Genomic DNA, 230,686 nt, shown 5'->3' with positions numbered 1-230,686 from the left:
GGCAAGGAACGCCTCGACCATCGGAATGGTTTCACCGCCTGCCCGACCCACGACGTCGCCTTTGACACAGGACTCATCACCGTCGACAAGGAACTCAACCTCCACTACGCACCTGGTGTCGAGAACGAGATGCTGACCGAAGGCCCGCTGCGGGCGGCGCTCGGAAAGCCACCGCTCACGGACCGATTGATACTCCCCGATGCTGCTGACCGGCCAGACATCGCGTACCTGGACTGGCACCGCACGCAGATTTACGTCGCATCATGAGTGCCTACGCGGTGGCAGGCGCCTGAGGTATCCAGGTGCAGCTTTCGCGATGTCGACGTAGTGCATCCATATTGGGATGATGAGCTTGGTTGGCGGGCAACCGGAGTGGCGCGCCATCCAATGGTTCGTACTCTGTGCCCGTCAGCTTCGGGTCGATGCGGATGAGGAGATTCTCGTCCACAGTGATGCGCAGGAGGTCGAACAGTGTGTGAATATCGGCACGCAGTAGAAGTCCGTTGGTCACGTGATGCGAATGGTCGCCGAAGTATCGGTCGATGTGGGCTGCTTCAAGAACCGCGAGTACCGGGGATCCGGTAACTGCGCACCTAGCGTCATAACCATCGATCAGGGAGTCTCGGAATTTTCCTTGCCCACGACGAATATTGATCATTCGTTGAGAGCGTGTGCGTACATCGTCGCCAAGCTCGTACGGCTCATCAATTGGGTAGATGTCTATTGCCACGGCGGCCGCAGATTGGGGAGCTACGTCGGAGGTGGCTTTGAAGAGTGACTGGAGGTAGGTTGCCTGGTGGGGTTCAGGAAATCCACGCACTGTCTGAAGTGACACGTTTGTCTTGAGGTTCTTCGTGACCTCGGTCCAGCGAGGGTTCGATTTTCGCTCGTTGCTGTTCAGACGAAAATGGAATCGTCGACGGTAACCGGACTCCGGATCGGACCAAGGGACTGACGAATTGCCGATATCGGTTTCATCCGTGACTGCGGTGGCCCAGCCAGCGAAGCCAGCATCAGGGTTCTTGCCCTTCTTTGGCGCCCCTATCCAAAAGAAGACGTCATCGCCGTTCTTGATGCCGAAGCTCTTCGTCATATCCCAGAATCTGTTCTCCTGGGCGATCTTCCAGTGTTTCGGCAACTCTCCAGTGATTGGAATTACCCAAGCGGCCATCGGACATGCACCTATCCGGTATCGCACCGGGTGGAGGCATGTCCTGTGGCGGAAGCCTGTCGGGCCGAGCTCGTTTTCTGTTAGAAGTGTGTTTCGAACGGAAGGTCAGAGGTGTTCGCTTACCAACGAACGCAATGCTTTTCGGGTCTCTTCATCTGTCGAGTAGATGACAGTCCCAACCATTCCTCGGGTGAGCAGAACTTTGTAGATGTTGCGGATCAAGCGATTGAACCGGACGTCACCGATCTTCTTGGTGTTTTTGAGATCCGGGTCGCGGTTGGCGGTGCGAACGGTAGTAAATGCGCCGTTGCGCCAGACGATGTCCGGTCCGAGAATGACACCGTTCCAGTCGTATTCGAACCCCTGCGCGGTGTAGACGCATCCAACTTGGCCGAAGCCTCCGTCTTCCGTAGCCCAAAGCGGGGCAGGAGGTGCGTCTCCGATTCTTCTGTCACTCTTGCTGTTCCAGGGACGGGACCAGTTGTCGATCTCTACGTCCGGCACGAGAGTGCCATCTTTCTCGGCGTTGCTCCACGGCCAGCAATACCCGGCCGTCATGCGAGCCGAGTATCCACGTTCGATCTGTTGTGACAGCAGATGTTCCATCTCCTGCGGTGTGTCGGCGATACGAACTGAGAACTGCGGATCGCCAGCCCAGGCTACGGGCTCACCTTCTGCCAGTCCGAGAAGCTGTTTGACCCAGAGAACGTACTCTTCGCTACCACCACAACGGAATTGCTCACCGAGGTGAACGTGCTGCGTTTCCAATCCGAGAGACTTTGCATGTCGCTCGATCTGCTCCAGTGATCCCATCTCGCCGGGTCGCACCACCTGGTACTCGTCGAGCAGGAAAACGGGGACGCGTGCTGCTGCCATCAATTCGTCGAGCTGAGGACGCTCCGTTCGTAGCTCTGCCTTGGTGTAGCGGTCGACTGAGGTCTCACGGATACGGTGAGCTTCGTCGAGAACTAGTACGTCTAGTCCGTTGCGGTCAGCGGTCATGAATTGGTTGAAATACTTAAACATCTTCTGCACGCGTGGAGCGCGAGCACCGGCGACCTTGCGAAGTGTCTGAGTGAAGGATCGGGAACCTGTGGCGTGCAATACCGTTCGACCGCGCCGCGCGAGTTCACCGACTAAGGACAGTGCGACGACACTTTTTCCACTGCCAGGCCCTCCGGTGACGATAATGATTCGCTTGTGATCGAGTTGGTGAGCTTGATCCACTGCGTGGAGTACGAGGTCGACAGCTAGTTGCTGCTCACCAAGGAGATGGAACTGCGGTCGATCGCGAACCTCGGCGGCAGCTACCTTGAGCAATTGTTGAGATGGTGCCACTGCGGAACGGATCAACGTATCACCGGCAGTGTGTCCGGAGGACTCAGTCGAGAGCCGAGATTTGAGGAAGGTTTGCATATCTCCGCGGTCGGCTCCGGTAAACAACCGGCCGCCGAGGGAGACGGGATACGACCGTAGTTCTGCGACGGCTGCGGGATCCGTGGCGTTGTGGAGGTAGGCCACGCCGGCAACCGCATCGGGCTGATCTGCAAGAGCCTTCGCGAAATCTGACAGATACTCGCAATAGCCCTTGACTTGTGCGACAGGGTGCAGTTTGGGGCCACCGGGCATCCCCGGCACATCGACGAGGTCAATGCTGCCTTCATATCGTTGGGCGGCCGACCATTGCTTGAGTTCCACCACGACATATGACGGTTGGCCGGTAGTCGGATGTAGTCCGGCAAGTACGACATCAGCGCGCTGAGACGTGAGAGGTAAGTGGTACTCGACCAACATCTCGACGCCACCCAGACCGGCTTCGATCAAATCATTGGCTAGAACGGGAAGGCTGCGGCTCCACGACTTCTGCTCCGATTCACTTGCGCGCCGACCGGTACGAAATAGCATCTGTTCCAACAGCTGTTCCACCAAGGAATCAGGATTTGCCATCGCGCCAATCCTGTTGGCAGAAGTACGAAGCAAGGTCACAGTGACATCCCCCAGGCAGCACGAATCGAGTCGTGCGGGTGGGGGCATGTCCGTAGCTGTGAATCACAGCGGAAGTCCGTCGGGCCGCGCTCAGCACTTTAGCGGAAGCGAGGTCTTGCGCATCGAGCGACTCGGGGACTCGCTGGAGCGAACTGCGGCGGGTCGACTGGCGCTCGGACGGCTGAGATTTCAAGAGACTTTAGTTCGACTACTCCGTCTGAGGTCTATCCGAATCCTTGGGCGAACCAAACCTGCTGTAACTTCTGAGAGGGCGTACGATATGACTGGTTTGGACTGTTTATGAGCCACGCTAACGGTCAGTTGAACCGATCACGCTCAAGTCGGACTTTTTCGGTTGCGTTTTCCAAAGGAGATTGCGTGTCTACATCGATGAGCATTGAGGTGCAAGAAGCATCCTTGCTGCCGTTCTACCTGGTATTCGATGTTTCCTACTCGATGGAGCCGGTAATTGGCGAGGTTAACAATGCAATGAGAGCACTCAAGAACGAGATCCTCAAGGATCCGATTCTCGGAGATATCGCAAGGGTCTGCGTACTGTCATTTTCAGACGAAGCACGTATTGACGTGCCAATGTGTGACCTCGCAGATGACACCCGCATCACGCGAGAGGACTTCTTACAGGTCCGCGGTGGCACGTCGTTCGCTCCGATATTCGACCTGATCGGTGAGCGTATCGCCGCCGATATTGCCGATCTCAAGGGACATGGAGAAGGCAAAGTATTTCGCCCGACAGTGTTTTTCGTGACCGACGGTGTGCCGACGGACGCGGTTCACGAGTGGAACTCAGCGTTCACTCGACTCACTTCCGTAAAGGCTTACCCAAACCTAGTTCCGTTCGGCCTGGGGGACGCAGACGAAGAGGTACTGCGCGCGATCACCTTTCCTCCCTATCGGCAGGACGGGTACTTCTTCATGGCTAATGCGGGCACAAGTGCGGAGCAGGCAATGCAGGCAATCACCCGGATTGTTACCCAATCCGTTGTGAGTTGCACACAGTCCGCGGTGGCGGGCACTCCGGGCGTCGTCATGGACACTCGGGGGACTGAAGGACTCGTGAATATGCGCAAGATGGATGTGATGTGACGGTCCCTCTCGACGGTCTGCAGGCGCCGGAGAACGAACCCGTCTTGCCTTGCGAGAAACTGCCTGAACCTTTTGTCGTCGGTGATGCGGGTCGCGCATACCTCGAAATCGTCGGTGGCGCACCGTTCTCGACGGCTATGCCTTCGGATGCGGTGTGCGACGGGTTCGACTTCGAGGGATGGGCACTACGGGCGGCCTCGGTTCGAGGGCTGAGTCACAGACACGCAGGCACTGCCCGCCAGGACGCGTATGCAGTGCGATATGCGGCGGAAACTGACCGACTGGTGCTCATCGTCTGTGATGGCGTGGGGAGCGGCGTATTGTCCCATATCGCTGCGGATGTGGCGTCAACGTTTCTTGCCGACGAATTGATCGACTGTGATCTCGGCGATGATCCAAACTTGTGGACGGGGATCTTTGCCGACGCGTCGGCAGCAGTCTGTGTTCGAGCTCGACAGGTGCTCGGACGTTCCGATGCCGAGATTGACGACGTCCGTGCAGTGATGGCGACTACTGCTGTGGCTGTTGTAGTTTCAGCAGTTACTCAACCGGGTCCGTGGGAAGTCTGCTACGCGGCCGTCGGCGACAGTTCGTTGTGGACGGCGCGCCATCACGCATCGGATGAAGCCTTCGAGGGTTGGACTCCAATTCTGGGTGGCAAAATCAATGACGGAGAATTCGCCTCGAACAGGACATCGGCACTGCCGCTGTGGGTCGACAGCCCGGTGAGGTCGGAACACTTCGAGCTTGACGGGGAAATGCTGTTGTTGCTGTGTACCGACGGAGTCGGCGATGCCTTTCTCGGTGGCGCCGGGCCGGTTGCTATCGAACTCGGCTCTGCGTGGTCGAGTCCTCCCACCCCGTTGAACTTTGCGGCGCACGTGTCCTTTGGCCGCCGCAGCCTCCTCGATGATCGGACGGGAATTGCTCTCTGGTCACCTGGCGGCTGATTTCCGCGTTCCTGTTTCCCGCATGCAAAATTCGCTGCGAGCGATTTGGGCCGATCCTTATATCGTCTGTCTCGCAGTCGTTGCCTGTATGCCAGTGCTCGCGCTTGTTTCGGCGAGCATGATTGTGTGGCGTCCACTCGGCATTGTCGGGCTTATTGTGGGGGCCTATTGGTTCCCGCGCGTTCACCGCGCAACTTCCGACATTTTTGGTGCGTTTGCTCCGAAGTGTGACCGGGCAGTTGGTGAGCACTGGGCGCTCGGAGTCGGCGTGGTGCTTGCAGCACTCGTGATGTCTGTTCCTGTCACGCAGATCTTCTTCGAGGGGGATCTTCGGACATTTGCAGCGCCGACGATTGCACTAGCGGATACGGGCGAGCATGTACTGGTCGGTGGAATTCCTGAAGCGATTTACGGATCTTCGCCTGAGGAACCGTCTTTCGTGCCGTGTCGTACCGCACAACGACTCGTAGGGCAGACAATGTCGTGGCCTTGTTATTCAGCGGTTGGATATCTGCGTTTGTGGCGGATACCGACCGCATTCCCAATGCTGTCGTGCATCGCTTTGATGTTCGCCGGTTACCCGTTGGTGCTGCTCCGTGCTGCACGAAACCGCAAAGTAGTGAAGTGATGGCAGAGAGCTCTCAATCAGTGGAACAGAAGTCCGGACGAGGATCTCTTTTCCTCGCTGGTCTGGCAGGGGCTCGTAAGGATGTGCTTCAACTGCTTCCCGCTGCGGTAACCAAGCAGGCGGCCATGGGCGCGGTGCTGTTGACTACTGCGGGGTTTGCCGCGGTCTCCGCGGCGTACGCGCTCAACATCACTCGAGTGATCCCGAGTCCATGGCTGTGTGCCCCGGTCGGTTTGCTGTGGGGTCTGGCGATCCTCAACCTCGACCGGATGCTCGTCATTGGCCTCGCTCAAGAGAAAGGCATCGGGCGCAACATCGCTTTGGCCTTGCCTCGCGTGATCCTTGCGTTCATTATCGGCGTCGTCATTTCGACACCGCTGATGCTCAAGATATTCGAAAGCGAGATCGATGCGCAGCTGAATCGGAGCATCATCGAAGCTCAAGGCGACCTGCAGTCGCAGATAGACGGATCCCCGATCGCATTGCAGCTCGGAGCGGCGCAGGAAAGGCTTTCGGAGATCGACCGGCTCGTCAACGCCGGCGATCCGGCGAGTAGTCCCAGCGTTGGTGCAGTGCAAACGGAGATTGTGGCGCTGCAAACCAAGGCAGATCAAGAGAAGGCAACCTACGAACGGCTGTTGGCGGAGGCACTGGCGGAGGAGGACGGAACCGGAGGCACGGGTGTCGCAGGATGTGCGGACTCATGCCAGTCGAAGAAGGCAGCCTCCGCCGAAGCGCAGGCGCTGTGGCAGAGTACCCGCGACCAAATTGCGGAAAAGCAGAGTGAAAAGGCAGGTGTCGTCGCAGCGGAGTCTGAGGAGGCGATCGCTGAACGCCCGGCAGTTGTTGCCAACATCGAGAAGCTCAAGGGCCAACTCGGCGAGACACAGAACGCCGGCTATGCATTGGAAGATGCCAATACCGGCATCATCGCGAGACTTAAGGCGCTGAAGGCGATTTCAGGTAACGACTCGACCGCGAGCAATGCACACCTTGCGGTCACATTGCTGTTCATGTCGATGGAAGTTCTGCCAGTTGTGTTCAAGGTAATATCCAATCTTGGTCGGCGAAGCCAGTACGACGAGGTAGTCGAGGACCGAGAAGCCTATGAGGTGGAAGCGGCAACGGCGGACTTGAAGCTTCGGCGCGATCGTGACGAAATCCGTCGTACTGCCGAGATGGATGCCGAGAAGGACCGAGCTGAGAAGCAACACGAAGTCGTCAAGAAAATCAACGCAGCTGTAGTGGAACATCAGGCCGCTGTGATCGATGAGGCACTTGCACTATGGACAGTGCATGCGAAAGATGTTGCTGCACTGAGATTGAATGATTGGTCAGCATCCCTCGCCGCGAACGGTAGCACTGCACCGATCGTGGCTGGGACAAATGGCGGTTTCTCCAGTGGACCGGGAGCGCCGGCGGGTGCCGGAGTGGGTAATGTCGGAGCCAGCTCCGGGCCAGCCAATGCCGCTTCTGGACCTCAGATCACTCAAACGATTGTGACTGGCAGCATGCCGGTCCCACCCCCGATTAGCGCCAACTGAACCGACAAGGGAAATTATGTCGATTCCTGTATTTGAGCTGGATACCGACGAACCTGATCCAATCAGGTTGGTTATTGCTTTGCCTGCAACTGATTTCGGACCCGGATCGGCCTCGGAGGTGGCCTCTGCGGCGGTGACCTACCTCGCCGACAGGTTGATGGCAGATCCTCAACTCGAGGATCTGTTCGCGTTGGCACTCACTCGTGGGACCTATTGTATTTTCGATAGCGCCCGCGATGGATTGGTGGCACTACGGGATCCTTACAGTCTGCTCGAGCGGCGCGCGGCTTCCGGCGGTGGGTCCGGAGTTCTCGCCGGGTACAACGGGTTTGTTCTCGACGTGCGATGCAGCATCGACGATGCAGAATTGTCTTCAAACAAGGACTCTGTTCAACGATTGCTCTGGCTGATCGGTGAGCATGCCTCAGACGCACAGCCGGAAGCCCACCAACGGGTTTGTGCAACAAGAACTGTCATCGATCAGTCGGGATCGCCGGATTTGCTACGCACAGTGTGTGCGCATTTTCTAGACACGGTGGTGCTTGATGATAGTGGTCCCACCACGCAGAAATGGCTTCAGTCAACTGTTTTGAGTCAGCTGTTGACCGGCCTAGGGTCTATCGTCGAATAGCCATGTCATTGAATTCACTTCTTGTGCTCAGTTGCCCACTACTGCACACACAATCCGGAAGAAGCAGGGACTGTGCCGATTGATTCGTCGATCCTGAACAAGCGCCGCGAATTGGGTAAAGGTGGCTTCGGGATCGTATACGAAGTCGAAACCCCGGCGAAGCTGGTCGGCGAGCCGACCTGTGCGTTCAAGGAATATCTACAGGCGGGGCCGGACGAACTCGCGAACCTGCAAGTCCTGGTCGACTTTCGGAATGGGATGTCCGAACCAGACCGTGACGTACTTGACCACTACACGACCTGGCCGCTGGACACCGTTGTCGACAATGGCAGCGTGGTGGGCTTCTTGATGCGTTTGGTTCCGCAGCACTTCATCGAAACCTCAATCGCTCAGGTTGCAGGTACCGCATCGACGATGCGATCACTGAGCTGGCTAGCGAAACCGGGTCACGCACGAAACAATGGCGGAACCGTCGTCGAAGAAACGGACATTCTTGCGCGACTGCGCTACTGCGCTTGGATGGCACATGTTATGCAGTTTCTGCACGCGCGAAACATGGTGTATGGGGATTTGAGCGTAACCAACATCTTGTGGAGCACTTCGGAGGACGAGCCGATCATGTTCATCGATATGGATCCAGTTCGAATCGAATCGAGGTCTCCGGCAATCCCTCAGGCGAATAGCCCGAACATGGAAAGCCCGGAGAAACGACTGGATGGGCAAAGCGAGCAGGACGAATACACTGACCGCTACAAGTTGGCGTTGTTGATCTATTTTGTGCTGGCGTCGAAGACCAAACCATCGCGCAACCTTTCTCATGTGACCGGCATGATCGACGCTGCGGGGCTTGGAATGCTTGCTGCGGGACTCAGCGCAGACAAAGCTGCTCGTCCCTCTGCGATGGACTGGTATCGCTATTTCTACGCTCAAATTTGCGCGCAGATTACCCCTCCCGAGATCAATCAATTTGCGGTGTCTCCGGCATTTGGAATGAGGGGGGAGAACGTCGAGATATCCTGGGATGTAACTGGATACCGAGATCTCACGTTGCATACGCCATGGGGAACGGCGATGGACATCAACGTCAGTGCGTCGAACACGGTCCAGATCAGTCTGGATACTGGTGGTCGGTTCCGGCTCGTTGCCGTGAATGACCACGGGGCCGTAGAAATGCTCAGTCAGGTCATCCATATCTTCGAACCACCGCAGATCCGATTCGTCAACGTTCCTAGTTTCGAGTCGCTGGGGAATGTCGCATCAGGTATCGATGTTGACAGCTTTGCGAAACATTTCGTCGGTGCTGGTGACTCATCGTGGATGGAGGAACTGCTCGGTCGCGAAATCCAGGTGGATCTTCCGGATCTCCTTGCAGATCGGGCATTGCTCGTACCGAGGTTCCCACTTGTCGACGTTCCGGACCTTGCTCACGAGATATTTTCCGCGAGATCGCTGAGCAGAGCAGTTGACGAGGCGATGTCCGCAGCTAGTGCGGAGATGCGAGGCGCCGCGGTCGCTGAATCCTCGGGGATCAGAGGTTGGATTGCAAAGCGATTTCGTAAAGGTCCTGCAAATCACGACACCTGACGTGCAGTAGAGCGAATGGGCGTGGCGGGGCACCGGCCACACCCATTCTGAACCTGCACGATGGTACCCATTTCTCCGATCGAATCTCATCTTCGCCGTCACCTGATCTCAGAAACCAAGCGAAAGGCTGCACCAGCCGGTATTTCGAGCGACAGTGATGCGGGCCTACGAAACGCGTTGCGCTGTTGATTCCTAAGGTCACAGCTCATTGCTTGTCGCGGCACATATTGTGCCCGATTCCGATGAGAGTAGCTACAGTCCGAAATGGGTTGGCAATGTGCAAGATTCACCATGCCGCATTCGATGTCCATATTCTTGGTATCAGTCCCGATCTTATGGTTGCGATCAGACGGGATCTTCTCGAAGATCGATGGCCCGATGCTGGAGCACGGGCTGAAGGAGCGTCACGGTCAGAAGCTGATGGTGATCCCAGCTCTCAGATCTGAGCGCCCTGATCCAGAGTTGCTTGCGTCGAGCTACAGAAGTTTCAGTCCGCTGGCTGATGTTGCTCACGATGTGATCGCAGGACCTGTAGCCGAAAGGGCAGACTATGTCGGTTCACTTGAGGTCGCTGGCGATAGCGAAACTGCTCGCGCGCGTACAGCTCTGCAATCGCAGAGATGCACGCGCGCAATATAAATCGTGGGCTGCTGGCTACTTGCCGGGCGTCGACACGACTGCTTTGATATCGATCTCGCTGTCAGGTAGTTCATCGCCGCAATCACAGTCACAATGGTCGCCGCAACCGCCGGGATTGCAGACTCCGGCGTAGCTGTCGTCATCCGCGTCGCAGTCGAGGGCTCCGCCGAAGGATTCAGCAAAATCGTCGTCGAGTTCGTGAGTGAAGTCGTGGACCTCGTCGATCAGGTTGAGCAGATGTTGTGGAGCGAAGGGGTCCGCGTCGAGCATCGTGGAGACCAGCAGGTGGTCGCCGCTGAAGGCGAAGCGCAGGCGCGGCCATTCCTGCGCGAGTTCGATCAACCGGGTTGCAGCGTGCGAGGGATTGCCGAGGCCGGTCAGAACCGAGGACCAGACGTTGATCTGAGGGCCGTCATCCGCAACTGTCACGTAGACGACAAACCCGTGAACCGGCACGACAATGTCTCCGTCGTCATCGGTGGCAGGCTCACTGCCCAGCAGTTCGGCGAGGGTCTGGACGCACAGGCGAACCAATTCGTCGCGCTCGTCCGTCACCAAGGCAATTGCGCCGTTGATGTGGAGGGGCTGGTCGGCGGTCGTGTCTTGGTCGCTCATGGATCCTCATGTTCTGTGCCAGTCCGGGCAGGCGCTGGGCACTGTTTTCGTGCGGTAGCTGTCAGGTCTACGGTAATCGGCGCACACTATTGTCCGCGCAGTGGATGATTAAAGATGCCTGGGCAGGTCCGCGCTGATCAGGACTTGACAGCCGACCAGCGGCGTCATGCGTGTCTCGACAAATCGGACAGCCTTGTGGCAGTGAGTATCTCGGCTGTCGGTAGGTAGATCTAGCCTCCATGCATGACGGGTCAGAGAGTTCGGCGAGCTTCACATCTGCGTTTGGTAGCTGCATATCAAGCGGCGCAAAGCCAGATGAAGGTCCTTACGCCGAGGCAGATGCGGAATCAGCGTCGACGGCCGGAGGTGGCGAACTTTGTCATGCGGATCGAACTCGATTGCATCACGCCGCCTATTTGGAGACGGTTTTCGGTTCCGTCGAATATCGAACTGGACCAACTTCATTCGATTGTGCAGGCGGTGATGGGGTGGGGAGATCAACACGCTCATCAGTGGGTGAGTGTCCATCATTCAACGGACAATGGCCCAGATCGGTATATCGCGCCAGATGTGATCGAGCGCGACGGATACCAGGAAGACGAGTTTGGTGAGGACGAAGTCCGGATCGACGAGGCAGTTACCGCGGTAGGGGAGTACGTCCGTTATGAGTACAACGCCCGCGCAAGGTGGAGTCACACGTTGGTTCTCGAGCAGATTGTCGAAGACCAGCCGATTCCTGAGCCATCCTGTCTCGACGGCGAGAGAGCGTGCCCGCCGGAGGATTCTGGCGGTCCGATCGGGTATCGCGAGTTCCTGAACGTGCAGGCGAGTACCGGACTGTTCGATCCCGAACGTTTTGTTCCCGCAGAGTCCAATGCAGCAGTCACCATTGCAGTGGCACTGCATAAATCGCCGCCTGTGGGAAGCTCGCTGTTCGAGAAGTTCTTGCGCCGCTTGTCTGTTCATTCCGCGCCGAAACTGTTTGCCGCAGTTGCCGAAGCGGAGCTTCGTGGCGGATATGACAACTATTTCGAGGTGATGCGTGAAGGAGCAACCCGCCAACTGCTGTGGCTGCTGAACTCCGCGCGAGGTGGTGGGATTGTTTTGACGGCGTCCGGGGCACTTCCTTCGGACCATGTTGCGGCCGCCCGAGACGAACTCGATTGGGGCAGCGACTGGATCGGTGTCACGGCAGGGAGTGACTCGCAATTAGCAGTACTCGTTGAAGTCGCAAAGACACTGAGATTTGTCCGGAAACTCCGAGGCACATTGCTTCTGACTCGACTCGGCGCGTCAGTGCTCGCATATGAAGGCGAGCTGTGGCGTCACATCGTGTCGGCCATGCCGTTGGGAAAGGGTGAGTTGGCGCAGGAAGCCGGCCGAATTCTGTTCCTTACGTTGGCTGCCGGCTTGTCGGAGTCCGAACGTAGTGAAGTGATGATCGAAGGCCTCACGGCATTGGGTTGGTCGACAACAGACGGAACACGACTCGGGGACGACGATTGGACGTGGATGGTGCGAGACACTCTCGTGTACTTGCGAATGATCGGGGCGATTGTCTCCAATCCGCTGGACCAGCATGTTTCCGCCGATCCCGAGTGGGGCCGACGGTTTGCCAGGATGGTCCTGTCGATGTAGGTATGCGATCGAATCGAGCATCGATTTCAATCGATGCGGATTTGTTATATGCGCTGGAAGCGCACGATTTTACTGCGGCGGAAACATGAATATTTTCGGGTGGGAAAATATCGGAGTTTTTGTTCGAAATTGCCATCATGCTATGGTCGATTCTCAGTTGTTGAATTGCGTGGTCGAGCCAAAAGCTTGCGCAGAAGATTTATTTTGTGGAGGTTGGGTTTCCGAAAAGACGAAGTGCGTGTTGCTAGTCAATTGAATATGTGACCGGTGTTGGTATGGCGGTCGCTCCTAGGGCGTGCAGAAACGAAGCGCAAAGATCCTGAACAGGGGTTTTGTGCTTTGCTCTGCCGATTATGTGCGAAGGATGTGGCATGTGACGGGGTCCGACACGGTCCAGTTCAGTACCTTGGTAATTGTTTCACTGCTTGTTGCTTTTTATGGTGGAACATTTCTGATTTCTCTTCGTATTGGTAAGAAACAGGAAAATGCCGACGGTTTTATGACCGCCGGAAACAAATTAGGATTTGGTGTTTCGGCCGCGAGTATGACGGCCACCTGGATTTGGGCGTCGTCGATGTACGCATCTGCCACTTCTGGCTACACCTACGGAATCTCCGGCCCCATTCACTACGGTTTGTGGGGCGCGTTGATGATTCTCTTCATTTATCCGTTCGGCCAGCGAATTCGCAAAGTAGCGCCGAAAGCCCACACCCTGGCTGAGGTCATGTACGCGCGGCACGGACGCTCGAGTCAGCTGATGCTCGCGGGCTCCAATATCGTCGGCAGTCTCATCAGTTTGATGTCGAACTTCCTCGCTGGTGGTCTGCTGATCGCGTTGCTTTCGCCGTTCAACTTCATCCAGGGTGTGTTCATCGTTGCGCTGGGCGTTTTGCTGTACACGTTGTGGTCGGGCTTCCGCGCTTCGGTGTTGACCGACTTTGTTCAGCTGATCGGAATGCTCGGTGCGGTAGCGGTTTTGGTGCCGTTCATCTTCTTTGCGGCAGGGTTCCCGGCAGCCTTCGAATCCGGGGCAGGCAACCTTACTGCTGAGCAGGGCAACTTCTTCTCGAGCGTTGCCTTCTTCGAGCAGGGCGCGCCGTACATCGCGGCAGTTCTTGCCTACGCAATCGGCAACCAGACCATTGCCCAACGTCTGTTCGCGGTCCGCGAAGACCTGATCAAGCCCACCTTCATCACCGCAACCGTCGGATACGGCGCAACGGTCATTGGTGTCGGAATGCTGGGTGTTCTTGCGCTGTACCTCGGAATCGAGCCGATGGATGGTGACGTCAACAATCTGATTCCGCAGATGGCCGCGTCGTACCTGCCCGGAATTTTGCTGGCTGTCTTCTTTGTCATGATCATCGGCGCGCTGTCATCGACGGCGGACTCGGACCTTGCTGCGCTCTCGTCCATCGTGATGACCGACGTGTACGGCCAAGCCGTCGCAGGCAAGGCTGATGCGAACCCTCGACGGATGCTGCTCATCGGCCGAGTAACGATGATTGTTGCCACGGCGGCGGCTATCTCCTTGGCAAGTCTGCAATTGAGCATTCTGGATCTGTTGGTGTTCGTCGGCGCGCTGTGGGGCGCTTTGGTGTTCCCGGTTATTGCGAGCTTCTACTGGGGCAAGGCCACCAACAAAGCCTTCACTGTGTCGGTGCTGGTGGCTCTTGCTGCCTTCTTGCCCGTCCGATTCAGTTGGGTGCCGATGGATGGGATGTTCGGGATACTCTCCGACATCGTCGCCGTTGTCGGTATCGGAGTGGTGCTGGGGCTCATGACATTTGGATTCTTCGGTCTGAAGGTTGCGCAGATCGTCGGTGGCCTGGCGATCGTGCTGTCCGCGCCGTTCGCAATCGGCTTCCTCCACGACTACCCAACGCTCAGCGGATCTTTGGTGGCCTATGCCGTCAGTACCGTCGTGTGCTTTGCGATGTCCGTCAATCAGCGTGAGACATTCGATTTCGAACTCATCAAACAGCGGACGGGAGACTTCGACGATGACGAGCTTCCTGCCGTGGGAGCGTCCGGAAAGTAACCGTCGAGACAAGTGGAAGGAATACGAATGAGTACAGCTCTACTGACCATTTATGTTCTGATCTGGCCGGCGTTGGTCTTGGTCGTGCTGGGAGTCATCAGCAAGGGATTCTTCAAGGATTGGGCAACTGCTCGCCGCAACGGTGAGGATCTGGTCTAACTTTTCACGCCGCCACCGACGGACTTCTTGTCGGTGGCGGCGGTCATATTGCAATCGGGACTGGGGGCAGCGTTATAGTTGCCCAGTGCAACACGACGGAGCAATGGCGCTCACCGGTCCACCAGCCGTTCATGACGAGCTGGTGCACCTGACGCGGCAGTTGATGACGGGGGATCGGCATTCCGATGACCACCCGTCGATCGCCCAGCATTCGTTCCTCTCCTTCATCGGCCGCAATGACGGATGCAAGGCCACGGAGATCTCCGAAGTCTTCGGCGTCAACCGCTCGACCATCTCGCGCCAAGTGCGCGGGTGCATCGAGGCAGGCTGGGTATATGCCGATCCGGGATCCGTTCGTCAGGGCAATCCGCTGCACCTCACGGAGGCTGGCCGCAAATACCTCGACGCCGCCGACGCGCGTCGGCTCGACCAAGTCGCCGGCAGGCTGCACGATTGGACCGAGTCCGAGGTCGCAGACTTCGCCCGCGCACTCCACCGCTTCAGAATCAGCATCGAATCGCAGACCAACGGAGATGACACCCTGTGAGTGAGTACAGCGCCAAAGCCCAGTTCACCATCTCCGACAATGAGTCTGTGGTGCACACCGTCTTCACTCACGCCGAGCGCACGCCAGATCTGACGGTGTTCTCCCGACCCAAGGGCGAGGGTTGGGTAGATGTAACGGCTAAAGAGTTCGCCGAGCAGGTCACCGGCGTCGCAAACGGGCTCATCGCCGCTGGCGTGCAGGCAGGCGACCGCGTCGCACTCCTCTCTGCGACCCGATACGAGTGGACGCTGTTCGACTTCGCCATCTGGGCCGCCGGCGCGGCTACCGTTCCGATCTACGACTCGTCGTCTCAGGGGCAGGTCAGCTGGATCCTCGAAGACTCCGAGGCCGTCATCGCGATCGTCGAAACCGGCGCGCACGAGCAGCTGTTCCAGGACGCGCCAAGCTCTCTCAAGGCCGTCATGCAGATCGACGACGGAGCAGTCGAAAAGCTGACCGCACAGGGTGCCGACGTTGACGACACCGAGCTGAAGAAGCGACTCGCGGGCATCAAGGCCGACGATCTTGCGTCACTCGTCTACACCTCCGGCACGACAGGCCGTCCCAAGGGATGCATCCTCACGCACCGCAACTTCCTGTCCGAGGTGCGCGGGATTCTCACGGCATCGATCGGCAAGGTGGCGGTTCCGGGAAACCGAGTCCTGACCTTCCTCCCGCTCGCGCACGTACTGGCCCGCGCGGTGTCCCTTGCGACGTTCGAAGCTGGTGCGTCGCAGGCGCACTGGTCCGACTTTGCCACCATCACAACCCAATTCGAGCGTTATAAGCCCAACACCATCCTCGGTGTTCCGCGTGTCTTCGAAAAAGTTCGTGACGGCGCAGCACGCAAGGCGGAGTCCGGTGGAAAGATTCCCGGCGCGATCTTCGCCTTCGCAGAAGCCACTGCAAAGGAGTACAGCCAGGCTCTCGACAAGGGCGGTCCCTCGCTGATCCTGAAGGTGAAGCACGCAGTGGCAGACAAGCTCGTGTACTCGAAACTTCGCGCGGCTCTCGGCGGCGAGTGCTGGTTCGCGATCTCCGGCGGCGGCGCCCTCACTCCTGAACTGGGGCACTTCTTCCGTGGGCTCGGAGTTCCGATCTACGAAGGCTATGGCCTCACCGAAACCACAGCAGCGCACTGCGTCAACGTCCCGGGTGCTCAGAAGATCGGAACCGTCGGACAGCCGATGGGCGGCAACGGGGTTCGCATCGCCGAGGATGGCGAGATCGAACTCAACGGTGGAGTCGTCTTCAAGGGATACTGGAAGAACGACAAGGCCACCGAAGAGACATTCGTCAACGGCTGGATGCGAACCGGTGATCTCGGTGAACTCGACAGCGAAGGTTACCTTTCCATCACCGGACGCAAGAAGGATCTTCTGGTGACGGCGGGCGGCAAGAACGTCTCGCCCGGCCCGATGGAAGACCGTATCCGTTCGCATTCCATCGTCTCGCAGGCAGTCGTCGTCGGCGACGGGAAGACCTACATCACGGCGTTGCTGACCGTCGACCCCGAGGTGTTCGAGAAGTGGAAGGCGGAGAACGGCAAGCCTTCTGGTGCCACCGTCGCCGAACTACGTGACGACAAGGACCTTCGAGCGGAGCTGCAGAAGGCCGTCGACGACGCCAATGCCGCTGTCTCACATGCAGAGTCGATCAAGAAGTTCGTCATTCTCGATCGCGATCTGACCGAGGAAGACGGTGAGATGACAGCGACGCTCAAGATCAAGCGCAATGTCGTCGTCGATCGGTTCTCGAAAGAGATCGAAGGAATGTACGCGAAGAGCTAGGCGCGTTTGGGGAACTGCTCGCGGTAAGCCATCACGTCGTCGAGGCGGAACCTGCGGTGGGTGCCGCGTAGTTCGATCGGGAGTTTCCCGGCGTCGGCGAGCTTACGTACATACGTGTCCGAAACGCCGAGGATCTCTGCTGCCTGCGAGGTGGTGAGGAGTTCTGCGACGGGCCCGAGGGCGACGCTGTCGCCGGCAGCGAGGTAGGTCAGGAGCTGCACGACGGCGTCGCCGACCGATGGCGGAATCTCGATGCTCACGCCGTCGAACACCAGCGTGGTCGTGTCCGTCGAGGTTGCGGCTCTCTCGGCCAGGGCCGTTTTGATTCGCTCGGCAGCATCGCCGTCGACTGCGGAAACGATGTGGTCGATGCTCACGCGGTATATCTCCGATCGAAGGCAGTGTTTCGCAAGCATAGACAGCGACAGTGTCCGTCGGCACGCTGGCTAGCGCCGTGTGCGTTGCATTACATGAGTGCCGTGAGTGGAAAACTATTTACCCACGTAGATCGGAATTCGAAGGTTTTGGCGCCCAAAGATATTCGACTCGACGCATATGTAACTCACCAAATTTGGTGTACCCGCAAGTAACATCCTGAGCGTGGCTAGACGATCGGTAACGGTGAGATTCGACGTAGAGGAACTGAGGGCCCTAGAGGCCCTCCAAGAGCTCACGGGCGCGGACATTTCCAGCGTCATTCGTGAAGCTGTGATCGAGCATGCTCGTCGATGTGTTGCACAGGGAAAGCCCCGCGACATCGCCGAGCGACGCAAATCGCTGACCTTGCAGGAAGCCTTCGCCAAGTACTCCGCGTTGTGCACCGGTGAGGAGCGGGAAGCGTCGTAGCACATCTGTCGATGCGATGGTGACCGGTTGAGTTCACAGTGATTCTGACTGTGGCGCTGCGTAGTTCGTTCGAGGAATATTGCGGCAACAGAAGTGTTGCGTAGACCTCTGACAGGAGCTGGCCAGTGACGGACGTCCTCGAACTCTCCACCGATGTATTGGTGATCGGTGGTGGCCCCGCCGGCGCATGGGCAGCGTTGCGCGCGGCCAAGGCCGGTGCAGACGTCGTCCTGGTCGACAAGGGCTACTGCGGAACGAGCGGCGCAACGGCCCCCTCCGGAACAGGTGTTTGGTACGTCGAACCGGATACGACTGCCCGTGAGCGGGCGAAGGCCGGTCGTGAGGCGCTCGGCGGATATCTTGCAGACCACCATTGGATGGACCGCGTTCTCGAGCAGACCTACTCCAACATGGATCTCCTCGCGGTGGAGGGCAGATATCCGTTCCCCGTCGACCCCAGCACGGGCAAGCAGATCCGTACCGGCTTGCAGGGACCTGAGTACATGCGACGGATGCGCACCTGGATTCGTCGAGCCGGTGTGCGGATCCTCGATCATTCGCCGGCGCTGGAGCTGTTGGTGGACGGCGAAGGACGAGTTCGCGGAGCTGCGGGCTACCAACGCCACGAACACCAGGACTACCGAGTCTCGGCAGGCGCGGTAGTGGTCGCCAGCGGAGGTTGTGCGTTTCTGTCCGGTGCGCTGGGCACCAACGTCGATACCGGTGACGGTGCATTGATGGCAGCGGAAGTCGGAGCCGAGTTCTCCGGGATGGAGTTCTCGAACGCGTACGGAATCGCGGCGGCCGGATCGACGATCACCAAGACGGCTTACTACGCGTACGCGACGTTCTTCCACGCAGACGGAAGAGTGCTCGAAGGGGCAGGTTCGGCGAAGGGGAGGTCCGTCATCGCCAGCACGTTGCGGAACGAGCCCGTGTTCGCGCAGATCGATCGGGCCGACGCCGAGGTGCAGCGTCGAATGAGGCTGGGGCAACCCAACTTCTTCCTTCAATTCGATCGCCGCGGAATCGATCCCTTCACCGACAAATTCGAGGTCGGCATGCTCGCTGAAGGCACGGTGCGCGGCACTGGGGGAATCAACGTCGTCGACGACGATTGCGCGTCATCCGTTCCAGGTCTGTTTGCCGCCGGGGACGCAGCGACCCGAGAGCGAATCTGCGGAGGGTTTACCGGCGGGGGAAGTCACAACGCCGCGTGGGCGATGTCCTCTGGTTCATGGGCGGGAATCGGTGCTGCGCGCTATGCGCTGTCGGTCGGACGCGGGGCTACCAGTGGTCTACGCGGAGCCGGAACCGTCGGATTGCGTAATCCGGTACGAACCGGGTTTGCTGCCGACGATGTGGTGAAAGCTGCTCAGGCGCAGCTGATTCCCTTCGACAAGAACTACCTCCGCAGCGGTGATCGAGTATCCGCAGCGCTCGGTGAGCTCGAATCGCTGTGGGGTGCAGTGAGGTCGGATCTGGGCGCGGATCCAGCAGGTCGGATGGCGGCGCGGCAGGCTGCCGCGATCACGGCCGTCGGTCGCTGGATGTACCACTCGACGTTGGCGCGGACCGAGACTCGGGGAATGAGCAAGCGAGACGATTATCCCGAACTCGATGTGACGCAGCACCATCACGTCCTCACCGGCGGTTTGGATTCGGTGTGGACCCGGACTTCTGAATCTGTCGGGTCTGCACTGGTGGCGTCATGATCGAGCTGGTGTCCGCGCCTGACTGCATCGGCTGCGACAAGTGCGTAGACGTTTGTCCTACAGATGTTTTCGATCGGACGCCGTCGGGCGTCCCGGTGATTGCGCGCCAATCGGATTGCCAGACCTGCTTCATGTGTGAGGCATATTGCCCGACGGATGCGCTGTATGTGCATCCGCAATCCACGCCGTTGGAAACGGCCGATGTGATCGAGGACGATCACATCGGCCGCTACCGAGAGAAGATCGGATGGGGCAAAGGGCGGGCACCTGGGTCCCTGACTGCGGTGGGCCCGGAGGTGCCCCGTCCGGTTACGACCTGACGAGAATCTTGACTGCAGTGTCGTTGTGCTCGATCAGAGTGGTGAATCCTTCGGAGATCAATTCTTCGAGCTGAATACGACCGGTGATGAATGGCGCCAGATCGACGACACCGTCCTGGACCATCTTGATGACCGCTTCATGGTCGCGTACGTACGCGATGGTTCCGCGTAGGTCGATTTCCTTGAGGACCAGCTTCTGCATGTCAATGGTCGCGGGCTTGCCCCAAATCGACACGTTGACAACAACTCCAGCAGGCCTGACCGTGTCGAGCATGGTGTCGAGTACTGCGTTGACGCCTGCGCACTCGAAACCGATGTCTGCGCCGATGCCTCCGCTGAGTTCGAGGACGCGCGCTTTGACGTCTTCGGTGGTGGGATCGATGACGTAGTCGGCGACTCCACTGGAGAGGGCCTTGGCTTTGCGGGCCTCGCTGAGTTCGGTGACGATCGTCGTGACACCCAGACCCTTGAGGACTGCCGCAACGAGGAGTCCGATCGGTCCGGCTCCGCCCACGATGGCGACGTTGCCGCTTTCGGCTCCACTGCGTACGACGGCGTGATGGGCGACGCTCAACGGTTCGATGAGAGCTGCCTCGTCGAGCGGGATGTTGCCGATCTTGTGGATCCAGCGACGGTCGACGACGACCTTCTCGCTGAGTCCGCCACCGCCGCCGGCCAAGCCGATGAACCCCATCTTCGTACACAGGTGGTAGTTGCCCGCCTTGCACGGGGCGCACTCGTTGCAGACGAAGTACGGCTCGACGACAACATTTTCGCCGACCTCGACGTCCGTGACACCTTCGCCGACCTCTTCGACGGTGCCGGAGAACTCGTGGCCCATCGTGACCGGCGCATTCTCGTGTGAGAGTGGATGCGGGTGTCCGGGTGCGGAGATGAAGATCGGTCCCTCGAGGTACTCGTGGAGATCCGTGCCGCAGATTCCGCACCATGCGACCTTCAGCTTGACTGTTCCTGGCCGCAATTCGGGCTCTGGGATCTCTTCGATCCGGATGTCTTTCTGCCCGTGGAACCGTGCTGCCTTCATTGATCCGCACCTCACTTCGTTGTGAATCCCCTGGTAGATCGACGTTAGGCCGATTGTCGGCGTGGGTGAAGGGTTGCAACGGAATGCAACGGGTGGAACCGATCGGTGCTGGGGAGCGTCCAATACTGTGAGCGGGCCGCGAATGAGGGGGAGTGCTGTGGGAGTGAGGGGTGCAGTGGTCTTGGTCGCGGCCGCGTTGTTGGTTGGGGGTTGTTCGTCGACGGTCGAGGGGCATGCAGTACGAGCCGACGAGGCTGTTGGGCTATTTGACCCTTGTAGCGGCATTAGCGACAGCGCCTTGCGGTATGTCGGCGTTGATCCGGCGACTGAGGAACGCGGGATTCTTGGAGTTCAGATTCCACGATTTGAAATCTGCTCATGGGATGGGACGGGAATTTCGCTGAGCGTCTGGTCAACAGACCACACTCTCGACGAAGTCGAAGCGAACACCAACAATGCCGATGTAAGGGCTGCGAATGTTCATGGCGGCCCTGCTATCAAGTTCGGGCAGCGTGACGATGCGACCGGACAGATTTGCTCAGTAGCTTGGACGACCAATCAGGGGGTGCTGATCGTTCGGATCGCCCCAGATTTCGGTGAGACGCCGATCGACCCGTGTGGCCTCGCGTCGACGATTACCGACAAACTCTTCCCGGAGCTCCCCAGATGAATCGATCGCTTGATGAAGGTGGTGCTACGCATGAGTTCAAATGAGGACTCCGGGGCCGAGGTTTCGTTCTCGCTGGATCCGGACACGGCGCGATTGCTAGTTACGGCATGCGGCGAATACCAAATGACGTTGGAGCATTTGTCTGTTGCTGCTGCGAAACTGAGTTGGGTTGGTGGTTTAGGGACGCTCGCATCAGGTCGAGCGCTTCAGACGAAGTTCGAGGAGAAGGCCGTCGGTGGCCACGATGCGCTCGTCGATGTGTTGGCCAGTCATATCGCGGTCGTGGAGGCAATGCAGGCTCAGTTTCAAGCCTGCATCGACAACGCATTGGATCAGGAGTCGTCGAACGTCTCGACTTTGAGGTCGGTCGACCTGCCAAATTGAGGCAGCGAAGTGTCGCTGGAGTGTCCGGGCAGCGAATGAGGGGGAGTGCTGTGGGAGTGAGGGGTGCAGTGGTCTTGGTCGCGGCCGCGCTGTTGGTTGGGGGTTGTTCGTCGACGGTCGACGGTGAGGCTTTCCCTGTCGATGTGATTGGGATGTTTGATCCGTGTGAGGTTCTCGGCAATGAGGAATTGGAGAAAGTCGGAGTCGACCCGGCAACAAAAGAGGTTGACATCGTTGACACGCATATCGATGGTTTCAACATTTGCTCGTGGAACGGTGGGTGGTACTTCTTGTCTCTGACATCGACCGATCATTCGCTCGTAGAGGTCGAACAGAATCTAGTCATGCGCGACCTTCATCGAGCCCAAATCGCCGGGCGCGAAGTCCTGATATACCAGGAACGCAATGACAAAACAGATTCTGCTTGCAACGTCGCGTTCGCGACCTCTCAATCCACTGCGATGATCCGCGTCGGCGCCAAGGTCGGTGCGGCGCGCGCCGAGACGCCGTGCACGCTGGTGGAACGAATTGCCGAGACAGTGATTCCATTGCTCCCGTGACAGCGGTCCTGATTGCAGCTACACCCTCGAACACAGGAGTCACATGTCGAATTTGTATCTTGATGCCAAAGTCGCCGGCGAGCTGATCGCGGCTTGCGCTGAACTCCGCGCGCAGTTCGAGGCAGCACTGAACTCCGCCGCACTACTCGGTCAATTGACAGGGTTTGGAACCCTAGGATCCGCACAGGCGCTACAGGCTAAGTTCGAGGAAAAGGCGGTTGGCGGCCCGGATGCGCTCGTCGATGTGTTGGCGAGTCATATCGCGGTCGTGGAGGCAATGCAGGCTCAGTTTCAAGCCTGCATCGACAACGCATTGGATCAGGAGTCGTCGAACGTCTCGACTTTGAGGTCGATCGACCAACCGAACTGAGTCAGTGGATGTGTTGCTGCCAATCGGCTGGGACACGACCCTTAGGTCCCGGCGTCGGCTGATCTACGGGATGTGAAGTGGGCGCCGCCAATTCAGGTCCGTCGTACGCCTCGTTGGTTTCGAAGCTCCAGAACCAATCCTCACCGGGTTCGTAGCTCTGCATGAACGGATGCTTTGTCGAGGCCGCATGCTTGCTCGCGTGCTGTGACGGTGAGGAGTCGCAACACCCCACGTGACCGCATTGCGCGCATCGACGCAGGTGCACCCACCAACCGCCGCTCGCATCGCATTCAACGCATCCCGCGCCACTGGGCGGCACACTCGGATCGATCCCCGCTGGAAGTCCGTCGGTCATGGTCCACCCTCTCGCTGACTGAAGTCGGTCATTTCATCGTGCGCTTTGCCTACCGGCCGTGCAAGGTGGCTAGTCGTCGCGCGTATCCCGCGGTGGGCCCGCGATGGGCAGCAAAACTCTGAACCGGGTGTTACCGGGCTCCGACGTGACCCGAAGCTCACCACGATGCTTGCCGACCACAATTCGCCACGAAATATCAAGGCCGAGACCGGTTCCCTCACCAACAGGCTTAGTCGTGAAGAAGGGTTCGAAGATCCTGTCGATGACGTCATCGGGAATCCCGGCGCCGGTGTCGCAGATCTCGATGCACACGCGGTCGCCATCGCGGCTTGTCCGAACGGTGAGTGTTCCCGATCCGTCCATGGCAGACACCGCATTGTCGATCAGGTTGGTCCACACCTGATTGAGTTCGGCGGCGTAGGCGTCGATCGGAGGCAACGCAAGGTCGTACTCCTTGACGACTTCGATTCCGCTTCCGATCTTTTGCCCCAACATGATCAACGTGCTGTCGAGCAATTCGTGGACATCGATGGTCTGGAAGGGAGCGCGATCCATCTGTGAATACTGTTTGGCCGCACCGACGAGCGTCGAGATCCTCGTTGTGGAGTCGGCGATCTCGTTCATCAGGAGTTCGGATTCGATGGTGTAATTCAGCCAGCGAATTGCGCCTTCGAGTACGGACTCGTCAACGGCTGCAGCAACGTTCTCGAGCCAAGCGGTGTCGAGTCCAGCCTGCACGAAGGTCGGAGCCAGGTCCCAACCTTCTCGAATCGAATGATCCTCGAACCATTCACCCAACGAATCCTCCCGATCGGAGGCTTCGAGGGGAGTGAGCGTCGGCGCCTTGGCGACAACCTCTGCAACTTCCTCTTGAAGTCGCATGAGAGTGACGAGGGCATCGCGGTCGTAGGTGCCCGATGCAACCATTCCCAGTTTGTGACGCATACCTGCGACACGCTCGCGCAAAGAGGCTGTCGCTCGAACCGCCGCGGCTGCAGGGTTATTGAGCTCGTGAGTCAATCCGGCCGACAGTGATCCGAGTGCAAGGAGTCGCTCTCGCTGATCGATGATCTGCTGAGTGTTCTTCTTGCCGAAGAAAACACCTTCGAGCAGATGAACCGCCATCGGAAACCACTCGCGCATCGCGTTGCCGAATTTGTCGGCGTCCAGGACGAAAAACGTCGAAGGAGTCGTCACTCGCATCGACCCCGCGTAGACCTGCGGTACACGATCGCCGAGATACGCCGTCCAGCCTCCCGAGTAGACGCCGCGCTGGGTGGTCCTGTTGATCTCGATGTCTTCGCCGCCCGACAGCTTGGACAGCACCACCTCGCCCTCGATGAGGACGTAGAAGCAGGTGGCAGGCTCACCTTCGAGGTAGACCTGACCTCGATCGATCTCGGTGATATGGCCTGCCTGGCAGAGTGATTCGAGCTGATCGTCGGTGAGCTTCTCGAACAGGAACAGGGTGCGGAGCAAGTCTGGGCTGCATTCAGGAATGGACATCGAATCTCCCTATTGTTGAGCAAGATAGCGGTGGACGAACATCACGGCCATCGCGCCCTCTCCGACGGCCGACGCGACGCGCTTGGCCGATTCGGCGTGTACGTCCCCGGCGACAAACACTCCGGGGACACTGGTTTCGAGATGATGTGGTGCGCGGTCGAGCGGCCACCCGTCCGGTGTGACGCCTTCGGACGGAAGGTCCGGGCCGGCAAGAACGAAGCCATTTCCGTCGCGGACCACCACGTCTCCGAGCCAGTCGGTCAGGGGAGCGGCTCCGATGAAGATGAACAACCACTGAGCATCGACGGTGTCTTCTTCTCCGGTGGCTCTGTTACGCAGTGTGATTCGTTCGAGGTGATCGTCACCCTCAGCGCCGACTACCTCCGTGCACGTGCGCACGGTGATCTTCGGATTCTTTTCGATCTGCTGAATCAGGTAGTAGGACATCGAGGCTTCGAGCGAGTTGCCGCGAATGAGAATGGTGACGGACCTAGCTCCGCGGGAGAGATAGACCGCAGCTTGGCCTGCCGAATTGGCGCCGCCGACTATGTACACATCTTGTTCGCTGCACCGAGCGGCTTCGGTGACGGCTGACCCGTAGTAGACCCCTCGGCCGGTGTATGTATCGAGCCCCGGCGCCGACAGTTGGCGATAGGAAACACCGGTCGCCAAGATGACCGAATGGGCGTCGACCGACGAACCGTCGTCGAAACGCACGGTGCGGGCCGAGCCGTTGATTTCCAAACCGGTGACGTCTCGCGCGGTGATGACCTCGGCGCCGAACTTGGTTGCCTGGCGTCTTGCGCGATCGGCCAACTGTGCGCCGGAAACTCCGTCGGGGAAGCCGAGGTAGTTCTCGATTCGTGAACTCTGGCCGGCCTGACCGCCGGTCGCTCGCCGTTCGATGAGGACCGTCCGAAGTCCCTCCGAAGCGCCGTACAGGGCAGCTCCCAGACCCGCAGGGCCGCCGCCGATGACAACGAGATCGTAAAAGTCTTCGGAGAGAGTAGTACTCAACCCGAGCTTGTCGGCGAGTTCGGCGTCGGTGGGCTCGACGAGTACATCTCCATTGGGTGCGATGACGACGGGAAGCCGCAGTTCGTCGGTACCGGCAGCCGAGAGCAGTCGTTGGCCTTCCGGCTCGTCCGACATGTACCAGCGATAGGCAAGTTGGTTGCGTGCCAAGAACTCTCGAACGTCGGAGGATCGCTCGGACCAACGATGGCCGATCACCTTTGTTTCCTCGGCGGGGTGATGACTCGAACTTGCCCAGGCATCGAGCAGCGCATCGATGACGGGGTACAGCTTCTCTTCCGGCGGATCCCAAGGCTTGAGGAGGTAGTGGTCGAGGTCGACGACGTTGATGGCGTCGATCGCAGCATCGGTGTCGGCGTACGCGGTGAGGAGAACGCGACGAGCTACGGGATACAGGTCCATTGCCTGTTCGAGGAACTCGATTCCACTCAAACCGGGCATGCGGTAATCGGCGACGATCACAGCGACTGCATCGCCGCGAAGTTTCATTTCACGCAAGGTTTCGAGAGCCTGGTCGCCGGACTCCGCACGAATGATTCGGTACTTCTCTCCGTACCGTTTGCGAAGGTCTCGAACGACGGCACGCGAAACACCAGGATCGTCGTCGACGCTGAGGATTGCTGGTTTGGCCGGGGCTTTCGGTGCGCTCACTCGGTGCCTTCCCGAAGTCGTAGTCAACCTCTCCAGTATGCGACTGCTGAGCTGAGCGTCAATCGCTGGAGATGCGCTCTGAGTGAACCAGGAATCGTGACCTGGGAATTTCAAGATTGCGGGAACCGATCGAGCCTCCGGTGCATCCAATACAGTGGGTCCACATCAACAGGGGGTGCCATGCGGGGGTCGGTGGGGGTTGGGCGACTGCTCATGGCTGGGGTGTTGGTGTGGGCTGCGGCAGGATGCAGCTCAGTCGTGGAGGGGGCGGCTGAGCCTGCATCCGGCCAAAAGGGTTTGTTCGATCCGTGCAAGGACATTCCGGACTCGGTTCTGGAGGAAGTGGGGCTTGATCCGGCTACCGAGGAAGCTGGTGCGGCGGGCGTGGAGCAGCCAGGATGGAAGATCTGTGGGTGGAGCGGGTCCTGGTATTTCTTGACCGTGTATTCATCGTCGTACACCGTCGACGATGTTCGACGGAATCCTGATTTCCGAGGGTTCGAGGAACTCACTGTCGGTGGGCGGCGTGGTATCGAGTATCAGCGCGTCGACGACGAGGACAACAATGGTTGCTACCTTGCTTTCTCGGTCGAACACGGCTCAATCTGGTTCAACGTAGAACGAAAGCTGTCTGAGGCTCGGCAAGAGTCCAGTTGTGTTGTTGTGCAGCGTCTGTCGGTCAATCTTGAACCGACGCTACCGAAATGAGGTCTCGGTGAGTGGGTCTGATCGAAGCAATGGGTCTGACGACTCGCGACTGGAAGTTGAGCCAGACATCGCACGTGATGTGGTTGCGGCATGCGAAGGGTTTCTTGGCGAACTCGATCAGATGCGCAGAAATCTGTTCGTGATTGCGAATGTTTCTGGAATGGGAACGCTCCAATCTGGAATCAACCTGGCCGAGACGTTCTCCAAGAAAGCTAAGGATGGTGAAGATTCGTTGGAGAAGTCATTGAACAGCCACATCCAAGTGGTCACCGAGATGCGGGACTTCTTCCAGCAATGCGTCGACCGCTACGGCGAAGTCGACGACTCGAATGCCTCCGCACTGGCAAGCGTCGAGACCCCTCGATAGACACAAAAAATCTCGCTGAGCCGATGGCATTCGACTCAGCGAGACTTGGGTAACGACTAGTTGGTGGGCAGGGCCTTCAACGACTTGACGGTGGCGTCGACCGCGCGAGCAGCCTCGGCGCCCTTCTTCACGAAATGCGTGCTGAAGTAGTCGACGTGCTCGGCGTGCTCGTGGAAGTGATGCGGCGTCAAGACCACCGAGAAAACCGGAACGTCGGTGTCGAGCTGCACGCGCATCAGACCGTCGATGACAGCCGTCGCCACGAAGTCATGCCGGTAGATACCGCCGTCGACGACCAGACCTGCGGCAACGATCGCCTGGTAGCGGCCGGTCTTGGCCAACCGCCGGGCGTGCAGGGGGATCTCGAAAGCTCCCGGTACCTCGAAGAAATCAACCGTGTCCTTGGGGTAGCCGAGCTCGACGATCGCGTCGGTGAATCCGTCGCGTGCACGGTCGACGATGTTGCGATGCCACGTCGCCTGAATGAACGCGATGCGCTGTCCCTGGATCTCACTCATAACCATGAAACTAGCGCACTGGGAAGCATCGACGCGACCACCCGTCCTAGTCCTGCTGACGGGGGAAGGCGGTCGAACGACCCCAGCCGGCGTCATTGGTGAGGTGCTCGAGGAGAGGCTGAATTCGATACGGAAGGGGATTGGTGAGAGCGATGGTCGTGGTCGAATGCGTGACGCCTGGAAGTGACACGATCTGCTCGGCCAACTTCTGCAGGGCCGCGTGCGTCGAGGTGGCGACGCGAACGAGCAAATCCTCGCGACCAGTTGTGGCGTGAATTTCAATCACCTCGGGCAACTCGGTCAGACTCCGAGCGACTGCGCTGATCTTGCCCTGCTCGAGTTCCAGACCGACAAATGCCTGAATCGGGATACCGACCTCGGGGAGATTGAGATTCGGCCGAAACCCGGTGAGAAGTCCGTTGGATTCCATGCGCTTCATTCGCGACTGGACGGTGTTGCGGGCGACGCCCAACGAGTTGGCCAACTCGGCCACACTCATCCTCGAGTCCTTGCTGAGCAGACCGAGCAACTGGACGTCGAGCTTGTCGATGCTGAGCACTTTGTGAACCTCTCCTCAGTGATATGAGTCACTGGATGATCGAATTGACTAGTTCAAGAGATTTGCATTGACCAAATCGTAACTCAGGCAGAGCATTGGTTCCACGAATTGCTCAGCGGGATTCTCTTTGGGTTATTTGTCCCCAATAGTACCCAACGGCCACTTCGTCCCAATATTTCGACTGCGCCCCGTTTATCCTTCGGAAAGGTCTATCCCACAATGACTCTCACCGCCGAGCCCGTGAACTCCGTTGTTTCCCATGACGACACTGCGGGCGTGTTCGATCGCGCCGACTACCTGCGCGATTACCCCCACGAGCAGGTGAGCTTCTTCCAGGATCCCGCGAGCGGCCTCAAGGCCATCGTCGCCATCCACTCCACGACGCTCGGCCCCGCGCTCGGCGGAACGCGCTTCTACCCGTACTCCGACGAATCCGCCGCAGTCACAGACGTTTTGCGTCTCTCGCGCGGAATGACCTACAAGGCCGCGGTTGCCGGCGTGGATCTCGGCGGCGGCAAGGCCGTCATCATCGGCGACCCCGCAACGGCCAAGACCGACGAATTGCTCGGCGCCTACGCAAAATTCGTCCAGACCCTCGGCGGCCGCTACATCACCGCTGGTGACGTCGGAACCAACTCCAACGATCTCGACATCATCGGTCGTAACACCGACTTCGTCGTCGGCCGCAACGCTACGGTCGGCGGTTCCGGCGACAGCGCTCCGATGACGGCCCTCGGCGTATTCCAGTCGATGCGCGCCGCGGCGCAGTCGCATTGGGGCACTCCGTCGCTCGCAGGCAAGACTGTTGGTGTCGAAGGCACAGGCAAGGTCGGCTACGAGCTGATCAAGCTCCTCCTCGCAGACGGCGCGACCGTTCTCGCGACCGACGTCAACGCCGCAGCGCTCGACCGCGTCAAGGCTGACTTCCCGCAGGTGAGCATCGTCGACAGCATCATCGACGCCGATCTCGACGTTTACGCACCCTGCGCGATGGGCGCAACCCTCACCGACACGACCGCACGCTCGATCAAGGCCGAGGTTGTCTGCGGCGCTGCCAACAACCAGCTCACCGTGCCCGAGGTCGAGAACATTCTCCGCGACCGCGGCATCACCTGGACCCCCGATTACGTCGCCAACGGCGGCGGCCTCATCCAGGTTGCCGGCGAGCTGAAGGGCAACTCGGCCGAAGAAGTCAAGCTCAAGGTCGAGAAGATCTTCGACACGGTCACCGAGATCTTCGCGAAGTCGAAGAACGACGGAATCCTCGCCGGCGAGGCTGCTGACGCGGTCGCCGAGGCTCGGATCGCCGAGGCAGCTCGCGTAGCCAAGGGCTGACATCCCTCTCGCAGTCATGTAGCGCGGCCGGTCCCGACTAGTGTGGACACCAGACGAGCAGATTTTGCAGATCTGGACCACATCAGCCGGTAGACCGGCCGCTATGCGTCGGACGCCGGAAGGGCTTACATGACTGAACAATTCGCAGTGTGGACCGAGAACGACGTCGAGCAATCGGCCCGTTGGGGTTCGACGAGCAACGCCCCGGTGCCCAAGCGCATCGTTGTCGCCGACGACACGATGAAGGCCGACGACGCCTATCGCTTGGCATGCGAAGGCACGGCGTTGTTGTGGCGCGGAGATTTTCAGAACGCTCGCCAACTGTCGAAGGCCGTCGCGTCGCGCATCGACCGCAAGCCGCGCCGAGCGTCCGACGACCCAGCCAAAGCCTTCCATCTCCACCGGCAGACCCAAGGACGCCGCGCGCAGATCCTCGGCATGCTGCTATTTCCCTTGGATGCAGATCTGTCGATTCCACTCCGGCGAGCCCCGGACGCGCAAGTCGCGTTGACCGAAGCTTTCGGGATTACCGGTGAGCCTTCGGTTCGCTCGTTGCGTGACATCCTCGGCGCGATCGGCGCTCACGAGTGGCACCGCAAAGGTGTTTTCATCGAGGCTCTCGACGCACGAGTGCATCCCGCCTTCGGAGTGTTCTCACCCGTCCGCGGGGAGTATGTCGATCTTGTCGCGTCTGCGCCACTGCCGTCGACGGAATCGGCTTTCGACATCGGCACCGGCACCGGCGTTCTTGCTGCCGTCCTGGCGCGGCGTGGAGTTCAGACGGTGACGGCCACCGACCAGGACCCCCGGGCACTGCAATGCGCTCGTAGCAACCTCTCGCGGCTTGGCTACGGCGATCAGGTGACCGTGGTGGAAGCAGACCTCTTTCCCGAAGGCACCGCTCCGTTGGTGGTCTGCAATCCTCCCTGGATTCCGGCCAAGGCCACCTCGCCCATCGAATACGCCGTCTACGACCCCGCTGGAGCGATGCTGAAGGGCTTCCTGACTGGTGTCGCAGCGCATCTGGACGACGGGGGAGAAGCGTGGCTGATCCTCTCGGACATTGCCGAACACCTCGGTCTCCGAACGCGATCCGAACTGCACGATCTGATTGCGGCCGGTGGGCTCACTGTTGTCGATCGCATGGACGTCAAACCGACGCACGCAAAGGTCAGTGACCGAACCGATGCGCTTCACGCTGCCCGGGCACGAGAGACGACCTCGCTCTGGCGGCTTCGCCGTCGCTGAATTCATTCGCAGTCAGCGGTATTTCCTTGCCATGAAATGGTAATGAACGAGTAACAAATCGGGTCTAGCTTTCTTCGCAGTCGCACATCGTCACGCACTCCGGAGGAATCTCGATGGAATACACTCTTGCCCGCAACGCAGCCGAAGACCTGACGAAAGGTCTTGGCCGACGCGGATTCATGAGGGCAGTCGCTGCCCTCGGTGCGGGCGTAGGAGTTGCCGGTGTGGCTTCGGGATGCGCGCACTCGAACGCGTCACCGGCTGGATCGTTCTCCTCTGCACTACCGTTCGCCGATGGCATTCCGATTCTGCAACCGGGCAGCGGAAACGTCAGTGGCGATCACTATCTGAGTTCGGATCCGTCGGACGTCATGTGGGGTTATGTGCCCAACATCCACACCCGCGAGGTGATGCGGATGAAGTCGGGCCAGACCGTCACGATCGACGCCCTCTCGCACGAGGGAATTCTCGAGGATCAAGGGCGCAATCCTCTCGAATACTTCGGTAGCAAAGGCGTTTCCGAGAAGGACGTGCTCGAGGATGCGATTGCCGTTGCGGCCGAATACAACCGAACCGAACGAAACTTCGACAAGGACGGACCGCACGTCGTCACCGGCCCGGTCTTCGTCGAAGGCGCCCAGCCTGGAGACGTACTCAAGATCGAGACTCTCGAAGCCATTCCCCGCGTGCCGTACGGCGTTGTGTCGAGCAGATACGGCAAGGGCGCTCTCGCCGTCACAGCAGACGGAACCGCTCCAGCGGGAATCACTCTGGACGAAGTCATGCCGCCGGTCGCCACAGACGGGCGCGCAACAAAGGACCCGTTGAAGTACGGCGGTGTTTCCACTTTCACGGCGATCGAAGACGGCAAGGGCGTGATGCCTTTCGGACAGTCGAAGGTGCGGTTTCCCCTGCGGCCCTTCATGGGAATGATGGGAGTTGCCTATTCCTCGGATGCCGACCCGACATCCCCGTCGTCGAACTCCATTCCTCCGACGCTGGGCGGCGGAAACATCGACATCAGGCATCTCGGTGTTGGATCAACCTTCTATTTGCCGGTCTTTGCCGAAGGCGCCCTGTTCTACGTCGGTGACCCCCACATGGCGATGGGAGACGGTGAGGCAGCGTTGACCGCGATGGAAGGATCGCTGCGCGGCACGTTCCGACTCAGCGTGTGTAAGAAGGATTCCGGTGACGCTCCATCGGTGGCTTTCGGATACCCGTTCGCTGAGACCGAGGAGGCCTGGATTCCGATCGGCCTGTCCGACCCCAACGGTTCGGTCGATGGGCAGAACAGTGACCTCAACGGCGCCATGCGGCGCGCGGTGGTCAACGCGCTCGACTTCCTCGAGCATGATCGCGGAATGGATCGAGCGACGGCCTACGCCTATCTTTCTGCCGCAGCCGATTTCACGGTCTCGCAGGTAGTCGATCGAACCGTGGGCGTCCACGGACAGATCGTCAAATCCCACTTCGAATAGCGGGAAAGGCGATCCGTGTTATCAGGACGGATCGTCGAAGAGGCTCTGTTGCAAGGGATCGGCAAACAAGCCCATCTGCTCAGGTTGCGGCTTTGCCGGCGTCTCGGTCCGAGAATTGGGCAGGACCACCAGTCGCAAAGCCCCGCGCAGACGGTCGACCATGAGTTCCCACCCGCCGACCTGATCCTCGTAGCCCGCCGCCTCTTCGGCGTCCCCGCGACTGTGGGCGTCCACAGCCTGACTACGCAGCTGAATCTGCCATTCGTTGCTGATGTGGAGGAGCTGAAGAATCAGATCGCGATCACGACCGCAGACATCGGCTACCGCGTCGAGATCCTCGGCCACATCCAGATCGAGGTGCAGCAGGGTCTCGAGTTCGGGAGGCAGGTCCTCGGCTGTCAGATCGGGCTGTAGAGAGGAGGAATCACCGCTCTTGTTCGCGAAGAAGAGGTCTCCGCCGACGCGTGCGGCGAACTCGTCGTCCACGGTACGCAGGAACGATGTCAGGGCGGCGCACGTATCGGTGAGTTGCTTGGGAACGAATGGTGAACCCGCCACCTCGAGGAACACCGACAGACGGTCGTCGATCAAGACGAACTTGATGCGCGACCACTTGCGGTTGAGATCGGCGATGACCTCGGCTGCACGGGTGCGGTTGCTGATGTCCTGAACGAGCGGCGAGAACAACTGCACGTCCATGGACTCGGAAAGTGGACCGACGAACATGACAGTCGAACCGACACGAATGGGTATGTCGCCGTCGCTGTCTCGCTCGGGAAGAGTGCCGAGCATGGGAAGCAAAGCGAGAGTGACCAACTCCTTGAGATGGTCGATGTCGTTGGGCATGTAGGCCGCGGTGGGGTCGAGGGTCGGAAGTTCTGTCGACTCGACGACCGACGGATCGAAATCCGGAGTCTGCTCGTTGCCGGTGAGATCGCTGGATAGAAAAGCCGGGTGCTGCACACCGAACACATCACGGAATGCAGCGACAGTCATCGCTGCGAGCTGATCGGCCCAGTTCTGTGCCTTGTCGACGCAGAAGGCGGGGGAGTTGTTCGGATCCTCGAGATTCTCGGAAGGCGGATTCCAGCCGAGTGCGATCAACTTTTGTTCGTCGGCATCTTCGAGTCGATAGCGTGGATGAAGGAAGTCGTTGGAAGGAACCTCGCAGCGGACTGTGTTCTTGTCCCACACGAGGAACTGAACGCATGGCGCTGCGCCGTCAGCTGGATCGAAGTCGCCGGTGGACGATTCCACGGCAAGCACGTCGCCGTCGACCATGATGGAAATGTGATCGCCGAGGCGACGTTGAAATTCTGCCCACGCCCGGTCGACACTGACATCGAGATCGAAGCCCATTGCGCTCATCAGCCACCTCCTTCCGCAAAAGCTCAGACCTATACGGTATCGCGAGGCTCCGACAATGCTGCTGTCCTTTTCCGGTCGACCGGATTGCAGCGGACCACGAACCGTGACGGCGAGGAAGGTAGTCGCAGGTAGATCGGTTATTCGAGAGCGGCGACTGAAGTGTGCCTGTAACCGCCGTCACGCCAGGCGGTGTGCGGGCGAAAGAGCGAGGGTTATCCGGCGAGAACGGGCGAGACCTCGACGACGGGCGGCGTGGACCCGGTCGTGACAACGGGGGTGGTGCTGGTCTTGGTGGTTGTGGCCGTCGCGGTCGGTGACGAGGTCGCGGTAGCCGACGCAGTTGTGGTGGATGAGACGGGTGTTGTCGTACTGGTGGCCGTCGTAGTCGAGGTGGCGGAGCTCGTGCTTGTCGCGGTCACCACAAGCGGCTGATTGCGAGGAGCGGTCGTCTCGTCGGCGATTCGCCAGGTCGGCGTCGGCGGGATGACAACCGTGGGAACTGCAACCGAGCTGTAGAACGCGGCCGGTTCGATCCCGGCGACGGACTCCACGGAAACCGACGAGACCAGAGTGGGAGGCTTCACCACAGGGCCGCCGGCACCGAATGCGCCGGCTGCTCCGCCGAAAACGAGGCCTGATGTCAGAGAGAGAGCGGCCACTGCGACAGCGCCGATCATGACTGTTCTGTCTTTCATGCACACCTGTCCTTCGGGAGCAGTACGGAAGTACTGTAGGCGAAAAGATGCCGCAATGGAGTATCAGGGCCTGCTGGGCGGGACGCGAATCTGTGTGGCGTAGAACACAAAAGGCCCCGGGCGTCGACGCGGACGTCGGCACCCAGGGCCAGGTCAAGCAGTGAATCAGGCGGGGATCGTCAGTACCTGACCGGCGTTGATGAGATCCGGGTTCGGGATGCCGTTTGCATCCGCGATGCGCTGGTACTGGTTGCCGTCACCGTAGAAACGCTCCGCGATTGCCCACAGGGTGTCGCCGCTTTCGACGGTGTAGCTCTGCGCTGCCGGAGCGGCGGGGGCAGGCTCGGGCTCCGGTGCCGGAGCGGGCTCCGGGGCAGCCTCGGCGGCCGGAGCCTCGATTGCAGTGTCCGAAGACCACAGAGCATTTCCACCGGCGGACAGAACGACGTTGCGATCGTCCTGAACCGAGAGGGAGGCACCGTCGTTGCCTGCGGTCTGCGATGCCCACACGGCGTCGGAGTCCTTGTAGATGACGAAGTTTCCGTCAGCCTGCACCTCGGCGCGGTTGGCGCCGGATCCGTTGGTGCCTGCGGCCCAAACAGCCTGTCCGCCCTCGGACAGAACCAGGTTGCCGTCGTCCTGCAAGGTGAGGGTGTATGCGCCGTTGTCGGACTTGAGTTCCTGGCCGACTCCGAGGCTCTGACCTGACTGCAGTGTGCTCACGCTGTCCCTTTCCAAATCTGTTGCGATGACTGTGCCTCCACGATTCCGCTTTACCGTCCAGTTACCTTCTGGCCGTTGGTCTCGTAGGCGACCGAGTGTACGTTACCGAAGAGTACAGAGAATTGTGCAGCGTTGACGGATTGCGTGTCGAGCGTTCGGATCTTGCTGATATTAAGGCGTTTTGGGCGAACGCGCCGCGACATCCTACGCGAAGTTGCACCGTTGCGATGCACTTTCTCTTGAACGGCAGGTGAAATCGGCGCGCTCTCAGCGCATTGTCAGTAACCGCTAGGGCTGTAGCGACTTGCGAGTCTCGTCGTGGAGTACGGCAAGCAGCTCACGCTCGACGTCGGCGAACTCGGGCGAGGTGATCATGTCCAGTTCGCGTGGCCTCGGCAAGGGAACGTCGACGACGCACCTGACCGTTGCCGGCCTCGCCGACAGAACGACCACGCGATCGGACAGATAGATCGCTTCACGAATATCGTGGGTGATCATCAGCACGGTCCACCGGTACTTCTGCCACACGTCTTGTAGCCAGGCCTGCATCTCGGTGCGGGTCAACGAGTCCAGTGCGCCGAACGGCTCGTCGAGCAGCAGGACAGGTTTGCCCTGAACAACGGTGCGCAGCATCGCCGCTCGCTGGCGCATCCCGCCGGACAGTTGTGACGGCCGGGCGTCCTCGAATCCGGACAGTCCGAACGCCGGGAACAACTCGCGAGCGCGCTCGCGTGCTTCCTTCTTGCCGACTCCCTGCACTTCCAAACCGAGGGCCGTGTTGTCCAATACCGAACGCCAAGGGAACAGAAGATCTTTCTGCGGCATGTACGCGGTATGCACCTCGGTGGCTGGTTCGGATTCCGTTGCGCGCGTGCCCACACGGACCGAACCCGCGGTCGGGGATTCGAGCCCGGCCAGGACGTTGAAGATCGTGCTCTTGCCGCAGCCGCTCGGCCCGATCACCGACACGAATTCGCCCGCGTCGGCACCAAAGGACACCGAATCGAGCACGAGACGCGATTCTCCGGCCGTGTCGAACCTCTTGGTCAGGTCCTGGATTCCGACCATTGCATCCTCGACCATCGGGTCAGTCATGTCCGCGACCTTTCGTTCATCGCCCATGGTGCAACGATGCGCTCGATGGCGAACGTCAGCAAGTACAGCGTGACGCTGATCAACGCGGTCACCAGTACGGCCGCCAACACCAGGTCGGTGCGGAAGGAGTTCTTCTGGGTGCTCATGTAGATACCCAAACCGGAAGTAGCGCCGACGTATTCGGAGAACACCGCACCCACGACCGCATACGTGATGCCGATGCGCAGGGCAGTGAAGAATCGCGGAATTGCCGAAGGAAGGCGAACGTATCGGAACTCCTGCCAGCGAGTGCTGCCCATACTGCGCAGGAGAGCGCCCGCTTCCCGGTCGGCTGCGGCAAATCCCTCGATGAGTCCGATGGTCATGGGGAAGAACGTCGCAAGGGCGATCACCAACACCTTCGGCAACAACCCGAAGCCGAGCCAGATGATCATCAGCGGCGCGATGGCGATGATCGGCAGCGTCTGCGAGACGACGAAAAGTGGTACCAGCGCGCGTGACAACCACGGCGAAAAGTCCACGATCACGGCAAGAATCCAGGCCAACACCAATGAAACAGTGAAGCCGACCAACGTGACCTGCAATGTCGACCAGGCGTGGCCGGAGATGATCTCGCGGTTGTCCCACCCCTGGGACAGAACGCGCCCCGGAGACGGAAGTACTTGCGGCCGAATCCCACTGATCTCGACGTAGATCTGCCACGCCGCCACGAGGAGCACCACCACGGCGAGCGCGGGAAGCGCCCGCCGCATGGTCGAGACCAACCGTCCGCTCACGTCAGGACGCGTCGAGATACTCATTGGTGAAGTACTCCGACCAGTCCGGCTTCTGGGTCAACGGCTTCCCGTCCGGTCCGGCAAGCAATCCGTTCTCGAAGAGGAATCCCGAGTAGCCCGACCAGGTTTCGAGATTCTGGGCGCCCACGACGCCGTTGGCGTCTTTCATGTAGTCGGCGGCGAGCATCCGCTGACTCTCACGCACGAGGTCTTCGTCGGTGAAAGCTCCGGGGTTCGCGTCGATGAGATCCTGCGCGGCCCGGTCCGGGTTGTCGGCAGCAGTCTGATATCCGCGTTGAACGGCTTTGACGAACTTGCGTGCCTCGTCGGGATGGTCTTTCAACCACTGCTGGTTGCCGTTGATCACGATCGAATATGCATCGGGGAAGCCGTAATCGGTGTACTGGAAGTACCGCATCGGAGTTCCGTTTCGCTCCGCTTCGAGGCCTTCCCACGCAAAGTAGGAGACGGTGAAGTCTGCCTGGCCCGAGTACACGGCTTCGTACGCGGAAGTTCCGAGCGTGACCGTCGTGAAGTTCCCGGTCCCGCCGTCGTTGCGGATGATCTGCTGCAGCGTTTCGACTTCGCCGGGATCGCCGAACCCGGCGTACGTCTTCCCGTCGAGATCACGTGGGCGCGTGATGTCCGCACGATCCGCCTTCACGCCGATGCCGGTGGCGCGGTGCTGAAGTGGCGCGATGACGGACGTCGTGGCGGCGCCGGCTGCACGGGCGAACGTGGCCTGACTCTGTGTGCTGATGCCGAACTCGGCATTGCCGGCATCGACCAGGGTGTCGGGCGAGGTGTTGTTGTACGGCAGGATCGAGACGTCCAGGCCGGCGTCCTCGAAGTAGCCCTCTTGGAGTGCTACGTACAAACCGGTGTGGTTCGTGTTCGGTGTCCAGTCGAGTGCGAACCGAATGGTCCCGTCGGAAGAGCCGGTGTCAGAGGCGCATCCGGTCAGAACTGTGAACGCGGCTGCGATCGCGGCAGACGTGGCAAGCGTGCGGCGCAGCGCCGCAAACGACATCACGACGCCGGCCAAGGCTGCTGGTGGAGTGCGGAATCCCAGAACATCAGCTCATAGCGGCTGGCGATGCGGAATGCTTCACTCATCGCCTCACGCTCTGTCTCGGTGGCAGCTTCGGCCGCAGCATCGACCAGTACGCGGGCCTGCGCCACCGACTCGTGGAATTCGGGTGCGTCGTAGGTCGTGACCCACTGTGCGTACGGATGCGACGGATCGGCGTCGAGTACCTCGCGCGCTGAAGCGGCAAGATCGCGGCCGACCTCGGCGTAGATCCAGAAGCAGGGGAGTACTGCCGCTGCGGAGACCGGGTAAGGCGCAGTTGCTGCAGTCGCCGTCAGATACGAGACGTATCCCAGGCAGGCCTGCGAATGCTCGAGCCTTCCCGATCCCGCTGGAAGAATTCCACCGGTGAGAAGTCCGTCGTGAAGCGCAGATTCCACTGTCGCTGCCGTGGACGCGGAATTCGACCAGAAGCCCGCGGACTGCGGATCCGGGGCATGGGCCGCGACCAGGGACAACGCTTTCGAATACCCCTCGAGATAAAGCTTGTCTTGCTCGATGTACGTGCGGAACGCGTCGAGAGGCAATGTTCCGTCGCCGAGGCGGCGGAGGAACTCCAGTGAGTCGATCGACTCGCGGAGGGCCTTCGTCTCGGCCCAGAGTCGATCTGTGAACCGATCCGTCGACGGCGCTGTGGCCACCGAGTTTTCGGCAGAATTGTATGCAGGCTGCGTAGTAGCCATGACATCCCTTCGTCAGCATTACCTGATCAGGTTCCCGGGTGTGTTCTCAGCCCCGCCCATGCGGAGCACCCCGTGTCAGAACTAGGCGACCTTAACACCGAGGGGTTGCGTACTCGGCGCACACCCGTCCGAGATTGGTAGGTTTGGTCTTGATTGCCACACGCGCGGGTCGGGAGGGGATTCAGACATGGAGACCGACGTTCGACCAAATCTCGGCGAGGACGGAACTCTGGTGATCCGGGCGCGAGGCGGAGAAGCCCGCGGGTATCCGGATGGCGGTGTATTCGCGTGGAAGGGCATGCCCTACGCAGCGGCGCCGGTGGGTGAGCGGAGGTTCCGAGCGCCACAACCCGCACAGCCGTGGGACGGGGTGCGCGACTGTCGTGAGTTCGGGCCGATCGCGCCGCAAGGCCAGAGTCCGGCGGTTCCGATCGATCGGGCCTTCAAAATCGACGAGGACTGCCTGTCGATCAACGTCTGGGCCCCGCGACCCGACGCCACGCCGCGACCGGTGATGGTGTGGATTCACGGCGGCGCCTACTGCCTCGGATCCGCCGCCCAAACGATCTACGATGGCCGTCATCTGGCTGAAACCGGTGACGTCGTTCTCGTCTCCTTCAACTATCGCGTCGGCGCACTCGGGTTCCTGGACTTGTCTGCATTTTCCACCGCGGATACCGTTTTCGAGTCGAACTGTGGTCTGCGAGACCAGATTGCTGCACTCGAATGGGTTCGAGACAACATCGACGCCTTCGGTGGTGACCCGAGTGCGGTGACCGTGTTCGGGGAGTCCTCCGGCGCAGGATCCATCACGACGCTCATGACCTGTCCGAGCGCCGAAGGTCTGTTCCATCGTGCGATTGCCCAGAGTCCGCCCGCGACCTCCGTCTACGGGGCCGAGCGCGCCAAGACCGTTGCAGAGCGGTTTCTCGAACTGCTCTCGATCGACCCCGAAGACGCAGGCGATCTGTTGACCACAGATCTGGAACTGCTCGTCAAGGCAAGCGATGATTTGGTCAACGAAATTCCGACCCGGATTCCGGGAACTTTGGCGATGGCACCCGTTGTCGATCGCGATCTGGTGCCGCACTACCCGGTTGCGGCTTTCCAGAAGGGTTACGCGCACCGAATCCCACTGATCATCGGTTCCAACAAGGACGAGGCGTCGATCTTCAAGTTCATGAAGTCTCCGCTGATGCCGGTGAGTGCGCAGTCCGTCGAGGCAATGCTCCAATTACTGGCCGACGATCACCCCGACATCTCGGCGACCAAACTTGCCGAGATCATGTCGGCTTACCCTGACCATGCGAAACCGAGTGGTGCGCTGGCGCTTTCACGGGACGCGGCGTTTCGCATGCCGACCCTGTGGATCGCCGACGCGCACTGCAGGCATTCCCCTACGTGGGTCTACCGCTTCGATCACGCGACGCCGATGCTCAAGGCGGCGCGGATCGGCGCGGGCCACGCGACCGAATTACCTTATGTATTCGGCAATTTCGGAACCCTGAACGTCGACCCCACGTTCTGGCTCGGCGGACGGAAGGCTGCGATGGAGGTGGCCGGCCGTATCCAACGGCGATGGTTGGCCTTCGCCAGGCATGCCGTGCCGGCGGCCCTCGACGGCTCGAAGCACTGGGCGCCGTACGAGGAAGAGAAGCGGTCGACGCTGTTGATCGACTCCGCCGACACCCTCGTCAGCGACCCCGATCACGGACTGCGCGTCGCCTGGGGCAACGACGTGATGGGGTTCAACTGACGTCGGTCGAGTGCCGCGGACGATCGAGTTCGCGAAGCACCGGTAGGGAGGCACATACTGCGGCGATCAGGATGATCGGAATCGACAGGGCCACAAAGGTCGACGCGATTCCGAGTTGATCGAGCAGCGGGCCGACCGCGAGGTAGCCGAGCGGGCCGGCGGCGTAGGCCGTCGACGTCATGACACCGACGACGCGTCCGCGCATGTGCTCCGGGCTGTGCGTCTGCATGGCGTAGTTGGCGATCGGGCCGACTGGTCCGTAGACGAGGCCCTGCAGTCCGGCAAGTACGAGGATCACCCACAGCGGAGGTAGGAGCGCCATGGCCAGCATCGCTATGCCGAGAACGGCGACGGCAAAAATCATGATCAGCCGCCGGGACATGATCGGCGCCAGTGGGGCGTAGGCGAGAGAGCCGATGATGCCGCCGATCGCCAAGGCCATCAACACCGATCCGAGTTGGGCCGGTTGATCCAACTCTGTGAAGTACACCGGGAACACGACACTCTCCACCGGCATGTAGAGCGCGACGACCGCCATGTCGATCAGCGCCAGGGTGCGCAGCAGTTTGTTGTTCCAGACGAACCGAAGACCGTCGAGTGTGCCGTGCCAGATCGATTTCGGACGGTGTTCGTGTTCGGGCACTCCGGCGCCGGGAAGCCGGATGAAGGCGACCACGACTATCGAGAACACAAAACCTGCCGCCGTGACCCAGAGCGTGTTCACCGCTCCGATCGTTGCGATGAGGACACCGCCGATGCCAGGGCCGATCAGATACGCGACGTTGAAGTTGGCCTCGTACACACTGTTGGTTCGATCGAGCTTCCACTTGGCGGTCCGAGTCGCTGCAGGCAGCATGGACTCCCTCGCCGCCATTCCGGCGGGGTCGAACACGGCGCCGAGTGCGGCCAACGCCGCGATCACCGGGATCGTCAAGCCCGCGGTGGCCGCGATGATCGGAATCGCTGCAACGGACATCGCAGAGAGAGCGTCGGAAATCATCGACGTTCGACGGCGTCCGAACTTGTCGACGAATGTCCCCGAAAACAGGCTCGACACGAGTAGCGGAATGGCTGCTGCGCCGGCAACTATCGCCGCGTCGGTAGCCTTACCGGTTCGTTCGAGAACCAGCCAGGGGAGCACGACGATGGCGATACCGTTGCCGATCGCCGAGAACAGCGTCGCGAGATTGACCAGTACGAGAGGGAGATAGCTGGGGATAGCTACGTCCGTGGACGCAGGTGGACGCCGATCTGCTGAGGCGACCACGTTCTTTCCTTCCCCGAGATGGTGCCGCCCAGGATTTCGACGACGGCACCATCGACGCTAGCAGCGGGGTCTGCAGGTTCGCGACTGGTTTTTCGCCGGCCGTTCTCGTTCGGTTATGCCTGGTAGACGGGGTTCTCCGCAACAAACTTCTCGACGTACGAGCACGTCGGAAGGATCTTGAATCCCTCGTTCCGGGTCTGATCGAGCGCTTCACGCACCACGATGGCGGCAAGCCCGCGCCCACGAAACTGCGGATAGGTCACCGTGTGGTGGAAATCACGGACGCCGGAATGGTCCGAGTACTCGGCGAAACCGGCGAGTTCGCCGTCGACTCGGATCTCGAAACGCGTTTCCGCGGGATTGTGCGCCACTGTCTCGGTCATCTTCGGGCTCCGTTTCGAAAGGGCGGCCGGTTGCGCCGCGCCGCGTCTACGTTCTCTGGAGCACGCTACCTGGCAGGCCGTCCGCAATATCGGTTGCCGACGTGGGATCCGTTACTTAGCGCAACTACAACTGGACGACCGTTCAAGGGACCTTCGTCGCCATGGAGAACGAACAAAACTGGTCTGTACGTGCCGATTTGCCCGTACTTTTGTGCCCACAACGGGTGATACATATGCATCACGATCGTAAACATCCCAATATGTGGGACCGGTCACAAAGTTTTTTGTCGTCTGTTCGGATGGATTAAGTGGAGGGCCTGAAACGGGCAAATTGCAGGTCAGCGGCGCGCTGGTTGCGTGTCGATGATGGGTGCGAGCGGCCGGAAACCCCAGGGGTATTGCGTTGGTCATCAGATCGTTTCTCGGACGTGATCCCAAAGACCCGCTCGGGGGGTTAGCGTTTGAATCGTCGGGGATAGAAGAAGCGTTACAACTTCGCCAAAAAAACTTTGGCGTCGCTGCTCAACGGTTCGATTTCGAGTCTTCGTCGGACAACTTCGAGGAAGGAACGCACATGATTTTCGGGCAGCGTGAGTCGAACAGTTACTTTGCCGCAATTTTTTCGTACGACTTCCTTGACGAAGGTCTGGGATACGAGACCATCGCACGGATTCACCGAGGCGAGATCTGCGAATGGATTCGTGATCTCGAGGCTTCCGGGTTGTTCTCGGCTGCGGAAGTCCATGCCGCTGAACTGGCATGGCGCGAAAATCCACGCCTGCTCCTCGACGCCCTTCTCGAGGACGCTGACGAGGTCTCTGTCAAGCGCTGGGAGATCGCGTGGACGAGGCTCGAGCGTCAGTCGCCGGCAGCCGGAACCGCGGTGGCAGAGCACGGCTGATCCGGTCGGGCCGAGTCGACTGCTCAGTCTGCGTCAAGATCAACCGTCTGCGTTACATCAACGGTCGACGAGTATCACCTCGTGATCTGTAAGCACGGCGAATTGCGCGCCCGCCGTGGTCAGGGCCGCAACCGTCCGCGCAGTCACCTGTGGATCTTCGAGTAGCGAATCGCCGCCGTGCGGCACTATCGCGAAGTCGATCAGCGCGAGCCCGGACCAGATCGGGTCGATACCGCACGTTGGCATGACTTCAGCGGGGTCGTCCGACGCGTCCAGCCCGATCAGAGTCGGAGTCGCCAGGCACGCTCCGGCGCTGTATCCCGCATAGGCCACGACGCCTGAACGAACCAGCATCTCGATGACCCTGTCAGCGCCACTTCGAGCTAGCTGAGCTCGCAGGACGAACGTGTTTCCGCCGCGAACCCACAGGCAGTCGAATTCGCGGAGCCGGAGTTCCAGTGCTTCCGATGCACCCAGGAAGTCTCGGACATCCACTTCCTCTGCGGTGAAGCCCGCTGCCCGTAGCGGAGTCAATTCGCTGGTGACTGCTGAACTGCGGGCATTGGCGGGCCACGAATCTGCAGCCGCGGCGATGACCGCGATGCGAGCGCCGCGGCCTACGAGATCGACAAAAGCCTCGCGGTGGTCGCCGAATCGGTAGGACGAGAGAAACAGTTTCACTTCTCAGTACCTTCGCGACCTACCCACCCAGCCCTCAAATCGTGAACGCCAGATTGTCGACGACGCGTGTGCCCACCGTGGTGTCACCGCGAAGCGAGATGTCGGTTCGGTGATCCGACGCGTGGACGCGGCCACCGGCAATTCGGGTGAAGAGCGGTGAGCTCATCGAGATGGTCGTGGTCGCCGGACCGTCCAACTCCGGGACGAGTGTTGCTCGCGCGTCGACCGAGACGTGAAGTGAACGGGCAAGTGGCCCTTCGAGTTCGAAAGTGATCCGTGCTCCCTCTGGCGCCTTTCCTCGTTTTCCGACGACGAATCCGAGCGCGCTGGTGATTTCGCCGAATGCAGTCTCCGCGCGCAATCCGCCTTCCTCACCCGGAATGCCAACTGCATCTCTGATGTCGAGTTCGTGCATCCAACAGTCGAAGGTCCGAATACGCATGAACCGGCCATAGGGCGCAAGACCGACCGGTGTTTGTGTCTCGGCGTCCCAGTCCGCGCTGGTCATCGAGCGCAGCGCTTCGGTTCGTTCGGCGGTGATCTCGCGATATCGGGTCAGCAGGTCCGAGTGCGGTGTCCGCCGCAGGCCTTCGACCCAGCGCTCGTTGAACGCCGCAATCTCGTTGTGGACGTGGGGCAATGCGTGCACGTCCAGATTGATCGACGGCGGATTGATGCCCGAGAGCAGTGATTCCGTACCGATCAGATGGGACACGATGTCGTGAACCGTCCACCCCGGAAGGTTCGACGGTGCCAACCACTGATCGCCGTCGAGTTCGGCCAGCAGTGCGTCGATGACTCTCCATTCCTCGGTCAATGCGTCGACTACTGAGTCCTGGGGCCAACCACTCATGTGGACATCTCCTGTTTCGGACGGTGCGGTTCTCCTCACTGTATGTCCCGGCGGATAAGTGAGCGGGCATTCCCATGCTTCGAGTCGGTGTCGCCAAACCTCCGAGGGTGGCAGAGTTCCTGTGGTAGACCAGGATTGTCGACGCCGAATCAGGCTCACGCGGCGTTGTCGTCACCGACAGAGGAGTCTTCGTGTTTCCAGGAAATTTTGTCCAGTCCACACCGGACAAGCCCGCCGTCATTCGCCCTGCGACGGGTGAGTCCATCACCTATCGGGAACTCGACGAACGGTCGACGCAGTTGGCGCGATACTTCCGAAGTGTCGGTGCCAAGCCTGGGGACCACGTCGCTCTCATCTCGAACAACGATCTCCGGGCGTTCGAGGTGTACTGGGCAGCGTTGAGATCCGGCCTCTACATCACCGCGGTGAACTGGCATCTCACGGCTGCGGAGGCTGCCTACATCGTCGACGACTGCGAGGCGACAATTCTGGTGGCGGCGGGGCAGGCGTCCGCAGCAGTTCCGTTGGACGAGAAGCTGATTCCACGCGTGCGGCACCGATTGGTGTACGGCGGCGCCCTCGAGGGCTTCGACGACTACGAAGACGCGGTCGATGCGCAGTCCACTGCTCCACTCGACTCGCAGCCGCGTGGGGCTGACATGCTGTATTCGTCGGGAACGACCGGCAGGCCGAAGGGGATCAAAGGAGATCTCCCGGAGGGTGAGGTGAACACCACCATGGATCCGTACACCGCGGTGTTCGCACCGATGTACGGGTTCGATTCCGACACAGTCTATTTGTGCCCGGCTCCGGTCTATCACGCGGCGCCCCTGCGTTTTTGCGGCGTGATCAATTCGGTCGGCGGAACCGTGATCTTGATGGATGCATTCGAAGCCGAAACCGCGCTGGAGTTGATCGGTAAATACGCTGTGACGCACAGTCAGTGGGTACCGACGATGTTCGTTCGAATGTTGAAACTTCCGAAGGAGACCCGTGATCGTTACGACGTCTCGACGGTGAAGGTCGCCATTCACGCTGCTGCTCCCTGCCCGCCCGAAGTGAAGACGGCAATGATCGACTGGTGGGGGCCGGTGATCTACGAGTACTACGCCTCGACCGAGGGTTCGGGCGCTACCTTCATCAACAGTGAGCAGGCCTTGTCGCATCCGGGTTCCGTCGGGCGTGACGGAGTGATGGGGATCGTGCACATCTGTGACGACGCCGGGCGCGATCTTCCGGTCGGCGAGATCGGTACCGTGTTCTGGGAGCGGGAGACTTTGCCGTTCCGGTACCACAATGATCCCGAGAAAACGGCTGCCGCGCAGCATCCGGATCATCCGACGTGGACGACGAGTGGAGATATCGGCTATATCGACTCCGAGCGTTTCCTTTATCTGACCGACCGCGCCGCGTTCACGATTATCTCCGGTGGTGTGAATATCTACCCACAGGAGTCCGAGAACATCCTTACTTTGCACCCGAAGGTGTTCGACGTGGCGGTCATCGGTGTTCCCGACGAAGAAATGGGTGAGCAGGTCAAGGCGGTTGTCCAACTAGCGGAGGGAATCGAGCCTGGTGCCCATGTCGCCGAGGAATTGCTGGAATACGTTCGCAGTCAGGTCGCACATTTCAAAGCTCCGAGAAGCATTGACTTTGCCGACGAATTGCCTAGGACCGCTACAGGAAAGCTCGTCAAGCACAAGTTGCGGTCTCAATATGTGAGCAATTGATGCTCTAGTGAAATACTAGGACATCAGAGTAATTCTGCGAGATAGTCGGCAAGGACCTGCGCGTGACCGTACGGCAGGTCCTTGCTTGCTGTCAGTAGAACAACGGGTCGAGCATCCGAGGACGGTGCGAGGCGTACTGCAGGTTTTCGCGTTTGAGGCCGCGTGGCCGGAGTCGGTCTACGCGGAGTCGGACGGCGTTACATTCGGAAGCCGGTTCGTAAACTCGCTCGACGGTGATTATTCGGCGCGTCATTCTGATGCCTTTACGTCTTTCGGCCGTTTCAAATAGTGGAATAGTCCGCCATTCCGGTGTGATCGGCCTCACAGTAGGCTTCTTCAGGTATGTCCAAACATACTGTTCGGACTCGATTCAGATGGAGAAAGTGCGTCGTCGGTTTCCCTACGCCGCGTTAACTCTGGCTACTATCAGTCACCATTCACCCAAAAGCGGGTCATCTTCCGCTCATCACATGCTGGTTGCCGCTCGTCGCAGCAGGCGAACCACCAACCGCAGAAGGTAATGGAAAATGGAAACATCGAAGAGCGCACAAGTGCGTCCGTCGGTCGGCGTCCCTCGAGAATCGAGTGATGGTGAGCGTCGGGTCGCATTGGTGCCGAAAATTGTGTCCGCTTTGATCGGCAAGGGTGTCGACGTGGTCGTCGAGTCCGGGGCCGGTCTCGCGGCGTTGATTCCCGACGAGTTGTACACCGCTGCCGGCGCGAAGATCGGCGATCCGTGGACTGCTGACGTGGTGGTCAAGGTTGCGCCTCCGTCGACAGAAGAGATCGCCCGGATCAGTACCGGCGCGAAGCTCATCGGTTTCCTGAATCCGCGTAATGCGGACAACCGCATCGCCGAGTTGAAGGCCGCCGGCATCGAGGGATACGCCGTGGAGGCGATTCCTCGTATCTCCCGCGCGCAGGTGATGGACGCGTTGTCCTCGCAGGCGAACGTGTCCGGGTACAAGGCTGTTCTGTTGGCAGCATCGGAGTCGACGCGGTTCTTCCCGATGCTCACCACCGCTGCGGGCACGGTGAAGCCTGCGACGGTTCTGGTCCTCGGAGTGGGTGTGGCAGGTCTGCAGGCGCTGGCGACAGCCAAGCGTCTCGGTGGCCGCGCTACCGGGTACGACGTGCGTCCTGAGGTCGCCGACCAGGTGCGTTCGGTGGGTGCACAGTGGCTCGACCTCGGAATCGATGCGGCGGGCGAGGGTGGATACGCCCGCGAGTTGACCGACGACGAGCGAGCGAAGCAGCAGCAGGCACTCGAAGATGCGATCAAGGGCTTCGACGTTGTGATCACCACAGCTCTGGTTCCGGGTCGTCCCGCGCCGCGCCTGGTGACCGCTGCCGCGGTCGAAGGCATGAAGCCGGGCAGTGTCGTGGTCGACCTCGCGGGTGAAACCGGTGGTAACTGCGAGCTGACCGAGCCGGGTCAAACCGTCGTCAAGCACGGCGTGACCATTTGCTCTCCGCTGAATTTGCCGGCGTCCATGCCGGAGCATGCGTCCGAGTTGTACTCGAAGAACATTTCCGCGCTGATCGAACTCATGTTGGTGGAAGGTGCCTTGGCGCCTGATTTCTCCGACGAGGTTCTGGCCGGTGCGTGCGTCACCCGTGAAGAGAAGGGCGCCTGATGTACACATCACTTCTGGCGAACATCGCGATCCTGGTGTTGTCCGGGTTCGTCGGTTTCGCTGTGATCTCCAAAGTTCCGAACACCCTGCACACCCCGTTGATGTCCGGTACGAACGCCATCCACGGCATCGTCGTCCTGGGTGCGTTGGTTGTCCTGGGCAAGGTGCACGATCCCTCGATCGGGTTGCAGATCATCTTGTTCGTCGCGCTCGTCTTCGGAACCGTGAACGTTGTCGGTGGTTTTGTGGTCACGGACCGCATGTTGGCGATGTTCAAGGCCAAGCCGGCCGCCAAGTCTGTGTCGAAGGATGGTGACCAGTAATGGAATACCTGGTCAATGCGCTCTACATTGTCGCGTTCTCGATGTTCATCTACGGCCTCATGGGTCTTACCGGCCCGAAGACCGCAGTCCGCGGCAACCAGATCGCCGCGGTCGGCATGCTCATCGCCGTCGTTGCAACTCTGATCTCCATTCGTGATGCGGAGATGGGGAACTGGATCCTCATCGCTGCCGGCCTTGTCATCGGTGTCGTGCTCGGCGTTCCGCCGGCGCTCCGGACGAAGATGACGGCCATGCCGCAGTTGGTGGCACTGTTCAACGGTGTCGGCGGCGGCACGGTCGCGTTGATCGCGTACGCGGAGTTCCTGGACTCGGACGGTTTCACCGCATTCCAGCACGGCGAATCGCCGACGGTACACATCGTCATCGCTTCGCTCTTTGCTGCGGTGATCGGATCGATCTCCTTCTGGGGCAGCGTGATCGCGTTCCTGAAGCTGCAGGAAACTCTGCCTGGTCGTCCGATCGGAATCGGCAAGCTCCAGCAGCCGCTCAATGCTCTGCTGCTCATTGCCGCCGTCGCGTTCTCGGTGATCATCGGTATCAAGGCGATCTCACCGGAAGGCCCGACCAGCTCACTGTGGATCGTCGGCGTGCTCGTGCTCTCGGGCATCCTCGGACTGATGGTCGTGCTGCCCATCGGCGGCGCGGACATGCCCGTCGTCATCTCGCTGCTCAACGCTCTGACCGGTTTGTCAGCTGCTGCTGCAGGTTTGGCGCTCAACAACCAGGCGATGATCGTCGCCGGCATGATCGTCGGTGCTTCGGGCACCATCTTGACCAACCTCATGGCCAAGGCCATGAACCGGTCCATCCCGGCCATCGTTGCCGGCGGCTTCGGTGGTGGTGGCGGTGAAGCCGCATCCTCCGACGGCGTCGTGCGCACGGCAAAGGCGACCTCGGCCGCCGACGCGGCCATCCAGATGGCCTACGCCAACCAGGTCATCGTCGTACCCGGATACGGACTTGCCGTCGCGCAGGCTCAGCATGCCGTCAAGGACATGGCGAAATTGCTCGAGTCGAAGGGCGTCGAGGTCAAGTACGCCATTCACCCGGTCGCCGGCCGTATGCCTGGTCACATGAACGTTCTTCTCGCAGAGGCGGATGTCTCGTACGACGCGATGAAGGAAATGGACGACATCAACGACGAGTTCTCTCGTACCGATGTCACCTTGGTGATCGGTGCGAACGACGTCACCAACCCGGCGGCGCGCAACGATCCGAGCTCACCGATTCACGGAATGCCGATCCTCAACGTCGACCAGTCGAAGTCCGTCATCGTGCTCAAGCGCTCGATGAACTCCGGTTTCGCCGGTATCGAGAACCCGCTCTTCTTCGCCGAGGGCACCTCGATGCTCTTCGGTGACGCCAAGAAGTCGGTCTCCGAAGTAACCGAGGAACTCAAGGCGCTGTAGCGCGCGAGTTCGGAAGGGGCGTCCACTCGCAGCTGCGAGTGGACGCCTTTTTCGTGGCCGTGTGTTGCAAAGATGTCGTGTGTTGCAACGACTTCTTGTGCTGAAACGACTTCTTGTGCTGAAACGACAAAGGCGCCTGGCCCGAGACGAAACTCGGAACAGGCGCCTCTGGCGACGTTTTACGGAACCTCGGGGGTTTCGGGGTCGGAAGAGAAGCCGGAAAGTAGTTCGATCAACTTCTGGATCAGTTCGAGCGGGTTCAGATCTTCGAGGCTCACGGTAAAGACTCCTTCGCTGTGGAACTACTTGATTCGGACATTTCAGAACATACGTCATGCCCAACCGTGGCGGGAGGGCTATCGGCGAAAATCTCTGAATCCCAAAGATTTAGGACTAAAGTCGGATGCTCCGGTGCCTGGAGAACGCGATGGCTGCCGTATCCGGGCGTAGCTCTTCACGTTTCGCGGCGATGGGCGATCGTGCCATCAAAATGGCTGCGGCACAGGCCCATACCAGGGTGATCAGAATGCCGGCTATCACTCCGAAAAGGCCGCTCAGCTCGGCGGCGAGCGCGCTGGCACCGATCGCAGCAACTCCGACGAATCCGAGCCCGGCGACCACCGGACGCCACTGCGGGGCGGAGATCAATATCGCCGAGCAGTACAGCGCGGTCGCCGCTGCGACGTGACCGCTGGGCAATAGGTCCTGGGGCACATCGGGGAGCCAGGAACCGAATGCCGCGTTGGTGAGATTGGCGCCCATTCCGAGGAGCAGGATCGCGCCGATGCCGTATGGCAGTCCGCGGACCATCGAGACGACGGCCAGAGCGGTAGTGGCTGCGAGTACAGCGGTGACGTCGAATCGGCCTACCGTCCACTCGGCAAGTGCGCGCACCTGTTCCGGGACGCTCAAACCGGGCGAGGTGGGTCGCACGAAATACAAGACGCCCAGCGCTACGACGGCGATCGCGGCAAGGACGAGGAAGCGAGTGGTTGTGGAGGGAGCGGGGTGCTGGGTGGAGGTCGAGACGGTCACGAGTACCAGCATCCCTGTTGAGTCTGTGCCGATCGTGAGGATCAGCTGTGAGGTCTGTAGGCGGTCGGAGAATCGCGCCGAACGACACCCGCACAACCCGCTGCGACCAGGACGCATGCAAACGGGATCAACATTGCTGTGGTGAGAGGCACAAGCTTGGTGACCCAGCCGATGGTTGCCGGACCGGCGAGGAATCCGATGTATCCCATGCCGACGACGCGAGACATGTTGGTGCCGGCCGAACCTGAGCCCAGATTTCCGGCCGTGGTGAAGATCTGCGGAATGCATCCCGACAGGCCGGCGCCGAACAGGGCCCAACCGAGCAACGTCAGTGGTAGCCAGCCGGATACCACGACGGTCAGCATTCCGACGGACGACAGCAACGCACCGTAGCGAACCACTGCCACCGGGCCTACCGCCGCGCTGATCCGATCCGCGGTGAACCGACCGACGGTCATCATGGCGGAGAATGCGCCGAACGACAGTGCGGCAACGGCATTCGAAACACCGAGATCCTCCTTGACCTGCAGCGCGCTCCAGTCGTTAGCCACTCCCTCGGCCAGCATCAGAACAAAGGCGAGGGTTCCGAGAGCGAGCACCCGAGCCGAGAATCTGCCGTGTGTCTTTCCGGTTGTCGACGCAGTTTCGGCAGGAACGTCGACGCGAGGGAGCAGGGGGCGCGAGCACAACCAGACTGCCAGCAAGCCGATTGCCGACGCGATGCTGAGCGTGACGTACGGCGGAAGATCCAGTGCGAGAGTGCCGAATCCGATGACGGACCCCAATACGCCACCGACCGAGAACATGCCGTGAAACGCCGCCATGATCGGGCGCCGGTACAGCTGTTCGGCCTCGACGGCCTGCGAGTTCATCGACACGTCCAATGCACCATTCGCAAAGCCGAACACGACAAGTGCAGCGCCCAGTTGCCAGGTGTTCGTGGCAAACCCCGGGCCGAGAGTGGCGAATGCCAGCCCGCTACCCGCCAGGACGACCATGCGTCTGCTGCCGTATCGATCTGCGAGCGGGCCGCTCAACTGCATGCCGGCGATGGCTCCGACTGCAAGAAGGAGAAGAAGTGAGCCGAGCGTCGAGTGACTGATCCCCACTCGGTGTTCGATGGACGGAATGTGGACTACCCACATCGCGAGGAGAAATCCGTTGATACCGAAAATGCCGAAGATGCCGGCGCGGGCGCGCACCAGGGCGGAGGTGGGGACTGCGCGGTCGGTGGGGTTGACGCTCACTCGTTCCTTTCTACAGGTGAGTCAGCAACAGGTCCGGGTTCGCGAGCATCTCTGCGACAAATGAGAGGAATCTCGCGGCATGCTCACCGGTCAGCACGCGGTGGTCGAACGTCAACGTCAGTGTCACGACGCTCCGCACTTCGATCTTGCGCTCGATCACCCACGGACGCTCGCTCACCGAGCCCAGACAGAGAATGACGGCTTCTCCCGGATTGAGAAGCGGAATGCCGCCGTCGACGCCGAAGACTCCGACATTGGTGATCGTGACGGTGCCACCCGTCAGGTGACGGACGTCCGTCTTTCCCTCACGGGCAGCAACGGTCAGTTCGGTCACCGCGCGTGCGAGTTGGACCAGGCTCAGTGTCTCGGCGCTCTTGATGTTGGGCACGGACAGTCCACGTTCGGAGGCGACGGCGATGCCGAGATTCACGTCATCGTCGACGGCGGCGTCGCCGCGGGCCTCGTCCCAATGCGCGTTCACCATCGGGTGCGAGGCGATGGCGGCCACCATTGCCTTGGCAGCGAGTGTCAGCGGAGTGAGAGACAGTCCGGTGAACGCCTCCGAGGAACGGAGCCTGCCGAGCAGTTCCATCGAAGGCGTGACATCGGCGGTGAGGAAGACGCTGGCCTGCGGAGCGCGGGTGCTGGCAACCATCGCCGACGCCATCTGTTTTCGTATGCCGGACGAGGCCAGGCGTGTCGCGTTATCCGAAGGCGACTGCACGGTAAGCGCGTCTGCGACGTCAGCCGCGGTGACGGCACCGTCGAATCCGCTGCCGGTGATTTCGCTCAAATCGATGCCGGCTTCGCGGGCCGCGCGCCGCGCCGCGGGGGTTGCGGGCCGACGCTCGGTACTCGCCGCGGATTGCGAGTACGGCGTGATCCTGCTCCGTCGGCGGCTCGGTCTCTCGGTCGCGGGTCCGTATCCGACCAGCACGCTCGGAGACTGAGAATTACTTGGAGACGGTGAATTTGAAGACTCCTCGATACGGATGATCGGAGTACCCACCGGAACGGTAGTGCCAGGTTCGACGAGGAGTTCTCTGACAACACCGACGTAGGGCGACGGCAGTTCGACAAGAGCTTTGGCTGTCTCTACCTGGGCGAGAACTTGATTGAGTGCCACAGTGTCGCCGACGCCGACCGCCCACTCGACCAGATCGGCGGAAGTCAGGCCCTCGCCGAGATCCGGTAACCGGAATTCGTGCGCCGTGCTCATGCTGCCAGCGTTCGGTCGAGCGCCGCGAGGATCCGGTCGGCGTCCGGAAGGTGAAAACGCTCGAGCTTGGCGGGCGGGTAGGGGATGTCGAATCCGGTGACCCGCAGGATCGGTGACTCCAACTGATAGAAGCAGTGTTCCGCGACGTGTGCTGCGATTTCGGCGCCGACGCCGAGAAACTTCGGAGCCTCGTGGACAACGACCAGCCGGCCTGTCTTGTTCACCGACGCCTCGATCGTGTCGAAGTCGACGGGGGAGAGTGAACGCAGATCCACCACTTCCAGATCATGGCCCTCTTCTTCGGCGATCCGCGCGGCGTCGAGTGCGGTGGTGACCATGGATCCGTACGCAACCACTGTCGCGTCGTTCCCCGAGCGGGCGACGCGAGCACGGTGGAGCGGAAGCTCGGGCGCGGCATCGGTATTCACGTCGGCGGTATCCCAGTAGCGCCGTTTGGGTTCGAGGAATATCACCGGGTCGTCGGCCGCAATGGATTGGCGGATCATGTGAAAACCGTCGATCGGATTGCTCGGGTACACCACCCGCAGTCCCGCGGTGTGAGCGAAGTACGCTTCCGGCGACTCCGAATGATGTTCCACCGCACCGATTCCGCCGCCACTGGGAATCCGAATCGTCAGTGGCGCAGAGGCAGCGCCTCGGGTGCGGTACTGGATCTTGGCCACCTGCGAGACGATCTGATCGAAAGCCGGGTAGACAAACCCGTCGAATTGAATTTCGCAGACAGGCCGATATCCGCGCAAGGCAAGACCGAAAGCTGTTCCCACGATCCCTGATTCGGCGAGGGGCATGTCGATCACCCGGGTGTCGCCGAAGTCCTTCTGCAGGGCGTCGGTAACCCGGAATACACCGCCGAGACGGCCGACGTCCTCGCCCATGATGACAACGCGACGATCGTCTTCGAGTGCGCGTCGAAGGCCGGTGTTGAGCGCGGTCACCAGATTCATGACGGTCATGACGAAGCCCCTTCCAGGCTACGGAGATACGCGCGATGCTCTTCGCGTTCAGCGTCGATCAGTGGGTGTGCCTCGGCGTAGACGTGATCGAAGAGCGCTGACGGGGGCGGATCGGCGAGCGCGATGGTTGCGCGTCGCAGTCCAGCGGCGACGTCGTCGGCGGCTGCCGCGATGGTGCTGAGTTCGTTTTCTCCGAGAAGATCGCGACGGCCGAGGAGCAGACGCATTCGCTCGAGCGGATCGCGGCTTTTCCACTCCGACATATCCGTATCGGTGCGGTACCTGCTCGGATCGTCGGAGGTCGTGTGCGGGCCCATCCGGCAGGTGATCGCCTCGATGAACGTCGGGCCGCTGCCTTCGCGTGCGCGATTGAGCGCCGAGCGCGTCACGGCGAGCACGGCAAGGACGTCGTTACCGTCGACGCGGATCGCCGGAATACCGTAACCGATCGCCCGATGCGAGATGGGTGTACGGGACTGCAGGGATACCGGTTCACTGATGGCCCACTGGTTGTTCTGGCAGAAGAAGACAACGCCGACACGGAAACTGGCGGCAAATCCCATCGCCTCGGCGATGTCACCCTGACTTGTTGCGCCGTCACCGAAGTAGGCGATCGTTGCGATCTCGGCGCCGTCCAGGTGGGCGCCGAGCGCATATCCGGTGGCGTGCAGACCTTGGGAGCCGACGACGATCGCCGGGTTGGTGACGCTGAATTGTTCTGGATCCCAACCGGAATGGGAGATTCCGCGCCACATGGTGGTCAGCAATTCGGGGGGAACTCCGCGGCAGTACGCGACGGCATGTTCGCGATAGCTGGTGAAGGCGAAGTCGCCCGGGGCGAGCGCTCTCGCGGAACCGACCTGCGCGGCTTCCTGACCGAGCATCGGAGCCCACAACCCGATTTCGCCTTGACGCTGCAGGGCAACAGCTTCGGTGTCGATGCGGCGACTCACGACGAGATCGCGATACAACGACAGCAGTTCGTCAGGCCCGATGTCCGTTATCAGGCGGTCGAATTCGGGACGGCACACCCGTGCGCCGTTCGGTTGGATGAGTTGGACCGGATAATCGAGGTTGTCGACCATCTTCGCTCACCTCGGTTTCTGCTCATGCCCGGCGCGCCTCGTGAGTACGCCGCACAATCCCGATGTGTTGTATGCAGTTGTCGCTCTACCATCAGGATCCCCCTGATTGGGAAATTCGCAAGTATTTTCACTGCCGTATCAAGACCTGAGCTGCGAACTGACGAGTAACAAACGTGTCGGTACGGCCAACCGATCGGACTTCAACCGCTAGCATCGGTGCGGTGACTGCAGTCGGTTTGAACGAAGAAGCTGTTTCCGCGTGGATCGCCGAACTGGGGGTCGGCGCCACGACACCACTGACTTTCGAGAGGATCGGTAACGGGCAATCGAACCTGACCTACTCCGTGACGGATGCGGGCGGAGGACGGTGGGTACTGCGCAGACCTCCACTGGGAACATTGTTGGCTTCCGCGCACGACGTCGTTCGCGAGCACCGCATCCTGTCCTCGCTCCAGGGAACCAAAGTGCCGGTTCCGAAGATCCTCGGCATCACGGAAGATCCGGAGATCACGGACGCTCCGCTGGTCCTCATGAGCTACATCGACGGCGTTGTGATCGACGGCGTTCCGGTGGCTCAGAAGTTGACCGAGGACGAGCGTCGCGCGGTCGGCTCGGCGATGCCCAAAACCCTCGCCAGCATCCACGGAGTTGACCTGGAAGAGACCGGGCTGGACGACCTGGCCAGCCGCAAGCCCTTTGCCGAGCGTCAGCTCAAGCGGTGGTCGGCGCAGTGGGAGAAGTCGAAGACCCGCGATGTTCCGGATGTCGACCGATTGGCCGAGATTCTGCACCGAAACATTCCGGAACAGAACGAAGTGACGTTGGTTCACGGCGACTTCCACCTCAACAACGTCATCACCGATCCGGCCGAGGGGCGCATCGTTGCCGTCGTCGACTGGGAGCTGTGCACGTTGGGGGAGCCGCTCGCGGATCTCGGTGCGCTGCTCGCGTACTGGCCGGAAGCCGGTGACAAGGTTGCCGGTCCGTTCATGGCGTCCACGCTGGAAGGCTTCCCGAACCGTGACGAGCTGGTCGCTGCCTACGTCGAGGCGACTGGCCGCGACGTGTCAGCGGTCGGATACTGGCACGTACTCGCTCTGTGGAAGCTCTCGATCATCGCAGAGGGCGTGCTGCGACGCATTCTCGACGATCCGCGCAACAAGGCCGAGCACGGCGGCCCGACGGTCGCGCTGATCGACGGAATCGTTGCACGGGCCGTCTTGACGGCAGATCAGCTCGGTCTGAGCTAGTTTTCGGTCAAGGTCCCGGCTGCCGATCTGATGGCCGCCGGGATCTCCACCGGCTTACGGGTGTCGGCGTCGACGTAGACGTGCACGAAGCGCCCGGTCGCGGCAGGTTCCCAATGGCCGCTTTCGACCTCGTGGAATATCGCCAGCGCGTAGACGATGCTCTTGGTGCCCAGCTTCTCGACGGAGATACCCACCTGCAACTGCTCGGGGAACGACAGTTCGCTCAGGTACCGGCACGACGTCTCGGCGACGACGCCGATGGCAGGCAGGGTGCGGATGTCGGTTCCAGTGGAAGACATCAGCCAGGCGTTGACCGCGGTGTCGAAGTACGAGTAGTAGGTCACGTTGTTGACGTGGCCGTAGTGATCGTTGTCGTCCCACCGCGTCGGGACGGGCCAGAGAACGGGAAACCCGCTGATCGACGGGGGCGTCTGCGCTGTGCTCACGGCTTCGACTGTAGTGAGGACTTTCGCGCGAGTGAGGGCAGGGTGGTGCCCTGTAGGACGGCGCGCACGATCAGCCCCACCAACAGTGCCCAGAATGCCGAACCGATTCCCAGGATACTGACCCCGGATGCGGCGATCAGAAACGTGACCACGGCGCCTTCACGTTCACTCGCCACGCTCAGCGCCGACGTGAGGGCGCCGGCAAGCGTTGCCAGGAGCGCCAGTCCGGCAACAGTTTCCACGACTCCGGCCGGTGCGGCGGCTACCAGAGCGGCCACCGCGGCCGCGCCGGCAGCGAGAACGAGATACGCCCAGCCTGCGGTGAAGGCAGCGATCCATCGACGTTTGGGATCCGGATGTGCGGTGGGGGCGGCGGCCAGGGCTGCGCTGATCGCCGCGAGGTTGATCGCATGGCCACCGGCCGGTGCGCCGACGATGGTGCCGATACCCGTCACGATCATCGACGGTCGCCAGGGAACGGTGTATCCGAACGAATTCATCACGGCCACACCGGGAATGTTCTGCGAAGCCATCGTGACGATGTAGAGGGGAATCGCAATGCCGATCATTGCCTGCCAGGTCCACGACGGCGCGGTGAGATCGATGCGGGGAATCATGGCGCCGGCGTCGAGCACTCGATCCGACGTGACGAGGCTGATCCCGATCACGACCGCGGCGGTGAGGAACGCGAGCGGAACCGCCCATCGCTTGGAGAAGCGCTGCGCGGCAAGCCAAACCAGGATGACGGGCGCGACCGCTGCGGGGGCGTCCCGGACGGCGATGATCGGCGCCAGGCACAACGGCATCAGAACCCCGGCGAGCATCGCCTGCGCGAGGGGCGTCGGGATTGCCGAGATGATCCTTCCGAGCGTCGGCCACAGTCCGGTCAGAACAATCGCGATTCCGACGACGATGAATGCTCCGACCGCCGCCGGCCACCCACCCTCGACGGCTCCGGCGCCGGCGAGCAGAGCGGCACCGGGAGTCGACCAGGCCAGGGTGATCGGCATCCGATACCGGTGTGAGAGCCAGAGCATTCCCAACGCTTGGGTCACACACAGAACCAGCAGTCCGGACGCCGCCTCGGTCGCGTCCGCGCCGACAGCGGCGAGGCCGGTGAGGACCACCGCGAACGAACTGGTGAAGCCGACGAGGGCCGTGACGATGCCTGCGCTCATCGGTTGCGAGTTGCTGCGAACGGCTTCCGGTTCGGTGGTATCTGTGGAGTCCGACATGGTCAGTGATTCTGCCCGACCCGCTCGAGGCCCGATTTACCTGTCCGGTCGGATGGGTGAGGTGACCGCTTTGCCGTAGATGAGGTGCGTTTGGGCGTGCCAGACCTCGGGGTGCGCGGCGAGGTGGTCGATCAGTACCCGTTGTAGATGAGCACTGTCGCGGACCGCGACGTGGAGGAAGAAATCCTCCGGGCCCGAGACGTTGAAGAGGGCAAGGGTTTCCGGCAATGCGAGCGCGTCGGCTGTGAAGCGGTCGACGAGGTCGCGGCGGTGTGGTCGCAGTTGAACGGCGATGATCGCCTGCATCGACCGGCCAACGGCTGCCGGATCGACAACCGCGTGGATACCGCTGATCGTTCCGTTGGCACGTAGGCGTCGTACGCGCTCGTGGCACGAGGACGTCGCCAAGCCGACTCGATCGGCCAACACCTTGTTGGTGATCGACGCGTCGTTCTGCAATTCGGCCAAAATCTTCCAGTCCACCGGATCCAGAGGCTCATTCTTCGTCATCTGCCGAACTATATCCGGAGTCGTTTTGAACTTCCCGGATCCAGTTGCACACTCCTGGCATGAACATGTGTCTCGAATCAGCTCGGGTGTGAGGTATTTCGGATGAGTGTCGGTCAATGGCTCGCTTTCGGCTCCCTGCTATCCATCGTCCTGTTCACGCCGGGACCGGATTTTGTCCTGATCCTGCGTCATTCTCTAGCAGATCGTCGGACCGGCGCGGTGGTGGCCGCCGGTGTGATTTCCGGGCTCTTCGTTCACACCGCTGCCGCGTCACTGGGTCTCTCCGCACTTGTGGCGACACGGCCACAGTTGCTCTCCGCGCTCACATACGCCGGGGCGGCATATCTGACCTGGCTCGGCATCTCCGCGATTCGAAGTGCTTTCAAGGCCCGAGCCTCGGACGAGGGAATTCCGGCAGCGAAAGAACCGATCGCGGTCACCACAGCATTTCGCTACGGCTTCCTCTCGAACCTGCTGAACCCGAAGGCGCTGTTGTTCTTTCTCGGGCTACTCCCGCAATTCATCGAGCCGGGTGAAGGCGCAGGGCTGCGCACGTTGATGTTGGCGGGCGCGACGGTGGTCGCCGCGGCGCTGTGGTGGGCGATCGTGGTGGTGTTGGCAGCCGGAGCCGGCAAGAAGCTGCGTCGCCCTGGCGTCGGCAAGCGAATCGACGTGGTGACGGGAGTGTTGTTGGTGGGTCTCGGTGCCTTCTTCGGGGTTGCATGAGTGGTCGTGTCAGGATGGGCTCATGACACTTCCCGTGCTGATCGACGTCGAAGAACTGTCCGCTCTCATCGAGGCCGGCGCTGCGCCGCGATTGCTCGATGTCCGATGGGCGCTGGGTGATTCGAACGGCGAGCAGCATTTTCGCGACGGCCATATTCCCGGTGCGGTATTCGTGAACCTCGACGAGGAACTTGCCTCGCCGCCGTCGCCGGACGAGGGGAGGCATCCGCTGCCGAGTCTCGAAGACCTGCAGGACGCGGCGCGTCGTTGGGGAATCGACGACGGTGATTCGGTGGTGCTTTACGACGCCACCGGCAACACGGCCGCTGCCCGTGGTTGGTGGCTGCTGCGGTGGGCCGGACTCTCGGATGTCCGACTGCTCGACGGCGGGCTGCAGGCCTGGGAGTCCGCAGGACTGCCGTTGGCGGCCGGTATCGGCGAGTCCGTCAGCCCGGGCGACGTGACTTTCACCGGCGGCAACATGCCGACTGTCGACATCGACCGTGTCGGCAACTGGACGAGCGAGGGCGGTGTCCTTCTAGACGCCCGAGCCGGGGAGCGGTACCGCGGCGAGGTCGAGCCGATGGATCCCGTCGCAGGGCACATCCCCGGTGCGGTGAACGCGCCGACCGCCGAGAACATCACCGGCGACGGGCGATTCCTGGATACGACCCACCTGCGTGAGCGATTCGCCGGACTGGGCGTCGGAGACAAGGTGGCGGTGTACTGCGGATCCGGAGTGACTGCCGCGCACGAGATCGCGGCGCTCGCGATCGCTGGTTACGACGCGACGCTGTTCCCGGGCTCGTGGTCACAGTGGTCCAACGACAGCACTCGCGCCGTCGACACCGGAGCCTGAGTCAGCTCTTGGTGCGATCGATGAATGACGGCACGAGAAACCACAGTGCCGTGAACATGATCGCGGCGCACGCTGCCAAAACCTTTGCGGCAACTCCGCCGACGGCGACCTCGGCGATCAACAGGACCGTGCCGGTCATGGAGGCGGCCAGAAAGGCTATGCCGCACAGGGCGAATCGGTTGGCCACGGGCAATATGTTCTCGCGGTGCCCACGGCGGAAAAGCATGCGATGCCAGACCGCGGGTGCCATCAGGAACCCGAACGAGATGGCAACAAGGATCACCGTCACCAAGTGGATGCCGCGGATGTACGCCGACGCTTCCTCGTAGCGTTCGGTGAATGCCACGGCTAGCAGGAAGGCAAACAGGATCTGCACACCAGAGAGCGCGACGCGCAGCTCTTGCAACAACTCGTTGAAGTTCCGCGCGAGTTGTTGAGGTGGAGTCTCCCCGGTCTCGTTCACGGCGACGTGGTTCCTACGCCCGTGAGTATTCCGACGCTCGCTGGATCTGCTCCGCGCTCGGACGCACGCCGGTGTAGAGCACGAACTGCTCGGCGGCCTGAAGGGCAATGACTGACGCTCCTGTGATCGCCGTTTTGCCGAGTTCGGTCGCCAACGCGATCAGTGGCGTCTTCGCAGGCATCGCGACGACGTCGAAGACGACATCGGCGGCGCGCACTGCGTGCTCGGGGAACGACAGTGCATCTGCTTCTGCGCCGCCGGACATACCGATCGGGGTGGCGTTGATCAGCACACCGGGACGAAGCTCACCGAGTTCGGCCTGCCAGTCGAAGCCGTACTGCTTCGCAAGCGATGACCCCACTTGCTGGTTGCGGGCGATCACGGTGACGTCGGTGAATCCGGTGTCGCGCACCGCGGCGACGACTGCTTTTGCCATGCCACCGCTGCCGGCGACAGCGACGGACAGGCTCGTGTCGACGTTGTTGTCACGCAGTAGATCGGCCACCGCCTGATAGTCGGTGTTGTAGGCGTGCAGCACTCCGGACTCGTTGACGATCGTGTTGACGGAGTCGATGGCGCTGGCCGAATCATGCATGACGTCGATGTGCTCGATGACCTGTTCCTTGAACGGCATCGACACCCCGCAGCCTCGAATCCCGAGTGCTCGGATGCCGCCGATCGCGGCTGGCACGTCTTCGGTGGTGAAGGCTTTGTAGACGAAGTTCAGGCCCAATTCCGCGTAGAGGTAATTGTGAAATCTGGTGCCGATGTTGCTCGGTCGCCCGGAGAGCGACATGCACAGGAGCGTGTCCTTGTTGAGGTCGACGGTCATCGTTCCCACTCTAATCGCGAGTTCGGAGTAGTTCTTGATGGAGGAGTGCACCCATCCGGATGGCCCGCAGCGCCGAATGTCGGGTATCCGATCGAAGCACCACTCGCACCGACAGAGCCGAGACGACATGGTCACACAGAACATCGACGAGCACCCGAGCACCGAATCTCGTCCACCGCGTCGTAGATGGGCTGCTCACGCGATCTCCGGGGTCTTGGCCGCGGCTGTCGTCCTGGGCGTCGGTGAACTGGTTGCGTTGCCGATCAACCCGGACGCGTCGCCCTTCTACGCGGTAGGTGCGACTACCGTCGACCGAACGCCGGCGTGGGCTCGCGAGTTCGCGATCGACACTTTCGGTACCAATGACAAGCCGGCGCTGTTCATCGGAATGTCGATCTTGATCGTTCTGCTCGGTGCGGTGGCCGGGCTCCTGGAACGGCGACGCCGCCCGATCGGCAGCGTCATTCTCGTTCTTCTGGGCGCGGTTGGTGTGTATGCGGCGATGCAGCGGCCGACTGCCGACGCGATGTACGTGTTCCCGACCCTGGTCGGTGTGGTGGCGGGCGTCGCAACACTGCGTTTGCTGATCACACAGCTGGAGGTGCCGCTCTCGCCTGGCGTCGCCGACTCGTGGTTGCCTCGTCGTCAGTTCCTTCTGCTGGCAGGTGCGGCGTTGGCAGTGGCTGCGGCAGCGGGTGCGGCCGGGAAGTTCGTGGGGCAGAGAATCGCCGGAGCAGTAGCGAATCGTGAAGATTTTGTCGTGCCCACCGCCGCTGACCCGGCGCCGCCGATTCCGGCGGGTGCGGACATCGGGATTTCGGGTGCATCGACGTACATCACGCCCAACGACGACTTCTACCGAATCGACACGGCTCTCCTCGTTCCGCAATTGACGACGGATTCGTGGGAACTGCGGATTCACGGAATGGTGGACCGGGAGATGACGTTGTCGTTCGACGATCTGGTGGCGCGAACGCCCATCGAGCGGGTCATCACGCTGACGTGTGTTTCCAACGAGGTGGGCGGCGTTCTGGCCGGAAACGCGAAGTGGATCGGTTATCCCATGAAGGACCTGCTCGACGAAGTCGGTGTCCATCCCGACGCCGACATGCTCCTCTCGACCAGCGTCGACGGCTTCACAGTCGGCACCCCGGTCGAGATAGTCACCGACGGCCGTGACGCGATTCTCGCCGTGGCGATGAACGGTGAGCCGTTGCCGTTCGAGCACGGCTATCCCGTTCGGCAGGTCGTTCCCGGTCTGTACGGTTTCGTCTCCGCCACCAAGTGGGTGACGGAGTGGGAACTCACGCGTTTCGACAAGGTCGAGGCCTATTGGACCCAGCGCGGTTGGGGTGCGCAGGCACCTATCAAGACGTCCTCGCGTATCGAGGTGCCGGCAGCTCTGGCTCCCATCGAGCCGGGCCAGGTGCTGGTGGCGGGAACGGCCTGGGCGCAGCATCGCGGGATCGAGAAGGTCGAGGTTCGCGTCGACAACGGTGAATGGCAACCGGCGACACTGGCGCAGGAGTACTCGATCGACACCTGGCGTCAATGGTCGTGGATGTGGGATGCAGGCTCGGGTTTGCACACGGTGCAGGTCAGAGCGACGGATCTGGACGGGAACGTTCAGGTGGAAGAGCGCACTCCGCCGATTCCCGGTGGCGCCACGGGATGGCACACCAGGTCGTTCACCGTGAAGTGACGTCGGAATCCGAATGAGGTTCGGTATACAGACGAACAACGCGCTGAGCCATCCATCCGGCGATCAGGGTTCGCAGGCCGAAGTCGAACGTGTCGTCGGTTCGCAGTGGGGTCATAGCCTCGCGCGTGATCTCGCTCGGGTTGGAGGATTGGGTCCATGCGACATCCGGCGTCGAGAGTTTCACGACTGATCCGAGAACCAGACTGTCCAGCGTGGAGATTGCGTGACGAGTGTCGGCCGAATCGAAACCCCCGTCCGAAAATGCCTGAACCAGTGCAGTATCGATATCAAAAGTTACCTCTGTGCGGACGCTGCGGGTCATGAGTAGCGGGATGAGGCGCCAATGTTCGACGGCAGCTCGGCGATAGGCCCACCCCCACGCGCTGATCCGCTCGCTCCATCCTGCGGGTGGTTCGGGGACAGAGATCGACGACATCACGCGGATGCGCATGAGTTCGACGATCTCGGATCGACCCGAAATATGTGTGTAGAGCGAAGACGGAGTCACGTTCAGTTGCTTGGCGATCCCGGGCATGGTGAAGTCGCCGGTTGCGTCGACAGCATCCAGAGCCGCGTCGGTGATGTTTCGCGTGGACAGTATCGGCTGAGTGGGACGCGGCATCGATTCTCCTGGTGAGGGATTCGTCGGCAATCTCGGACTTGATCGATTGATGACAACTCCTTGATTTCGGGAGCCGATATGCATCATACTAACCGAACCCTATTCGGTATGTCGGCGGAATCTTCCGGCGATCGGTACACGTCGGAGGAACATTCAATATGTCTGTCGTATGGCTGACCGGTGCAACGATCATCGACGGGACGGGCGCCGACCCGATCGAGAACTGCGCTGTTGCTGTGGAAAACGGGCGCATCAGTGCACTCGGTGGCACGCCACCTGCGGGGGCGGAGGTGTTGGACTGCACTGGGCTGACAATCACGCCCGGCCTCATCGACGCACACGTTCATCTCGGTGGATCGAGTGACCTCGCACCGAGTCTGCGGCGTCAGATCTCGGTAGCGGAGCTTGCTGCAGACATGTTCGCGACCTGCGCGTCGACCCTCGACGGGGGATTCACCACTGTTCGTGACTGCGGCGGAATCGACGGCGGACTGGCCGGAGTTGTCGCCTCGGGCAAGATTCCGGGTCCGCGGATCATTCAGTGCGGCCCGATCCAGTGCCAGACCGGTGGACACGGACACCTGGCGGCCGAGTGGGAGCCGACTTCGGACTGGTCCGATCACGACATCCCCGGATTGCGTTGTATGTCTCTGCTTTCCGACGGTCCGCACGAGATGCGAAAAAACGTTCGCGAGACGTTTCGCAGGGGTGCCGACTTCCTCAAACTGTGCGTCACCGGGGGAGTGGTATCGACTCACGACAAGCTCACCGATACCCAGTTCACGGTCGACGAGATCGAAGTTGCCGTCGAGGAAGCCAATGCGCGCGGTACCTATGTCACGGTGCATGCCCACAACAACGAGGGAATCCGAAACGCTGTCACTGCCGGGGCAAAATGCGTCGAGCACGGCTCCGATATCGACGACGAGACCGCCAAGTTGATGGCCGAGCACGACGTCGCCTTGGTGCCGACGTTGGCTGTGGTGCAGGCGCTCTCGGACAGCGCGGCGTCAGCAGGTCTACCCGAATCGATTTCGGCTCGGATCGGCCAGATGATGCAAGGTCAGATCGACGGGCTTCTTGCTGCTCGAAATGCCGGGGTCAGAGTGGGGCTGGGATCCGACCTCATCGGTACCGATCAAACGGGCCGTGGGATGGAGTTGGTCCTGCGCGCGAAGGTCGAAACACCCATGGATGCACTGGTTTCCGCTACCCGGATCAACGCCGACATTCTCGGAATCGCCGACGAGGTCGGCACCATCGAAGTCGGTAAGTTCGCCGACCTCGTTGCCTTCCGCGGCAATCCGTTGACGGATCCGTCCATCTTCGCCGATCGTGAGCGCATCGCACTCGTCATTCAGAGCGGTCGAGTGGTGAAGGACGGTCGGTAGCTCAACAGCGAGTGGCGAGTTCTGTCAACGCCGAGTGATCCGCCCGGCTGACCGGTAAGCCGTAGGAAATCGCGACGGTCAGGTACTTGCCGGCGTAGAAGCATCGGTACGCAGGATCGGGCGGCAACCAGTCACTGGGCGTGCTGTCGCCTTTCGCCTGGTTGTCGGGGCCGTTGACGGCCAACAGGTTCAGAGACATGTCGTTCGCGAACCTCATCCGCAACGCAGGAGTCCAGGAGTTCGCGCCGAAGTCCCAGGCCGCGGCGAGCGGGAAGACGTGGTCGATCTGGACGGACTTGGCCTGGCTGCGTTCGAATTCGATGCGATCTCCGGAGTACGGGTCGGTCATCGCGCCGGACAGTACGACGCAGTCACGTGTTCCTGGTTTGAACACCACATCCGAGAGATCTTGGGCCAGGACGTTGTTGCGGGTATCGCACCCGTCGTGGCCACCAGGTGCGTCCTGGTCGTCGGACCACGCGGGGCCGAAGACGCAGGCCTCGCCGTTACCGCAGCCGCGCTGGTATCCACCCGGATGTGGTCGGGTGTCGACAATCGCTGTCCGGGACAGCAACTCTTCCAGTTCCGATCGCGTGGGGCTGCCAGGGGCCGACTCGAGACGCTCGTCCCCGAACCATCCGCAGGACGCGACGAGACATACGAGCGCGAGCGTCGACAGGATCGCAGATAACCGTGCAACCACCTGTGCCCCCGTCCGCCGTAGACGGTGATTCAACGCCGCCCGTCGTAGACGGTGATTCAACGCCGTCCGTCGTAGACGGTGATTGAACCATCGGGGGCCGACAGGAATCAGCCGAACTCGATCACCACTTTGCCGGCGGCATGGCCGTCTTCGACTGCAGCGAGCGCTTCCCCAGCGCGGGAGAATGGGTACCGCCCGGACACGGACGGGTCGAGGATCCCGTCGGCCACGAGCGCCGCGATCTCCGTGAATACTGCTGTAGTTCTTCGGCGTTCGACACCACCGCCGCCGAGTCGGCTCGCCGCCAGAGGATCGGCGATGCTCAGGATCGGTGCGTCCGGTCGGGCGAGCTCAGCGCCGCGAGTGAGAGTGTCCCCGCCGACCAGGTCGAAAACCGCGTCCACTCCGACTGGGGACAACGCGGACACGTCGTCTGCGAAGCCGTCCCCCGACACAACCCAACGTGCTCCCGCTTCCTCGATCGCGGTTCTCTTGGACTCGCTCGCGACACCGATCACGTTGATACTCCGCGCCAGAGCAAGCGCGATCGTGCTGCGACCAACGCCGCCGCCGGCGCCGAGCAGCAGGAGTGTCGCCCCGGGTTTCAGACCGAGATCGTGGAGTGCGTCGTAGGCCGTTCCTGCCGCAACCGTCAGCACTGCGGCATCGGCCCAGGACACGGTAGGCGGCTTGTGTGCTGTCGAGGAGACGTTGAGCAATGTCGACGCGGCGTAGCCGCCGAAGCCGGTCGCGGTAGCGCCGAACACTTCGTCGCCGACCTCGAACTCGGTGACCCGCGGACCTACTCCGATGACAACACCGGATACTTCGCGGCCCAGAACCGCAGGCAGCGTCACCGGGACAGTATCTTTTCGAGTACCCGCGCGAACTTTCCAGTCAGCGGGGTTGACGCCCGCCGCTCGGACCGACACCAGCAGTTGGCCGGCACCGGGCGGGGGCAAGGTGACGTCGAAGTAGGACTGTGTGTCGGGTCCGCCGTACTCGGTGAAGCCGTATGCCGTCGTCATGCCTGCCAGCCTATTGCCCGGTAGGCGGGAAGTGGTGTCGGTGGCACCTGATTGGATGGTCGGATGCTGCATGGACTCTGGTCACCGGGATCGGGGCTCAAACTGTGGGTCGACGGGCACGAGGGTGCCGGGACCGACGATCCCCGTGATCCGGTCAGTGCTGTCCTGCATCGCAAGTTCCGTCATCGTGTGAATGTCGCTATGCCGCCCGTACCTGGCGGGCCTTTGCAGAGTGAGTACGCAGCTGTTGCGTTGGCGCCGCCGGACGCAGTCGATCTCCTGCTGCGGTTCAAGGCCGACGACCAGCGAATCGCGGGAGACCTGCACTTTCTCGTGCACGTGGCGCGAGGAATCGACCGTTGGGTGCGCGCCGGCCGGGTGGTGCCGGCGCTGACGCGAGCCGAGGGTAGTTGGTGGCCGCGGTGGCAGTTGTCGGTGGGGGAACGCCAGCGCGCCTGGATCGGCGAATTGGTAGTGGCCATGCCGCCGGTGCAGCGGGCGGTCGGCTCGCCGAGGGCGACGATCGAAGACATCACGAACGAACTCACGGACCCGATCGTCCGTCGTGCTCTCGGGGACTCGCATCCGGTGGTGCAGACCCCGCTGTGGCAGGCCGTGTTGTCCGGGGATGCTTTCGACGACGTGTCGGTACGAGCGGCCGAGGGACTCGCCGAATGGGGGTCGACGTTCACCGCCGGAGAGCCGGACCTGGTTCTGCGGCTGATCGAGCCTGAACTCGACGACAATTCCGATCCGGACGACGATGCGCTGTGGCGTCTGCAAGTGTGTTTGCGTCCCGAAGGTGAAGCGCCCGAACGTGTTCGACTGCACCGGGCAGATCCCAAACGTATCCAGCTCGGCAGCCGCAAGCTCGAAGACGCAATCAAGGCTTACCCACGTTTTCGCGACGTGCCGCGTGACGAGGACAGCCTCGACCTGTTGCTGCCCACACCTGTCGTGATGGACCTGGTCGGACACGGCGCGATAGTCCTGCGAGAGCGAGGGATCACGCTGCTGCTTCCTCGCGCATGGAACGTGGTGTCTCCATCCCTGCGTGTGCGCGTGACCTCGGCGGCATCTCCGATCGTTGCGGAGAATCGTACGGTCGGTATGGACCAATTGCTGGAATACGATTGGGAATTGGCGCTCGGAGACAAGGTACTCACCGCCGAGGAAATGACCCGACTCGTCGATGCGAAGTCCGATCTGGTCCAGTTGCGCGGCGAGTGGGTTCAGGCGGACAAAGACGTCCTGGCCCGCGCGGCTCGTTTTGTCAGTCAGCGGCACTCGAGCGGGGACCGAGCGATCGTCGATCTGATCAAGGACTTGATCGCCGACGACCTCAAAGACCTGCCGGTCGAGGAAGTGAAAGCAACTGGATGGGCCTCTGCACTGCTCGACCAGTCGGTGGCTCCGCGGCAGGTGGCGGTACCGTCGACGGTCAACGCGACTTTGCGTCCGTATCAACGACGCGGTCTCGACTGGTTGGCGTACATGAGTGCTCTCGGGCTCGGCGCCGTTCTGGCCGACGACATGGGTCTGGGTAAGACGCTGCAACTGTTGGCGTTACTTGCGCACGAGAAGTCCAAGACAGCAACACTTTTGGTGTGCCCGATGTCGGTCGTGGGAAACTGGCAGCGTGAAGCGGCGCGATTTGTACCGAGCTTGCGCGTCTACGTTCATCACGGTTCGGATCGCGCTACCGGGGCGGAGTTGGAACAGGCAGTTCGTGAGAGTGATCTGGTGATCACCACCTACGCGCTCATGACCCGCGACGTCGCGGCGCTCAAGGATCTCGACTGGCGGCGCGTAGTGCTCGACGAAGCTCAACACATCAAGAACGCCAAGACATCTCAGGCCCGCGCTGCTCGCAGCATCCCCGCGGATCATCGCGTTGCTCTGACCGGAACGCCGGTGGAGAACCGACTGGACGAGCTGCGGTCAATCCTCGATTTTGCCAATCGCGGTGTACTCGGCTCGGAGCAGATGTTCCGCAAAAGGTTTGTCGTACCGATCGAGCGGGAAAAAGATCAGCTTGCCGTCTCGCGACTGCGAGCCGTCACGTCCCCCTTTGTGCTGCGGCGCGTGAAGACCGATCCCGCCGTGATCGCGGATCTCCCGGAGAAGTTGGAGATGACGGTTCGAGCGAATCTCAGCGAAGAGCAGGCCGCGTTGTACCGCGCCGTGGTGGACGAGATGATGGCGCAGATCAAGGGGACGGAAGGGATGAAGCGCAAGGGCGCCGTCCTGTCTGCGCTGACCAAACTCAAACAGGTGTGCAATCATCCCGCGCACTTCCTGCGCGACGGTTCGCCGGTGATGCGCCGCGGGCAACACCGTTCGGGAAAGCTCGGACTGGTCGAGGACATCGTCGAGTCGGTCATCGGCGACGACGAGAAGGTTCTGTTGTTCACACAGTTTCGTGAGTTCGGCGAATTGGTGGTGCCGTACCTGGCCGACCGGTTCACCACCGAAGTTCCGTTTCTCCACGGCGGAGTGTCGAAAGCCGGGCGCGACGCCATGGTCGAGGCATTCCAAGGTGAAGGCGGCCCGCCCATCATGGTGCTCTCGCTCAAGGCCGGCGGCACGGGTCTGAATCTCACGGCGGCCAACCATGTGGTTCACCTCGACAGATGGTGGAACCCGGCGGTAGAGAACCAGGCGACGGACCGTGTCTTCCGCATCGGTCAGAGAAAGAACGTTCAGGTACGCAAGATGGTGTGCGTCGGAACCTTGGAAGAGCGAATCGACACGATGATCGCGAGTAAAAGTGAACTCGCCGAACTTGCAGTCGGGACCGGTGAGAACTGGGTGACGGAGATGAGCGTCGAGCAATTGGACGAGTTGTTGCGACTCGGCGACGACGCGGTGGGCGAATGAGTCCGCGCGGCAAGGGCCCCGATTTCAGCGAGTACACCGGCTCCCGACGGCGAGCACCCGCGCCGGTCAAGCCTCGTCCAGCGTTCGGGAGAATGTTCTGGGGCAAGGCTTTTGTCCGCGTCGTCGAAGAGATCGGCGACAAACCTCGTGTCACGCGTGGGCGAACGTATGCGCGTTCGGGTCAGGTTTTGGCGCTCGACATCGAACCGGGAGTGGTGACGGCCGAGGTTCAGGGCAGCCAACTTCAACCTTTCGTTTCCACGCTGTCGATCGACACTCTTGATCAATCGGATATCGACGACATCATCACCAAGATCCGCCGCGTGCCGGGAAGTCTTGCCGCACTGGTGTCCGGCGTTGTCCCGGACATGCTTGCTGCTCAACTGATACCGGACGGTCCGTCGGCGTTTCGCTTCGACTGCACCTGCCCCGATGTCGGTTGGCCGTGCAAACACGCTGCGGCCGTGGCGTTCTTGACCGCGGAGCGAATCGACACCGATCCGCTCAGGTTGCTGAGACTTCGCGGGGTCGGCCTGGAGCAGTTGATCGGGGGAGTGGAAGACGAGTCGACTGTTTCGGTGGACGTCGAGAATTGGTTCGGAATCGCGGCTGCCCTCCCTGCGCTACCGAAGGTGCCTTTTCGCGCGGCGATCGACGATCTGGATATCAGGCGGTTGCGCGAGGCGGTTGCGGCATTGGGATTGGACATGGCTCAGCAGAACGTCGCCTTGGACGAAATACGGTCCATCTACCGACGGTTGGACGGTTGAAATCGGACAACTCCGGACTGGTGCTAGTTTCCTGTCGTAAATTCCAGTATCGTTAATTGGACCGGTCCGGTCGGGACCTGCCTGCGATTTCAGGTCGTTGTCGTCGGCGAATAGACGACTATTCATTTCTCGGAGGGACAGTCGCTGTGATGCCCGTTCATTTGCGCGACAGCGCAATACCCAAACACGAACAGTTGCGCACCATTCTCCTGCGCAAGTGCACCCAAGAACTCCAGCCTGGCGACTTGATGACCAGCGAGCGAAACCTGATGCAGGACTACGGCGTCAGTCGGATCACCGTTCGCGAGGCAATCGGGCAACTGGTCAATGACGGACACCTCGTTCGCGTGCGTGGCAAGGGAACCTTCGTTGCGCACCGTGCTGTCCAATCCAAGCTGCACCTTGCATCCTTCACCGAGGAAATGCGCGCCCAGGGGCATCACCCCACGACAGTGGTCCTGGTCAGCGAACAGGGGCCGGTCCCCGAAAACACTGCTGCCGCACTGAATATGCGACCGGGTTCCGACGGTTACCACGTCAAGCGCTTGCGCCTTGCCGACGGCGAGCCGGTGAGCGTGGACGACGGCTGGTTCAATCCCGAACTGTTGCCGGGTTTACTCGACATGGACTTGACGGGTTCGATCTATCGGGCAACCGCCGACAAGTACGACAAGCCGATCGATCGGGCAGAGCAGACAGTCAGTGCCGATGGTGCCAGTACGGAGATCGCGACTCTCCTGGGCACTCGTAAGGGCGCTCCGGTTCTGTACTTCGATCGAGTGTCGTTCAGCGAGATCGCACCGGTCGAGCACACTCGCAGTTGGTACCGATCCGACCGCTACCAGTTGCAGATGGAAGTCCAGGGCCAAGCGCGGCCCAAAACGCGCGGCGACCAATAGTCATCGTTCGAAGCGAAAGGGCGAGCACACCTTCCGGTGTGCTCGCCCTTTGCGTTACGCCGACCAGTCGAACAGAGTGTCGCCAGTGGCGACGTCCCCACCGACGGAAGGGGATTCGACGGTGTCCGGTTTGGAATCCATCACGACTACCGGGCAGATCGCCGAGTAACCGGTCGTGTCGATGTGCGCTGGATCGAAGCTGACAATGGGATCACCCGCATCGACGGTGTCACCCTCGGCGGCGATGAGGGTGAATCCGTCGCCTTCGAGCTTGACCGTGTCGATGCCGATATGGACCAGCACGCCGGTGGCTTTCTCGCCGAAGATCACGAACGCGTGGGGGTGAAGTTTCAGGATCTTTCCGCTGATCGGCGCCACGACCGTGAGTGGGCCCTGACCGCGAGCGGGTTCGATCGCGACGCCCGAGCCGACCATCTGCTGAGCGAACACCGGGTCCGGTACGTCAGCGAGTGCGACGACCCGACCGGGGAGCGGGGCGAGGACGACCGTCACAGGATGTCCTCGATGTCCTCGGCAAGGGTGTCGGCCTCGGGCCCGACGATGACCTGGACAACCGTTCCGGCCTTGAGTACGCCGTGTGCGCCGGCAGCCTTGAGAGCGGACTCGTTCACCTTCGCTCCGTCCTTGACCTCGGTACGCAGGCGGGTGATGCAAGCCTCGATCTCGACGATGTTCTCTGCGCCGCCGAGGCCCTTGATGATTGCTTCCGCTTTCGACATTTGCTGCTCCTGATTGTCGGGTTGGTCGTGATCGTTGAACGGTCGTGCAGGTGGGCTGACTAGTTGCTGGTCAAGGCTATCCCGGTTACGTATGTCACATTTGGGTGTTGACAACTCGCCTCCACCAGGTAAAACTACAACTGGTTATGACCGGACAGTACCCGTTGGAAGTCCGGCTCCACAACAGTTTCGACAAAACGGTTTCGGCCTCACTTCCGAGCAAGAACCGTGACCTGCATTTTCACGAAACCTGCACGTGTACGACACCCGAATTTCCAGAACCAGCGGCCGATCGCGACGCGGCCCGGCGAACGAAGAAGGTCCTTGATGACTCTCGAAGACACCCCGAAGAAGGAATCGAAAGTGTTCGCCGGGGTTCAACGCCTCGGCCGAAGCTTGATGCTTCCGATCGCCGTTCTGCCGGCTGCGGGAATCTTGCTCCGCCTCGGCCAGGACGACCTGCTCGGGCGATTCAGTTCGATGCACAGTGCTGCTGCAGTGATCTCTGCGGCAGGACAAGCAGTCTTCACGTGGCTGCCGCTGATCTTCGCCGTCGGTATCGCGATCGGCTGGGCCAAGAAGGCCGACGGATCGACTGCCTTGGCAGCCGTCGTCGGCTACATGGTGATCGACGGCGTGTTCAAGGCGATGTCGCCGATCGTCCTCGAAGGGAAGACGGACCCGAACGGGGATCAATCCCTGATCAACTACGGGGTGCTCGCCGGTATCGTGATGGGCTTGCTGTCGGCGATCTTGTGGCAGCGGTTCTATCGAACGAAGCTTCCCGATTATCTCGGGTTCTTCAACGGGCGCAGGCTCGTTCCCATCCTGACAGCGATCACCGGTCTTGTGGTCGGTGTCCTGATGGCATTCGTGTACCCCTTGTTCAACTCCGGCCTCAACTGGGTCGGTGAAGCAGTTGCTTCCAATACCGTTGTGGGCGGCGGCATTTACGGCGCAGCGAACCGCCTCCTGATCCCCACGGGCCTGCACCACATCTTGAACTCCGCCGTGTGGTTCCTGATCGGCGACTACCAGGACGCGAGCGGTCAGATCGTTCGCGGTGACCTCAACCGGTTCTTCGCCGGCGACCCCTCCGCCGGTACGTTCATGACCGGCTTCTTCCCGATCATGATGTTCGCCCTCCCCGCTGCAGCCTTCGCAATCTGGCGCAACGCCAAGCCTTCTCAGAAGAAGCTCGTCGGCGGCATCATGCTCTCCACCGGCCTGACCGCATTCCTCACCGGTATCACCGAGCCGCTCGAATTCTCCTTCATGTTCGTCGCGTGGCCCCTGTACGTCATCCACTCGCTCCTGACCGGAACGTCGATGGCCTTGGTCAATGCGCTGGGGATTCACGACGGATTCACGTTCTCCGCAGGCTTCTTCGACTACGTGTTGAACTTCGGCAAGGCAACCAACGCATGGATGTTGATCCCGATCGGACTCGGTTACGCCGTGATCTACTACTTCCTTTTCAGCTTCGTCATCAAGAAGTGGAATCTGCGCACGCCAGGACGAGAAGAAGAGGTCGAGGTGGCTGCAGGTGAGCCCGACCCAGCGCTGCTCGAGGCCGAACTGGCACTGGCTGCCGAAGGTGACAGCCGCACCGACGCCCCGCTCGTCGCCGAACTGGAAAACAAGCTCGACAAGGAACTGGAAGGACGCTGAACATGGCGATCGCAACCACGACAATCGGATCCCGCGTCGGACTCCACGCACGACCCGCAGCGCTCTTCGCGCGCGCCGCAGCCGATCTACCGGTAGACGTCACCATCGCGCTCGGCGACGGCGAACCCGTCGATGCCTCCAGCATGTTGTCTGTCATGACTCTCGGTGCAGCATTCGGGGATTCGGTGACCTTGCGTGCTGACGGTGACGGCGCCGACGCTGCGGTCGGTTCGCTCGCAGAGCTTCTCGCATCCGAACTGGACGAAGCCTGATGACGGCGAGTGTGGACAACCGCATCGCGGGTATCGGAGTGAGCGCGGGTTCGGTCTGCGCGCCGTGGTTGCGATTCTCCACGCCTGAGCCGACCTCGGCGGCGGACCCGATCACGGGCAGTCCCGAGGCGGAGCTGATCAGGATCCGTGAGGCACTGGACGCCGTCGCGGAGGAACTGCTCTCGCGTGCAAAGACAGTCGAGGGCGTCTCCGCGGAGATCCTGACGATGTCGGCTGCGATGGCGCGCGACGCGGGCATCGTGAAGGCGGCCAAGGCGAACCTGGAATCGGGGCTGCCGACCGCACACGCCGTCGCAGTTGCCTTCGACGCCTTCTGTGAAAAGCTCACGGCGCTCGGCGGGTACATGGCCGAACGGGCAACCGATCTGCGCGATCTCGGGCAGCGAGCCGTGGCCGTTCTTCGAGGGGAGCCGATGCCCGGAATCCCCACTCCCGGTTACCCGTACATCCTGGTGGCGCGCGACCTCGCTCCGGCGGATACGGCGACGCTGGGCACCAGTGACGTGGTCGGATTGTTGACTGCCGAAGGAGGTCCGACCAGCCATACGGCTATCTTGGCGAAGTCGCTCGGAATCCCGGCCGTGGTCAACTGCTCGGGAACCGATCTGCTGGCGGAGGGGAAACTTCTCATCCTCGACGGCACCACCGGGACGGTCACCATCGATCCCTCGGCAGAAACGCGCGAGCGCGCAGTCCTCGAAGCATCGTTCGTGGCAGAGCAGTCGGCTTCGGCACAGGGTCCAGGACGCACGCGTGACGGGTTCGCGGTGAGGTTGTCGGCCAACATCGGGACCCTCGAGGACGCCGCGCGGGCCGGAGCGGCGGATTGCGAGGGCGTCGGACTGTTCCGTACCGAATTCTCGTATCTCGGGCGTCACGACGCACCGTCGGTGGAGGAGCAAGCACAGACGTACGCGTCGGTGCTCGGGCACTTCGCCGGACAGAAGGTGGTGGTCCGCACTCTCGATTCGGGTTCGGACAAGCCGTTGCCGTTTCTCGATCTCGGGGTCGAGGAGAATCCGGCCCTTGGTATCCGCGGGCTCCGTGTCGGCACGGTTTATCCCGACACACTCATCAGCCAGCTCGACGCCCTCGCGGCGGCAGGCAATGCGACGGGCGCCGATCTGTGGGTCATGGCGCCGATGGTAGCTACGGCCGACGAGGCGAAAGACTTTGCAGAACTTGCGCGTTCGCGGGGGATCGGCAAGGTCGGAGCAATGATCGAGGTTCCAGCTGCAGCGTTGCGGGCGAAGGATATCCTCGAGCACCTCGATTTTGTCAGTATCGGTACCAATGATCTGAGCCAGTACACCTGCGCCGTGGATCGCATGGCCGGAGGCCTGGCGCAACTGCTCGATCCGTGGCAGCCGGCGGTCCTCGATCTGATCGCGATGGTCGGTCAGGCGGGCGCCGATGCCGGAAAACCTGTTGGTGTGTGCGGAGAATCCGCGTCGGACCCGCTGTTGGCTCCGGTTCTGGTCGGTTTGGGCGTGACGAGTCTGTCGATGTCGGTCCCGGCATTGGGCGCAGTTCGCGCGCAACTGGCCTCTCTCGATCTGGCGGTGTGCAAGGACATGGCCGCGGCGGCGCGGGGCGCGCGAAATCCGATCGAGGGTAGAGCGGCCGTCGCGCGGATTCGCGAGTCGGCATGAGTACATCAGGCTCGGCTACTGTCGGCGATCCGATCGTATTGCGGGGAACTGTGATCGGATCTCCGGCCGGGAAGATTCACGACGGAGTCGTCGTCGTGGACGGCGAAAAGATCAGTTGGGTCGGCTCGGCTGCGGACTATGTGGCGTCCACACCCGTCGTCGTCATTCCGGAACGCACCGACGCGGTGATCATGCCCGGCCTGATCGATGTCCACAGCCACGGCGCCGCGGGTGCTGGTTTCCCGAACACCGACGCCGATGGAGCGAGCCGCGCGGCGGCGCATCATTGTGAGCACGGCACGACCGGAATGCTGGCCAGCCTGGTCTCCGCACCGCGCGCAGATCTGGTGCGACAAGCAACGATGCTCGCCGATCTGGTCGAACGCGGAGAACTTCTGGGTATCCACCTCGAGGGGCCGTTCATCAACGGCGTCCGCTGCGGTGCCCAGGATCCGGCAGCGATCATTCCCGGTGATCCGGATCTGCTCGAAGCCGTGTGTGACGCTGCGCGGGGGACCGTGCGGTCCATGACCTTGGCGCCCGAGACCGAGAATTTCGAAGAGTTGCTCGCGATCATGCGTCATCGCAACATCGTGCCGAGTTTCGGTCACACCGATGCCGACGCGGCAACGACGTCGGCGCGGATCGATGCTGCGGTGCAGGGGGATTGGGCCGGACAGATCAGCGCGACCCACCTCTTCAACGGGATGCCGCCCCTGCACCATCGATCTCCGGGTCCCGTCGCGGCGTGCCTGGCGGCTGCCGCGAGAGGCGAGATGGTGGTGGAACTGATCGCAGACGGTGTGCATCTTGCGCCCGAGACCGTGTCGATGGTCTTCGACGCTGTCGGACCGGACCAGATCGCCTTGGTCAGTGATTCGATGGCCGCGGCGGGAATGGACGACGGCGACTACCAACTCGGTGCGCTCGACGTCACGGTTGCCGACGGAGTGGCAAGACTCGCGACCACCGACGGCAGTTCCGGTGCCATCGCCGGAGGGACTGCAAGATTGCTCGACGTGCTTCGCAGCACTGTCTTCGACGGCGGCGTCGCGCTGGAAGACGCTGTGGCAGCGGCAACTCGGAGCCCAGCGCGTCTGCTGGGGCTTGGCGACCTGATCGGATCGCTAGCCGTGGGCTGCCGAGCCGACATCCTGATCACCGATCGTCACTTGCGCCTGGGGCGTGTACTACTCGGCGGAAAAGTCGCCGGAAAGGAAAAATCATGGAAATCGTAATTCAGCCGACACCCGCGGAGGTCGACTCGACCGTCGCGGACATCGTCGAAGGCTACGTCAGAGCCGGGGCGACGACGCTCGGTCTCGCAACGGGGTCGTCGCCGATCGGAACCTATCGTGAACTGGCAGCGAGGCATCGCGACGCCGAACTCGACTTCTCGCTGGCTCGGGCATTCCTGCTCGACGAGTACCTGGGATTGCCGAAACGCCATCCGCAGTCGTACTACTCGGTGATTCGGTCGGAGTTCGTCGATCACGTCAACCTGGATCCCGCGATGGTGTCCAGTCCCAACGGTGAAGCGCCGTGCCCGGAGCAGGAGATCGCCCGGTACGACCAGAGCATCGCGGCGGCCGGGGGAGTGGACGTGCAGTTGCTCGGCATCGGTACCGACGGCCACATCGGCTTCAACGAGCCCGGATCGTCGTTGACCTCGAGAACCCGCGTGAAGACGCTGACCGAGCAGACCCGGATCGACAACGCACGCTTCTTCGACGGTGTGGACGACGTCCCACATCACGTGCTCACCCAGGGGCTCGGAACCATCAGCGATGCAAGGCATCTGGTGATGATCGCGACCGGAGAAGGCAAGGCTGACGCGATCGCCGCTGCCGTCGAAGGTCCGTTGTCTGCTTTCTGCCCGGCTTCGGTGATGCAATTGCATCGCCATGTCACCGTCGTCATCGACGAAGCTGCGGCCAGTTCACTCAAACTTGCCGACTACTACCGGTATGCGCTCGAACACAAGCCGTCGTGGCAGTCCTTCTGACATGACGGTTCTGGAGCTGGCTGTGCAGGACGTGCGGGGGGCGAGGATCGCGCGTTCGGTGGGAGCGACTCGAGTCGAGTTGTGTGCGGCACTCGGCCCGACGGGGGGATTGACGCCCAGCATCGGAGTGATCGAGGCTGTGTCGGACGTGGGGATCGCGGTTCACCCGCTGATCCGTCCGCGCGCCGGAGGTTTTGTGTTCTCACCCGACGAAGTGTGGGTGATGGAGCACGACGTACATGCTGCTGTGGCCGGTGGAGCTTCCGGCATCGTGATCGGCGCGCTGACAGAAGACAATTCGATCGACACCGTCGTGCTGCGCCGCATCATCGGATGCGTGGACCGGGCGAGAGTCGAGGTGACAGTACATCGTGCGATGGACGTGGTGACCGACCGTCTGACCGCGCTGGACGAACTGATCGACCTGGGCGTGACCCGCGTGCTGACGTCCGGGGGTGCGGACACTTGCAATGAGGGACTCGACGAGATCGGTCGAATGGTCGAACATGCCGCGGGCCGGATCCAGATCATGGCCGGTGGCGGAATAACCGTCGACGACATCCCGGCAATCGCTGCCGTCGGCGTCGATGCGGTGCATCTCTCGGCGCGCAAGGTTGTCGCAGTTTCCGGCGGACCTGGTGGGGGATCGGACGGATACGACGTCACCGATGCAGTAGTCGCGCAGGAAGCGGCAGCCGCGCTCCGCGCTGTGCGCCTTTATTAACCCCCCGCGGTTAATAAAGGCGCACAGCCCTTGGGCTCTAGACATACATGGACATCCAACTATAGGATGGTAGACATATTCACTGCTGCCTCCTGGGCGGTCCATACGAGCAAGGAACGGGTTAGCACAATGGTTGAAAATGCGACGGTTCACGAGTTGACGCACTTCGTCGGTGGCAAGCGTGTTCCCGGGACATCTGATCGATTTGCGGACGTGTTCGATCCCAACACCGGCAAGGTGCAGGCCCGCGTTCCCCTCGCGAGCAAGGCCGAGACCGAAGCCATCATCGCCAATGCCGAAGAGGCGCAGCAGGTGTGGGCAGCGTTCAACCCGCAGAAGCGTGCCCGCGTGCTGATGAAGTTCCTGCAGCTCGCTCAGGCCGAGATGGATTCTCTGGCCCGCCTCCTCTCGTCCGAGCACGGCAAGACCGTCGCCGACGCCAAGGGTGACATCCAGCGCGGCCTCGAGGTCATCGAGTTCGCCGTCGGCGCTCCGCACCTGCTCAAGGGTGAATTCACCGAGAGTGCCGGCACCGGCATCGACGTGTACTCCATGCGTCAGCCGCTCGGCGTCGTCGCCGGTATCACGCCCTTCAACTTCCCCGCGATGATCCCGCTGTGGAAGGCCGGCCCCGCCCTCGCCGCCGGTAACGCCTTCATCCTCAAGCCCTCCGAGCGCGACCCCTCCGTGCCGCTGCGCCTGGCCGAGCTGTTCCTCGAAGCGGGACTGCCCGCGGGTGTGTTCAACGTGGTCAACGGTGACAAGGAAGTTGTCGACGTTCTGCTCACCGACGATCGCATCAAAGCCGTCGGCTTCGTCGGCTCCACGCCGATCGCTCAGTACATCTACGAGACGGCCGCAGCTCACGGCAAGCGCGCACAGTGCTTCGGTGGCGCCAAGAACCACGCGATCGTCATGCCGGACGCCGACCTCGACGAGGTTGCCGACGCCCTGATCGGTGCGGGCTACGGCAGCGCCGGCGAGCGTTGCATGGCCATCTCGGTTGCCGTTCCCGTCGGCGAGGAGACCGCGGACGCTCTTGTCGCGAAGCTGAAGGAGCGCGTCGCGAAGCTCAAGATCGGTCGCAGTGACGACGAAGGCGTCGATTTCGGACCGCTCGTTTGCCAGGATGCCCTCGACCGCGTCAACAACTACGTGCAGATCGGCATCGACGAGGGCGCAACGGCAGTCGTCGACGGCCGCGGCTTCACCCTCGAAGGCCACGAAGGTGGATTCTTCGCCGGCGCAACCCTGTTCGACAACGTCACCTCGGACATGCGCATCTACAAGGAAGAGATCTTCGGACCCGTCCTTCAGGTGGTCCGCGCTGCCGATTACGAAGAGGCACTGCGTCTTCCGACCGAACACGAGTACGGCAACGGCGTCTCCATCTTCACCCGCGACGGCGACACCGCGCGTGACTTCACCGCTCGCGTCAACGTCGGCATGGTCGGCGTGAACGTGCCGATCCCGGTCCCGATCGCGTACCACACCTTCGGTGGCTGGAAGCGCTCCGGATTCGGTGACCTGAACCAGCACGGTCCCGACTCCTTCCGCTTCTACACCAAGACCAAGACCGTGACGCAGCGCTGGCCTTCCGGCAAGAAGGAAGAGACCAACCACTTCGTCATCCCCACGATGAACTGATCGGAACACTTTCCATGTTTACTCTGACCGATGACGAGCGGGCGATTCGTGACACTGCCCGCGACTTCGCGGCCGAGCATCTGGCGCCCAACGCAGTGGAGTGGGATCAGACCAAGCATTTCCCGGTGGACGTCCTCCGTAAGGCGGCATCCCTGGGGATGGGCGGTATCTACATTCGTGAAGACGTGGGTGGCAGTGAACTGAGCCGCGTCGACGCTGCACGGATCTTCGAAGAGCTGGCCAAGGGCGATCCGTCGATCGCCGCGTACATCTCCATCCACAACATGGTCACGTGGATGATCGACCAGTTCGGCAACGACGAACAGCGCCACAAGTGGGTTCCCGGACTCTGCTCGATGGATCAACTGGGCAGCTACTGCCTCACCGAACCCGGCGCTGGCTCCGATGCTGCGGGCCTGAGCACCAAGGCCGTTCGTGACGGCGACGACTACATCCTCAACGGCGTCAAGCAGTTCATCTCCGGCGCAGGCACTTCCGACGTGTACGTCGTGATGGCACGCACCGGATCTGCCGGTGCCAAGGGGATCTCGGCGTTCATCGTGCCCAAGGATTCGCCCGGACTGTCCTTCGGTGCCAACGAGATCAAGATGGGCTGGAACGCGCAGCCCACCCGTCAGGTGATCTTCGAAGACGTGCGAGTTCCTGCCGCCAACATGCTCGGTGAAGAGGGCAGCGGATTCCGCATCGCCATGAAAGGTCTCAACGGCGGCCGGCTGAACATCGCCGCCTGTTCGGTCGGTGGGGCCCAGGCAGCGCTGGAGAAGGCAGTCGCATATCTGGTGGACCGCAAAGCTTTCGGTTCGGCACTGATCGAGTCGCAGGCCCTGCAGTTCCAGCTCGCCGACATGCGTACCGAACTCGAAGCGGCCAGGACGTTGCTGTGGCGCGCCGCTGCCGCACTCGAAGACGGAGCGTCCGACGTCGTGGAGTTGTGTGCGATGGCCAAGCGCTTTGCCACCGACACCGGATTCGACGTAGCCAACAAGGCCCTCCAGCTTCACGGCGGGTACGGCTATCTTGCTGAGTACGGGATCGAGAAGATCGTCCGCGATCTTCGGGTTCATCAGATCCTCGAAGGCAGCAACGAGATCATGAGGGTGGTCATCGCCCGCAGCGTGGTCGCATCAGGTCAGGGAAAGCAGGGAGCAGCATGAGCGACGAGCTCGAGGTATTGATCGAAAAGCGTGACGGGCTGGGGCTCATCACTCTCAACCGTCCCAAGGCGATCAATGCCCTCAACCACTCGATGGTCAAGGCGATGGCCAAGGCCCTCGAGGAATGGAAGTCCGACGACGACGTCAAGGCAGTCGTACTCACGGGCGCCGGCGAGCGTGGTCTGTGCGCCGGCGGCGACATCGTCTCGATCTACCATGACGCCAAGGACGGCAAGACCGGTTCGCTCGACTTCTGGCGTGAGGAGTACATCCTCAACTCCGAGATCGCGAACTACCCGAAGCCGTACGTCGCGATCATGGACGGGATCGTCATGGGCGGTGGCGTCGGAGTGTCCGCACACGGCGACATTCGCATCGTGACCGAGCGCTCGATGATCGGAATGCCCGAGACCGGAATCGGTTTCATTCCAGACGTGGGCGGAACTTACCTGCTCTCGCGTGCTCCCGGTGAACTCGGGACGCACATCGCGCTCACCACGGCGCGACTGAGCGCCGGCGATGCCATCGCAGCAGGCTTCGCGGATCACTTCATCCCGTCGGAGAACATCGAGACGTTCATCGCCGCACTCGCGTCGTCTTCGGTTGCCGACGCCGTGGCGCAGTACGCGGAGCCGGCTCCGGTGTCGGAACTGTTGGCCCAGCAGAGCTGGATCGACGCCGCGTACTCCGCCGACGACGTATCCACCATCGTCGAGCGTCTTCGCGCAAGTGGAATCCCCGAAGCGGAGAAGGCAGCGGAGCAGATTCTCGGCAAGTCCCCGATTGCACTGTCGGTGACCCTGCGATCTCTGCGGCATGCCAAGGAAGCAGCAAGCGTGGAAGAAGTCCTCAACGAGGAGTTCCGGGTCTCGACCGCTGCGCTCGCCTCACACGATCTGGTCGAGGGCATTCGCGCCCAGGTCGTGGAGAAGGACCGAAACCCGAAGTGGTTGCCGGCAACTCTCGACGACGTCACGGCAGAATCCGTCGACGCCTACTTCGCCCCGCTGGGCGACAACGAGCTCGGACTCGCCCCTCAACCGCAAGGCAACTGATCACCGCCGAAGGAGCATCACTAATGAGCACCATTGGATTTATCGGACTCGGTCACATGGGTGGCCCGATGGCGGCCAATCTCGTCAAGGCCGGACACAAGGTCGTCGGTTTCGACCTGGCACCTGCGGCGCTGGAGCAGGCAGTCAAAGACGGTGCATCGGTGGCGGATTCGGCGGTCGACGCCGTTCGCGGTGCCGACGTCGTGATCACGATGCTGCCGAGCGGTAAGCACGTTCTGGGTCTGTACGAAGAGCTGCTGCCGGTGGCAACACCGGGCACGCTGTTCATCGACTGTTCCACCATCGACGTCGCCGACGCCCGCGAGGCGCACGACAAGGCCGAAGCAGCCGGTCACCGCAGCGTCGACGCACCGGTCTCCGGTGGAGTCGTCGGAGCTACCGCAGGCACGCTGGCATTCATGGTCGGCGGTTCCGAGGCTGACTTCCAAGCCGCGTCACCGTTGCTGGACGTGATGGGCCGCAAGGTCGTTCACTGCGGCGACGCCGGTGTCGGCCAGGCAGCCAAGATCTGCAACAACATGATCCTCGGCATTTCGATGATCGCGATCAGCGAGGCGTTCGTGTTGGGCGAAAAGCTCGGCCTGAGCAACCAGGCGCTCTTCGACGTGGCGTCCAACGCCTCGGGACAGTGCTGGGCACTGACCACCAACTGCCCGGTTCCGGGACCTGTGCCCACCAGCCCGGCCAACAACGACTACCAGCCCGGCTTTGCTGTTGCACTGATGGACAAGGACCTGGGTCTGGCAGCAAATGCGTTGCGCAACAACGGCGTCGATGCAGAGATCGGACTCAAGGCCGCCGAACTCTACAGTCGCTTCCATGCCGCGGGCGGTGGCGGTCAGGACTTCTCTGCCATCATCAACGACATCCGTGACCGTTCGACCGAAGGACAGTAGTGACCGACTTCAACACCATCATCCTCGAGCGTAAGGGTCGCGTCGGCGTCATCACGCTCAACCGCCCGAAGGCTCTCAACGCGCTGAACTCCGAGCTGATGAACGAGGTCGTCGCCGCGGTTGCCGACCTCGAAGCGGACAACGGCATCGGAGCCATCCTGATCACCGGTTCCGAGCGCGCCTTCGCCGCCGGTGCCGACATCAAGGAAATGCAGTCCAAGACGTACATGGACGCATACGTCGAGGATTTCTTCACCCCGTGGGATCGCGTCGCAGCAGCTCGTAAGCCGCTGATCGCCGCCGTCTCCGGATACGCGCTCGGTGGTGGCTGCGAGCTTGCGATGCTCTGCGATTTCATCATCGCTTCGGATACCGCGAAGTTCGGCCAGCCCGAGATCAAGCTCGGTGTCATTCCGGGTATCGGTGGCTCGCAGCGCCTTACGCGCGCCGTGGGCAAGGCCAAGGCCATGGAGCTGTGCCTCACCGGCCGCAACATGGACGCAGAAGAAGCCGAACGTGCAGGCCTGGTTGCCCGGATCGTTCCGGCCGCCGATCTGCTCGACGATGCCTTGAAGACCGCAACCACCATCGCCGAGATGTCGCTGCCGATTGCGATGATGGCCAAGGAAGCAGTCAACCGCTCCTTCGAGACCACCCTCGCCGAGGGCGTCCGCTTCGAGCGTCGGGTGTTCCACTCGACCTTCGCGACGGAGGATCAGAAGGAAGGCATGACCGCGTTCGTGGAGAAGCGGTCGGCAGAATTCAAGCATCGCTGAATTTCAACAGCGCCGAATTTCAACAGCGCTGAAACTGCCCTCACACTCGTCGAGAGTGTGAGGGCAGTTTCTTTGTGTGTACGGGTGGTCGGTTCACCACTTGGTCGGTGCGCCGCCGGTGTCGAAGTCACCCGCAGTCTTGCGAAGTTCAGTGAGGATCGTCACCAATTGCTCGAGCTTGTCCTGCTGGAGTCCGGGGTGAGCGAACACCTTGCTGTTGAGCATTTCGGTCGCTTCGAGGGCCAGTGCGCGACCGGCGTCCGAGATCTCGATGAGCGTTGCACGGCGATCGCTGGGATGCGGGACCCGCCTGACCAACTCCGCTTTCTCCAAACGGTCGACGGCATTGGTGACGCTGGTGGGGTGAACCTGGAGTCGGGCACTTGCCTTGGCCATCGGGAGTGCGCCCGACCTGGTGAAGGTGAGAAGCGTCAGCAGTTCGTAGCGGGCGAAGGTCAGCCCGAGAGGCTTGAGTACCTCTTCGACCCGCGCCATCATGATCTGCTGCGCACGCATCACCGACGTGACCGCAGCCATACCGTCGGCGACATCGCTCCAACCGTGCTTCGTCCACTGACGATGCGCCTCTTCGATGGGGTCGAGGGGGAGCGGCGCGGGGGGAGACATAAGTTCGATCATCCCATGCTGGCAAGCGGTCGGGTGCCTTGTCTGATTGTGTGTCGCAGCCGCTTACGTCTGTAGAGTCCCACGGGTGATTTCAATCCTCGTAGCGGGTGGCGTCTCGTTGTTCGTCGCGCTCTTCCTGACTCCGTTTCTCATTCGTGTGCTTTCGCGGCAGGGGCTCGGGCACGAGATTCGGATCGAGGGTCCGCAGAGTCATCAGGGCAAGCGTGGCACCCCGTCGATGGGCGGGATCGCGATCATCGCCGGTATGTGGGCGGGCTACCTGGCGGCACACATCATCGGATTCGGCTCGCGGCTACCGCGGCTGTCTGCATCCGGTTGGCTGGTTCTCGCGCTCGCCACGTCACTGGGAATCGTCGGCTTTCTCGACGACTTCATCAAGATCCGTAAGAAGCGCAATCTCGGGCTCAACAAGACAGCGAAGACCGTCGGTCAGCTGGCGAGTGCCATCATCTTCGGCATTTTGTTCCTGCAGTTCTCCAACAACAACGGAGTCACTCCCGGAAGCCAGTACCTGTCCCATGTTCGTGACATCTCGGTGTTCTCCATGGGTGCCATCGGCTTTGTGGTCTTCTTCTGCATTCTGGTGTTCGCCTGGTCCAACGCCGTCAATTTCACCGACGGCCTCGACGGTCTCGCGGCCGGTTCGATGGGCATGATCCTGGGGACCTACGTCGTCATCGCCGGTTGGCAGTACCGGAACTCGTGTGTCCTCGAGCCTGCCGCCGGTTGCTACGACGTTCGTGACCCTCTCGATCTAGCGATCGTCGCTGCCGCCGCAGGCGGGGCGTGCCTCGGCTTCCTCTGGTGGAATGCCGCCCCGGCTCAGATCTTCATGGGCGACACCGGCTCCTTGGCACTCGGCGGCCTGGTTGTCGGCCTGTCCGTCACGACGCACACCGAGCTGCTGATGGTCATCATCGGCGCCCTGTTCGTCGCTGAGATCCTGTCGGTGATCATCCAGGTTCTGGTCTTCCGATCGTCCGGTCGACGCGTATTCAAGATGGCCCCGATCCATCATCACTTCGAGTTACTCGGTTGGCCGGAAACCGTCGTGATCGCAAGATTCTGGATCTTCGTCGCGATCTCGTGCGTCCTGGGACTTGCCACCTTCTACAGCGAGTGGTTCTCCGCTGCCGGTTAGACCGATTCACTCTTTCGGGTCGTAGCCAGAAGAGCGATCAGACCGAGCGACACACACGCCGTCATCGTGACGGCCAGGGCTGTGCTCGTGTTTCCCAGTAGACCGACTGCCGGCGCGATGGCCGCACCGACGCCGAACTGGAATGCACCGAGCATTGCCGCGGCAGTACCGGCCGCTTCGCCGTGACGAGCGAGGGCCAGTGCCGGGGCGTTGGGCAGAACGAACCCGATGGCGCCGGCCATGACCCACAGTGCGATCACGAATCCGGCGAGTCCGCCGAGTTCCAGGACCGCGACAGCAATGACGACGGCCCCGGAGACAACCGCAGCCACGAGGGCCCACTTGGTGATCTGCTGAGGAGTCCAGCGATCGAGCAGTCGAACGTTGACCTGCGAAGCGCCGATCAACGCGATAGCGCCCGCACTGAAGAGCAGTGCGAACTCCTGCTGATTGAGGCCGTACTGATCCTGATAGACAAACGACGCGCCGGAGACATACGCGAACAACGACGCCATGCCGACGCTGGAGACGAGCGTGAGGACCATGAACGTGCGGTCGCCGAGCAGCGAACCGTAGGTACGGAGAACCGACGTCAATCCGCTCGGGCGACGCTTTTCCTTCGGCAATGTTTCGGACAGTCCGAACGCACCGATCATCGCCGTGCCGACGCCGATCAGTGCCAGTACGACGAAGATCCCGCGCCAGTCGAGGGCGACGAGGAGGGCGCCACCGATGCTGGGCGCCAGGATCGGCGCAACGCCGAGCACGAGCATCAGCCGGCTCATCACAACGGCAACGGTGTTACCGCTGTAGAGGTCGCGCACGATCGCCATGGTCACCACTGCCGCGGCCGCCGCGCCCATGCCCTGGAAAACCCGCAGGATGCCGAGGACCGCGATGCTCGGTGCGAAGACCGCCAGCAGCGAAGCCAGGATATGGACGCCGATTCCGGCAAGCAGCGGCTTTTTGCGGCCGAGAGTGTCCGAGAGCGGCCCGACCAACAGCTGGCCGAGTGCGAGGCCGATGAGAGTTCCGGTGATGGTCAGCTGAACCGTTGACGACGAGACCCCGAGATCGGCACCGATATCCGGCAGCGCGGGCAGGTACATGTCGATGGTGAAGGGCCCGAGTGCAGTCATGGAACCGAGGGCAAGAATCTTCCCGACGCTCGGCTTACGGTCGATACTGCTCGTTTCCAGCGGGGCTGCCTTCACGGGCGGGGCTGCCTTCACAAGCGGGGCGATGGCGGTGTTCTCGGCACTCATGAAACCTTCTGGGTTGTCTGGGTCTGGCGAACTGCTCGGTCGTTCGGGCGAAATTCGGGCCGCAATCGAATGACCTGCGCCCACCGAGGGAGTCAGCATCGAGACTGACCGATTTGTTCCCGAAAGGCCCGCACTTTTCCCAGAGACTGGAACGCTTGGCGAGAACGCACTCGAATCATGCTGAGCGGAACTGTGGTTCGAGATCGTCACTCAGGGCAGAGTTACTCACTGACGCGGGTGTGGCTGAGTGGCTAGGCACCGGCCTGCAAAGCCGTTCACACGGGTTCGAGTCCCGTCATCCGCTCGTGTCGGAGACCGGCAGGCATATCGCCTGCCGGTCTCTCTTGTGTGGTCCCGGTTCGCGGGGTCGGCTGCGATAGTCTGGGCTGCCGGAGCGAGCGGACCACATGAGTGAGGCACTGAATTGATTTCGGGACAGGACCTGCGATCGCGGCGCTTGCACGTGGGGATCAGTCAGTTCCAGTTCGCCCGCCAGGCGGGAGTCTCGTCAGCCGTCGTCTCCGCGTGGGAACTCGACAAGGCGTATCCGAAGCCACCGGCGGAACGAGCAGTTCTCACGGCCCTCTCCGCGCTGGAAGCGGCCAAGCGTGAGGGCACGTACGCGGCCCCCCGGAAGCGATCGAGCGGTAGTACCCGTGCGCGTCGAGCGACACCGGTCAACGACCCCGCCTCGGTGGCCAGGCGTGCGGTCGCGGGGGCAGGAAACGGTGGCCCCACCGTATTGACGGCGTTCTCCGGTTGTGGCGGTATGGCCGAAGGCTTTCGGATGGCGGGGTTTTCGGTGGAGGGATACATCGAAGTCGTGCCGGAGGCGCGCGCGACCTTCGATCGGAACTTCCCCGGCGCGAAGTGCCTCGGTGAGGACATCCGGGCGATCGACGAAGCCCGTGTGAAAGATCTTCTGGCACAGGTGAATATCGATGTGTTGGCCGGGGGGCCGCCGTGTCAGGGTTTCAGTCTCGCCGGCCGGCGAGACCGCGACGATCCGCGTAACCATCTCTTCCGGAACCTACTCGAGCTCGCCGATCTGGTGAGGCCGAAGGTCGTGGTGATGGAAAATGTTCGGCTGCTGCTGAGCATGAAAGACCCGGACGGTGGGATGGTCGTCGACCGGATTCTCGGCGAGATGGCTGCATGCGGTTACGACGCGTCGGTCAACACGGTCAATGCGCAGGATTACGGCGTCCCGCAGTTCCGGGAACGAGTGTTCATCGTGGCGACCCGCCGCGACAGTGGTATCGGGCCGCTGCGTTTTCCGCCGAAGACTCACGGCGTGAATGGTGTTGCGCCGCTGAGGACTTTTCGCGATGCCACCGTCGACCTGGCCCCGCTGGAATCCGGGCAGGCTTGCGAGACGGACCCGCTGCACTGGGCCGTCGAGCATCCCGAGCACGTCTTGCGGTGGCTGCGTGATGTACCGGAAGGAATGTCGGCTCACGACAACGAAGATCCGGCCATGCGACCGTCGTCCGGATACAACACGACGTACAAGCGCCTCCGGTGGGACGAGCCGGCGTCCACGGTCGGAACCACTTTCGGGATGATCTCGGCTTCACGCAACGTGCATCCGAAACACACGCGATCGTTGACCGTTCGAGAAGCTGCTCGCCTCCAGACCTTTCCCGACGACTACGTCTTCGAGGGTAAGTGGGGAGCGGTGCGCACGATGATCGGCAATGCGGTGCCGCCGCAGCTGGCGTCGGTACTGGCAGGAGAGATCAAGAAGGCACTCGGCTGAGATAGGGCACCTACGGAAAATGGGGCCGACGATGTCGGCCCCATTTCGAGTTACGCCCTGGCAGGGGTGTGGTCCAAGCGAATCAGCTGAGGTTGAGCTTGGCGATCAACGGCTGGACGACCTTGATGATGTCGATGACGGCGCTGAGGGTGTTGATGGAACCCATGTTTCGGTCCTCCGTGTCGTATGTACAGGTGTGTATGTACAAGGTTGTGTCTGCGTGGTGTTTCTGTACGACCTTGTGTCGCAGACACAAGGTAGCAAACTGGACGCTTGTTTGGGTCGAAATGACCGCTTTGCGCTGAAGTTGCTGAAAAGTTCACGGATTGTTCAGGAACGTAAACAAAAAACAGGCCGGACTCCCCGAAGTCCGGCCTGTCGATGACGCTTTGCGATCAGCTGAATGCCGAAAGTGCGCTGATGAGGCCGATGCCCGCAACTGCGACCTTGAGGACACTCAAGACGTCTTCGAGCTTGACACCCTCGGGCAATACGTTTTCGACAGACTCCATGTTGGATCCTTCATGTGTTGGGGTCGTGGTCCAGTGCCACTGCAAGCAAGATACCCAATCGTGACCACCTGTGAAACCCCGGCACGAAGATCACAGTTGTGTTGCGCCGGACTCACTGGCCGTCGCGACAACGGTGGCTGCCACTATTTGCTCCACGCTGATGCCCGCTGCCGGTAGGCAGTGGTAGAAGATTCGTTCGCAGAGGTCGACCATTTCGCCTCGCTCGAGCGTCGGCTCGTCGATCCAGTTGACGACGATTTCCTCCATGAATGCCTGCCACCCGGCGATTGTCGCCTCCACGGTCGCATTCGATTCGATGCCTAGATTCGTCAGCGCAGCGACGATCCACGTGGTGAAAGTGCGGCGCATGCCTCGGTAGATCGTGCGCATTCGAACGTCGCCACTGCCGGCCATACGCATCACGGCGAGGTAAATGGTGGGGTGCTCGATAACGGCGTCGACGAATGTCTCGATACCTGAGCGCAGCTGGGACGTGATGGGTAGCTCGGGATCCGGTCGCATTCGATCTTCGAGATCGGCCGAGGCGGCCTCGAGGATGGCGTTCTGGAAACCCTTCTTGTTCTTGAAGTAGTGGAACAGCAGTGGCGGCGAGACACCGGCCTCGGCTGCGACGCGATCCATCGACAGTTGGTCGAAAGGCTCGGTCCGCAACATGTGTACTGCCACCTCGAGGATTTGCCTCTGACGGTCTTCGGGGGAGCGGGGGACTGCAGCCATTCCGTCATCTTATGTATTGGTTCGAATGGTTCATTGACTTTTACTCAACGCTGTCTATAACGTGAGGTAACACATACGTGAGGCGAGGAGTCCAACAGTGTCTGCTTTCGACATCGTGGTCAACGACGGGTTGTGGTTCGACGGGACGGGGGCTCCAGGTCTGCGTCGTAATCTCGGAATTCGAGAGGGCGTGGTCGCGGAGGTGTCCACGACGCGCCTCGAGATCGGGCCGGACACAGAAGTGATCGACGCGGCCGGCAAATGGGTTCTCCCCGGCTTTGTCGACGTCCACACGCACTACGACGCCGAAGCCTTGGTCAGTCCAGGGCTTCCGGAATCGGTTCGCCACGGCGTCACGACGGTCGTGCTCGGCAATTGCTCGCTGTCGACGGTGTATTCGACGCCGCGCGAGATCGCGGATCTGTTCAGCCGGGTCGAAGCAGTTCCCCACGACGCGGTGCTGCGCATCCTCGAAGCGAACAAGACCTGGACCGGTCCCGCGGCGTACACCGCCGCCCTCGAAGCCCTTCCCCTCGGACCCAATGTCGCGGCCTTCATCGGTCATTCCGATATCCGCACGCACGTACTCGGACTGGGGCGCGGTACCGACAAGAAGGTCAAGCCGACTCGCTCGGAACTCGGCCGGATGGGCTCGATGCTCGAGGACGCCATCGACGCTGGGATGCTCGGCCTGTCGTCGATGACCAATGCCCTCGACAAGATCGACGGCGACGAATATCGTTCTCGCTCTTTGCCGTCTACGTATGCACGGTGGAAAGAGTTCCGATTCCTCAACCGCATCCTTCGCGATCGCGGCAAGATCTTGCAGAGCGCTCCGACCATCAACCTGCATCCGAACGTCGCGGCGTTCTTCGCCGAAAGCTCGGCGATCGGACGCAAGAAGCCGCTCAAGACGTCGCTGCTCTCCGGTGCGGATTCGAAGGCCTACCCGGTGATCGTGTACTTCATGCTCGCTGCGGCCCCACTGCTCAATCGCTTCGCCAAGACCGATTTCAAGTGGCAGCACCTTCCGGTTCCCTTCACCGTCTACGCGGATGGAATCGACCTGGTCGTGTTCGAGGAGTTCGGTGCCGGCGCCGCCGCTTTGCACCTCAAGGACCAGGTGGAGCGCAACGAACTGCTCCAGGACGAGTCGTACCGTCGCGCATTCCGTAAGGACTACGACAACAAGTTCTCACCCCGCATCTGGCATCGCAATTTCTACGATGCGGTCATCGTGGGATGCCCGGACGAGACGTTGATCGGCAAGAACTTCGGTCAGGTCGGTGACATCCGCGGAGTGCACCCGGTGGACGCGTACCTCGACCTGGTCGTGAAGTACGGGCGAGATCTTCGCTGGCGCACCACCATTGCCAATCACCGGCCCAAGTTCGCGAAGAAACTCGCCGCGAGTTCCGGTGTGCAGATGGGCTTCGGCGATGCCGGCGCACATCTGCGCAACATGGCGTTCTACAACTACCCCGTGCGACTCCTCAAGCGCGTCAAGGACGCTCAGAGTGACCGCAAGCCGTTCCTCACCATCGAGCGCGCAATCCACCGCCTGACCGGCGAACTGGCGGACTGGTACGGCATCGACGCCGGACATCTGCGCCAGGGTGACCGCGCGGACTTCGTTGTCATCGACCCGGCCGGCCTCGACGAGTCGGTGGACGGGTTGTTCGAGGCAAAGGTTCCCGAGTACGGCGGGATCAGCCGGATGGTCAACCGCAGCGACGACGCAGCCGTCGCTACGGTGATCAACGGCCGACTCGTCTACCGCGACGGCGAATTCGCCCCCGGATTCGGCATCGAAAAGACAGGCCAGTTCCTGCGCGCCGGTGAAAAGGCTCCGATTACGCGGGCCGCGAAGACTAGCGTGGCGCTATGACTACACCGGCGGATCGCCTCTCCTCGTACTCCCGGTCCGGGCTGACCTTCGACGTACGCGACGAAGGACCCGCCGACGGTCCGGTCGTGGTTCTCCTGCACGGATTTCCGCAGGATTCGAGCTCGTGGGATCAGCTCGCACCGCTACTGCACGACCGCGGCTTCCGGACCGTCGCACCGGATCAGCGAGGGTACTCACCCGGCGCGCGGCCGAAAGCGCGCTGGGCGTACCGCGGGTCCGAACTAGCTGCTGACACTGTCGCACTGATCGACGCACTCGGGGTGGGCAAAGTGCACCTGGTCGGCCACGACTGGGGTGCCGCAGTCGCATGGCAGGTGGCCGCCGAACGGCCGGACTTGCTCGATACCGTGACCGCGGTGTCGGTTCCGCACCCACTGGCGTTCATCAAGGCGATGGTGACCAGCACACAAGGACTGAAGTCGTGGTACATGGGGGCGTTCCAATTGCCGTTCGTTCCCGAGAAGGTTCTGTCCTCCACCTCGGCGGGTGAGAAGTTCCTGATCTCGAGCGGGCAGACGCCGGAGAACGCACGGCGCGATCTGAATGCCATGCTGGCTCCCGGCCGGCTGCGGGGTGGTCTGAACTGGTATCGCGCGATGTGGATGACCAAGCCGAACCCGGAAGCTGCCCGGGTCACCGTGCCGACCCTGCACGTCTGGAGTGACGGCGACGCCGCCATCGGACCCAAAGGGTCTGCGCTCACCCCCGCGTTTGTCGACGGTCCGTACCGGTTCGAAGTTCTCCGGGGTGTGAGCCACTGGATCCCCGACGAGGCGCCGACGGAGTTGGATCGGTTGCTCGGTGAGCATTTCAGCAGCTGACTGAGTTTCGTACTGAAGCCCCCGCCGTTCGGCGGGGGCTTCAGTCGTCAGCAAGGTCGTCAGCAAGGTCGTCGACCAACCGTGGTCAGCGAGCTCCGAATCGCTCTTCCACCTGCTCCTTCGTCAGGCCGAACTCCTCGAGCGTGTACTTGTGCGACGGTTTGCGAGCACCCGAGCGGCTTTCCTCGTGCATGGCCTCCATCGACTGCTGGGCGGTAGATGTCAACGGGATGTCGAAATGCGTGTAGATGTTCTCGACGGTTCCCAGCGGATCGGTGACGAAGTCCTGATAGTCGACGTCGATGAACTGTGCGGGATTGTGGTGTGCGCGTGCACTGTCGAACTGCTCGAGCCCCCTGGCCCACAATTCGAGCTGACTTTCGCCGATCACCTTGTCGGTGAACGTGTTCGACCAACCCTCTGTCGCCTGGGCGGCCAGGCTGCATACCGACGGAATGATCGTCGAAGGGGAGCGGTGAGTCTGGATGACAAGCGCGTCGGGGTACGCCTCCATCAATTCGTCGAGCGCGAACAGGTGGCTCGGGTTCTTGAGGACCCACCGTCGATCCTGATCGGGCAGACCGATCAGCTGCAGGTTCTTCTTGTGTCGTGCATAGGCGTTCGACCACTCCTGGTCCTTCAGCCATGCGGAGTACGTGGGTAGATTGGCCAGACACTCGTACGACACGGACTTGAACGTCTGACGCAAGAGTTGCCAACATTCTTCGACTTCGCTGGCCGACATGTAGTGCACGCCCATGAATTCGGGATGCTCGACGTGGTGTTGACCGAATGTCTCCTCGATCTTGGCGAAGACCGGGTTCGATTCCCACGTATCGCGAGGCGGGCGAGGCTGAGGGAACTCGGTCAGCCACATCTCGAGGCCCTGGTGAGCCGGGTCGACCGTGAGGAGGCGGTGCAAGGCAGTGGTGCCCGTTCGTGGCAATCCGGTGACGAAGATCGGCCGCTCGATCTTGACGTCGGCGTGTTCCGGATGCTCCTTCCACGCCGATTCGCTGAGCAGACGGGCCACCAGGGCGCCGCGAAGGAATACCCGAGAGATCTTGCTGCCGAAGGGCGTCAGATCCTCGTCGCGGTCGTAGGACTCGAGCAGGACCGACAGAGCTTCGGTGTAATCGTCGACGCCGAAGTCCGTCAGTCCGGTCATCCGTGTCGCCGAGGCGTGGAGATCCTCGACGGTGCCGACGTGAGTGCGTTCAGTCATGGTGCTCCTAGTGATGGAATTCGCCGCAGTTGACGTCGATGCATTGGCCGGTGATCGCGCTGGCCATCGGAGACGCCAGGAAGATCGCCGCGTCGGATACTTCATCCGTCGTCGGCAGGCGCTTGAGGTCGGTGTTCGACGCAGTGTGCTCGTAGATCTGCTCGACGGTCATGCCGAACTTCTCCGCCTGGTGCGCGAAGTATCCCTTGAGGGTGTCTCCCCAGATATAGCCGGGTGCAATCGAATTGACACGAATTCCCTGCGGGCCGAGTTCGGTGGCCAGGGACTGCGACATGGCGAGCAGGGCCGACTTCGCCATCTTGTAGCTGCCGTAACGCTCTTGCGAATGCCGCAACACCATCGAATTGATGTTCACCACGGAGCCGTCCGACTCGGCAAGTGCCGGCGTGAACAGCTGAGTCAGGCGCAACGCACCCAGCACGGTCAGTTCGATGCTGTCGCGGATGTGCTGGTAATCGGTGCGAGCCAACGGTTTCATCGACGGAATCGAGAATGCATTGTTGATCAGAGTGTCCACTTTGCCGTAGGCGGCAATGGACTCGGCCACCAGATTCTCGGCGGAAGCCTGGTCGGTGATGTCGGTGGCAACGGTGACGGCGCGCCCACCGGCATCGACTATTTCCTTCGCAACGTCGTCGAGTCGCGATTGCGTACGTGCTGCGAGAACAAGACTCGCGCCGGCCGACGCACATCGAAGGGCCAGAGCGCGGCCGAGTGCCGGGCCGACTCCGGAGATGACTACTACACGGTCTTCGAGCAAGGCGGTCATGATTACCCCAGCATTCGGTTGTCGATGGCGGCCTGGCGCTGGGCAATGCGCGCTGCCCAGTCCTCGGCGGTGATGGCGTTGGTGTCGAAATGCGGCAGGTGCTTCGCAATATCTGCGACGGCGACGATTTCGACGGTGGGACCGTCCTGCGGCGTCAGCTCGCGGGACACGCGCTGCCAACGGAACTGCAGAATGCCGCGCGGATGTCCGACGGTTTCGATCCAGTTGGTGACACCGGGGTTCTTCTCGCTGACCACCATTCGAACCATCCCGTCCGGATCGACCTGTGCCTGGCCGTTGTTGAGGGAGGTCTGATGATTGACGTAGTCCAGTGAGATGTACCAGAGGCTCCCCAGTTGGAAGCCGAGATACGGTGCGTCGGAGGCGGGAACGGTGATGATCATCGCCTGCTCGTCGGTGAGTTCGTAATGTCCCACCGACGAGTACTGCGTTGCCAGCCCGCCCGGTGTCAGGCGTGGTTCGGTCATGGTGTTGACCGCGAGCTTGAGGTAGAACCACTCCGGGAACTGGAGCCACGTCTTGACCCGCGTGACCAGTGCCTTCCCAGCCCGGGCGTAACGCTTCTCGGTCTCTTCGGCGGTGAGAGGTGGCGGCGCGATCCCGATCGAATCGGTGCGCTCGATGCGGATCACGCCGCGCTGCTGACTCCAGTCGCTGTAGACCTCGCGAACGACCAGCTGCGAGGATCCGGGCGCCAGGGTGTAGTAGTTGGCTCGGCCGTCGGCGGGGCCGGGGCCGAACCAAGCGACGAAGTTGCCGTCGTCGTCTATCTCCAGCTCGCGGTCGTCGAAGGCGATTTCGCTGCCGGGAACGTTCGAGTTGGTGTAGTTCCCACTCAACACCTGGAAGCTGAGATCGGCTGTGGTGCCGCGCTTTCCGGTGACCTTGTATTCCTTGTCGTCGTTGATACGGGCGCCGAAGTACAGAGTGTCGGGGTTGTCGAGGCCCATCTTGGTGAATGGTCCGGTGCCCTGGATGAAACTCGGATGGGTCTTTTCGCCGGCCCAGGCGGCATGCGTCGTCGCGATGATTCCGCCGGCCAGATATTGGTATCCCTCCAGTAGATCCTGTTCGGATCTGATGTGCGGCGCAGTCTCGATCAATTTCTCGGCTTCGGCGATCGCCTCGGCAAACGGGTCCGTCAGCACGCTGGCTCCTCACAGTTCCGACTATGTCGCCGGTCCAGAGCGTCGTGGTACAAATATGTACCTATTTGGTAGATGTTGGGTATTTCGACAATAGAACGCGTTCTAGGGAGTGGTCAATGGGTGGACCGGAGAAGACGCCTGAAGAGGGACGCCCGAGGGGGAGACAATCGCCTCCCACCGAACGGGTGGTTCAGGTGCTCGACTACCTCGTCGGTCGCCCTGATCAGCGGTTCGGGCTGTCGGAACTGGCCCGCGCGCTCGAGATCAGCAAGCCCACCTGCTTGGGAATCCTCACGGCGCTGGCTGATCGTGGATACCTGACTCGGGACGAGGTGTCGAAGACCTATGGGCTCGGTCCGGCCTTGATCGCAGCCGGACGTGCAGCTCAGCGGGGATTTGCCGTCGGACCCATTGCCCGCACCCATCTGGAGAAAGTGAGCACGGAGTTCGGGACGACGTGCACGGCGTCCGGTGTGATCGGTGATCAGATCAGCGTTCTCGAAGTGACCGGACCGATCGGCGCGCGTCGCGCCGCCAAGGTCGGTCAGGTGTACCCGTTCGCTCCACCGGTCGGACTGATGTACGTCCTCTGGGGTTCGGATCACGACATGGACAGTTGGCTGAGCAAAGAGCCGAGCCTGCCGGTGCGCTTGGATCGCGAGCGTCTGTGGAACGTGGTCCGCGAGTGTCGCGCTGCGGGGTATCTGGTCGAGAGTCTGGATCCCGTCGGGCAGCGACTGCACACGCTGATGGCGGGCGTTGCGACGCACGATCTTCCGCCGGAGGTGCGTGAACTGCTCGGTGAGATGGTGTCGAGCCTGGGCGAGAGGGTGTATCTCGGACGCGACATCAGCTCTGACGACGAGCATCCGGTGAGTCTCATTGCCGCCCCGACCTATGACGCCGAGGGGCATCAGGCCCTTGTGCTCACTCTGTATGTGGGTGGGGCGATCACGGGCGCCGAGATCGAGCGCCGCGCCGCGGTGCTGGTTGCGGCGGCGGATGCGGTGACGGCGGAAGTTGGTGGCAGGAGTCCGGTTCGCGGTCTGTGACGTCTGATTGCCGGTCATTGACCTTTGGGTAGAACGAGTTCTATTCTGTGATTGCGTTCAATTTAGAACCAGTCCGGTACATAAATGTACCGATGCGGAAATGGTGTTCCGCACGGAGTACGTGATGCTCAGGAGCGAAAGACATGGCAACACTCCAGACCCCGCCCGCCTACGAGTTGTCGCATCTGCGAGCACTCGAAGCGGAGGCGGTCCATATATTCCGCGAAGTCGCAGCGACTTTCGAAAAGCAGGTCCTCCTGTTCTCCGGAGGTAAGGATTCCGTCGTGATGCTGCACGTAGCGGCCAAGGCATTCTGGCCTGCCCCACTGCCGTTCGCTGTGATGCACGTCGACACCGGTCACAATTTCGACGAGGTGATCGAATTCCGCGACCAGACGGTCGATCGCTTCAACCTGCGTCTTGTCGTCTCCAGCGTGCAGGACGACATCGACGCCGGTCGCGTCATCGAGGACACCGGAGTCGGTTCCAGTCGCAATCGCCTGCAGACGCACGCGTTGCTGCGCGGAATTCGCGACAACAAGTTCGACGCCGTGTTCGGTGGTGCTCGCCGAGACGAGGAGAAGGCGCGCGCCAAAGAGAGGGTGTTCAGCTTCCGGGACGAGTTCGGGCAATGGGATCCGAAGGTGCAGCGACCTGAACTGTGGAACCTGTACAACGGCAAACACCGTAAGGGCGAACATATTCGGATCTTCCCGCTCTCGAACTGGACAGAGCTCGACATCTGGCAGTACATCGAGAGCGAGCAGATCGACCTCCCCGGCATCTACTACGCCCATCGTCGCGAGGTGGTTCCACGCGACGGAATGTTGTTGGCACGCACCCGTTTCCTCGAGCTTCGCGCCGGCGAAGAGTCCTACGAGGCGTTGGTGCGCTTCCGTACGGTCGGCGACGCAACGTGTACCGGATGTGTCGAATCGTCGGCCGAAACACCGGGCGCTGTCGTGGAAGAAGTTGCGGCGAGCCGTATCACGGAGCGTGGCGCAACCAGAGCTGATGACCGGATTTCCGAAGCTGGCATGGAAGATCGTAAGAAAGAGGGGTACTTCTGATGCCGCAACTGCTGAGAGTCGCTACAGCGGGCAGTGTCGACGACGGAAAATCGACACTCATCGGCCGGTTGCTCTACGACTCCAAGTCGATCTTCGAGGACCAACTCGAGGCCGTGGAACGGAGCAGCCGAGAACGCGGCGACGAGTACGCCAACCTCGCGCTACTGACCGACGGATTGCGCGCCGAGCGTGAACAGGGCATCACGATCGACGTGGCCCACCGGTATTTCGCGACCCCTCATCGGAAGTTCATCATCGCGGACACTCCCGGGCACGAGCAGTACACCCGCAACATGGTGACCGGCGCGTCGACGGCCGATCTTGCCCTGATCCTGGTGGATGCTCGCAAAGGGGTGCTCGAACAGACGCGGCGGCACGCCTTCTTGTCCACTCTCCTGGGGATACCCCACCTCGTGCTGTGTGTGAACAAAATGGACCTCGTGGGCTGGTCTCAGGAACGGTTCGAGGAGATCAAGGAAGAATTCCGACAGTTCGCGATCAAGTTGGACGTCCACGACCTGACGTTCATTCCGGTCTCGGCGCTGTTGGGGGACAACATCGTTGCCCGGACCGAGAACATGTCCTGGTACGACGGGCCTTCTCTGCTGCACCATCTCGAGCAGGTGCACATCGCGTCGGACCGCAACTTGATCGACGCTCGGTTTCCGGTGCAGTACGTGATCCGTCCGCAGAAGCAGACCGACGCCGACCTCCACGATTTCCGTGGATACGCCGGAACGGTGGCCAGTGGCGTCTTCAAGCCCGGCGACGAAATCGTGGCTTTGCCTTCAGGATTCACCTCGACGGTGAAGGCAGTCCACGGGCCGGGCGGTGACGTGATCGACGAAGCGTTTGCGCCCTCGGCCGTATGCATCGAGCTGACCGACGATCTCGACGTCAGCCGCGGGGACCAATTGTGTCGACTCAACAACCGGCCGCAGGTCGGGCAGGAAATCGATGCGATGGTCTGTTGGTTGACCGAACAGACAACTCTGTCGGAGAACAATCGCTACTCGTTGCTGCACACCACGCGCTCCACGAAAGCGCAGATCGTCAAGCTCGACTACCGGCTGGACGTCAATTCGCTGCACCGCGACGAGAAGGCAGAATCTCTGTCCCTCAACGAGATCGGCCGCATCTCGATCAAGACGCAGCAGCCGTTGATGTTCGATCCCTACCGCCGCAACCGCGTGACGGGCAGCTTCATTCTCGTGGACGAGACCACGGGCAATACCGTCGCCGCCGGAATGATCAACGGTCCGACACTCAAGGAATCGCGCGTCGTCTGGCACAGTTCAGAGGTTTCTCGCGAGGAACGTGCGACTGCCGGCGCCACGGTCTGGCTCACCGGTCTCTCGGCCTCGGGTAAGTCGACGATCGCGGTGGAACTCGAGCGGCGGTTGGTGGCCGCGGGTATCCCGGCGTACCGCCTCGACGGCGACAACCTCCGGCACGGATTGAACGCGGATCTGGGATTCAGTGCCGATGACCGCGCCGAGAACGTCCGCCGAGTCGGCTCGGTGGCGCAGTTGTTCGCTGATTCAGGTGCAGTGGCAGTGGCCTGCCTGATAAGCCCGTACCGCGAAGATCGTGATCGAGTGCGGGCGGCGCACGAGGCCGCCGGGCTGAAGTTCGTCGAGGTCTACGTCGACACCCCGATCGAGCAATGTGAAGCCCGAGACCCCAAGGGCATGTACGCCAAGGCCAGGGCCGGGGAAATCACGGGATTCACCGGAGTCGACGATCCCTACGAAGCTCCGACAAGTCCCGAGTTGGTGATCAGACCCGAAGACGGAACGCCTACCGAACTTGCGCTGCGAATTATGGAAGTGTTGGACCGGTGAGCGAATCCACACACAGCAGAATCGCCGACGAGGCACTCGCGGCGGAATTGGCGCAGGCCGCCGGTGCGATCCTCCTGGGGATCCGAGCCGAGGGTCTTGGTGTCGACGGCGGTCGTGAACTGGGTCGCCGGGGCGACAAGGCCGCCGATTCCTACATCCTCGACCGGTTGGCTGCCGAGCGGCCGGGCGATGCCGTGCTCTCTGAGGAATCTGCCGACGATCGCAGTCGTCTGGATGCAGCTCGGGTCTGGATCATCGATCCGCTGGACGGCTCCAAGGAATACGGCTTGCCGAATCATGCGGATTGGGCAGTGCACGTGGCGCTTTGGGAGCGCGGTAGCGGAATTACCGCAGCCGCGGTTGCTCAGCCGGCGCTCGGAGCGGTGTACTCCAGTGGCGACGAGGCAGCTTCGGTTGCCGCCAACTCGCCGCTCCGCGTAGTAGTCAGCGGATCGCGACCACCCGCATTCACCGAAGCGGTGGCAGCCGAACTCGGCGCCGACGTGGTGCACATGGGATCGGCCGGCGCCAAGGCGATGGCGGTGGTGCGCGGCGAGGTCGACGCGTACCTGCACGCCGGTGGGCAGTGGGAATGGGATTCGGCTGCACCCGTCGGCGTCGCACAGGCGGCGGGACTGCATTGCAGCCGCATCGACGGTTCGCCGCTGCTCTACAACGAATCGCATCCGTACCTGCCGGATCTCGTGATCTGCCGACCGGAGTTGTCGGAGTCGATCCTGGGCGCAATTGCCAAGCACTCCACGGAGTCTGCGGTCAGCGGACGCGTCGCCATGGCGCGTGAATACGTGAACGCATTGCTCACTCATGACGCAACGAAGGTCCGCTTCGCCGCCGACGCCTGGCGGGTCGAGAACGGTCAGCGAACCGGTGACAGCGGAGCCTTCATCAGCAACGAGCTCGAACAAGGCCAGCAATATCGCGGAATCGTGGCGATACGTGAACTCGCGCTGCGTGAGTGGGGCGAGAGCGTCGTAGCCCGGTATCTGCTCGACCTCGGAACACCTGGCCAGGCACCGGCCGTCACAGTTTTCGTCACCGAGTACTTCGGGATACCGGCAGGCGAGATCGAAAGCATCCTGGCAATCATCGAACCCCACGAAGACGATTCGAAAGAGGCTGGAACACAATGACATCGGACAAACTGATCACCGATTTCTGTGCGCTGTGGGCAGACGCCGATGTTGCAAAGATCGTCGACTACTTCACCGATGACGTCGTTTATCACAACATCCCGATGGAGCCCGTGGTCGGTCGCGAGGCCGTCCGGGCGTTCATCGAGCAGTTTGTCGGTGCCTTCGGCAACATCGACTTTCAGATCAAGCGTCAGGTCGCGGACGGCAACACCGTCATGAACGAGCGCGTCGACGTTTTCACCATCAACGGCGCCGAGGTAGCGCTCCCGGTCATGGGGGTGTTCGAAGTCGAGGACGGAAAGATCAAAGCCTGGCGCGACTATTTCGACATGGCGCCGATCAATGCGGCAGCCGGCCAGGCCTGATCGGGGCGCCTACTCCGCGATGACAGCGTGCGGGTAGTCCGACGAGCGGTGCTGGAAACGTGTGATGGCGGGATTCACGATGACGCCGTCCCGGATTTCGATGGCCCGATCGACGGTCTCGTCTGCCTTCCAGGCCGTCTCTCCTGCCATCACAGTGGGCAGGTAGGGAAGAAGTGATTCGCTGATCTCCCACGACGCGGAGTTCCACAGGTACGACGGGCTGTGATCGACGCCGTAGTAAGTGATGTTGTCGCCGACGATGAAGGTCGGATCCGCGAACGAGGTGGGACGAGCCCAGCTGAACCCCATGCCTTCGTCGCACGAGACGTCGACGATGAGGCTTCCCGGTTGGAAGTCCATGAGATCTTCCTCGGTCAGGAACGTCAGTGGGGCGTCCGTGTTCTGCAGTACGCAGTTGACGACGATGTCGTGCTCGGCCAAGAAACCGGGCACCGGCACGCTGTGGTTGTCGAGCATGACGTGGCTGCCACGGACGTCACCGTTGTTGTTGTCGAACGAGACCATGCGCGCCGAGTGGATGGGGGAGCTGACGGCGGTGACTCCACGCTGGGTGAGGACGTCCACTTCGTGGATACCGTGCGCCTTGAGTGCTGTGACCGCGCCGCGTGCAGTGGCTCCGAAACCGATCACGGCAGCGGTGAGACGCCGGCCGTAATCACCGGTGGAACCGATCAACTGCAGGGCGTGCAGTACCGAGCAATAACCGGCGAGCTCGTTGTTCTTGTGGAACACATGCAGATTGAACGATCCGTCGCTGTGCCAGAAGTTCATGGCCTCGAAGGCGATGAGAGTCAGTTTCTTGTCGATCGCGATCTGTGTCAGTTCGGTGTCCTGGACACAGTGCGGCCAGCCCCAGAGAACCTGACCTGACCGTAGTTCGGCGAGGTCACGCACCAACGGCTTCGGTAGCAGAACCACATCGGTTTCCGCCAAAATCTGCTTGCGCGTGCGGATTCCGGCAACGAGGCGCGAGAGGTAGTCGTCGGAGTAGCCGAAGGGGTGGCCGTAGCCTTCTTCGAGGTAGATCCGAGAACGTAGTTCGGCATCGATGCGATCGAAATGCGCAGGATGGATCGGCAACCGGCGTTCTGCCGGTTTGCTCGACTGTCCGATGACTCCAAGGGTGCGTGCGTTGTTCAATTGTGTATCTCTCGATAGGAGCAGGTAGAGATGTCAGGCAGGAGCCTGAGGGACTAGCAGAAGCCGCAGGAACGCTGGCAGATTGCCTCGGCCAGGACCGCGTGAAAGCGTGCTGGCTGCGCTGCTGTCGATCGCCGACGGCAACAGAAAGGCGCGTCGGTATGTGCTCAGTCTAGTCCGGAACGGCCCTCGCCCGGTGGCCGGGCGCTGTGTCGTGCTCCGCTGACGTGTGGCTACTGCTCGCGCAGGCGTGAATCCAGTACGGCCAGTTGGATTTTGCTGGCGTCCGCGTGTACCTGACGTCCTTTGTCGGTGACGTCGACGAAGACTCCGCGCCGGTCGGCCTCGCACAGTGCTCGCTGAACCAGTCCGGCCTTCTCGAGACGGGCCACGCTACGGGAGAGCGCGCTGGGGCTCAGGTACATCTCCGAGGCAAGCTCCTGCATGCGTGGACGTTCGCACGTGGCGTCCATGAGTCGGTCGAGAGCCTCGAAGTCGCTCATGCTCAGCCCATGCGCCGACTGCATCTGGCGATCGAGTTCGCACGCGATGTCGTTGTAGCTGGTCGACAGCGAGCGCCAGGTGTTGCGCAATTCGGATTCCGACGTCACGACCGCATTCTAGTTGAAGACTCGATTACGTGCAATTGCATTAAATGCTTGTGCATTATGTGCATGTGCATCTATTCTCGCTGACGTGACTTGCACAGACTCGACACTCAAACCATTCGATTCGCCGGAAGCCCCGGTTTCTACGGAATCCTCGGATCCGGCCACAGGGGAGGGCTGGTCCCTCAAGCTGTGGGGCATCCTCGCGGTGCTCTGCCTCGTGTTGTTCCTCGACGGTCTCGATGTGTCGATGGTGGGCGTCGCGCTTCCGTCCATCGGCAATGAACTGGGCCTGTCCACTACCTCGCTGCAGTGGATCATCAACGGCTACGTCCTCGGATTCGGCGGCCTGTTGCTACTCGGTGGACGTACCGCCGATCTTCTCGGGCGCAGGAAGGTCTTCCTGATCGCACTGACCGTGTTCGCAATCGCCTCGCTGGTCGGTGGCCTTGTCGACAACGGAACACTGCTGATCGCATCACGATTCGTGAAGGGATTGGCCGCGGCCTTCACCGCTCCGACCGCAATGTCCATTCTCACCACGACGTTCAAGGAAGGTCCGGCCCGTAACCGTGCGCTGTCGGTGTTCTCCGTGTTCGGCGCCAGTGGTTACTCGTCCGGTCTGATCCTCGGTGGGCTGTTGACCAGTGCCGGTTGGCGATTCACGTTCCTGATGCCGGTTCCGTTTGCCGTCATCGCGCTGATCGGTGGGTACTTCCTCATTCCGCGGGACCGTCCCGCAGATACCGGGGGACACGATCTCGTCGGCGCCGTCACCCTGGTGACGGGAATGCTTCTCACGGTGTACACGATGGTTTCGGCTCCGACCCGTGGATGGGCACACCCGATGACGCTGGGTTCGTTCGCCGTCGCAGCCGTGCTTCTGGCGACGTTCTTCTTCGTGGAGAAGAAGGTGGCGCATCCGCTTGTGCGACTTGGGCTTCTGCGCGTCGGCACTATCGTTCGTGCGAATCTGGCCATCATCGCGCTCTTCGGTTCCTACCTGAGCTTCCAGTTCATGATGACGATCTTCCTGCAGTCGGCCCTCGGCTGGTCGCCCCTGAAGATGGCGATGGCACTGCTGCCCGCGGGCATCATCGTCGCCTTCGGATCACCGTTCGTCGGACGGCTGGTCGACCTGTACGGCAGTGCCAAGCTCATCATCGCGGCACTGACGTCGCTCAGCGTCGGGTACCTCTGGTTCCTCTTCGCGGGCAGCGATTCACCGTCGTACGTCGTGGCGATTCTGCCGAGCGTCATCCTGCTCGGACTCGGATTCGCGCTGGGGTACACCTCGATCATGGCCCAGGCCACCTCGGGTGTCGACGACTCGGAGCAGGGTTTGGCGTCCGGGCTGGTGAACACCTCCGCTCAGGTCGGTGCGGCGCTCGTGCTCGCTCTGACCACTGCCCTCGTAACCGCTGGATCGCACACCGCGTCCGGCGCCGGTACCGCCGGATTCGAGCAGTTCCATCCCGGACTGATCCTGGTCACCGGGGTCGCGCTGGTGGGCTTGGCGATCACCGTCTCGCCGCTGGTACGTGGAAGGTCGCAGCGGGGAAGATCCGTGCGTGAAATGCGCGCTGAGGAAGAAAAGGAATTGGCCGAGGTCAACTGAATACTCGCTTCATCCGCGAATGCGCTCGGCCGCGTAGGGGACAATCCTGCGCGGCCGAGTTGCTGTGTCTGAACTATCGCGTGGCAGATTTCAGGGCAGCGTCTTTCAGTGCTACGTCGAAGGTCGTCGACGTAGCTTGCGAACCGAGAATCAAGGCAAGGCGCGCCAACATGGCTTCGCGGTCGGACGGATCAGCCTGATCCAGTGCATTCGACAGTGCCAACCAGACGTGTTCGCGGTGGCCCTCGTCGTCGACCACCGCAGTTGTCGCCGACTGTGCCGTATCGAAGTGCGTCGGCGCAGTGCCGGCGGTGAGGTGTTTGGCCACGTCGTTCAATTGCGTGGGATCGCTGATGCGGCACAGCACCAATCCGTCGGGCCGAATCACGAAGATTTCGCCGACACGAGCGCCGAGGGCAGATGCGAGATTGCCTTCGGCATCGGGAACCGTGGAGTCGGTAGTTCCCACGGTGATCACGCGTACGGTTTCCGGTGCAAGGGCCTGAGCAAGGATTTCGGCTTGCGTGTCGAGTTCGGATACCAGCTCAGCTGACAGTCCGAAAGCCAGCAGGCCGAATCCAGTACCGCGCAGACTGTTCAAGGAGGTAGATGAACCGTCCGCCGAGACCTGGACGACCCTGTCTTCCAACGGATCGCCGGGTAGTACGCCCTCGGCGCCCGCAGCTGTCGGCCACGTCAGCGGGGAGAGCCGGGCGTGCGTCGCACTCGACTGGCGCGGGTTGATGAGGTGCGCGAATTCGCTTCGCTTGGTGGCGAGTTCGAGTACGGCATCGCGGGTGGTCCGGTAGCCGTGACTTCCCGGCGACATGATGAGCGTCGACTTGCCTGCGTTGTCGACGTTCTGCTGCCACGCGCTGCGACGTTCCTTCGAATACGCGTCGAGGATGGTGGAATCGGCAGCTCCGTTGATGACGGCGGCTAGTTGCCACACCAAGGTCTCGGCGTCTTCCATGCCCGAGTTCAGGCCGCGAACACCGAAGATCGGAACGAGATGCGCGGCGTCGCCGGCAAAAAGCACACGGCCGTGAGTGAAATCTTCCAGAGCGAGTGCGTGGGCGCGGTAGAAGCCGAACCATTCCAGGGTCCAGGGGATGTCGCTCTGGAGCCATTCGAGGTGACGCGTGATGCGGTCACGGATGCGATCTTCTTGCGTCTCCGCTTCCGGATCGTCCGAGGCGTCGAGCTGGTAGTCGATGCGCCAGATGTCCCGTGGTTGGCGATGCATGATGATCGTGGACCCCGGGTTGCTGGGTGCGTCGAACCACACCAGACGCTCGGCCGGGAGTTCCGATTCCCAATGAATGTCGGCAATGACGTAGTTGCCCTCGTAGCTGTTGCCCTGCAAGCGGATTCCGCTGAGTTCGCGCATCTTGCTGCGTCCACCATCGGCGGCAACGACCCACGCCGCGCGCAGTTCGCGGGTTCCGAACGCGGTGTCGACGGTCAGAGTCACCTCGTTGTCACCGACGGAGATGCCGGCGATCGACGACGACCAGTGGAAGTTCACCAGTGGGTGAGCGAGCAGCTTGTCGGTCATGATCTGCTCGAACTCGGATTGCGAGACGTTGACCATGGGTCCACGCGCGTCGTGCTCGGCGGATGCCATGCGGAACTGCAGTACTTCCTGATCGCGGTAGTAACTCCGACCACCCACCCACGGCAGAACGAGGTCTTCGAGCTCGGCACCGAAGCCGAGGCGTTCGGCAACTTCGAGGCTGTGGCGTGACACGCAGATCGCGCGACTGCCGAACGAGACCTGATCGGCCGCTTCGAGAATCGTGACGGCAATGCCGCGCTGCGCCAAGCCCATGGCTACGCCCATGCCGACGGGGCCGGCTCCGACGATCACGACGGGAAGTGCGTCGGCCGAAGGCGCCAGGGAGGCGAAGTCCTCGGGTGCGTACTTCTTCGGATGAAAGTAGGTCGACATGGTCACGAGGCTTTCTGTGCGGCAGTGTTTTTCGGGATCAATTGAGGTTCCGGGAGCAGCAGGATGGAAACCAGGCTGATCACGGCAATGATCACGAAGTACACGGTGATGGCGAACGAGGTGTCGAAGGCGGCGTAGAGCGCGGTGGCGATCATCGGGGCCAGACCGCCGCCGAGGATTGCGCCGATCTGGTAGCCGAGTGACGCTCCGCTGTAGCGGATGTGTGCGGGAAACAATTCGGCGAACAGTGCCGCTTGTGGGCCGGCGCAGCAGCCGAGCGTGAAGCCGAGGGCGATCATCGATACGAGCATCACCGGAACGATCGCTGTGTCGATCAGCGGAAAGAACACCGCTGCCGCCACTACCAGGGTGATCGAACTGCGGATGTAGACGGTCCGGCGTCCGAGAGTGTCCGACTTGTGAGCGCTGAAAGCCATTCCCGCCATCCAGAACGGGCAGGATGCGATGAGAAGGAAGAGCATCGTGGTCTTGCTGAAGCCGAGTTCGGTCTCGCCGTACTTGAGGACGTAGACCATGTACGCGTAGGCAATTCCGTTGGTGGCGATGAAGGTTCCACCGGCGAGGAGCACTGTCTTCCAGTGTCTGGTGAGAACCTCGAGAATCGGCATGGACTCCGCCGGTGCTTCGGACTTCGACGCGGTGAACTCGTCACTTTCCTCGAGGCCGAGTCGGATCCACATCGCAACGCCCACCAGAACTGCGCTGAGCAGGAACGGGATTCGCCATCCCCAGGAGTTGAATGCATCGTCGTCCATGAAGGCGGCGAGGGGGAGATAGACGAGATTGGCCACCAGTACGCCTGCGGGAACACCGATTTGTGGTGCGCTGCCGTACAGCCCCTTCCTGCCCTCCGGTGCGTTTTCGGTGGCGACCAGAACTGCGCCGCCCCACTCGCCGCCGACACCGAGTCCCTGAACGAATCGCAAGGTCACCAGGAGTATGGGGGCAAAGACGCCGATAGCGGCGTAGTTGGGTAGCAGCCCGATGGCAACGGTGGCGCAGCCCATCAGCATCAACGAGGTGACCAACATGGATTTGCGTCCGATGCGGTCGCCGAAGTGGCCCATCACGATTCCGCCGATGGGACGCGCGACGAATCCGACGGCGAGGGTGGCGAAGGCGGCGAGGGTGCCGGCCAGATCGGACGTGCCGGGGAAGAACTGCTTGCCGAGCACGAGTGCGGCGGCGGTGCCGTAGATGAAGAAGTCGTACCACTCGATGGCGGTGCCGACAAAGCTGCCGAGGGCGGCCTTACGCGCCTTGACCGTCGCGGCGGCGCGCGTTGCGGTCGGTGAGGCGATGGAGGTCATGAAGTGCCTTTCGAGATGAATGTGGCTTGAAGAAACAATGACGTGCGCCACAACAATTGAAAAGCGAAAGAATTGGAGGTTCTTGCACGGAAAATACGTGGAACCAGCTCCGCTGCCTGGTAGCGGGACTATTGGGCAGGTTCTGAGGGTGAAACGAATTCTATGAAAGCGCGTGCGACGCGGCTGAGGCGAGTGTTCTGGTGCCAAGCGAGAACTACGTGCACCGACGGCACGGCGGGGGAAGCGATGGTCTTGACGACCACCTCGAGCCCCTCGTACGTGACGTCGATCTTGGGCCGCTGGAGTAGCAGCGTCCAGCCGAGGCCACGGCCGACAAATGCCCTCGCCGTCTCGAAGTTCGCAGTTCTGTAGGCAACCTTCGGGGCGAATCCGCCTGCGCGACAGACGTCGAGCGCGTGTTTGGTGCTCGGCGGCGCGTCGAGGAGAACCATCGGGTGTTCCGCCAGGTCCGGAAGATGGATCGGTCGCTCGGACCGCGCGAGTGGGTGTTCTGCACCCAGGACGATCAAGGGTTCGCGGATGGCCAACGGAACTGTGCGCAATTGTGGAGACAGGTCCAGGTCGTAAGCGATTGCGAGGTCCAACTCGCCGTTCTCGAGATGTGTCTGGAGCCGATTCTGAGTGTCCTCGCGGAACTCCACCTGCGCGTCAGGATTCTCACGGGTGAACACGGCGATCATCGACGGCAACACCGTCGGCCCCAGAGCGGGATAACAGCCGATCGCGATGGGCCCCGACACGCTTCCGCCGGTTCCGAGCGCATCGGATTCGAGTTCCCCGGCTTGCTGAAGTAGCGCCCGGGCGCGCACCAGAACGGATTCACCGGTGCGGGTCAGTTGAATGCCGAATGAGCGACGGCGAACGCACAGTTGAACTTTGAGCGCGCGTTCGAGTTCGGTGAGCGCCGCGGACAGGGCGGAAGGAGAGAGGTGCAGGCGCTCGGCCGCGGCACTGATCGTTCCGGTCTCGGCTACCGCGACAAACGCAGCAAGCTGACGCATCGTGTACGTGGGAGCAGGATCGATGCGAGGCATGAGATCGACAGTAGTCGGGTAGATTTCCCTGAATATTTTGGTGTGGCACCGTGAAGAGGTCGACGATCAATCGCTGACCTGCGTCTTCGTGGTGCCCCCGGCAGGATTCGAACCTGCGACCTTTCGCTCCGGAGGCGAACGCTCTATCCCCTGAGCTACGGGGGCGCACCGAACTTTCGGTGTGCCGATTGGGCTGCGTTAGCGTAGCGCATCACGGGGGGACAAGACCAAACCGGCACCCGTCTCGGCATGGCGTCCTCGCGTGAGGTAGTCGAGGATGCGGCCGGGGACCATGGTCGTCGAATCATCTGTACCGACTGACTCGGATGCTTTTTACGCCTAGGCTCGGCTCTGAGCACAGGCTCGGGCGGACTGCTCGGGCACCCTCGTGAGGTACGGGAGTCGTTGATGACCGATCACCACTATTCCGAAGACCAGCTCGCGCTCGACCTGAAGTGGTGGGCAGCGGCCAACTACCTGACCGTCGCGCAGATCTATCTGAAGGACAACACGCTTCTGCGGGAACCGTTGCGTGCCGAGCACATCAAGCCCCGACTGCTCGGGCACTGGGGGACCAGCCCCGGCTTGTCGATGATCTACACGCTCCTCAATCGGCACATCGTCGCCACCGGCGCAGACTGGCTTTACGTGACCGGTCCCGGGCACGGCGGTCCGGCGCTGGTCGCGTCGACGTATCTCGAGGGAACGTACTCGGAGATCTATCCGGAAGTCTCGGACGACGCCGAGGGCATCCACCGGATGTGTCGGCGATTCTCCGCTCCCGGCGGAGTGCCCAGCCATGTGAGTGTGCAGACACCCGGAAGCATCCACGAAGGCGGCGAGCTCGGCTACGCCCTTGCCCATGCGGCCGGCGCTGCCTTCGATCATCCGAACCTCGTGGTGGCCTGTGTGATCGGCGACGGCGAAGCGGAGACCGGGCCGTTGTCCGGCTCGTGGAAGCTCCCGGCGTTCCTGAATCCACGACGCGACGGCGCGGTGCTGCCGATCCTGCACGTGAACGGTGCCAAGATCGCCGGGCCGACGGTCTACGGACGCAGCAGCGACGAAGACATCCAGGCCTATCTTGGTGGACAGGGGTGGGCGCCGATCGTCGTCTCCGGTGACGACCCCGACGCGGTGTTTCCTCAGCTGTATCAAGCGATCTCGCAGGCGCACGAGAAGATCCGCGAGATGCAGGGTGCCGCACGCCGCGGAGAGGAGTGGACGGGTTCGTGGCCGGCAATCGTGTTGCGGACGCCGAAAGGATGGACCGGTCCACACACCGTCGACGGAATCTTGGTCGAGGGCACACATCGTGCGCACCAGGTGCCGTTGTCCGGCGTGCGAAGCAACGAATCACATCTGCGGCAACTCGAAGAGTGGATGCGGTCGTACCGTCCGGACGAGTTGTTCGACGCCAACGGATCACTCGTCGCGGAGCTGGCGGCGCTGTCGCCGACGGGGGACAAGCGCATGGGGAGCACTCCCTACGCGAACGGTGGACGACTTCGCGTCGATCTCCCGATGCCGCCGCTCGAAAAGTATGCGCTTCCCATCCAATCCCCGGGTTCGACCTTCCACGAGACGACGCGAGTTCTCGGCGAGCTTCTGCGCGACATCTACGCCGCCACGGAAACCGAGGACAGCGGCGGGATCTTCCGACTCTTCTGTCCGGACGAGACGTCGAGCAATCGCCTCGGCGCCGTATTCGAGACAACCGATCGCTGCTGGCAACTGCCGATCACCGACTACGACGACGGGCTGTCCGCGGACGGTCGTGTCATGGAGGTCCTCAGCGAGCACCTCTGCGAGGGATGGCTCGAGGGCTATCTGCTGTCGGGCCGACACGGGATGTTCGCGAGCTACGAAGCATTTGCGATGGTGAGCGTGTCGATGCTCATCCAGCACGCCAAGTGGCTCCAACATGCCGTCGACCTGCCGTGGCGGGCGTCTGTTGCTTCGCTCAACGTGCTGTTGACCAGTACGTGCTGGCGCAACGACCACAACGGATTCAGTCATCAGGGCCCCGGCATGATCGACGCCGTTATTCCCTTGGCACCCAGTGTGATCCGCGTGTGGCTGCCGCCGGATTCCAACACGTTGCTCTCGATCTCGGATCACTGCCTGCGTAGTACCGACCACGTCAACCTGATAGTCGTGGACAAGCAACCGCACCTGCAGTACCTCACGCTCGAGCAAGCGCACGAGCACTGCGCGGCGGGCGCTTCGGTCTGGGAATGGGCCGGAACCGAGGCTCGCGGACAGGAACCGGACGTGGTCCTGGCCGCCGCGGGAGATGTGCCGACGCAGGAGATCCTGGCTGCTGCACAGTTGCTGCGCGATCACACACCCGAACTGATCACCCGCGTCGTCAACGTCGTCGATCTGATGGCCTTGCTGACGCCAACCGAGCATCCCCACGGATTCGGGGAGCGGGTCTTCCTCGATCTGTTCTCCGCGCAGACCGACGTCGTGTTCGCATTCCACGGATACTCGCGTGCCGTGCACGAACTGATTCACGGGCGTCCGAGTCCCGAGCGCTTCCACGTTCGCGGATTCAGTGAACAGGGAACAACCACAACACCGTTCGACATGGTTGTCCTCAACAAGATGAGCCGCTACCACCTGGTGATCGAGGCGCTACGACGCTCCAAGCGTCGGCCGGCCGGGGCGTCCGAGTTGGCGGAGTTCTGCCGCACACAACTCGAAAAGCACTCGCGTTACATCGTCGAGCACCTCGAAGACATGCCGGAAGTAGAAAACTGGACCTGGTCCTGAAATTCAGGACCAGGCCCAGTTGGGTCTGAACATTCTCGGCTCAGTTCAGTTCTGCTCAGTTCATGGGCAGTGGCATTGCGCCGCGAGCTGCCAACATGTCGGTCATCAGCTTGGACTCGCTCTGCTGCGTGTTGACCATCGTCTGCGCCAGGCTGCGCACCGGCCCCTCGGTGGCGTCGGCTGCTGCGTACTCCATCATCGGAAGCCCACCTTCGTGGTGACGAAGCATCAGCTGCAGGAACAAGGTGTCGAGTTGCAGACCTTCCGCTGCGCGGAGAGCCGCAAGGTCCTCGGGGGACGCCATGCCGGGCATGGTGTCGACCGGCCCGGAATGACTCATGTCCATCGTGGCCGAAGTCCCGTGCGATCCATGGCCGGAGCCCGAATCGGACGACATCCACTCCATGTACGGGCCCACCTTGGACAGCGGCTGATCCCACATGGTCAGCCACGCCTGCATCTGACCGAGCTGGTTCTGCTGCGTGGTCAAGATGTCGAACGCGAGCGTGCGTACGTCGTTGTCGGTGGACTTCGTCAGGGCGATGGACGCCATGTCGACGGCCTGGCTGTGATGCACGCTCATGTCCTGCGCGAAGCCCACGTCCACCGAATCCGAAGCCGGAACGGTCAGTGACGACTTCGCATCGGGTCCGAGGAGGTTGGTAAGTGCGCCGAGCGCAAAACCGACGGCGATCGCGCCGATCAGACCGATGATCAGCAGTGCGGTGCGCTGACTCGGCTTCGAAGACTGATCGGTGTTCGTCGAACTATCCACCGGCGGGAATCTGTTCGTCGGTGGCCGGGGTAGCGCCCGTGCCGTCCATCTGGATGGCGTCGGCGCCCGGAGGTGTCGGATCGAACGGCGACGTCGACGGAGTGAACAGCGGGTTGGTGCAGCTCGCGCCGACCTCGGGGTAGACGTTCGGGTTCTGGTTCAGCGCAGTGATGAACTGATCGATGCGATCGTCGTCGGCCTTGTCGATCTCGAGGCGATGGCCCCACGACTGCAGAGAAATGGGGCTGCTCTGACCGGGGTACGGCGACATCAGCATGTAGGACTTGCCGTTCACGCGTCCGGCGAGACTGTCGATCTGGTCCTGGTCGACGAGATCGGGGTTGTACGTGATCCAGATGGCGCCGTGCTCGAGCGAGTGGACGGCGTTCTCGGTGCGAATCGGGTCGGCGTACACGGTTCCGGTGCAGTTAGCCCAGGTGGCGTCGTGCGGGCCACCGAACGGCGGGGTCTGGTCGTACGCCACGCGCTGAGTGGAATCGACGTGCTGGCCGGCCGGGTACTCGATCTTGAGGACGCCGTCGATCTTGTCCGACGGATCCTTGTTCTCCGAGCTGTACTTGTACGGCTCGAGGGCCTGCCGCTCCTCGACCTTGGGCCACAGATTGATACCGAGCACGGCGATGAGTGCGAGCACAGCCACACCGGCGCCGATCGACAGCCAGGGGATCTGGCGGGGAGCGGGGACGCCGCCCTTGCCCTTCTTGGCCGGCCGACTGTTCTTGTTGGCGGCCTTGATGGCCTTGGCTGATTTGGCCCCGGAGTTCTTGTTGGGACCGCGACTATCGGAACCGCTTGGCATCGATTGGGCTCTTTCGGTGTGTGGGCTTGAGGTGTGGCGCGCCCGCGCATGAAGGTACGCGGTGGTAGCTCGGGCATTACCACTGTACTTTCCGAGTCTGAGGGCAAACTTTGAGAGTGGCGTGCGACACGCCACAGCGGCCCCGCGCACGTTCACGGAGAGCGAGGCGTGAGGCGAGTCTCCACTTCCGGTGTGCAGGCAATAGGATGAATACCTGTGACTCCAGCTGACCTTGCCGAACTGCTCCGCGGAACCGCAGCGAGCGTCCTTGCCGATCGTGGCCTCGACGTATCCGTGCTACCCGAAACCCTCACCGTCGAGCGACCACGCAACCCCGAGCACGGCGATTACGCCACCAACATTGCCATGCAGGTAGCCAAGAAGGTCGGCACGAATCCCCGCGAGCTGGCGGGCTGGATCGCCGAAGCCCTCACCGCTGCCGACGGAATCGAATCCGCCGAGATCGCCGGGCCCGGCTTCCTCAACATTCGGTTGGACAAGGACGCCCAGGGCGCGATCGTCGTGTCGGTTCTCGAAGCCGGTGCGTCGTACGGCTCGGGTGACTCCCTCGCCGGCAAGAAGATCAACCTCGAATTCGTCTCCGCCAACCCCACCGGACCGATTCACCTCGGTGGAACCCGTTGGGCCGCAGTCGGAGACGCGCTCGGACGCATTCTGTCCGCGCAGGGTGGTTTGGTAACACGTGAGTACTACTTCAACGATCACGGTGCCCAGATCGACCGCTTCTCGCGTTCGCTGATCGCTGCAGCGAAGGGTGAACCTGCTCCCGAAGACGGTTACGCCGGTGCATACATCGCCGACATCGCCGCCTCGGTTCTGAAGCAGCGTCCCGACGTCATGGATCTGCCTGCCGACGAGCAGCAGGAAACCTTCCGCGCCATCGGCGTCGAATTGATGTTCACGCACATCAAGCAGACCCTGCACGACTTCGGCGTCGACTTCGACGTCTACTTCCACGAGAACTCGCTCTTCGAATCCGGTGCGGTCGAGAAGGCCGTCGAATCCCTCAAGGGTTCGGGCAACCTCTTCCACGAAGACGGTGCGTGGTGGCTCAAGAGCACCGACTACGGCGACGACAAGGACCGCGTCGTCATCAAGAGCGATGGCAACGCCGCCTACATCGCCGGTGACATCGCCTACTTCCAGAACAAGCGCGCCCGTGGGTTCGACCTCTGTATCTACATGCTCGGCGCCGACCATCACGGTTACATCGGCCGTCTCAAGGCTGCCGCTGCCGCATTCGGCGACGATCCGGACACCGTCGAGGTGCTGATCGGCCAGATGGTCAACCTCGTCAAGGACGGCACTGCCGTCAAGATGAGCAAGCGTGCAGGCACCGTCATCACCCTCGACGACCTGGTCGAGGCAATCGGCGTCGACGCCTCGCGTTACGTCATGATCCGCTCGTCGGTCGACTCGAGCATCGACATCGACCTCGACCTGTGGACCAAGACCAGCAGCGAGAACCCCGTCTACTACGTGCAGTACGCGCACGCACGCCTCTCGGCGATCGCCCGCAACGCCGCAGACCTCGGTCTGTCCGCCGACGCGAGCAACCTCGCCCTGCTCACCGTCGAGCAGGAGGGTGACCTCATCCGCACGATCGGCGAGTATCCACGCGTCGTGTCGAGCGCTGCGAATCTGCGTGAGCCGCACCGTATTGCCCGCTACCTCGAAGAACTCGCGGGTGCGTACCACCGCTTCTACGGCGCGTGCCGCATCCTTCCGCAAGGCGACGAAGACGCCACCGACGTGCACCGCGCGCGTCTGGCTCTCTGCGCCGCCACCCGACAGGTCCTGGCCAACGGTCTCGAACTGCTCGGCGTCACCGCACCGGAGCAAATGTGAACGCGCACCCCGCCGGCCCCAAGCATGCCGAGCAGTTGCAGGCCCCCGGCTTGCCCGACCGTCCGACCAGCCCCGAAGCCTTCGGCGAACTCTCACCGCAGGTGTGGCCGCGCAACGCTTCTCGCGGCGACGACGGTGAAGTGACCCTCGCGGGTGTCAAGGTCGGTGAACTTGCCGAGAAGTACGGCACTCCGTTGTTCGTCATCGACGAGGACGACTTCCGTTCACGCTGCCGTGACATGGCCCGCGCCTTCGGCCCGGATGCCAAGGTGCACTACGCATCCAAGGCATTCCTCTGTGGCGAGATCGCACGCTGGGTCGCCGACGAAGGCCTCTCGCTCGACGTCTGCTCCGGCGGCGAACTGGCGATCGCGTTGCACGCGGACTTCCCGGCCGAGCGAATTGCCATGCACGGCAACAACAAGTCAGTCGCCGAACTGGCCGCTGGTGTCGCCGCGGGCGTCGGACACGTCGTGCTCGACTCGTCGATCGAGATCGACCGACTCGATCGTGTCGCCGGTGAGGCCGGTGTCGTTCAGGACGTGTTGATCCGACTGACCGTCGGCGTCGAAGCGCATACTCACGAATTCATCTCCACCGCACACGAGGACCAGAAGTTCGGTTTCTCGCTGGCCGGGGGAGCGGCGATCGACGCGGTCCGTCGCGTCTTCGCTGCCGACAACTTGCGCCTGGTCGGCCTGCACAGCCACATCGGTTCGCAGATCTTCGACGTCGACGGTTTCGAGGTGGCAGCGCACCGCGTGATCGGTTTGCTCCGCGACGTCGTCACCGAGTTCGGAGTCGAGAAGACCAAGCAGATTTCGATCATCGACCTCGGCGGCGGCATGGGGATCTCGTATATCCCCTCCGACGACCCGCCGCCCGTCGACGAACTGGCAGCAAAGCTCGGCCACATCGTGCGCAACGAGTCCGCACTGGCCGGATTGCCGGAGCCGACGCTTGCCGTCGAACCCGGCCGCGCCATCGCCGGACCTGGCACGGTGACGCTCTACGAGGTCGGCACCATCAAGGACGTCACGGTGGGTAGCTCGCTGACACGCCGCTACATCAGCGTCGACGGCGGGATGAGCGACAACATCCGCACGTCCCTCTACGGTGCGGAGTACGAAGCCAAGTTGGTTTCGCGAACTTCCGAGGCTGATCCCGTCGTTGCACGTATCGTCGGTAAGCACTGCGAGTCCGGTGACGTGGTCATTCGGGACACCTGGATGCCCGAGGACGTCGGGCCCGGTGATTTACTAGCGGTAGCAGCGACCGGTGCATACTGCTATTCGATGTCGAGCAGGTACAACCTGCTCACCCGCCCAGCCGTGGTGGCGGTGCGTGACGGAGTCTCACGCGTGATTCTGCGGAGGGAAACAGTGGAAGATCTGCTCAGCTTGGAGGTATCGCAGTGACGAGCGAATCGGCGCATCGCGCTATCGGTGTGGCCGTTCTCGGCCTCGGCAACGTCGGGAGCGAGGTCGTCCGGATCATTCGTGAGCAGGCCGAGGAACTCGAAGCTCGCGTCGGCGCCCCGTTGGAACTGCGGGGAGTTGCCGTCCGCCGTATCGGCTCGGACCGCGGAATTCCCGAGGAACTGCAGACGACGGACGCCGAGTCCCTGGTCGGTCGTGACGACGTCGACATCGTGGTCGAGGTGATCGGCGGAATCGAGCTCCCTCGCAAGCTGATTCTCTCTTCCCTCAACTCCGGCAAGTCGGTCGTGACCGCCAACAAGGCGCTGCTCGCGGACCACACCGGTGAATTGGCGGAGGCTGCAGAGGCCAACTCTGTCGACCTGTACTTCGAGGCCGCTGTTGCCGGTGCGATCCCCGTGATCCGCCCGCTCACACAGTCGTTGGCCGGAGACCGTGTCAACAAGGTCGCCGGAATCGTGAACGGCACCACCAACTTCATCCTTTCGGCGATGGACGAGACCGGCGCCGACTACGAAGAGACCTTGGCCGAAGCCGGACGACTCGGATACGCGGAAGCCGACCCGACCGCGGACGTCGAAGGCTACGACGCCGCGGCGAAGGCAGCGATCCTCGCGTCGATCGCGTTCCACACCCGCGTCACTGCCGCGGACGTGTACCGCGAAGGAATCTCCACGATCACCTCCGCCGACCTGGCTTCGGCGAAGGCACTCGACTGCACGATCAAGTTGCTCTCGATCTGCGAGCGCATCGTCACGCCCAAGGGCAAGGAGCGGATTTCCGCTCGCGTGTACCCGGCGCTGGTTCCGCTCAGCCATCCGCTGGCCTCGGTCAACGGCGCGTTCAACGCCGTTGTCGTGGAAGCAGAGAACGCCGGCCGGCTCATGTTCTACGGCCAGGGCGCAGGCGGCGCCCCCACCGCTTCCGCGGTGATGGGTGACCTGGTGATGGCTGCGCGCAACAAGGTTCACGGCGGCCGCGGCCCCCGCGAGTCCAAGTACGCCAAGCTCAAGGTCGCCCCGATGGGCGACATCCTCACGCGCTACTACGTGAACATGGAGGTCGCGGACAAGGAAGGTGTGCTTTCCGCAGTCGCCGCCGAGTTCGCCAAGCACGGCGTGAGCATCTCCGTCGTCCGCCAGGAGGGCGCCGGCGCCGGCGCGCGTCTGGTGGTCGTCACTCATGTAGCAACCGACGCGGCTCTCTCCGAGACCGTGGCGGCCCTCAACGAACTCGAATTCGTCACCGCTGTGACCAGCGTGCTGCGACTGGAAGGCACTGAACAATGACCGGCATCGTCAACCCCGTCCACAAGGCATGGCCGGGTCTCATCGAGGCATACCGGGACCGTCTCGCGATCGGTGACAACTGGAAGACCGTCACCCTGCGCGAAGGCGGCACCCCGCTCCTGCCGGCCGGCCACCTCTCCGAGATCACCGGCTGCGACGTCTACCTCAAGGTCGAGGGCCTCAACCCCACCGGTTCCTTCAAGGACCGCGGCATGACGATGGCCGTCACCGACGCCTTGGCCCGTGGCCAGCGCGCAGTTCTGTGCGCGTCCACCGGCAACACCTCCGCCTCGGCCGCTGCGTATGCAGCCAAGGCCGGCATGACCTGCGCCGTGCTCATCCCGCAGGGCAAGATCGCCATGGGCAAGCTTGCGCAGGCAGTCATGCACGGCGCCAAGATCATTCAGGTCCAGGGCAACTTCGACGACTGCCTCGAGCTGGCGCGCAAGACCACGGCCGAATTCCCCACCATCGGTCTCGTCAACTCGGTCAACCCGGTGCGCATCGAAGGCCAGAAGACCGCGGCATTCGAGATCATGGACGTCCTCGGCAAGGCTCCCGACGTGCACGCACTCCCGGTCGGAAACGCCGGTAACATCACCGCGTACTGGCGCGGATACTCCGAGTACTACGCGGACGGTCTGACCACGGTGAAGCCCCGCATGCTCGGCGTCCAGGCAGCCGGAGCGGCTCCGCTGGTCAACGGTGCTCCCGTCAAGGATCCCGAAACCATCGCCACCGCAATCCGAATCGGTTCTCCCGCTTCCTGGAACGGCGCTGTCGCCGCGAAGGAAGAGTCGAACGGTGCATTCCGTGCCGCCACCGACGAGAAGATCCTCGAGGCTTACCGTCTGATCGCCGCCACCGAGGGCGTCTTCGTCGAACCGGCGTCGGCAGCCAGCGTCGCCGGCCTGCTCGCCGCACGTGCAGAGGGCTGGCTCGAGCCGGGCCTGACCGTCGTGTGCACGGTGACCGGTAACGGTCTCAAGGATCCTGACACGGCTTTGAAGGGTATGCCGAACGTCGAGCCGATCGGTGTCGATCCCGTTGCCGTCGCGGCTGCCCTCGAGCTTGCATAGTGTCCGTGGATTCATCGACCACTCCGCGGAATCCGGTGTCTGACATGACTATAACCCTGCCTATCGGCCTTTCGGTGACTGCTCGCGTCCCGGCCTCGAGTGCGAACTTGGGGCCGGGGTTCGACACCCTCGGCCTGGCGTTGGGGTTGTACGACGAAATCGTGGTCACCACAACGGATTCAGGCCTTCAGATTCGCGTCGAAGGTGAAGGCGCTGCCGACGTGCCCTGGGGTCCTTCGCATCTCGTGGTCCGCGCCATCGAGCGTGGTCTCGAGGCGGCCGGAGTGTGGGCCAGTGGCCTGGACGTGTTGTGCCGCAACGCGATTCCACATTCGCGCGGGTTGGGATCCTCGGCTTCCGCGGCTGTCGGTGGATTGGCAGCAGCCAACGGTCTGGCGCGCGCTCTCGATGCCGAGATCGGCTTGACGGAAGAGCAGTTGGTTCAACTCTCGTCCGAGTTCGAAGGTCACCCGGACAACGCGTCTGCCAGTGTTCTCGGTGGCGCAGTCGTCTCGTGGAGTTGCCCACCGGCCGTCGAAGGCGACGAGCCGATCTACTCCGCGGCGAAACTCGACGTCCATCCCGACATCCGTGCTGTGGCACTGGTTCCCGAGGAGCGGTCGTCCACCGCACACACTCGCGGGCTCCTGCCCGAATTGGTTCCGCACCAGGATGCCTCGTTCAACGCGAGCCGCAGCGCGCTCGCCGTCGTTGCGCTCACTGCTCGGCCCGATCTGTTGATGGCGGCCACCGAGGATCGCCTGCATCAGGCACAGCGCGCACCCGCGCTTCCGCTCACGACGCGATGGATCGGGATCCTGCGCGAGGCGGGTATTGCTGCGACCGTTTCGGGAGCCGGCCCCACCGTGTTGGCGCTCAGCACAGAACCTTTCCCCGTCGAACTCGCGGAAGCGGCGCGGGCAGACGGACTGCGTGTGCTCGAATTGGACATCGCCGACGGCGTCGAAGTATCCACGACGACGGTCTGATCCCTGCCTTGGTCCTGGTGATCGCCCACTACCGATCGGTAGTGAACTGACACACCCAGTCGTCCAAATTCTTGCCGGACTCAGGTTTGGGCGCTATCCTGGGCTATGTCCGTACATCGTGCGCGTCAGTCGCCGGTGCATCACCAGGGGGCAAAACTCCTTCCCAATCGGGGTCCACAGTCCTTGGCATGATTCTCGCAGGCATGATCCTCACGCTTGTACCTTCTCCGAAGGTTTGAATCCTCCGCGGATCGAACACTCAGAGGTTCCATCACTCTGGGGTTCAACACACGGGGGAGTGAATCGTCGACGAAGGCGCGTTGGGCAGGTTTGCGAGCGCATGAAAAGTTTGAGGCGAGAGTTTCCGACAATCATGTGACGGCGGACAAGCCGGCAGTTCTGGACAGCAACCACGTACGGCACCACCGAGTTCGGTATTCAATCGAACTGCGGGACGAACCCTCGACTTTGCGCAGTGCGAGTGAGGGAAGGAAAGGACCTCCGTGACCGATACGGACCTCATCGCCACTTCTGCACCCGCCGGGTCGGAATCAGGCGACAATTCTCAGGCGTCATCTTCAGCATCGAACGGTGCGGTGGCGACCTCCACGAAGCGTGCCGAAACGCGCCGTGGTGCCGGACTCTCCGGCATGGTGCTCACCGAACTCCGCACTCTTGCGGGTGAACTGGGCATCAAAGGCACTTCCGGCATGCGCAAGGGTGACCTGATCGCAGCCATCAAGGAGCGCCAGGGCGGCAGCGCAAAGGCTGCACCCGCACAGAGTGAACTCACTCTCGACGACGCACCCGTTGCGCGCACTCGTGCCAAGAGCACTCGCGCCGCACGCACCGAAACCCCCGCAGCCGAAACAGCTCCGGCAGCCGAATCGGCTCCTGCCGAGGCCGCGCCTGCGCGTACCGAATCCGCCGAGGATTCCGATCAGAGCGCACCCCGTCGCGGACGTCAGCGTCGCGGCGCCGCTCGTCGTGCAGGTTCACCCGACCAGGGTGAACTGAGCATCGAGCAGGAAGCTCCTTCGGCGAAGTCCGACGCGGACACCGCGAAGGCCGCCGATACCTCGAAGGTCGCCGAGACCGCCAAGGCCGAGGCTCCGGCCGAGCGTCCTGCGCGCACCGAGGGCAAGTCCGACGCTGATCAGGCTCCCGCCGAGCAGGGCAACGAGCGTCCCCGTCGCGAGCGCAACCGGGACAACCAGGGCCAGCGGGACAACCAGGGCCAGCGCGAGAACCAGGGCCAGCGCGAGAACCAGGGCAACCGGGGCAACCAGGATCGCCAGGATCGCCAGGACCGTCAGGATCGCGGCAATCAGAACAACGCCGGCCAGAACAACGCCGGTCCTCGCACGGACAACCGCAACAACGGGCCGGACGACGACGAAGAGGGTGGACGCGGACGCCGCGGACGCCGTTTCCGCGAGCGCCGTGGCCGTGGTCGCGATCGCGGTGAGGGTGGTGCACCCAACGATTCGCGCGAGACCGAGATTCGTGAGGACGACGTCCTTCAGCCGGTCGCCGGCATCCTCGACGTCCTCGACAATTACGCCTTCGTGCGTACGTCCGGGTACCTCGCCGGTCCCAACGACGTCTACGTCTCCATGAACCTGATCCGCAAGAACGGCCTTCGCCGTGGCGACGCCATCACCGGTGCCGTCCGCGTCTCGCGTGACGGTGAGCAGGGCAGCCAGCGTCAGAAGTTCAACCCGCTGGTCCGTATCGACACGGTCAACGGCGGCGACGTCGAGGCCGCGAAGAAGCGCCCCGAGTTCAACAAGCTCACGCCGCTGTACCCGAACCAGCGTCTGCGCCTCGAGACCGAGCAGCACATTCTCACCACGCGTGTCATCGACCTGGTGATGCCCATCGGTAAGGGCCAGCGCGCCCTCATCGTGAGCCCGCCCAAGGCCGGTAAGACCAGCGTGTTGCAGGCGATCGCGAATGCCGTCGCCACCAACAATCCTGAGTGCTACCTGATGGTCATCCTCGTGGACGAGCGTCCCGAGGAAGTGACCGACATGCAGCGCAGCGTGAAGGGTGAGGTCATTTCCTCCACCTTCGACCGCCCGCCGGGAGATCACACCGCAGTTGCCGAGCTGGCAATCGAGCGTGCGAAGCGCCTGGTCGAGATGGGTAAGGACGTCGTCGTACTGCTCGACTCCATCACGCGTCTGGGTCGTGCGTACAACAACTCCTCGCCGGCGTCGGGACGCATCCTCTCCGGTGGTGTCGACTCGACGGCGCTCTACCCGCCGAAGCGTTTCCTCGGTGCTGCCCGCAACATCGAGAACGGTGGATCGCTCACCATCATCGCTACCGCAATGGTCGAGACCGGATCCACCGGCGACACCGTGATCTTCGAAGAGTTCAAGGGCACCGGCAACGCCGAGCTCAAGCTCGATCGCAAGATCGCCGAACGCCGCGTGTTCCCGGCCGTGGACGTCAACCCGTCCAGCACGCGTAAGGACGAGTTGCTCCTGAGCCCGGACGAAGCTGCGGTGCTGCACAAGCTCCGCCGCGTCCTGTCCGGTCTGGACTCGCATCAGGCCATCGATCTGCTGATCGATCGACTGAAGAAGAGCAAGAACAACCTCGAGTTCCTGATGCAGGTCTCCAAGACCGCACCGGGTGCGATCGACGACTGATCGATTCGACGTCAAAAGGCCCACAACCAGCTGGTTGTGGGCCTTTTGCGTGGGCGGAACAAAACCGAGCGACAGTGCGTTGACAACTTCGTACAGCCACCCCGAGGCGTGCGAGACGCGGATTATCCGGTGAGGTACCGCATCTGGCATACTGAACGGCCGAGTCCGGTTCCGGTTCACGATGTCGATTGGCGACGTCGACCCGGCGACCATTGAAAGGGACACCATGAAGGCAGGAATCCACCCAACCTACGTAGCGACCACCGTCGTCTGCGGTTGCGGTAACACGTTCGAGACCCACAGCACCAAGGAGTCCGGACGCATCAACGTCGAGGTTTGCTCGCAGTGCCACCCGTTCTACACGGGCAAGCAGAAGATTCTCGACACCGGTGGACGCGTCGCTCGCTTCGAGGCTCGCTACGGCAAGCGCGCAGACAGCAAGGTCCCGGCCACCGAGTCCTAGCTGTTCCGCCGACGCCCGATCTGCCATGCGCAGATCGGGCGTCGGCTTTTTTGTGCCTGCACTCGGTTTGCGCGTTTCCCGGGTCCCGGCGTCGAAATACCTTCAAGCGCGCACCGTAGGAATCGAAACTCAGAGCGGAGCGAACCATGGCAGGCGCAACCCAGCCCTCGGCCATCGACGACATCTTGGCGGAGCACGCCGGTCTCGAAGCACAGATGTCCGATCCGGCGCTGCACAACGACCCTGCCGCTGCCAGGCGCGTCGGTAAGCGGTTCTCCGAGCTCTCGCCGATCATGTCGACGTACAACAAGCTCACCGCTGCGCAGGACGATCTGGAAGCCGCGCGCGAACTAGCCGCCGACGATTCCAGCTTCGCCGCCGAGATCCCCGATCTCGAAGCCGAGGTCGCGCAGCTCGAGCAGACGCTTACCGATCAGTTGGCGCCGCGTGATCCGCATGACGGCGACGACATCGTCCTAGAAGTGAAGTCCGGTGAGGGCGGCGAAGAATCCGCGCTCTTCGCCTCGGACCTGGCCCGCATGTACGTCCGCTACGCGGAACGGCATGGCTGGCGCGTCGAGATTCTCGACGCGACGGTCTCCGATCTCGGCGGATACAAGGAAGCCACGCTGTCGATCAAGAGCAAGTCGGACACCCCGGACGGAGTGTGGGCGCGGCTGAAGTTCGAGGGCGGCGTTCACCGCGTCCAGCGAGTGCCCGTCACCGAATCCCAGGGGCGCGTTCACACTTCGGCTGCCGGCGTTCTGGTCTACCCGGAGCCCGAAGAGGTCGAGCAGGTCCAGATCGACGAAAGTGACCTGCGTATCGACGTCTACCGTTCGTCCGGCAAGGGCGGTCAGGGCGTCAACACGACCGACTCTGCTGTCCGAATCACGCACCTTCCGACCGGCATCGTCGTCACCTGCCAGAACGAGCGTTCGCAGCTCCAGAACAAGGCGCGCGCCATGCAGGTCCTTGCAGCCCGTTTGCAGGTAGTCGCCGAGGAAGCCGCGGACGCTGAAGCGTCGGCAGGTCGCCAGAGTCAGGTTCGGACGGTGGACCGTTCGGAGCGCATCCGCACCTACAACTTCCCCGAGAACCGCATCACCGATCACCGCATCGGATTCAAGTCGCACAACCTCGATGCGGTGCTCGACGGTGAGCTCGACGCACTTCTCGATGCATTGGGCAAGGCGGACCGAGAGGCGCGTCTCGCGGCCGAGTAGATGCAGACCATGACTGACCTCCATCCCGCCGGGAACTCGGTGAACCGCGTGTCGGTCGAGCGTGGCAGGCTGTACCCGTGAGTCGACTTCCACTTCGTTTGGCGCTGATCGAAGCTGCAAAACAGCTCGACGCCGCAGGTGTGCCCAGCCCACGCACCGACGCCGAGTTGTTGGCATCCCACCTGCTCGGGGTCGAACGCACGCGTCTCGGGCTGATTCCGTTGGTCGATCCCGAGGTCATCGCGGCGTTCGACGAGTTGGTTGCGCAACGGGTGAAGCGGATTCCGTTGCAGCACATCATCGGAGTCGCGTCGATGGGCAACATCGACGTCGCTGTCGGGCCGGGTGTCTTCATTCCGCGGCCGGAAACCGAACTGCTCATGGGTTGGGCACTCTCGTTCCTCGAAGGTTGCGGAAGCAAGCCGCCGGTAGTTCTGGACCTGTGCACGGGATCGGGTGTACTCGCGCTGTCCATCGCCGAGGCCCGTCCGGACGCCGTCGTTCACGCCGTGGAGAAGGAGCCCGCCGCGTTGGCGTGGGCGCGTCGTAATGCTGCCGACCGCGAGGCCGCCGGTGATACACCGATCCATCTGCATCAGGGCGATGTCACCGATCGGAACCTGTTGCCGGGGCTCGAGGGTGGCGTCGATCTGGTCGTTTCCAATCCGCCGTACATCCCGGAAGGCGCGCAATTGCAGCCTGAGGTCATGGATTACGACCCGCACACCGCGTTGTTCGGTGGCGTCGACGGTCTGTCCGTCATCAAACCCATGATCAGCAACATCGCGCGGTGGCTTCGAATCGGCGGCGCGGCAGGCATCGAGCACGACGACACCAACGGGGACGGCGTCGCTGCGCTGTTCTCGGCGCGCCGGGTATTCGGCGAGGTCGCGCAGCATCCAGATCTTGCCGGTCGTCCGCGATTCGTCGTCGCCAGACGTGTCGCCACCGACGTCGAAGCACAGCGGAATCGAACGCCCGAAGCGCAGAGTGAAAGGATGGCTGAGTGAGCACCGTGTACGACTGCAGTCAGACAGATTCCCGAACCGCAGGCTTGGCCGCCGCGAAGAACGCGCTCAAGGCCGGCCGACTCGTAGTTCTCCCCACCGACACCCTTTACGGACTCGCCGCCGACGCGTTCGACAGCGAAGCTGTCACGAGTCTGTTGCGCGCCAAGGGACGCGGGCGAGACATGCCCGTCCCGGTACTGGTCGGATCGTGGAACACCATCGACGGGCTCGTCTACAGCGTGCGCCCGCAGGCACGGGATCTGATCCGCGCATTCTGGCCCGGCGGACTGAGCCTGGTCGTCGAGCAGGCGCCTTCACTTGCCTGGGACCTCGGTGATACCCGCGGAACCGTCATGCTCCGCATGCCCCTCCACCCGGTTGCCCTCGAACTGTTGCGCGATGTCGGACCGCTTGCCGTCTCGAGCGCCAACATTTCGGGGCGTCCGCCGGCAACTACCGTCGAGGAAGCCCGAGATCAGCTCGGCGGATCTGCCAGCGTGTATCTCGACGGGGGCAAGGCCGAACACGCCGTTGCTTCCACGATCGTCGACCTGACCGGCAATTCACCGCGTATCTTGCGAGTGGGTGCCGTCTCGGCAGAATCCATCGCCGAGGTATTGGGCACCAGTCCGGAAAGTCTCGTAGAGGGAGTTTCGTAACGATGGTCGGCGCCGGCGGCGAGCGCGCGGGGGAATCCACGTATTGGGGACCGGATTTCGGTGAGCTTGCCACGGCAGACCCCGAGATCGCGGCTGTTGCGCTGACCGAACTCGAGCGTCAGCGCGACGGACTTCAACTCATCGCGAGCGAGAACTTCACCAGCCCTGCCGTACTGGCTGCCTTGGGTTCGACCCTGAGCAACAAGTACGCCGAGGGCTATCCGGGTCGGCGTTACTACGGCGGGTGCGAGTACGTCGACGTAGCCGAGAATCTGGCGATCGATCGGGCAAAGGCGCTGTTCGGCGCCGAGCACGTCAACGTCCAACCGCATTCGGGGGCCACTGCGAATCTCGCGGTGTACGCCGCATTCGCCAAGCCCGGCGACACCGTATTGGCGATGAGTCTGCCGCACGGTGGGCATCTGACTCACGGGTCTCGCGTCAGCTTTTCTGGGCAGTGGTTCACCACCGTTCCCTATCACGTCGATTCGGCCACCGAATTGATCGACTACGACGAGGTTCGCACCCTGGCTCTGGCGCACAAGCCGAAAATCATCGTCGCCGGCGCGACCGCGTACTCCCGCACCATCGACTTCGCAGCCTTCCGCTCGATCGCAGACGAGGTCGGTGCGATCCTGTGGGTCGACGCCGCCCACTTCATCGGACTCGTGGCAGGCCGGGCGATACCTTCGTGCGTTCCGTACGCCGACGTCGTCTCCGCGACGACGCACAAAGTCCTCAGAGGCCCGCGCGGCGGAATGATCCTGTGCCGCAGCGAGCATGCCTCGGCTGTAGATCGCGCGGTGTTCCCCTTCATTCAAGGCGGCCCGATGATGCATGCGATCGCCGGGAAAGCGGTTGCGTTCAAAGAGGCGTCGACGCCGGAATATCGTTGGTATGCACAGGAAGTGGTTGCCAACGCATCGGCGCTCGCGCTGTCGTTGGAAGCTCGCGGTCTGCGCACCGTGTCCGGTGGAACCGACACACATCTGGCGCTTCTCGACCTGCGCGCAAGCGGTGTCACCGGCGTCGACGCCGAGCGTAGGTGCGGACTGGCTTCGATCACGCTCAACAAGAACGCGATTCCGTTCGATCCGCAGTCGCCCGCCGTCACGTCCGGAATCCGCGTCGGATCCGCGGCCGTCACGACCCAGGGTTTCAACCGCTCCGACATGAGAGTGGTGGGGGAGTTGATCGCGCGCGCAGTTGTCGCGGACCCCGCCACCACGTCAGGAGAGGCCGAGTTGGCAGCAGTTGCCGAAGGCGTTCGCGAACTGGTCCGGGCAAAGCCTGCCTATGCCCGCCAGACGGGTGATCTCGAGCAGTGATCACTTCCTACGAGGCGACCACGTATCTGGCACAGGGTGGCGGGGGAGCGGGTGTTCCCATCCGTGAACTTTTGCTCGTGCTGTGTACGGCGGCGGTGGTGACCTACCTGGCGACTGGCGCAGTCCGGTTGTTGGCGCTGAGGTTCGGCGCTGTCGCGATTCCTCGTGATCGGGACGTTCACGTCGAGCCGATTCCCCGTCTCGGTGGCGTCGGAATGTATGTCGGCATGGCTGTCGGTCTGCTGTTCGCGCAGCAATTACCCGCGCTCACAAGAGGTTTCGGCTTCGGCAGTCCTGACGTACACGCTGCGCTCGTAGCTGGCGCCGTCATCGTCCTCGTGGGTGTGATCGACGACAGGTGGGGCCTCGACGCCCTCACCAAATTTGTCGGTCAGGTGACTGCTGCCGGCGTTCTCGTGGTGATGGGCGTCAGCTGGTTCATCATCTACAACCCGTTCGGCGGTGACGGTGGGTCCACCATCATCCTCGATCAGATTCAATCCGGACTGTTCACCGTTGCTGTTGCCGTCGCGACCATCAACGCCATGAATTTTGTCGACGGTCTCGACGGATTGGCCGCCGGGTTGGGTCTGATTGCGGCGCTCGCCATCCTCATCTTCTCGATCGGTCTTCTCCACGATCAGGGCGGCGACGCGAGTGTCTACCCGCCGGCGATGATCGCGGCGGCTTTGGCAGGCGCTTGTCTCGGTTTTCTGCCACACAACTTCAATCCAGCGCGCATTTTCATGGGCGATTCCGGGTCGATGTTGATCGGTCTCATGCTGGCCGCGATCTCCACCAGTGCATCCGGTCGTATTCCGCTCACTGCCTACGGAACCCGCGACCTCGTCGGCCTCCTCGCGCCGTTGTTGCTGGTCGGGGCTGTGATGTTCATCCCGATGCTGGACATGCTCCTGGCCGTGATCCGCCGGACGAAAGCGGGCGTCAGTCCGTTCAGTCCGGACAAGATGCACCTGCATCATCGCCTCTTGCAGATCGGACACACGCACCGACGAGTTGTGCTGGTCATCTACCTGTGGGTCAGCGTCCTGGCGTTCGGTGCCGTCGGATCCTCGCTGCTCAATCGTCAGCTGGTTGTTGTACTCGTCGCGGCCGGTTTGGTTCTTGCGTTGTTCTTCACTGCGGTGCCTTCGCTGATCGATCGCAAGCAGCAGCGTCGCTAGCCAAGTTTTCCGATCCATTACCCTTGGGCATCGTGACGAACACGCCGCAGCCTGTACCTGCCTCGCAACCCATCCCTGATTCGACCGCCTCCATGAAGTCGGCCGTGAAGTGGGGTGTGATGGGGCTGATCGCGCTGGCCGTGGTCGGCGCGCTCCTGGGCGGGCTCTTCGCCGGTAAGGAAGGCGTCTACGGCGCTCTGATCGGCGCAGCCGTCGGCGGCGGGTTCATCTTGTTCACGGCGTTGGGCGTGCTGCTCACAGCGAAGCTGCCTGCGCTCACGGCCGGTGCCGTTCTGCTCGGTACCTGGCTGCTGAAGATGATTCTCGCGATGGTGGTTCTCTTTGTCCTCTCGGACATGGATTTCTACAACAAGACCGCCCTCGTCCTGGTCATCATCATGTCGCTGGTCGTGGTGCTCGGTGCGGAGACTTACGGCGTCCTGGGAACCAAAACTCCGTACGTCGATCCCGCTCCCAGCAGCAACGTCGACGACGACGAGTAGTACTACAAGAGGTAACTAATCGGACTTCCAGGTACCCCATCTACACAATGTCGTAGATGACTTGATAAGGTTCGGTTCAAGCGAGAGCAATGGTGGGCCGAGTAACACTCAGCCGACGATGCCATGTGCTCGCAGGTGGTCGAAATTCTGACCACTGAGTCGACGAGAGTCGCCGACACCGACAGACGCCAGGCCCCTCTAGGGTTCTCCAGCTGCTGACGAATGCGCGAGTCGAACTTGTCGACTTGTAGATCGTCAATGTCCGATCGAACCGCAGTCAATGATGGCTGCGGACCGACTACGGGAGAGAACGCTGAGCGTCACCACCCTGGCCGCGGATGAATTCCATGCGCCGTCACTAGACGATTTTTTCCCGCCCTCCGTGTTGATTCACGCGGGCCCCTTCGAGCTCGACCGTCTGATGCTGATTCGTCTGCTGATGTCGGTGCTGGTCGCAGCCTTCTTCGTGATCGCAATGCGCAGCCCTCGACTGGTTCCCCGTGGACTGCAGAACGCAGCTGAGCTCGCGCTCGACTTCGTTCGTATCAACATCGCCGAGGAGATCCTGGGCAAGGAACAGGGCAAGCGCTTCCTGCCGGTCATCACGACGATCTTCTTCATCGTGGTCGCCAGCAACCTGGCCAGCGTCATTCCCTTCCTGAACATCTCGCCGAACGCACGAATCGGTATGCCGCTGGTACTCGCAGCGCTCGCCTACATCGTGTTCAACTACGTGGGAATCAAGAAGTACGGCTTCTTCAAGTACGTCAAGAGCAGCATCGTCGTTCCCGGCGTCCCGCTGCCCCTGCACTTCCTGTTGGTGCCCATCGAGTTCATCTCGACCTTCATCCTGCGCCCGTTCACGCTGATGGTTCGTCTCATGGCCAACATGTTGGCCGGCCACATCCTGCTGGTGCTGTTCTTCAGCGCGACGAACTACTTCTTCTTCGTGTCCGGCGGATTCCAGGCGATCTTCGGTGTTCCGTCGATCATTGCCGGTATCGCATTCACGTTCTTCGAGCTGCTGGTCATCTTCCTGCAGGCTTACGTGTTCGCGCTGCTGACCGCGGTGTACATCGATCTGGCGCTCCACGCCGACGAGCACTGACCTTTTACCTCCTCACCAGCTACACCAAGAACTGAGCCTCTTGCCGAATCCGGCGGAGGTCAACAGAAAGGGAATGGAACACCATGAGCATCGCTTACCTCGCTCAGGAAGTTGTCGAGACCAAGTCGCGCGGCTACGGAGCCATCGGCTACGGCCTCGCAGCAATCGGCCCCGGCATCGGCGTGGGCATCGTTGTGGGCAAGGCAATCGAAGGCATGGTCCGCCAGCCCGAGATGGCCGGCCAGGTTCGTACCACCATGTTCCTCGGTATTGCATTCACCGAGGCCCTCGCGCTGATCGGCCTCGTCGCCGGCTTCATCTTCTAAGACCGACATGGCAGCCACCATCGCAATTCTCGCGGCGGAGGGGACGACTGAACACAATCCCCTCATCCCCGAGACATACGACATCGTGTGGTCCGCGGTCGCGCTCGTAGTAGTTGGTTTCGTCTTCTGGAAGCTCGTTCTTCCGAAGTTCCAGAAGGTCTTGGCCGAACGCACCGAGCAGATCGAGGGCGGCATCAAGAAAGCCGAAGACGCACAGGCGGAGGCAGCAGCAGCGCTCGAGCAGTACCGCGCGCAGCTCGCCGAAGCTCGTACCGAGGCAGCGCAGATCCGTGAGGAAGCGCGTACCCAGGGTCAGCAGATCATCGCTGACATGAAGGTTCAGGCGCAGGACGAGAGCGACCGCATCGTGGCCGCAGGCCACAGCCAGCTCGTCGCCCAGCGTCAGCAGATTGTCGCTGAGCTCCGCTCGGATCTCGGCAAGACCGCTGTAGACCTGGCCGAGAAGGTCATCGGGGAGTCCCTCGCCGACGACGTGAAGCGCGCCGGAACGGTTGATCGTTTCCTCAACGAGCTCGACACCGTCAGCGCTGATTCAGCCAGGAAGTGAGCAACATGTACGCAGCGAGCCGTGAAGCCTTGGCGCAGACTCGTTCTGCGCTGAGCAGTGCCCTGGGCGCCGTCTCTGCAGGAGCCGCAACTGCTGCTTCTGCTCAGGCTGGGTCCGAGCTCTTCTCGGTGGTCGAGGTACTCGACGGCCAGCGCGCTCTTCGCAGCGCGCTGGCTGACGCTTCGGCACCGGCCGCTGGTCGCCAGGCTTTGGCAGAGCAGTTGTTCTCCGGAAAGGTCGGCGCCGAGGCGCTCGCCACCGTGAAGGCAGCTGCAGGCCAGGACTGGTCTGCGGCCCGCGACTTGGTCAACTCGCTCGAACTGCTCGGACGCGAAGCTCTGCTCCGCGCCGCAGCCGATCAGAGCCAGTTGGACACCGTTGAGGACGAGCTCTTCCGTCTCGGTCGCATCGTGGCAGGGGATCCCAGCCTGGAGCAGACGCTCTCGGATCTGTCGGTTCCCGCAGCCCGCAAGCGTGAGTTCCTCTCCCGCTTGCTCTACGGCAAGGTCACCGCGGTCACCGAGGCACTCGCCGGACAGGCTGTCGGCCGGTTGAAGTCTGCACCCGCAGACACTTTCGATCAGCTGTCGAATCTTGCCGCAGCGCAGCGCGATACCACCGTTGCTCACGTTCGCAGCGCCTCGGCGTTGAGCTCGGAGCAGTCGGATCGCTTGGCGAGCACTCTTACCCGCACCTACGGGAAGCCGGTAGCAGTGCACGTCGAGGTCGATCCAGAACTCCTCAGCGGCTTGGTCGTCCGGGTGGGCGACGAGGTTATCGACGGCAGCGCAGCGGGTCGACTCGCAGCACTGCGGAAGAACCTCAAGTAGTCCTTCAGCCGAACACATACTCCAGATCTTTTCGAAGACCAGACACCGAGAGCAGGAAAAACATGGCGGAGCTGACGATCTCCTCCGACGAGATCCGTAGCGCGATCGACAACTACACCGCGAGCTACTCCCCGGAGGCCTCCCGTGAGGAGGTCGGCACAGTGACCGACACCAGTGACGGCATTGCGCACGTCTCTGGCCTGCCTTCGGCTATGTCCAACGAGCTGTTGGAGTTCCCCGGTGGAATCGTCGGCGTCGCGCTCAACCTGGATGCCACCGAAATCGGTGCCGTCATCCTTGGCGATTACCAGAACATTCAAGAAGGCCAGGAAGTAAAGCGCACGGGCGACGTTCTGTCGGTTCCCGTCGGCGATGCTTTCCTCGGCCGCGTCATCGACCCGCTGGGTGCGCCCATCGACGGCCTCGGCGAGATCGAGAGCACCGAGAACCGTGCACTCGAGCTCCAGGCCGCTTCGGTGCTCGAGCGCCAGCCGGTCGAAGAGCCGCTCCAGACCGGTATCAAGGCTATCGACGCCATGACTCCGATCGGCCGCGGCCAGCGCCAGCTCATCATCGGCGACCGCAAGACCGGCAAGACCGCGGTCTGCATCGACGCCATCCTGAACCAGAAGGCCAACTGGGATTCCGGCGATGTCAACAAGCAGGTGCGCTGCATCTACGTTGCCATCGGTCAGAAGGGTTCCACCATCGCGGGCGTCAAGGCTGCCCTCGAGGAGAAGGGCGCGATGGAATACACCACCATCGTTGCTGCTCCGGCATCTGATTCCGCAGGCTTCAAGTGGCTCGCACCGTACACCGGCTCGGCCATCGGCCAGCACTGGATGTACCAGGGCAAGCACGTTCTGGTCGTGTTCGACGACCTGACCAAGCAGGCAGAGGCGTACCGCGCCATCTCGCTGCTGCTGCGTCGCCCGCCGGGACGCGAGGCTTACCCCGGTGACGTCTTCTACTTGCACTCCCGTCTGCTGGAGCGTTCGGCGAAGCTGTCCGACGCACTCGGCGGTGGCTCGCTGACGGCTCTGCCGATCATCGAGACCAAGGCGAACGACGTCTCGGCTTACATCCCGACCAACGTCATCTCCATCACCGACGGTCAGGTGTTCCTCGAGTCCGACCTGTTCAACAAGGGCGTTCGCCCCGCGATCAACGTCGGTATCTCGGTCTCCCGCGTCGGTGGCGCTGCACAGACCAAGGGCATGAAGAAGGTTTCCGGTTCGCTGCGTCTGGAACTGGCTCAGTTCCGTGAGCTCGAAGCGTTCTCCGCCTTCGCTTCCGACCTCGACGCTGCCTCCAAGGCTCAGCTCGAGCGCGGCGCCCGTCTGGTCGAGCTGCTCAAGCAGGATCAGTACAGCCCGATCCCCGTCGAGGACCAGATCGTCTCGATCTACCTGGCCGGCGAAGGCATCTTCGACAGCGTTCCGATCGGCGACGTCCGTCGCTTCGAGAAGGAACTGCTCGAAGACCTCAAGCACTCGGCTGCTGGCGTCTACTCCAGCATCAACGGCGGTAAGGCACTCGATGCCGACAACGCTGCTGAGCTGATCGCCGCGACGAACAAGTTCAAGGAAGGCTTCATCGCATCCGACGGAAGCCGGGTCGTGAACGAAGCCGAGGCTGACGCTTTGGGCGCCGACGAGGTCGCGAACGAGCAGATCAACGTCAAGCGCAAGACCGTCAGCAAGTGACGTACGCGCCCATGACACTGCGAATTCCGAAGGGAGAGTGATTGATCGATGGCGAGCATTCTCGAATTGCGGTCTCGTATCAAGTCGGTCAACTCGACCAAGAAGATCACCAAGGCACAGGAACTGATCGCGACTTCGCGTATCACCAAGGCTCAGATTCGCGTCGCCGCGTCCAAGCCGTATGCCGAGGAGATCACGAAGGTACTCACCGAATTGGCGAGTGCGTCTGCTTCGCTCGATCACCCGTTGCTCAACGAGCGTCCGGAGCCCAAGCGGGCAGCGGTCCTCGTTGTCACCAGTGACCGCGGCATGTGTGGTGGCTACAACTCCAACGTCCTCAAGCAGGCAGAAGAGCTCATGGCTCTCCTCCGCAGCGAGGGCAAGGAGCCGGTCGTGTACGTGCTCGGTTCCAAGGGGCTCGGCTACTACACGTTCCGCGGCCGCGACATCGGTGCTGCGTGGACGGGCTTCTCGCAGGATCCGGGTTACTCGGATGCCGCGAAGGCCAGCCGCCACCTGGTGGAGCTGTTCATGGCTGGTTCGGGTAACCAGGTTGCCGCTCCGAACGGTGAAGGCACGATCGAGGGCGTCGACGAACTCCATATCGTCTACACCCGCTTCGTGTCGATGCTGACGCAGACTCCCGAGGTTCGCCGTATGGCTCCTCTCGAGGTCTTCGTGTCGGAAGAGCGCATCGAACTCGGTGACGACATGCTGACCAACGGCCACGACGACGACCATGACAATGGCCCCGTCGCGGACTTCAGCTTCGAGCCCGAGCCCGAGAAGCTTCTCGGCGCTCTTCTCCCGAAGTACGTCAGCACTCGTATCTTCTCGTCGCTTCTCGATGCTGCGGCATCGGAGTCGGCAGCCCGTCGTACTGCCATGAAGGCCGCGACGGACAACGCAAACGAACTGGTGAACACGTTGAGCCGTCAGGCCAACCAGGCTCGCCAGGCCCAGATCACCCAGGAAATCAGCGAGATCGTCGGCGGCGCCAACGCGCTCGCCTCGAGCGCAGGAAGTGACTAGCACATGACCGCAGCAGTAACCGAAAACAACGGGGCAGGTTCGGCTTCGGCCGTAGCCGGCCGCGTCGTGCGGGTCATCGGTCCCGTCGTGGACGTTGAATTCCCGCGTGGCGCTGTTCCTGAACTGTTCAACGCCCTGAACGCCGAGATCACGCTTCCCTCGGTCGCCAAGACGCTGACGCTCGAGGTTGCACAGCACCTCGGTGACAACCTGGTCCGCACCGTCTCCATGCAGCCCACCGACGGCCTCGTCCGCGGCACTGCAGTGACCGACTCGGGCAAGCCGATCTCGGTTCCCGTCGGTGACGTCGTCAAGGGCCACGTGTTCAACGCCCTGGGCGATTGCCTCGACACCCCCGGCCTCGGCCGCGACGGCGAGCAGTGGGGCATCCACCGCAAGCCACCAGCCTTCGATCAGCTCGAAGGTAAGACCGAGATCCTCGAGACCGGCATCAAGGTCATCGACCTTCTCACCCCGTACGTCAAGGGTGGAAAGATCGGCCTGTTCGGTGGCGCCGGCGTCGGCAAGACCGTTCTGATCCAGGAAATGATCACGCGTATCGCTCGCGAGTTCTCGGGCACCTCGGTGTTCGCAGGCGTCGGTGAGCGTACCCGTGAGGGCACCGACCTCCACCTGGAAATGGAAGAGATGGGCGTCCTCCAGGACACCGCCCTTGTCTTCGGCCAGATGGACGAGCCGCCCGGAACGCGTATGCGCGTCGCCCTGTCCGCACTGACGATGGCGGAGTACTTCCGCGACGTCCAGGGCCAGGACGTTCTGCTGTTCATCGACAACATCTTCCGCTTCACGCAGGCAGGCTCCGAGGTTTCCACCCTCCTCGGCCGTATGCCTTCGGCAGTGGGCTACCAGCCCACGCTGGCGGACGAGATGGGTGAGCTCCAGGAGCGCATCACCTCGACTCGCGGTCGCTCGATCACCTCGCTGCAGGCTATTTACGTGCCCGCCGACGACTACACCGACCCCGCGCCGGCTACGACGTTCGCGCACCTCGATGCCACCACCGAGCTTTCGCGCCCGATTTCGCAGATGGGTATCTACCCCGCTGTGGATCCGCTGAGCTCGACCTCCCGCATCCTGGAGCCCGGCATCGTCGGTGCCGAGCACTTCCGCGTTGCCAACGAGGTCAAGCGCATCCTGCAGAAGTACAAGGAACTGCAGGACATCATCGCCATCCTCGGTATGGACGAGCTTCAGGAAGAGGACAAGGTCCTCGTCGGCCGCGCCCGTCGTATCCAGAAGTTCCTCGGCCAGAACTTCATCGTTGCCGAGAAGTTCACCGGTGAGCCCGGCTCCGTCGTGCCGCTCCGCGACACGATCGAAGCCTTCGACCGCGTCTGCAAGGGCGAGTTCGATCACCTGCCCGAGCAGGCATTCAACAGCTGCGGTGGACTCGACGACGTCGAGGCTGCAGCCAAGAAGATGGCCGGGAAGTAGTCCACGATGGCTGAGATGACCGTAGAACTCGTTGCCGTCGAGCAGCGCTTGTGGTCTGGTTCGGCGACGCTGGTCAGCGCTCAGACCACCGAGGGTGAAATCGGAATCATGCCTGGGCATGAGCCGGTCCTCGGCCAGCTGATCGAGGGCGGAACCGTGTCGATCACCTCGGTCGACGGCGAGCGTATCGTTGCTGCGGTACACGGAGGATTTCTCTCCGTCACTGCGACGACGGTGACGATCCTTGCCGAGTCCGCGGACATGGCACAGGACATCGACGTCGAGGCAGCCAAGGCTGTCTTGGCCGAGAACTCGGGCGACCTCGAAGCGATTGCGGTCGCCAAGGGTCAGCTCCGGGCCGTCGAGCGCGCGTAAGTTACTCGAGTAAAGCCGCGACGGGAGCCGACGAACAGTGACATTCGGAATGACTGTGTTGATCATTCTGGTTGTGCTGCTCGCGGTTCTCGTCGCGGCTTTTCTGTATCGTCTGCTGGTTCTGCGTCGCGGCGGTACCGCTGCACTGCTTCGTGTTCTGCCATCTCCGGGGGACAGCGGGTGGCGTCACGGAATCATTCGCTACGGCGAAAGCACCTTTGTCTTTTTCAAACTGTCGAGTCTGCGGCCGGGCCCGGACTCCAGGATCGATCGTCAAGGTATCGAGGTCGAGAGCCGTCGTTCTCCCTCGGGTACCGAATTCGACATCATGAGCGACGACATCGTCGTGGTCAAGGTCAATGACGGCTCGTCGGCCTACGAAATCGCTTTGGACAGTGGAGCATTGACAGCGTTCCTGTCCTGGGTGGAATCGCGGCCGGACGGGCGCGCCCGTAGGCGACGCACCGCCTGACCGGTCCCGCTCAAGCCCCGGCGCCGGGCTTCCAGAGCACATCGCCTTCAGGATTTGCCACTCTTCCCATGATGAAGAGCAGATCCGACAATCTGTTGAGGTATTTCGCGGGGAGCACGCTCGTGTCCTCCGGGTTCGCATTGATGGCGGACCAAGCCGCACGCTCAGCACGCCGCGAGACGGTTCTTGCTACGTGAAGCAGGGCTCCCAAGGCGGTTCCGCCCGGCAGAATGAACGAATTCAACGGTGCCAGTTGCTCATTGAGTTCATCGCACCATCCTTCGAGTCGATCGATGTAGGACTGAGTCACTCGTAGCGGCGGGTACTTCGGGTTCTCGACCACGGGGGTGGACAAGTCGGCCCCTGCGTCGAAAAGGTCGTTCTGGATCTGGCGCAGCATTGCGAGGAGATTCTCCGGGGGAGTGCCGAGGGCAACGGCCACACCGATCGCTGCATTGGTCTCGTCGCAATCCGCGTAGGCGATCAGACGCGGATCGTTCTTGGACACGCGGGAAAAATCGCTGAGGCCCGTGGTCCCGTCGTCGCCGGTCCGGGTGTAGATCTTCGTCAGGTGAACAGACATAGGGCTACGGTACCGGCGCGGTGCCGACGAGGTTGTGGCTCTAGGCTGTGAACCGTGAGTGAGCACTTTCTTGTGACCGGGGGTAACCGCCTCGAAGGTGAAGTACTGGTGGGAGGGGCCAAGAACAGTGTGCTGAAGCTGATGGCCGCGGCGCTGTTGGCCGAAGGCACCACTGTCGTGACCAACTGCCCGGACATTCTCGACGTACCGCTGATGGCGGACGTTCTGCGAGGTCTGGGCTGCGAAGTCGAACTCGAAGATTCCGAAGTGCGGATCACGACGCCGGCCGAGCCGAAGTATCACGCTGACTTCGATGCGGTGAAACAGTTCCGAGCGTCAGTGTGTGTTCTCGGTCCGCTGGTCGCGCGTTGTAGACGCGCTGTTGTTGCCTTGCCTGGCGGTGACGCCATCGGTTCGAGGCCCCTCGACATGCACCAATCCGGGCTCCGCCTGTTGGGTGCGCGCAGCGAGATCGAACACGGATGTGTAGTGGCCGAGGCAGACGACCTGCATGGAGCGAACATCCGCCTGGTCTTCCCGTCTGTGGGTGCAACCGAGAACATCTTGATGGCAGCGGTCCTCGCCCGTGGTGAGACAGTGATCGACAACGCTGCACGTGAGCCCGAGATCGTGGATCTGTGCAACATGCTCAACGAGATGGGCGCCAAGGTATCTGGCGGCGGAAGTTCGACGCTCACCATTCAAGGCGTCCGCAAGTTGGAACCGACTACGCACCGTGTCATCGGCGATCGGATCGTCGCTGCAACGTGGGGTGTCGCGGCATCCATGACCAGGGGTGACGTCCGCGTTCGTGGGGTGAACCACAAGCATCTCGGACTGGTCCTCGACAAGCTTCGGACGGCCGGCGCGGAGGTGACTCCCGAGGTTGACGGTTTCCGCGTCATTCAGCGTGAACGGCCTAAAGCGGTCAATTTCGCAACATTGCCGTACCCCGGATTCCCGACCGACCTGCAGCCGATGGCAATCGGTTTGGCTGCGGTTGCCGAAGGCACGTCGATGATCACCGAGAACGTATTCGAATCGCGTTTCCGATTTGTCGAGGAAATGATCCGACTCGGCGCCGACGCTCGTACTGACGGTCACCATGCGGTGATCCGCGGAGTTCCGGTGTTGTCGAGTGCACCGGTGTGGTCTTCGGACATTCGGGCCGGCGCCGGGCTCGTGCTTGCGGGGTTGGTTGCGGACGGAACCACCGAAGTTCACGACATCTTCCACATCGACCGTGGGTACCCGCGATTCGTCGAGAATCTCCGTGGACTTGGGGGAGTGATCGAGCGGGTGGGCTCCGAATAGGTTCGGTGCTCGGCGTCACACTCGGGTCTATTCGCGATTGGCAGATAGGCGCAACAGTCTGACCTGGCCTTAGCCGGCCAATCGCTGTAGTGACCAGGCGATTTGTGAATTGATTGAAGGTTCGCGTAACTTATTCCAAGTCAGAGCGACACGGACACCGACTCCCGCCTTTACGGCGAGTGACACGAGGTTGTACGAAGTGCCTGGCGAACACAATCCAGTTTTTCTTCACGGGGTTCCGGTTTGCGCCGGTGGCCAGGTTGGGATAGGCTGGGAAAGTTGCCCCGGAGCGGCGGCCATAGGGTCGTAGTGATGGTGTGCGCGTGTTCTTTGAGAACTCAACAGTGTGTCGATGAATGTCAGTGCCAAAATTTTTTTGGTACTTCACATCCGCGAATGATCAACCGCCTCTTGGGGTTTGGTTGGTTTGTGTGTGGTGTGAGTATTTTTCGTCGGTGATTGTTCATTCTTCCGTCTGAATGGTTGCCGACACATTTTTTGCTAGTTGAGTTTTTTGCTAGTGATTTGACTCTTTTTGTCTATGACTGATTAGTGGGCTTGCCCGCGAAATCTAGAGTCTTCAACGGAGAGTTTGATCCTGGCTCAGGACGAACGCTGGCGGCGTGCTTAACACATGCAAGTCGAGCGGTAAGGCCTTTCGGGGTACACGAGCGGCGAACGGGTGAGTAACACGTGGGTGATCTGCCCTGCACTTCGGGATAAGCCTGGGAAACTGGGTCTAATACCGGATATGACCTCCTATCGCATGGTGGGTGGTGGAAAGATTTATCGGTGCAGGATGGGCCCGCGGCCTATCAGCTTGTTGGTGGGGTAATGGCCTACCAAGGCGACGACGGGTAGCCGACCTGAGAGGGTGACCGGCCACACTGGGACTGAGACACGGCCCAGACTCCTACGGGAGGCAGCAGTGGGGAATATTGCACAATGGGCGAAAGCCTGATGCAGCGACGCCGCGTGAGGGATGACGGCCTTCGGGTTGTAAACCTCTTTCAGCAGGGACGAAGCGCAAGTGACGGTACCTGCAGAAGAAGCACCGGCTAACTACGTGCCAGCAGCCGCGGTAATACGTAGGGTGCAAGCGTTGTCCGGAATTACTGGGCGTAAAGAGTTCGTAGGCGGTTTGTCGCGTCGTTTGTGAAAACCAGCAGCTCAACTGCTGGCTTGCAGGCGATACGGGCAGACTTGAGTACTGCAGGGGAGACTGGAATTCCTGGTGTAGCGGTGAAATGCGCAGATATCAGGAGGAACACCGGTGGCGAAGGCGGGTCTCTGGGCAGTAACTGACGCTGAGGAACGAAAGCGTGGGTAGCGAACAGGATTAGATACCCTGGTAGTCCACGCCGTAAACGGTGGGCGCTAGGTGTGGGTTCCTTCCACGGAATCCGTGCCGTAGCTAACGCATTAAGCGCCCCGCCTGGGGAGTACGGCCGCAAGGCTAAAACTCAAAGGAATTGACGGGGGCCCGCACAAGCGGCGGAGCATGTGGATTAATTCGATGCAACGCGAAGAACCTTACCTGGGTTTGACATATACCGGAAAGCTGCAGAGATGTGGCCCCCCTTGTGGTCGGTATACAGGTGGTGCATGGCTGTCGTCAGCTCGTGTCGTGAGATGTTGGGTTAAGTCCCGCAACGAGCGCAACCCCTATCTTATGTTGCCAGCACGTTATGGTGGGGACTCGTAAGAGACTGCCGGGGTCAACTCGGAGGAAGGTGGGGACGACGTCAAGTCATCATGCCCCTTATGTCCAGGGCTTCACACATGCTACAATGGCCAGTACAGAGGGCTGCGAGACCGTGAGGTGGAGCGAATCCCTTAAAGCTGGTCTCAGTTCGGATCGGGGTCTGCAACTCGACCCCGTGAAGTCGGAGTCGCTAGTAATCGCAGATCAGCAACGCTGCGGTGAATACGTTCCCGGGCCTTGTACACACCGCCCGTCACGTCATGAAAGTCGGTAACACCCGAAGCCGGTGGCTTAACCCCTTGTGGGAGGGAGCCGTCGAAGGTGGGATCGGCGATTGGGACGAAGTCGTAACAAGGTAGCCGTACCGGAAGGTGCGGCTGGATCACCTCCTTTCTAAGGAGCATCTCTTTCGCTCGCTGCACACAGGTGTGGTTGAGGAAAGCAGAGGCCATTTCGTTCCCGTATGTGGAACGGTGGTTGCTCATGGGTGGACGCTGACAAGCATTCGTTTTCGTTACTGCCGGCCTCAGTGCTGGTGGGAGAACAAATTATATCGGCATACTGTTGGGTCCTGAGAGAACACGCGAGTGTTTCCTCTCTAGGAAGTAACGACAATGTTCAGGCGCGGTCATACCGCAAGAATTTTTTCTTGTTGGTGTCTGCTTGGAGCCTGAGTGTTGTGTGTTGTTTGAGAACTGCACAGTGGACGCGAGCATCTTTGTTGTAAGTAATGAAGAGCGTACGGTGGATGCCTTGGCACCAGGAGCCGATGAAGGACGTAGGAGGCTGCGATAAGCCTCGGGGAGCTGTCAACCGAGCTGTGATCCGAGGATGTCCGAATGGGGAAACCCAGCACGAGTGATGTCGTGTTACCCGCGCCTGAATATATAGGGCGTGTGGAGGGAACGTGGGGAAGTGAAACATCTCAGTACCCACAGGAAGAGAAAACAACCGTGATTCCGTGAGTAGTGGCGAGCGAAAGCGGAAGAGGCTAAACCATGGGTGTGTGATAGCCGGCAGGTGTTGCATTCGTGGGGTTGTGGGGTTCATTTTGTCAATACTGCCGTGTTGGCCAACAGTAAGAAATCACAGGGTTAGTGGAAGTGGTCTGGAACGGCCTGTCGTAGAGGGTGAGAATCCCGTACACGAAAACTTTGTGACTGTTGTAATGGAAACCCAAGTAGCACCGGGCCCGTGAAATCTGGTGTGAATCTGTCGGGACCACCCGATAAGCCTGAATACTCCCTGGTGACCGATAGCGGACTAGTACCGTGAGGGAAAGGTGAAAAGTACCCCGGGAGGGGAGTGAAATAGTACCTGAAACCGTGCGCTTACAATCCGTCAGAGCCTTCGAGCAGTTTACTGCTGGGGGTGATGGCGTGCCTTTTGAAGAATGAGCCTGCGAGTTAGTGGCATGTCGCGAGGTTAACCCGTGTGGGGTAGCCGTAGCGAAAGCGAGTCCGAATAGGGCGATCGTAGTGGCATGCTCTAGACCCGAAGCGGAGTGATCTACCCATGGCCAGGTTGAAGCGACGGTAAGACGTCGTGGAGGACCGAACCCACTTAGGTTGAAAACTGAGGGGATGAGTTGTGGGTAGGGGTGAAAGGCCAATCAAACTCCGTGATAGCTGGTTCTCCCCGAAATGCATTTAGGTGCAGCGTCGCGTGTTTCTCACCGGAGGTAGAGCTACTGGATGGTCTAGGGGGCCCACAAGCTTACCGAAATCAGCCAAACTCCGAATGCCGGTGAGTGAGAGCGCGGCAGTGAGACTGCGGGCGATAAGGTTCGTAGTCGAGAGGGAAACAGCCCAGATCGCCAGCTAAGGTCCCTAAGCGTGTACTAAGTGGAAAAGGATGTGGGGTCGCGAAGACAACCAGGAGGTTGGCTTAGAAGCAGCCACCCTTGAAAGAGTGCGTAATAGCTCACTGGTCAAGTGATCCTGCGCCGACAATGTAGCGGGGCTCAAGTACACCACCGAAGCTGCGGCATTCACGCAATAGCCCCCTTCACTCTGCGGAGTGTTGGGCAGGTGTGTGGATGGGTAGGGGAGCGTCGTGTGGCCATGGAAGCGGCAGGGTGACCTAGCCGTGGAGGCCACACGAGTGAGAATGCAGGCATGAGTAGCGAAAGACGAGTGAGAAACTCGTCCGCCGAATGACCAAGGGTTCCTGGGCCAGGTTAATCCGCCCAGGGTGAGTCGGGACCTAAGACGAGGCCGACAGGCGTAGCCGATGGACAACGGGTTGATATTCCCGTACCCGTGTGAACGCGCCCATGGTGAATCAGTGATACTAACCATCCTGAAGCCACGAGAAGACCTTCGGGTCTCGAGTTGGTGGATGCATGGGACCTGATCTGGTAGTAGCCAAGCGATGGGGTGACGCAGGAAGGTAGCTGAGCCAGTCAGTGGTAATACTGGTGTAAGCGTGTAGGGCGTGACCTAGGCAAATCCGGGTCGCACACAAGCCTGAGACGTGATGCGTAGCCGATTGAGGCGAATTCAGTGATCCTATGCTGCCGAGAAAAGCCTCTAGCGAGCTTTCACACGGCCCGTACCCCAAACCGACACAGGTGGTCAGGTAGAGAATACTAAGGCGATCGAGATAACTATGGTTAAGGAACTCGGCAAAATGCCCCCGTAACTTCGGGAGAAGGGGGGCCCTGTCTGGTGACGACATTTACTGTCTGAGCTGGGTGGGGCCGCAGAGACCAGTGAGAAGCGACTGTTTACTAAAAACACAGGTCCGTGCGAAGTCGTAAGACGATGTATACGGACTGACGCCTGCCCGGTGCTGGAAGGTTAAGAGGACCGGTTAGTTCCTTCGGGAGCGAAGCTGAGAATTTAAGCCCCAGTAAACGGCGGTGGTAACTATAACCATCCTAAGGTAGCGAAATTCCTTGTCGGGTAAGTTCCGACCTGCACGAATGGCGTAACGACTTCTCAGCTGTCTCAACCGTAGACTCGGCGAAATTGCATTACGAGTAAAGATGCTCGTTACGCGCGGCAGGACGAAAAGACCCCGGGACCTTCACTACAGCTTGGTATTGGTGTTCGGTTCGGTTTGTGTAGGATAGGTGGGAGACTGTGAAGCGGTGACGCCAGTTATCGTGGAGTCGTTGTTGAAATACCACTCTGATCGAATTGGACCTCTAACCTCGGACCATGATCTGGTTCAGGGACAGTGCCTGGTGGGTAGTTTAACTGGGGCGGTTGCCTCCCAAAATGTAACGGAGGCGCCCAAAGGTTCCCTCAGCCTGGTTGGCAATCAGGTGTCGAGTGCAAGTGCACAAGGGAGCTTGACTGTGAGACTGACAGGTCGAGCAGGGACGAAAGTCGGGACTAGTGATCCGGCACCGGCAAGTGGAAGCGGTGTCGCTCAACGGATAAAAGGTACCCCGGGGATAACAGGCTGATCTTCCCCAAGAGTCCATATCGACGGGATGGTTTGGCACCTCGATGTCGGCTCGTCGCATCCTGGGGCTGGAGTAGGTCCCAAGGGTTGGGCTGTTCGCCCATTAAAGCGGCACGCGAGCTGGGTTTAGAACGTCGTGAGACAGTTCGGTCTCTATCCGCCGCGCGCGTTAGAAACTTGAGGAAGGCTGTCCCTAGTACGAGAGGACCGGGACGGACGAACCTCTGGTGTGCCAGTTGTTCCGCCAGGAGCACCGCTGGTTAGCTACGTTCGGAAGGGATAACCGCTGAAAGCATCTAAGCGGGAAGCCTGTTCCAAGATGAGGTTTCTCACCCCCTCGAGGGGGTAAGGCCCCCGGCAGACCACCGGGTTGATAGGCCAGAACTGGAAGTGCAGTAATGCATGCAGGTGACTGGTACTAATAGGCCGAGGACTTACCACAAAGAAGCTACGCGTCCACTGTGCGGTATCTGAAACAACACACAGATACTGATGAGAAACCCTGTTTTCTCCATCCCCCAACACCAGAAACTGGTGTTGACGGGTGGTGAAACCAGGTGATCAGAAGAAGGTTACTGTGACAGTTTCATAGAGTTACGGCGGTCATAGCGAAGGGGAAACGCCCGGTCCCATTCCGAACCCGGAAGCTAAGCCCTTCAGCGCCGATGGTACTGCACTCGACAGGGTGTGGGAGAGTAGGACACCGCCGAACACACATTAGAGAAGCCCCCCAACCAGTACTGGTTGGGGGGCTTTCTCGTACCCAAAACACCCCACCCCGCCAACACCCGAAAGCACCCCCGCCGGCACCCCCGACTTCGAGCGAACAGCACTTTCGTCGCCTCAGATCGACCGAACGTACCGTTCACACGATCGAAGGGGGAGCACCCCGCGTCGAGTGAACGACACGCTCACCCTCTTAGGCGAGGGGAACGGTACGTTCACACCATCAGGGGCGGGAACACGACTGAGGACGACAGGCGCTTTGCCCGGATCAGTCGATGCCGTCGGCGGTGGCAGTCGCATACTTCGGCCGGCCAGCCGGCAGATACCTCTGAATCGTCACGCCCTTTGATGTGGCTCGCGATTCGGCCAGCTCGAGTGCGATGTCCGGTCCGGAGTCGGGAAACAGTCGCGTGCCCTGGCCTACCACCACCGGAACGATCAGCAGGATCATCTCGTCGACCAGATCGTTCGCGAGAAGCCAGCGGCACAGGTTGCCACTGCCGTGCACCTGAAGCTCACCGCCGGGTCTGGCTTTCAGTGCGCCGAGAGCTGTGGCGGTGTCACCTGAAAGGGCCGTGGTGTTCTTCCATTGCGGATCGGTGACCGTTGTCGAGGCAAGATACTTGGGCCGCGAATTCAGGGCGCTTGCAATGGGGTTGACGTCGGGATTCTCGAACGCGCCCCAATAGCCGGCGAAGATCTCGTACGTGTGTCGCCCGAACAGGAACGCGTCAGCTCGCTGGTAGACCTGGACGAGATAGTCCATGGCTTCGGTGTCCACCAATGGCGCGGACCAGCCGCCCCGCTCGAATCCGCCACGGCGATCTTCGTCCGGCCCACCGAGTCCTTGCATCACTCCGTCGAGAGTGACGATGGTAAAGGTCGTCAGTTTCATAGTCGTACCCATCTCCCAGGCGTCGTCGGATTTCCGCTGTGCCGATATAGACCGTCGAGAAGCGGGAAAGTCATCGAGCGAACGTGGCGTTGATCGCCTTGGATCGACCGAACGTGCCGTTCGCTCAGGGGGGAGGTGGGGTCAGGGCTGCACGGGCACGGAGTCTGACGGGCTGGTCTCGGACTCCAGAGCGTCGCACGGAATCGCGAGCTCGGTCTGTTCGAGGCGGCCGCGAAGGGTGATGTTCTCGGTGATCGACCACTGTGCAGCCTCGGCGCTGTCAGCGGCAGCCACAGCCCGACCGGATGCGGCGACGTTACCCGGAACCGTCTTGGCGACCTCGGACAGTCGCGCCGCTTCGTTGACGGGATCACCGATGACGGTGTACTCGAATCTCTCTCGCGCACCGACGTTCCCGGCTACGGCAACACCTGCGGCGACGCCGATTCCCGCGCTCACTTCCGGAACCTCGGCACGCAGGCGCTGCTGAATCTTGCGGGCAGCGGCGAGTGCGCTGCCGGCGTGATCGTCGAGTGTCGTCGGCGCTCCGAAGATCGCCAGCGCTGCGTCGCCCTCGAACTTGTTGACGAATCCGCCGTGTGCGTCGACCTCGTCGACGATGACGTCGAAGAAACGGTTGAGTAGAGCGACCACAGCCGTAGGGGAGTTGGTGGCCGCGATCGTGGTCGATCCGATGACGTCGACGAAGAGAACGGCAACGTCACGTTCTTCACCGCCGAGTTCCGGGTTTCGGCGAACCGCGTTTGCGGCAACCTCGTGTCCGACGTGGCGCCCGAAGAGGTCGCGTATCCGCTCTCGCTCGCGCAGACCCTCGGCCATGCGATTGAAGCCGGCCTGCAGTAGTCCCAGTTCCGTTCCGTCGTACACGACGACGGACGCGGTGAGGTCGCCACGGGTGACTTGTTCCATTCCTCGTCGCACGGACCGAATGGGGGCCGCGGCGGACCGAATGTTGATGTATGTCAGCCCGAGTCCGACGCACAGGGTGATTCCGCCAATGACGAGGATGGCGATCGCGAGGGCTTGCCACGATGCAGGCCGGATGAAGCTGAAGACCGCCACGAGCATCAAGCCGGTGACGGGGACTCCGCTTCCGAGCAGCCAGACGAGGATTGTCCGGCCGGTCAGTCCGAGAACGGCAGCCTTGCGGGGTGCTCCGGATTCGAGTGCACGCGCAGCAATCGGGCGGAGTGCGAACTCGCTGAGCAGGTAGCAGAAAGCGCACGTGGTGATACCGCTGAAAGCTACGGTGAACAGAACTTTCGGAATGGTATCGGGGTCGACGATTCCGTACATGGTCGTGAAGGTGATGAGCGCGGCCGTCCACAGGACGGCTTGCACTCGGGTCAGTCGCCACGGCCCGCGCAGCGCCGCGCGTTGATTCTGCTCTGTCGGTGGGTGATCCTCGGTGGCCCATCGAAGATCCCGCATCAGCCGTTTGGTGCCCCACAGCAGTCCGATGAGAAAGACACACCCGATGAAGACGGGCACGGCAACGAAGTTGATCCATGCGAATTCGGGGTGGATGATCGCGGGTCCGGGAACCACGAATCCGATGAGCACGATCGCCAGTACCGCTCCGATCAGGTTTGTGACCAGGAGGGGGGCGGTGAGTAGTGCCTGGACGCGGATTCGGCGGCGCCTGGGGCTTTCGTCGGTGGATCCGAGCAGCCACGACCCCAGGGGCGCACTCGGGACACGGCTTCGCTGCATAGTGTGTCGAGAGTAGTCGTAATGATCGCTTAGGGTGGTCCGGTGCGCCTAGTTATTGCTCGTTGCCGTGTCGACTATGTGGGACGCCTGACCTCCCACCTCCCTACCGCAAGACGACTGCTGTTGGTCAAAGCCGACGGCTCGGTCAGTATCCATGCCGACGATCGGGCGTACAAGCCGCTCAACTGGATGAGTCCGCCGTGCTGGTTGGTCGAGACCACCGGGGACGGCGACGACATCCTGTGGGTCGTCACCAACAAGGCGGGCGAGGAACTGCGGATCACTCTCGAAGAGGTCGAGCACGATTCGTCGTATGAACTCGGCCTCGATCCGGGATTGATCAAGGACGGTGTCGAGGCACACCTTCAAGAACTTCTGGCGGAGCATGTCGAGACACTCGGCCCCGGCTACACGTTGGTGCGGCGTGAGTACATGACGGCCATCGGGCCGGTCGATCTTCTGGTCCGTGACGCGGACGGTGCATCGGTGGCGGTGGAGATCAAGCGTCGCGGCGAGATCGACGGCGTCGAGCAGTTGACGCGCTACCTCGAATTGCTCAACCGCGATCCGCTGCTCGCGCCGGTCACGGGAGTTTTTGCAGCGCAACAGATCAAGCCGCAGGCAAAGACTTTGGCCAACGACCGTGGGATCCGTTGCCTGGTCCTTGACTACGAGGCCTTGCGGGGCACCGAAAGCACCGAGTTCCGTCTCTTCTGACGCTGTTTAGACTCGAACCATGCCGCGCCGCAAACCTTCGCCGAAGCAAACCCGTCGAACGGATACTCGGCGTGCTCGGGATTCGAGCGCGGAGTCGGCGTCACCAAGCGGCGTGTTGTTCGGCGGAGCGCTGGTCCGGCAGGAACCCGGGCCGGGCGGTGAAATGTACATGGTGAGGCCGATACCCGGCTCCAACGCGACGAAGTTCTATCGATGCCCCGGTTGTGATCACGACATCAGACCCGGCGTCGCTCACGTGGTGACGTGGCCTTCGGAACCGGGCGGCGCGAACGAGCGTCGACACTGGCATACCGGATGCTGGTCAGGCCGCGGTACGCGCAGCCTGACCAGACGGTGGTCCTGAGCGTCGATCAGTTCCTGGACTGGGCTCGCTGCTCGACGGCGCGGGTGTCGATCTCGGCGGTGTTCGTCTCGTCCGAGTCCTCGAGAACGTCGTCTTCGTCGATACTCGGTTCTGATTTGACCGGATCTGCGTCGACCTTATCTGCGTCGGCCTTCTTGTCTTCGATCTCGAGATCTTCCTCGGCTTCGACGATGACCGGAGCGGGCGGTGCATCGAGGAGTTCGCTCTCCCGGTTGACCGATGCGAGCATGGCCGGAACCGAATCGAGTTGTCCGCGAATGCCCAAGAGCTGAGCCAGGATTCGGCCTCGGAGAACGCGCAGTTCTTCGGTGAGTTCCTTCGCGTGAGCGATCTTGCGCTCGGACTGATCAGTGGCGGCCTGCAGCCTGCGCTGAGCCTCGTGCGACGCATCGGCGAGTCGACGCTCGGCCTCTGCTTTGCTCGACGACTCCAGCTCGTTGACGGCGGCGACGACCTTGGCGCGGCGCTCCGACATCGAGATGTCGAAGTCTTCGCGGATCTGAGTGCGCTTGGCCTCGGACTCGGCAGCCAGTCGATCCCGCTCGGCCTGCGCGGCTTCGACGATCCGGGCGGCTTCGGTACGGGCCTGCGCCATGGTCTGCTCGTGCATGGTTTCCATCGCGTTGCGACGGTCCTCGAGTTCGGCGATCAGCGACTCGTAGTGCCCACGTAGGCGAGCGCCGTCCTGTTCGGCGATGGAGGTCATCTCGGCTGCGTCGGCCTCGGCCTTCGCGCGCACCTCCGAGGCCTCGTCGGAGGCAAGGCGCAGCATGCGGCTGATGCGATCGCTCATGCCCTCCGCAGTGGTGGGCGGTACCGAGAGGCGGTCTACGTCCTTGCGGAGGTCGTCGATGTCGTCGCGTGCATCGTCGAGCTGCTTGGCGAGGTCACGGGCCTGCGCAGCGGCTGCATCACGATCAGCCGCGGTAACTCGCAGCTCCGCGTCGAATCGCTCGAAGTAGTTACGTACCTCGTCGCGGTCGTATCCCTTCCGTGCGATCTGGAACGGAAGTTGGATCGAACCGCGGTCCTGCTCGTATGCCATGGCGACAATCTACCTGGCATACGAGCTGGAGTCGGGTCTGCTAGTGGCTCGCGTCGGGTTCGACCAGTTCCACCAGGACGCCGCCGGCGTCCTTCGGGTGGATGAAGTTGATGCGCGAGTTGGCCGTACCGCGTCGGGGAGCGTCGTACAGCAACCGAACCCCGCGGTCGCGAAGCTCGGCGGAGATGGCGTCGATGTCGGTGACCCGGTAGGCGAGCTGCTGGAGGCCGGGGCCGCTTCGGTCGATGAACTTGGCGATGGTCGAGTTCTCGTCCAGAGGCGCGAGCAGCTGAACGGCAGTGGATCCGGCGGGGGAGCCGACGACGGAGAGCATGGCCTCACGCACGCCCTGCGATTCGTTGATTTCCTCGTGGGTCGACACCATGCCCAGGTGCTGCGTGTACCACTCGATTGCCACGTCGAGATCGGGCACCGCGATCCCGACGTGATCGATCGCGACGACGAGGTCGGACGACAAAGGTGCGAGTGCAGAACTGGGGGAGGTCTGTGTCATACCTTTCACGGTAGCGCTACCGTTTGAGGAGTACACGTCGGGATGTGACTTGGCTCTTAGGCCGCACGGAACCGACGACTATCTCTCTTTTGCAGCCGGAGGAAATCGTGACCAGTTCTGTGATTGTTGCGGGAGCTCGTACCCCGATGGGTCGACTCCTCGGATCGTTGAAAGACCTTTCCGGGTCCGACCTCGGCGGCATCGCCATCAAAGGCGCCCTCGACAAGTCCTCAGTCGCACCCGAACAGGTCGACTACGTCATCATGGGACAGGTCCTCACCGCCGGCGCCGGCCAGATGCCCGCCCGCCAAGCCGCCGTCGCCGCCGGCATCCCCATGAACGTCCCCGCCCTGAGCATCAACAAAGTGTGCCTGTCCGGCATCGACGCCATCGCCCTCGCCGACCAACTCATCCGCGCCGGCGAATTCGACATCGTCGTCGCCGGCGGGCAGGAATCGATGTCCCGCGCACCCCACATGCTCGAAAAAAGCCGCGAAGGCTTCAAATACGGCGACGTCACCCTCCGCGACCACATGGCCTACGACGGCCTCCACGACATCTTCACCGACCAGGCCATGGGCCTGCTCACCGAACAGGTCAACCAACAAGAAACCGCCCACATCACCCGCGCCGAGCAGGACGCCTTCGCCGCCGCCTCACACCAGAACGCGGCCCGCGCCTGGAAAGACGGCCTCTTCGACAACGAAGTCGTCCCCGTCTCCATCCCCCAACGCAAGGGCGAGCCCATCGTCTTCGCCCAGGACGAAGGCATCCGCGCCGACACCACCACCGAATCCCTCGGCAAACTGCGTCCCGCGTTCAGCAAGGACGGCACCATCACCGCCGGCTCCGCCTCCCCGATCTCCGACGGCGCCGCCGCCGTGATCGTGATGAGCAAAACCAAAGCCGAAGAACTCGGCCTGACCTGGATCGCGGAAATCGGCGCCCACGGCGTCGTCGCCGGACCCGACTCCACCCTCCAGTCCCAACCCGCCCGGGCCATCGCCAAGGCCTGCGCGAAGGAAGGCATCGACCCCACCGACCTCGACCTCGTCGAAATCAACGAAGCATTCGCCGCCGTCGGGATCGCCTCCACCCGCGAACTCGGCCTCGACCCCGCCAAGGTCAACGTCAACGGCGGCGCCATCGCCGTCGGCCACCCCCTCGGCATGTCCGGCGCCCGCATCGCCCTGCACCTCGCCCTCGAGCTGCAACGCCGCGGCGGCGGCATCGGCGCAGCCGCACTCTGCGGCGGCGGCGGACAAGGCGACGCACTCATCGTCCGCGTCCCCAAGGCCTGAGTGTCTAAATACACCTGAACGAGCGCTCTCGCTCGGCGACGCCCCGTGGTTTTGCTCACACAACTACGGGGCGTCGTAGTTGTTCGGGCACAATGGCCTCATGGCGAACATCTTTGACGTATCCACTCCCGCGAAACGCTTCCGTCTGGTGGCGTGGTGGGAAGCTGTGACCTGGGCGGCCTTGCTGGTTGCCATGTTCTTCAAGTGGGTCCTCGGACACGAAGAAGCGATTCGCATCCCCGGAATGGTCCACGGAACCGCCGGCTTCCTGGTGTTCATCGTTGTTGCACTCCTGACCGCGTGGTCGCTCAAGTGGGACGTCAAGACCACGATCCTTGCGCTGATCTCGAGCGTTCCGCCCTTCGGCACCGTCATCTTCGAACGCTGGGCAGTGCGAAACGGCAAGCTCGGTGAGCTGTCCACGGAGTTCGATGCGTCCAAGGGCAACGCGGCGCTCGTCTGAGTGCTGCATCCCTCTACGTAGCTTCTCGCAACTCGTGACAAACTGGGAGCCGTGACTCGACCAGGTTCCAGGCCCCCCGCGCGTTCGTCCGCAGTTGCTGCCGCCATGAGCGGCGCAGTCGACTTGTCCGCCTTCAAAGAGCGGGCCACGGCCCCACCACCGCCGCGTAACACCAGCGGCGACGGGGCCGTTTCTGCTGTCTCCGGGGCAGTGATCGAGGTGACCGAGGAGAACTTCGAAAGCGAAGTCCTGCTGAAGTCGAGCCAGGTGCCGGTGATCGTCAACATCGGTGGCCGCGCATACGAGCCCTCGGTCGTATTCACCGAAGTTCTCGAATCATTTGCAGCGCGAGCCGGCGGCAAGTGGATTCTTGCCAACGTCGACGTCGACGTGAGCCCTCGTATCGCGCAGGCATTCGGTGTGCAGTCGGTTCCGACGGTTGTTGCTGTCGCGGCTGGTCAGCCGTTGGCCGATTTTCAGGGCGCTCAGCCAGAGGCGCAGCTCAGCCAGTGGTTCGACGCAGTCCTCCAAGCTGTCGAGGGCAAGTTGAGTGGGCCGGTCTCCGACGCGGACGAACCGGTGGAGGAGGTCGAGGATCCTCGCTTCGTGGCCGCTGAAACCGCGCTGGACGAGGGCGATCTCGACGCCGCCATCGCTGCGTACCAGGAAATTCTCGACGCCGAACCCAACAATGTGGAGGCCAAGAGCGCTGTCCGCCAGGTGAAGTTCATGGCTCGGGTTCAGGGTGTCGATCCCGAGTCGATTGCGGCCGCGGATGCTGATCCGTCCGATCTCGAACTGCAGTTCGCTGCGGCCGACCTGGAAATGTTCGCCCAGCAACCCGAGGCGTCGTTCGCCCGCTTGATCTCGGTGGTCTCGCGAACTGCCGGCGACGACAAGGCTGCCGCTCGGACGCGCCTGCTCGAACTGTTCGAACTGTTCGACCCGGCAGAACCGATCGTCATCGCGGCCCGTCGTAAGTTGGCTTCCGCTCTCTACTGACGTGTGGACCGGCGGTCGCTACTCCGTGTAGCGGCTGTCGCACACTTCCCGGCCACCGAGAACGCCGGTCCGGAACGCGTCGACACGTGCGAACCCGCTCGGAACCGTCTCACCGTTGACGTCACTGGCAGCCAGGCCGTCGGTCAGCAGCCCCGATACGGCTTCGTCGAGGTCGCCGGGGGAGAGTGTGACCTGTGCTCCGGACGCCGCGGCGTTGGTGGGACTGAGCGCTGCGGTGATGACGCCGGACAGGCAGGCGGCGCGCAGGGCAGTCTGCGGAGTGTCGAGCGATTGGCCGTTCTCCTTCTGCATCGCGAGGGTGTACCTCGACGCGAGCAGGACATAGGCGTTGTAGTCACCGGTGATGTTGGTCTGGATCAACTCGCGTCGCCCGACGCGACCCGGCGTGCCGCGCTCGGCAAGGTCGTCGACGCTGATTCCGATGGTGTTCGTCGACGGGCAGTACGAGACGGGTTCGGTCGCAACGGCATCGCTGCACCCGGTGTCTGCGCCGGTGAACACGACCTTCGGTGGCTGCGGTAGATCGAAGATCGCTTGGAAGGTCTTCACGAACTCGTCGAGAGTTGCCTCGGTGACGGGCAGTTCTCCGGAATCGTTGCCCTCGGCGAACTGCTGCGGGAGGTCTGCACGCCGTGACTCGATTTCGTCGGCGTCCATCTTCGCGCACGCACCGGCGCCGTCGGTGAAGCCGATCTGAGTGGCGGTGACGCGCTCGAACGCCGAACCATGGTGGCTCTCAGGATCATTAGGGTCTTCGTCGCGGATGGCGACCGCCGACGCCAACACCTTGTTGAGTCCGTCGGAGGTGTTCATCGTGAAGTGCGCGGCCTTGTCCTCGGCGACGTGCCGCAAGAAGGCGCCACCGAAACAGTCGGCTTGCTGTTCGCGCACCAGGGCTGCGTCTCGTTTACCGCCGACGATCCCGGCCTTGCGTTGAACGGCATGGCCGTACTCGTGCGCAAAGATGAACGCGACGGCCACTTCACCGAACTTCTCCCGCACCTCGGGCAGCAGCAATTCACGATCCCAACCGATGGTGTGATCGATGCTGCAGTACCCGGCGTTGATGAGTTCTTCGGTGGTCTCCTCACAGAAGTCCGGGCCGTTCGATTCGGTGGGGTCCCACGAGATCAGCTCGTCGACCGGTTCGAAGGGCTTGTCGAACAGAGCCGGGTACTCGGCGGCCCAGTAGGTTTCGATGTCTGTGATGGCGTTGGCTGCCAGCGCGTCGATGTCCCCGCCGTCGGTGCCGGTGATTGCTCGGTCGGCGTTGGGGGCTCCCGGACGCAACCCACTTGGTCCTGCCGTTGCGTCGAGTCCGGCGACGCGGAAGGGATCGTGATAAATCGAGACGGCGTGGCCACTCGTTCCCTGGGCACAACCGGCGAGCAGTGCTGCCACTGCCAACAGTGACGACGTGACAATGACTACTCGCCGGCCGACCATCAACGCTCCAGACTTATCCAAATCGCTCCAGCAGCTGGCAGCGCCACCTGTGCGGAGGCTGGCCGACCGTGCCACGAATGCGACGTTGCTGTGACCGCTCCGAGGTTCCCGACTCCGGAGCCGCCGTACACCTCGGCATCGGTGTTGAGAATTTCCACCCATCGGCCGGGCTCTGGTAGCCCGACGCGGTAGCTCGAGTGCTCACTGCCCGAGAAGTTGAACAGGCAGGCGACAATCGAACCGTCAGTACCGTAACGCAGAAAACTGAGGACGTTGTTCTCGGTGTCGTTGGCGTCGATCCAGGAGTATCCACCGGGCGAGGTGTCGAGGGTCCACATGGCCGGATGACGTCGGTACGCGGAGTTGAGATCGCCGACCAGTCGCTGGACGCCGCGATGGAGAGTGCCGGTGTACTGATCGTCGAGCTGCCACCAGTCGAGGCCGCGTTCTTCCGACCATTCCGCACTCTGACCGAATTCCTGTCCCATGAACAGCAGTTGCTTGCCTGGATGCGCCCACATGTATGCAAGCAGTGAGCGCAGGCCGGACGCCTTGGCGAAGTCGTTGCCGGGCATCCGGGTCCACAGAGTTCCTTTGCCGTGCACCACTTCGTCATGGCTGATCGGTAGCAGGTAGTTCTCACTCCACGCGTACATCAGTGAGAACGTGATCTCGTGATGGTGGTAGGTCCGGTGTACCGGGTCGTGACCGAGGAACCCGAGGGTGTCGTGCATCCACCCCATGTTCCACTTCATGTTGAATCCGAGGCCGCCGACATTGGTCGCCCGAGTGACTCCGGGCCACGCCGTCGACTCCTCGGCGACGGTGACGACTCCTCGATGGTTCTTGTGGACGGTGGCGTTCATCTCCTGCAGGAACGCAACGGCTTCGAGATTCTCGCGGCCGCCGTGAATGTTGGGAGTCCATCCACCTTCCGGGCGTGAGTAGTCCAGATACAGCATCGATGCGACAGCGTCGACGCGAAGTCCGTCGATGTGGAACTCCTCGAGCCAGAAGAGTGCATTGGCGACGAGGAAGTTCCGCACCTCGCGGCGACCGAAGTCGAATACGTATGTGCCCCAGTCCAACTGCTCGCCGCGACGCGGATCGGCGTGCTCGTACAGGGGAGTTCCGTCGAAACGAGCCAGGGCCCACTCGTCTTTGGGGAAGTGTGCAGGCACCCAGTCGACGATGACACCTATCCCTGCGGCGTGCAGGTGGTCGACGAACCAGCGGAAGTCGTCCGGGGTGCCGAAGCGGGAGGTCGGTGCGTAGTACGAGGTGACCTGGTATCCCCACGATCCACCGAACGGATGCTCGGAGACGGGCAGCAGTTCGACGTGGGTGAATCCGGTTTCGGTGACGTAGACGGCGAGTTGCTCGGCCATCTGCCGGTAGTCGAGTCCCGGACGCCACGATCCGAGGTGCACCTCGTACACGCTCATCGGGGACTGCGAAGGATCGACACCGGCGCGGGTTTCGAGCCAGGCCGCGTCGTTCCACTCATGCGAACTGGTGGTCACTCGCGATGCAGTCGCCGGCGGGACCTCGGTACCGAATGCCATGGGATCGGCCTTGTCGCGAACGGAGCCGTCGTGGCCGTGGACCCGGAACTTGTACAGCGAACCGACTGCGATGTCGGGCAGGAAGAGTTCCCAGACCCCAGTGGAACCGAGGACTCGCATGGGGGCGAATTGCCCACTCCACCCGTCGAAGTCGCCGACGACGGTCACGCCGCGGGCGGCCGGAGCCCAGACGGCGAACGAGGTGCCGTCGACGGGTCCGTCCGGTGTCTCGTAAGAACGCGGATGTGCGCCGAGGATGTCCCACAGTCGTTCGTGCCGACCTTCGCCGAACAGGTGAAGGTCGAGTTCACCGAGAGTCGGCAGGAATCGGTAAGGGTCGGCTGCGAGAACCGTGTGTCCACCCGGGTACGTCACGGAATAGCGATAGTCGATCAGGTCGGGGTAGGGGACCAGAGCCACGAAGATTCCGTTCGAAACATGTTCGAGAGGAAAGTCTTTGCCGCCGATGACGGCACTGACGGACTCGGCGTTGGGACGCAACGCTCGCAGAACGGTGCCGTCGGCGTGGGGATGGGCGCCGAGGACACTGTGCGGATCGTGATGTTCACCGCGCGCCAACAGCTCCAGCTCGTGATTGTCCGGTGCGATACCCGAAGGGAACTTCTCGGTTGACATCACTTGCCTCCACCTGCGCGGTGCGCATTGCGTGCTTGGTAGGCCAGAGAGATCCGGGCCGGATACGGAACGGGTGGGAGCGCGAGGATGTGCGCCACCGAACGCCAGGGCTCGAGGCGGACGAAATTGGCTTGGCCCCAATTGAACTGCTCACCGGTTACCTCGTCGAGCACGGTCATGTGGTCGTGCCATTCGCGTCCGAGCGCCGGCATGTCCAACCAGACGGTGCCCTCTTCTGCAGCGAACGGGTTGAGGTTGATCACCGTCAGGACGGCGTCACCGGTCGAGGCGTCGAACTTCGAGTAGGCGATCAACGCGTCGTTGTCGATGTGGTGAAAGTGCAGGTTCCGCAACTGTTGCAGGGCCGGATGTGCACGCCGGATGCGGTTGAGCGCGGTGATCCACGGCTCGAGAGACTCGCCTCGCGCTGCTGCTTCGGCGAAACGGCGCGGCCGAAGTTCGTATTTCTCGGAGTCGAGGTATTCCTCGCTGCCGGGGCGAACGGCTTGGTGTTCGTAGAGTTCGTAACCGGAGTAGACGCCCCACGTCGGCGCCAGGGTGGCGGCGAGAGCTGCTCGCAGTGCAAACATTCCGGGCCCACCGTGCTGGAGGGACTCGTGCAGGATGTCCGGCGTGTTCACGAAGAGGTTCGGTCGGGCTTCGTCGGCCTTCGCCGTCAGCTCGTTACCGAATTCGGTGAGCTCCCACTTCGCAACTCGCCAGGTGAAGTACGTGTACGACTGCGTGAACCCGCGCCGGGCAAGGCCGTACATGCGCGCCGGACGAGTGAAAGCCTCGGCGAGGAACAAGACGTCGGGGTCACTTTTCTTGACCTCCGAGATGAGTGTCTCCCAGAAGTTGGGCGGCTTGGTGTGCGGGTTGTCGACACGAAAGATCTTGACTCCGGCGTTGATCCAGTGGCGGACCACGCGCAGGATTTCCTTGTCCAGACCGCGAGGATCGGTGTCGAAGTTGATCGGGTAGATGTCCTGATACTTCTTGGGCGGGTTCTCGGCGTAGGCGATGGTGCCGTCGGGAAGGACGTTGAACCACTCCGGATGCTTCTTGGCCCATGGATGATCCGGGGCGCACTGCAGCGCGAGATCCAGTGCCACTTCGAGATCGAGCTTGCGGGCCGCAGCGACGAAGGCCTTGAAGTCCTTGAGCGTGCCGAGTTGCGGGTGAACAGCGTCGTGCCCGCCGTCGACCGAGCCGATGGCCCACGGCGAGCCGACGTCACCGGGTTCGGGAGTGAGAGTGTTGTTGCGTCCCTTCCGGTTGATCTCGCCGATGGGATGGATCGGTGGAAGGTAGACGACGTCGAAACCCATTGCGGCGATGCGGGGTAGGTCTTCGGCCGAGGTTCGGAAAGTACCGTGTTGCGGCACCCCGTTCTCGTCCCAACCGCCCGTCGAGCGGGGGAAGAACTCGTACCACGATCCGAACAGTGCACGGTTGCGATCGACGACGACGGGGTGGGACTCGCCCTTGGTGACCAGTTCACGGAGCGGAGTGGCGCGGAGCAGTTCGGCGACGTCGGAGGCGAAGGCCGGCGCGACGCGAGCAGTCAGCGCCTGATCGCTGCGCAGCGACGCCGTGACGGCCTCGAGCCTGGACCTGTTGCCCCGCGGTACCTCGTGCGCGGCCTGTTCGAACAGGCGCGCACCGATTTCCAGGTCGTTGGCCAACTCGGCCGCCCCTTGCCCGACGGCGAGCTTCGCTTCCACGGCGTGCTTCCAGGTGGCGATGGGATCGCTCCACGCCTCGATCCGGAACGACCACATGCCTTCGGCGGACGGCGTGAACACCGCGTCGACGGTGTCCGGTTCGGTCCCGGGATCCATCGGAATGCGCAGCGGCTTGGTACCGCGCGGACCACGCACGACAAGAGTGGCGGAAATGGCGTCGTGGCCTTCTCGCCACACGGTGGCGTGCACTGGGAAGACTTCACCGACCACGGCCTTTGCCGGATAGTTACCCGAGATCTCGGGTACCACGTCGTCGATACCGAGGCGTCCTGACACGGGAAGCTCCATTTCTGGTGATGGATCGCGGTAAAACTTTCTTTCGCCGGGTTCAACCGTAGTGGGTGCGGCGCTGGAGTGCTGATAACGACGAATTCGGGTCTGTCGGTGGTCAGGTCGGCTCGGGCGTTCGGTTCCACCGGACAGAGTGCGAGGAACTCGACTAGGGTTCGCGGGGTGAAAGCCTTGCGTCGGTTCACTGTCCGAGCCCACCTTCCGGAGCGCCTCGCCGCGCTCGGCCCCCTGTCCACCAACCTTCGGTGGTCGTGGCATCCCGAGACACAGGATCTGTTCTCGCGACTCGACCCCGAACTCTGGCAAGCAGTCCAGTTCGATCCGGTCCGCATGCTCGGGGAAGTCGACCCCACCCGTCTCGACGAACTCAGCAGTGACGAGGCATTTCTCGGTGACCTCGACACTGCAGCAGCCGATCTCGATGCTTATCTGAGCACCCCGCGCTGGTACCAATCCCAGCAGGCCAAGGGCACATCGTTAGCCGGCGGAATTGCGTACTTCTCCATGGAGTTCGGAGTCAGCGAAGTTCTGCCCAACTACTCCGGTGGATTGGGCATCCTGGCGGGCGATCACCTCAAGGCCGCGTCCGACCTCGGGCTGCCGCTCATCGGCGTCGGACTGCTCTACCGATCCGGCTACTTCCGCCAGTCGCTGACCGCCGACGGTTGGCAGGCCGAGCACTACCCGCCGCACGACCCTCAAGGGTTGCCTCTTCGTTTGCTGACGGACGCAGGCCCGGCTTCCGAAGACGGATCGCCGGTCGTCATTCACGTCGCCATGCCCGGTGGCCGGGTGCTGCGTGCGCGAGTGTGGATCGCTCAGGTCGGACGAGTGCCGTTGTTGCTGCTCGATTCCGACATCGCCGAGAACGACGCGGATCTGCGCGGCGTCACGGACCGTCTCTACGGCGGGGACCAGGATCACCGCATCAAGCAGGAGATCCTCGCGGGTATCGGCGGCGTCCGCGCGGTGCGCGCCTACACCGCGGCGTACGGATTGCCCGATCCCGAGGTGTTCCACATGAACGAGGGGCATGCCGGATTCCTCGGCATCGAACGGATTCGGGAACTTGTCACCACCAGCGGTCTGGACTTCGATTCGGCTCTGGCCGCGGTCCGTGCCGGAACGGTCTTCACGACGCACACTCCGGTTCCCGCCGGAATCGACCGCTTCCCGGCGGATCTGGTCCGTCACTACTTCGGCGGAGCGAACGGCGAGAACGAATCGAGTTTGCTTCCCGGCCTGACCGTCGACCGCATCGTCGGGATGGGGCGTGAAGCCGATCCGTCGATCTTCAACATGGCGCACATGGGTCTTCGCCTGGGCCAGCGAGCCAACGGCGTCTCGAAGTTGCACGGCATCGTCAGCCGCGACATGTTCAACGGTCTCTGGCCGGGCTTCGACGCCGACGAGGTGCCGATCGGTTCGGTCACCAACGGTGTTCACGCGCCGACGTGGGCGGCGCCGGAGTGGATGGACGTGGCCAGGCGGATCGTCGGTCAGGAGCAACTCGAAGAAGCACGCGGGTGGGAGCGCCTGCACGAGTTGTCGGCAACCGAACTGTGGGAAACACGTAATGCGTTGCGCGGCAAGTTGGTCGACGAAGTTCGTCGTCGCGTCCGAGCGTCCTGGCTCGAACGCGGCGCGACCGAGGCCGAACTCGGCTGGACCACTGGAGTATTCGATCCCAACGTCTTGACAGTCGGGTTCGCGAGGCGCGTTCCGACGTACAAGCGGTTGACGCTGATGCTGCGTGATCCCGAGCGTCTGCGTGCGATGTTGCTCGACGAGAAACGTCCGGTGCAGTTGGTGGTGGCCGGCAAGTCGCACCCCGCCGACGACGGCGGTAAGGCACTCATCCAGCAGGTCGTGCGGTTCGCCGACGAAGCGGATGTGCGTCACCGCATCGTCTTCCTGCCTGATTACGACATGTCGATGGCCCGCTACTTGTACTGGGGCTGCGACGTGTGGCTCAACAACCCGCTTCGCCCACTCGAGGCGTGCGGTACTTCCGGCATGAAATCCGCGCTCAACGGCGGCCTCAACCTCTCCATTCGCGACGGATGGTGGGACGAGATGTACGACGGCGAGAACGGGTGGGCCATTCCGACGGCCGACGGTGTTCTCGACGACGTGCGGCGTGACGATCTGGAAGCCAGCGCCCTCTACGAACTTCTCGAGCACGCGGTACTGCCGACGTTCTACGACCGTGATGCAGCCGATCTGCCGACGCGCTGGGTCGAGAGGGTTCGCCACACCCTCGAGAATCTGGGCCCGAAGGTGTTGGCATCACGCATGGTTCGTGACTACGCCGTCGACTACTACGCCCCTTCGGCGGAATCAGCTCGAGCGGTAGTGGCGGATGATTTTGCCGGCGCGCGTGAGGTGGCCGAGTTCCGTCGCCTTATCGAGTCGCAGTGGCCGTCGGTCGCCGTCGAGCAGGTGGACGGTTCCGGCTTGCCGGACACTCCGGAGATCGGTGCGACCATCTCTTTGAAGGCCAAGGTCCGCCTCGGCGGCTTGTCGGTCTCGGATGTGGAGGTTCAGGCAGTCCTGGGACGCGTCAGCCCAGGCGAGGAACTCACCGACGTGGTGACGTTCCCGATGACACATTTCGGAACCGAGGACGGAGCCGAGATCTTCGAAGCCGAGGTTGCGCTTCCGGTCTCCGGCTCCGTGGGTTACACCGTGCGGGTGTTGCCGCATCACCGGTTGTTGGTCGATGCGTCCGAACTCGGGTTGGTGACCACTCCGAGCGTCTGACGTATTGCATTCTGCCCCGGTCCGTTCGGTCGGTACCGGGGCAGAATTGTGCCCGCGTGAGAACTGGGTCAGGGACGTGAGTCGCGGATGCGGGTGAGTGCCTTGCGGACGACTTCGGGGTTGGTCGTCTCCCAGAACGGAGGCAGTGATGCGCGAAGGTAACCCGCGTATCTCGCCGTGGCCAGACGCGGATCGAGCACGGCCACCACGCCCTTGTCGTCGGTGCTACGAAGCAGACGGCCGACGCCCTGTGCCAGGAGCAGCGCCGCGTGATTGGCCGAGACGCTGAGAAAGCCGTTACCGCCATGGGATTCGATGGCTTGTTGGCGAGCCATCAACAGTGGATCGTCCGGGCGCGGGAACGGAATCCGGTCCAAGATGACGAGGCTCAGCGATGGGCCAGGGACATCGACGCCCTGCCACAGGGACAACGTGCCGAACAGTGACGTGGGTTCGTCCTTGGCGAAGGCCTTGACGAGGGTGCCGGTGGCGTCGTCGCCCTGGCACAGGATGGGGGTGTCGAGGCGTTCACGCATCGCCTCCGAGGCGGCTTTGGCGGCGCGCATCGACGAGAACAGGCCAAGGGTGCGTCCGCCCGCAGCCTCGACGAGTTCGGCGATCTCGTCGAGATAGACAGGGGAGAGGCCGTCGCGGCCGGGCGTGGGCAGGTGGCGGGCAATGTAGATGATGCCGGCCTTTGCATGGTCGAAGGGCGACCCGACGTCGAGTGAGTTCCAGCGGAAAGCCGAAGCGTCAGAGGGTGCTTCGGTGCCGATGGCGGTACCCGAGTCGGGGCGCGCGGACGATTCCGCAGGAAGACCCCAGTTGACGGCGAGACCGTCGAACGATCCGCCGACGGTCAGTGTCGCGGAAGTGAGAACGACGGTGGATTCGGCGAACAGTCGCGAGCGCAGCAATCCGCCGACCGAGAGCGGAGCCATCCGGACGGAGCGCCGCACCGATCCGCGGAACTCGTCCGAGGACAGCCAGACGACGTCCTTGCGCTTGGCCGGGTCGGGTTCGTCGAAAGCGGTGAGAATACGCACGGCACTGTCGTGGACGTCGTCGACGGACGAGAGTGCGGCGTTGCGGGCCGCAGCGGCTTCGGGATCTGCAGCAGCCATACCCGGTTTGGCCGGACCGATAGCGGTGCGCAGCGACCAGGCCGCGTCGCGGATCGCAGCCAGTGCGGGTGCCGCCCCGTCCGGGAGGCCTTCCCATCGACCTGGGCGCAATTCCTCGAGGAGCCCAGCCCACCCCTCGCCGGCAGCTTCGAGGCGATCGGCATCCTGCTCTTCGGCGATCTTGCCGCAACGCCGGGCCGCGGCACTGATCGAGGCGGCAGTGAGATCGGCCGTGGCGACGCCGGTGACGCGGTCGACCAACTCGTGGGCCTCGTCGATCACCACGACGTCGTGGTCAGGCAGGATCTGGATGCCGGTGATGGCGTCGATCGCGAGCAGTGCGTGGTTGGTGACCACTACGTCGGCCTTCGACGCCTCGACTCGGGCGCGCTCGGCGAAGCAGTCCTCACCGACCGGGCACTGGTTCTTACCGATGCATTCGCGGGAGGTGACACTGACCTGCCGCCACGCCTGATCGGATACGCCCGGCACCAATTCGTCCCGATCACCGGTTTCGGTGTCGGAGGACCATTCGGTGAGGCGGACGACCTCCCGGCCGAGACGCGAGACCGTGAACGGATCGAACAACTCGTCCTCGGGCGGCTGCTCGGACGCGCCGGTATGGATCTTGTTCATGCACAGGTAGTTGTTGCGGCCCTTGAGGATTGCGAACTCAGCGCGTCGGCCGAGTGGCTTCTTCAGGGCATCGGCGAGCCGAGGCAGATCTCGGTCGACGAGCTGGCGCTGCAGCGCGATGGTGGCGGTGGACACGACCACGGTGCGTCCCGATTCGACCGCGTGGCGCAGGCTCGGAACGAGGTAGGCGAGCGACTTACCGGTACCGGTGCCGGCCTGGACGGCCAGATGCTCGCCGGTGTCGATCGAGTGCGCCACGGCGGACGCCATCGTCAGCTGACTGGTTCGTTCGGCGCCGCCGAGCGACCGCACCGCTGTCTGGAGCAGTTCGGGAACGTTCGGGAGTTGATCGGCCACCCACGAAGGTTAATGGATCCCTACGTCAGAAACGTCCACGGATGATTCCCGGGGTAGTTCCCCGGCATTCGAGTCTTCTTCCGACGAGGCCTCGTCTCGCCCGATCAGCTGCACTCCCGCCTCCCGCATCTGCACCAATGCCGACTCGATCGTGGCGGTCGACACACCAGCGGTGAAGGGGAGAAGGACAGTCGTGGCGAACCCCGCGCGCGCGGCATCGACGGCCGTGGCCTTGACACAGTGATCCGTGGCAATTCCGATCACGTCGACGTCGGTGATCTCGTGGGCGCGGAGCCAGTCCTCGAGCGTCGTTCCGTCCTCGGCTGCTCCTTCGAAACCGGAGTAGGCCGCGCTGTAGGCGCCCTTGGAGAAGATCGCCGACCCGGCGACGGAAGCGTCGAACGCCGGATGGAACTCGGCGCCGGCTGTCCCGACGACGCAGTGAACCGGCCAGCTGTCGATGAAGTCGGGATTCTCGGAGAAGTGCGCCCCAGGGTCGATGTGGAAATCGCGAGTCGCGACTACGGCGTCGTACTCGTGGGAGTTGACGAAATCGTTGACGGCTCCCGCAACCGCAGCACCGCCGTCGACTGCAAGAGCGCCACCTTCGCAGAAATCGTTCTGAACGTCGACAATTATCAGTGCTTTTGCGCTCACTGGTGCTCACCTCCGGTGAATCGAACGGGCACAGCCGAGTCTCCGCGCGAGAGTTTGAGGCCTTCCCACGGCAGGCTCACGAGCCCTGCCTTCAGAACCGCTCTGCTCTCTTCGAGCGTCGGCGCGCTGTCGACGACCTTGCCTTCGCGAACCAGCGGGATCAGCAGTTCGGTCGCTCCGTCCGCCTCGGAGACAGGTGACGGTGATCCGGCGGGGTAGATGACTTCTTCGACGATCGTGCCGGTCGGACGCACTACGCGCAGTGCCTTCTTGGCGCCGCCGCGAGATGCCTTGTTGGTGCTTCTCTTCTCGACCGCGATTCCGTCGACCTCGACCAGCTTGTAAACCATGCCGGCGGTGGGGGCGCCTGATCCGGTGACCAGGGAAGTACCGACGCCGTACGAGTCGACGGGTTCGGCGCGCAGAGCCGCGATCGCGTACTCGTCCAGGTCGCCGGAGACGACGATGCGTGTCTTGGTAGCGCCGAGATCGTCGAGTTGTTGGCGTACCTGACGAGCAAGAACGCCGAGATCGCCGGAGTCGATGCGAACTCCACCCAGTTCGGGACCGGCAACGGCGACAGCCGTTTTCACGCCCTCGGTGATGTCGTAGGTATCGACCAGCAAGGTGGTGGATACGCCCAGAGCGGCGACCTGACCGCGGAATGCCGCTGCCTCGTCCGGACCGTCCTCGGTGGTGTGCAGGAGCGTGAAGGCGTGCGCGCTGGTACCTGCGCTGGGTACGTCGTGACGCCGCGCGGCTTCGAGGTTGGAGGTGGCGTCGAAGCCGGCGAGATACGCGGCACGTGAAGCGGCGACGGCGGCCTGTTCGTGTGTACGACGCGAGCCCATCTCGATCATCCGTCGACCGCCCGCTGCGCTCACCATGCGGGCTGCGGCCGAAGCGATCGCGCTGTCGTGGTTGAGGATCGAGAGAATCAAGGTTTCGAGGATGACGCACTCGGCGAACGTTCCGCGGACCGAGAGGATCGGTGAGCCGGGGAAGTAGAAATCTCCCTCGCGGTAGCCGTCGATGTCACCGGAGAATCGATAGTTGCGCAGCCACTCGACGGTCGTGTCGTCGAGAAATTTTGCAACGATCGCCAGTTCAGGTTCACCGAACCGGAACTGCTCGAGTGCGTCGAGAAGGCGCTCGGTACCGGCGACGACGCCGTAGCGACGGCCGTCTGGCAGCCGCCGTGCAAATACCTCGAAACTGCAGTTGCGGAAGGCAGATCCGTCGGCGAGAGCCGCCGAGAGCATGGTCAGTTCGTACTGATCGGTGAGCAGTGCGGTGCTGGCACCGGCGTCGCGGATGTCGGAAATTTGCGTAGGCACGCACACAACTCTATGCGCGAGACGACGTGGGTGGGTGTTGTCGCCTCTCGTCGCGCCGTACCCTGGATACATGGTTTTCGGCGGCGCGACCGTGTCCGGCACTTACTCGGCGAACGTAACGATGAGAGGCGCTACGGCTTCCTCTCCTCAAGCCACGCCCGAGCAGTCGGAGGCTGTTGCGACCATCGAAGCCGCAGATCGGCCCTGGGTGACCATCGTCTGGGACGACCCGGTCAATCTCATGCACTACGTGACTTACGTGTTCCAGAAGTTGTTCGGCTACAGCAAAGCCAAGGCCACCGACCTGATGATGCAGGTCCATTCGGAGGGCAAGGCCGTGGTCTCGAGCGGTTCGCGCGACAAGATGGAGGCCGATGTTCGTCGCCTCCACGCTGCCGGTCTCTGGGCCACGATGCAACGCGACGACACCTGAGAAAAGCACTTTTTCGACCGATTTGTTCGCCTAACTCGTAGACGGGAGTCCGACGCGTGCGGACGTGGAGTAGGAAGAGTTCACTCGGCGGAGTGAAGTTCAAGTCCGAGATGGACGGCCACGAGGCGGCGGTTCTGCGCTCGCTCGTGGAGTCGGTGACCGGGCTTCTCGACGAGCGCGCGTCTTCGGCGCCGCAAGACGAGCTCGCCGCGCTGACGGGTCTTCGTACCGGAAATTCGGAGACGCCCGACAATCCGGTGTTGGCGCGATTGCTTCCCGACTTCCAGCGCACCGATCCGGACAAGGTCGCTCCGGACAGTGACGATCTCGACGACGCCGGCGCCAATGTCAACGGCGCGCTGCGCAGTTTGCACGAACCCGAGATCATCGACGCCAAGCGTGAGTCCGCTCGCATGTTGTTGGCTTCGCTTCCGGAGGCCGGCGGCAAGGTCGTTCTCACGCAGGAACAGGCCGACGCCTGGCTGTCCTCGCTCAACGACGTCCGTCTCGCGCTCGGAACCAATCTCGGCATCGACGCCGACACACCGGAGAGCCTCGAACCCGACGACCCGCGAGCCCCGCATCTCGACGTCTATCACTGGTTGACGTGGATGCAGGACTCCCTCGTCCAGGCGCTCATGCCATGACCACAACGCGGACCGGGCCCACTGATTCACTGACAGATGTCGCCGGCCTCGCCGTCGGTCATCACCACAAGCTCGACGAGGGAGCCACTCTCGGAAGCGGCGCAGCCACCGGCTGCACGGTCGTGCTCGCGTCGGCCGGTGTGGTCGCCGGAGTCGACGTCCGGGGCGGCGGTCCGGGTACCCGCGAGACCGATCTGCTCGACCCGAGCCATTCGGTCCAGCAGGTCAATGCCGTGCTGTTGACCGGCGGTAGTGCCTACGGACTTGCCGCGGCCGACGGAGTGATGCGCTGGCTCGAGGAACACGATCACGGGATCGCGATGGGCGCTCCCGGCCAGGTGGTACCGATCGTGCCCGGCGCCGTGATCTTCGATCTGCCGGTGGGGGACTGGACCGTTCGTCCGACCGGCGATTTCGGATTCCTCGCTGCCGACACTGCTTCGCGCGAATTCGCCACGGGCACGGTCGGCGCGGGGGTAGGTGCCAGAGCCGGAGCGCTCAAGGGTGGGGTGGGAACGGCCAGCGTCGTGATCGCCGACGGCCCCGCCGAGGGGACGACGGTCTCCGCCTTGATCGTGGCGAATCCGGTGGGTTCGGTCTTCGACCCCAGAACAGGCCTGCCGTGGGGCGTCGGCTCGGACGGCGCGGAGTCGTTCGGCCTCAGGGTTCCCGACGCGTCCGAACTTGCGGCGGCCAATGCCGTTGCAGCCAAGGGCACCGTCCTCAACACCACGATCGGCGTCGTCGCCACCGACGCTGCCCTGACCAAAGCCGGGTGCCGACGCGTCGCTGTCGCCGGTCACGACGGTCTGGCCCGTGCGATTCGGCCCGCACATTCACCGCTCGACGGCGACACGATCTTCGCGCTCGCTACCGGTGATCACACTCCGAATTCGGAGATCGCGGTTCCCGCCGCTTTCCCGAGCGATCTGCCGATACTCGACGCGGTGTGCGCGGCTTCGGCGCAGGTGGTCGAACGGGCGATCGTGAAGGCGATTCTGGACGCCACGTCGGTTGCCGGAATCCCGAGCTACCGCGAACTCTTTCCGTCGGCATTTCTCTAGGCAGCGCTCCTGGAATCGGCGGTAACCTCGAATTGAGCCTGGTTGGAAGTGACCGATCAGAAAACCGGATCGACGGTGGAGGACGCACACGATGACGATGGATTTCAACAATCCGGATTTCGGCACCCGAACGCCGGCACCGAAATCCGGTCCGCCCTCGGTGTGGAAGCAGTCGGCCGTGTTGGTGGGCGGCTTCGCGATCCTGCTCTACGTGATCGAGATCGTGGATGTCATCTCCGGTCAGAATGTCCAGAACGCCGGCGTCACCCCGCGCACGCTCGACGGCCTGTGGGGAATCCTGTTCGCCCCGGTGCTGCACGACGACTGGGGTCATCTGATCGCCAACACCATTCCGGTGCTGATCCTCGGATACCTCGTGCTGGTGTCGGGAATTGCGCGAGGACTCGCGGCGACCGGCATCATCTGGGTGATCGGCGGCGTCGGGACCTGGTTGTTCGCCGGCTCGAACTCGAATCACGTCGGTGCGTCCGTGCTGATCTTCGGCTGGGTCACCTACCTGTTGGTGCGCGGGTTCTTCACGCGGAGCTTCACACAGATCCTGATCGGCGTTGCCGTCTTCGTCGTGTACGGCGGAGTGCTGTGGGGCGTTCTGCCGAGCGATCCACGGGTTTCCTGGCAAGGACATCTGTTCGGAGCGATCGGCGGCGTGGTGGCCGCCTGGGCGCTCACGTCGGGGGAGAGGGCCAAGCGCGCCGGGTCGGCGCCGGCCGTTCGACCACCGAGTTTCTGAACGGACGTGGGTCACACCCTCACTGCGGTGTGACTTCGACGCGCCAAAACCACCAAGAGCTTTTTCCCAGACGGGTAGACGTGGCAGCATGACCGGTATGCGCATGACCGTCCTGGGGTGTTCCGGCAGCGTCACGGGTCCGGATTCACCGGCTTCGGGATACCTGCTCACGGCACCGGGAACTCCGCCGCTCGTGATCGACTTCGGCCCGGGAGTTCTTGGGGCGTTGCAGCGATACGCCGATCCGGGCGAGGTGACGATCCTGCTTTCGCACCTTCATGCGGACCACTGTCTCGACATGCCCGGCCTGCTCGTCTGGCGTCGCTATCACCCCAACCCGCCGGTCGGCCGTGCTCTGGTTTACGGCCCCACCGACACCGCGTGCCGCATCGGAGTGTCCTCCGCCGAGTGCGCCGGCGAGATGGACGACATCTCCGACACCATCGACGTCCGGCTCTGGGCCGAGAACGAGCCGGTGACGTTCGGTGAACTGAGCGTCGTCGCCCGCCGGATGAATCATCCACCCGAGGCTTACGGTTTCCGGATCACCGGCGCCGACGGCCGCGTCCTCGTCTATACAGGCGACACCGGTATGTGCGACAACGTCGTCGAACTCGCGCGTGGTGCAGACGTGTTGCTCTCCGAAGCGTCGTGGACCGACAGTCCGGATCGCCCCGAGGGAGTTCACCTCTCCGGTAAGGAAGCCGGCCGTGTGGCTGCGCTCGCCGGCGTCAAGGAACTTCTCCTCACGCACATCCCGCCGTGGACATCGCGTGAAGACGTGATCGCCGAAGCGAAATCCGAATTCTCCGGACCGGTCCATGCCGTCTCCGCCGGAAGTGTCTACGACATCTGATTCCCCTCACATTCGGTGCAGCGCTCACCGGGCGACCGCTAGGCTCACGAAGGTGACTACACGAGAAGACGGTAGGGCGGACGACGAGCTCCGCACGGTCAAGATCACCCGCGGGTTCACCAGTCACCCGGCCGGATCCGTTCTGGTCGAGTTCGGGAACACTCGCGTCATGTGCACGGCCAGCGTCGAAGAGGGTGTACCCCGCTGGCGCAAGGGCTCCGGCTTGGGTTGGCTGACAGCCGAATACGCGATGCTTCCCGCCGCCACGCACACACGCAGTGGCCGCGAATCGGTCAAGGGCAAGGTCGGCGGCCGCACGCAGGAGATCAGTCGACTCATCGGCCGATCACTTCGAGCGTGCATCGATCTCGCGGCAATCGGTGAGAACACCATCGCCCTCGACTGTGATGTCCTCCAAGCCGACGGTGGCACTCGCACCGCGGCAGTGACGGGGGCATACGTGGCCCTGGTCGACGCCGTGACGTACCTGCGCGCAGCCGACCTGCTATCCGACCCTCAGCCCATCTCGTGTGGCATAGCGGCCGTCAGCGTCGGCGTCGTGGACGGACGAGTGCGCCTCGATCTTCCGTACGAAGAGGATTCGCGTGCCGAGGTAGACATGAATGTCGTGGCCACCGATACCGGCACGCTGGTGGAAATTCAGGGAACCGGTGAGGGCGCCACCTTCCCACGCTCGACGCTGGACAAGCTGCTCGACTCCGCTCTGGCTGGTTGTGAGCAACTTTTCGAGATCCAGCGTCAAGCGTTGGCCGAGCCGTATCCCGGGGTGCTACCCGAACCGAAGAATCCGGAACCCAAGAAGAAGTTCGGTGCCTGAGCTGTGAGCGTACGAGTACTGGTTGCCAGCCGAAATGCCAAGAAACTGAAGGAACTTCACCGGGTGCTCGACGCCGCTGGAGTGAACGGAATCGAACTGGTCGGGCTCGACGAGGTCCCGCCGTTCCCCGAAGCCCCCGAGACCGGAGCGACGTTCGAGGAGAATGCGCTCGCCAAAGCGCGTGACGGAGCAACTGCAACCGGAATGCCCTGCATCGCAGACGATTCCGGTGTCGAGATCGACGCACTCAACGGTATGCCGGGTGTGCTGTCCGCGCGGTGGTCGGGTACTCACGGAAACGACGGCGCCAACACGGCTCTGGTCCTGGCTCAGCTGGGAGACGTGCCGGACGAGCGTCGAGGCGCGGCATTCGTCTCCGCCTGTGCACTGGTGATCCCCGGCGGCGACGAGACCGTCGTGCGCGGCGAATGGCGCGGGGTGATCGGCCGCGAACCAGCCGGCGACGGCGGCTTCGGATACGACCCCATCTTCCGTCCGGACGGCGACACCCGCTCGGCCGCAGAACTCACCCCGGCCGAGAAGGATGCGGCGTCACATCGAGGGCGCGCGCTCGTACAGCTCGTTCCCGCGCTGGCGGCACTGGCCGGCTGAACCGAATCCGAAAAGTAGAGCCCTGAACGCGGCTGCGTTCAGGGCTCTACTTTTTGAAACTCTCAGAGCTGATAAGCCTGCTTCACCTGGGCGGTTCGCTTGTGCTCGAACACGAACGACAGGAACGGGATCGTGCCGGCGAGCGCGGTGGCAACCGTCGTACCGGGCTTCCACCGGGCCTTGATCGCCAAGTCGATCGTGAATACGAGATAGAGCATGTAGAACAGGCCGTGGATCTGGCCGATGTAGAACAACCACGACGGTGCGTCCGCCGAATTGTCGAGAATCAGGTACTTGTAGACCATCTCACCGGTCAGGAACAGCAGCCAGAGGCCGGTGATCCAGGCGAGAACGCGGTATCGGACCAGCGCCGACGCAACCTTCTTCTGCTTTTCTGCGTTGACTGCGGGGGTAGCGATGCTCGCTTCCGAACCGGTACTCACGTCGTGCTCCTATCGGACTCGCGAGCGGCGAGCTGCGCAAGGTAGTCGTTGTATTCCAGCATTTGGCGGGCTTCAGGGTCGTCGACGTCGAGGTTCACATCGTCGAACTCGGCCCGCGGGCGTTGCGGCAAGAGGTCGGCGGGAATCTCACGCGGCTCCGCGGCGGCTTCCTCGGCTTCGGCCTCTTCGGGGTCCACGTCTTCGAGCTGAACGAACTTGCGATACGCGTACACGACAAACGCCGCGAACAGCGGCCACTGGAACGCGTACCCGAGATTCTGTCCCGAGCCTCCGACGGCTTCGAAGCGCTCCCACTGCCACCAGCCGAGCGCGAGGCAGCCGGCAGCTGACACGATGACCAGCAGAATCAGCGCAGGTCGGCGTTTAGTAGCGTTCTTGGACACACTAAGACGGTACCTGAGAGCTATAGTGCCTCGCCCTGCGATCTCCGACACGGTGTCGTAGAAGCCGTGCCACGGCGTGTCGTAGAAGCCGTCCCGCAGCACCTGTGCGCTATGCCCATCCTCACCCGCAACGCCAGGGCACTGAACACATTCTCCCGGCTGTGCTGCATCGATAACCTCGGCGCGTATCCGAAAGCAGGGGAGTGTTTCATGCACATCAGAGTGATTCGCCCGGTCATCGACACCACACTGACTCCGGCGGTGACAGCCGAGGTGGAGCACTGGGCGGCGCCCGGTACGACGGTCGACGTCGTGTCACTGCTCTCTGGCACGGCGAGCATCGAGTCCGAGTACGACGAGGCACTTGCCGGCCCCGGGATCGTGCAGCGGGTCGAGGAGGCGGCAGCCGACGGCGTCGACGGTGTGTTCATCACGTGTTTCGCCGATCCCGGAGTGCATGCCGCCCGAGAGGTCATCGACGCTCCGGTGGTCGGCGGCTTCGAGCCGTCATTTCTGACAGCGATGAGTCTGGGCGATCGCGTCGGTGTCGTGACCATCCTGCCGAATGTCGTGCCGATGCTCCGATCGCTCACTCGGCGGTATGGGCTGGACAATCGGCTGGGCAGTATTCGAGTCGTGGACATGCCGGTGCTGGGCCTTACCGATCGGGAGGAACTGATCGATCGACTGGCCGCTCAGGCGTCTGCGGCAGTGGAGAACGGCGAGGCCGACACCGTCGTTCTCGGTTGCACCGGGATGCTCGGTGTGACCAGTGCGGTCCGAGACAGGCTGCATGGCAAAGGGATTCACGTTCCGGTTGTGGATCCGACGGCCTCGGCGATCACCTGGTTGGAGAGCTCGGTCCGTCTGGGGCTGACACCGAGTCGGACGACGTACATGACTCCACCGGTCAAGGATCGAAAGCGCTGACCTTGCTCACGAGAACCGAAAAAGCCCCGCCGGATCAGATCCGGCGGGGCTCTTCGTTGTGCGCGAGGGGGGACTTGAACCCCCACGTCCTGAGACACTGGAACCTAAATCCAGCGCGTCTGCCAATTCCGCCACTCGCGCGCGGAATTCAAAGGATACGCGAGTGGAATCGCTCGCGGGCACACCACCCTGGTCGGGATGCGCCCGCCCGCTCTCAGGCCGTTTCGGCGAGTGGATGCGCTGCGGGCGGCATGGTGGATTTCTTCGACCGGCGAGGTTGCTCGGCCGTGCGTTGATACCGCCACGCAGCGTGGGTGAGCGTTTGAACATCGACATCGAGATGTTCGGCAACCGCAACGAGCAACTCGGCTGCGTCGGTGCTCGACAACAATTCCTCACCACTGCTTGCTTCGGTGGCGAACCGTGCAAGTAGATCTATCGAAGTTACCGTCAACTTCCCGGACAGGAACACCAGCGTCTCGAAGGTCCTGTGGCCGAGCCCCGGAACGGAGATAACTGCCGAACGGAGGCTTTCGGTGTCCTCGACGTCGGCACTGGACCTGCAACCGGATTCGACGAGCGCCTTGGCCGCGCGAGCCGCACCCTCGGCTTTGGTGAAGTAGTTGCCCGGCACGCGCTGGCGATTGCCGAGAATCGTTGCGAGCTCGTCGCCACGGTCGGTGAAGGCGGCGAGAGCGGGCAAGCTGTCGAGGCGATCGTCGGCGGCTACCGAGCGGTGTGTGCGCCAACGGTCGACGACGGCGCGGACTCCGGTCTTCGGTGTTCCATAGGCGGCGCGCGACGAGAAGATCGCATCGAGAAGGGCGGCTTCGGACTCGCGCGGCCATCCCTGATTCCAATGCGGCCACGCCTCGCGCGGAAGCTCGGCGCCGATGAATTCGGCCGCTCTGACTACGTCTGTGTCTTTCATGATTTCTCCCCCCGAGAAGTTGTCCGGTGTGGACGCGCTGAACGTAGCGAGGGAGTCCGACAGATTGTGGCCCGGAACGCACGGGATCGACCGTCCGTCAAGGAGGTCACGAATTGGTAACAATAAATATGAGGGGTTCCTCAGGTTTCTGAAAATCCCGGTAACAGTCCCAGGCAGGGCGTTCGCGACCTACTCGCGAGTCACTTTCTCGAAGTCTCGTGAGGAAGATCACGGCCCCGAAAGTCCAGATTTCCAGGGTGCCGACAAACGTGAGGAAATCCTCATGATTCTGTGTAAACCTTGTCTTGCACGAACGCCCTGACTCCGTCGATTCTCTCGACGAATTCGCGAGCACTTCAGCCGGGCAGCACACCGCAAATCCCACCTCGCCGCAGGGGTGACCAGGAGAGGACGTACGCGTGACGATCGATGACACGACACCTACAGGAAACGGACGCGACTCGAAGGGTGGACGCCGTTTCGGCGTCGATGGGGGACAGTCCCGCACGACCAGCAAAGGTGCCCTCGTCGATTCGCTGAACAACGGCGTTTCCTACGCAATCGCTTTCGGTGGACAGGGCGCTCCCTGGCTCACCTCGCTCGAGGAGCTCAGCCGTGACAACGGCCTGGAGCCCGTTCTGACCGATCTGGTCAATGACGCAGCCGCACGCCTCGCGCCCGTCGCACAGGATCTCCTCGTGGTTCGCCCGGTCGGATTCGATCCGATCGCGTGGATGCTCGAAGCCGAGATCGTCGACGAAGAAGAAGGTGAGAAGTCGGCCGGGCCTTCCGCTGCCGCGCTCACCGCAGCTCCGGTGTCACTCCCCGGCGTCTTCCTCACGCAGCTTGCGGCGTTGCGTGCACTCTCCGCTCAGGGTCTGGATGTAGCCGGTAACCCGCCGGCTGCCGTCATCGGCCACTCGCAGGGCCTTCTGGCCACGGCTGCCGTAGCCGCGCAGGGCAACGACGACGGTGAACTCCTCGCCGTCGCACAGCTCGTCGGTGCTGCTGCCAGCTTGGTCGGCCGTCGCCGCGGCGTCATCGCCGGCGCCTCCGCGAAGCCGATGGTTGCGGTCTCGGGCGTCGATCCCGAGCGTCTCGCCGCCGTCGTCGCCGAGCTTGCCGAGGGTGTGGCGCCTGAGCGCGCGGCTGTCCTCGCCATCCGCAACGGCCGTCGCCGCGTCGTTCTCGCCGGGCCGCCCGCTCAGCTGGCACGCGTGCAAGAGCGTTGTGAACAGATCGAAGCCGAGGAAGCCCGCGAGCGTGAGGGTAAGAAGCGTGGCGGTTCCGTCTTCGCGCCGTCCTTCGATCCGCTCGACACCGAAATCGGCTTCCATCACCCCGCATTGACCGAGGCCGTCGAACTCGTCGGCAGCTGGGCGACCCGTTGCGGTCTCGACGCGGACCGTGCGCGCGAACTTGCGCAGGGTGTCCTCGTCGATCCGGTCGACTGGGTCGAGGCTGTCGACGGCGCAATCTCCGCCGGCGCCAAGTGGATTCTCGATCTCGGACCCAGCGATCAGCTGACCCGTATGACGTCCTCTTCGCTGCGTGGACAGGGCATCGGCATCATTGCCGCAGCCACCCGCGGCGGACACCGCAATCTGCTCACACCCGGTGCAGCACCTGAGGTCTCACGTTCGTGGTCCGAGTTCGCGCCGAAGCCCGTTGCGCTTCCCGGCGGCCGTATCGGCGTCGAGACCGCGTTCACGAAGCTGACCGGTCGTTCACCCATCCTGCTCGCAGGTATGACGCCGACGACGGTCGACGCCAAGATCGTTGCCGCGGCAGCCAATGCCGGTCACTGGGCCGAGCTTGCCGGTGGCGGGCAGGTCACCGAAGAAATCTTCGAAGACCGTGTCGCAGAGCTGAAGATGCTGCTCGAGCCGGGCCGCGCGGTCCAGTTCAACTCCCTGTTCCTCGACCCGTACCTGTGGAAGCTGCAACTCGGTGGCAAGCGCCTCGTGCAGCGTGCCCGTACCGCCGGTGCTCCCATCGACGGCGTCATCGTCACCGCCGGTATCCCGGAACTCGAAGAGGCTGTTGCTCTCATCGACGAGTTGTCCGAGATCGGCATCACCAACATTGCATTCAAGCCCGGCACCGTGGCGCAGATCCGCTCCGTGATCCGCATCGCCAACGAGGTTCCGAACTTCCCGGTCATCGTCCACATCGAAGGCGGCCGCGCCGGCGGACACCACTCGTGGGAAGACCTCGACGACCTGCTCCTCGACACGTACGCCGAGCTGCGTACACGCCCGAACCTGGTCATCTGCGTCGGTGGCGGCATCGGAACACCCGAGCGCGCAGCCGATTACCTGACCGGTCGCTGGTCTGCCGCAGCCGGTTTCCCGGCCATGCCCGTCGACGGCATCCTGGTCGGCACCGCAGCCATGGCGACTCTCGAGGCCACCACCTCTCCCGAGGTCAAGCAGCTCCTCGTCGACACACCCGGTACGCCGGACTGGGTCGGTGCAGGTACCGCTGAAGGCGGAATGGCCTCCGGCCGTAGCCAGCTCGGTGCCGACATCCACGAGATCGACAACGCGGCTTCGCGTACCGGTCGCCTCCTCGACGAGGTTGCCGGCGATTCCGAGGCAGTGGCCGAGCGCCGCGACGAGATCATCGCCGCCCTCGACGTCACCGCCAAGCCGTACTTCGGCGACGTCGAGACCATGACGTACGCACAGTGGCTGCGCCGCTACCTCGAGCTGACCGTCGGCATCGACGCGGCGAAGGAATTCGACTGCGGCGCCGATCTTCAGGACGCCATCGTCGAGGCGACGTCGAGCCCGTGGCTCGACATCACCTGGCGTGCTCGCTTCGGCGAGATGCTCCAGCGCACCGAGGCGCGTCTGCACCCGGTCGACCGCGGCCCGATCCCCACGCTGTTCGCTGACGCCGAGACCCTCGAGCGCCCCGAGGCTGCAATCTGCGCACTGCAGGCGTCGTACCCGGACTACTCGACCACCGTTCTGCATCCCGCAGACGTCTCGTTCTTCATCTCGTTGTGCAAGACGCCGGGCAAGCCGGTCAACTTCGTTCCCGTCGTCGACGGTGACGTGCGTCGTTGGTGGCGCAGCGACTCCCTGTGGCAGGCACACGACCCCCGCTACACCGCCGATCAGGTTTGCGTCATCCCCGGCACCGTTGCCGTCGCCGGCATCACCCGTGTCGACGAGCCGGTCGGTGACCTGCTCGATCGCTTCGAGAAGGCGACCTACGACGAATTGGTTGCTGCCGGAACCACTCCGGTTGCACTCGCGAGCCGTCGCCACCAGGATTCCGCACCCGGACTTCTCGACGCCGTTCTCTCGGCTCCTGACCTCCAGTGGGCCGGCCGCCTGACCCAGAACCCCGTCCGTCGTCTCGGCGACCTCGACGAGTGGAGTGCAGAGTCTGCCGACAAGGCAGTTCACGGCACCACCGGTTCCAGTCTGACCGTCGTCGATTCCTCGCACGTGCTGCTTTCGGTTCCGTTGGTGGCAGGCAAGTCGGTCGACATCACGATCACGATCCCCGAGTCCGTCGTCGACGGCGGCGCTCCGGTTGTCACCGAAGCCGATGCCGAAGGTGCGATGTCCGCGCTCCTGGCAGTTGCTGCCGGACAGGAACTTCCGACAGTCAAGAACGGCAAGGCTCGCCTCAACGTCGCGTGGGTTCCCGATCGCATCGCCGATCACGCCGGTGTCACCGGTTCGGGTCTGCCCGCCACGCTCAGTGTCAGCGGCAAGGCTGTTCCGGACGTCGTCGTCGGAGCATGCTGGCCTGCAGTGTTCGCAGTCCTCGGCGCAGCCAAGCTCGACAGTCTTTCCGTTATCGAAGGCATGCTCGACCTGGTCCACCTCGACCACACCGTCGACTTCGTCGGTGAACTTCCCTCCGAGACAAGCATTCTCGTGGTCAATGCCGAGGTCGCCTCGGTTCTCGACACCGACCTCGGTCGTGTCGTCGAGGTCAAGGTCGAGGTCGGTGCCATGCTCGGCGAGGGCCTCGACGCCCCCGCAGTCGTCACCATGACCGAGCGTTTCGCGATCCGCGGACGCACCGGTGCAGGCGAACTCGCCGACCCGGCTCGCGCCGGTGGATCGATCAGCGATGCGGCTGTCGACACCTCGCGTCGTCGTCGCCGTGACGCGAAGATCCTCGCTCCGGTCAGCATGGGCGCCTTCGCTCAGGTTTCCGGTGACCACAACCCGATTCACACCTCCGACAACGCCGCTCTGCTGGCCGGCCTCGGAACCCCGATCGTGCACGGCATGTGGCTCTCCGCCGCAGCGCAGCAGGTAGTCACCGCAGTCGACCCGGCCGAGACCCGCGTCCCGCCGCGCCGCCTGACCGCCTGGACAGCTCGCTTCCTCGGGATGGTTCGACCCGGCGCCGAGATCGACGTCCGTGTCGATCGTGTCGGTATCGACCAGGGCGCGGAAATCGTCGAGGTCGGCTGCCGCATCGACGGTGAACTGGTCATGGTCGCCACCGGCCGCACCGCCGCGCCGAAGACCGTCTACGCCTTCCCCGGCCAGGGCATTCAGCGCCCGGGCATGGGCCTCGACGCTCGCGCACGCTCCAAGGCCGCCCGCGACGTCTGGGAGCGCGCGGACAAGCACACTCGTAAGGCACTCGGATTCTCGATTCTCGCTGTCGTGCGCGACAACCCGGTGACCGTCAAGGCCCGTGGTGTCGAGCACAGGCATCCCGACGGTGTCTTGCACCTGACTCAGTTCACCCAGGTGGCCATGGCCGTTCTCGGTGTTGCCCAGGTTGCCGAGCTGCGCGAATCCGGAACCTTCATCGAGGATTCCCTTCTGGCCGGTCACTCGGTCGGTGAGTACAACGCACTCGCCGCTGTCGCCGAGGTTTTCCCGCTCGAAGCACTTCTCGAGGTCGTCTTCCAGCGTGGCTCCGCCATGCACCAGCTCGTTCCCCGTGACGAAGCCGGACGCTCCGACTACCGCATGGCCGCTATTCGCCCGTCGCAGATCGGTGTTTCCGACGACGACGTGCAGGGCTTCGTCGCCGGTGTCGCCGAGACCTCCGGTGAGTTCCTCGAAATCGTCAACCTGAACCTGCGCGGCAGCCAGTACGCCATCGCCGGTTCGGTAGCCGGTCTCGACGCACTCGAGGTCGAAATCGACCGTCGCCGAGCAGAATTCGGTGGCAAGCGGGCATACATCCAGGTTCCCGGCATCGACGTGCCGTTCCACTCCACCGTCCTTCGCGGTGGTGTGGCGGACTTCCGCGTGTGCCTGCAGGACTTGCTCCCGCACGACATCGACCCGGACATCCTGATCGGCCGCTACATCCCGAACCTGGTTCCGAAGCCGTTCTCGCTGCGACGTGACTTCGTTCAGGAAATCGCCGACTTGGTGCCGTCCGAGCCGCTGCAGGAAGTCCTCGCAGACTTCGACAGCTACGCAACGCGCACTCACGAGTTGTCCCGCATCATCCTGATCGAGCTGCTGGCTTGGCAGTTCGCCAGCCCGGTCCGTTGGATCGAGACGCAGGACCTGCTCTTCGGTGACGAGTCCGAAGGAGGGCTCGGGGTCGAACGCTTCGTCGAGATCGGTCTCGGCGCTGCCCCGACCGTCGCGAACCTCGCGTCGCAGACCCTCAAGCTGCCGGGCCGCTTCGGCTACCCGGTCGAGGTTCTCAACGTCGAGCGCGAAGCTGCGATCGTCTACGGCACCGACGTCGACCCCGCTGTCGATGACGACGACGAGATCGAAGCGCCTGCCGCGCAGGCTGCTCCGGCCGCCGCGGCCGCTGCTCCGGTTGCCGCTGCCGCGCCGGCTGCACCTTCGGGTGGACCGCGTCCGGACGACCTCACCTTCAAGGCGCCCGACGCCACGAAGGTCCTGATCAGCCTGTGGACCAAGCTCCGTCCCGATCAGGTCGGCCCCGCGGACACGATCGAGGCACTGTGCGACGGCGTTTCCTCGCGTCGCAACCAGCTTCTGGTCGACCTCGGCTCCGAGCTCTCCCTCGGTGCCATCGACGGGGCCGCAGACGCCGACATGGGCTCCCTGGGGGCAACCGTCGACAAGCTCGCCCGTACGTACAAGCCGTTCGGACCGGTGCTCTCCGATTCGATCAACGATCACCTGCGTAAGGTCTTCGGCCCCTCGGGCAAGCGTCCCGGCTACATCGCCGACCGCGTCAAGAAGGTCTGGGAACTGGGCGACGGCTGGGCACACCACGTCACCGCAGCAGTGGCTCTCGGTACCCGTGACGGCGCCAGCATCCGCGGCGGCGACCTCGGTGGCCTGAGCTCCGGCGCACTGGCCGACGCGGCAGCAGTGGACGCAGTCATCGACAGCGCAGTTGCCTCGGTCGGGTCTGCTCGTGGAGTTAGTGTCTCGTTGCCCGCTACCGGCGGCGGAAGCGGCGGAACTGTCGACGCAGCTGCTCTGGGTGAGTTCACCGAGAACATCACCGGTCGCAACGGCGTTCTGGCCTCGGCCGCACGCCTGGTACTCGAGCAGCTCGGACTGAACGAAGAAACGGCAGTCGCGACGGTCGAGGACACCGAACTGGTCGACCTGGTCTCGGCCGAACTCGGCTCCGACTGGCCGCGTCTGGTTGCTCCGGCATTCGACGCGCAGAAGGCCGTTCTGCTCGACGACCGCTGGGCAAGTGCGCGTGAGGATCTCGCTCGCATTTGGCTCGGTGACACCGCGTTGTCGGTCGAGAACTTCATCGGTGCCGGCTCCACCGTCGCCGCACAGGCGAAGTGGTGGGCCACCCGTGCAACCGACGAAGGCCGCACCGCACTCGCCGAGGTCTACACCCGCATCGCTGATGCGGCTGCTGCGGCAGAATCCGACGCACCCGAGTGGGCAGGCGAGGTCGCAGTAGTGACGGGCGCCAGCAAGGGTTCCATCGCGGCAGCGGTCACGGGCAAGCTCCTTGCCGGTGGCGCAACGGTATTCGTGACCACCTCGCGACTCGACGGTCAGCGTCTCGGCTTCTACCGCGACCTGTACCGCGAGAACGCTCGCGCCGGTGCCGCCCTCTGGGTGGTTCCCGCGAACATGGCGTCGTACACCGACGTCGACGCACTGATCGACTGGATCGGCAACGAAGCCACCGAGAACGCAGGCGGCGCAAAGAAGCTCATCAAGCCGGCCATGACGCCGACGATGCTCTTCCCGTTCGCAGCTCCCCGTGTCGGCGGCGAACTCTCCGACGCCGGCGCTCGCGCCGAAATGGAAATGCGCGTGCTGCTCTGGTCGGTGGAGCGCCTCATCGGCGGTCTGTCGAAGATCGGTTACGACAGCGACGTCGACACGCACCTGCACGTGGTGCTGCCCGGTTCGCCGAACCGCGGAACGTTCGGCGGCGACGGTGCTTACGGCGAGGCCAAGGCTTCGCTGATCGCCGTGGTCAACCGCTGGAAGGCCGAGCGCAACTGGGCCGAGCGGGTCACGTTGGCACACGCGGTCATCGGTTGGGTTCGCGGAACCGGACTCATGGGTCACAACGATCCGATCGTCGACGCGGTCGAAGCTGCGGGCGTCCGCACCTGGTCCACCCAGGAGATGGCGACCGAACTGCTGAAGACGGCAACCCGCGAGTCGCGGCGCGCTGCAGCAGAGGCCCCGCTCGAGGTCGACCTGACCGGCGGACTGTCCGAGGCCAACCTGGATCTGGGTGCTTTGGCCAAGGAAGCTGCCGAGGTTGCCGAGATCGCCGAAGCTGTCGACGAAGCAGTGGACGAGTCCAGCATCCTGGCGCTGCCCGCGCCGGCTCGCATCGACGACTCGGTCAAGGCTCCGAGCTGGCCCGAACTGGACGTCACCCCCGCGGACCTCGTGGTCATCGTGGGTGCCGGAGAGCTCGGACCCTACGGTTCCTCGCGTACCCGCTTCGAGATGGAGGTCGACGAGCAGCTCTCTGCCGCAGGCGTTCTCGAATTGGCGTGGAACACCGGACTCATCGTCTGGGAGAACGACCCCAAGCCGGGCTGGTACGACGTCGAATCCGGTGACCTGGTACCCGAGGCGGAAATCGCCGACAAGTACCACGACGCAGTCGTCGAGCGTTGCGGCATCCGTCGCTACGTCGACGAGGGCGCGATGATCGACAACACCGCTCCGCTGCTCACCTCCGTGTTCCTGGACAAGGATCTGAGCTTCGTGGTCGGCAGTGAGGCAGAGGCTCAGGCCTTCGTCGAATCCGATCCGGAGAACACGACGGCGACGGTTTCCGCCGAGTCCGGAGACTGGACGGTCACCCGCCGCGCAGGCACCGAGATCCGCGTCCCGCGCAAGATGAAGCTGACTCGCAGTGTCGGCGGCCAGATCCCGACCAACTTCGACGTCACCAAGTGGGGCATCCCCGCCGACATGGCAGATTCGGTCGACCGCGTCGGCCTCTGGAACATCGTCGCAACGGTGGACGCCTTCCTCACCGGCGGCTTCACTCCGAGCGAACTGCTCCGCTGGGTACACCCGAGCCTGGTCGCCAACACGCAGGGCACCGGCATGGGCGGCATGACCTCCATGAGGAGCCTGTACATCGACACGCTGCTCGGCGAGAACCGTCCGAACGACATCCTGCAGGAAGCGCTGCCGAACGTCATTGCAGCGCACGTCGTTCAGTCGTACGTCGGCGGTTACGGTGCGATGGTTCACCCCGTCGCCGCCTGTGCCACGGCAGCGGTATCCGTCGAAGAAGGCGTCGACAAGATCCGACTCGGCAAGGCGCAGTTGGTTGTTGCCGGCGGGTTCGACGATCTGAGCACGGAAGGCATCATCGGCTTCGGCGACATGTCGGCCACTGCCAAGACCGAGGACATGCATGCCAAGGGCATCGAGGATCGCCGCTTCTCGCGGGCCAACGATCGTCGCCGCGGCGGATTCGTCGAGTCGGCCGGTGGCGGAACGATTCTCCTCGCTCGCGGTGACCTGGCACTCGAGATGGGTCTTCCCGTCCTCGGTGTGGTCGCCTGGGCCGGATCGTTCGCCGACGGTGTCCACACCTCGATCCCGGCACCGGGACTCGGAGCACTGGGCGCCGGACGTGGGGGAGCGGATTCGCAGCTCGCACTCTCGCTCAACGCACTCGGCGTGAGCGCCGACGACATCGCCGTGATCTCCAAGCACGACACCTCCACTGCCGCCAATGATCCCAACGAGGCAGAGCTGCACGAGCGCCTCGCCGGGGCATTGGGACGCAGTGAAGGCGCGCCGATGTTCGTGGTCTCGCAGAAGAGCCTGACCGGTCACGCCAAGGGTGGTGCCGCAGCCTTCCAGCTGATCGGGCTCTGCCAGGTACTGAGCCAGGGCATCGTCCCGCCGAACCGCAGCCTCGACTGCGTCGACGACAAGATGGCCGAATTCGAGCACCTCGTGTGGGCACGTCAGCCGCTCAAGTTCGGTGAGCATCTTCCGCTGCGCGCGGGCCTGCTGACCAGCCTCGGCTTCGGTCACGTCTCCGGACTGATCGCAGTCGTGCACCCGCAGGCATTCGTCGAGTCGGTTCCGGCCGACAAGCGTGACGCCTATGTTGCTGCGGCCCAGCAGCGGACGATCGACGGTCAGCGTCGCCTCGCGAAGGCGATGTGCGGTGGCGACAGCCTCTACGAGCGCCCGGCGGATCGTCGCCTCGGTGCCGACGGAACGCCGGCCAAGGCGTCGCGTCAGCTCGAAGCGGACATGCTGCTGAGCGAGGACGCACGACTCGGCGCAGACCAGGTGTACCGCTCGAATCTGCCCGGCTGCAAGTAGTAGTCACGGTATGGGAGTTCTGGGTATCGGCTTCGACCTCGTGACGGTGTCGGAGTTCGCCGAGCAATTGAACAGGTCGGGAACGGCAATGCTCGACAACTTCACACCGGGCGAGCGTCGAGACGCCGCTACCCGGAGCTCCGAACCGGCACGACATTTCGCCGCCCGGTGGGCTGCGAAGGAAGCAGTGATCAAGGCATGGTCAACTGCTCTCTTCGCCGGCCCACCGGTGCTGGGGGAAATGATCCACAATCAGATCGAGGTCGTCTCGGACGCCTGGGGGCGCCCCGGCATCCGGCTTCGCGGTGACGTGGCCAAACACCTGACCGGAGTGAAGATTCATATCTCGCTCACCCACGACGGGGACATGGCGGGCGCTTTCGCGGTCATCGAATCCGACCCGGAGTAGCACTGCCGCACACGAAAGAGCCGGTCTCCCAAGGGGAGACCGGCTCTTTGTCGTTCGACTAGTCCTTCGTGCGGGATTCCTTCTCGGCGACGAGGAGATACGCGATCATCAACCTTTTCAGTTCGGCGACGGCGTCGGCATGCGACTGACCGTCCTGAACCGAGAAATTGAGCATCGAATACACCACGTGGACAAGAACTTCCGCCATCATCAGGCGACGATCTCGCCGCGTACGAGGCGTCAACGGGCCGAGCATTTTCGCTACGGTCTCGGCGAACTGCTTTTCGTGAATGACTCCGGTTGCCCGCGTGGACGGCGTCGACTGCATCGCCAGCCAGACCTCGCGGCGCGACGGATCAGACGTCCACAGCCCGGCCATGTGATCGACGAAACTGTTCAGGAACCGCAACCAGTCGAGCGAGGGTACTTCGCCGCCGAACTGAGCAAGCTCGTGCTGGACCCCGACGAGGTCCTGGCGGTTCAATTCGCACACGATGACGTACTTGTTCGCGAAGAACTGGTAAAGCGTCCCAATCGGGACGTCAGCACGTGCCGCGACTTCTTCACAGGTGAACGATTCGAAACCGACATCGGTGAGGAGTTCCCGTGACGCAGCCAGGAGTGCGTCGAATTTACGCTGGCTGCGCTCTTGCGTCGGACGCTTGCGCGGCAGCAGTTCCTGCGGTTCTTCGAGGCTCTGGGGATTCTCCAGTGCTGGGTCGACTCGTCGCCGCGCGCGGTGACGAGTCGTGGGCTGCACGTCTTCCAGGCTATCGGTGTTTTCTGTCGAATTTGGGACTTGTGCATTATCCGGTGTCATCGGCCACCTACTTCGGCGGTCGTGATCGGTCGAAACGCACCGCGCAGGTGCGCGCACACGAGTCCCGATGCTGTTGCCACACCTCGATACTAGGTGACCAACTGTCCAGTAGCCGAAGAGGTTGCTGCGCGGTGTGGCGCAACGGCGATCCTGGCGCCTGCCTACGTCCGATTCGGGCAGACTGAGATTCTTCGGGCACACCGAGATTCGATGCCGAGGAGAGGGAGACGATGACGGAAGAACTGCGAACCGCGGTAGGTGAACTCATGCCGCGTGCCCGTGAGGATCTGAGTGCACTTGTGGCGATGAAGTCCGTCGCCGATGCACGGCAGTACCCGCCGGAAGAATGCGCGGCCGCTGCGCATTGGGTCCTGGAGGCATTCCGGGCTCAGGGTTTCGCCGATATCGAGGCGATCGAGACCTCCGACGGTTCGGCCGCGGTTGTCGGGCGTCGACCAGGCCCGGGCGGTGCTCCGACCGTTCTGCTGTACTGCCACTACGACGTTCAGCCGCCCGGAAACGAAGAGCTCTGGGGCTCCCCGCCTTTCACGCTCACCGAGCGCGACGGACGGTGGTACGGACGGGGCGCTTCCGACTGCAAGGGCAACGTCGTCATGCATCTGACAGCTCTGCGAGCGCTCGCCGCAGCCGGTGTGGATCCGAGCGTCCACCTGACGCTCGTCGCCGAAGGATCCGAGGAGATGGGCACTGGCGGTCTCGAGGATCTGGTGCGAGAGCGGCCCGAACTTTTTGCAGCCGACATGATCCTGATCGCCGATACCGGCAACACCGAAGTCGGGGAGCCGACGATCACGACGTCATTGCGCGGGATCGCGAACGTTGTGGTCCACGTGTCGACGCTCGAGGGTGAGATTCACTCCGGTGTCTTCGGTGGACCGGCGCCCGATGCGATCACCGCGCTGGTGCACATACTCTCGACGCTGCACGACAGCGCCGGAAACACCACTGTCGAAGGCTTGACGAACGACCAGGAATGGGCGGGTGTCAGTTATGACGGCGATCAGTTCCGCTCCGACGCCGGGGTGCTCGAAGGGGTGCAGCTGACTGGTTCCGGTTCGGTCGCCGAGCAGGTGTGGGCTCGTCCGGCGCTGACCATCCTGGGTATCGACTGCCCGCCGGTCGTGGGTTCGGCGGCGGCGATCACGCCCCGCGCGTCGGCACGCCTGAATCTTCGTGTCCCGCCTGGCACGGATCCGGCGCAGGCACAGAAGTTGTTGACGGACCACCTCCGCGCGGCGGCGCCGTGGGGCGTCCACATCGAGGTCGTTCCGGAATCGACGGGATCGCCGTTCTCGTCCTCGACGGAGGGTGCAGGTTTCGCGCAGCTGAAGTCCGCGCTCACCGATGCCTACGGCCGCGAAGTCGGATTTGCCGGCCAAGGGGGATCGATACCGCTGTGCAGTGCACTGGCCGAGCAGTTCCCCGACGCGGAGATCGCGTTGATCGGCGTCGAGGAACCGCAATGCCGCATTCATGCGCCCGACGAAAGCGTCGACCCGTCGGAGATCGAGAATCTTGCTTTCGCGGAGGCTCTGTTCTTGAGCCGGTACGGGAGTTAGACCGACAGATCGCGTCGTAGCTTGGCGACGTGGCCGGTGGCCCGGACGTTGTACTGGGCCACCTCGATCTTGCCTTCCTCGTCGACGAGGAACGTCGAGCGGATGACGCCCTGGACGGTCTTGCCGTACATCTTCTTCTCACCGAACGCGCCCCAGGCTTCGAGCGTCGCCTTCTCGGGATCGGAGAGCAGCGGGAAGGTCAACTCTTCGGTATCGCGGAACTTCGCGAGTTTTGCGGGCTTGTCCGGCGAGATTCCGATGACTTCGAGGCCGGCGCCGTTCAGCTCGGCGAGGCTGTCACGGAAGTCGCAGGCCTGCTTGGTGCACCCCGGGGTGCTGGCCGCCGGGTAGAAGTACACGATGACCTTGCGGCCGCGGTAATCGTGAAGGGAAACCTCGTTGCCATCGGCGTCTGGGAGCGTGAAATCCGGCGCGACGTCGCCGGCGGACAATCTACTGTTCTCGGTCACGGGAATCGAGGTTAGTCGAGAAATTGCGCGGCAGGTGGGCGCGAGGGCATTCTGCTCCTCTACGGTAGAGCGAAGTGTCGGCGCGCTGCGTCCGCACAGCAGACCCGCACACAGAGCAGCAGAACACAGACAAGTTGGAGGACACGTGCCCAGGGACACCGAGAGCATCGAACGCGAGATCGAGAAGGCGCGTAACCAGCTCGCGAGCACACTCGACGAACTGACGGTCCGCACCAACCCGAAGCGGCTGGTCGAGAACACCAAGAAGACGGTGCTCGCCAAGCTCAACGAGCCGGCAGTGAAGTACGCGCTGATCGCAGTCGGTTCAGTGGTGGGAATACTCGTGGTCCGGAAGATCATTCGCTGACCCGAGTTGTCGAAGACAGAACATGAAGAAGGCCCCCACCTGGTGAGGTGGGGGCCTTCTTGCAAGTGCGCCCACAGGGACTCGAACCCCGGACCCAGTGATTAAGAGTCACTTGCTCTACCAACTGAGCTATAGGCGCTCGCTCTTGCGAGACAGAACATTAGCCGACAGGCTCAGGAGTTTGCAAAACGCGTGTTCATCGTGGTGACGATGGTTACATCGCTTCCGGAATTCACGAGTGTGGAGGGTGCGAATCCGGCCAGCGGACGGTGCTTTCCAACTGCTGTGCGACGGCGAGAATCGTCGGTTCACCACCGCTGCGCCCGACCAGTTGGACGCTCAGGGGGAGTCCGCGTTCGGAGAACCCGGCGGGCACAGCGGCCGCCGGGTTGCCGCAGACATTCCAGATCGAACAGTAGGCGGCGATCGGCAACGCCTTGCGGACTGCTGACAGAAGGCCGGTTCCTTCGAGTTGTCCGATCGGGCGTGGCAGCGCGGGCGTGGTCGGCATCAGGACCAGGTCGAAGGTGTCGAAGACCTGGTTGACCGTCGCTGCGATTCGCTCACCTTTGCGGTAAGCGAATTTCCCGACGCGCGCGGGAGCGACTATCCGGCCGATCGACGCGAGTGCTCGTGTGCGCTTCTCGAGTAACGCTGGATGATCGACGCGCAGTGCTTCGTCGCGGACGCCGCCGAGCACCTGGGGGAGAAATGCTGCAGTTGCGTCCGGGTACTCGGGATCGTGCTCTTCGACGTGATGTCCCAACGCGCTCAACATCTCTGCGATCGAATGCACCGCGGCAACGACCTCCGGGGACGGGCGGACGCCCCGGACCGGACTCCGGGTGGACACTGCAATGCGAAGCGGCCCGGGCGCCGACGCGGCTGACTCGGCAAAGCTGGTGCGGAGCGTTTCGGCTGTGTAGTCGTCGGTCCCGGTGGTACCGGTGATCGCGTCGTACACGAGCGCGCTGTCCTCGACGGAACGAGTGAGAGGGCCTAGCGTGCCGAGTCCGCGCCAGAGGTTGCGGTTCGGCGCGGTGCTCACCCGACCGCGCTGCGGTTTGAGTCCGAACAACCCGCAGAACGCCGAAGGCAGTCGGATGGAACCGCCGCCGTCGCCGCCGATTGCCGCTGCGATCATGCCCGACGCGACGGCCGACGCAGATCCTCCGCTCGATCCGCCCGTGGATACACCGGTGTCCCAAGGGTTTCTGGTGTAGCCGTTTGCAGCAGTCTCCGTGAAGGGCCAGATGCCGAACTCGGGCATCGTCGTCTTGCCGACGATCACCGCGCCGGCCTCGCGCAACCGCCGGACGACCTCTGAATCGGCCGATGCGATGCGAGTTGCTGCCGCACCGCCGTACGTCGTCGGCGTTCCGGCGACGTCGTTCTCGTCTTTGATCGCGATCGGGACTCCGTGCAGTGGGCCCAGGCTGTGGCCGTCGGCCTGGCGCTGATCGAGACGTGTCGCTTCGTCGAGCGCTTCGTCTGCGAGAACCCGTACAAAAGCATTGAGCGTCGAATCGAGGCGTTCGATACGGCGAAGTGTGTTCTCGGTGAGCTCGCGGGCCGATAATTCTCCGGACCGGATCAGAGCGGCCTGACCCGCAACCCCGGCAAATGCCAGCTCGCTGCCCGGTGTGGTTTCGCGCTCGGTCATCAATCCTCCAGGCCGTGGTTCCGATAACTGTGAAGTCTATTCACCACAACCTGTCCACCACGACACAAAGAAAAATCCCCACCTTCTGAAGAAGGTGGGGACCTTTGCAAGTGCGCCCACAGGGACTCGAACCCCGGACCCAGTGATTAAGAGTCACTTGCTCTACCAACTGAGCTATAGGCGCTCGCTCTTGCGAGACAGAACATTAGCCGAATCGCCGGTTCGGGAGCAAATCGCCAGGTGGAGGCGTCACCGCTGTAGTCCGATCGGAGGAAATCCGCTGAAAGCCGTAACAAAACGGACGGTTCGGAGCGATTGATACTTGAACGTTACTGACGGCGTGGCCTTTCATGACCGTTGGTAACGAGCGCGCCTGGCATCATTGGTGCAGCGCAGTCATACCGCAAGTCCCACTTGCCTTCCGGTAAGTGGGATTCGCATGTGACGCGGAAGTTAGTCGGAGAAATTGTGAAGCGGAGTCGAACGATGAGTCGTCAAAGGTGGGGTCTGTCCGTGCGCGGGGGGAACGGTCGAGCGTCGAAGGGCGCGGCGATGATCGCGGCGTCTCTCGGTGCTCTCGTTCTGATGACCGCGTGCACGTCGGGCGGCAAGGACGTCAGTACCGAAGGGTCGGCGCCGATCGATTCCAATCCGCTCACCGAACTCATCAAGCCGAAGCTCACCTCGACCGCTGCCGACGGCGCTGTCGGCTTCTCGCCGGGCGACCCGGTCAAGATCAACGTCGCTGACGGCGCTCTGTCCGACGTGACGATGGTCAATCAGGACGGCAAGGCAGTTGCCGGCGCGATTGCTGCCGACGGTGCGTCGTGGACCACCACCGAGCCACTCGGCTACAACCGCAAGTACAAAATCGAGGCCCGCGCATTCGGATTGGGTGGCGCCAGTACGACGGTCACGTCCTTCACCACCAGCGCGCCCGGCAACGTCACCAAGCCGTACGTCTTGCCCAACGAGGGTGACGTGGTCGGCATCGGTCAGCCCATCGCGGTGCAGTTCGACGAGAACATCCCCGATCGCAAGGCTGCCGAAGCCGCGATCACCGTCACCACGACTCCGGCCGTCGAAGGTGCGTTCTACTGGGTCAACAATCGTGAGGTCCGTTGGCGTCCGGAGAACTACTGGGCACCGGGCACCAAGGTCGACGTGAGCGTCAACGTGTACGGGCGCAATCTCGGCAAGGGAGTCTTCGGGCAGGAAGACGCGAAGAGTTCCTTCACCATCGGTGATGCCGTCATCGCCACGGCGGACGACAACACCAAGCAGGTCACTTTCCAGGTCAACGGTGAGACTGTCATGACCATGCCCACCTCCATGGGCAAGGACAGCACTCCTACCGACAACGGCGTCTACATCATCGGTGACCGCTTCGCGAACATGATCATGGACTCGTCCACGTACGGCGTCCCGGTCACCTCGGCGCAGGGTTACAAGACCCCCGTCGACTGGGCGACCCGAATGTCCTACAGCGGCATCTTCTTCCACTCGGCGCCGTGGTCGGTCGGGCAGCAGGGCTACTCCAACACCAGTCACGGCTGCCTCAACCTGAGCCCGTCCAACGCCAAGTGGGTCTACGACAACACCAAGCGTGGGGACATCGTCGTCGTCAAGAACACCGTCGGCGGCACTCTCTCCGGTACCGACGGCCTCGGTGACTGGAACATCCCCTGGAGCGTCTGGAAGACCGGCAACGCGGACGTCTGAGTGCGTCCCTGAAGCCTTGAACGGCAGAATGCCCCCGACCGTCCGGTTGGGGGCATTCTGCATCTGTACACCTGTTGTGAGCGAAAGTGCCTCTCGGTCTATCTGAGGCGACGGGAGGTACGTTCGCTCGGTGTCAGCGTCGACCGAACGCGTCCACTCCGGTCATCTCAGCGGACAGTGCCCACAATCTGCGTGCGTCGGCGGGATCGGTAGCCCAAGGTTTCACTCCGCCGACGCTCATGTCATCGGTCTGCGCGACGTCCGCGATGTTGCAGTCCTGGAGATACGCGCCGGAGTGATCGGCGAGTATCGGTGCCGTCGCTGCCCACACCGTTGTAGCGGCGCCCTGGGAGGGAGTCTTGAACCCCGGCACGGCGTCGCCATTCGACGTCGTCCATCCGAGATCGTGTTTCTCCAATGTGGAGAAGTGACGTTGAAGCGGAGTGAGGATGCTCCCGGGATGGACGGAGAACGCACTGATACCGCGTGAAGCACCGGAACTCGCCAGCTGTACAGCGAATAGAGCATTTGCAGTCTTGGCTTGACCGTACGCAAGCCAGCGGTCGTAACCGTTGCGGAAATGTATGTCATTCCAACGCACTCCCGACAGAAAATGTCCCGCCGACGAGACAGCGACTACGCGAGAACCGTTTGCGGGCATGGCTGGCACAAGCAGGTTCACCAGTACAAAGTGCCCGAGGTGATTGATCGCGAATTGTGATTCCCATCCGGAGCCGACACGGAGTTCCGGGCAGGCCATGACCCCCGCATTGCAGATGATGATGTCCGGAGTGATCCGGAATTCGAGAATTTCTCGCGCACACGATCTGACACTGCTCGGGTCCGACAGGTCGCACGCTCGCACTTCGATACCCGGAAGGTCGGCCACCGCGTTCCGTGCCTGTTCTGGTCGGCGGGCAAGAACTACAACTCGCGCCCCGACCGAAGAAAGTGACTGCGAAACCTCATATCCGAGTCCGGAGTACCCGCCAGTGACCAAAACCGTAGTGCCCGTTAAATCTTGTCCGGCAAGTACGTCGTCGGCAGTGGAGACTCGGGAGAATCCGGTGTTGATTTTGCGCTGGATGGAATTCATGACTGCGACCGTAAAATCTGGAGTGCACTCCAGGTCAAGGAAAGGTCGCCAGGCAATGCGCGAACTGTCAATCGGTGACGTCGCTGTCCGGACCGGAATCAGTATCGATTCCCTTCGATACTTCGAACGTGAGGAATTGCTCGTTCACGAGGTGGCGCGCTCGGCAGGTGGGCGTCGGGTGTACTCCGAAAGCGATGTCGCTTGGTTGAAGCTGTGCAATCGCTTCCGAGACTCGGGTATGCCGATCGCCACGATCCGCGAATTCGCCGCTCTCGTCAGGTCAGGTCCAGGAAACGAGAAGGAGCGGCTTTCACTTTTGCAGTCGCATGAGGAGTTGATTCGATCCAGGATCTCTGCGCTGCAGGACAACCTGACCGTCATCCACGACAAGGTCTCGGCATACGAGCGACACGTTCGCGAGGGGACCGTCGCAGGTGTCTGGGAGCCGCAACCGTCGCCCGAGTGATTTCGGGTGGGTGATTTGCGGCGTTCCGGCCACCCCGATGTGAGCGAAAGTGGCTTTCGGTCTTTCTGAGGCGACCAGAGGTACGTTCGCTCGGCTCGGGCACGGGTTGCTCGGGAGCGCGCGATTTGTCGCGGTCGCCACCCCACCCGGCTGTGGAAGGGGAGATTGGGGCTGGCGCACAAACCAAAAGAACCCCCGAAAATGTCTTCCGACATTCTCGGGGGTTCCGCTTGGGTGAGCGACGGGACTCGAACCCGCGACAGCCAGGATCACAACCTGGTGCTCTACCAACTGAACTACGCCCACCATTGCCTCGGCCACCGGTTTGACCCGGCTGCTTTGACGAAAGAGATACTAGCGCGAAAGTCGGTCAGGAAGCCAATCGGCAGGTCAGGCGGGACCCAAGCCCTCTACGACGGCTGCAATCTCCGCGCTCGACGGTCCGGGCGCCGCGACGAATGCAGTGCCGCGGTAGTACTTGAGTTCGCGGATGGATTCCTTGATGTCGGCGAGTGCCCTGTGGGCGAGACCTTTTTCGGGCTGGCCGAAGTAGATTCGCGGGTACCAGCGGCGGGAGAGTTCTTTGATGGAGCTGACGTCGATCATCCGGTAGTGCAGGTATGTGTCCAGTGCCGTCATGTCGCGTGAGATGAATCCGCGGTCGGTGGCGATGGAATTACCCGCCAAGGGAGCCGTACCGGCGACGGGAACGTGCTTGCGGATGTACGCGAGCACCTCTTTCTCCGCCTCGGCGAGGGTGACCGTCGACTTACGAACCTCTTCGGTCAGTCCCGACTTTGCGTGCATCTTCTTCACGACGTCGGGCATTGCAGCCAACGCGTCGTCGTCGGCGTGGATGACGATGTCCACACCTTCGCCCAAGATGTTCAAGTCGCTGTCGGTCACCAGAGCCGCAATCTCGATGAGTTTGTCCGACTCGAGTCGCAGCCCGGTCATTTCGCAATCGATCCATACCAATTTGTCCTGCACCAGGAACACAGTAGTGCGCGCGGGCGCGGGATAAGGTCTGCGGTGGAAACTCGACGTGTGTAAGACGGCGTTCGGGTGATGACAAGAACTTCGCCGCATTGCAACGAGGAGGGCTTTTCGATGACCGTGGATCCGAAGGACGGAGCAGCGCCGCCGACGCCGGCGGAGAAGGCGAAAGCTGCCAAGGCTGCCGCTGCCGAAGCCGCTCGGATTGCAGCTGAAGCCGCTGCAGCAGCTGAGGAAGCAGAGAAGGAAGCGGCTGCCGCTGAGGCCGAAGCATCGGCCGGAGCCACCCCCGCTGCTCAGGCGCCCTCGGGTGCTGCCGCTGAAATCGCGGCGGGCTATTCATCCGAGGGGCGGGCACTCGAGCTCGGCTCGGTGGTTATCGACGGTGTGGCAGATCCCACCGCACGGGTGCGGATTCCGTTGGCGACGATCAACCGTCACGGTCTGATCGCCGGTGCGACGGGTACCGGCAAGACCAAGACGTTGCAGGGCATCGCCGAGCAGCTGTCCGCCGCGGGTGTGCCGGTTGTGATGGCCGACGTCAAGGGCGATCTCTCGGGTCTGTCGAAGGCGGGGGATCCGAGCGAGAAGATGAAGTCTCGCGCAGTCGAGACGGGCGACGATTCGTGGACTCCCGCTGGGATGCCAGTCGAGTTCTTGTCGTTGGGAACGGACGGAATCGGTATCCCGGTGCGCGCGACCATCACCAGTTTCGGGCCGATCCTGCTCAGTAAAGTGTTGGGCCTCAACGAGACCCAGGAATCGACACTCGGGCTGATCTTCCACTGGGCCGACACTCAGGGCCTGGCCCTGCTGGACCTCAAGGATCTGCGTTCGGTCATCGCCCACCTGACAAGCGCTGAGGGCAAGGCCGATCTGAAGGGTATCGGCGGAGTTTCCTCGGCGACGGCGGGAGTGATTCTGCGCGCGTTGGTCAACCTCGAAGCAGATGGCGGTGACACCTTCTTCGGTGAACCAGAACTCGAAACCGAGGATCTGCTGCGTGTCGTCGGCGGTGCCGGTGTGATCACGCTGTTCGAACTCGGTGCCCAGGCGGCGCGCCCGGCAATGTTCTCCACCTTCCTGATGTGGGTGCTCGCGGACCTGTTCCAGACGCTGCCCGAAGAGGGAGATCTGGACAAGCCGAAGCTCGTGTTCATCTTCGACGAGGCGCACCTTCTGTTCGCGGACGCGTCGAAGGCCTTCCTTCAGCAGGTGGAACAGACGGTCAAGCTCATTCGTTCCAAGGGCGTCGGTGTGTTCTTCTGCACGCAACTTCCGACCGACATTCCGAATTCGGTGCTGTCACAGTTGGGTGCGCGGGTTCAGCACGCCCTGCGTGCCTTCACGCCCGACGATCAGAAAGCCCTCAACAAGACCGTCCGCACGTACCCGAAAACCGAGCACTACGACCTGGAAAAGGCACTGACTTCACTCGGCATCGGTGAAGCCATCGTGACCGTACTCTCGGAAAAGGGTGCGCCGACGCCGGTGGCCTGGACCAAGATTCGTCCTCCGAGGTCGCTGATGGACACCATCGGCAACGACGCGATCAAGGCGGCCGCGTCGTCGAGTCCGCTGAATCAGAAGTACGGCCAGACCATCGACCGCGAGTCGGCGTACGAGAAGCTGACGGCCAAGGTGGCCGGTGCTCCGACGGCGGATCAGTCCCTGGATCTTCCGTCGCTGCCCGATCTGCCGCCACCGCCGCCGGCCGAGCCGGAGGGCCCCAACATCGCCGAGCAGATCTTGGGCAACTCGGCTGTCAAGAGTTTCCTGCGCTCGGCGGCTTCGGCTGCGGGACGCGAGATTTCGCGAAACATCTTCGGCACCGGTAGTCGCCGCAGGCGCTGAGGCTCAGGCGCCCGCGAGGTCAGATGCCGACCTCGCGGGCCAGCAGGTCGTTGATCGATTCGCGCCTGATCAACGGCCGCGCAATCCCGCCCAGCACGGCGACGACCGGCGGCCGGCCGACGCTGTTGTAGGTGGAGGCCATGCTGTGGTGGTATGCGCCCGTACACGGCACTGCCAACAGGTCACCTTCATGTAGGTCGGCGGGAAGCCTTGCTCCGACGGCAATTTCGTCGCCCGATTCGCAGTGTCGCCCGGCGACGGTTACTTCCTGGAGCGGTGCGCGCGAATGTCGGTTCACCAGTTCGACGTCGTAGTGGCTGTCGTACAACGACACCCGAGGGTTGTCGCTCATCCCGCCGTCGACGGAGACGAAGGTTCGTCCCCCGCTGATCGACTTGATGTTCTGTACGCGATAGAGCGTGACTCCGGCCCGCGCAGCGATCGCTCGGCCAGGCTCGAGCACGATTTCGGGGCGAGGGAAGCGGTTTCGGGTGCACGCGTCGTCGAGAGTTTCGTCGATGACGTGAGCGAGGCGGGTCAGATCCAATTGGGCATCTCCCGGCACGTAGGCGATCCCATGGCCACCGCCGAGATCGAGTTCGGTGAGGATGATTCGATGCGTGCGTCGTATGTCGTCCATCTGTGCGATCATCGTCTCGATCGCGGGGCGGAAGAGTTCGGGATCGGTGATCTGGGAGCCGAGATGGCAATGCAGGCCGATGAGCTGCAGGTGCGTCGCGTTGGCGACGACGGATACCGTATGTTCCAGTTCTTCGGAAAACGCTGGTAGGCCGAACTTTTGGTCCACGATGCCCGTGGACACTGCCTTGTGTCCGTGTATGTCGATGCCGGGTGTGACTCTGACCAACACCTTCTGTCGGTGGGTGCACACCGACGCGAGCCGTACCGCTTCGCTGGGGGAGTCGAGGACGATCCGGCCGACACCCGCGTTGACCGCCGCCCTCAGTTCGGAAACCGATTTGGCATTGCCGTGCAGGATGATTCGGTTGGGGTCCACGCCCGCGGCAAGCGCGACGGCGAGTTCACCGGCGGAACAGACATCCACCCCGAGTCCCTCGTCGGAGACCCAGGTAGCCATCGCTCGAATCATCAGTGCCTTGCCGGCGTACACGATCTCCGAGTCGGGGAAGATCTCTCGATACGTGCGGCAGCGGTGCCGCACGTCCGCCTCGTCGACGACGTACGTCGGTGTGCCGTACTGGTCCGCGATCTCTTCGAGGGAGACGTCGCCGATGCAGACACGCCCGCTGTGGTCGTGGCGAGTACTGATGGGCCACAACGCAGGATCCATACGCGGTGTCATTGCGCCGCGTAGGGAGGGGAAGATTTCGAGTAGCGTCACGTCGATCTCCTGAAGGTGACCCGCCGTGTTGCGGGCTACCTTCAGATCTACTCCCGAAGATCACCGGTGGGGCGGATCTTGACGCTTACTTGACGCGCCGCCGAACGAGGTTGACGCGGCCCTGACGTCCTCGACTTACTGTGCTCGCCGGCGCTTCCATCCGAACCAACCGAGCACCGCGAGCAATGCCACCGCGGCGCCTCCGCCGATGACCGTCGATCGGTCGGCGGACACACCAACGGACGGAGTTCCGCCGGCACTCGGGGCGTAACCGGCGCCGTACACGGACTCGACCGCCGCTTGGATGTCGAACCCGGTTTCGGTAGCCGGCCCGCAGCGGTGCCCCTCGTGCTCGGCGTCGACGTCGTACGGCGCAGAAACGAACATCAGCTGCTCGGTGCCGAGCACGTAGCTTGTGCCACAACCGTTCCCGTTCGCGAGTGTCCCCACCGACGTCACCGATGCCAGATCGCCTTTGTAGACCCGGCTGACGTCGAACAGGTAGGTGTCCTCGAATCCGTCCGAAGTTTTCTCCGTCGGAGTTCCGAGGAAAACGGTGCTGGAGACGCTCACGGCTTCTTCCGGGGTAGCCGATGATGCGCACGAACATGCATTCGCTGCCGTGGGCAGCAGTAAGGGCAACCCTCCGGTCAAAAGAAGGATTGCCCCGACTGCCAGTGTTCTTCGCATCGCCATTAACCGACTATATGGTCTGCTATGGCCTGCTCTGAGAAGTTTGAGTGAATCAGCCGCCGAGCTTCTTGTAGAACGCGCCCACGATGGGCGCAACGACGGCACGCGGGCTGTAACCGCCCGCGACGGACATCGCCTTGCTCAAGATGCCCGGTACGACGCGCATCTTGTTCTCGGCCAGGCCGTCGAGCGAGACCTTGGCGGTGTACTCGCTCGAGATCCAGAAGAAGTCCGGGACGAGCTTGTCGACGATCGACGCTTCGGCCGGGTCCGGGGTTTCGGTGCGTACGGGGCCTGGGGCGAGCAGGGTGACGTTCACTCCGGTGCCCTTGAGTTCACCTCGCAACGATTCCGCAAAGGTGTTCACGAACGCCTTGGTGGCGGCGTACGTCGCGTTGTTGGGGATCGGCATGTTGCCGGCCGCGGACCCGACCATCAGGATGGCTCCGGACTTGCGCGCGAGCATGCCGGGCAGCACGGCCAGCGTGAGATCGTGCACTGCAACGGCGTTGAGCTCGACCTGGTCGCGCTCGTAGGCCGGGTCCAGCTCGGCGATCGGCCCGAAGGTGGCGATACCGGCGTTGTTGCACAGGATGCTGATGTCGCGGCCACCGAGTTCCTCGACCAGAACGGCACGCGCCGCGCTGTCGGAGAGGTCCGATGCACGGACCTCCACCTCGACGCCGTGCGCGGCGCGAAGCTTCTCGGCGAGGGCCTCCATGACCTCGCCACGACGGGCAACGAGGATCAGGGAGTGTCCGCGTGATGCCAGATCAGCGGCCAGTGCCTCTCCGATGCCGGAGGAGGCGCCGGTCACTACGGCGCGGGCTGTGGTTGTGGGTGTCGGCAGGCTCACGATCAGTCAGCGTAGCCGGTCAGATCTTCGCGGCCAGTCGTGTGCCCTGTTCGATGGCACGCTTGGCGTCGAGTTCGCCAGCGACATCCGCGCCGCCGATGATGTGGGTCACCACACCCGCGACGGTCAATTCGTCCACGAGATCGCGAACCGACTCCTGCCCGGCGCAGATGACGATGGTGTCGACCTCGAGAAGTCGGGGCTTCTCGTGCTTCTCACCGAAGGTGATATGCAGGCCGGCGTCGTCGATGCGCTCGTAGTTGACGCCCGAGAGCTCGTGGACGCCCTTGTTCTTGAGGGCCGCCCGGTGGACCCAGCCGGTGGTCTTCGCGAGGCCGGCGCCGATGCGTCCTGGCTTGCGTTGGAGGAGGTAGACCTCCCGCTCGGAGAGTTCTGGTACCGGAGTGGTGAGAGCGCCCGGGGCCATTTCGGGTTCGGTGACGCCCCATTCCTGCTTCCACTCCTTGAGATGAAGAGTGGGGGAAGTGGGGTGCGTGAGGAATTCGCTCACATCGACGCCGATGCCGCCGGCGCCGATGACGGCGACGGACTTGCCGACGGGCTTGCCCTCTCGGACGACCTCGGCGTAGGTCAGCACCTTCGGGTTCTCGATGCCGGGGATCTTGGGAACCCGCGGCGTCACGCCGGTGGCAACCACGACTTCGTCGAAGGAGCCGATGAGATCTGCCGGTGCGACGCGGGTTTCGAGCTTGACCGTCACTCCAGCCACGTCCAGCATGCGGGTGTAGTAGCGAATGGTCTCGGCGAACTCTTCCTTACCCGGAATGAGCTGTGCGATCCCGAATTGCCCGCCGATCTTGTCCGAGGCCTCGAACAACGTGACCGAATGACCACGCTGAGCAAGGTTGAGTGCTGCGGAAAGTCCGGCGGGGCCGGCACCGACGACGGCGAGGTTCTTGGTCCGCCGGGTGGGGGAGAGGATCAACGTGGTCTCACGGCCCGCGCGCGGATTGAGCAGGCAGGAGACCTGCTTGTGAACGAAGGCGTGGTCGAGGCAGGCTTGGTTACAGGCAATGCACGTGTTGATCTCGTCGGACGCTCCGCGTTCTGCCTTGTTCACCCAGTCGGGATCGGCGAGCATCGGCCTGGCCATCGAAATCAACTGCGCGTCACCGCGGTTGAGGATCTCTTCGGCAGTCTCGGGCATGTTGATCCGATTCGAGGCGGCTACCGGAATGTCGACGTGCTTCTCGAGCTTGCTCGTGATGTCCACGAAGGCTGCTCGGGGAACCGAGGTGACGATGGTGGGCACCCGTGACTCGTGCCATCCGATGTCGGTGTTGATGATCGTGGCGCCGGCAGCTTCGACTTCCTTTGCCAACGAGACGATTTCATCCCAGGTCTGACCGCCCTCGACCAGGTCTGCCATCGACAACCGGAACACGATGATGAAGTTCGGGCCGACGGCCTTGCGTGTGCGTCGCACGATTTCGACTGCCATGCGTCGACGGTTCTCGGAACTGCCGCCCCACTGGTCGGTGCGCTTGTTCGTGCGCTCGCAGAGGAACTGGTTGATGAAGTAGCCCTCACCGCCCATGATTTCGACGCCGTCGTAACCCGCGGACTTGGCCAGACGCGCGCAGCGAACATAGTTCCGGATCTGCCAACGCACCCCACGGCCGGTCAGCTTGCGCGGACGGAACGGATTGATAGGCGCCTTGATCGACGACGCGGAGACACTGAACGGCTGGTAGCTGTAGCGGCCGGCGTGCAGGATCTGCATGGCGATCTTTCCACCCGCGTCGTGAACCGCCTTGGTGATCCGGCGGTGACGGCGCGCTTCGATGCGGTTGGTCAGCTTGGCACCGAAGGGTAAGAGCCAACCGGTGCGGTTGGGCGCGTAGCCGCCGGTGATGATCAAGCCGACTCCGCCACGGGCACGTTCGGCGAAGTACTCGGCCAAGCGGTCGGTGTCCTTCGCGCGATCTTCGAGGCCGGTGTGGATCGATCCCATGACGACGCGGTTCTTCAGCGTCGTGAATCCGAGGTCGAGCGGTTCGAGCAGGCGGGGGAACTGTGTATCCGTCATGACTGAAGATGTCCTTCCGTGGCGTACTCGCCGGTGTCTTCGGTGGCGTACTCGCCGGTGTCTTCGGTGGCGTACTCGCCAGTGGGCAATGCGTCCAGAACTTCCTGGCACCAGTCGGTGAATCCTTCTTCGACGCGGATGCCGCCGCGAAGTACGAGGTACTGGTGCAGTGAAGAGCCGGAAAGCGCTGCTGGATTGGGGAAGTCACGCTTTTCGATGAGTCGGTAGACGTCGAGGCGGGCGGCGTGGCCGTCGCGGTGGCGAGCGACTTCGCGTCGTAGAGCGGGGAGATCGGCGTGCGCAGCGGCCCTGATCTTGATGGCCAACTCGTTGCGCAGGTGGTTCGGTTCGGACGGCTCTGCGATCCATCGGGTCAGTTCGGCGCGGCCGGCATCGCTGACGCGGTACATCTTCTTGTCCGGTCGGCCGTCCTGCGCGATGGGCTCCACCTCCACCCAGCCTGCCTCGTCCATTCGCTTGAGGACTCGGTAGATCTGCTGGTGCGTCGCGCTGTGGAAGAAGCCGATCGACTTGTCGAACCGGCGTGTGAGGTCGTATCCCGACGCATCCTGTTCGGAAAGGGAGACGAGCAACGCATGTTCGAGTGCCATGGAAAAAGTATCTATGCACTCAGGTGCGTATGCAACTAAGTGCGTACTAACTCGGGTGCATAGAGCGTCTTGTATGTCGACTTCGGAGAGAGGCGCCGAGTCGCCCGCGCGCAGTTAGGCTTCGCCGTATGAGCGCCGAGTCCACGAGCACGCAGGCAGAGCCACCCGCAGGCATCGGCGGTGCGGCCACGAAGAGTCAAGTGTTCGCATGGGGGCTGTGGGATTGGGGATCGGCCGCATTCAACGCAGTGATCCTCACGTTCGTCTTCTCGGTTTATCTCACCGACGCGGTCGGTGACGACCTTCCCGGCACGATTTCGGCAACTACGTGGCTCAGCTGGGCACTCGGAATCGCCGGCTTCTTCATCGCGATTCTCGCTCCGATCACCGGACAACGTTTCGATGCGTCGGGTAAACGTAAACTCTCGCTCGCGATACTGACCGGCATCACCGTGCTCTCGATGGCGGGCCTCTACTTCGTCGAAGACAACTACCGCTATCTGTGGCTCGGATTGGTTCTGCTCGCAATCGGTTCGGTGATCTTCGAGCTTGCCGGCGTTCCCTACAACGCCATGATGCGGCAGGTGTCGACACCGGAGAATCTGGGTAGAGTCTCCGGCTTCGGCTGGGCCATGGGATATTTCGGCGGAATCGTGCTGCTGTTGCTGTGCTACTTCGGGTTCATCGTCGGCGACGGTGACACTCGGGGATTCCTGGGATTGACCACCGACGGCGGCATGAACATCCGGATGGTGGCACTGCTGGCTGCAGTGTGGTTCGCGGTCTTCGCAATTCCGGTGTTCTTCAAGGTTCCAGAGTTGCCCAGCCCCGCGGTCGATCCGGGAGCGTCCAAGGCCGGGTTCCTCGACTCCTATCGGGTGTTGTGGCGCGATCTGCGCGAACTCTGGAACGTCGACAGGCGCACGATCTGGTACCTGATCGCGAGCGCACTCTTTCGTGACGGTCTGGCGGGCGTGTTCACCTTCGGGGCCGTGCTGGCTGTCAACGTCTACGGAATCAGCGCTGCCGACGTCCTACTGTTCGGTGTCGCGGCCAACGTGATTTCCGCAATCGGTGCATTGGTGGCCGGACGCTTCGACGATCGGATCGGACCGAAACAGGTCATCACCGTCTCGCTGGCGTCGATGATCGTGGTCGGCGCGATCCTGATCGCGGTGTCAGGGCCGGTGATGTTCTGGATCTTCGGTCTCGCGCTCTGCCTCTTCGTCGGGCCCGCTCAGTCGTCGGCACGAACCTTCTTGGCGCGCATCACCCCGCCTGGGCGTGAAGGTCAGATGTTCGGCCTGTATGCGACCACAGGCCGAGCAGTGTCGTTTTTGGCACCGACACTGTTCGGCCTGTTCGCTTGGCTCTTCGGTGCAGACCGTGCCGGCATCATCGGACTGCTGGTGGTTCTCGGCGTCGGTCTTGCCGCATTGTCGATGGTGAAGGCGCCGGAAGGGGACAGTGCGCTTCCCGTCAATCCTTGAAGTAGACCAACTGGTGTGTCGTAGCGAGCAATGCGCCGTCACTGCCCCAAATTTCGGCCGACTGATCGAAGTATCCGTTTCCGAACCGTTGGGTCCGCGCCGTTCCCAGGACGGAATTGTCTGCCTGTTCGGTCAGCGTCTGAGCGTCGGCGTGGAAGTAGATGGTCATCGAGACCGTTCCAGCCGGAGCCATCTTGCCTCGGCGCAAGAAGACTCGTGGGAAGAAGACATCGCACAGTGCGGTCAGCGACGTGAAGTCGAGAGCGCGTGCCGGTTGATCGCGCACCCAGAGTGTCGTGGTCGAGTCGGGATGCTCACCCGACTCCAGGTCGGGGATCGCACCTTCGACAAAGCGCATCTCGTAGTTCTGTGCCCAGGCGATGAACTCGGGGAACGGCAGCAGCGTAACGTCTTCGGCCGACGGAACTTCCGGCATCGTGATTTCGGTCGACGACCAGGTTTCACGCCTGGTGCCGAACACTGCCGTCGCGGTAGTGGCGACGGTTCCGTCCTGAGACAGTTCGATGGACCAGTGCTGCGTCGAGCGGTTGGTGCGCACCGGCCGGGCGGAGATCTCGAAGGCGCCCTCGGTGATCGGACCGGCAAAGTTGACGGTCAACGACAGCGGATCGCCGAGGCGTTCGGGGTGCTTCAGTACAGATTCGAGCAACGTGGCAGCGGTGACGCCGCCGAACGGCCCGACCATGTTGTTGTACGCCGGATTGGTCTCGCCGGTCGACAAGCCGGCGGTGAGTGGCGTCAATCCGACAGCAGCGTCGAAAGGATGGGGTGGTGCAACGGTCTCGGTCATCGCAGAACTCCTGGTGATGGAATCAATTCGGCTCTATGTATGACAACATACATAGAGCCGAATTCGTCGCGGCGATCAGGATCCTGCACGTGCGAGGATCGCCTCGGCCAACTCTTCGGCTCGCTCTTCCGGAATCCAGTGACTTCCGCCGTCGAGCACGACGAACTCGTAGGGGGCGTCCACGAATTCACCACAGCGTTCTGCGCCTGCGCGGCCGAGCGCTGTGTCGCCGGTGCTCCAGACATACGTGGTCGGCACGGTGGTGCGATCGATGTCGCCGAAGTCGCGGGTCATCGCGCGGTACCAGTTCAAGGCGCCGGTCAGCGCGCCCTCCCCGCTCAGGACACGAATGTGCTCGTCGGCGAATTCAGGATCGATCTGGCCGTCGAACATGGCGCGCAGCCGGCGAAAGTTGTCCTCCGACAACACTTCCTCGGCTTTGCCCTCCTGTCGGAGAAGTCCGATGTACGACGAGCGTTGTTTTTGGTCCTCGTCCTCGCGGAGTGCCCAGCCGAAGGCGGTGGGGTGCGGGACCGAGATCGCGGTCAGACTGCGGATCCGGTTCGGATGGCGACCGGCGACCTGCCAGGCGACCGCCGAACCCCAGTCGTGGCCGACCAGATGCGCGTCGGACAGGCCGAGTGCGTCGAGCAATCCGACGACGTCGGCTACCAGGTGCTCGATCTTGTAGGCATCCACCCCTTCGGGGCGTGCGCCGGCGGAGTAACCGCGCTGATTCGGTGCGATAACGCGGTAGCCCGCTGCGGTGAGCAGTGGTGTGACCTTGCCCCAGGATGCGGCGCTCTCCGGGAAGCCGTGCAGCGCTACCAGCGGAATGCCGTCGTCCGGGCCCGAGATCAGTACGTCGAAGGTGAGGTCGCCAACGGGGATTTCGTATGTACTCGTGGAAGACATGACTCTCACCGTACGTCGAAAAGGTGAACCCGAGGTCAGTTTCGAGGTGGATTCCAGGTGGCCATTCCGAGCATGATGACTCGCAGTTGCTTCTCGGCTCGTGTGATGACGGCGGCTTCGTCGCGATACCCGGCCGTCCCGGCGTCCAGCAGTTCGACGACAGCGCTGAACATCGTCGAGACGATCAGGTCGGCAGCCATTTCCAGATCGTCCGTCGACCAGCTTTCCAGTCCGGCAATTCTGGAGAGGTCGATGGTCAGTTCGCTGACGAACAACCGCATTTCGGTGGCTATCGCACGTCGTACCTCACTGACGCCGCTGTAGCGTTCGCGGCAGAGGAAGCGAAACTGTCGCTCGTGTGTATGCACTTGTCGCACAAGGATGCCCAGTGACGTAGCGGCGTCCTTGGTGCTGGGATTACGCCTTGCGTCGCGCAGCATCTGGCGCAACATGCGCATGCTCTCTTCGACGAGGACGACACCGACGTCCTCCAGTGAAGCGAAGTGGCGGTAGAACGCCGTCGGAACGATCCCGGCTTCCCTGGCTACCTCTCGCAGGCTGATTCCGGCGAAGCCGCGATCGGCCGAGAGGTCCATGGCAGTGTCCAGGAGTGCTTGGCGTGTGCGTTCCTTCTTTGCGGCACGACTTTCCGGCTCCCTGTTGTCGGGTTCCCTGCGCTCTGGGTTCACCGGTCCGGCCTTCGTCACGACGTCGAGTGTATGTACAGGCATTCCGGCTCCTTTCGGCAACTCGTGTAACTCGGATCACATTCTTGTTGACATGTACTTGTGTGCACCTGTCACACTATCTTCGGTGAACATTTGTACACTGAATTCACGCAGTCGGGGGAAGCTAGCCCAGCAATCGATACACCCGGCAATCGAAGTACGAGGAGGGTCATGACAATCGCATCTGCTCCTGAGAACACGACACCGAAGTCCACACCTCGGCGCGGGCTGTCCTTGGTGGGACTGATCGAAGCCATGGCCGCTCCACATCAGATCGATCGGTACCTCGAGTTGGTCAACCCGATGGCGACCGTTCGTGACATCCGCGCGCAGGTTGTCGCCGTCGACCATCCGACGGCTGACTCCGTCACTCTCACGCTGCGCCCGACTCGCCAGTGGCGCGGTTTTCAGGCGGGCCAGTTCGTGCAGTTGGGCGTGGTGATCGACGGTGTTCGTCACACTCGCTGCTACTCGCCGGCCGGGGGCGCGTCTACGCGCAGCGGGCTGATCGAGCTCACCGTCAAAGCGCATCCGGGTGGCTTGGTGTCGCAGTATCTGTACGCCAACGCAGCGCCCGGGCTCGTTGTCAGCCTCTCGCAGGCAGACGGGGTGTTCTCCCTTCCCGTCGACCGCCCGCGTCGGGTGTTGTTGATCAGTGGCGGCAGTGGAATCACCCCGGTCATGTCGATGCTTCGGACGCTGGTGGAGGAGCAGCACTCGGGCGAGATCGTGTTCGTGCATTACGCGAACACCGATGCCGACGTGGCGTACACGCGCGCGCTGAAGACCATCGCCGAGCAGAACCCGAACGTGAAACTGGTACTCGTGTACACCGAAAGCGGTGGAGGTGACCTCGAAGGTTTCTTCGATCGCGGGCACCTCGACGCGGTGGCTCCTTGGATCGCCGATCCGGACACGATCGACGCTCAGGCTTATCTCTGCGGACCTCCCGGACTGATGCGGGGAGTGCGTGAGGTGTTCCGTGAGGTCGACGTCGAGCACTTGCTCAACACCGAGGAGTTCGCGCCGGCGGTGGCCGAGCCGGGGGAGGCCGGCGGCGAGGTGTCATTCACCAAAAGTGGGGTGGCGGCCGAGAACTCCGGCGAAACACTTCTCGAACAAGCAGAAGCTGCGGGCCTCAATCCCGAGTACGGATGCCGGATGGGAATCTGCTTCTCCTGCACCTCCGTCAAGAAGGCGGGCCGTACCCGAAACGTGCGCACCGGTGAGACAGACGACGAGCCGGACAAGAAGATCCAGCTGTGCGTCAGTGCTCCCGTCGGCGACGTCACCGTCGACATCTGAAGTCCCATTTTCCACACGACTGTCTGGAGACCGACATGTTTGGACTTTCACTTCCCACCCTCCCGTTCCTCGGCAACGGTTCCGATGCGAAGGACGACGCTCCCGTCGTCCTGACGTACGAGCAGGTCGAGGAGATCGGCCGCGAGTTGGACGCATTGCGCGATCGCACCGTCGCCTCGCTCGGGGCGGAGGATCGGGAGTACATCTACAAGATCATCAAGGCTCAGCGCGGGTTCGAGGTCGCAGGTCGCGGCTTGATGTACCTCGGCTTCCTGCCTCCGGTGTGGCTCGCGGCAGTCGGTGCATTGAGCGTGTCCAAGATCCTCGACAACATGGAGATCGGCCACAACGTCATGCACGGTCAGTACGACTGGATGCGTGAACCAGGGCTCAATTCCGAAGTCTTCGAATGGGATACGGTGTGCCCGGCCGACCAGTGGCGTCACTCGCACAACTACATGCATCACACGTACACCAATATTCTCGGCAAAGACCGTGACATCGGATACGGCATCCTGCGTATCGACGACGCGCAGAAGTGGAACCCCTATTACCTCGGTAATCCGGTCTGGGCCTTCGCCTTGATGGTGCTCTTCGAGTGGGGCGTGATGATGCACGATCTCGAGATCGAGAACGTCATCCAGGGCAAACGCAAGTGGCACGACGTCAAGCCGCTCCTGAAGGGCTGGTGGAACAAGGCGGGCAAGCAGGTCCTCAAGGACTACGTCATCTTCCCGGTTCTCACGGGGCCGCTGTTCGTGACCACTCTCGCGGGGAATGTCACCGCCAACCTGGTCCGGAACGTGTGGACGTACTCGATCATCTTCTGTGGCCATTTCCCCACCGGTGTCCAGAGTTTCACCGAGGACGAGACGGCCGACGAGACTCGCGGGCAGTGGTACGTGCGTCAGATGCTCGGCAGCGCCAACATCGAGGGAAGCCCGCTCTTCCACATCATGTCCGGCAACCTCTCGCACCAGATCGAGCACCACCTGTTCCCGGACCTGCCTGCGCATCGTTATCCGGAACTCGCTCCCCAGGTGAAAGAATTGTGTGGGAAGTACGGTTTGCCGTACAACACTGGTGGGTTCTTCAAGCAGATCGGTTCGGTATGGGGCAAGATCTTCAATCTCGCTCTTCCGCCCGGTTTGGTCAAGTCGACGACCCCTCCCGGTGTTATCGTCGAGCGCCAGCGAACTGCAGCCTGAGAGGCACACACTGATGGTCGGGAAATTCGAACGCCGCAAGGACACGGTCCAGGAACTGACCGAAAGTGCAGCCAACCACGTGGGCTCGATCGCGATGATCATCGCCGGGGCCGTTCGAGACGTGACGCGCGAGATCGGCGACTGGGTGTCCGACGGAATCGAGATGCGTGAAGCAGCGAAAAAGGCTGCAGCTGACGATCGTTCGGAGTCCGTGACCATCGAGCACGACGACAGCGATCCACCTGAAGACTGGCGTTGATTCACCGCGGCGGACGGCCTGATCGCGCAACCGCGAGCCGTCTCGCCTGAACGACCACGTTGCCCTCCGTCACAGATGACGGAGGGCAACGCGGGTTTCGTGGACTGCCTCGGCGGCCGAAGACGCGGATCGAACGCCGATCACAAGTGAGGTCCTAAGCAGCGCTGCCGAGGCTCGCCGAGTCGAAGCTGCCGAGCCCGGTGCTACCGAGACCGCTGCTACCGACTCCGCCCAGTGCGAGTGCATTGCTGCTGCCCGCGCTCAGTAGCTGGACGATGATGTTGATGACGATGGGGTCGCCGGTGAGCGGAATTGTAGGCACAGGGGGACCTGCTTTCTGTTTCGAGATGTGGTGAGAAGGTGAGCGGCGACGGGATCGTCGACGTGGTCAGGCGGGCTGTTTCAGCCACTTCCGGTGCTGCCGAGCGACACGATGGAGCCGTTGCCGAAGCCGAGTGCTCGGGAGAGTGAGCCGAAGTCGATGACCAGGCTGCCCAGGGTGTGCTGGTTTATCACGGTGGTTCCTGTCTGTGCCGCGACTGTGTGATGCGAGCGGGTAAGTCGATCAGGGAGCAGGCGTCGTGGGAGTTTCGCCGCCGCCGCCAATCGGAGAGTTGTCGGTGTAGAGGAAACTGCTGCCGGCGTTGAACATCTGTAGGACGGTGTTCAAAACGACGGCCAAAGCGCCTGTGGTTGGTGCGGCGATCATGTGCTTGCTCCTGGTTTCAGCGGTGGCGACGTGGTGGTCACCGTGGTCACCGCCATCACAGTGTCAGGCGGCTTGGAGCGGGCCCTGTGCGAGAGATTCTCTCGCACAGGGCCCGAGATTCGTCCTAGGAGACGCCGCCGCCATCCGTCGAGCCCGTGCCGGTGCTGCCCGCGTTGAAGAGCTGCAGGATGGTGTCGAAGAAGGCACCGAGGAGAGCGTTATCCTGGCCGTTGATCATGTGTTTCCCCTTAATTGTTACTGGTTTGCGCGGTGATTCGCACCACACTTTTATAGCCCGGTTCGGAGCGGAAAAGTGGGGTCCAGGCGCCACACGTGGACAGCTAATAGCGAGGATGTGAGTGTTCACATTTTCGCTGGACGATTGTCCACATCAGTGCTTGCGAAGGTCAGCGAGATCATGGCAGCGCGCAGTTTGAGCAGTTCAGAGGGCAGGGCCGGATCCAATCCGGTCAGGGTTGCGATGCGCTTGATTCGATTGTCGACGGTGTTGGTGTGCAGGCCGAGCGCCGACGCGGTGCGCTGACGATGCTGGCCGTTGGCGAGATGTATGGACAATGTCTGCAGCAGTTCCGGATTGCCGTCGAGTGGCTTGAGAAGATTGATCAAGCTGTCGCGGCCTGCGCCACCCCGAGTGAGTTGATACTCGAGCGCGAGGTCTTCCATTCGGTAGGACCGCGCCGGCAGTCTCAGGCGCCGCACGAGTTGCGCCAATTCGTGAGTGGTTGCTTGGGCGGCGGCGATATCTCGTACCGCGGCGTTCTCGGCGATTGCTGTGATCTCCACCCCGACCGTCGCGCGTGCGCGTTGGATGACCTCGCACACTGTTCCCCAGTCGGGCGTGCCCTCGATCAGCACCAGACCACGTTGCGGTGCAGGAGCTTCGAGCAGTGCCGACCCGAAGTGGGCCGCGATTTTCGATTGAGCGACGGAGAGGTCACGGTAGGCCTGTATGCGCTGGTGGTTGCCGTTGCGTGCTCCCGGGCGGATGGGCGGCAGGTTCACCAGGAGCCGCAGGACGAGATAGCGGGGTGCGAGTTCAACGCCCATCTGCAACGCAAGCTGGGTGGGATCGTCGCCGTCCAGCATGGCCTTCACGAGGGCGCCGGCGGAGTATTCCCCGAGTTGGGAACCGGCTGGAAGAGCCGAGAGATAGCTGATCGAGATGAACGAGTGAAGCCGCTGCGCAAGTGCGAACAAGAACTCGTTGAGATCCCCGAGATTGGCGGAGTCCTCGGCGTCGGCCCGGCTGAGGATGAGGGTGCGAAAAGTGCTGATGCCCTCGTTGGTCAAGTTGAGGATCGCGCTGAGTGGCACGCCTTTCAATGCTTGTTGGGCGGTCATCGTGTGAATGCCGTCCAACTCTTGGTCGGTGGGAAGTTTGCGGTGATCCAATAGCTGGATCCCCACTTGGAGCCCCTGCACGATCACCGCAATCAGTTCCCGACGTACTGCCTCCGTTTGGAGGGAAGTCAACGTCGGGTTGGCACGGGACAGGTGATCTACGAGATCGCTTGCCAGTGGGATGACGTCGTTGACCGCTGTGGAGGCGGGCTTGCCTCCCAACATGAGCGGTCCCGGGTTGTTCAGCAGCGCTGGGGACATGGGTGGCCTCCTCTAGACAGGTGCGTCGCCTGGCACAGGCACCCGGAGGCTCGGCGCGTTACGAAGCGGGGTACACGCTGAGGCCTTGTTCGGGGGCATACTCGCCGCGGAAATTTGCGGATCGAATTGCGCCAGGCGTTGTGATTTCTACCACATGAACGATCGTCCAACTGTGAAATGGACAAATGTGAAGATAAGTCCATATGCCCCACGCGCTGCGGACCTAAACAATCGTCCACTTACGGTGTTTTTCGACGTCAGAGCGGAAAACGGTTTCGGAGGACACCACGAGTTCCGTCTGGGATCATTGCCGCGCCTACGGTGCTCGTCGCGGGCGATTTGCTCGGAGCAAGCTCGAGGGCCCTGGGTCCTCGCGGACCCAGGGCCCTCGAGGCCTAGGTATTGATTCGACCAGTCCGATGTACGGGAACCGGTCCAGGGTGAAATCACCCTTTTTGTACTGCTGTCTGTGGTGCGGAAATCTCTAGATGACGCCCAGTGAAATCATGGCGTCGGCCACCTTCACGAAGCCGGCAATGTTCGCGCCGTGCACGTAGTCGCCGGGCTTTCCGTACTCGGCAGCGGTGTTGATGGTGCGCTTGTGGATGCCGCGCATGATTCCGGCGAGACGCTCGTCGGTGTACTCGAAGCTCCAGGAATCACGCGAAGCATTCTGCTGCATTTCGAGAGCGGAGGTTGCAACGCCACCGGCGTTGGCCGCCTTGCCGGGTGCGAAGGCTACGTTCGCGTCACGGAAGAGCTGGATGCCACCGGGGGTGGTGGGCATGTTCGCGCCTTCGGCAACGGCCTGAACGCCGTTGGCGATCAAGGTCTTTGCGGCATCTTCGTCGAGCTCGTTCTGAGTCGCGCAGGGGAGTGCGACGTCGCACGGCACGTCCCAGATGGAACCGTCGGCGATGAACTCGGCATGCGGAACTGCGTCGGCGTACTCGCTGATGCGGCCGCGGCGAACTTCCTTGATCTCCTTGAGGAGGTCGAGATCGATGCCCTTCTTGTCCACGATGTATCCCGAGGAATCCGAGCAGGCGATCGCGACGCCGCCGAGCTGGTGGATCTTCTGGATTGCGTAGATGGCGACATTGCCGGATCCGGAGATCACGACGTTCTTGCCTTCGAGGCCTTCACCCTTCGCCTTGAGCATTTCGGCGACGAAGTACGCGACGCCGTAGCCGGTGGCCTCGGTGCGAACCTGCGATCCGCCCCAGGTGATGCCCTTGCCGGTGAGGACGCCCGACTCGTACGTGTTGGTCAGCCGCTTGTACTGACCGAACAGGTAGCCGATCTCGCGACCGCCGACGCCGATGTCGCCGGCCGGAACGTCGGTGTATTCACCGATGTGACGCTGCAGTTCGGTCATGAAGGACTGACAGAAGCGCATGACCTCTGCGTCGGAGCGGCCCTTGGGATCGAAGTCCGAGCCACCCTTGCCGCCGCCGATGGGCAGGCCGGTGAGTGAGTTCTTGAAGATCTGCTCGAAGCCGAGGAACTTCACGATGCCCAGGTTGACGCTGGGGTGGAAGCGCAGGCCGCCCTTGTAGGGGCCGAGTGCACTGTTGTACTGCACGCGGAAGCCACGGTTGACGTGAACGTTGCCCTGGTCGTCGGTCCACGGCACGCGGAAGATGATCTGGCGTTCCGGCTCGCAGAGCCGCTCGATGAGTCCGGCGTCGGCGTAGCGGGGGTGGCGTTCGAGCACTACGTGAAGAGACTCGAAGACCTCTGCGGCGGCCTGATGGAACTCGGGCTCTCCTGCATTGCGAACCAAAACCTGATCGTAAATCTGCGCTACGCGGTCACGTACGGACACCGCTCACCTACCTCGTTGTGAGAACTCTTTTACATTTCCGTTACATACTAGGCGCCTTTATTGCTGTATCGGACAACTGTCCTGTGAAGGTGAAATCGGACACAGCTGTCACTTGTGTCAGTTGAACGGGCGATTTATAACAATTTGCTCAGCTTTCACTCTCTTAACACATTCCAAATGGTTTGCTTCTGCGGTCGGGGATCACTGTGCCTGTGGTCCGAACGAGTCGAAATGATCAGAGGGGCTGCACGTGCGTAATAAACACTCCATGTCGGCGATGTTGTCGATAGGCGTCGTCACGATTGCCGCGACGATTGCCGCAGCACCGTCTGCGTCGGCGATCGGTGGACCGTGCGGTTCGGGAGGAAGTGGTTCCGCCGGATCGATGACGGGTTCGCTCGGCTCGCTGACCGGATCGCTCGGCAGTGGATCCGCCGGTACCGGCTCCCTCGCCAACGCGCTGCCTTGGATCACCGGCGCCCCCAACGGTGCTCTGCCGGTGCTGACCGGCCGGACCAAGGCGATCGAAATGGTCACTGGCCCAGGCAGTCCCAACAACACCATCGAGCGGTTCAACGTGTCGGGTACCGACCTCGGAATCATGTGGGACAACGGTCTTTCGGGGCCGGATCACGACGTGCTGATGGCATTCGGCGACACGGTGGGCGACTGCGACACCCCGGGTGACGACTGGCGCAGCAACGTATTGTTCCGCAGCAACGACACCGCCATTGCCGACGGGATGAAGATCGACAGTTCTCCTTTGGACGGCCCCAATCATTCCAAGGAGATCATTCCGGGATTCGGCATTCCGGGTGAGTTCACCACCATCCCGACCGCTGGAATCTCTTACGGTGGTGTGCAGTACATCAGATTCATGTCCGTTCGGTCGTGGGACGAACCTGGAGCCTGGACCACCAACTACTCGGCTCTGGCCTTCTCCACGGACAACGGTGAGAACTGGGAACTCGATCCGGCGACAGTTCGCGCCAATACCGAAGGACTTGGCATTCCGGGGATTCCGGCAGTATCGCCGATCAATTCCAACTTCCAGCAGAGCGCCTTCCTCGACGGTCGGGACGGCTACATTTACGAATACGGAACTCCCTCAGGTCGTTTCGGTAAGGCGATCCTGGCGCGAGTGGCCGGCGCCGACATCAGAAATCTCGGCGCCTACGAATACTGGGACGGCTCCGGTTGGAGTCCGCGAGATACCGATGCCGTTCAGGTCATCAAGGCACCGGTCAGTGAACTCGCAGTGCAGTGGAACGACTACCTGAACAAGTACGTTGCCATGTACACCAGTGCCGAGGGCAACCTGGTGATCCGTCAGGCCGACCAACCGCAAGGCCCGTGGAGTGGTACGCAGACCCTGTTGAGTGGAATCACGTTGCCCGCGTTGTACGGCGGATTCATGCACCCGTGGGCGAGCGGACAGTTCCTCGAATTCGTCGCCACCACGTGGGACCGTTACAACGTCATCTACATGCGGACCGATTTGAACGGACTCCAGATGGCGTCGTCGGATTCGCGCGATCGTCCTGACCCCGCGACCACCGGTGAGGCTCGCGTACTCGAAGTCACGATGCCGGAAGACCGCTAGCCGAGCAAGATTCGACAACTATGGCCTGCAACTCGATCGAGTTGCAGGCCATAGTTCTGTGGGTAGTGATATTCGGGTGATGCTCAGAGAATGAAGAGCATTTCCTGATACGTCGGGAGTGGCCAGTGATCGTCGGCGACGATGGTTTCGAGGAAGTCGGCCGCTGCACGTACCTCTGCCATGGCGGGCAGGAGTGCGTCCTGTGCGTGCTTGGCCTGATCGAATGGCGACTCGCCGGCATTGGTGTCGATCGCTGCGCGCAGGGACGCGAGCGCTGTGCGCAGAACCGCAACGGGCGCCGACACTTCTTCGAGCGGAGCAGAATCCGGTTCGAGGCCGGCGGACTTCAGCGCGACGAAGTTTTGCGCAACTTCCGTCTGGTGGCGCACTGCGGCCGGAAGGATAAGTGTCGTACCGATTTCAGCGGCCAGGCGTGCCTCGACGCCGATGCTCAGTGCGTACTGTTCGAGGCCGACCTCGTAGCGACTGTGCATCTCTCGGTGGTTGAAGACCTTGTACTTCTCGAAGAGTTCCATCGAGGACTCGGTGATCAGTTCAGGAAGGGCGTCCAGCGTCGTGCGAAGGTTCGGCAGACCGCGAGACTCGGCCTCGATCTGCCAGTTCTCCGAGTAACCGTCGCCGTTGAAGACAACCGCACCGTGGTTGGTGATGATCTCGGTGAGCAGATTCTGGACGGCGGTGTCGAAATCCGCGCCGTCGGCGACCGCGGCCTCCAGTTCGGTGGCCATGTAGTCCAAGGCCTCGGCCATGATCGTGTTGATGGTGACCATCGGGCCGTTGACTGTTTGCAGCGATCCTGGCGCGCGGAACTCGAAACGGTTGCCGGTGAAGGCAAATGGGCTCGTGCGGTTGCGGTCGCCCGGATCGGTCGGCAGGACGGGAAGGGTGTCGGCTCCGATCATCATGGTGCCTTTGTCCTTCGACGATGTCGCCGCGCCCTTGGCGATCTGCTCGAAGACGTCGGCCAGTTGATCGCCGAGGAAGATCGAAATGATGGCCGGGGGAGCCTCGTTGGCGCCGAGGCGGTGATCGTTGGTTGCCGATGCGACCGACGCGCGCAGGAGGCCGGCGTATTTGTGGACGGCCCGGATGACGGCGGCGCAGAATACGAGGAACTGGGCGTTGTCATGCGGATTGTCGCCGGGGACAAGCAAACTGCCGAGTTCGGAGTTGCCCAGCGAGAAGTTGACGTGCTTGCCGGAGCCGTTGACACCGTCGAACGGCTTCTCGTGGAACAGACATTCCATGCCGTGCTTCTTGGCGATGGTTTTGAAGGTGGTCATCAGCAACTGCTGGTGGTCGGCGGCGATGTTGCCTCGCTCGAACATCGGGGCGATTTCGAACTGGCCGGGCGCAACCTCGTTGTGCCGTGTCTTGGCGGGGATACCGAGTTTGAACAGTTCCCGCTCGGTGTCCATCATGAATCCGAGCACACGTTCCGGGATCGCCCCGAAGTAGTGGTCGTCGAACTCCTGGCCCTTGGGCGGCTTTGCGCCGAAGAGTGTTCGGCCGGCGTTGAGGAGGTCGGGGCGGGCGAGGAAGAAGTGTCGATCGATCAGGAAGTACTCCTGCTCGGGTCCGCAGAACGACACGATGTGCTCGGGGTCGTCGTGGCCGAACAACTTCAGGATTCTTTCGGCGTGGAAACCCATAGCCTGTTGTGAACGCAGCAGGGGAGTCTTGTGGTCGAGCGCTTCGCCGGTCATCGAAACGAACACGGTCGGGATACACAGTGTGTTGCCGTTGGGGTTTTCGAGAACGTAGGCCGGGCTCGTGACATCCCAGCCGGTGTATCCGCGAGCCTCGAATGTGTTGCGCAGCCCGCCGTTCGGGAAACTCGAAGCGTCGGGTTCACCTTGGATCAAGGTCTTGCCGGCGAACTCCGCCAGTGCACTGCCGTCGCCGACCGGCTCGAGGAAGCTGTCGTGCTTCTCGGCCGTCAACCCGGTCAGTGGATAGAAGACGTGGGCGTAGTGGGTTGCGCCTTTTTCCAACGCCCAGTCCTTCATCGCCGACGCGACCGCATCGGCGACCATGGGATCAAGCGGTTTGCCTTGCTCGATCGTCGCCATCACCGACTTGTAGACGAGCTTGGGCAGTCGCTTCTGCATGACCACCTTGTTGAAGACGTTGGCACCGAACACCTCGCCGGGTGTCTCGTCGGTGGTGAAACTGACCACCGGAGGTGTGTAGGCCTCGACGTCTTTGATCGCTTGCAAGCGAACTGCATTTCCACTCATGTGCTTACCCCTCGCCCGGGCCCAGGGCTGCGCTGCTGATTGCGAGCCCGACTTCGGCAAACCCTACGAACCTCCGGTATCGGGGGTGTTTCGTAGGTATTGCGCCTGTCCGCAAACTTCGAGTCACAACGGAAATGTCGATCTGTCGGAGGTCTACGGCAGACTTCGAGCCGACGGGCTATTGCAGGACAGTCGAATCGGAGAGTCTTTGTGATCAGGGTGTTGGTGCCAACAACGGTGGAGCAGGGCGATCTCGCGGAAGTGCTTCGGTTGTACGACGAACTTGTCACCGAGACCCGAAAAGAGGTCGGCTGCATCAATTACGAGTTGCTGCAGCGCACCGACAATCCCTGCGAGCTCGTGTTGGCGGAGGAATGGGAATCGCAGGAGCACCTCGACGCCCACACTCATACCGAGCACTTCGTCAGGTTGGTTGAGGCGCTGGACAAGCTCGAGACGGCAGCGCCGGCGCAGATCTTCACGAAGGTTCTGTAGCGGCATGGTCAGACCTCAGTGCCTACCAACATTCAGGCACGAGCGAGCGTGCCGTCCGATCGAATAACAGGTGCCGTGACGTCGACTGCGAGAGAGCCGTCGACCACCGATAGCACCCACGTGTCGAATTCTTCGAGCAGTACCGCGGACCCCCTGTCGCATCCGTCGCACGTCACTCGAAGGTTCCAAAACGGTGTCGGCCCGGCCGGATTCCGCGGGACGGAGCGCCCACCGCACATGCGATGCTTCTCGTGCCCAGCCGCGATCAAGAAGAGCCCTCGTCCACGCTCGAGCTCTCGCCACCACGATCAGGAACTTCTCCGGATCGGTACAACGCTCGTACGAGTCCTTGCCGGGTTGGGTGTCGCCGCGGAACGGGCTCAGCCACCCTGGTGTCTGCGCACCCGTGATGGCGAATGCGGCAGCGACGTCATCGAGTAGGTCGCACAGTTCGCGAGAGAGCGTGGATCGACTTCGCTCCAGCCATTTTCGTGGGCGGAGAGGAGATTGTTGTTGTAAGTCTCCCGCGACGGCGTCGGCGGGTCCGTATTCATGACGGCGACATTACAAGTAGTTCCGACAATCAGTCGCCGATATATCCGGTCTCTGGGTTGATCTGGCTGAGGAGATCGCGGATCGACGCGCGGTGTTCCTCGATGGTTTCGGGCTGAATTTCGTTGGATGGGCTGTTCGCTCGGTCGAGAACACTGTAGTAGGAAACACGCTGAAAACTGGAAAATCCGTACCCCTCGTTCGGCCCCGATTTCCAGTCGTAGTCGGACGCGCCCGGCTCCCCGGGGGCGGACCGTCACCGTGAAGATTTCTCCATCGACTTCCAGCGTGAATGGCCCATCATCTGCGATCGGACGGCTTTCACCTGTCGACTCGTCCTGTTCCTCGAACGTCATGTGTCGACCCTGTCACAAGGGAAGGGCTACAACGATTGGTCGGGCCCGGTCAACGATGCGGGACCGGTAGTCGGTTGATGTGCGCCGGTGAACCGCTCGACGACGGATGCCACGATGATCGCGAGTGCCAGGATTCCAACGGTCCGGGCGAGTGACTTCAGCGTCTTCGGAAGTGCCTTCTTCATGCGAGGCAGATTACTGCGGCTGGCTCAAGATTTGTGGGCTAGGTTTCGGACCGACGTGCGGAGCTCCTTCCGAGCGGGGACTCATTCTGTGCGCGCCTTGACACCATGTCCGTCAATCAGGCGACAGACGTTGAGGACATCCGGGTGAGAGATTGGACTGCCCAACAGCCCTCTAACAAAGGAGTCGAAATGAATCGGACCCGAAAACTCGTCGCATCCGCGGCGGCCGCGTTGGCCTTCGCAGGCCTTGGAGTCGTGACAGCACCTCCCGCCTCGGCTGGCGGGATGGTGACCATCTACCCGAACTTTGCTGACTCGAATTGCGGATTGGGATCAAAAGTTGGGAACCTTCAAGTCGCGTCGTTTCCAGGAACCTCTTCGAACTGGCAGACGAAAAATCAGCGATGGGCGGCAATTAGGGCTCCGCAGGGCGCGTCTGTGCGGATCGTTGCGAATCTTTACTGCATTACACGCAATGTCGGCACATACAAGACCGTGACCAAGAATATCTCGAGGGTTGAGGCAAACAAGAGTTACTACTTCTAAGCGCTCGCGGTGCAGACCATCCTTGAACTCCCTCGATTCACTTCGTGGGTGCGGGGGAGTTTCTCACTGCGCGGACCGACGGCTAGAAAGTGAGGATCCGTTGACTAGTCGATACCGTGAGTGTGGATCTCAATGATACGAAAACACCACCCCCCGCTCCCATTCGAGGTTCGGGGCGATGGTGTTCACTTTGCACGCTGTTCCGATTTGCACGTGATAGTGACTAGTCGGATGGTGCCCCCGGCAGGATTCGAACCTGCGACCAAGAGATTAGAAGGCTCTTGCTCTATCCCCTGAGCTACGGAGGCGCGTGGAACATCATACTCGAGGGTTCGGGATGTGACGCGCGCCGCCCAACTCCGACGCGTTGTCGTAGTCGGTTCGCGAAGGTCCTACCCTTGAGGTATGGCTACACCCGACCTCGCGCCGACAGATTCCCCACCGGAGTCCACACAGCACAGCGGTGCACCCGCTTCTTCGACCGCGATATTCGTGGTCAGTGGACTCATCGCAGGGCTCACCGCAGCCATCGTGGTGGGATTCTCCGCGTCGCAGGCACTGACTCTTCTGGGCATCCCGGATCCAGGTCCGATCACCACATACGGCCTCCCCGCGATGCGTGCACTGGGGGAGATCGCCGCGGTCATCGCGATCGGGTCACTGCTGCTGGCCGCGTTCTTCGTGCCGCCGCAGAAGTCGGGCGTCCTCGACGTCGACGGCTATCGGGCAGTCCGAACTGCATCGCACGCCGCGATCGTGTGGGCGATCTGTTCGTTCATGATGGTGCCTCTGACGCTCTCTGACACGTCGGGTCAGCCGTTTGCCGAAGCGATCAAACCGGCGAACCTGTGGTCGGGACTCGATCAGGTCGAGATCGCCGGCGCTTGGCGTTGGACTGCGATCATCGCGGTTGTTCTGGCGATCCTGGCCCGACTGACACTGCGCTGGTGGTGGACCCCGCTACTGCTGCTGGTCGGTCTTCTCGGACTGATGCCGCTCGCTCTCACCGGTCACTCGTCTTCGGGCGGCTCGCATGACATCGCTACCAATAGTCTGATCCTGCACCTCGTGGCGGCTTCGCTCTGGGCCGGCGGGTTGTTCGCGCTACTGGCACACGCGCGCCGCGGCGGCGATTACACCGACGTAGCAGCCCGACGCTTTTCGACGGTCGCATCCATCTGCTTCGTCGTCATGGGATTCAGCGGCGTCATCAACGCGATTGTCCGTCTGCCTCTCGACGACGTATTCACCACGACGTATGGACGATTGATCGTCGCGAAAACAGTTGCACTGATCATCCTCGGGTTCTTCGGTTGGGCTCAGCGGAGTCGGGCGCTACCGGCGCTGGCGGAGAATCCGAAGAGTCGCTCTGCCCTGATTCGATTTGCCGGCGCTGAAGGCATCGTGATGGCGGCAACCATCGGCCTCGCGATCGGCCTCGGTCGTACCCCGCCGCCCCCTCCGCTGTCGATTCCCTCGATTCCCGAGGTCGAACTCGGTTACAACCTTCCGGACCCGCCGTCGTTCATGGCCTTCGTGACGGACTGGCGATTCGACCTCATGTTCGGCACCGCCGCCGTTGCTGCGGCGATTCTGTACGGCATCGGCCTTCGCAAGCTGGCCAAGCGTGGGGATTCCTGGCCTGTCGGCCGAACCATCGCCTGGATGAGCGGTTGTGCGGTGCTCCTGATCGCCACGTCGTCGGGCGTCGGCAAATACGCACCGGCAGTCTTCAGCGTTCACATGGGTGCGCACATGGCGCTGTCGATGTTGGGACCAGTCCTGCTGGTTCTGGGTGCGCCGATCACTTTGGCTCTGCGGGCGCTCGATCCGGCAGGCAAGGACGGCGTGCCCGGCATTCGCGAGTGGATTCTGACCGCTCTGCACAGCCCGTTCTCGCGATTCATCACCCACCCGATTGTGGCGGCAGTTCTCTTTGTCGGCGGCTTCTACGCGCTCTACCTCGGCGGAATCTACGGCGCGACCGTCGACTCGCACAGCGCTCACCTGCTGATGAACCTGCACTTCATCCTCAGCGGCTATCTCTTCTACTGGGTGGCGATCGGTATCGACCCGTCACCACGCCAATTGCAGCCGGTGACCAAGCTGGCAATGGTCTTCGGCTCACTTCCGTTCCACGCCTTCTTCGGCGTGGCATTGATGAGCACCACCGCCGTCATGGGCGGCGCGTACTTCCGTTCGCTCGGCCTCGGCTGGAACAACGACCTGATCGGCGATCAGCAGCTGGGCGGCAGCATCGCGTGGGCGACCGGCGAGATCCCGCTCATGGTGGTCATGCTCGCGCTACTGGTTCAGTGGTCGCGCAGCGATGGCAGGACAGCGCGCCGAACCGACCGTGCGGCCGAGCGTGACCACGACGCCGACCTCGCTGCTCACAACGCCATGTTCGCCGAATTGGCCAGGCGGGACCGCGAGGGGTGGAAACCCCGTGAGGCTGCTGACACGGAGACTACAAGCGGGGACTCTGCGGACGGGACACCCAGCGAGAAGAAATCCGACGAATCCTCCACTAGCACTTAGCTCCGACACTGCCCGGGCCATTCGGTCCGGGCAGTGCTGTTTCTCCACAGCTGTTCCACCGATGCACAGGTGGAAATCGAAGATCCCGAGCCGGGCGTTTGCCGTTCCACAATCGAAACTGCCGACGCAGTGGTCGGCCCCGCGGCAGTTGGCGGGTTCTGGAGTTCGAAGGGGGATCGGACATGTACGAAACGCATGCAACGGTTGTCGGAACCGTCATCACCAATCCGGTGAAGCGGCAGACCACCAATGGCGAAGAGGTGCTGAGCTTTCGGATGGCGAGCAACACGCGTCGCAAAGACGCGGTGACCGGAGAGTGGACGGACGGAGCGACCCTCTATCTCACGGTCAGCTGCTGGCGGCGGTTGGTCACCGGCGTCGGCGCATCCATCATGAAGGGTGATCCGGTCATGGTGGCGGGGGAGTTGCGCACCAACGAGTACACGACCAAAGAGGGTGTGCCTCGTTCCGATCTCGAGCTACGGGCGACTGCGGTAGGCGCGGACCTTGCTCGTTGCATCTCGAAGATCGAGCGTCAGAGCAAGCCGACGTCGGCGGAGAATGTCGAGGACGCAATCGACACCGTCGCTGCGTGAGGACTCACACCGAAGGTTTCGGGCAGTCGCGGGGCCGCGAGTCGTGCCCCGCGTCCACTCGCTCGAGAAGTTCGGTGAGAGTTGCTCGCTCCGATTCGTCGAGGTCGTCGAACACATCCGAAGATTCGCGTCGTTGAGCTTTTGCGACGTCGGCAGCGAGGGTAGCGCCGGCGTCGGTGAGCTCGAGTAACACGGCTCGCCGATCGTTCGGATCGGGAGTGCGGCGCACCCATCCGGCCTCTTCGAGGGAATCCACGACGTCGGTCGCCGACCGCGGAACGATGCGCAATCGCTCGGCAAGAAACCCGAGTCGAACCGGCTCGCCCACTCGGGTCAGTACTCGCAGCGCTCGGCTTTGCGACGGCGAGAGACCGAATGGTTCCAGCGCTGCCACCTGACGTCGGCGGATGAGCCGTGCCACGGACATCACGACGTCGGTGAGTTCGCGCTCTCGGGAATGCATGGCGTCAGTCTAGCGTTGTTGGTGTCAGCCTCATAGTGAGGTAACCTCATCAATATGAAACTAGGGTGAGAAAGCCTCCAGGAGGTAGAACGTGAAACCAGATCACATGCGAAACATCGAACGATCCGCTGTCGAGATCACTCCGGCGGAATCCGTACCGGCAAAACGCGTACTCGGACTGTTTGCGCCGTATCGAACTCAGATCGCCATCGTCACCGCGGTCATCACACTCAGCGCGATCGTGGCGCTGGGCAGCCCGCTGCTCCTACGCGAAATGCTCGACAAGGCGATCCCGGACAAGAACCTCGGACTCGTGAGCGTTCTGGCCATCGGCATGATCGCCATTGCCGTGATCACGAGCTGTCTCGGCGTGGCACAGACCTGGATGTCCAACAGCATCGGCCAGAAACTGATGCACCAACTGCGCGTGCGGGTCTACTCGCATCTGCAGAATCAGTCGCTCGGATTCTTCGCTCGAACCCGAACCGGAGAAGTTCAGTCGCGTATTGCCAACGACATCGGCGGTATGCAGTCGGTGGTCACCAACACGGCAACATCCATCGCGCAGAATGCAACGACCGTGGCAGCCACCATTGTTGCTCTGTTCCTTCTGGATTGGCGGCTTGCCATCTTCTCGCTGGCGATCTTGCCGGTGTTCATCCGTATCGCACGCAAGATCGGTGACGAGCGCCGCAAGATCTCTGGTAAGCGGCAGAAGCTACTCAGTGATCTGTCGGTCCAGGTGGAGGAATCTCTCTCCGTCAGTGGCATTCTCCTCGGCAAGACGACCGGCGCGAAGTCGGCTCTGACGGATCGATTCACCGAGCGTTCAGCGGAAGTCGCAGACGTCGAACTCCGAGCCATGATGGCCGGCAAGTGGCGCATGGCGACCATGTCGATCACCTTCGCAGCCATGCCTGCACTGGTCTACTGGTTTGCCGGTTTCACTCTCGATCACGGCAACACCATCACCGTCGGCACCCTCGTCGCATTCACCACGCTGCAAACACAATTGTTCCGCCCCACCATGATGCTGCTCAACACGGGCGTCGAGGTGCAGAGCTCGATGGCACTGTTCAGTCGCGTGTTCGAGTACCTGGATCTGCCGATCGACATCGCGGATCCGGAAGAGTCGAAGAGCTTCGACCGCACCAAGATGTCCGGCGAACTTCGGTTCGACCACGTCGACTTCTCGTATCCAGGAACCGACAGCAAGACCCTCGACAACATCGACCTCACGGTCCCGGCCGGCGGAACCTTGGCGCTTGTCGGCTCCACGGGTTCGGGCAAGACCACTCTCGGATACTTGGCCGCACGTCTGTACGACCCGACTGCGGGATCGGTGAGAATCGACGACGTCGATCTGCGGGACCTCGATCTGGCGACGGTCTCCGACCTGGTAGGTGTGGTGTCGCAGGAGACGTATCTCTTCCACACGACGATTCGTGAGAACCTTCGGTTCGCGAAACCCGACGCCACGGACGCCGAGATCGAGCAGGCAGCGCGCATCGCGCAGATCCACGAGTTCATTTCCGGTCTCGACGACGGGTACGACACCATGGTCGGCGAGCGCGGCTACCGATTCTCCGGCGGTGAGAAACAGCGCATAGCGATCGCGCGCACAGTCCTGCGGAATCCGCCGATCCTCGTCCTCGACGAGGCGACGAGCGCCTTGGACAATCGCACTGAACGTGCGTTGCAGGACGCGCTCGACGAGCTGATGGTCGGACGCACCACTCTTGTTGTGGCGCACCGACTCTCCACGGTTCGAGATGCGGATCTCATCGCGGTCCTCGACCAGGGCGTGGTTGTGGAAAAGGGCACCCACGACGAACTGGTGAAGCAAGGCGGGCGGTACGCGCAGCTGCTTGCGGCTTCGGGTAGCGACGCGGTCGAACTGCCTGCGGAATTGCAGACTGTGTGACAGTGCATCCATCGCGTTGGCGAGTCACCGAGCACCGACCAGAGGTGGCATGGATGTTCGTCCAGGCCACCTCCGCGTGGTTGTACGTCGTGCCGACGGGAACGGGAACGACTCCGATCTATCGCGGGTCCTGTCGGCGGTCAGCTGCGTGGCGCGCCGCGATGTATCCGAAAACCATCGCCGGCCCGATGGTCGCGCCTGCCCCGGCGTAGTCGTTGCCCATGACCGCGGACGAGGTGTTGCCCGTTGCGTAGAGACCTGCAATCGGTTCACCGGAACTGTGCATGACCTGTGCATGTTTGTTGTAGACGAGCCCGCCTTTCGTTCCCAGATCGCCGGTTCGTAGTCGAATCGCGTAGTACGGACCTTCGTCGATCATGTCCATCGAGGGGACTGGCAATGTCGGGTCCCCGTAGTAGTTGTCGTACGCACTCTTTCCACGCTCGAAGTCTTCGTCTACACCGTTGTGCGCAAACCTGTTGTATCGATGCACAGTGAGAGCTAATTGTTTCTTCGGAAGTCCGAGGCGGCCGGCCAACTCGTCGAGCGTGTCGCCGGTGTAGAGGAGTTCGTTGTCGAACCAGGATTTCGGGAACTTCTGCCCCGGCATGATCGCTCCGATCTGATAGCGACTTTTGGCCTTCGCGTCGAAGATGAACCACGCTGGGTCGTGACCCCCGGCAATCTGGTTGTGGACGAATGTCACGTAGGGAGCGGATTCATTGGTGAACCGAACTCCGTTCTGGTTCACGATGATCGATCGGGGAACCGACCGTTCGGAGACCAATCCGTGCATGATCCCGTCAGGTCTCTTGAACGAGGGCATCCACCACGCGTCATCCATCAGGTCAACTGCGGCACCGATTTGTTGTCCCGCGCGGATGCCGTCTCCAGTGTTGTCGACCGAACCGAGGCTGTAGTTGGCGCTGGCGTTTTCCGGGAGATACTGCCGACGCATCTCGTCGCTCTGTTCGAAACCGCCGCAGGCGAGCAGTACGCCTTTGGAAGCTCGGATTCTGACAGTGCGGCCGTTGCGCTCGGCCACCACACCCACCACGCAATCATCGTCGTCGGTGATCAGCGATTCCATCGCAGTGTTCAGCCAAAGCGGAACGCCGGCTTGTTTGATCGCCAGGCGCAGACGGCCGACCAGGGCCTGCCCGAGTGTCTCCATGTGCCTTCTGGTCAGAACACTCTTCGCTGCACGCCACCCGGTTGCCAGCGCGGCACGTCGCCCTGCCCAGGTACGCATGACCATGTTCAGTTTCACGAACTCTTTGGATGTGATGTACAGACCGGCGGGAGTCGGAAGTGCGCCGGGGCGCAGACCGGACTCGTCGGTGCCGAGCATTTTCAGGTCGAAAGGAAGCGGTTCGATGGTACGTCCACGTGGGCGACCGCCCGGCTTCTCCGGGTGATAGTCCGAATAGCCCGTACACCATTGGAATCGCATGAGCGGGCTGGTCTTCTCGAGGAACTCGAACACGCGTGGACCTTCGTCGACGAATGCGTCGATGTTGTCCTCGGGAACTCCATCACCAACGACAGCTCGCATGTACGCCCGGACGTCGTCACGGCTGTCCGAGAGCCCTTCGCGGATGAGAGTTGGATTGTTGGGCACCAGATGTTGCCGCCCGACAGCGCGGTGGTGCCGCCATAAACGTCTGCTTTTTCGATGACGAGGGTGTTCAGACCATTGGCGGCGGCTGCCAACGCCGCGGTCAACCCACCGGCACCGCTGCCGACAACGAGGAAGTCCACTTCGTGATCGAAGGACACTTCCCTTGATTTTGACGCGCGAGGCATTTGCCTCTCCTATTCAATTGGTTGAGGTTTTCTCTTCACGGGCCGCAGCCCGAAGCGGTTGACCGAGGCCAACCATGCGCTCGAGTGGACGAAGGCTGATGATTCAGCAATACAACGGCTTTCGCGGGCCTCGAACACCAATCGCCGTCAGCGGTGCTTGCGCAACTCGTGGCGTGCGACGCTCCTGATATGCACTTCGTCTGGTCCATCGGCGATACCGAGGATCCGGGCACTCGCCCACATTCTCGCGATCGGGAAGTCGTCGGTGACACCGCCACCCCCGTGGCACTGGATCGATCGATTCAGGACGTTGCGCGCCACACGAGGACCGATGACTTTGACTGCCGCGATCTCGATCTGAGCGCCCTTGGCTCCGACCTGGTCGATGAGCCATGCTGTCTTCAGCACCAGAAGGCGGGCCTGCTCGATTTCCATTCGCGATTCGGCGATCCAGGTCCGGACAACTCCCTGATCCGAGATCGGCCCGCCAAAAGCGTTACGAGACTGGGCACGTCGAACCATCAAGTCCAATCCGCGCTCCGCCATGCCGATACAGCGCATGGCGTGGTGAATTCTGCCCGGACCCAGGCGCGCCTGTGCGATGGCGAACCCGTCTCCTTCGGACGCAAGCATATTTCTTGCCGGTACTCGAACGTTATCGAACCGAATTTCACAGTGGCCGTGTTGGTCGTGGTATCCGAATATCGGTAAACTGCGCACGATTTCGACTCCAGCGGTGGCGACGGGCACCAAGATCATCGATTGCTGCTTGTGGGGCTCTGCCTCGGCATTCGTCTTCCCCATGACTACCAGAATTTCGCACCTTGGGTCTGCTGCACCGGTCGTCCACCATTTTCGACCGTTCACGATGTATTCGTCGCCGTCCCGAACAATCGACGTCGTGATGTTTCGGGCATCGGAGGACGCAACATCGGGTTCAGTCATGGAGAAGCCCGAACGCATTGTGCCGTCGAGCAGTGGTTGAAGCCATCGCTCCTTCTGCTCGCGGGTTCCCACCAGGTGCAGGATCTCCATGTTTCCGGTATCGGGCGCCGCGCAGTTGAGGGCTTCGGGGGCAATGTAGGGCGAGCGTCCCGTCACCTCGGCGATGTGGGCGTAGTCGAGGTGAGACAGTCGTGAGAGCGCCGGCATGAACAGATTCCACATGCCCTGGCGTCTCGCTTCCAACTTCAGCGACTCGACCACGGGTGGCAAGACGTGACTGCGAGGTCCTGCGGCCTCGAGTTGTTCGGAGTAGACCGACTCAGCTGGGTAGACGTGTTCGTCCATGAATGCTTCTAGACGCGCGATGATTTCGCGCGCGGCGGGGCTCGGAGCTAAGTCCATTGACGGCACCTTTTGTCGTGAATTGTCATTCGGGGTTGGTTGAGAGGATGACTTTGCCCAGCGCTCGTCGACTCATGACTTCCTCGAGTGCGGTAGGAGCATTGATCAGCGGGTGGATGCTGTTCACATGAGGAGACAGAGCGCCACCGTCGTACATGTCGAAGAGCGCTCGCATGTTGTCCGCGTTGCACTCCGGATTACGCTTCGCCCATGCGCCCCAGAGAACTCCATGTAGCGCCCCGCCAACGACGAGGAGGCGATTCATGCCGATCTTCGGAATCTGCCCCGAAGCGTAGCCAACCGTCAAATATCTTCCTGCGGTGGATAATGCGCGCACCGCTGTAGCGGCGTGATCTCCACCGACCGGGTCGTACACCACGTCTACACCGGACGGTGCGACCTGTGCGACTCGTTCGCGAAGGTTGCCCGTTGTGTAGTTGATCAACTCGTCTGCTCCATGTTGCTTACAGACCTCGAGTTTCGCTTCGGAGGACGCCGCCGCCACCACGCGTGCACCCAATGCTTTGCCGATCTCGATTGCGGTGAGCCCGACGCCCCCGGAGGCACCCAGGACGAGCAATGTCTCTCCTGGTTGGATCGCAGCTCGGTCGACGAGTGCGTGGTAGGACGTTCCGTAGGTAACCACGAATCCGGCAGCGTCGGAGAAACTCATGGAATCAGGGATGACAAAGACCTTGTCGCTGGTGACCGCCACGAGTTCCGCGTATCCGCCCATGCCGCAGAAGGCCATGACTCGCATCCCCGGGGTGACCCCTTGGACGTCCGAGCCGACACTGTGCACTACACCCGCGACTTCCGACCCGGGAATGAAGGGGAGTGGGGGTTTAGTTTGATACGTTCCGGCGACGATCAACCCGTCGGGAAAATTGACACCCGCCGCCTTGACCGAGACGAGAACTTGGTTCGGTGTCGGCGTGGGATCGTCAATTTCTGTGAACTGCAGTTGATTCGGCAACCCCAGCTGGGTACATACGTGCGCCTTCACGGCCGCTCCGACGGTACGAGGGGCGTCCGCACGAAGGTTGCCCACGCCTTGACCGCCAATCCGCCGGTCTGCCGCGTGCAGGCGAGTTCGACGTCGATCTTGTCACCTTCGTCGTCCGCATAGGTTCGTTCGACAAGCGCTGAGCATGTCAGAGTGTCATCGGGCCAAACCTGTTCGAGGAACCGAACTCGTATCGCTCGGATGTTCTCTGCACCCAGCCAATCGGTGGCGAAGGTGGCCAGGAGCCCAGCTTGGAACATCCCGACCGAAAACGGACTCGGGTACCCCGCCGCCTCGGCGAAAACCTGGTCGTGATGAATCGGATTCATGTCTCCCGACGCACCTTGGTACCTGACGAAATCGGTGCGGGATACCGGACCGACAACCCACGGGGTCGGGACTGACACTGTGTTGATCAAGATTCCTCCACAGTCGGTCGAGCAGTTTCCACTCCGGTCATAGTTGCCCGAGCAATGAGATTTCCCTGTTCGTCTTCGAAATCCGTTGTCATCACGGCAAAAGTCATCTCGCCGCCCTTCCGTCCCTGCTTCGTGTAGATGTCGACGATCCGCGAAGTGCAGTTCAGACGAGTACCTGCGCGGGGAGGTGGACCGAAGAACTCGTACTTCTGTTCGGCATGGAGTCCGCGTTTGCCGTCGAGCTCTACCTTCCGCCACGGATCCGAGCCCTCTGTCTGCCAGAGGAGGGTCGTGGTGAGAAACGTCGGGGGCACTACCGGGAACTCGTCTTCGACATAGTTCCGATTGCTCGAATACGTGGCAACGGCGAACTCACGAATCTTGCCGCGCTCGATGTCCATACGGAACGGGGTGCCCGTGATACCTAGTGACTCTTTGTCGACCACAGCTTCTCCTTCAGACCCCATGGGTGGCTATGCATGTTGGCTACTTACCGAAACGACTTCGCCCGTCATGTACGACGAGTAGTCGCTTGCAAGAAAGACCATGACGTTTGCGACCTCCCACGGCTGTGCCGCACGACCGAAAGCCTCACTCTTGCTGAGCTGTTCGAGCAGTTCGTCGCTGGTCACCTTGGCAAGGTGAGGATGCATCGCGATGCTCGGTGCAACCGCGTTGACCCGGATTCCGTGCGGTGCCACGTCGAGGGCAGAGCATCGTGTGAGCGCCATGACGCCGGCTTTCGCTGCGGCGTAGTGCGACTGCCCTTCCTGCGCACGCCAGCCGATGACCGACGCGTTGTTGACGATCACCCCCGACCCTCGTGGAATCATGACTCTCAACACTGATCGTGTGGTGCGGAAAGTGCTCGTCAGGGTCACATCGAGTACCGAACACCACTGCTCGTCGGTCATACTTTGAATGCTCGCCGTCCCGCCGAGGCCTGCGTTGTTGATGAGGACGTCGATGGATCCATACTCGGCAACCACCCGATCGACCATTGCGTCGATCTGCTGATTGTCCGTGACATCGCAAGGAACAGTGAGTGGGCGGGTGCCGAACTCGGACTCGATGCGGTCGGCGGCCGCGATCAATCTGCGCTCATGCCGGTCACTGATCGCCAGTCGGGCGCCTTCGGCAGCAAAGCGTTGTGCCGCTGCGAATCCGATTCCAGTTCCCGCTGCTGCTGTCACCAGAACGGATTTGCCTTGAGCAAGGCCGTGTCCCGGACCAGGGATCGGCGCAGTCGTCTCAGACAATTTCACTCATCGCCTCTGTCAACTCTTCCACCGTCCATCGCGAGTCTCTGGCGATGGTCTTTCCGTACTGCCACCCGAGAAACTGGCGGACTTCGCCGCCTTTGGCGTAAAACACCTGACCAGTGGCGGGGCACTTCTCGGTGAGCAGATAGGCCACAACTGGCGAGACGTTGCCTGGATGATAGGTGTCGAATGCACTCGGATCGTCAGGTGCTGCAACAAGTTCCTTGATACCGGGAACGTTCTCGGTCATCCGTGTCCTGGCCACAGGCGTAATTGCGTTGACTCGCACACCGTATCGGGCGACCTCCTGTGCGAGGATCGTTGTCAACGCTGCGATCCCGGCCTTCGCGGCGCCGTAGTTGCTCTGACCGACGGCACCGAGCAGCCCGGAGGTGCTCGATACGTTCACGATCGACGCCGCGACGGTTTCGCCCGACTTCGAACGCTCGCGCCAGTAGTTGCCGAATACAGTGCAGGGCGCGAATGTAGCGCGTAGGTGTCCCGAGATCACGTCGTCCCAATCGGCCTCGGGCATGTTCAGAAACATTCGATCACGCAGGATGCCGGCATTGTTGACCAGGCCGTCGACCGAGCCGAATGCCTCGAGGGCCAGGTCCAGGAGTTCGCTCGCGCCGTCGATCGTCGTGACGTCCGCGACACTGGCAACTGCGATTCCTCCGGCCGCGACGATTTCGTCGACGACCGATGCCGCAATACTGATGTCGTTTCCGTGCCCGTCCGGTCCGGCGCCGGTGTCGTCGACAACCACTTTTGCGCCTTCGGCCGCAAGTAGCAAGGCGTGCTCCCGGCCCAAACCACGACCGGCGCCGGTTACTATGATTACTCGATCTTTCAGCTGATTCATTTCAGTTCGTTGTTCCTTTCACGTTTTCAGTTGACAAGACTCGACTGTCCAATTCGGGTGCGGGTGTGAGTCGAGCAAGGACGGCCTCCGCGTCCTGCATGATGCGTTCGACGAGTTCTGCGCTACTGGGGATGTCGTCGATCAGTCCGACGACCTGCCCGGTCGCCATGACTCCGATATCCGTGCGGCCGTCGAGGAGTGCGGATCGGTACAGCATCGGTGCGTTGGCGGCCATCACAACTTGCCGCCAGCCGAGTTCGTGGCTCTTCCGCATTTCCAGGCCTTCACGTATCAACTTCGACCAGGGTGTTCCCGAGAGACGTTGGAAAGCAACAGCATTGCGGGCAGCACGTAACATGCGCGTCGGTCCGTGGCTTGATTCGAGTTGATCGATCGTTCCTGCGCGCAGCACACGCTGAGGAACCCCGTCGATCTCGAGTGTGACCACGGTGTCGTTGACCGACTTCGAGAGATAGACATCTTTGACTGCCTGAGACACCGGTGAATCGCTGGTGAGCATGAAGCGAGTCCCCATCGCGATTCCGTCCGCACCGTAGGCGAGTGCTGAGACGAGACCTCGGCCGTCGAAATATCCGCCTGCCGCGATAACGGGGATGTCGACGGCGTCGACTACCTGTGGCAGAAGCAAACTCGTGGGGACTGCGCCTGTGTGTCCGCCGCCCTCGCCGCCTTGAACGACAACTGCGTCAACTCCCCACGCTGCAACTTTCTCGGCATGTCTGCGAGCTCCGATCGACGGCACGACAACAAGGCCTGCATCTTTGAGTCGGCCGATC

Annotated in this window: 205 protein-coding genes, 7 tRNA genes, 3 rRNA genes, 2 pseudogenes and 1 riboswitch (2 of these 218 only partly in view); of the genes and pseudogenes, 117 read left to right on the top strand and 100 right to left on the bottom strand. The window is 62.2% G+C overall.

Annotated elements, in window-relative coordinates:
• A protein-coding gene (locus tag P0M12_RS02250) for an HNH endonuclease (protein WP_277377407.1) crosses the window boundary here: on the top strand, positions 1–267 show its end. It extends 729 nt beyond the left edge of the window; 267 of the gene's 996 nt are visible here — the last part of the coding sequence; its start codon lies off the left edge, out of view; its stop codon occupies positions 265–267.
• Between the two features lie 4 nt (positions 268–271).
• Here the strand turns inward: P0M12_RS02250 and P0M12_RS02245 are convergent, their stop codons facing one another.
• Together P0M12_RS02245 and P0M12_RS02240 are read right to left on the bottom strand one after the other, a co-directional pair.
• A complete protein-coding gene (locus P0M12_RS02245; RefSeq protein WP_277377406.1) occupies positions 272–1,171 on the bottom strand; it encodes an HNH endonuclease in 900 nt (299 codons plus the stop codon).
• Positions 1,172–1,276: 105 nt separating this feature from the next.
• Positions 1,277–3,157, bottom strand: a complete 1,881-nt coding sequence (locus tag P0M12_RS02240; protein ID WP_346772262.1) for a DUF2075 domain-containing protein — start codon at positions 3,155–3,157, stop codon at positions 1,277–1,279.
• A gap of 378 nt (positions 3,158–3,535) precedes the next feature.
• On the opposite strand from P0M12_RS02240, the gene P0M12_RS02235 reads away from it, so the two are divergent.
• The 6 genes from P0M12_RS02235 to P0M12_RS02210 all read left to right on the top strand — a co-directional run bounded on the left by P0M12_RS02235 (position 3,536) and on the right by P0M12_RS02210 (position 9,598).
• Positions 3,536–4,261, top strand: coding sequence for a hypothetical protein (locus P0M12_RS02235; protein ID WP_148209217.1), 726 nt, complete (start codon positions 3,536–3,538; stop codon positions 4,259–4,261).
• Positions 4,258–5,211: a protein phosphatase 2C domain-containing protein gene (locus P0M12_RS02230; protein WP_058227713.1), complete on the top strand. Its 954-nt coding sequence runs from the start codon at positions 4,258–4,260 to the stop codon at positions 5,209–5,211. The genes P0M12_RS02235 and P0M12_RS02230 overlap by 4 nt, the downstream gene beginning before the upstream one ends.
• Positions 5,171–5,839: a hypothetical protein gene (locus P0M12_RS02225; protein WP_141695793.1), complete on the top strand. Its 669-nt coding sequence runs from the start codon at positions 5,171–5,173 to the stop codon at positions 5,837–5,839. Before P0M12_RS02230 ends, P0M12_RS02225 begins: the two co-directional genes overlap by 41 nt.
• A gap of 20 nt (positions 5,840–5,859) precedes the next feature.
• Complete coding sequence (locus P0M12_RS02220) at positions 5,860–7,383, top strand: DUF4407 domain-containing protein (RefSeq protein WP_277377404.1); 1,524 nt, start codon at positions 5,860–5,862, stop codon at positions 7,381–7,383.
• 16 nt (positions 7,384–7,399) lie between these two features.
• Positions 7,400–8,014, top strand: coding sequence for a hypothetical protein (locus P0M12_RS02215; RefSeq protein WP_058227710.1), 615 nt, complete (start codon positions 7,400–7,402; stop codon positions 8,012–8,014).
• A gap of 72 nt (positions 8,015–8,086) precedes the next feature.
• On the top strand, positions 8,087–9,598 hold the full coding sequence (locus tag P0M12_RS02210; RefSeq protein WP_277377403.1) for a hypothetical protein: 1,512 nt from the start codon (positions 8,087–8,089) through the stop codon (positions 9,596–9,598).
• A 654-nt stretch (positions 9,599–10,252) separates the two neighbouring features.
• On the opposite strand, the gene P0M12_RS02205 is transcribed toward P0M12_RS02210, so the two are convergent.
• Positions 10,253–10,852, bottom strand: a complete 600-nt coding sequence (locus P0M12_RS02205) for a hypothetical protein (RefSeq protein ID WP_058227708.1) — start codon at positions 10,850–10,852, stop codon at positions 10,253–10,255.
• A 339-nt stretch (positions 10,853–11,191) separates the two neighbouring features.
• Between P0M12_RS02205 and P0M12_RS02200 the strand changes: the two genes are divergently transcribed.
• The 5 genes from P0M12_RS02200 (at position 11,192) to P0M12_RS02180 (ending at position 17,027) form a co-directional block, all read left to right on the top strand.
• A complete protein-coding gene (locus tag P0M12_RS02200) occupies positions 11,192–12,490 on the top strand; it encodes a plasmid pRiA4b ORF-3 family protein (protein ID WP_306670244.1) in 1,299 nt (432 codons plus the stop codon).
• Positions 12,491–12,863: 373 nt separating this feature from the next.
• Positions 12,864–14,531 (top strand): sodium:solute symporter family protein, encoded by a 1,668-nt coding sequence (locus P0M12_RS02195; protein WP_277377402.1) that lies wholly within the window; start codon positions 12,864–12,866, stop codon positions 14,529–14,531.
• A 27-nt stretch (positions 14,532–14,558) separates the two neighbouring features.
• The gene (locus P0M12_RS02190) at positions 14,559–14,690 is read left to right on the top strand and encodes a putative transporter small subunit (RefSeq protein WP_003941363.1); all 132 of its coding nucleotides are present in this window, start codon (positions 14,559–14,561) and stop codon (positions 14,688–14,690) included.
• A gap of 85 nt (positions 14,691–14,775) precedes the next feature.
• Positions 14,776–15,237 carry a MarR family winged helix-turn-helix transcriptional regulator gene (locus P0M12_RS02185; RefSeq protein WP_003941330.1) on the top strand — a complete coding sequence of 154 codons (462 nt, stop codon included), beginning with the start codon at positions 14,776–14,778 and terminating at the stop codon, positions 15,235–15,237.
• Positions 15,234–17,027, top strand: a complete 1,794-nt coding sequence (locus P0M12_RS02180) for a long-chain fatty acid--CoA ligase (protein WP_277377401.1) — start codon at positions 15,234–15,236, stop codon at positions 17,025–17,027. Before P0M12_RS02185 ends, P0M12_RS02180 begins: the two co-directional genes overlap by 4 nt.
• Here P0M12_RS02180 and P0M12_RS02175 read toward each other — a convergent pair.
• Positions 17,024–17,404, bottom strand: coding sequence for a helix-turn-helix domain-containing protein (locus P0M12_RS02175; RefSeq protein WP_003941392.1), 381 nt, complete (start codon positions 17,402–17,404; stop codon positions 17,024–17,026). The genes P0M12_RS02180 and P0M12_RS02175 overlap by 4 nt on opposite strands.
• Positions 17,405–17,627: 223 nt before the next feature.
• Between P0M12_RS02175 and P0M12_RS02170 the strand changes: the two genes are divergently transcribed.
• From P0M12_RS02170 to P0M12_RS02160, 3 genes are all read left to right on the top strand, one after another.
• Entirely contained in the window at positions 17,628–17,873 is a 246-nt protein-coding gene (locus P0M12_RS02170) for a hypothetical protein (RefSeq protein WP_277377400.1), read from the top strand.
• Between the two features lie 125 nt (positions 17,874–17,998).
• The gene (locus tag P0M12_RS02165) at positions 17,999–19,588 is read left to right on the top strand and encodes an FAD-binding protein (RefSeq protein ID WP_277377399.1); all 1,590 of its coding nucleotides are present in this window, start codon (positions 17,999–18,001) and stop codon (positions 19,586–19,588) included.
• Positions 19,585–19,908 (top strand): ferredoxin family protein, encoded by a 324-nt coding sequence (locus P0M12_RS02160; RefSeq protein ID WP_007726052.1) that lies wholly within the window; start codon positions 19,585–19,587, stop codon positions 19,906–19,908. Before P0M12_RS02165 ends, P0M12_RS02160 begins: the two co-directional genes overlap by 4 nt.
• Here the strand turns inward: P0M12_RS02160 and P0M12_RS02155 are convergent.
• Positions 19,898–20,953, bottom strand: a complete 1,056-nt coding sequence (locus P0M12_RS02155; RefSeq protein WP_003941279.1) for a 2,3-butanediol dehydrogenase — start codon at positions 20,951–20,953, stop codon at positions 19,898–19,900. The genes P0M12_RS02160 and P0M12_RS02155 overlap by 11 nt on opposite strands.
• 175 nt (positions 20,954–21,128) lie before the next feature.
• Here P0M12_RS02155 and P0M12_RS02150 point away from each other — a divergent pair, with 175 nt between their 5' ends.
• From P0M12_RS02150 to P0M12_RS02135, 4 genes are all read left to right on the top strand, one after another.
• Positions 21,129–21,623, top strand: a complete 495-nt coding sequence (locus P0M12_RS02150) for a DUF3558 domain-containing protein (RefSeq protein WP_065455820.1) — start codon at positions 21,129–21,131, stop codon at positions 21,621–21,623.
• Between the two features lie 30 nt (positions 21,624–21,653).
• Entirely contained in the window at positions 21,654–22,007 is a 354-nt protein-coding gene (locus P0M12_RS02145) for a hypothetical protein (RefSeq protein ID WP_232816907.1), read from the top strand.
• A 68-nt stretch (positions 22,008–22,075) separates the two neighbouring features.
• Positions 22,076–22,567: a DUF3558 domain-containing protein gene (locus tag P0M12_RS02140; protein ID WP_277377398.1), complete on the top strand. Its 492-nt coding sequence runs from the start codon at positions 22,076–22,078 to the stop codon at positions 22,565–22,567.
• A gap of 43 nt (positions 22,568–22,610) precedes the next feature.
• On the top strand, positions 22,611–22,937 hold the full coding sequence (locus P0M12_RS02135) for a hypothetical protein (RefSeq protein ID WP_141489182.1): 327 nt from the start codon (positions 22,611–22,613) through the stop codon (positions 22,935–22,937).
• A gap of 1 nt (position 22,938) precedes the next feature.
• Here P0M12_RS02135 and P0M12_RS02130 read toward each other — a convergent pair whose 3' ends face one another.
• The 3 genes from P0M12_RS02130 to P0M12_RS02120 form a co-directional block, all read right to left on the bottom strand.
• Positions 22,939–23,292, bottom strand: coding sequence for a UBP-type zinc finger domain-containing protein (locus tag P0M12_RS02130; RefSeq protein WP_003941317.1), 354 nt, complete (start codon positions 23,290–23,292; stop codon positions 22,939–22,941).
• 69 nt (positions 23,293–23,361) lie between these two features.
• The gene (locus P0M12_RS02125) at positions 23,362–24,798 is read right to left on the bottom strand and encodes an ATP-binding protein (protein WP_003941311.1); all 1,437 of its coding nucleotides are present in this window, start codon (positions 24,796–24,798) and stop codon (positions 23,362–23,364) included.
• Positions 24,799–24,807: 9 nt separating this feature from the next.
• On the bottom strand, positions 24,808–26,484 hold the full coding sequence (locus P0M12_RS02120) for an FAD-dependent oxidoreductase (RefSeq protein WP_007726067.1): 1,677 nt from the start codon (positions 26,482–26,484) through the stop codon (positions 24,808–24,810).
• 180 nt (positions 26,485–26,664) lie between these two features.
• Here P0M12_RS02120 and P0M12_RS02115 point away from each other — a divergent pair, with 180 nt between their 5' ends.
• Positions 26,665–27,192: a DUF3558 domain-containing protein gene (locus tag P0M12_RS02115; RefSeq protein WP_346772261.1), complete on the top strand. Its 528-nt coding sequence runs from the start codon at positions 26,665–26,667 to the stop codon at positions 27,190–27,192.
• A gap of 160 nt (positions 27,193–27,352) precedes the next feature.
• Positions 27,353–27,559 (top strand): hypothetical protein, encoded by a 207-nt coding sequence (locus P0M12_RS02110; RefSeq protein WP_254593797.1) that lies wholly within the window; start codon positions 27,353–27,355, stop codon positions 27,557–27,559.
• Positions 27,560–27,615: 56 nt separating this feature from the next.
• Here the strand turns inward: P0M12_RS02110 and P0M12_RS02105 are convergent, their stop codons facing one another.
• Positions 27,616–28,077: a 6,7-dimethyl-8-ribityllumazine synthase gene (locus P0M12_RS02105; RefSeq protein WP_007726074.1), complete on the bottom strand. Its 462-nt coding sequence runs from the start codon at positions 28,075–28,077 to the stop codon at positions 27,616–27,618.
• A gap of 46 nt (positions 28,078–28,123) precedes the next feature.
• Entirely contained in the window at positions 28,124–28,636 is a 513-nt protein-coding gene (locus P0M12_RS02100) for an Lrp/AsnC family transcriptional regulator (protein ID WP_003941343.1), read from the bottom strand.
• A 219-nt stretch (positions 28,637–28,855) separates the two neighbouring features.
• Between P0M12_RS02100 and P0M12_RS02095 the strand changes: the two genes are divergently transcribed.
• The 3 genes from P0M12_RS02095 (at position 28,856) to P0M12_RS02085 (ending at position 32,700) form a co-directional block, all read left to right on the top strand.
• Positions 28,856–29,971, top strand: coding sequence for a Glu/Leu/Phe/Val dehydrogenase dimerization domain-containing protein (locus P0M12_RS02095; RefSeq protein WP_007726076.1), 1,116 nt, complete (start codon positions 28,856–28,858; stop codon positions 29,969–29,971).
• Between the two features lie 129 nt (positions 29,972–30,100).
• Positions 30,101–31,219: a class I SAM-dependent methyltransferase gene (locus P0M12_RS02090; protein WP_065456332.1), complete on the top strand. Its 1,119-nt coding sequence runs from the start codon at positions 30,101–30,103 to the stop codon at positions 31,217–31,219.
• A 113-nt stretch (positions 31,220–31,332) separates the two neighbouring features.
• On the top strand, positions 31,333–32,700 hold the full coding sequence (locus tag P0M12_RS02085) for an acetamidase/formamidase family protein (RefSeq protein WP_277377397.1): 1,368 nt from the start codon (positions 31,333–31,335) through the stop codon (positions 32,698–32,700).
• Positions 32,701–32,721: 21 nt separating this feature from the next.
• On the opposite strand, the gene P0M12_RS02080 is transcribed toward P0M12_RS02085, so the two are convergent.
• The 7 genes from P0M12_RS02080 to P0M12_RS02050 form a co-directional block, all read right to left on the bottom strand.
• Positions 32,722–34,068, bottom strand: a complete 1,347-nt coding sequence (locus tag P0M12_RS02080) for a hypothetical protein (protein WP_030536824.1) — start codon at positions 34,066–34,068, stop codon at positions 32,722–32,724.
• Positions 34,069–34,280: 212 nt separating this feature from the next.
• Positions 34,281–34,763 (bottom strand): hypothetical protein, encoded by a 483-nt coding sequence (locus P0M12_RS02075; RefSeq protein WP_003941346.1) that lies wholly within the window; start codon positions 34,761–34,763, stop codon positions 34,281–34,283.
• Positions 34,764–34,928: 165 nt separating this feature from the next.
• Positions 34,929–35,486 (bottom strand): LysM peptidoglycan-binding domain-containing protein, encoded by a 558-nt coding sequence (locus P0M12_RS02070; RefSeq protein WP_020908363.1) that lies wholly within the window; start codon positions 35,484–35,486, stop codon positions 34,929–34,931.
• 288 nt (positions 35,487–35,774) lie between these two features.
• Positions 35,775–36,569, bottom strand: coding sequence for an ABC transporter ATP-binding protein (locus tag P0M12_RS02065; protein WP_042923210.1), 795 nt, complete (start codon positions 36,567–36,569; stop codon positions 35,775–35,777).
• Positions 36,570–36,577: 8 nt separating this feature from the next.
• Positions 36,578–37,381 (bottom strand): ABC transporter permease, encoded by an 804-nt coding sequence (locus P0M12_RS02060; protein ID WP_277377396.1) that lies wholly within the window; start codon positions 37,379–37,381, stop codon positions 36,578–36,580.
• Positions 37,359–38,387 (bottom strand): ABC transporter substrate-binding protein, encoded by a 1,029-nt coding sequence (locus P0M12_RS02055; RefSeq protein ID WP_215516003.1) that lies wholly within the window; start codon positions 38,385–38,387, stop codon positions 37,359–37,361. Before P0M12_RS02055 ends, P0M12_RS02060 begins: the two co-directional genes overlap by 23 nt.
• The gene (locus P0M12_RS02050; RefSeq protein ID WP_007726090.1) at positions 38,387–39,130 is read right to left on the bottom strand and encodes a TenA family protein; all 744 of its coding nucleotides are present in this window, start codon (positions 39,128–39,130) and stop codon (positions 38,387–38,389) included. The genes P0M12_RS02055 and P0M12_RS02050 overlap by 1 nt, the downstream gene beginning before the upstream one ends.
• Positions 39,118–39,213, bottom strand: a riboswitch (TPP riboswitch). (Overlaps the previous gene by 13 nt.)
• A 104-nt stretch (positions 39,214–39,317) precedes the next feature.
• Here P0M12_RS02050 and P0M12_RS02045 point away from each other — a divergent pair.
• Positions 39,318–40,886, top strand: coding sequence for a carboxylesterase/lipase family protein (locus P0M12_RS02045; protein WP_030536828.1), 1,569 nt, complete (start codon positions 39,318–39,320; stop codon positions 40,884–40,886).
• Here P0M12_RS02045 and P0M12_RS02040 read toward each other — a convergent pair.
• Both P0M12_RS02040 and P0M12_RS02035 read right to left on the bottom strand, forming a co-directional pair.
• Complete coding sequence (locus P0M12_RS02040) at positions 40,879–42,105, bottom strand: MFS transporter (RefSeq protein ID WP_039972654.1); 1,227 nt, start codon at positions 42,103–42,105, stop codon at positions 40,879–40,881. The two genes, P0M12_RS02045 and P0M12_RS02040, sit on opposite strands and share 8 nt — an antisense overlap.
• Positions 42,106–42,266: 161 nt before the next feature.
• Positions 42,267–42,536 (bottom strand): GNAT family N-acetyltransferase, encoded by a 270-nt coding sequence (locus P0M12_RS02035; RefSeq protein WP_030536830.1) that lies wholly within the window; start codon positions 42,534–42,536, stop codon positions 42,267–42,269.
• Positions 42,537–43,110: 574 nt separating this feature from the next.
• On the opposite strand from P0M12_RS02035, the gene P0M12_RS02030 reads away from it, so the two are divergent.
• Positions 43,111–43,437: a hypothetical protein gene (locus P0M12_RS02030; RefSeq protein ID WP_003941297.1), complete on the top strand. Its 327-nt coding sequence runs from the start codon at positions 43,111–43,113 to the stop codon at positions 43,435–43,437.
• Between the two features lie 57 nt (positions 43,438–43,494).
• Here P0M12_RS02030 and P0M12_RS02025 read toward each other — a convergent pair whose 3' ends face one another.
• On the bottom strand, positions 43,495–44,118 hold the full coding sequence (locus P0M12_RS02025) for a Type 1 glutamine amidotransferase-like domain-containing protein (RefSeq protein WP_030536831.1): 624 nt from the start codon (positions 44,116–44,118) through the stop codon (positions 43,495–43,497).
• A gap of 34 nt (positions 44,119–44,152) precedes the next feature.
• Positions 44,153–44,971 carry a maleylpyruvate isomerase family mycothiol-dependent enzyme gene (locus P0M12_RS02020; protein WP_003941328.1) on the bottom strand — a complete coding sequence of 273 codons (819 nt, stop codon included), beginning with the start codon at positions 44,969–44,971 and terminating at the stop codon, positions 44,153–44,155.
• A gap of 191 nt (positions 44,972–45,162) precedes the next feature.
• Here P0M12_RS02020 and P0M12_RS02015 point away from each other — a divergent pair, with 191 nt between their 5' ends.
• The 4 genes from P0M12_RS02015 (at position 45,163) to P0M12_RS02000 (ending at position 50,091) form a co-directional block, all read left to right on the top strand.
• Positions 45,163–46,701, top strand: a complete 1,539-nt coding sequence (locus tag P0M12_RS02015; protein ID WP_030536832.1) for an AMP-binding protein — start codon at positions 45,163–45,165, stop codon at positions 46,699–46,701.
• 527 nt (positions 46,702–47,228) lie between these two features.
• Entirely contained in the window at positions 47,229–48,338 is a 1,110-nt protein-coding gene (locus P0M12_RS02010) for a Re/Si-specific NAD(P)(+) transhydrogenase subunit alpha (protein WP_030536833.1), read from the top strand.
• Entirely contained in the window at positions 48,338–48,661 is a 324-nt protein-coding gene (locus P0M12_RS02005) for an NAD(P) transhydrogenase subunit alpha (protein ID WP_003941319.1), read from the top strand. The genes P0M12_RS02010 and P0M12_RS02005 overlap by 1 nt, the downstream gene beginning before the upstream one ends.
• Complete coding sequence (locus P0M12_RS02000; RefSeq protein ID WP_003941368.1) at positions 48,661–50,091, top strand: NAD(P)(+) transhydrogenase (Re/Si-specific) subunit beta; 1,431 nt, start codon at positions 48,661–48,663, stop codon at positions 50,089–50,091. Before P0M12_RS02005 ends, P0M12_RS02000 begins: the two co-directional genes overlap by 1 nt.
• A 393-nt stretch (positions 50,092–50,484) precedes the next feature.
• Here the strand turns inward: P0M12_RS02000 and P0M12_RS01995 are convergent, their stop codons facing one another.
• The 5 genes from P0M12_RS01995 to pdhA are packed head-to-tail and all read right to left on the bottom strand — an operon-like array spanning position 50,485 to position 55,651.
• Positions 50,485–51,126 carry a hypothetical protein gene (locus P0M12_RS01995; protein ID WP_003941332.1) on the bottom strand — a complete coding sequence of 214 codons (642 nt, stop codon included), beginning with the start codon at positions 51,124–51,126 and terminating at the stop codon, positions 50,485–50,487.
• 41 nt (positions 51,127–51,167) lie between these two features.
• Positions 51,168–52,373 carry an MFS transporter gene (locus P0M12_RS01990; RefSeq protein ID WP_064689480.1) on the bottom strand — a complete coding sequence of 402 codons (1,206 nt, stop codon included), beginning with the start codon at positions 52,371–52,373 and terminating at the stop codon, positions 51,168–51,170.
• A gap of 10 nt (positions 52,374–52,383) precedes the next feature.
• A complete protein-coding gene (locus P0M12_RS01985; protein WP_030536835.1) occupies positions 52,384–53,592 on the bottom strand; it encodes a dihydrolipoamide acetyltransferase family protein in 1,209 nt (402 codons plus the stop codon).
• On the bottom strand, positions 53,589–54,566 hold the full coding sequence (locus tag P0M12_RS01980; protein WP_030536836.1) for an alpha-ketoacid dehydrogenase subunit beta: 978 nt from the start codon (positions 54,564–54,566) through the stop codon (positions 53,589–53,591). The genes P0M12_RS01985 and P0M12_RS01980 overlap by 4 nt, the downstream gene beginning before the upstream one ends.
• Entirely contained in the window at positions 54,563–55,651 is a 1,089-nt protein-coding gene (pdhA, locus tag P0M12_RS01975) for a pyruvate dehydrogenase (acetyl-transferring) E1 component subunit alpha (RefSeq protein ID WP_030536837.1), read from the bottom strand. Before pdhA ends, P0M12_RS01980 begins: the two co-directional genes overlap by 4 nt.
• A gap of 221 nt (positions 55,652–55,872) precedes the next feature.
• On the opposite strand from pdhA, the gene P0M12_RS01970 reads away from it, so the two are divergent.
• Positions 55,873–56,901, top strand: a complete 1,029-nt coding sequence (locus P0M12_RS01970; protein WP_277377395.1) for a phosphotransferase family protein — start codon at positions 55,873–55,875, stop codon at positions 56,899–56,901.
• Here the strand turns inward: P0M12_RS01970 and P0M12_RS01965 are convergent.
• The 3 genes from P0M12_RS01965 to P0M12_RS01955 are packed head-to-tail and all read right to left on the bottom strand — an operon-like array spanning position 56,898 to position 59,092.
• Positions 56,898–57,347 (bottom strand): thioesterase family protein, encoded by a 450-nt coding sequence (locus tag P0M12_RS01965; RefSeq protein ID WP_030536838.1) that lies wholly within the window; start codon positions 57,345–57,347, stop codon positions 56,898–56,900. The two genes, P0M12_RS01970 and P0M12_RS01965, sit on opposite strands and share 4 nt — an antisense overlap.
• Positions 57,344–58,582 carry a benzoate/H(+) symporter BenE family transporter gene (locus tag P0M12_RS01960; protein WP_030536839.1) on the bottom strand — a complete coding sequence of 413 codons (1,239 nt, stop codon included), beginning with the start codon at positions 58,580–58,582 and terminating at the stop codon, positions 57,344–57,346. The genes P0M12_RS01965 and P0M12_RS01960 overlap by 4 nt, the downstream gene beginning before the upstream one ends.
• A gap of 36 nt (positions 58,583–58,618) precedes the next feature.
• On the bottom strand, positions 58,619–59,092 hold the full coding sequence (locus P0M12_RS01955) for an Lrp/AsnC family transcriptional regulator (protein WP_003941284.1): 474 nt from the start codon (positions 59,090–59,092) through the stop codon (positions 58,619–58,621).
• A gap of 102 nt (positions 59,093–59,194) precedes the next feature.
• On the opposite strand from P0M12_RS01955, the gene P0M12_RS01950 reads away from it, so the two are divergent.
• Entirely contained in the window at positions 59,195–59,818 is a 624-nt protein-coding gene (locus P0M12_RS01950; protein WP_003941342.1) for a LysE family translocator, read from the top strand.
• A 22-nt stretch (positions 59,819–59,840) separates the two neighbouring features.
• Entirely contained in the window at positions 59,841–60,677 is an 837-nt protein-coding gene (locus P0M12_RS01945) for a sulfurtransferase (protein WP_030536840.1), read from the top strand.
• Position 60,678: 1 nt separating this feature from the next.
• Here P0M12_RS01945 and P0M12_RS01940 read toward each other — a convergent pair whose 3' ends face one another.
• Entirely contained in the window at positions 60,679–61,140 is a 462-nt protein-coding gene (locus tag P0M12_RS01940; protein ID WP_003941357.1) for a DUF6328 family protein, read from the bottom strand.
• Positions 61,141–61,153: 13 nt separating this feature from the next.
• Positions 61,154–61,972, bottom strand: a complete 819-nt coding sequence (locus P0M12_RS01935) for a shikimate 5-dehydrogenase (RefSeq protein WP_030536841.1) — start codon at positions 61,970–61,972, stop codon at positions 61,154–61,156.
• Positions 61,973–62,099: 127 nt separating this feature from the next.
• On the opposite strand from P0M12_RS01935, the gene P0M12_RS01930 reads away from it, so the two are divergent.
• Positions 62,100–63,674 (top strand): molybdopterin-dependent oxidoreductase, encoded by a 1,575-nt coding sequence (locus P0M12_RS01930; RefSeq protein WP_030536842.1) that lies wholly within the window; start codon positions 62,100–62,102, stop codon positions 63,672–63,674.
• Here the strand turns inward: P0M12_RS01930 and P0M12_RS01925 are convergent.
• Complete coding sequence (locus P0M12_RS01925) at positions 63,661–64,296, bottom strand: TetR/AcrR family transcriptional regulator C-terminal domain-containing protein (RefSeq protein ID WP_030536843.1); 636 nt, start codon at positions 64,294–64,296, stop codon at positions 63,661–63,663. The two genes, P0M12_RS01930 and P0M12_RS01925, sit on opposite strands and share 14 nt — an antisense overlap.
• Positions 64,297–64,454: 158 nt before the next feature.
• Here P0M12_RS01925 and P0M12_RS01920 point away from each other — a divergent pair, with 158 nt between their 5' ends.
• Positions 64,455–65,687, top strand: coding sequence for an amidohydrolase family protein (locus tag P0M12_RS01920; RefSeq protein WP_030536844.1), 1,233 nt, complete (start codon positions 64,455–64,457; stop codon positions 65,685–65,687).
• Between the two features lies 1 nt (position 65,688).
• Here P0M12_RS01920 and P0M12_RS01915 read toward each other — a convergent pair whose 3' ends face one another.
• A complete protein-coding gene (locus P0M12_RS01915; RefSeq protein WP_151098086.1) occupies positions 65,689–66,390 on the bottom strand; it encodes an HNH endonuclease family protein in 702 nt (233 codons plus the stop codon).
• Positions 66,391–66,497: 107 nt separating this feature from the next.
• Positions 66,498–67,418, bottom strand: coding sequence for an NADP-dependent oxidoreductase (locus tag P0M12_RS01910; RefSeq protein WP_030537309.1), 921 nt, complete (start codon positions 67,416–67,418; stop codon positions 66,498–66,500).
• A gap of 63 nt (positions 67,419–67,481) precedes the next feature.
• Between P0M12_RS01910 and P0M12_RS01905 the strand changes: the two genes are divergently transcribed.
• From P0M12_RS01905 to P0M12_RS01895, 3 genes are all read left to right on the top strand, one after another.
• Positions 67,482–70,298 carry a DEAD/DEAH box helicase gene (locus P0M12_RS01905; RefSeq protein WP_030537310.1) on the top strand — a complete coding sequence of 939 codons (2,817 nt, stop codon included), beginning with the start codon at positions 67,482–67,484 and terminating at the stop codon, positions 70,296–70,298.
• Entirely contained in the window at positions 70,295–71,068 is a 774-nt protein-coding gene (locus P0M12_RS01900; protein WP_277377394.1) for an SWIM zinc finger family protein, read from the top strand. The genes P0M12_RS01905 and P0M12_RS01900 overlap by 4 nt, the downstream gene beginning before the upstream one ends.
• A 149-nt stretch (positions 71,069–71,217) precedes the next feature.
• The gene (locus P0M12_RS01895; protein ID WP_007726130.1) at positions 71,218–71,967 is read left to right on the top strand and encodes a GntR family transcriptional regulator; all 750 of its coding nucleotides are present in this window, start codon (positions 71,218–71,220) and stop codon (positions 71,965–71,967) included.
• Between the two features lie 54 nt (positions 71,968–72,021).
• Here the strand turns inward: P0M12_RS01895 and P0M12_RS01890 are convergent, their stop codons facing one another.
• On the bottom strand, positions 72,022–72,480 hold the full coding sequence (locus P0M12_RS01890) for a glucose PTS transporter subunit IIA (protein ID WP_019749215.1): 459 nt from the start codon (positions 72,478–72,480) through the stop codon (positions 72,022–72,024).
• Entirely contained in the window at positions 72,477–72,707 is a 231-nt protein-coding gene (locus tag P0M12_RS01885; protein WP_003941324.1) for a PTS glucose/sucrose transporter subunit IIB, read from the bottom strand. The genes P0M12_RS01890 and P0M12_RS01885 overlap by 4 nt, the downstream gene beginning before the upstream one ends.
• A 327-nt stretch (positions 72,708–73,034) precedes the next feature.
• Here P0M12_RS01885 and P0M12_RS01880 point away from each other — a divergent pair, with 327 nt between their 5' ends.
• The 11 genes from P0M12_RS01880 (at position 73,035) to P0M12_RS01830 (ending at position 84,622) form a co-directional block, all read left to right on the top strand.
• The gene (locus tag P0M12_RS01880; protein ID WP_003941307.1) at positions 73,035–74,378 is read left to right on the top strand and encodes a PTS transporter subunit EIIC; all 1,344 of its coding nucleotides are present in this window, start codon (positions 73,035–73,037) and stop codon (positions 74,376–74,378) included.
• 2 nt (positions 74,379–74,380) lie between these two features.
• Positions 74,381–74,650: an HPr family phosphocarrier protein gene (locus P0M12_RS01875; protein WP_003941322.1), complete on the top strand. Its 270-nt coding sequence runs from the start codon at positions 74,381–74,383 to the stop codon at positions 74,648–74,650.
• Positions 74,650–76,323, top strand: coding sequence for a phosphoenolpyruvate--protein phosphotransferase (gene ptsP, locus P0M12_RS01870; protein WP_030537313.1), 1,674 nt, complete (start codon positions 74,650–74,652; stop codon positions 76,321–76,323). The genes P0M12_RS01875 and ptsP overlap by 1 nt, the downstream gene beginning before the upstream one ends.
• Positions 76,320–77,561, top strand: a complete 1,242-nt coding sequence (locus P0M12_RS01865) for an N-acetylglucosamine-6-phosphate deacetylase (protein WP_080712786.1) — start codon at positions 76,320–76,322, stop codon at positions 77,559–77,561. Before ptsP ends, P0M12_RS01865 begins: the two co-directional genes overlap by 4 nt.
• Positions 77,549–78,328 (top strand): glucosamine-6-phosphate deaminase, encoded by a 780-nt coding sequence (gene nagB, locus P0M12_RS01860; protein WP_007726140.1) that lies wholly within the window; start codon positions 77,549–77,551, stop codon positions 78,326–78,328. The genes P0M12_RS01865 and nagB overlap by 13 nt, the downstream gene beginning before the upstream one ends.
• 1 nt (position 78,329) lies before the next feature.
• Complete coding sequence (locus tag P0M12_RS01855; RefSeq protein WP_007726141.1) at positions 78,330–79,052, top strand: copper homeostasis protein CutC; 723 nt, start codon at positions 78,330–78,332, stop codon at positions 79,050–79,052.
• A 129-nt stretch (positions 79,053–79,181) separates the two neighbouring features.
• Positions 79,182–80,699, top strand: a complete 1,518-nt coding sequence (locus tag P0M12_RS01850) for a CoA-acylating methylmalonate-semialdehyde dehydrogenase (protein ID WP_003941275.1) — start codon at positions 79,182–79,184, stop codon at positions 80,697–80,699.
• Positions 80,700–80,713: 14 nt separating this feature from the next.
• Positions 80,714–81,874, top strand: coding sequence for an isobutyryl-CoA dehydrogenase (locus P0M12_RS01845; RefSeq protein WP_064075262.1), 1,161 nt, complete (start codon positions 80,714–80,716; stop codon positions 81,872–81,874).
• Entirely contained in the window at positions 81,871–82,929 is a 1,059-nt protein-coding gene (locus P0M12_RS01840; RefSeq protein ID WP_256519475.1) for an enoyl-CoA hydratase/isomerase family protein, read from the top strand. Before P0M12_RS01845 ends, P0M12_RS01840 begins: the two co-directional genes overlap by 4 nt.
• A gap of 23 nt (positions 82,930–82,952) precedes the next feature.
• The gene (gene mmsB, locus P0M12_RS01835; RefSeq protein ID WP_003941308.1) at positions 82,953–83,846 is read left to right on the top strand and encodes a 3-hydroxyisobutyrate dehydrogenase; all 894 of its coding nucleotides are present in this window, start codon (positions 82,953–82,955) and stop codon (positions 83,844–83,846) included.
• Positions 83,846–84,622 carry an enoyl-CoA hydratase gene (locus P0M12_RS01830; RefSeq protein WP_003941374.1) on the top strand — a complete coding sequence of 259 codons (777 nt, stop codon included), beginning with the start codon at positions 83,846–83,848 and terminating at the stop codon, positions 84,620–84,622. The genes mmsB and P0M12_RS01830 overlap by 1 nt, the downstream gene beginning before the upstream one ends.
• Before the next feature lie 93 nt (positions 84,623–84,715).
• On the opposite strand, the gene P0M12_RS01825 is transcribed toward P0M12_RS01830, so the two are convergent.
• Positions 84,716–85,249: a MarR family transcriptional regulator gene (locus tag P0M12_RS01825; RefSeq protein ID WP_020970065.1), complete on the bottom strand. Its 534-nt coding sequence runs from the start codon at positions 85,247–85,249 to the stop codon at positions 84,716–84,718.
• A gap of 85 nt (positions 85,250–85,334) precedes the next feature.
• Here P0M12_RS01825 and mraY point away from each other — a divergent pair, with 85 nt between their 5' ends.
• A complete protein-coding gene (gene mraY / locus P0M12_RS01820) occupies positions 85,335–86,411 on the top strand; it encodes a phospho-N-acetylmuramoyl-pentapeptide-transferase (RefSeq protein WP_003941316.1) in 1,077 nt (358 codons plus the stop codon).
• On the opposite strand, the gene P0M12_RS01815 is transcribed toward mraY, so the two are convergent.
• Complete coding sequence (locus P0M12_RS01815; protein WP_042445586.1) at positions 86,408–87,676, bottom strand: multidrug effflux MFS transporter; 1,269 nt, start codon at positions 87,674–87,676, stop codon at positions 86,408–86,410. The two genes, mraY and P0M12_RS01815, sit on opposite strands and share 4 nt — an antisense overlap.
• A 233-nt stretch (positions 87,677–87,909) precedes the next feature.
• Between P0M12_RS01815 and P0M12_RS01810 the strand changes: the two genes are divergently transcribed.
• Both P0M12_RS01810 and P0M12_RS01805 read left to right on the top strand, forming a co-directional pair.
• Positions 87,910–87,980, top strand: a tRNA-Cys gene (locus tag P0M12_RS01810).
• A 159-nt stretch (positions 87,981–88,139) separates the two neighbouring features.
• The gene (locus P0M12_RS01805) at positions 88,140–89,435 is read left to right on the top strand and encodes a DNA cytosine methyltransferase (protein ID WP_007726155.1); all 1,296 of its coding nucleotides are present in this window, start codon (positions 88,140–88,142) and stop codon (positions 89,433–89,435) included.
• A gap of 82 nt (positions 89,436–89,517) precedes the next feature.
• Here P0M12_RS01805 and P0M12_RS01800 read toward each other — a convergent pair whose 3' ends face one another.
• The gene (locus tag P0M12_RS01800; protein ID WP_003941303.1) at positions 89,518–89,643 is read right to left on the bottom strand and encodes a hypothetical protein; all 126 of its coding nucleotides are present in this window, start codon (positions 89,641–89,643) and stop codon (positions 89,518–89,520) included.
• A 394-nt stretch (positions 89,644–90,037) separates the two neighbouring features.
• Complete coding sequence (locus P0M12_RS01795) at positions 90,038–90,685, bottom strand: TetR/AcrR family transcriptional regulator (RefSeq protein WP_042923173.1); 648 nt, start codon at positions 90,683–90,685, stop codon at positions 90,038–90,040.
• Positions 90,686–90,782: 97 nt separating this feature from the next.
• Here P0M12_RS01795 and P0M12_RS01790 point away from each other — a divergent pair, with 97 nt between their 5' ends.
• The gene (locus P0M12_RS01790; protein WP_165639711.1) at positions 90,783–92,573 is read left to right on the top strand and encodes an amidohydrolase family protein; all 1,791 of its coding nucleotides are present in this window, start codon (positions 90,783–90,785) and stop codon (positions 92,571–92,573) included.
• Positions 92,570–93,415 (top strand): alpha/beta fold hydrolase, encoded by an 846-nt coding sequence (locus P0M12_RS01785; RefSeq protein WP_042923176.1) that lies wholly within the window; start codon positions 92,570–92,572, stop codon positions 93,413–93,415. Before P0M12_RS01790 ends, P0M12_RS01785 begins: the two co-directional genes overlap by 4 nt.
• Positions 93,416–93,500: 85 nt before the next feature.
• On the opposite strand, the gene P0M12_RS01780 is transcribed toward P0M12_RS01785, so the two are convergent.
• Genes P0M12_RS01780 through P0M12_RS01770 form a run of 3 tightly spaced genes read right to left on the bottom strand, consistent with a single transcriptional unit; the run spans position 93,501 to position 96,599 of the window.
• Positions 93,501–94,640 carry a sulfotransferase gene (locus P0M12_RS01780; RefSeq protein WP_042445529.1) on the bottom strand — a complete coding sequence of 380 codons (1,140 nt, stop codon included), beginning with the start codon at positions 94,638–94,640 and terminating at the stop codon, positions 93,501–93,503.
• Positions 94,641–94,647: 7 nt separating this feature from the next.
• The gene (locus P0M12_RS01775) at positions 94,648–95,430 is read right to left on the bottom strand and encodes an SDR family oxidoreductase (RefSeq protein ID WP_007726165.1); all 783 of its coding nucleotides are present in this window, start codon (positions 95,428–95,430) and stop codon (positions 94,648–94,650) included.
• Between the two features lie 2 nt (positions 95,431–95,432).
• Positions 95,433–96,599, bottom strand: a complete 1,167-nt coding sequence (locus tag P0M12_RS01770; protein ID WP_030537322.1) for a hypothetical protein — start codon at positions 96,597–96,599, stop codon at positions 95,433–95,435.
• Positions 96,600–96,715: 116 nt separating this feature from the next.
• Here P0M12_RS01770 and P0M12_RS01765 point away from each other — a divergent pair, with 116 nt between their 5' ends.
• The 5 genes from P0M12_RS01765 (at position 96,716) to P0M12_RS01745 (ending at position 102,084) form a co-directional block, all read left to right on the top strand.
• A complete protein-coding gene (locus P0M12_RS01765) occupies positions 96,716–97,651 on the top strand; it encodes a helix-turn-helix domain-containing protein (protein WP_047270168.1) in 936 nt (311 codons plus the stop codon).
• A gap of 143 nt (positions 97,652–97,794) precedes the next feature.
• Positions 97,795–98,721, top strand: a complete 927-nt coding sequence (gene cysD, locus P0M12_RS01760; RefSeq protein WP_277377393.1) for a sulfate adenylyltransferase subunit CysD — start codon at positions 97,795–97,797, stop codon at positions 98,719–98,721.
• On the top strand, positions 98,721–100,565 hold the full coding sequence (gene cysC / locus P0M12_RS01755) for an adenylyl-sulfate kinase (RefSeq protein ID WP_003941334.1): 1,845 nt from the start codon (positions 98,721–98,723) through the stop codon (positions 100,563–100,565). Before cysD ends, cysC begins: the two co-directional genes overlap by 1 nt.
• Positions 100,562–101,716 carry a 3'(2'),5'-bisphosphate nucleotidase CysQ gene (locus P0M12_RS01750; protein WP_215515997.1) on the top strand — a complete coding sequence of 385 codons (1,155 nt, stop codon included), beginning with the start codon at positions 100,562–100,564 and terminating at the stop codon, positions 101,714–101,716. The genes cysC and P0M12_RS01750 overlap by 4 nt, the downstream gene beginning before the upstream one ends.
• Positions 101,713–102,084, top strand: coding sequence for a limonene-1,2-epoxide hydrolase family protein (locus P0M12_RS01745; protein ID WP_007726173.1), 372 nt, complete (start codon positions 101,713–101,715; stop codon positions 102,082–102,084). The genes P0M12_RS01750 and P0M12_RS01745 overlap by 4 nt, the downstream gene beginning before the upstream one ends.
• Positions 102,085–102,093: 9 nt before the next feature.
• Here P0M12_RS01745 and P0M12_RS01740 read toward each other — a convergent pair whose 3' ends face one another.
• Entirely contained in the window at positions 102,094–103,245 is a 1,152-nt protein-coding gene (locus P0M12_RS01740) for a N(5)-(carboxyethyl)ornithine synthase (protein WP_007726175.1), read from the bottom strand.
• Between the two features lie 233 nt (positions 103,246–103,478).
• Entirely contained in the window at positions 103,479–103,856 is a 378-nt protein-coding gene (locus P0M12_RS01735) for a MarR family transcriptional regulator (RefSeq protein WP_003941367.1), read from the bottom strand.
• An 85-nt stretch (positions 103,857–103,941) separates the two neighbouring features.
• On the opposite strand from P0M12_RS01735, the gene P0M12_RS01730 reads away from it, so the two are divergent.
• The gene (locus P0M12_RS01730) at positions 103,942–105,471 is read left to right on the top strand and encodes an MFS transporter (protein WP_007726177.1); all 1,530 of its coding nucleotides are present in this window, start codon (positions 103,942–103,944) and stop codon (positions 105,469–105,471) included.
• A gap of 73 nt (positions 105,472–105,544) precedes the next feature.
• Here P0M12_RS01730 and P0M12_RS01725 read toward each other — a convergent pair whose 3' ends face one another.
• The 4 genes from P0M12_RS01725 to P0M12_RS01710 all read right to left on the bottom strand — a co-directional run bounded on the left by P0M12_RS01725 (position 105,545) and on the right by P0M12_RS01710 (position 109,973).
• Positions 105,545–107,422, bottom strand: coding sequence for an FAD-dependent monooxygenase (locus tag P0M12_RS01725; RefSeq protein ID WP_158170827.1), 1,878 nt, complete (start codon positions 107,420–107,422; stop codon positions 105,545–105,547).
• A gap of 2 nt (positions 107,423–107,424) precedes the next feature.
• A complete protein-coding gene (locus tag P0M12_RS01720; RefSeq protein ID WP_075833726.1) occupies positions 107,425–108,753 on the bottom strand; it encodes an MFS transporter in 1,329 nt (442 codons plus the stop codon).
• A 128-nt stretch (positions 108,754–108,881) separates the two neighbouring features.
• A complete protein-coding gene (locus tag P0M12_RS01715) occupies positions 108,882–109,808 on the bottom strand; it encodes a LysR substrate-binding domain-containing protein (RefSeq protein ID WP_165639706.1) in 927 nt (308 codons plus the stop codon).
• Between the two features lie 89 nt (positions 109,809–109,897).
• A tRNA-Arg gene (locus P0M12_RS01710) sits at positions 109,898–109,973 on the bottom strand.
• A 243-nt stretch (positions 109,974–110,216) separates the two neighbouring features.
• On the opposite strand from P0M12_RS01710, the gene P0M12_RS01705 reads away from it, so the two are divergent.
• Positions 110,217–112,586, top strand: coding sequence for a phosphoketolase family protein (locus P0M12_RS01705; protein ID WP_003941371.1), 2,370 nt, complete (start codon positions 110,217–110,219; stop codon positions 112,584–112,586).
• A 55-nt stretch (positions 112,587–112,641) separates the two neighbouring features.
• On the opposite strand, the gene P0M12_RS01700 is transcribed toward P0M12_RS01705, so the two are convergent.
• Together P0M12_RS01700 and P0M12_RS01695 are read right to left on the bottom strand one after the other, a co-directional pair.
• Positions 112,642–113,361, bottom strand: coding sequence for a DUF305 domain-containing protein (locus P0M12_RS01700; protein WP_047270160.1), 720 nt, complete (start codon positions 113,359–113,361; stop codon positions 112,642–112,644).
• A complete protein-coding gene (locus P0M12_RS01695; RefSeq protein ID WP_003941378.1) occupies positions 113,354–114,181 on the bottom strand; it encodes a DUF3105 domain-containing protein in 828 nt (275 codons plus the stop codon). The genes P0M12_RS01700 and P0M12_RS01695 overlap by 8 nt, the downstream gene beginning before the upstream one ends.
• A 216-nt stretch (positions 114,182–114,397) precedes the next feature.
• Between P0M12_RS01695 and argS the strand changes: the two genes are divergently transcribed.
• The 22 genes from argS to P0M12_RS01585 all read left to right on the top strand — a co-directional run bounded on the left by argS (position 114,398) and on the right by P0M12_RS01585 (position 137,751).
• Positions 114,398–116,050 (top strand): arginine--tRNA ligase, encoded by a 1,653-nt coding sequence (gene argS / locus P0M12_RS01690; protein WP_003941360.1) that lies wholly within the window; start codon positions 114,398–114,400, stop codon positions 116,048–116,050.
• Positions 116,047–117,468, top strand: a complete 1,422-nt coding sequence (lysA, locus tag P0M12_RS01685) for a diaminopimelate decarboxylase (protein ID WP_003941384.1) — start codon at positions 116,047–116,049, stop codon at positions 117,466–117,468. The genes argS and lysA (P0M12_RS01685) overlap by 4 nt, the downstream gene beginning before the upstream one ends.
• Positions 117,465–118,778, top strand: coding sequence for a homoserine dehydrogenase (locus P0M12_RS01680; protein ID WP_007726192.1), 1,314 nt, complete (start codon positions 117,465–117,467; stop codon positions 118,776–118,778). The genes lysA (P0M12_RS01685) and P0M12_RS01680 overlap by 4 nt, the downstream gene beginning before the upstream one ends.
• Positions 118,775–119,857: a threonine synthase gene (gene thrC / locus P0M12_RS01675; protein WP_003941280.1), complete on the top strand. Its 1,083-nt coding sequence runs from the start codon at positions 118,775–118,777 to the stop codon at positions 119,855–119,857. The genes P0M12_RS01680 and thrC overlap by 4 nt, the downstream gene beginning before the upstream one ends.
• A 44-nt stretch (positions 119,858–119,901) precedes the next feature.
• Positions 119,902–120,846: a homoserine kinase gene (thrB, locus tag P0M12_RS01670; protein ID WP_007726194.1), complete on the top strand. Its 945-nt coding sequence runs from the start codon at positions 119,902–119,904 to the stop codon at positions 120,844–120,846.
• 503 nt (positions 120,847–121,349) lie between these two features.
• Positions 121,350–123,506, top strand: coding sequence for a transcription termination factor Rho (gene rho, locus P0M12_RS01665; protein ID WP_277377392.1), 2,157 nt, complete (start codon positions 121,350–121,352; stop codon positions 123,504–123,506).
• A gap of 226 nt (positions 123,507–123,732) precedes the next feature.
• Positions 123,733–123,969 carry a 50S ribosomal protein L31 gene (gene rpmE / locus P0M12_RS01660; protein WP_003941310.1) on the top strand — a complete coding sequence of 79 codons (237 nt, stop codon included), beginning with the start codon at positions 123,733–123,735 and terminating at the stop codon, positions 123,967–123,969.
• A gap of 146 nt (positions 123,970–124,115) precedes the next feature.
• The gene (prfA, locus tag P0M12_RS01655; RefSeq protein ID WP_003941341.1) at positions 124,116–125,195 is read left to right on the top strand and encodes a peptide chain release factor 1; all 1,080 of its coding nucleotides are present in this window, start codon (positions 124,116–124,118) and stop codon (positions 125,193–125,195) included.
• Between the two features lie 77 nt (positions 125,196–125,272).
• On the top strand, positions 125,273–126,205 hold the full coding sequence (gene prmC / locus P0M12_RS01650) for a peptide chain release factor N(5)-glutamine methyltransferase (protein ID WP_054186744.1): 933 nt from the start codon (positions 125,273–125,275) through the stop codon (positions 126,203–126,205).
• On the top strand, positions 126,202–126,864 hold the full coding sequence (locus tag P0M12_RS01645; RefSeq protein WP_003941345.1) for an L-threonylcarbamoyladenylate synthase: 663 nt from the start codon (positions 126,202–126,204) through the stop codon (positions 126,862–126,864). Before prmC ends, P0M12_RS01645 begins: the two co-directional genes overlap by 4 nt.
• A gap of 2 nt (positions 126,865–126,866) precedes the next feature.
• Positions 126,867–128,192, top strand: coding sequence for a serine hydroxymethyltransferase (gene glyA / locus P0M12_RS01640; protein ID WP_277377391.1), 1,326 nt, complete (start codon positions 126,867–126,869; stop codon positions 128,190–128,192).
• Complete coding sequence (locus tag P0M12_RS01635; RefSeq protein ID WP_003941359.1) at positions 128,189–129,376, top strand: MraY family glycosyltransferase; 1,188 nt, start codon at positions 128,189–128,191, stop codon at positions 129,374–129,376. Before glyA ends, P0M12_RS01635 begins: the two co-directional genes overlap by 4 nt.
• Before the next feature lie 92 nt (positions 129,377–129,468).
• Positions 129,469–129,879 carry a hypothetical protein gene (locus tag P0M12_RS01630; protein ID WP_007726213.1) on the top strand — a complete coding sequence of 137 codons (411 nt, stop codon included), beginning with the start codon at positions 129,469–129,471 and terminating at the stop codon, positions 129,877–129,879.
• 280 nt (positions 129,880–130,159) lie between these two features.
• Positions 130,160–130,987 carry a F0F1 ATP synthase subunit A gene (gene atpB / locus P0M12_RS01625; RefSeq protein ID WP_003941403.1) on the top strand — a complete coding sequence of 276 codons (828 nt, stop codon included), beginning with the start codon at positions 130,160–130,162 and terminating at the stop codon, positions 130,985–130,987.
• 83 nt (positions 130,988–131,070) lie between these two features.
• A complete protein-coding gene (locus P0M12_RS01620) occupies positions 131,071–131,313 on the top strand; it encodes an ATP synthase F0 subunit C (RefSeq protein WP_003941327.1) in 243 nt (80 codons plus the stop codon).
• A 7-nt stretch (positions 131,314–131,320) separates the two neighbouring features.
• On the top strand, positions 131,321–131,881 hold the full coding sequence (locus P0M12_RS01615; protein ID WP_003941337.1) for a F0F1 ATP synthase subunit B: 561 nt from the start codon (positions 131,321–131,323) through the stop codon (positions 131,879–131,881).
• 5 nt (positions 131,882–131,886) lie between these two features.
• A complete protein-coding gene (locus P0M12_RS01610) occupies positions 131,887–132,711 on the top strand; it encodes a F0F1 ATP synthase subunit delta (protein ID WP_003941304.1) in 825 nt (274 codons plus the stop codon).
• 62 nt (positions 132,712–132,773) lie between these two features.
• Complete coding sequence (atpA, locus tag P0M12_RS01605; protein ID WP_007726218.1) at positions 132,774–134,417, top strand: F0F1 ATP synthase subunit alpha; 1,644 nt, start codon at positions 132,774–132,776, stop codon at positions 134,415–134,417.
• A gap of 48 nt (positions 134,418–134,465) precedes the next feature.
• Positions 134,466–135,449: a F0F1 ATP synthase subunit gamma gene (locus tag P0M12_RS01600; RefSeq protein WP_003941320.1), complete on the top strand. Its 984-nt coding sequence runs from the start codon at positions 134,466–134,468 to the stop codon at positions 135,447–135,449.
• A gap of 3 nt (positions 135,450–135,452) precedes the next feature.
• A complete protein-coding gene (gene atpD, locus P0M12_RS01595; RefSeq protein ID WP_003941349.1) occupies positions 135,453–136,904 on the top strand; it encodes a F0F1 ATP synthase subunit beta in 1,452 nt (483 codons plus the stop codon).
• A 6-nt stretch (positions 136,905–136,910) separates the two neighbouring features.
• Positions 136,911–137,279, top strand: a complete 369-nt coding sequence (locus P0M12_RS01590; RefSeq protein WP_003941287.1) for a F0F1 ATP synthase subunit epsilon — start codon at positions 136,911–136,913, stop codon at positions 137,277–137,279.
• Positions 137,280–137,328: 49 nt separating this feature from the next.
• A complete protein-coding gene (locus P0M12_RS01585; protein ID WP_029255703.1) occupies positions 137,329–137,751 on the top strand; it encodes a DUF2550 domain-containing protein in 423 nt (140 codons plus the stop codon).
• A gap of 10 nt (positions 137,752–137,761) precedes the next feature.
• On the opposite strand, the gene P0M12_RS01580 is transcribed toward P0M12_RS01585, so the two are convergent.
• The gene (locus tag P0M12_RS01580; RefSeq protein ID WP_030537338.1) at positions 137,762–138,334 is read right to left on the bottom strand and encodes a cob(I)yrinic acid a,c-diamide adenosyltransferase; all 573 of its coding nucleotides are present in this window, start codon (positions 138,332–138,334) and stop codon (positions 137,762–137,764) included.
• Between the two features lie 54 nt (positions 138,335–138,388).
• Here P0M12_RS01580 and murA point away from each other — a divergent pair, with 54 nt between their 5' ends.
• The 4 genes from murA to rrf all read left to right on the top strand — a co-directional run bounded on the left by murA (position 138,389) and on the right by rrf (position 145,479).
• Positions 138,389–139,648 (top strand): UDP-N-acetylglucosamine 1-carboxyvinyltransferase, encoded by a 1,260-nt coding sequence (murA, locus tag P0M12_RS01575; protein WP_003941314.1) that lies wholly within the window; start codon positions 138,389–138,391, stop codon positions 139,646–139,648.
• A 580-nt stretch (positions 139,649–140,228) separates the two neighbouring features.
• Positions 140,229–141,746 (top strand): 16S ribosomal RNA (locus P0M12_RS01570).
• 328 nt (positions 141,747–142,074) lie between these two features.
• A 23S ribosomal RNA gene (locus tag P0M12_RS01565) occupies positions 142,075–145,209 on the top strand.
• Between the two features lie 153 nt (positions 145,210–145,362).
• Positions 145,363–145,479 (top strand): 5S ribosomal RNA (rrf, locus tag P0M12_RS01560).
• The 16S, 23S and 5S rRNA genes sit together here, the layout of an rRNA operon.
• A gap of 282 nt (positions 145,480–145,761) precedes the next feature.
• Here the strand turns inward: rrf and P0M12_RS01555 are convergent.
• Positions 145,762–146,388 carry a dihydrofolate reductase family protein gene (locus P0M12_RS01555; protein ID WP_192713748.1) on the bottom strand — a complete coding sequence of 209 codons (627 nt, stop codon included), beginning with the start codon at positions 146,386–146,388 and terminating at the stop codon, positions 145,762–145,764.
• Positions 146,389–146,529: 141 nt separating this feature from the next.
• Complete coding sequence (locus P0M12_RS01550; RefSeq protein WP_193595174.1) at positions 146,530–148,122, bottom strand: adenylate/guanylate cyclase domain-containing protein; 1,593 nt, start codon at positions 148,120–148,122, stop codon at positions 146,530–146,532.
• A 42-nt stretch (positions 148,123–148,164) separates the two neighbouring features.
• On the opposite strand from P0M12_RS01550, the gene nucS reads away from it, so the two are divergent.
• Both nucS and P0M12_RS01540 read left to right on the top strand, forming a co-directional pair.
• Positions 148,165–148,839: an endonuclease NucS gene (nucS, locus tag P0M12_RS01545; protein ID WP_007733244.1), complete on the top strand. Its 675-nt coding sequence runs from the start codon at positions 148,165–148,167 to the stop codon at positions 148,837–148,839.
• 19 nt (positions 148,840–148,858) lie between these two features.
• Positions 148,859–149,203 carry an ATP/GTP-binding protein gene (locus P0M12_RS01540; RefSeq protein ID WP_081305424.1) on the top strand — a complete coding sequence of 115 codons (345 nt, stop codon included), beginning with the start codon at positions 148,859–148,861 and terminating at the stop codon, positions 149,201–149,203.
• A 7-nt stretch (positions 149,204–149,210) separates the two neighbouring features.
• Here P0M12_RS01540 and P0M12_RS01535 read toward each other — a convergent pair whose 3' ends face one another.
• Positions 149,211–150,269, bottom strand: a complete 1,059-nt coding sequence (locus P0M12_RS01535) for a hypothetical protein (protein WP_007733248.1) — start codon at positions 150,267–150,269, stop codon at positions 149,211–149,213.
• 40 nt (positions 150,270–150,309) lie between these two features.
• A complete protein-coding gene (gene mce, locus P0M12_RS01530; protein WP_007733251.1) occupies positions 150,310–150,783 on the bottom strand; it encodes a methylmalonyl-CoA epimerase in 474 nt (157 codons plus the stop codon).
• Between the two features lie 107 nt (positions 150,784–150,890).
• Here mce and P0M12_RS01525 point away from each other — a divergent pair, with 107 nt between their 5' ends.
• The 3 genes from P0M12_RS01525 (at position 150,891) to P0M12_RS01515 (ending at position 153,549) form a co-directional block, all read left to right on the top strand.
• Complete coding sequence (locus P0M12_RS01525) at positions 150,891–152,084, top strand: acetyl-CoA C-acetyltransferase (RefSeq protein ID WP_007733254.1); 1,194 nt, start codon at positions 150,891–150,893, stop codon at positions 152,082–152,084.
• A 100-nt stretch (positions 152,085–152,184) separates the two neighbouring features.
• Positions 152,185–152,547, top strand: a complete 363-nt coding sequence (locus tag P0M12_RS01520) for a DUF3817 domain-containing protein (protein ID WP_007733255.1) — start codon at positions 152,185–152,187, stop codon at positions 152,545–152,547.
• Positions 152,548–152,652: 105 nt separating this feature from the next.
• A complete protein-coding gene (locus tag P0M12_RS01515) occupies positions 152,653–153,549 on the top strand; it encodes a co-chaperone YbbN (RefSeq protein WP_065456252.1) in 897 nt (298 codons plus the stop codon).
• A gap of 18 nt (positions 153,550–153,567) precedes the next feature.
• Here P0M12_RS01515 and P0M12_RS01510 read toward each other — a convergent pair whose 3' ends face one another.
• Genes P0M12_RS01510 through P0M12_RS01500 form a run of 3 tightly spaced genes read right to left on the bottom strand, consistent with a single transcriptional unit; the run spans position 153,568 to position 159,241 of the window.
• Positions 153,568–155,016 (bottom strand): neutral zinc metallopeptidase, encoded by a 1,449-nt coding sequence (locus P0M12_RS01510; protein WP_003945377.1) that lies wholly within the window; start codon positions 155,014–155,016, stop codon positions 153,568–153,570.
• Positions 155,016–157,217, bottom strand: coding sequence for a 1,4-alpha-glucan branching protein GlgB (glgB, locus tag P0M12_RS01505; RefSeq protein WP_221742568.1), 2,202 nt, complete (start codon positions 157,215–157,217; stop codon positions 155,016–155,018). The genes P0M12_RS01510 and glgB overlap by 1 nt, the downstream gene beginning before the upstream one ends.
• Positions 157,217–159,241 (bottom strand): alpha-1,4-glucan--maltose-1-phosphate maltosyltransferase, encoded by a 2,025-nt coding sequence (locus P0M12_RS01500; protein ID WP_277377390.1) that lies wholly within the window; start codon positions 159,239–159,241, stop codon positions 157,217–157,219. The genes glgB and P0M12_RS01500 overlap by 1 nt, the downstream gene beginning before the upstream one ends.
• Positions 159,242–159,418: 177 nt before the next feature.
• Here P0M12_RS01500 and glgP point away from each other — a divergent pair, with 177 nt between their 5' ends.
• Positions 159,419–162,019, top strand: coding sequence for an alpha-glucan family phosphorylase (gene glgP, locus P0M12_RS01495; RefSeq protein WP_277377389.1), 2,601 nt, complete (start codon positions 159,419–159,421; stop codon positions 162,017–162,019).
• Positions 162,020–162,087: 68 nt separating this feature from the next.
• On the opposite strand, the gene P0M12_RS01490 is transcribed toward glgP, so the two are convergent.
• From P0M12_RS01490 to P0M12_RS01480, 3 genes are read right to left on the bottom strand one after another with little or no spacing between them, the layout of a single operon-like run.
• The gene (locus tag P0M12_RS01490; RefSeq protein WP_058038870.1) at positions 162,088–164,136 is read right to left on the bottom strand and encodes an ATP-dependent DNA helicase; all 2,049 of its coding nucleotides are present in this window, start codon (positions 164,134–164,136) and stop codon (positions 162,088–162,090) included.
• Between the two features lie 9 nt (positions 164,137–164,145).
• Positions 164,146–164,793 carry a nicotinamidase gene (locus P0M12_RS01485; protein WP_042925786.1) on the bottom strand — a complete coding sequence of 216 codons (648 nt, stop codon included), beginning with the start codon at positions 164,791–164,793 and terminating at the stop codon, positions 164,146–164,148.
• Positions 164,790–166,130, bottom strand: coding sequence for a nicotinate phosphoribosyltransferase (locus P0M12_RS01480; protein ID WP_030537905.1), 1,341 nt, complete (start codon positions 166,128–166,130; stop codon positions 164,790–164,792). Before P0M12_RS01480 ends, P0M12_RS01485 begins: the two co-directional genes overlap by 4 nt.
• Positions 166,131–166,251: 121 nt before the next feature.
• On the opposite strand from P0M12_RS01480, the gene clpS reads away from it, so the two are divergent.
• The 7 genes from clpS (at position 166,252) to rdgB (ending at position 171,331) form a co-directional block, all read left to right on the top strand.
• On the top strand, positions 166,252–166,563 hold the full coding sequence (gene clpS, locus P0M12_RS01475; protein WP_029255695.1) for an ATP-dependent Clp protease adapter ClpS: 312 nt from the start codon (positions 166,252–166,254) through the stop codon (positions 166,561–166,563).
• A gap of 56 nt (positions 166,564–166,619) precedes the next feature.
• Complete coding sequence (locus tag P0M12_RS01470; protein WP_003945318.1) at positions 166,620–167,210, top strand: DUF2017 domain-containing protein; 591 nt, start codon at positions 166,620–166,622, stop codon at positions 167,208–167,210.
• Positions 167,207–168,274 (top strand): P1 family peptidase, encoded by a 1,068-nt coding sequence (locus tag P0M12_RS01465; RefSeq protein WP_277377388.1) that lies wholly within the window; start codon positions 167,207–167,209, stop codon positions 168,272–168,274. The genes P0M12_RS01470 and P0M12_RS01465 overlap by 4 nt, the downstream gene beginning before the upstream one ends.
• Before the next feature lie 91 nt (positions 168,275–168,365).
• Entirely contained in the window at positions 168,366–169,025 is a 660-nt protein-coding gene (locus P0M12_RS01460; protein WP_063316260.1) for a rhomboid family intramembrane serine protease, read from the top strand.
• A gap of 97 nt (positions 169,026–169,122) precedes the next feature.
• Positions 169,123–169,881, top strand: a complete 759-nt coding sequence (locus P0M12_RS01455) for a cyclic nucleotide-degrading phosphodiesterase (protein WP_007733274.1) — start codon at positions 169,123–169,125, stop codon at positions 169,879–169,881.
• A 52-nt stretch (positions 169,882–169,933) separates the two neighbouring features.
• A complete protein-coding gene (rph, locus tag P0M12_RS01450; protein ID WP_003945332.1) occupies positions 169,934–170,719 on the top strand; it encodes a ribonuclease PH in 786 nt (261 codons plus the stop codon).
• 3 nt (positions 170,720–170,722) lie between these two features.
• Positions 170,723–171,331, top strand: a complete 609-nt coding sequence (gene rdgB / locus P0M12_RS01445) for an RdgB/HAM1 family non-canonical purine NTP pyrophosphatase (protein WP_277377387.1) — start codon at positions 170,723–170,725, stop codon at positions 171,329–171,331.
• A 62-nt stretch (positions 171,332–171,393) separates the two neighbouring features.
• Here the strand turns inward: rdgB and P0M12_RS01440 are convergent, their stop codons facing one another.
• Positions 171,394–171,774, bottom strand: coding sequence for a DUF3817 domain-containing protein (locus P0M12_RS01440; protein ID WP_003945334.1), 381 nt, complete (start codon positions 171,772–171,774; stop codon positions 171,394–171,396).
• Complete coding sequence (locus P0M12_RS01435) at positions 171,771–172,178, bottom strand: hypothetical protein (protein WP_020970031.1); 408 nt, start codon at positions 172,176–172,178, stop codon at positions 171,771–171,773. The genes P0M12_RS01440 and P0M12_RS01435 overlap by 4 nt, the downstream gene beginning before the upstream one ends.
• Before the next feature lie 210 nt (positions 172,179–172,388).
• Here P0M12_RS01435 and P0M12_RS01430 point away from each other — a divergent pair, with 210 nt between their 5' ends.
• Positions 172,389–173,108, top strand: coding sequence for an aspartate/glutamate racemase family protein (locus tag P0M12_RS01430; protein WP_064113316.1), 720 nt, complete (start codon positions 172,389–172,391; stop codon positions 173,106–173,108).
• A gap of 59 nt (positions 173,109–173,167) precedes the next feature.
• Here P0M12_RS01430 and P0M12_RS01425 read toward each other — a convergent pair.
• A tRNA-Leu gene (locus P0M12_RS01425) sits at positions 173,168–173,249 on the bottom strand.
• 73 nt (positions 173,250–173,322) lie between these two features.
• Positions 173,323–174,039 carry a hypothetical protein gene (locus P0M12_RS01420; protein WP_277377386.1) on the bottom strand — a complete coding sequence of 239 codons (717 nt, stop codon included), beginning with the start codon at positions 174,037–174,039 and terminating at the stop codon, positions 173,323–173,325.
• A 419-nt stretch (positions 174,040–174,458) separates the two neighbouring features.
• Between P0M12_RS01420 and P0M12_RS01415 the strand changes: the two genes are divergently transcribed.
• Positions 174,459–183,770, top strand: coding sequence for a type I polyketide synthase (locus tag P0M12_RS01415; RefSeq protein WP_058227147.1), 9,312 nt, complete (start codon positions 174,459–174,461; stop codon positions 183,768–183,770).
• A 10-nt stretch (positions 183,771–183,780) separates the two neighbouring features.
• A complete protein-coding gene (locus tag P0M12_RS01410; RefSeq protein WP_054187168.1) occupies positions 183,781–184,179 on the top strand; it encodes a holo-ACP synthase in 399 nt (132 codons plus the stop codon).
• A gap of 58 nt (positions 184,180–184,237) precedes the next feature.
• Here P0M12_RS01410 and P0M12_RS01405 read toward each other — a convergent pair whose 3' ends face one another.
• A complete protein-coding gene (locus tag P0M12_RS01405; protein WP_003945379.1) occupies positions 184,238–184,939 on the bottom strand; it encodes a TetR family transcriptional regulator in 702 nt (233 codons plus the stop codon).
• Between the two features lie 290 nt (positions 184,940–185,229).
• Here P0M12_RS01405 and P0M12_RS01400 point away from each other — a divergent pair, with 290 nt between their 5' ends.
• Entirely contained in the window at positions 185,230–186,579 is a 1,350-nt protein-coding gene (locus tag P0M12_RS01400) for a dipeptidase (RefSeq protein WP_007733289.1), read from the top strand.
• Here the strand turns inward: P0M12_RS01400 and bcp are convergent.
• The gene (gene bcp / locus P0M12_RS01395; RefSeq protein WP_007733290.1) at positions 186,576–187,049 is read right to left on the bottom strand and encodes a thioredoxin-dependent thiol peroxidase; all 474 of its coding nucleotides are present in this window, start codon (positions 187,047–187,049) and stop codon (positions 186,576–186,578) included. The genes P0M12_RS01400 and bcp overlap by 4 nt on opposite strands.
• 145 nt (positions 187,050–187,194) lie before the next feature.
• Between bcp and P0M12_RS01390 the strand changes: the two genes are divergently transcribed.
• A complete protein-coding gene (locus P0M12_RS01390; RefSeq protein WP_007733292.1) occupies positions 187,195–187,416 on the top strand; it encodes a DUF3618 domain-containing protein in 222 nt (73 codons plus the stop codon).
• Between the two features lie 66 nt (positions 187,417–187,482).
• On the opposite strand, the gene P0M12_RS01385 is transcribed toward P0M12_RS01390, so the two are convergent.
• The 3 genes from P0M12_RS01385 to P0M12_RS01375 form a co-directional block, all read right to left on the bottom strand.
• A tRNA-Lys gene (locus tag P0M12_RS01385) sits at positions 187,483–187,555 on the bottom strand.
• A gap of 93 nt (positions 187,556–187,648) precedes the next feature.
• Positions 187,649–189,079, bottom strand: coding sequence for an amidase (locus P0M12_RS01380; protein WP_277377385.1), 1,431 nt, complete (start codon positions 189,077–189,079; stop codon positions 187,649–187,651).
• A 111-nt stretch (positions 189,080–189,190) separates the two neighbouring features.
• Positions 189,191–189,263: transfer RNA gene (locus P0M12_RS01375), tRNA-Lys, on the bottom strand.
• Positions 189,264–189,565: 302 nt separating this feature from the next.
• Between P0M12_RS01375 and P0M12_RS01370 the strand changes: the two genes are divergently transcribed.
• Positions 189,566–190,801 carry an Ig-like domain-containing protein gene (locus tag P0M12_RS01370; RefSeq protein ID WP_050656803.1) on the top strand — a complete coding sequence of 412 codons (1,236 nt, stop codon included), beginning with the start codon at positions 189,566–189,568 and terminating at the stop codon, positions 190,799–190,801.
• A gap of 133 nt (positions 190,802–190,934) precedes the next feature.
• Here the strand turns inward: P0M12_RS01370 and P0M12_RS01365 are convergent, their stop codons facing one another.
• The gene (locus tag P0M12_RS01365) at positions 190,935–191,897 is read right to left on the bottom strand and encodes an oxidoreductase (RefSeq protein ID WP_209447746.1); all 963 of its coding nucleotides are present in this window, start codon (positions 191,895–191,897) and stop codon (positions 190,935–190,937) included.
• 55 nt (positions 191,898–191,952) lie between these two features.
• On the opposite strand from P0M12_RS01365, the gene P0M12_RS01360 reads away from it, so the two are divergent.
• Positions 191,953–192,363 (top strand): MerR family transcriptional regulator, encoded by a 411-nt coding sequence (locus P0M12_RS01360; RefSeq protein WP_209447745.1) that lies wholly within the window; start codon positions 191,953–191,955, stop codon positions 192,361–192,363.
• A gap of 233 nt (positions 192,364–192,596) precedes the next feature.
• Here the strand turns inward: P0M12_RS01360 and P0M12_RS01355 are convergent.
• Positions 192,597–192,669, bottom strand: a tRNA-His gene (locus P0M12_RS01355).
• An 84-nt stretch (positions 192,670–192,753) separates the two neighbouring features.
• Entirely contained in the window at positions 192,754–193,353 is a 600-nt protein-coding gene (gene orn, locus P0M12_RS01350; protein ID WP_024487359.1) for an oligoribonuclease, read from the bottom strand.
• A gap of 120 nt (positions 193,354–193,473) precedes the next feature.
• Here orn and P0M12_RS01345 point away from each other — a divergent pair, with 120 nt between their 5' ends.
• A complete protein-coding gene (locus tag P0M12_RS01345; RefSeq protein ID WP_269613693.1) occupies positions 193,474–195,213 on the top strand; it encodes a helicase HerA-like domain-containing protein in 1,740 nt (579 codons plus the stop codon).
• A gap of 19 nt (positions 195,214–195,232) precedes the next feature.
• On the opposite strand, the gene lysA (P0M12_RS01340) is transcribed toward P0M12_RS01345, so the two are convergent.
• From lysA (P0M12_RS01340) to P0M12_RS01320, 5 genes are all read right to left on the bottom strand, one after another.
• The gene (lysA, locus tag P0M12_RS01340; RefSeq protein WP_047270266.1) at positions 195,233–196,576 is read right to left on the bottom strand and encodes a diaminopimelate decarboxylase; all 1,344 of its coding nucleotides are present in this window, start codon (positions 196,574–196,576) and stop codon (positions 195,233–195,235) included.
• A 135-nt stretch (positions 196,577–196,711) separates the two neighbouring features.
• A complete protein-coding gene (locus P0M12_RS01335; protein WP_007733324.1) occupies positions 196,712–197,149 on the bottom strand; it encodes a hypothetical protein in 438 nt (145 codons plus the stop codon).
• 172 nt (positions 197,150–197,321) lie between these two features.
• Positions 197,322–198,125, bottom strand: a complete 804-nt coding sequence (gene cmrA / locus P0M12_RS01330) for a mycolate reductase (protein WP_277377384.1) — start codon at positions 198,123–198,125, stop codon at positions 197,322–197,324.
• 19 nt (positions 198,126–198,144) lie between these two features.
• Complete coding sequence (locus tag P0M12_RS01325) at positions 198,145–200,175, bottom strand: NADPH-dependent 2,4-dienoyl-CoA reductase (protein WP_007733329.1); 2,031 nt, start codon at positions 200,173–200,175, stop codon at positions 198,145–198,147.
• Positions 200,172–200,786, bottom strand: a complete 615-nt coding sequence (locus P0M12_RS01320; RefSeq protein WP_277377383.1) for a PadR family transcriptional regulator — start codon at positions 200,784–200,786, stop codon at positions 200,172–200,174. The genes P0M12_RS01325 and P0M12_RS01320 overlap by 4 nt, the downstream gene beginning before the upstream one ends.
• Before the next feature lie 128 nt (positions 200,787–200,914).
• Here P0M12_RS01320 and P0M12_RS01315 point away from each other — a divergent pair, with 128 nt between their 5' ends.
• Positions 200,915–202,276: an MFS transporter gene (locus tag P0M12_RS01315; protein WP_007733331.1), complete on the top strand. Its 1,362-nt coding sequence runs from the start codon at positions 200,915–200,917 to the stop codon at positions 202,274–202,276.
• On the opposite strand, the gene P0M12_RS01310 is transcribed toward P0M12_RS01315, so the two are convergent.
• The 3 genes from P0M12_RS01310 to P0M12_RS01300 all read right to left on the bottom strand — a co-directional run bounded on the left by P0M12_RS01310 (position 202,266) and on the right by P0M12_RS01300 (position 204,733).
• Positions 202,266–203,087 carry a thioesterase family protein gene (locus P0M12_RS01310; RefSeq protein WP_007733332.1) on the bottom strand — a complete coding sequence of 274 codons (822 nt, stop codon included), beginning with the start codon at positions 203,085–203,087 and terminating at the stop codon, positions 202,266–202,268. The two genes, P0M12_RS01315 and P0M12_RS01310, sit on opposite strands and share 11 nt — an antisense overlap.
• A 75-nt stretch (positions 203,088–203,162) precedes the next feature.
• The gene (locus tag P0M12_RS01305) at positions 203,163–204,002 is read right to left on the bottom strand and encodes an alpha/beta hydrolase (RefSeq protein WP_003945355.1); all 840 of its coding nucleotides are present in this window, start codon (positions 204,000–204,002) and stop codon (positions 203,163–203,165) included.
• A 35-nt stretch (positions 204,003–204,037) separates the two neighbouring features.
• Positions 204,038–204,733 carry a TetR family transcriptional regulator gene (locus P0M12_RS01300; protein WP_277377382.1) on the bottom strand — a complete coding sequence of 232 codons (696 nt, stop codon included), beginning with the start codon at positions 204,731–204,733 and terminating at the stop codon, positions 204,038–204,040.
• Between the two features lie 168 nt (positions 204,734–204,901).
• On the opposite strand from P0M12_RS01300, the gene P0M12_RS01295 reads away from it, so the two are divergent.
• Genes P0M12_RS01295 through P0M12_RS01285 form a run of 3 tightly spaced genes read left to right on the top strand, consistent with a single transcriptional unit; the run spans position 204,902 to position 207,502 of the window.
• On the top strand, positions 204,902–206,035 hold the full coding sequence (locus P0M12_RS01295; protein ID WP_050656813.1) for a ferredoxin reductase: 1,134 nt from the start codon (positions 204,902–204,904) through the stop codon (positions 206,033–206,035).
• 35 nt (positions 206,036–206,070) lie between these two features.
• A complete protein-coding gene (locus P0M12_RS01290) occupies positions 206,071–207,243 on the top strand; it encodes an acyl-CoA desaturase (protein ID WP_277377381.1) in 1,173 nt (390 codons plus the stop codon).
• A gap of 13 nt (positions 207,244–207,256) precedes the next feature.
• A complete protein-coding gene (locus tag P0M12_RS01285; RefSeq protein WP_003945295.1) occupies positions 207,257–207,502 on the top strand; it encodes a hypothetical protein in 246 nt (81 codons plus the stop codon).
• A 154-nt stretch (positions 207,503–207,656) separates the two neighbouring features.
• Here the strand turns inward: P0M12_RS01285 and P0M12_RS01280 are convergent, their stop codons facing one another.
• The 4 genes from P0M12_RS01280 to gdhA all read right to left on the bottom strand — a co-directional run bounded on the left by P0M12_RS01280 (position 207,657) and on the right by gdhA (position 211,662).
• Complete coding sequence (locus P0M12_RS01280; RefSeq protein ID WP_003945367.1) at positions 207,657–207,824, bottom strand: hypothetical protein; 168 nt, start codon at positions 207,822–207,824, stop codon at positions 207,657–207,659.
• A 243-nt stretch (positions 207,825–208,067) separates the two neighbouring features.
• On the bottom strand, positions 208,068–208,211 hold the full coding sequence (locus tag P0M12_RS01275) for a hypothetical protein (RefSeq protein ID WP_003945326.1): 144 nt from the start codon (positions 208,209–208,211) through the stop codon (positions 208,068–208,070).
• 363 nt (positions 208,212–208,574) lie between these two features.
• The gene (locus P0M12_RS01270) at positions 208,575–209,834 is read right to left on the bottom strand and encodes a helix-turn-helix domain-containing protein (protein ID WP_277377380.1); all 1,260 of its coding nucleotides are present in this window, start codon (positions 209,832–209,834) and stop codon (positions 208,575–208,577) included.
• Between the two features lie 484 nt (positions 209,835–210,318).
• Positions 210,319–211,662, bottom strand: coding sequence for an NADP-specific glutamate dehydrogenase (gene gdhA, locus P0M12_RS01265; protein WP_003945368.1), 1,344 nt, complete (start codon positions 211,660–211,662; stop codon positions 210,319–210,321).
• Between the two features lie 268 nt (positions 211,663–211,930).
• Here gdhA and P0M12_RS01260 point away from each other — a divergent pair, with 268 nt between their 5' ends.
• Positions 211,931–213,265, top strand: a complete 1,335-nt coding sequence (locus P0M12_RS01260) for a DUF4185 domain-containing protein (protein WP_007733338.1) — start codon at positions 211,931–211,933, stop codon at positions 213,263–213,265.
• Positions 213,266–213,348: 83 nt separating this feature from the next.
• Here the strand turns inward: P0M12_RS01260 and P0M12_RS01255 are convergent, their stop codons facing one another.
• Positions 213,349–215,526, bottom strand: a complete 2,178-nt coding sequence (locus P0M12_RS01255) for a glutamine synthetase III (RefSeq protein ID WP_081558058.1) — start codon at positions 215,524–215,526, stop codon at positions 213,349–213,351.
• 225 nt (positions 215,527–215,751) lie between these two features.
• Between P0M12_RS01255 and P0M12_RS01250 the strand changes: the two genes are divergently transcribed.
• A complete protein-coding gene (locus P0M12_RS01250; protein ID WP_223257903.1) occupies positions 215,752–216,021 on the top strand; it encodes a putative quinol monooxygenase in 270 nt (89 codons plus the stop codon).
• Between the two features lie 32 nt (positions 216,022–216,053).
• On the opposite strand, the gene P0M12_RS01245 is transcribed toward P0M12_RS01250, so the two are convergent.
• From P0M12_RS01245 to P0M12_RS01230, 4 genes and pseudogenes are all read right to left on the bottom strand, one after another.
• A complete protein-coding gene (locus P0M12_RS01245; RefSeq protein ID WP_277377903.1) occupies positions 216,054–216,260 on the bottom strand; it encodes a DUF6226 family protein in 207 nt (68 codons plus the stop codon).
• A pseudogene (locus P0M12_RS01240) lies at positions 216,256–216,405 on the bottom strand (DUF6226 family protein); the annotation flags it as partial. The gene P0M12_RS01245 and the pseudogene P0M12_RS01240, both read right to left, overlap by 5 nt.
• Before the next feature lie 550 nt (positions 216,406–216,955).
• Entirely contained in the window at positions 216,956–217,114 is a 159-nt protein-coding gene (locus P0M12_RS01235; protein ID WP_209921929.1) for a hypothetical protein, read from the bottom strand.
• Between the two features lie 778 nt (positions 217,115–217,892).
• Positions 217,893–217,968, bottom strand: a tRNA-Arg gene (locus tag P0M12_RS01230).
• A 97-nt stretch (positions 217,969–218,065) separates the two neighbouring features.
• Between P0M12_RS01230 and P0M12_RS01225 the strand changes: the two genes are divergently transcribed.
• Positions 218,066–220,201, top strand: a complete 2,136-nt coding sequence (locus P0M12_RS01225; protein ID WP_054187149.1) for a cytochrome c oxidase assembly protein — start codon at positions 218,066–218,068, stop codon at positions 220,199–220,201.
• 182 nt (positions 220,202–220,383) lie between these two features.
• Entirely contained in the window at positions 220,384–220,797 is a 414-nt protein-coding gene (ssb, locus tag P0M12_RS01220) for a single-stranded DNA-binding protein (RefSeq protein ID WP_030537584.1), read from the top strand.
• Between the two features lie 4 nt (positions 220,798–220,801).
• Here ssb and P0M12_RS01215 read toward each other — a convergent pair whose 3' ends face one another.
• Entirely contained in the window at positions 220,802–221,260 is a 459-nt protein-coding gene (locus P0M12_RS01215; RefSeq protein WP_003945320.1) for a MarR family transcriptional regulator, read from the bottom strand.
• Between the two features lie 91 nt (positions 221,261–221,351).
• Here P0M12_RS01215 and P0M12_RS01210 point away from each other — a divergent pair, with 91 nt between their 5' ends.
• Positions 221,352–223,184 (top strand): ABC transporter ATP-binding protein, encoded by a 1,833-nt coding sequence (locus P0M12_RS01210; RefSeq protein ID WP_039973329.1) that lies wholly within the window; start codon positions 221,352–221,354, stop codon positions 223,182–223,184.
• A gap of 118 nt (positions 223,185–223,302) precedes the next feature.
• On the opposite strand, the pseudogene P0M12_RS01205 reads toward P0M12_RS01210, so the two are convergent.
• The 8 genes and pseudogenes from P0M12_RS01205 to P0M12_RS01170 all read right to left on the bottom strand — a co-directional run.
• Positions 223,303–224,990 (bottom strand): annotated as a pseudogene (locus P0M12_RS01205) (FAD-dependent oxidoreductase).
• 147 nt (positions 224,991–225,137) lie between these two features.
• The gene (locus P0M12_RS01200; RefSeq protein WP_277377379.1) at positions 225,138–226,337 is read right to left on the bottom strand and encodes an acyl-CoA dehydrogenase family protein; all 1,200 of its coding nucleotides are present in this window, start codon (positions 226,335–226,337) and stop codon (positions 225,138–225,140) included.
• Between the two features lie 25 nt (positions 226,338–226,362).
• A complete protein-coding gene (locus P0M12_RS01195) occupies positions 226,363–227,343 on the bottom strand; it encodes an NADPH:quinone oxidoreductase family protein (protein WP_039973333.1) in 981 nt (326 codons plus the stop codon).
• Positions 227,340–227,762: a MaoC/PaaZ C-terminal domain-containing protein gene (locus P0M12_RS01190; protein ID WP_007733354.1), complete on the bottom strand. Its 423-nt coding sequence runs from the start codon at positions 227,760–227,762 to the stop codon at positions 227,340–227,342. The genes P0M12_RS01195 and P0M12_RS01190 overlap by 4 nt, the downstream gene beginning before the upstream one ends.
• Entirely contained in the window at positions 227,759–228,208 is a 450-nt protein-coding gene (locus tag P0M12_RS01185; protein ID WP_003945322.1) for a MaoC family dehydratase N-terminal domain-containing protein, read from the bottom strand. Before P0M12_RS01185 ends, P0M12_RS01190 begins: the two co-directional genes overlap by 4 nt.
• Before the next feature lie 27 nt (positions 228,209–228,235).
• Positions 228,236–229,027 carry an SDR family oxidoreductase gene (locus P0M12_RS01180; RefSeq protein WP_007733357.1) on the bottom strand — a complete coding sequence of 264 codons (792 nt, stop codon included), beginning with the start codon at positions 229,025–229,027 and terminating at the stop codon, positions 228,236–228,238.
• Positions 229,014–229,889: an SDR family oxidoreductase gene (locus P0M12_RS01175; RefSeq protein WP_277377378.1), complete on the bottom strand. Its 876-nt coding sequence runs from the start codon at positions 229,887–229,889 to the stop codon at positions 229,014–229,016. The genes P0M12_RS01180 and P0M12_RS01175 overlap by 14 nt, the downstream gene beginning before the upstream one ends.
• Position 229,890: 1 nt before the next feature.
• On the bottom strand, positions 229,891–230,686 hold the 3' portion of the coding sequence (locus P0M12_RS01170) for a nitronate monooxygenase (RefSeq protein ID WP_042446094.1). Its footprint extends 335 nt past the window's final position; only the last 796 of its 1,131 coding nucleotides appear in the window; its start codon lies beyond the right edge, outside the window; the stop codon is at positions 229,891–229,893.

The organism is Rhodococcus sp. RCBS9, from assembly GCF_029457415.1.
Taxonomy (GTDB): Bacteria; Actinomycetota; Actinomycetes; order Mycobacteriales; family Mycobacteriaceae; genus Rhodococcus_F; species Rhodococcus_F qingshengii.
Note: the sequence above shows the minus strand (reverse complement) of the source record. Positions and strands in the feature narration are given on the sequence as shown.

Bases quoted from the DNA above. Each gene is read 5' to 3' on its own strand.
- P0M12_RS02245 (WP_277377406.1), bottom strand. From the start codon at position 1,171: ATGGCCGCTTGGGTAATTCCAATCACTGGAGAGTTGCCGAAACACTGG.
- P0M12_RS02225 (WP_141695793.1), top strand. From the start codon at position 5,171: ATGATCGGACGGGAATTGCTCTCTGGTCACCTGGCGGCTGATTTCCGC.
- P0M12_RS02215 (WP_058227710.1), top strand. From the start codon at position 7,400: ATGTCGATTCCTGTATTTGAGCTGGATACCGACGAACCTGATCCAATC.
- P0M12_RS02205 (WP_058227708.1), bottom strand. From the start codon at position 10,852: ATGAGCGACCAAGACACGACCGCCGACCAGCCCCTCCACATCAACGGC.
- P0M12_RS02200 (WP_306670244.1), top strand. From the start codon at position 11,192: ATGCGGAATCAGCGTCGACGGCCGGAGGTGGCGAACTTTGTCATGCGG.
- P0M12_RS02190 (WP_003941363.1), top strand. From the start codon at position 14,559: ATGAGTACAGCTCTACTGACCATTTATGTTCTGATCTGGCCGGCGTTG.
- P0M12_RS02160 (WP_007726052.1), top strand. From the start codon at position 19,585: ATGATCGAGCTGGTGTCCGCGCCTGACTGCATCGGCTGCGACAAGTGC.
- P0M12_RS02155 (WP_003941279.1), bottom strand. From the start codon at position 20,953: ATGAAGGCAGCACGGTTCCACGGGCAGAAAGACATCCGGATCGAAGAG.
- P0M12_RS02145 (WP_232816907.1), top strand. From the start codon at position 21,654: ATGAGTTCAAATGAGGACTCCGGGGCCGAGGTTTCGTTCTCGCTGGAT.
- P0M12_RS02135 (WP_141489182.1), top strand. From the start codon at position 22,611: ATGTCGAATTTGTATCTTGATGCCAAAGTCGCCGGCGAGCTGATCGCG.
- P0M12_RS02130 (WP_003941317.1), bottom strand. From the start codon at position 23,292: ATGACCGACGGACTTCCAGCGGGGATCGATCCGAGTGTGCCGCCCAGT.
- P0M12_RS02125 (WP_003941311.1), bottom strand. From the start codon at position 24,798: ATGTCCATTCCTGAATGCAGCCCAGACTTGCTCCGCACCCTGTTCCTG.
- P0M12_RS02115 (WP_346772261.1), top strand. From the start codon at position 26,665: ATGCGGGGGTCGGTGGGGGTTGGGCGACTGCTCATGGCTGGGGTGTTG.
- P0M12_RS02110 (WP_254593797.1), top strand. From the start codon at position 27,353: ATGGGAACGCTCCAATCTGGAATCAACCTGGCCGAGACGTTCTCCAAG.
- P0M12_RS02105 (WP_007726074.1), bottom strand. From the start codon at position 28,077: ATGAGTGAGATCCAGGGACAGCGCATCGCGTTCATTCAGGCGACGTGG.
- P0M12_RS02095 (WP_007726076.1), top strand. From the start codon at position 28,856: ATGACTCTCACCGCCGAGCCCGTGAACTCCGTTGTTTCCCATGACGAC.
- P0M12_RS02090 (WP_065456332.1), top strand. From the start codon at position 30,101: ATGACTGAACAATTCGCAGTGTGGACCGAGAACGACGTCGAGCAATCG.
- P0M12_RS02085 (WP_277377397.1), top strand. From the start codon at position 31,333: ATGGAATACACTCTTGCCCGCAACGCAGCCGAAGACCTGACGAAAGGT.
- P0M12_RS02080 (WP_030536824.1), bottom strand. From the start codon at position 34,068: ATGAGCGCAATGGGCTTCGATCTCGATGTCAGTGTCGACCGGGCGTGG.
- P0M12_RS02075 (WP_003941346.1), bottom strand. From the start codon at position 34,763: ATGAAAGACAGAACAGTCATGATCGGCGCTGTCGCAGTGGCCGCTCTC.
- P0M12_RS02065 (WP_042923210.1), bottom strand. From the start codon at position 36,569: ATGGTCGAGGATGCAATGGTCGGAATCCAGGACCTGACCAAGAGGTTC.
- P0M12_RS02060 (WP_277377396.1), bottom strand. From the start codon at position 37,381: ATGAGTATCTCGACGCGTCCTGACGTGAGCGGACGGTTGGTCTCGACC.
- P0M12_RS02055 (WP_215516003.1), bottom strand. From the start codon at position 38,387: ATGTCGTTTGCGGCGCTGCGCCGCACGCTTGCCACGTCTGCCGCGATC.
- P0M12_RS02050 (WP_007726090.1), bottom strand. From the start codon at position 39,130: ATGGCTACTACGCAGCCTGCATACAATTCTGCCGAAAACTCGGTGGCC.
- P0M12_RS02045 (WP_030536828.1), top strand. From the start codon at position 39,318: ATGGAGACCGACGTTCGACCAAATCTCGGCGAGGACGGAACTCTGGTG.
- P0M12_RS02035 (WP_030536830.1), bottom strand. From the start codon at position 42,536: ATGACCGAGACAGTGGCGCACAATCCCGCGGAAACGCGTTTCGAGATC.
- P0M12_RS02030 (WP_003941297.1), top strand. From the start codon at position 43,111: ATGATTTTCGGGCAGCGTGAGTCGAACAGTTACTTTGCCGCAATTTTT.
- P0M12_RS02020 (WP_003941328.1), bottom strand. From the start codon at position 44,971: ATGAGTGGTTGGCCCCAGGACTCAGTAGTCGACGCATTGACCGAGGAA.
- P0M12_RS02010 (WP_030536833.1), top strand. From the start codon at position 47,229: ATGGAAACATCGAAGAGCGCACAAGTGCGTCCGTCGGTCGGCGTCCCT.
- P0M12_RS02005 (WP_003941319.1), top strand. From the start codon at position 48,338: ATGTACACATCACTTCTGGCGAACATCGCGATCCTGGTGTTGTCCGGG.
- P0M12_RS02000 (WP_003941368.1), top strand. From the start codon at position 48,661: ATGGAATACCTGGTCAATGCGCTCTACATTGTCGCGTTCTCGATGTTC.
- P0M12_RS01985 (WP_030536835.1), bottom strand. From the start codon at position 53,592: ATGAGCACGGCGCACGAATTCCGGTTACCGGATCTCGGCGAGGGCCTG.
- P0M12_RS01980 (WP_030536836.1), bottom strand. From the start codon at position 54,566: ATGACCGTCATGAATCTGGTGACCGCGCTCAACACCGGCCTTCGACGC.
- pdhA (WP_030536837.1), bottom strand. From the start codon at position 55,651: ATGGTCGACAACCTCGATTATCCGGTCCAACTCATCCAACCGAACGGC.
- P0M12_RS01960 (WP_030536839.1), bottom strand. From the start codon at position 58,582: ATGTCGGACTCCACAGATACCACCGAACCGGAAGCCGTTCGCAGCAAC.
- P0M12_RS01955 (WP_003941284.1), bottom strand. From the start codon at position 59,092: ATGACGAAGAATGAGCCTCTGGATCCGGTGGACTGGAAGATTTTGGCC.
- P0M12_RS01950 (WP_003941342.1), top strand. From the start codon at position 59,195: ATGAGTGTCGGTCAATGGCTCGCTTTCGGCTCCCTGCTATCCATCGTC.
- P0M12_RS01945 (WP_030536840.1), top strand. From the start codon at position 59,841: ATGACACTTCCCGTGCTGATCGACGTCGAAGAACTGTCCGCTCTCATC.
- P0M12_RS01935 (WP_030536841.1), bottom strand. From the start codon at position 61,972: ATGACCGTCGACCTCAACAAGGACACGCTCCTGTGCATGTCGCTCTCC.
- P0M12_RS01930 (WP_030536842.1), top strand. From the start codon at position 62,100: ATGGTCACACAGAACATCGACGAGCACCCGAGCACCGAATCTCGTCCA.
- P0M12_RS01925 (WP_030536843.1), bottom strand. From the start codon at position 64,296: ATGCCGCGTCCCACTCAGCCGATACTGTCCACGCGAAACATCACCGAC.
- P0M12_RS01920 (WP_030536844.1), top strand. From the start codon at position 64,455: ATGTCTGTCGTATGGCTGACCGGTGCAACGATCATCGACGGGACGGGC.
- P0M12_RS01910 (WP_030537309.1), bottom strand. From the start codon at position 67,418: ATGACGACGGCATACGGCTTCACCGAGTACGGCGGACCCGACACACAG.
- P0M12_RS01905 (WP_030537310.1), top strand. From the start codon at position 67,482: ATGCTGCATGGACTCTGGTCACCGGGATCGGGGCTCAAACTGTGGGTC.
- P0M12_RS01900 (WP_277377394.1), top strand. From the start codon at position 70,295: ATGAGTCCGCGCGGCAAGGGCCCCGATTTCAGCGAGTACACCGGCTCC.
- P0M12_RS01895 (WP_007726130.1), top strand. From the start codon at position 71,218: ATGCCCGTTCATTTGCGCGACAGCGCAATACCCAAACACGAACAGTTG.
- P0M12_RS01885 (WP_003941324.1), bottom strand. From the start codon at position 72,707: ATGTCGAAAGCGGAAGCAATCATCAAGGGCCTCGGCGGCGCAGAGAAC.
- P0M12_RS01880 (WP_003941307.1), top strand. From the start codon at position 73,035: ATGACTCTCGAAGACACCCCGAAGAAGGAATCGAAAGTGTTCGCCGGG.
- P0M12_RS01875 (WP_003941322.1), top strand. From the start codon at position 74,381: ATGGCGATCGCAACCACGACAATCGGATCCCGCGTCGGACTCCACGCA.
- ptsP (WP_030537313.1), top strand. From the start codon at position 74,650: ATGACGGCGAGTGTGGACAACCGCATCGCGGGTATCGGAGTGAGCGCG.
- P0M12_RS01865 (WP_080712786.1), top strand. From the start codon at position 76,320: ATGAGTACATCAGGCTCGGCTACTGTCGGCGATCCGATCGTATTGCGG.
- nagB (WP_007726140.1), top strand. From the start codon at position 77,549: ATGGAAATCGTAATTCAGCCGACACCCGCGGAGGTCGACTCGACCGTC.
- P0M12_RS01855 (WP_007726141.1), top strand. From the start codon at position 78,330: ATGACGGTTCTGGAGCTGGCTGTGCAGGACGTGCGGGGGGCGAGGATC.
- P0M12_RS01850 (WP_003941275.1), top strand. From the start codon at position 79,182: ATGGTTGAAAATGCGACGGTTCACGAGTTGACGCACTTCGTCGGTGGC.
- P0M12_RS01845 (WP_064075262.1), top strand. From the start codon at position 80,714: ATGTTTACTCTGACCGATGACGAGCGGGCGATTCGTGACACTGCCCGC.
- P0M12_RS01840 (WP_256519475.1), top strand. From the start codon at position 81,871: ATGAGCGACGAGCTCGAGGTATTGATCGAAAAGCGTGACGGGCTGGGG.
- mmsB (WP_003941308.1), top strand. From the start codon at position 82,953: ATGAGCACCATTGGATTTATCGGACTCGGTCACATGGGTGGCCCGATG.
- P0M12_RS01825 (WP_020970065.1), bottom strand. From the start codon at position 85,249: ATGTCTCCCCCCGCGCCGCTCCCCCTCGACCCCATCGAAGAGGCGCAT.
- P0M12_RS01815 (WP_042445586.1), bottom strand. From the start codon at position 87,676: ATGAGTGCCGAGAACACCGCCATCGCCCCGCTTGTGAAGGCAGCCCCG.
- P0M12_RS01795 (WP_042923173.1), bottom strand. From the start codon at position 90,685: ATGGCTGCAGTCCCCCGCTCCCCCGAAGACCGTCAGAGGCAAATCCTC.
- P0M12_RS01785 (WP_042923176.1), top strand. From the start codon at position 92,570: ATGACTACACCGGCGGATCGCCTCTCCTCGTACTCCCGGTCCGGGCTG.
- P0M12_RS01780 (WP_042445529.1), bottom strand. From the start codon at position 94,640: ATGACTGAACGCACTCACGTCGGCACCGTCGAGGATCTCCACGCCTCG.
- P0M12_RS01775 (WP_007726165.1), bottom strand. From the start codon at position 95,430: ATGACCGCCTTGCTCGAAGACCGTGTAGTAGTCATCTCCGGAGTCGGC.
- P0M12_RS01765 (WP_047270168.1), top strand. From the start codon at position 96,716: ATGGGTGGACCGGAGAAGACGCCTGAAGAGGGACGCCCGAGGGGGAGA.
- cysD (WP_277377393.1), top strand. From the start codon at position 97,795: ATGGCAACACTCCAGACCCCGCCCGCCTACGAGTTGTCGCATCTGCGA.
- cysC (WP_003941334.1), top strand. From the start codon at position 98,721: ATGCCGCAACTGCTGAGAGTCGCTACAGCGGGCAGTGTCGACGACGGA.
- P0M12_RS01745 (WP_007726173.1), top strand. From the start codon at position 101,713: ATGACATCGGACAAACTGATCACCGATTTCTGTGCGCTGTGGGCAGAC.
- P0M12_RS01725 (WP_158170827.1), bottom strand. From the start codon at position 107,422: ATGTCGACCTACTTTCATCCGAAGAAGTACGCACCCGAGGACTTCGCC.
- P0M12_RS01720 (WP_075833726.1), bottom strand. From the start codon at position 108,753: ATGACCTCCATCGCCTCACCGACCGCAACGCGCGCCGCCGCGACGGTC.
- P0M12_RS01715 (WP_165639706.1), bottom strand. From the start codon at position 109,808: ATGCCTCGCATCGATCCTGCTCCCACGTACACGATGCGTCAGCTTGCT.
- P0M12_RS01705 (WP_003941371.1), top strand. From the start codon at position 110,217: ATGACCGATCACCACTATTCCGAAGACCAGCTCGCGCTCGACCTGAAG.
- P0M12_RS01695 (WP_003941378.1), bottom strand. From the start codon at position 114,181: ATGCCAAGCGGTTCCGATAGTCGCGGTCCCAACAAGAACTCCGGGGCC.
- thrC (WP_003941280.1), top strand. From the start codon at position 118,775: ATGACCGGCATCGTCAACCCCGTCCACAAGGCATGGCCGGGTCTCATC.
- thrB (WP_007726194.1), top strand. From the start codon at position 119,902: ATGACTATAACCCTGCCTATCGGCCTTTCGGTGACTGCTCGCGTCCCG.
- rpmE (WP_003941310.1), top strand. From the start codon at position 123,733: ATGAAGGCAGGAATCCACCCAACCTACGTAGCGACCACCGTCGTCTGC.
- prfA (WP_003941341.1), top strand. From the start codon at position 124,116: ATGGCAGGCGCAACCCAGCCCTCGGCCATCGACGACATCTTGGCGGAG.
- glyA (WP_277377391.1), top strand. From the start codon at position 126,867: ATGGTCGGCGCCGGCGGCGAGCGCGCGGGGGAATCCACGTATTGGGGA.
- P0M12_RS01630 (WP_007726213.1), top strand. From the start codon at position 129,469: ATGAAGTCGGCCGTGAAGTGGGGTGTGATGGGGCTGATCGCGCTGGCC.
- atpB (WP_003941403.1), top strand. From the start codon at position 130,160: ATGATGGCTGCGGACCGACTACGGGAGAGAACGCTGAGCGTCACCACC.
- P0M12_RS01620 (WP_003941327.1), top strand. From the start codon at position 131,071: ATGAGCATCGCTTACCTCGCTCAGGAAGTTGTCGAGACCAAGTCGCGC.
- P0M12_RS01615 (WP_003941337.1), top strand. From the start codon at position 131,321: ATGGCAGCCACCATCGCAATTCTCGCGGCGGAGGGGACGACTGAACAC.
- P0M12_RS01610 (WP_003941304.1), top strand. From the start codon at position 131,887: ATGTACGCAGCGAGCCGTGAAGCCTTGGCGCAGACTCGTTCTGCGCTG.
- atpA (WP_007726218.1), top strand. From the start codon at position 132,774: ATGGCGGAGCTGACGATCTCCTCCGACGAGATCCGTAGCGCGATCGAC.
- P0M12_RS01600 (WP_003941320.1), top strand. From the start codon at position 134,466: ATGGCGAGCATTCTCGAATTGCGGTCTCGTATCAAGTCGGTCAACTCG.
- atpD (WP_003941349.1), top strand. From the start codon at position 135,453: ATGACCGCAGCAGTAACCGAAAACAACGGGGCAGGTTCGGCTTCGGCC.
- P0M12_RS01590 (WP_003941287.1), top strand. From the start codon at position 136,911: ATGGCTGAGATGACCGTAGAACTCGTTGCCGTCGAGCAGCGCTTGTGG.
- P0M12_RS01585 (WP_029255703.1), top strand. From the start codon at position 137,329: ATGACTGTGTTGATCATTCTGGTTGTGCTGCTCGCGGTTCTCGTCGCG.
- P0M12_RS01580 (WP_030537338.1), bottom strand. From the start codon at position 138,334: ATGTCTGTTCACCTGACGAAGATCTACACCCGGACCGGCGACGACGGG.
- P0M12_RS01555 (WP_192713748.1), bottom strand. From the start codon at position 146,388: ATGAAACTGACGACCTTTACCATCGTCACTCTCGACGGAGTGATGCAA.
- P0M12_RS01550 (WP_193595174.1), bottom strand. From the start codon at position 148,122: ATGCAGCGAAGCCGTGTCCCGAGTGCGCCCCTGGGGTCGTGGCTGCTC.
- P0M12_RS01540 (WP_081305424.1), top strand. From the start codon at position 148,859: ATGCCGCGCCGCAAACCTTCGCCGAAGCAAACCCGTCGAACGGATACT.
- P0M12_RS01535 (WP_007733248.1), bottom strand. From the start codon at position 150,269: ATGGCATACGAGCAGGACCGCGGTTCGATCCAACTTCCGTTCCAGATC.
- mce (WP_007733251.1), bottom strand. From the start codon at position 150,783: ATGACACAGACCTCCCCCAGTTCTGCACTCGCACCTTTGTCGTCCGAC.
- P0M12_RS01520 (WP_007733255.1), top strand. From the start codon at position 152,185: ATGGCGAACATCTTTGACGTATCCACTCCCGCGAAACGCTTCCGTCTG.
- P0M12_RS01515 (WP_065456252.1), top strand. From the start codon at position 152,653: ATGAGCGGCGCAGTCGACTTGTCCGCCTTCAAAGAGCGGGCCACGGCC.
- P0M12_RS01510 (WP_003945377.1), bottom strand. From the start codon at position 155,016: ATGGTCGGCCGGCGAGTAGTCATTGTCACGTCGTCACTGTTGGCAGTG.
- glgB (WP_221742568.1), bottom strand. From the start codon at position 157,217: ATGTCAACCGAGAAGTTCCCTTCGGGTATCGCACCGGACAATCACGAG.
- clpS (WP_029255695.1), top strand. From the start codon at position 166,252: ATGAGAGGCGCTACGGCTTCCTCTCCTCAAGCCACGCCCGAGCAGTCG.
- P0M12_RS01465 (WP_277377388.1), top strand. From the start codon at position 167,207: ATGACCACAACGCGGACCGGGCCCACTGATTCACTGACAGATGTCGCC.
- P0M12_RS01460 (WP_063316260.1), top strand. From the start codon at position 168,366: ATGACGATGGATTTCAACAATCCGGATTTCGGCACCCGAACGCCGGCA.
- P0M12_RS01455 (WP_007733274.1), top strand. From the start codon at position 169,123: ATGCGCATGACCGTCCTGGGGTGTTCCGGCAGCGTCACGGGTCCGGAT.
- P0M12_RS01430 (WP_064113316.1), top strand. From the start codon at position 172,389: ATGCACATCAGAGTGATTCGCCCGGTCATCGACACCACACTGACTCCG.
- P0M12_RS01420 (WP_277377386.1), bottom strand. From the start codon at position 174,039: ATGAAAGACACAGACGTAGTCAGAGCGGCCGAATTCATCGGCGCCGAG.
- P0M12_RS01410 (WP_054187168.1), top strand. From the start codon at position 183,781: ATGGGAGTTCTGGGTATCGGCTTCGACCTCGTGACGGTGTCGGAGTTC.
- P0M12_RS01400 (WP_007733289.1), top strand. From the start codon at position 185,230: ATGACGGAAGAACTGCGAACCGCGGTAGGTGAACTCATGCCGCGTGCC.
- P0M12_RS01380 (WP_277377385.1), bottom strand. From the start codon at position 189,079: ATGACCGAGCGCGAAACCACACCGGGCAGCGAGCTGGCATTTGCCGGG.
- P0M12_RS01370 (WP_050656803.1), top strand. From the start codon at position 189,566: ATGAGTCGTCAAAGGTGGGGTCTGTCCGTGCGCGGGGGGAACGGTCGA.
- P0M12_RS01365 (WP_209447746.1), bottom strand. From the start codon at position 191,897: ATGAATTCCATCCAGCGCAAAATCAACACCGGATTCTCCCGAGTCTCC.
- P0M12_RS01360 (WP_209447745.1), top strand. From the start codon at position 191,953: ATGCGCGAACTGTCAATCGGTGACGTCGCTGTCCGGACCGGAATCAGT.
- P0M12_RS01345 (WP_269613693.1), top strand. From the start codon at position 193,474: ATGACCGTGGATCCGAAGGACGGAGCAGCGCCGCCGACGCCGGCGGAG.
- P0M12_RS01325 (WP_007733329.1), bottom strand. From the start codon at position 200,175: ATGACGGATACACAGTTCCCCCGCCTGCTCGAACCGCTCGACCTCGGA.
- P0M12_RS01320 (WP_277377383.1), bottom strand. From the start codon at position 200,786: ATGGCACTCGAACATGCGTTGCTCGTCTCCCTTTCCGAACAGGATGCG.
- P0M12_RS01315 (WP_007733331.1), top strand. From the start codon at position 200,915: ATGAGCGCCGAGTCCACGAGCACGCAGGCAGAGCCACCCGCAGGCATC.
- P0M12_RS01310 (WP_007733332.1), bottom strand. From the start codon at position 203,087: ATGACCGAGACCGTTGCACCACCCCATCCTTTCGACGCTGCTGTCGGA.
- P0M12_RS01305 (WP_003945355.1), bottom strand. From the start codon at position 204,002: ATGTCTTCCACGAGTACATACGAAATCCCCGTTGGCGACCTCACCTTC.
- P0M12_RS01300 (WP_277377382.1), bottom strand. From the start codon at position 204,733: ATGCCTGTACATACACTCGACGTCGTGACGAAGGCCGGACCGGTGAAC.
- P0M12_RS01295 (WP_050656813.1), top strand. From the start codon at position 204,902: ATGACAATCGCATCTGCTCCTGAGAACACGACACCGAAGTCCACACCT.
- P0M12_RS01290 (WP_277377381.1), top strand. From the start codon at position 206,071: ATGTTTGGACTTTCACTTCCCACCCTCCCGTTCCTCGGCAACGGTTCC.
- P0M12_RS01285 (WP_003945295.1), top strand. From the start codon at position 207,257: ATGGTCGGGAAATTCGAACGCCGCAAGGACACGGTCCAGGAACTGACC.
- P0M12_RS01275 (WP_003945326.1), bottom strand. From the start codon at position 208,211: ATGATCGCCGCACCAACCACAGGCGCTTTGGCCGTCGTTTTGAACACC.
- P0M12_RS01270 (WP_277377380.1), bottom strand. From the start codon at position 209,834: ATGTCCCCAGCGCTGCTGAACAACCCGGGACCGCTCATGTTGGGAGGC.
- P0M12_RS01260 (WP_007733338.1), top strand. From the start codon at position 211,931: ATGTCGGCGATGTTGTCGATAGGCGTCGTCACGATTGCCGCGACGATT.
- P0M12_RS01255 (WP_081558058.1), bottom strand. From the start codon at position 215,526: ATGAGTGGAAATGCAGTTCGCTTGCAAGCGATCAAAGACGTCGAGGCC.
- P0M12_RS01245 (WP_277377903.1), bottom strand. From the start codon at position 216,260: ATGTGCGGTGGGCGCTCCGTCCCGCGGAATCCGGCCGGGCCGACACCG.
- P0M12_RS01235 (WP_209921929.1), bottom strand. From the start codon at position 217,114: ATGAAGAAGGCACTTCCGAAGACGCTGAAGTCACTCGCCCGGACCGTT.
- P0M12_RS01225 (WP_054187149.1), top strand. From the start codon at position 218,066: ATGGCTACACCCGACCTCGCGCCGACAGATTCCCCACCGGAGTCCACA.
- ssb (WP_030537584.1), top strand. From the start codon at position 220,384: ATGTACGAAACGCATGCAACGGTTGTCGGAACCGTCATCACCAATCCG.
- P0M12_RS01215 (WP_003945320.1), bottom strand. From the start codon at position 221,260: ATGCATTCCCGAGAGCGCGAACTCACCGACGTCGTGATGTCCGTGGCA.
- P0M12_RS01200 (WP_277377379.1), bottom strand. From the start codon at position 226,337: ATGGACTTAGCTCCGAGCCCCGCCGCGCGCGAAATCATCGCGCGTCTA.
- P0M12_RS01175 (WP_277377378.1), bottom strand. From the start codon at position 229,889: ATGAATCAGCTGAAAGATCGAGTAATCATAGTAACCGGCGCCGGTCGT.